The 220,382-nt window shown below is 64.0% G+C and carries 221 protein-coding genes, 2 tRNA genes, 1 other RNA gene and 2 pseudogenes (1 of these 226 only partly in view); 96 read left to right on the top strand and 130 right to left on the bottom strand.

From position 1 onward, the window contains the following. Positions 1-435 precede the first annotated feature (435 nt). The 3 genes from WFP36_RS15480 (at position 436) to WFP36_RS15470 (ending at position 5,025) form a co-directional block, all read left to right on the top strand. A complete protein-coding gene (locus WFP36_RS15480) occupies positions 436-2,436 on the top strand; it encodes a putative bifunctional diguanylate cyclase/phosphodiesterase (protein WP_336981765.1) in 2,001 nt (666 codons plus the stop codon). A gap of 83 nt (positions 2,437-2,519) precedes the next feature. Next, a complete protein-coding gene (locus WFP36_RS15475; RefSeq protein WP_336981763.1) occupies positions 2,520-4,031 on the top strand; it encodes a tannase/feruloyl esterase family alpha/beta hydrolase in 1,512 nt (503 codons plus the stop codon). 16 nt (positions 4,032-4,047) lie between these two features. Next, entirely contained in the window at positions 4,048-5,025 is a 978-nt protein-coding gene (locus WFP36_RS15470; protein WP_336981761.1) for a glutathione S-transferase family protein, read from the top strand. A 974-nt stretch (positions 5,026-5,999) separates the two neighbouring features. Here the strand turns inward: WFP36_RS15470 and WFP36_RS15465 are convergent. The 10 genes from WFP36_RS15465 to WFP36_RS15420 form a co-directional block, all read right to left on the bottom strand. Continuing rightward, a complete protein-coding gene (locus tag WFP36_RS15465) occupies positions 6,000-7,001 on the bottom strand; it encodes an alcohol dehydrogenase catalytic domain-containing protein (protein WP_336981759.1) in 1,002 nt (333 codons plus the stop codon). Then, positions 7,001-7,903, bottom strand: a complete 903-nt coding sequence (locus WFP36_RS15460; RefSeq protein ID WP_336981757.1) for an MBL fold metallo-hydrolase — start codon at positions 7,901-7,903, stop codon at positions 7,001-7,003. Before WFP36_RS15460 ends, WFP36_RS15465 begins: the two co-directional genes overlap by 1 nt. A 31-nt stretch (positions 7,904-7,934) precedes the next feature. After that, positions 7,935-9,056: an NAD(P)-dependent alcohol dehydrogenase gene (locus tag WFP36_RS15455; RefSeq protein WP_336981756.1), complete on the bottom strand. Its 1,122-nt coding sequence runs from the start codon at positions 9,054-9,056 to the stop codon at positions 7,935-7,937. Positions 9,057-9,103: 47 nt separating this feature from the next. Continuing rightward, entirely contained in the window at positions 9,104-9,955 is an 852-nt protein-coding gene (locus WFP36_RS15450) for an SDR family NAD(P)-dependent oxidoreductase (RefSeq protein WP_336981754.1), read from the bottom strand. A gap of 74 nt (positions 9,956-10,029) precedes the next feature. After that, complete coding sequence (locus WFP36_RS15445; protein ID WP_336981752.1) at positions 10,030-10,569, bottom strand: 2,4'-dihydroxyacetophenone dioxygenase family protein; 540 nt, start codon at positions 10,567-10,569, stop codon at positions 10,030-10,032. A 29-nt stretch (positions 10,570-10,598) separates the two neighbouring features. Further along, positions 10,599-11,132, bottom strand: coding sequence for a 2,4'-dihydroxyacetophenone dioxygenase family protein (locus WFP36_RS15440; RefSeq protein ID WP_336981750.1), 534 nt, complete (start codon positions 11,130-11,132; stop codon positions 10,599-10,601). Between the two features lie 63 nt (positions 11,133-11,195). Next, positions 11,196-13,748, bottom strand: a complete 2,553-nt coding sequence (locus WFP36_RS15435; RefSeq protein ID WP_336981749.1) for a TonB-dependent receptor — start codon at positions 13,746-13,748, stop codon at positions 11,196-11,198. Between the two features lie 419 nt (positions 13,749-14,167). Next, the gene (locus WFP36_RS15430; RefSeq protein ID WP_336981748.1) at positions 14,168-15,109 is read right to left on the bottom strand and encodes a helix-turn-helix domain-containing protein; all 942 of its coding nucleotides are present in this window, start codon (positions 15,107-15,109) and stop codon (positions 14,168-14,170) included. A gap of 56 nt (positions 15,110-15,165) precedes the next feature. After that, positions 15,166-16,398: an MFS transporter gene (locus WFP36_RS15425; protein WP_336981747.1), complete on the bottom strand. Its 1,233-nt coding sequence runs from the start codon at positions 16,396-16,398 to the stop codon at positions 15,166-15,168. Between the two features lie 94 nt (positions 16,399-16,492). Continuing rightward, positions 16,493-17,038 carry a VOC family protein gene (locus WFP36_RS15420; protein ID WP_054532321.1) on the bottom strand — a complete coding sequence of 182 codons (546 nt, stop codon included), beginning with the start codon at positions 17,036-17,038 and terminating at the stop codon, positions 16,493-16,495. A gap of 167 nt (positions 17,039-17,205) precedes the next feature. Between WFP36_RS15420 and WFP36_RS15415 the strand changes: the two genes are divergently transcribed. The 4 genes from WFP36_RS15415 to WFP36_RS15400 all read left to right on the top strand — a co-directional run bounded on the left by WFP36_RS15415 (position 17,206) and on the right by WFP36_RS15400 (position 19,694). After that, positions 17,206-17,961: a class II aldolase/adducin family protein gene (locus WFP36_RS15415; protein ID WP_336981745.1), complete on the top strand. Its 756-nt coding sequence runs from the start codon at positions 17,206-17,208 to the stop codon at positions 17,959-17,961. A gap of 40 nt (positions 17,962-18,001) precedes the next feature. Beyond that, positions 18,002-18,547: a (2Fe-2S)-binding protein gene (locus WFP36_RS15410; RefSeq protein WP_336981743.1), complete on the top strand. Its 546-nt coding sequence runs from the start codon at positions 18,002-18,004 to the stop codon at positions 18,545-18,547. A gap of 12 nt (positions 18,548-18,559) precedes the next feature. Further along, a complete protein-coding gene (locus WFP36_RS15405) occupies positions 18,560-18,904 on the top strand; it encodes an arsenate reductase family protein (RefSeq protein ID WP_336981741.1) in 345 nt (114 codons plus the stop codon). Between the two features lie 154 nt (positions 18,905-19,058). Beyond that, positions 19,059-19,694 (top strand): class I SAM-dependent methyltransferase, encoded by a 636-nt coding sequence (locus WFP36_RS15400; RefSeq protein WP_336981740.1) that lies wholly within the window; start codon positions 19,059-19,061, stop codon positions 19,692-19,694. Positions 19,695-19,766: 72 nt separating this feature from the next. Here the strand turns inward: WFP36_RS15400 and WFP36_RS15395 are convergent, their stop codons facing one another. Beyond that, positions 19,767-20,597, bottom strand: a complete 831-nt coding sequence (locus WFP36_RS15395; RefSeq protein WP_336981738.1) for a lipoyltransferase — start codon at positions 20,595-20,597, stop codon at positions 19,767-19,769. 76 nt (positions 20,598-20,673) lie between these two features. On the opposite strand from WFP36_RS15395, the gene lipB reads away from it, so the two are divergent. Both lipB and WFP36_RS15385 read left to right on the top strand, forming a co-directional pair. Continuing rightward, positions 20,674-21,351 (top strand): lipoyl(octanoyl) transferase LipB, encoded by a 678-nt coding sequence (gene lipB / locus WFP36_RS15390; RefSeq protein ID WP_336981737.1) that lies wholly within the window; start codon positions 20,674-20,676, stop codon positions 21,349-21,351. Next, positions 21,348-21,650 (top strand): hypothetical protein, encoded by a 303-nt coding sequence (locus WFP36_RS15385; protein ID WP_336981736.1) that lies wholly within the window; start codon positions 21,348-21,350, stop codon positions 21,648-21,650. Before lipB ends, WFP36_RS15385 begins: the two co-directional genes overlap by 4 nt. A gap of 103 nt (positions 21,651-21,753) precedes the next feature. Here the strand turns inward: WFP36_RS15385 and WFP36_RS15380 are convergent, their stop codons facing one another. The 3 genes from WFP36_RS15380 to WFP36_RS15370 are packed head-to-tail and all read right to left on the bottom strand — an operon-like array spanning position 21,754 to position 24,597. After that, on the bottom strand, positions 21,754-22,665 hold the full coding sequence (locus tag WFP36_RS15380) for an HpcH/HpaI aldolase/citrate lyase family protein (RefSeq protein WP_336981735.1): 912 nt from the start codon (positions 22,663-22,665) through the stop codon (positions 21,754-21,756). A 20-nt stretch (positions 22,666-22,685) separates the two neighbouring features. Then, positions 22,686-23,675 carry a quinolinate synthase NadA gene (nadA, locus tag WFP36_RS15375; protein WP_336981734.1) on the bottom strand — a complete coding sequence of 330 codons (990 nt, stop codon included), beginning with the start codon at positions 23,673-23,675 and terminating at the stop codon, positions 22,686-22,688. A 40-nt stretch (positions 23,676-23,715) separates the two neighbouring features. After that, positions 23,716-24,597 carry an MBL fold metallo-hydrolase gene (locus tag WFP36_RS15370; RefSeq protein ID WP_336981795.1) on the bottom strand — a complete coding sequence of 294 codons (882 nt, stop codon included), beginning with the start codon at positions 24,595-24,597 and terminating at the stop codon, positions 23,716-23,718. Positions 24,598-24,622: 25 nt separating this feature from the next. Between WFP36_RS15370 and glpK the strand changes: the two genes are divergently transcribed. Then, the gene (glpK, locus tag WFP36_RS15365; RefSeq protein WP_336981732.1) at positions 24,623-26,110 is read left to right on the top strand and encodes a glycerol kinase GlpK; all 1,488 of its coding nucleotides are present in this window, start codon (positions 24,623-24,625) and stop codon (positions 26,108-26,110) included. 249 nt (positions 26,111-26,359) lie between these two features. Here glpK and WFP36_RS15360 read toward each other — a convergent pair whose 3' ends face one another. Further along, positions 26,360-26,827 carry a DUF1465 family protein gene (locus WFP36_RS15360; RefSeq protein ID WP_336981730.1) on the bottom strand — a complete coding sequence of 156 codons (468 nt, stop codon included), beginning with the start codon at positions 26,825-26,827 and terminating at the stop codon, positions 26,360-26,362. 129 nt (positions 26,828-26,956) lie between these two features. Further along, positions 26,957-27,154, bottom strand: a complete 198-nt coding sequence (locus WFP36_RS15355) for a YdcH family protein (RefSeq protein WP_054532323.1) — start codon at positions 27,152-27,154, stop codon at positions 26,957-26,959. Between the two features lie 229 nt (positions 27,155-27,383). Here WFP36_RS15355 and WFP36_RS15350 point away from each other — a divergent pair, with 229 nt between their 5' ends. From WFP36_RS15350 to tilS, 5 genes are all read left to right on the top strand, one after another. Then, positions 27,384-27,539, top strand: a complete 156-nt coding sequence (locus WFP36_RS15350) for a YdcH family protein (RefSeq protein WP_336981728.1) — start codon at positions 27,384-27,386, stop codon at positions 27,537-27,539. A 94-nt stretch (positions 27,540-27,633) separates the two neighbouring features. Continuing rightward, a complete protein-coding gene (gene ptsP / locus WFP36_RS15345; protein ID WP_336981726.1) occupies positions 27,634-29,904 on the top strand; it encodes a phosphoenolpyruvate--protein phosphotransferase in 2,271 nt (756 codons plus the stop codon). Positions 29,905-30,075: 171 nt separating this feature from the next. Next, a complete protein-coding gene (locus WFP36_RS15340; RefSeq protein ID WP_336981724.1) occupies positions 30,076-30,945 on the top strand; it encodes a helix-turn-helix domain-containing protein in 870 nt (289 codons plus the stop codon). A 111-nt stretch (positions 30,946-31,056) separates the two neighbouring features. Further along, positions 31,057-32,112: a tetratricopeptide repeat protein gene (locus WFP36_RS15335; protein WP_336981722.1), complete on the top strand. Its 1,056-nt coding sequence runs from the start codon at positions 31,057-31,059 to the stop codon at positions 32,110-32,112. A 6-nt stretch (positions 32,113-32,118) separates the two neighbouring features. After that, positions 32,119-33,078, top strand: coding sequence for a tRNA lysidine(34) synthetase TilS (gene tilS, locus WFP36_RS15330; RefSeq protein WP_336981793.1), 960 nt, complete (start codon positions 32,119-32,121; stop codon positions 33,076-33,078). A 110-nt stretch (positions 33,079-33,188) separates the two neighbouring features. Here the strand turns inward: tilS and WFP36_RS15325 are convergent, their stop codons facing one another. From WFP36_RS15325 to rimO, 10 genes are all read right to left on the bottom strand, one after another. Continuing rightward, complete coding sequence (locus tag WFP36_RS15325; protein WP_336981721.1) at positions 33,189-33,896, bottom strand: L,D-transpeptidase family protein; 708 nt, start codon at positions 33,894-33,896, stop codon at positions 33,189-33,191. A gap of 91 nt (positions 33,897-33,987) precedes the next feature. Continuing rightward, entirely contained in the window at positions 33,988-34,785 is a 798-nt protein-coding gene (locus WFP36_RS15320) for an FkbM family methyltransferase (protein ID WP_336981719.1), read from the bottom strand. An 86-nt stretch (positions 34,786-34,871) separates the two neighbouring features. After that, on the bottom strand, positions 34,872-37,655 hold the full coding sequence (locus WFP36_RS15315; protein WP_336981717.1) for a phosphoenolpyruvate carboxylase: 2,784 nt from the start codon (positions 37,653-37,655) through the stop codon (positions 34,872-34,874). A gap of 13 nt (positions 37,656-37,668) precedes the next feature. Continuing rightward, entirely contained in the window at positions 37,669-38,295 is a 627-nt protein-coding gene (gene eda, locus WFP36_RS15310) for a bifunctional 4-hydroxy-2-oxoglutarate aldolase/2-dehydro-3-deoxy-phosphogluconate aldolase (RefSeq protein WP_336981716.1), read from the bottom strand. Continuing rightward, positions 38,292-39,275, bottom strand: a complete 984-nt coding sequence (gene glk / locus WFP36_RS15305) for a glucokinase (RefSeq protein ID WP_336981715.1) — start codon at positions 39,273-39,275, stop codon at positions 38,292-38,294. Before glk ends, eda begins: the two co-directional genes overlap by 4 nt. Further along, positions 39,275-41,110 (bottom strand): phosphogluconate dehydratase, encoded by a 1,836-nt coding sequence (edd, locus tag WFP36_RS15300; RefSeq protein ID WP_419716641.1) that lies wholly within the window; start codon positions 41,108-41,110, stop codon positions 39,275-39,277. Before edd ends, glk begins: the two co-directional genes overlap by 1 nt. A 189-nt stretch (positions 41,111-41,299) precedes the next feature. After that, entirely contained in the window at positions 41,300-42,736 is a 1,437-nt protein-coding gene (gene zwf / locus WFP36_RS15295) for a glucose-6-phosphate dehydrogenase (RefSeq protein WP_336981714.1), read from the bottom strand. Positions 42,737-42,995: 259 nt separating this feature from the next. Further along, positions 42,996-43,412, bottom strand: a complete 417-nt coding sequence (locus WFP36_RS15290; RefSeq protein WP_336981713.1) for a secondary thiamine-phosphate synthase enzyme YjbQ — start codon at positions 43,410-43,412, stop codon at positions 42,996-42,998. Between the two features lie 46 nt (positions 43,413-43,458). Continuing rightward, positions 43,459-44,592, bottom strand: coding sequence for a Fic family protein (locus tag WFP36_RS15285; RefSeq protein WP_336981712.1), 1,134 nt, complete (start codon positions 44,590-44,592; stop codon positions 43,459-43,461). A 521-nt stretch (positions 44,593-45,113) separates the two neighbouring features. Then, a complete protein-coding gene (gene rimO, locus WFP36_RS15280; RefSeq protein ID WP_336981710.1) occupies positions 45,114-46,490 on the bottom strand; it encodes a 30S ribosomal protein S12 methylthiotransferase RimO in 1,377 nt (458 codons plus the stop codon). Between the two features lie 71 nt (positions 46,491-46,561). On the opposite strand from rimO, the gene WFP36_RS15275 reads away from it, so the two are divergent. Further along, positions 46,562-46,960 (top strand): DUF1761 domain-containing protein, encoded by a 399-nt coding sequence (locus tag WFP36_RS15275; RefSeq protein ID WP_336981708.1) that lies wholly within the window; start codon positions 46,562-46,564, stop codon positions 46,958-46,960. Positions 46,961-46,967: 7 nt separating this feature from the next. Here the strand turns inward: WFP36_RS15275 and WFP36_RS15270 are convergent, their stop codons facing one another. From WFP36_RS15270 to sppA, 10 genes are all read right to left on the bottom strand, one after another. Beyond that, positions 46,968-48,014 carry a potassium channel family protein gene (locus WFP36_RS15270; protein WP_336981707.1) on the bottom strand — a complete coding sequence of 349 codons (1,047 nt, stop codon included), beginning with the start codon at positions 48,012-48,014 and terminating at the stop codon, positions 46,968-46,970. Next, positions 48,014-48,817, bottom strand: coding sequence for a M23 family metallopeptidase (locus WFP36_RS15265; RefSeq protein ID WP_336981705.1), 804 nt, complete (start codon positions 48,815-48,817; stop codon positions 48,014-48,016). Before WFP36_RS15265 ends, WFP36_RS15270 begins: the two co-directional genes overlap by 1 nt. After that, complete coding sequence (gene surE, locus WFP36_RS15260) at positions 48,817-49,569, bottom strand: 5'/3'-nucleotidase SurE (protein ID WP_336981704.1); 753 nt, start codon at positions 49,567-49,569, stop codon at positions 48,817-48,819. Before surE ends, WFP36_RS15265 begins: the two co-directional genes overlap by 1 nt. A 14-nt stretch (positions 49,570-49,583) precedes the next feature. Further along, positions 49,584-51,005 carry a serine--tRNA ligase gene (serS, locus tag WFP36_RS15255; protein WP_336981702.1) on the bottom strand — a complete coding sequence of 474 codons (1,422 nt, stop codon included), beginning with the start codon at positions 51,003-51,005 and terminating at the stop codon, positions 49,584-49,586. Between the two features lie 43 nt (positions 51,006-51,048). Next, the gene (locus WFP36_RS15250; RefSeq protein WP_336981700.1) at positions 51,049-51,246 is read right to left on the bottom strand and encodes a YgaP family membrane protein; all 198 of its coding nucleotides are present in this window, start codon (positions 51,244-51,246) and stop codon (positions 51,049-51,051) included. Between the two features lie 63 nt (positions 51,247-51,309). Next, entirely contained in the window at positions 51,310-51,813 is a 504-nt protein-coding gene (locus tag WFP36_RS15245) for a MarR family winged helix-turn-helix transcriptional regulator (RefSeq protein WP_336981698.1), read from the bottom strand. Further along, on the bottom strand, positions 51,797-52,294 hold the full coding sequence (locus WFP36_RS15240) for a hypothetical protein (protein WP_336981696.1): 498 nt from the start codon (positions 52,292-52,294) through the stop codon (positions 51,797-51,799). Before WFP36_RS15240 ends, WFP36_RS15245 begins: the two co-directional genes overlap by 17 nt. A gap of 203 nt (positions 52,295-52,497) precedes the next feature. Next, complete coding sequence (locus WFP36_RS15235) at positions 52,498-53,103, bottom strand: helix-turn-helix transcriptional regulator (RefSeq protein ID WP_336981695.1); 606 nt, start codon at positions 53,101-53,103, stop codon at positions 52,498-52,500. A gap of 260 nt (positions 53,104-53,363) precedes the next feature. Continuing rightward, positions 53,364-53,438: transfer RNA gene (locus tag WFP36_RS15230), tRNA-Val, on the bottom strand. 127 nt (positions 53,439-53,565) lie between these two features. Then, positions 53,566-55,482, bottom strand: coding sequence for a signal peptide peptidase SppA (gene sppA, locus WFP36_RS15225; protein WP_336981693.1), 1,917 nt, complete (start codon positions 55,480-55,482; stop codon positions 53,566-53,568). 152 nt (positions 55,483-55,634) lie between these two features. On the opposite strand from sppA, the gene WFP36_RS15220 reads away from it, so the two are divergent. Genes WFP36_RS15220 through WFP36_RS15210 form a run of 3 tightly spaced genes read left to right on the top strand, consistent with a single transcriptional unit; the run spans position 55,635 to position 58,692 of the window. Next, positions 55,635-56,684, top strand: coding sequence for an aspartate carbamoyltransferase catalytic subunit (locus WFP36_RS15220; protein ID WP_336981691.1), 1,050 nt, complete (start codon positions 55,635-55,637; stop codon positions 56,682-56,684). Beyond that, positions 56,684-57,916, top strand: a complete 1,233-nt coding sequence (locus WFP36_RS15215) for a dihydroorotase (RefSeq protein ID WP_336981689.1) — start codon at positions 56,684-56,686, stop codon at positions 57,914-57,916. The genes WFP36_RS15220 and WFP36_RS15215 overlap by 1 nt, the downstream gene beginning before the upstream one ends. A 23-nt stretch (positions 57,917-57,939) precedes the next feature. Further along, positions 57,940-58,692: a hypothetical protein gene (locus tag WFP36_RS15210; protein WP_336981687.1), complete on the top strand. Its 753-nt coding sequence runs from the start codon at positions 57,940-57,942 to the stop codon at positions 58,690-58,692. Positions 58,693-58,773: 81 nt separating this feature from the next. On the opposite strand, the gene WFP36_RS15205 is transcribed toward WFP36_RS15210, so the two are convergent. Genes WFP36_RS15205 through WFP36_RS15195 form a run of 3 tightly spaced genes read right to left on the bottom strand, consistent with a single transcriptional unit; the run spans position 58,774 to position 61,540 of the window. Further along, complete coding sequence (locus WFP36_RS15205) at positions 58,774-60,192, bottom strand: SPOR domain-containing protein (RefSeq protein ID WP_336981685.1); 1,419 nt, start codon at positions 60,190-60,192, stop codon at positions 58,774-58,776. Positions 60,193-60,212: 20 nt separating this feature from the next. Next, complete coding sequence (locus WFP36_RS15200; protein WP_336981684.1) at positions 60,213-60,812, bottom strand: hypothetical protein; 600 nt, start codon at positions 60,810-60,812, stop codon at positions 60,213-60,215. An 11-nt stretch (positions 60,813-60,823) separates the two neighbouring features. Next, positions 60,824-61,540 (bottom strand): ParA family protein, encoded by a 717-nt coding sequence (locus tag WFP36_RS15195; RefSeq protein WP_336981789.1) that lies wholly within the window; start codon positions 61,538-61,540, stop codon positions 60,824-60,826. A gap of 257 nt (positions 61,541-61,797) precedes the next feature. Here WFP36_RS15195 and WFP36_RS15190 point away from each other — a divergent pair, with 257 nt between their 5' ends. From WFP36_RS15190 to bfr, 4 genes are all read left to right on the top strand, one after another. Beyond that, positions 61,798-63,069: an SPOR domain-containing protein gene (locus WFP36_RS15190; protein ID WP_336981682.1), complete on the top strand. Its 1,272-nt coding sequence runs from the start codon at positions 61,798-61,800 to the stop codon at positions 63,067-63,069. Between the two features lie 32 nt (positions 63,070-63,101). Next, entirely contained in the window at positions 63,102-64,376 is a 1,275-nt protein-coding gene (locus tag WFP36_RS15185) for a DUF418 domain-containing protein (protein ID WP_336981680.1), read from the top strand. A 47-nt stretch (positions 64,377-64,423) separates the two neighbouring features. After that, positions 64,424-64,630 carry a (2Fe-2S)-binding protein gene (locus WFP36_RS15180; RefSeq protein ID WP_336981678.1) on the top strand — a complete coding sequence of 69 codons (207 nt, stop codon included), beginning with the start codon at positions 64,424-64,426 and terminating at the stop codon, positions 64,628-64,630. 136 nt (positions 64,631-64,766) lie between these two features. Further along, entirely contained in the window at positions 64,767-65,243 is a 477-nt protein-coding gene (gene bfr / locus WFP36_RS15175) for a bacterioferritin (protein ID WP_054531833.1), read from the top strand. Positions 65,244-65,255: 12 nt separating this feature from the next. Here the strand turns inward: bfr and WFP36_RS15170 are convergent, their stop codons facing one another. Next, positions 65,256-66,155, bottom strand: a complete 900-nt coding sequence (locus WFP36_RS15170) for an AraC family transcriptional regulator (protein WP_336981675.1) — start codon at positions 66,153-66,155, stop codon at positions 65,256-65,258. Positions 66,156-66,249: 94 nt separating this feature from the next. Here WFP36_RS15170 and WFP36_RS15165 point away from each other — a divergent pair, with 94 nt between their 5' ends. Next, positions 66,250-66,993, top strand: coding sequence for an SDR family oxidoreductase (locus WFP36_RS15165; protein WP_336981674.1), 744 nt, complete (start codon positions 66,250-66,252; stop codon positions 66,991-66,993). Between the two features lie 42 nt (positions 66,994-67,035). Here WFP36_RS15165 and der read toward each other — a convergent pair whose 3' ends face one another. Continuing rightward, a complete protein-coding gene (gene der / locus WFP36_RS15160; protein ID WP_336981672.1) occupies positions 67,036-68,430 on the bottom strand; it encodes a ribosome biogenesis GTPase Der in 1,395 nt (464 codons plus the stop codon). Between the two features lie 227 nt (positions 68,431-68,657). On the opposite strand from der, the gene WFP36_RS15155 reads away from it, so the two are divergent. Further along, a complete protein-coding gene (locus tag WFP36_RS15155) occupies positions 68,658-69,287 on the top strand; it encodes a CHAP domain-containing protein (protein ID WP_336981670.1) in 630 nt (209 codons plus the stop codon). Positions 69,288-69,301: 14 nt separating this feature from the next. Here the strand turns inward: WFP36_RS15155 and WFP36_RS15150 are convergent, their stop codons facing one another. After that, a complete protein-coding gene (locus WFP36_RS15150) occupies positions 69,302-69,598 on the bottom strand; it encodes a DUF3297 family protein (RefSeq protein WP_336981668.1) in 297 nt (98 codons plus the stop codon). A 177-nt stretch (positions 69,599-69,775) separates the two neighbouring features. On the opposite strand from WFP36_RS15150, the gene WFP36_RS15145 reads away from it, so the two are divergent. Next, positions 69,776-69,860, top strand: a tRNA-Leu gene (locus WFP36_RS15145). Positions 69,861-69,917: 57 nt separating this feature from the next. Beyond that, positions 69,918-71,468 carry a trigger factor gene (gene tig / locus WFP36_RS15140; RefSeq protein ID WP_336981666.1) on the top strand — a complete coding sequence of 517 codons (1,551 nt, stop codon included), beginning with the start codon at positions 69,918-69,920 and terminating at the stop codon, positions 71,466-71,468. A gap of 79 nt (positions 71,469-71,547) precedes the next feature. Here the strand turns inward: tig and WFP36_RS15135 are convergent, their stop codons facing one another. Then, positions 71,548-72,483: a hypothetical protein gene (locus tag WFP36_RS15135; RefSeq protein WP_336981664.1), complete on the bottom strand. Its 936-nt coding sequence runs from the start codon at positions 72,481-72,483 to the stop codon at positions 71,548-71,550. A gap of 275 nt (positions 72,484-72,758) precedes the next feature. On the opposite strand from WFP36_RS15135, the gene WFP36_RS15130 reads away from it, so the two are divergent. From WFP36_RS15130 to WFP36_RS15120, 3 genes are all read left to right on the top strand, one after another. Beyond that, complete coding sequence (locus WFP36_RS15130; protein WP_336981663.1) at positions 72,759-73,463, top strand: ATP-dependent Clp protease proteolytic subunit; 705 nt, start codon at positions 72,759-72,761, stop codon at positions 73,461-73,463. 192 nt (positions 73,464-73,655) lie between these two features. After that, positions 73,656-74,924, top strand: coding sequence for an ATP-dependent Clp protease ATP-binding subunit ClpX (gene clpX / locus WFP36_RS15125; RefSeq protein WP_336981662.1), 1,269 nt, complete (start codon positions 73,656-73,658; stop codon positions 74,922-74,924). Next, positions 74,925-75,170: a hypothetical protein gene (locus tag WFP36_RS15120; RefSeq protein ID WP_336981660.1), complete on the top strand. Its 246-nt coding sequence runs from the start codon at positions 74,925-74,927 to the stop codon at positions 75,168-75,170. It begins immediately after the preceding gene. A 73-nt stretch (positions 75,171-75,243) separates the two neighbouring features. On the opposite strand, the gene WFP36_RS15115 is transcribed toward WFP36_RS15120, so the two are convergent. From WFP36_RS15115 to mtgA, 3 genes are read right to left on the bottom strand one after another with little or no spacing between them, the layout of a single operon-like run. After that, positions 75,244-75,732, bottom strand: a complete 489-nt coding sequence (locus WFP36_RS15115) for a GFA family protein (RefSeq protein ID WP_336981659.1) — start codon at positions 75,730-75,732, stop codon at positions 75,244-75,246. Beyond that, on the bottom strand, positions 75,729-76,685 hold the full coding sequence (locus WFP36_RS15110; protein WP_336981657.1) for a cation diffusion facilitator family transporter: 957 nt from the start codon (positions 76,683-76,685) through the stop codon (positions 75,729-75,731). The genes WFP36_RS15115 and WFP36_RS15110 overlap by 4 nt, the downstream gene beginning before the upstream one ends. Before the next feature lie 5 nt (positions 76,686-76,690). Beyond that, positions 76,691-77,362, bottom strand: a complete 672-nt coding sequence (gene mtgA, locus WFP36_RS15105) for a monofunctional biosynthetic peptidoglycan transglycosylase (protein ID WP_336981655.1) — start codon at positions 77,360-77,362, stop codon at positions 76,691-76,693. 125 nt (positions 77,363-77,487) lie between these two features. Here mtgA and WFP36_RS15100 point away from each other — a divergent pair, with 125 nt between their 5' ends. Further along, on the top strand, positions 77,488-77,892 hold the full coding sequence (locus tag WFP36_RS15100; protein WP_336981653.1) for an endonuclease domain-containing protein: 405 nt from the start codon (positions 77,488-77,490) through the stop codon (positions 77,890-77,892). A gap of 27 nt (positions 77,893-77,919) precedes the next feature. Here the strand turns inward: WFP36_RS15100 and rpoH are convergent, their stop codons facing one another. Together rpoH and WFP36_RS15090 are read right to left on the bottom strand one after the other, a co-directional pair. Next, positions 77,920-78,846, bottom strand: a complete 927-nt coding sequence (gene rpoH / locus WFP36_RS15095; RefSeq protein WP_336981652.1) for an RNA polymerase sigma factor RpoH — start codon at positions 78,844-78,846, stop codon at positions 77,920-77,922. A 126-nt stretch (positions 78,847-78,972) separates the two neighbouring features. Further along, positions 78,973-79,932 (bottom strand): RluA family pseudouridine synthase, encoded by a 960-nt coding sequence (locus WFP36_RS15090; protein ID WP_336981651.1) that lies wholly within the window; start codon positions 79,930-79,932, stop codon positions 78,973-78,975. Between the two features lie 98 nt (positions 79,933-80,030). Between WFP36_RS15090 and WFP36_RS15085 the strand changes: the two genes are divergently transcribed. The 4 genes from WFP36_RS15085 to rnpB all read left to right on the top strand — a co-directional run bounded on the left by WFP36_RS15085 (position 80,031) and on the right by rnpB (position 82,722). Then, entirely contained in the window at positions 80,031-80,750 is a 720-nt protein-coding gene (locus WFP36_RS15085; protein WP_336981650.1) for a Mov34/MPN/PAD-1 family protein, read from the top strand. Positions 80,751-80,905: 155 nt separating this feature from the next. Next, on the top strand, positions 80,906-81,547 hold the full coding sequence (locus tag WFP36_RS15080; protein ID WP_336981648.1) for a histidine phosphotransferase family protein: 642 nt from the start codon (positions 80,906-80,908) through the stop codon (positions 81,545-81,547). A gap of 88 nt (positions 81,548-81,635) precedes the next feature. Continuing rightward, positions 81,636-82,271: an N-acetylmuramoyl-L-alanine amidase gene (locus tag WFP36_RS15075; RefSeq protein ID WP_336981787.1), complete on the top strand. Its 636-nt coding sequence runs from the start codon at positions 81,636-81,638 to the stop codon at positions 82,269-82,271. A 6-nt stretch (positions 82,272-82,277) separates the two neighbouring features. Then, an RNA gene (rnpB, locus tag WFP36_RS15070) (RNase P RNA component class A) lies at positions 82,278-82,722 on the top strand. 14 nt (positions 82,723-82,736) lie between these two features. Here the strand turns inward: rnpB and WFP36_RS15065 are convergent. The 5 genes from WFP36_RS15065 to WFP36_RS15045 all read right to left on the bottom strand — a co-directional run bounded on the left by WFP36_RS15065 (position 82,737) and on the right by WFP36_RS15045 (position 89,123). Then, complete coding sequence (locus WFP36_RS15065) at positions 82,737-83,546, bottom strand: proline dehydrogenase (protein WP_336981646.1); 810 nt, start codon at positions 83,544-83,546, stop codon at positions 82,737-82,739. Positions 83,547-83,563: 17 nt separating this feature from the next. Then, on the bottom strand, positions 83,564-84,685 hold the full coding sequence (locus WFP36_RS15060; RefSeq protein ID WP_336981785.1) for a GNAT family N-acetyltransferase: 1,122 nt from the start codon (positions 84,683-84,685) through the stop codon (positions 83,564-83,566). Between the two features lie 78 nt (positions 84,686-84,763). Continuing rightward, positions 84,764-86,947 (bottom strand): outer membrane protein assembly factor BamB family protein, encoded by a 2,184-nt coding sequence (locus WFP36_RS15055; protein ID WP_336981645.1) that lies wholly within the window; start codon positions 86,945-86,947, stop codon positions 84,764-84,766. Positions 86,948-87,012: 65 nt separating this feature from the next. Continuing rightward, on the bottom strand, positions 87,013-88,317 hold the full coding sequence (locus WFP36_RS15050; protein WP_336981644.1) for a UDP-glucose dehydrogenase family protein: 1,305 nt from the start codon (positions 88,315-88,317) through the stop codon (positions 87,013-87,015). After that, complete coding sequence (locus WFP36_RS15045; RefSeq protein WP_336981642.1) at positions 88,314-89,123, bottom strand: metallophosphoesterase family protein; 810 nt, start codon at positions 89,121-89,123, stop codon at positions 88,314-88,316. The genes WFP36_RS15050 and WFP36_RS15045 overlap by 4 nt, the downstream gene beginning before the upstream one ends. Before the next feature lie 264 nt (positions 89,124-89,387). Here WFP36_RS15045 and WFP36_RS15040 point away from each other — a divergent pair, with 264 nt between their 5' ends. Beyond that, positions 89,388-90,149 carry a TorF family putative porin gene (locus WFP36_RS15040; protein ID WP_336981641.1) on the top strand — a complete coding sequence of 254 codons (762 nt, stop codon included), beginning with the start codon at positions 89,388-89,390 and terminating at the stop codon, positions 90,147-90,149. 114 nt (positions 90,150-90,263) lie between these two features. On the opposite strand, the gene WFP36_RS15035 is transcribed toward WFP36_RS15040, so the two are convergent. Then, positions 90,264-91,028: an SIMPL domain-containing protein gene (locus WFP36_RS15035; RefSeq protein WP_336981640.1), complete on the bottom strand. Its 765-nt coding sequence runs from the start codon at positions 91,026-91,028 to the stop codon at positions 90,264-90,266. A gap of 84 nt (positions 91,029-91,112) precedes the next feature. Between WFP36_RS15035 and WFP36_RS15030 the strand changes: the two genes are divergently transcribed. Beyond that, entirely contained in the window at positions 91,113-91,541 is a 429-nt protein-coding gene (locus tag WFP36_RS15030; RefSeq protein ID WP_336981638.1) for a VOC family protein, read from the top strand. An 18-nt stretch (positions 91,542-91,559) separates the two neighbouring features. Here the strand turns inward: WFP36_RS15030 and nhaA are convergent, their stop codons facing one another. Further along, on the bottom strand, positions 91,560-92,756 hold the full coding sequence (gene nhaA, locus WFP36_RS15025; protein WP_336981636.1) for a Na+/H+ antiporter NhaA: 1,197 nt from the start codon (positions 92,754-92,756) through the stop codon (positions 91,560-91,562). Between the two features lie 128 nt (positions 92,757-92,884). Between nhaA and WFP36_RS15020 the strand changes: the two are divergent. Next, positions 92,885-93,511, top strand: a pseudogene (locus WFP36_RS15020) (glycosyltransferase); the annotation flags it as partial. Between the two features lie 62 nt (positions 93,512-93,573). On the opposite strand, the gene WFP36_RS15015 reads toward WFP36_RS15020, so the two are convergent. The 10 genes from WFP36_RS15015 to WFP36_RS14970 form a co-directional block, all read right to left on the bottom strand. Beyond that, a complete protein-coding gene (locus tag WFP36_RS15015) occupies positions 93,574-95,205 on the bottom strand; it encodes a recombinase family protein (RefSeq protein WP_336981635.1) in 1,632 nt (543 codons plus the stop codon). Positions 95,206-95,315: 110 nt separating this feature from the next. Continuing rightward, positions 95,316-95,834 (bottom strand): hypothetical protein, encoded by a 519-nt coding sequence (locus WFP36_RS15010; RefSeq protein WP_336981634.1) that lies wholly within the window; start codon positions 95,832-95,834, stop codon positions 95,316-95,318. Then, positions 95,831-96,277 carry a hypothetical protein gene (locus WFP36_RS15005; RefSeq protein ID WP_336981632.1) on the bottom strand — a complete coding sequence of 149 codons (447 nt, stop codon included), beginning with the start codon at positions 96,275-96,277 and terminating at the stop codon, positions 95,831-95,833. The genes WFP36_RS15010 and WFP36_RS15005 overlap by 4 nt, the downstream gene beginning before the upstream one ends. Before the next feature lie 56 nt (positions 96,278-96,333). Next, a complete protein-coding gene (locus tag WFP36_RS15000; RefSeq protein WP_336981783.1) occupies positions 96,334-96,579 on the bottom strand; it encodes a DUF2312 domain-containing protein in 246 nt (81 codons plus the stop codon). Between the two features lie 137 nt (positions 96,580-96,716). Beyond that, entirely contained in the window at positions 96,717-99,476 is a 2,760-nt protein-coding gene (locus WFP36_RS14995) for a toprim domain-containing protein (protein ID WP_336981630.1), read from the bottom strand. A gap of 100 nt (positions 99,477-99,576) precedes the next feature. Continuing rightward, positions 99,577-99,954: an Ogr/Delta-like zinc finger protein gene (locus tag WFP36_RS14990; RefSeq protein ID WP_336981629.1), complete on the bottom strand. Its 378-nt coding sequence runs from the start codon at positions 99,952-99,954 to the stop codon at positions 99,577-99,579. Continuing rightward, on the bottom strand, positions 99,951-100,415 hold the full coding sequence (locus tag WFP36_RS14985; RefSeq protein ID WP_336981627.1) for a hypothetical protein: 465 nt from the start codon (positions 100,413-100,415) through the stop codon (positions 99,951-99,953). Before WFP36_RS14985 ends, WFP36_RS14990 begins: the two co-directional genes overlap by 4 nt. Further along, positions 100,412-100,714 (bottom strand): LexA family protein, encoded by a 303-nt coding sequence (locus WFP36_RS14980; protein WP_336981625.1) that lies wholly within the window; start codon positions 100,712-100,714, stop codon positions 100,412-100,414. Before WFP36_RS14980 ends, WFP36_RS14985 begins: the two co-directional genes overlap by 4 nt. Positions 100,715-100,823: 109 nt before the next feature. Next, positions 100,824-101,156, bottom strand: a complete 333-nt coding sequence (locus WFP36_RS14975; protein WP_336981624.1) for a hypothetical protein — start codon at positions 101,154-101,156, stop codon at positions 100,824-100,826. After that, positions 101,153-101,494: a transcriptional regulator gene (locus tag WFP36_RS14970; RefSeq protein ID WP_336981622.1), complete on the bottom strand. Its 342-nt coding sequence runs from the start codon at positions 101,492-101,494 to the stop codon at positions 101,153-101,155. The genes WFP36_RS14975 and WFP36_RS14970 overlap by 4 nt, the downstream gene beginning before the upstream one ends. Before the next feature lie 93 nt (positions 101,495-101,587). Here WFP36_RS14970 and WFP36_RS14965 point away from each other — a divergent pair, with 93 nt between their 5' ends. Then, on the top strand, positions 101,588-102,244 hold the full coding sequence (locus WFP36_RS14965; protein ID WP_336981621.1) for an XRE family transcriptional regulator: 657 nt from the start codon (positions 101,588-101,590) through the stop codon (positions 102,242-102,244). A gap of 28 nt (positions 102,245-102,272) precedes the next feature. On the opposite strand, the gene WFP36_RS14960 is transcribed toward WFP36_RS14965, so the two are convergent. The 15 genes from WFP36_RS14960 to WFP36_RS14890 all read right to left on the bottom strand — a co-directional run bounded on the left by WFP36_RS14960 (position 102,273) and on the right by WFP36_RS14890 (position 114,559). Then, positions 102,273-103,127, bottom strand: coding sequence for a hypothetical protein (locus WFP36_RS14960; RefSeq protein ID WP_336981619.1), 855 nt, complete (start codon positions 103,125-103,127; stop codon positions 102,273-102,275). Positions 103,128-103,282: 155 nt separating this feature from the next. Continuing rightward, positions 103,283-104,299: a phage late control D family protein gene (locus WFP36_RS14955; protein WP_336981618.1), complete on the bottom strand. Its 1,017-nt coding sequence runs from the start codon at positions 104,297-104,299 to the stop codon at positions 103,283-103,285. Beyond that, a complete protein-coding gene (locus WFP36_RS14950) occupies positions 104,292-104,672 on the bottom strand; it encodes a phage tail protein (protein ID WP_336981616.1) in 381 nt (126 codons plus the stop codon). Before WFP36_RS14950 ends, WFP36_RS14955 begins: the two co-directional genes overlap by 8 nt. An 11-nt stretch (positions 104,673-104,683) precedes the next feature. Beyond that, positions 104,684-107,026, bottom strand: coding sequence for a phage tail tape measure protein (locus WFP36_RS14945; protein ID WP_336981614.1), 2,343 nt, complete (start codon positions 107,024-107,026; stop codon positions 104,684-104,686). After that, positions 107,023-107,142, bottom strand: coding sequence for a GpE family phage tail protein (locus tag WFP36_RS14940; RefSeq protein WP_419716647.1), 120 nt, complete (start codon positions 107,140-107,142; stop codon positions 107,023-107,025). The genes WFP36_RS14945 and WFP36_RS14940 overlap by 4 nt, the downstream gene beginning before the upstream one ends. A gap of 8 nt (positions 107,143-107,150) precedes the next feature. Continuing rightward, positions 107,151-107,480 (bottom strand): phage tail assembly protein, encoded by a 330-nt coding sequence (locus WFP36_RS14935; protein WP_336981612.1) that lies wholly within the window; start codon positions 107,478-107,480, stop codon positions 107,151-107,153. Between the two features lie 89 nt (positions 107,481-107,569). Continuing rightward, a complete protein-coding gene (locus WFP36_RS14930) occupies positions 107,570-108,079 on the bottom strand; it encodes a phage major tail tube protein (RefSeq protein WP_336981610.1) in 510 nt (169 codons plus the stop codon). A 39-nt stretch (positions 108,080-108,118) separates the two neighbouring features. Continuing rightward, positions 108,119-109,252 carry a phage tail sheath subtilisin-like domain-containing protein gene (locus WFP36_RS14925; protein ID WP_336981608.1) on the bottom strand — a complete coding sequence of 378 codons (1,134 nt, stop codon included), beginning with the start codon at positions 109,250-109,252 and terminating at the stop codon, positions 108,119-108,121. Positions 109,253-109,270: 18 nt separating this feature from the next. Continuing rightward, the gene (locus tag WFP36_RS14920) at positions 109,271-109,603 is read right to left on the bottom strand and encodes a GPW/gp25 family protein (protein WP_336981607.1); all 333 of its coding nucleotides are present in this window, start codon (positions 109,601-109,603) and stop codon (positions 109,271-109,273) included. Positions 109,604-109,608: 5 nt separating this feature from the next. Then, positions 109,609-110,157 carry a phage baseplate assembly protein V gene (locus WFP36_RS14915; RefSeq protein ID WP_336981606.1) on the bottom strand — a complete coding sequence of 183 codons (549 nt, stop codon included), beginning with the start codon at positions 110,155-110,157 and terminating at the stop codon, positions 109,609-109,611. Between the two features lie 152 nt (positions 110,158-110,309). Next, the gene (locus tag WFP36_RS14910; RefSeq protein ID WP_336981604.1) at positions 110,310-111,017 is read right to left on the bottom strand and encodes a hypothetical protein; all 708 of its coding nucleotides are present in this window, start codon (positions 111,015-111,017) and stop codon (positions 110,310-110,312) included. Positions 111,018-111,094: 77 nt separating this feature from the next. Next, entirely contained in the window at positions 111,095-111,295 is a 201-nt protein-coding gene (locus WFP36_RS14905; protein ID WP_336981603.1) for a hypothetical protein, read from the bottom strand. Between the two features lie 16 nt (positions 111,296-111,311). Then, positions 111,312-113,006, bottom strand: coding sequence for a hypothetical protein (locus WFP36_RS14900; RefSeq protein WP_336981601.1), 1,695 nt, complete (start codon positions 113,004-113,006; stop codon positions 111,312-111,314). 30 nt (positions 113,007-113,036) lie between these two features. Continuing rightward, the gene (locus WFP36_RS14895) at positions 113,037-113,678 is read right to left on the bottom strand and encodes a phage tail protein I (protein ID WP_336981600.1); all 642 of its coding nucleotides are present in this window, start codon (positions 113,676-113,678) and stop codon (positions 113,037-113,039) included. Continuing rightward, positions 113,675-114,559 carry a baseplate assembly protein gene (locus WFP36_RS14890; RefSeq protein WP_336981598.1) on the bottom strand — a complete coding sequence of 295 codons (885 nt, stop codon included), beginning with the start codon at positions 114,557-114,559 and terminating at the stop codon, positions 113,675-113,677. The genes WFP36_RS14895 and WFP36_RS14890 overlap by 4 nt, the downstream gene beginning before the upstream one ends. A 133-nt stretch (positions 114,560-114,692) precedes the next feature. Here WFP36_RS14890 and WFP36_RS14885 point away from each other — a divergent pair, with 133 nt between their 5' ends. The 6 genes from WFP36_RS14885 to WFP36_RS14860 are packed head-to-tail and all read left to right on the top strand — an operon-like array spanning position 114,693 to position 117,838. Beyond that, positions 114,693-116,225, top strand: coding sequence for an SGNH/GDSL hydrolase family protein (locus WFP36_RS14885; RefSeq protein ID WP_336981596.1), 1,533 nt, complete (start codon positions 114,693-114,695; stop codon positions 116,223-116,225). Beyond that, the gene (locus tag WFP36_RS14880; RefSeq protein WP_336981594.1) at positions 116,222-116,425 is read left to right on the top strand and encodes a hypothetical protein; all 204 of its coding nucleotides are present in this window, start codon (positions 116,222-116,224) and stop codon (positions 116,423-116,425) included. Before WFP36_RS14885 ends, WFP36_RS14880 begins: the two co-directional genes overlap by 4 nt. Next, the gene (locus tag WFP36_RS14875) at positions 116,422-116,676 is read left to right on the top strand and encodes a DUF7940 domain-containing protein (RefSeq protein WP_336981592.1); all 255 of its coding nucleotides are present in this window, start codon (positions 116,422-116,424) and stop codon (positions 116,674-116,676) included. Before WFP36_RS14880 ends, WFP36_RS14875 begins: the two co-directional genes overlap by 4 nt. After that, the gene (locus WFP36_RS14870; protein WP_336981591.1) at positions 116,669-117,274 is read left to right on the top strand and encodes a lysozyme; all 606 of its coding nucleotides are present in this window, start codon (positions 116,669-116,671) and stop codon (positions 117,272-117,274) included. Before WFP36_RS14875 ends, WFP36_RS14870 begins: the two co-directional genes overlap by 8 nt. Continuing rightward, positions 117,271-117,636 (top strand): hypothetical protein, encoded by a 366-nt coding sequence (locus WFP36_RS14865; protein WP_336981590.1) that lies wholly within the window; start codon positions 117,271-117,273, stop codon positions 117,634-117,636. Before WFP36_RS14870 ends, WFP36_RS14865 begins: the two co-directional genes overlap by 4 nt. After that, positions 117,596-117,838: a hypothetical protein gene (locus WFP36_RS14860; protein ID WP_336981589.1), complete on the top strand. Its 243-nt coding sequence runs from the start codon at positions 117,596-117,598 to the stop codon at positions 117,836-117,838. Before WFP36_RS14865 ends, WFP36_RS14860 begins: the two co-directional genes overlap by 41 nt. A gap of 814 nt (positions 117,839-118,652) precedes the next feature. Here WFP36_RS14860 and cas9 read toward each other — a convergent pair. Both cas9 and WFP36_RS14850 read right to left on the bottom strand, forming a co-directional pair. After that, complete coding sequence (gene cas9 / locus WFP36_RS14855; protein ID WP_336981587.1) at positions 118,653-121,790, bottom strand: type II CRISPR RNA-guided endonuclease Cas9; 3,138 nt, start codon at positions 121,788-121,790, stop codon at positions 118,653-118,655. A gap of 1 nt (position 121,791) precedes the next feature. Beyond that, a complete protein-coding gene (locus tag WFP36_RS14850; protein ID WP_336981585.1) occupies positions 121,792-122,070 on the bottom strand; it encodes a hypothetical protein in 279 nt (92 codons plus the stop codon). Positions 122,071-122,264: 194 nt separating this feature from the next. Between WFP36_RS14850 and WFP36_RS14845 the strand changes: the two genes are divergently transcribed. Next, positions 122,265-122,639 carry a hypothetical protein gene (locus WFP36_RS14845; RefSeq protein ID WP_336981583.1) on the top strand — a complete coding sequence of 125 codons (375 nt, stop codon included), beginning with the start codon at positions 122,265-122,267 and terminating at the stop codon, positions 122,637-122,639. Here WFP36_RS14845 and WFP36_RS14840 read toward each other — a convergent pair whose 3' ends face one another. The 8 genes from WFP36_RS14840 to WFP36_RS14805 all read right to left on the bottom strand — a co-directional run bounded on the left by WFP36_RS14840 (position 122,640) and on the right by WFP36_RS14805 (position 127,825). Beyond that, positions 122,640-122,912 (bottom strand): hypothetical protein, encoded by a 273-nt coding sequence (locus tag WFP36_RS14840; protein WP_336981582.1) that lies wholly within the window; start codon positions 122,910-122,912, stop codon positions 122,640-122,642. It lies immediately after the preceding gene. 141 nt (positions 122,913-123,053) lie between these two features. After that, positions 123,054-123,731 carry a phage virion morphogenesis protein gene (locus WFP36_RS14835; protein WP_336981580.1) on the bottom strand — a complete coding sequence of 226 codons (678 nt, stop codon included), beginning with the start codon at positions 123,729-123,731 and terminating at the stop codon, positions 123,054-123,056. Further along, positions 123,718-124,236 (bottom strand): phage tail protein, encoded by a 519-nt coding sequence (locus WFP36_RS14830; RefSeq protein ID WP_336981578.1) that lies wholly within the window; start codon positions 124,234-124,236, stop codon positions 123,718-123,720. Before WFP36_RS14830 ends, WFP36_RS14835 begins: the two co-directional genes overlap by 14 nt. A gap of 4 nt (positions 124,237-124,240) precedes the next feature. Further along, on the bottom strand, positions 124,241-124,462 hold the full coding sequence (locus WFP36_RS14825) for a tail protein X (RefSeq protein WP_336981577.1): 222 nt from the start codon (positions 124,460-124,462) through the stop codon (positions 124,241-124,243). Then, positions 124,462-124,938, bottom strand: a complete 477-nt coding sequence (locus tag WFP36_RS14820; RefSeq protein WP_336981575.1) for a head completion/stabilization protein — start codon at positions 124,936-124,938, stop codon at positions 124,462-124,464. The genes WFP36_RS14825 and WFP36_RS14820 overlap by 1 nt, the downstream gene beginning before the upstream one ends. A 119-nt stretch (positions 124,939-125,057) precedes the next feature. Beyond that, positions 125,058-125,840 carry a phage terminase small subunit gene (gene gpM / locus WFP36_RS14815; RefSeq protein WP_336981574.1) on the bottom strand — a complete coding sequence of 261 codons (783 nt, stop codon included), beginning with the start codon at positions 125,838-125,840 and terminating at the stop codon, positions 125,058-125,060. A gap of 70 nt (positions 125,841-125,910) precedes the next feature. Continuing rightward, positions 125,911-126,927, bottom strand: coding sequence for a phage major capsid protein, P2 family (locus WFP36_RS14810; protein WP_336981572.1), 1,017 nt, complete (start codon positions 126,925-126,927; stop codon positions 125,911-125,913). A gap of 49 nt (positions 126,928-126,976) precedes the next feature. Then, positions 126,977-127,825, bottom strand: coding sequence for a GPO family capsid scaffolding protein (locus tag WFP36_RS14805; RefSeq protein ID WP_336981571.1), 849 nt, complete (start codon positions 127,823-127,825; stop codon positions 126,977-126,979). Between the two features lie 148 nt (positions 127,826-127,973). Here WFP36_RS14805 and WFP36_RS14800 point away from each other — a divergent pair, with 148 nt between their 5' ends. The 3 genes from WFP36_RS14800 (at position 127,974) to WFP36_RS14790 (ending at position 131,738) form a co-directional block, all read left to right on the top strand. Continuing rightward, entirely contained in the window at positions 127,974-129,797 is a 1,824-nt protein-coding gene (locus WFP36_RS14800) for a terminase large subunit domain-containing protein (protein WP_336981569.1), read from the top strand. Next, the gene (locus WFP36_RS14795) at positions 129,794-130,792 is read left to right on the top strand and encodes a phage portal protein (RefSeq protein WP_336981568.1); all 999 of its coding nucleotides are present in this window, start codon (positions 129,794-129,796) and stop codon (positions 130,790-130,792) included. The genes WFP36_RS14800 and WFP36_RS14795 overlap by 4 nt, the downstream gene beginning before the upstream one ends. Positions 130,793-130,943: 151 nt before the next feature. Further along, entirely contained in the window at positions 130,944-131,738 is a 795-nt protein-coding gene (locus WFP36_RS14790) for a DNA adenine methylase (RefSeq protein ID WP_336981566.1), read from the top strand. A gap of 792 nt (positions 131,739-132,530) precedes the next feature. Here the strand turns inward: WFP36_RS14790 and WFP36_RS14785 are convergent. Together WFP36_RS14785 and WFP36_RS14780 are read right to left on the bottom strand one after the other, a co-directional pair. Next, positions 132,531-133,220: a hypothetical protein gene (locus WFP36_RS14785; RefSeq protein ID WP_336981565.1), complete on the bottom strand. Its 690-nt coding sequence runs from the start codon at positions 133,218-133,220 to the stop codon at positions 132,531-132,533. A gap of 147 nt (positions 133,221-133,367) precedes the next feature. After that, on the bottom strand, positions 133,368-134,588 hold the full coding sequence (locus WFP36_RS14780; protein ID WP_336981563.1) for a hypothetical protein: 1,221 nt from the start codon (positions 134,586-134,588) through the stop codon (positions 133,368-133,370). Between the two features lie 174 nt (positions 134,589-134,762). Here WFP36_RS14780 and WFP36_RS14775 point away from each other — a divergent pair. The 5 genes and pseudogenes from WFP36_RS14775 to WFP36_RS14755 all read left to right on the top strand — a co-directional run. Next, positions 134,763-135,557: pseudogene (locus tag WFP36_RS14775) on the top strand (glycosyltransferase family 2 protein); the annotation flags it as partial. Beyond that, positions 135,554-136,702, top strand: a complete 1,149-nt coding sequence (locus WFP36_RS14770) for a hypothetical protein (RefSeq protein WP_336981561.1) — start codon at positions 135,554-135,556, stop codon at positions 136,700-136,702. The pseudogene WFP36_RS14775 and the gene WFP36_RS14770, both read left to right, overlap by 4 nt. A gap of 91 nt (positions 136,703-136,793) precedes the next feature. After that, positions 136,794-137,708 (top strand): sulfite exporter TauE/SafE family protein, encoded by a 915-nt coding sequence (locus WFP36_RS14765; RefSeq protein WP_336981559.1) that lies wholly within the window; start codon positions 136,794-136,796, stop codon positions 137,706-137,708. Then, on the top strand, positions 137,708-138,472 hold the full coding sequence (locus tag WFP36_RS14760) for a TIGR02186 family protein (RefSeq protein WP_336981779.1): 765 nt from the start codon (positions 137,708-137,710) through the stop codon (positions 138,470-138,472). Before WFP36_RS14765 ends, WFP36_RS14760 begins: the two co-directional genes overlap by 1 nt. Before the next feature lie 116 nt (positions 138,473-138,588). Next, a complete protein-coding gene (locus WFP36_RS14755) occupies positions 138,589-140,361 on the top strand; it encodes an ATP-binding protein (protein ID WP_336981557.1) in 1,773 nt (590 codons plus the stop codon). A 39-nt stretch (positions 140,362-140,400) separates the two neighbouring features. On the opposite strand, the gene WFP36_RS14750 is transcribed toward WFP36_RS14755, so the two are convergent. The 3 genes from WFP36_RS14750 to WFP36_RS14740 all read right to left on the bottom strand — a co-directional run bounded on the left by WFP36_RS14750 (position 140,401) and on the right by WFP36_RS14740 (position 145,502). Beyond that, positions 140,401-141,828 carry an MATE family efflux transporter gene (locus WFP36_RS14750; protein ID WP_419716646.1) on the bottom strand — a complete coding sequence of 476 codons (1,428 nt, stop codon included), beginning with the start codon at positions 141,826-141,828 and terminating at the stop codon, positions 140,401-140,403. 80 nt (positions 141,829-141,908) lie between these two features. Continuing rightward, positions 141,909-142,655 carry a 7-carboxy-7-deazaguanine synthase QueE gene (locus tag WFP36_RS14745; protein WP_336981553.1) on the bottom strand — a complete coding sequence of 249 codons (747 nt, stop codon included), beginning with the start codon at positions 142,653-142,655 and terminating at the stop codon, positions 141,909-141,911. 162 nt (positions 142,656-142,817) lie between these two features. Beyond that, a complete protein-coding gene (locus WFP36_RS14740; RefSeq protein WP_336981551.1) occupies positions 142,818-145,502 on the bottom strand; it encodes a valine--tRNA ligase in 2,685 nt (894 codons plus the stop codon). A gap of 120 nt (positions 145,503-145,622) precedes the next feature. Between WFP36_RS14740 and WFP36_RS14735 the strand changes: the two genes are divergently transcribed. From WFP36_RS14735 to WFP36_RS14720, 4 genes are read left to right on the top strand one after another with little or no spacing between them, the layout of a single operon-like run. Beyond that, positions 145,623-146,735, top strand: coding sequence for an ABC transporter permease (locus tag WFP36_RS14735; RefSeq protein WP_336981549.1), 1,113 nt, complete (start codon positions 145,623-145,625; stop codon positions 146,733-146,735). Next, positions 146,732-147,637 (top strand): ABC transporter ATP-binding protein, encoded by a 906-nt coding sequence (locus tag WFP36_RS14730; RefSeq protein WP_336981548.1) that lies wholly within the window; start codon positions 146,732-146,734, stop codon positions 147,635-147,637. The genes WFP36_RS14735 and WFP36_RS14730 overlap by 4 nt, the downstream gene beginning before the upstream one ends. 7 nt (positions 147,638-147,644) lie before the next feature. After that, the gene (locus WFP36_RS14725) at positions 147,645-148,592 is read left to right on the top strand and encodes an MlaD family protein (protein WP_336981546.1); all 948 of its coding nucleotides are present in this window, start codon (positions 147,645-147,647) and stop codon (positions 148,590-148,592) included. Between the two features lie 41 nt (positions 148,593-148,633). Beyond that, positions 148,634-149,224: an ABC-type transport auxiliary lipoprotein family protein gene (locus WFP36_RS14720; protein WP_336981544.1), complete on the top strand. Its 591-nt coding sequence runs from the start codon at positions 148,634-148,636 to the stop codon at positions 149,222-149,224. A gap of 42 nt (positions 149,225-149,266) precedes the next feature. On the opposite strand, the gene WFP36_RS14715 is transcribed toward WFP36_RS14720, so the two are convergent. From WFP36_RS14715 to crcB, 5 genes are read right to left on the bottom strand one after another with little or no spacing between them, the layout of a single operon-like run. After that, positions 149,267-149,980, bottom strand: coding sequence for an ATP12 family chaperone protein (locus WFP36_RS14715; protein WP_336981543.1), 714 nt, complete (start codon positions 149,978-149,980; stop codon positions 149,267-149,269). Further along, a complete protein-coding gene (locus WFP36_RS14710) occupies positions 149,962-150,171 on the bottom strand; it encodes a hypothetical protein (RefSeq protein WP_336981541.1) in 210 nt (69 codons plus the stop codon). The genes WFP36_RS14715 and WFP36_RS14710 overlap by 19 nt, the downstream gene beginning before the upstream one ends. Then, positions 150,168-150,821: an HAD-IA family hydrolase gene (locus tag WFP36_RS14705; RefSeq protein ID WP_336981539.1), complete on the bottom strand. Its 654-nt coding sequence runs from the start codon at positions 150,819-150,821 to the stop codon at positions 150,168-150,170. Before WFP36_RS14705 ends, WFP36_RS14710 begins: the two co-directional genes overlap by 4 nt. Beyond that, entirely contained in the window at positions 150,818-152,041 is a 1,224-nt protein-coding gene (locus WFP36_RS14700; RefSeq protein ID WP_336981538.1) for an RluA family pseudouridine synthase, read from the bottom strand. The genes WFP36_RS14705 and WFP36_RS14700 overlap by 4 nt, the downstream gene beginning before the upstream one ends. Beyond that, on the bottom strand, positions 152,038-152,445 hold the full coding sequence (crcB, locus tag WFP36_RS14695) for a fluoride efflux transporter CrcB (RefSeq protein WP_336981536.1): 408 nt from the start codon (positions 152,443-152,445) through the stop codon (positions 152,038-152,040). Before crcB ends, WFP36_RS14700 begins: the two co-directional genes overlap by 4 nt. A 212-nt stretch (positions 152,446-152,657) precedes the next feature. Here crcB and rpsU point away from each other — a divergent pair, with 212 nt between their 5' ends. The 6 genes from rpsU to gatA all read left to right on the top strand — a co-directional run bounded on the left by rpsU (position 152,658) and on the right by gatA (position 157,281). Then, entirely contained in the window at positions 152,658-152,864 is a 207-nt protein-coding gene (gene rpsU, locus WFP36_RS14690) for a 30S ribosomal protein S21 (RefSeq protein WP_054531871.1), read from the top strand. Between the two features lie 95 nt (positions 152,865-152,959). Continuing rightward, complete coding sequence (locus WFP36_RS14685; RefSeq protein WP_336981534.1) at positions 152,960-153,511, top strand: FKBP-type peptidyl-prolyl cis-trans isomerase; 552 nt, start codon at positions 152,960-152,962, stop codon at positions 153,509-153,511. A 65-nt stretch (positions 153,512-153,576) separates the two neighbouring features. Next, positions 153,577-155,286 carry a DUF4153 domain-containing protein gene (locus WFP36_RS14680; protein WP_336981532.1) on the top strand — a complete coding sequence of 570 codons (1,710 nt, stop codon included), beginning with the start codon at positions 153,577-153,579 and terminating at the stop codon, positions 155,284-155,286. Between the two features lie 71 nt (positions 155,287-155,357). After that, the gene (gatC, locus tag WFP36_RS14675; RefSeq protein WP_336981530.1) at positions 155,358-155,660 is read left to right on the top strand and encodes an Asp-tRNA(Asn)/Glu-tRNA(Gln) amidotransferase subunit GatC; all 303 of its coding nucleotides are present in this window, start codon (positions 155,358-155,360) and stop codon (positions 155,658-155,660) included. Continuing rightward, positions 155,657-155,800 carry a hypothetical protein gene (locus tag WFP36_RS14670; protein WP_336981529.1) on the top strand — a complete coding sequence of 48 codons (144 nt, stop codon included), beginning with the start codon at positions 155,657-155,659 and terminating at the stop codon, positions 155,798-155,800. The genes gatC and WFP36_RS14670 overlap by 4 nt, the downstream gene beginning before the upstream one ends. Then, positions 155,797-157,281, top strand: a complete 1,485-nt coding sequence (gene gatA, locus WFP36_RS14665) for an Asp-tRNA(Asn)/Glu-tRNA(Gln) amidotransferase subunit GatA (RefSeq protein ID WP_336981526.1) — start codon at positions 155,797-155,799, stop codon at positions 157,279-157,281. The genes WFP36_RS14670 and gatA overlap by 4 nt, the downstream gene beginning before the upstream one ends. Before the next feature lie 41 nt (positions 157,282-157,322). Here the strand turns inward: gatA and WFP36_RS14660 are convergent, their stop codons facing one another. Further along, positions 157,323-158,630, bottom strand: a complete 1,308-nt coding sequence (locus WFP36_RS14660; protein ID WP_336981524.1) for an acyltransferase family protein — start codon at positions 158,628-158,630, stop codon at positions 157,323-157,325. Between WFP36_RS14660 and gatB the strand changes: the two genes are divergently transcribed. From gatB to WFP36_RS14640, 4 genes are all read left to right on the top strand, one after another. Next, positions 158,565-160,061 (top strand): Asp-tRNA(Asn)/Glu-tRNA(Gln) amidotransferase subunit GatB, encoded by a 1,497-nt coding sequence (gatB, locus tag WFP36_RS14655; RefSeq protein WP_419716640.1) that lies wholly within the window; start codon positions 158,565-158,567, stop codon positions 160,059-160,061. The genes WFP36_RS14660 and gatB overlap by 66 nt on opposite strands. A gap of 22 nt (positions 160,062-160,083) precedes the next feature. Then, positions 160,084-160,542, top strand: coding sequence for a tRNA (cytidine(34)-2'-O)-methyltransferase (locus WFP36_RS14650; protein ID WP_336981522.1), 459 nt, complete (start codon positions 160,084-160,086; stop codon positions 160,540-160,542). A 218-nt stretch (positions 160,543-160,760) separates the two neighbouring features. Beyond that, positions 160,761-161,312, top strand: coding sequence for a hypothetical protein (locus WFP36_RS14645; RefSeq protein WP_336981519.1), 552 nt, complete (start codon positions 160,761-160,763; stop codon positions 161,310-161,312). Next, positions 161,309-162,199, top strand: coding sequence for a hypothetical protein (locus WFP36_RS14640; protein ID WP_336981517.1), 891 nt, complete (start codon positions 161,309-161,311; stop codon positions 162,197-162,199). The genes WFP36_RS14645 and WFP36_RS14640 overlap by 4 nt, the downstream gene beginning before the upstream one ends. Before the next feature lie 68 nt (positions 162,200-162,267). Here the strand turns inward: WFP36_RS14640 and WFP36_RS14635 are convergent, their stop codons facing one another. The 3 genes from WFP36_RS14635 to WFP36_RS14625 all read right to left on the bottom strand — a co-directional run bounded on the left by WFP36_RS14635 (position 162,268) and on the right by WFP36_RS14625 (position 167,744). Next, positions 162,268-162,573, bottom strand: coding sequence for a hypothetical protein (locus WFP36_RS14635; protein WP_336981516.1), 306 nt, complete (start codon positions 162,571-162,573; stop codon positions 162,268-162,270). 35 nt (positions 162,574-162,608) lie between these two features. Beyond that, positions 162,609-165,491 (bottom strand): M16 family metallopeptidase, encoded by a 2,883-nt coding sequence (locus WFP36_RS14630; protein ID WP_336981515.1) that lies wholly within the window; start codon positions 165,489-165,491, stop codon positions 162,609-162,611. A 90-nt stretch (positions 165,492-165,581) separates the two neighbouring features. Continuing rightward, positions 165,582-167,744, bottom strand: a complete 2,163-nt coding sequence (locus WFP36_RS14625) for an acylase (RefSeq protein ID WP_336981514.1) — start codon at positions 167,742-167,744, stop codon at positions 165,582-165,584. 296 nt (positions 167,745-168,040) lie between these two features. Here WFP36_RS14625 and clpB point away from each other — a divergent pair, with 296 nt between their 5' ends. Continuing rightward, a complete protein-coding gene (clpB, locus tag WFP36_RS14620) occupies positions 168,041-170,620 on the top strand; it encodes an ATP-dependent chaperone ClpB (protein WP_336981512.1) in 2,580 nt (859 codons plus the stop codon). Between the two features lie 43 nt (positions 170,621-170,663). Here the strand turns inward: clpB and WFP36_RS14615 are convergent, their stop codons facing one another. Further along, positions 170,664-171,452, bottom strand: coding sequence for a hypothetical protein (locus tag WFP36_RS14615; RefSeq protein ID WP_336981511.1), 789 nt, complete (start codon positions 171,450-171,452; stop codon positions 170,664-170,666). Positions 171,453-171,559: 107 nt separating this feature from the next. Continuing rightward, entirely contained in the window at positions 171,560-174,763 is a 3,204-nt protein-coding gene (locus WFP36_RS14610; protein WP_336981510.1) for a TonB-dependent receptor domain-containing protein, read from the bottom strand. A gap of 310 nt (positions 174,764-175,073) precedes the next feature. On the opposite strand from WFP36_RS14610, the gene WFP36_RS14605 reads away from it, so the two are divergent. The 4 genes from WFP36_RS14605 (at position 175,074) to WFP36_RS14590 (ending at position 177,961) form a co-directional block, all read left to right on the top strand. Then, positions 175,074-175,856, top strand: coding sequence for an SDR family NAD(P)-dependent oxidoreductase (locus WFP36_RS14605; RefSeq protein ID WP_336981509.1), 783 nt, complete (start codon positions 175,074-175,076; stop codon positions 175,854-175,856). A 21-nt stretch (positions 175,857-175,877) separates the two neighbouring features. After that, positions 175,878-176,501, top strand: coding sequence for a TetR family transcriptional regulator (locus WFP36_RS14600; RefSeq protein WP_336981507.1), 624 nt, complete (start codon positions 175,878-175,880; stop codon positions 176,499-176,501). Beyond that, positions 176,498-177,391, top strand: a complete 894-nt coding sequence (mtnP, locus tag WFP36_RS14595; RefSeq protein ID WP_336981505.1) for an S-methyl-5'-thioadenosine phosphorylase — start codon at positions 176,498-176,500, stop codon at positions 177,389-177,391. Before WFP36_RS14600 ends, mtnP begins: the two co-directional genes overlap by 4 nt. Positions 177,392-177,487: 96 nt before the next feature. Then, positions 177,488-177,961 (top strand): MarR family winged helix-turn-helix transcriptional regulator, encoded by a 474-nt coding sequence (locus tag WFP36_RS14590; RefSeq protein WP_336981504.1) that lies wholly within the window; start codon positions 177,488-177,490, stop codon positions 177,959-177,961. Between the two features lie 118 nt (positions 177,962-178,079). Here the strand turns inward: WFP36_RS14590 and WFP36_RS14585 are convergent, their stop codons facing one another. The 7 genes from WFP36_RS14585 to WFP36_RS14555 form a co-directional block, all read right to left on the bottom strand. Then, positions 178,080-179,090, bottom strand: coding sequence for a type II secretion system F family protein (locus WFP36_RS14585; protein ID WP_336981502.1), 1,011 nt, complete (start codon positions 179,088-179,090; stop codon positions 178,080-178,082). A 16-nt stretch (positions 179,091-179,106) separates the two neighbouring features. Next, on the bottom strand, positions 179,107-180,078 hold the full coding sequence (locus tag WFP36_RS14580) for a type II secretion system F family protein (protein ID WP_336981500.1): 972 nt from the start codon (positions 180,076-180,078) through the stop codon (positions 179,107-179,109). A gap of 75 nt (positions 180,079-180,153) precedes the next feature. Next, on the bottom strand, positions 180,154-181,446 hold the full coding sequence (locus tag WFP36_RS14575; protein WP_336981498.1) for a pilus assembly protein CpaE: 1,293 nt from the start codon (positions 181,444-181,446) through the stop codon (positions 180,154-180,156). Between the two features lie 2 nt (positions 181,447-181,448). Further along, on the bottom strand, positions 181,449-182,093 hold the full coding sequence (locus WFP36_RS14570) for a CpaD family pilus assembly protein (RefSeq protein WP_336981497.1): 645 nt from the start codon (positions 182,091-182,093) through the stop codon (positions 181,449-181,451). A 26-nt stretch (positions 182,094-182,119) separates the two neighbouring features. Then, positions 182,120-183,652, bottom strand: coding sequence for a type II and III secretion system protein family protein (locus tag WFP36_RS14565; protein ID WP_336981495.1), 1,533 nt, complete (start codon positions 183,650-183,652; stop codon positions 182,120-182,122). 49 nt (positions 183,653-183,701) lie between these two features. Next, on the bottom strand, positions 183,702-184,748 hold the full coding sequence (cpaB, locus tag WFP36_RS14560; protein ID WP_336981493.1) for a Flp pilus assembly protein CpaB: 1,047 nt from the start codon (positions 184,746-184,748) through the stop codon (positions 183,702-183,704). Between the two features lie 74 nt (positions 184,749-184,822). Next, the gene (locus WFP36_RS14555; RefSeq protein ID WP_336981491.1) at positions 184,823-185,317 is read right to left on the bottom strand and encodes an A24 family peptidase; all 495 of its coding nucleotides are present in this window, start codon (positions 185,315-185,317) and stop codon (positions 184,823-184,825) included. Between the two features lie 141 nt (positions 185,318-185,458). Here WFP36_RS14555 and WFP36_RS14550 point away from each other — a divergent pair, with 141 nt between their 5' ends. The 3 genes from WFP36_RS14550 (at position 185,459) to WFP36_RS14540 (ending at position 187,737) form a co-directional block, all read left to right on the top strand. Further along, the gene (locus WFP36_RS14550) at positions 185,459-186,382 is read left to right on the top strand and encodes an alpha/beta hydrolase (protein WP_336981489.1); all 924 of its coding nucleotides are present in this window, start codon (positions 185,459-185,461) and stop codon (positions 186,380-186,382) included. Further along, a complete protein-coding gene (locus WFP36_RS14545) occupies positions 186,379-187,485 on the top strand; it encodes an NAD(P)/FAD-dependent oxidoreductase (protein WP_336981487.1) in 1,107 nt (368 codons plus the stop codon). The genes WFP36_RS14550 and WFP36_RS14545 overlap by 4 nt, the downstream gene beginning before the upstream one ends. A 75-nt stretch (positions 187,486-187,560) precedes the next feature. Further along, positions 187,561-187,737 (top strand): YegP family protein, encoded by a 177-nt coding sequence (locus tag WFP36_RS14540; RefSeq protein ID WP_336981485.1) that lies wholly within the window; start codon positions 187,561-187,563, stop codon positions 187,735-187,737. A 21-nt stretch (positions 187,738-187,758) separates the two neighbouring features. Here the strand turns inward: WFP36_RS14540 and rnhA are convergent, their stop codons facing one another. Genes rnhA through ispH form a run of 3 tightly spaced genes read right to left on the bottom strand, consistent with a single transcriptional unit; the run spans position 187,759 to position 190,207 of the window. Continuing rightward, a complete protein-coding gene (gene rnhA / locus WFP36_RS14535; RefSeq protein ID WP_336981483.1) occupies positions 187,759-188,199 on the bottom strand; it encodes a ribonuclease HI in 441 nt (146 codons plus the stop codon). 10 nt (positions 188,200-188,209) lie between these two features. Then, positions 188,210-189,211 carry a homoserine kinase gene (gene thrB, locus WFP36_RS14530; protein WP_336981481.1) on the bottom strand — a complete coding sequence of 334 codons (1,002 nt, stop codon included), beginning with the start codon at positions 189,209-189,211 and terminating at the stop codon, positions 188,210-188,212. A 21-nt stretch (positions 189,212-189,232) separates the two neighbouring features. Next, positions 189,233-190,207, bottom strand: a complete 975-nt coding sequence (gene ispH, locus WFP36_RS14525) for a 4-hydroxy-3-methylbut-2-enyl diphosphate reductase (RefSeq protein WP_336981480.1) — start codon at positions 190,205-190,207, stop codon at positions 189,233-189,235. A 77-nt stretch (positions 190,208-190,284) separates the two neighbouring features. On the opposite strand from ispH, the gene WFP36_RS14520 reads away from it, so the two are divergent. The 9 genes from WFP36_RS14520 (at position 190,285) to tatC (ending at position 197,691) form a co-directional block, all read left to right on the top strand. After that, positions 190,285-190,947, top strand: a complete 663-nt coding sequence (locus WFP36_RS14520; RefSeq protein ID WP_336981478.1) for a hypothetical protein — start codon at positions 190,285-190,287, stop codon at positions 190,945-190,947. A 117-nt stretch (positions 190,948-191,064) separates the two neighbouring features. Continuing rightward, a complete protein-coding gene (gene argS, locus WFP36_RS14515; RefSeq protein WP_336981476.1) occupies positions 191,065-192,810 on the top strand; it encodes an arginine--tRNA ligase in 1,746 nt (581 codons plus the stop codon). Positions 192,811-192,813: 3 nt separating this feature from the next. Beyond that, complete coding sequence (locus WFP36_RS14510; RefSeq protein ID WP_336981474.1) at positions 192,814-193,515, top strand: SPOR domain-containing protein; 702 nt, start codon at positions 192,814-192,816, stop codon at positions 193,513-193,515. 109 nt (positions 193,516-193,624) lie between these two features. Beyond that, positions 193,625-194,644 carry a beta-N-acetylhexosaminidase gene (gene nagZ, locus WFP36_RS14505; protein ID WP_336981472.1) on the top strand — a complete coding sequence of 340 codons (1,020 nt, stop codon included), beginning with the start codon at positions 193,625-193,627 and terminating at the stop codon, positions 194,642-194,644. Next, positions 194,641-195,459, top strand: a complete 819-nt coding sequence (locus tag WFP36_RS14500; protein WP_336981470.1) for a segregation and condensation protein A — start codon at positions 194,641-194,643, stop codon at positions 195,457-195,459. Before nagZ ends, WFP36_RS14500 begins: the two co-directional genes overlap by 4 nt. Then, a complete protein-coding gene (gene scpB, locus WFP36_RS14495) occupies positions 195,456-196,148 on the top strand; it encodes an SMC-Scp complex subunit ScpB (protein ID WP_336981468.1) in 693 nt (230 codons plus the stop codon). Before WFP36_RS14500 ends, scpB begins: the two co-directional genes overlap by 4 nt. A gap of 33 nt (positions 196,149-196,181) precedes the next feature. After that, positions 196,182-196,415: a twin-arginine translocase TatA/TatE family subunit gene (gene tatA, locus WFP36_RS14490; protein ID WP_336981466.1), complete on the top strand. Its 234-nt coding sequence runs from the start codon at positions 196,182-196,184 to the stop codon at positions 196,413-196,415. 31 nt (positions 196,416-196,446) lie between these two features. Further along, positions 196,447-196,851, top strand: a complete 405-nt coding sequence (gene tatB, locus WFP36_RS14485) for a Sec-independent protein translocase protein TatB (protein ID WP_336981465.1) — start codon at positions 196,447-196,449, stop codon at positions 196,849-196,851. A gap of 3 nt (positions 196,852-196,854) precedes the next feature. Beyond that, a complete protein-coding gene (tatC, locus tag WFP36_RS14480; protein WP_336981463.1) occupies positions 196,855-197,691 on the top strand; it encodes a twin-arginine translocase subunit TatC in 837 nt (278 codons plus the stop codon). A gap of 95 nt (positions 197,692-197,786) precedes the next feature. On the opposite strand, the gene WFP36_RS14475 is transcribed toward tatC, so the two are convergent. Both WFP36_RS14475 and WFP36_RS14470 read right to left on the bottom strand, forming a co-directional pair. Next, the gene (locus tag WFP36_RS14475; protein WP_336981461.1) at positions 197,787-199,529 is read right to left on the bottom strand and encodes an amidohydrolase; all 1,743 of its coding nucleotides are present in this window, start codon (positions 199,527-199,529) and stop codon (positions 197,787-197,789) included. Next, entirely contained in the window at positions 199,526-200,461 is a 936-nt protein-coding gene (locus tag WFP36_RS14470; protein ID WP_336981775.1) for an NAD(P)-dependent oxidoreductase, read from the bottom strand. Before WFP36_RS14470 ends, WFP36_RS14475 begins: the two co-directional genes overlap by 4 nt. A gap of 82 nt (positions 200,462-200,543) precedes the next feature. Here WFP36_RS14470 and WFP36_RS14465 point away from each other — a divergent pair, with 82 nt between their 5' ends. After that, complete coding sequence (locus tag WFP36_RS14465) at positions 200,544-201,797, top strand: threonine ammonia-lyase (protein WP_336981459.1); 1,254 nt, start codon at positions 200,544-200,546, stop codon at positions 201,795-201,797. 172 nt (positions 201,798-201,969) lie between these two features. Next, positions 201,970-202,872 (top strand): arginyltransferase, encoded by a 903-nt coding sequence (locus tag WFP36_RS14460; RefSeq protein WP_336981457.1) that lies wholly within the window; start codon positions 201,970-201,972, stop codon positions 202,870-202,872. Here the strand turns inward: WFP36_RS14460 and WFP36_RS14455 are convergent. Together WFP36_RS14455 and WFP36_RS14450 are read right to left on the bottom strand one after the other, a co-directional pair. Continuing rightward, entirely contained in the window at positions 202,860-203,336 is a 477-nt protein-coding gene (locus tag WFP36_RS14455; RefSeq protein ID WP_336981455.1) for a lysozyme, read from the bottom strand. The two genes, WFP36_RS14460 and WFP36_RS14455, sit on opposite strands and share 13 nt — an antisense overlap. Positions 203,337-203,474: 138 nt before the next feature. Continuing rightward, positions 203,475-204,554, bottom strand: coding sequence for an OmpA family protein (locus WFP36_RS14450; protein ID WP_336981453.1), 1,080 nt, complete (start codon positions 204,552-204,554; stop codon positions 203,475-203,477). 334 nt (positions 204,555-204,888) lie between these two features. On the opposite strand from WFP36_RS14450, the gene WFP36_RS14445 reads away from it, so the two are divergent. After that, positions 204,889-206,148, top strand: a complete 1,260-nt coding sequence (locus WFP36_RS14445; protein WP_336981451.1) for a glycosyltransferase — start codon at positions 204,889-204,891, stop codon at positions 206,146-206,148. 153 nt (positions 206,149-206,301) lie between these two features. Here the strand turns inward: WFP36_RS14445 and glnA are convergent, their stop codons facing one another. The 5 genes from glnA to WFP36_RS14420 all read right to left on the bottom strand — a co-directional run bounded on the left by glnA (position 206,302) and on the right by WFP36_RS14420 (position 211,160). Next, positions 206,302-207,711, bottom strand: coding sequence for a type I glutamate--ammonia ligase (glnA, locus tag WFP36_RS14440; protein ID WP_292941051.1), 1,410 nt, complete (start codon positions 207,709-207,711; stop codon positions 206,302-206,304). A gap of 80 nt (positions 207,712-207,791) precedes the next feature. Continuing rightward, positions 207,792-208,130, bottom strand: a complete 339-nt coding sequence (locus tag WFP36_RS14435) for a P-II family nitrogen regulator (protein ID WP_054532344.1) — start codon at positions 208,128-208,130, stop codon at positions 207,792-207,794. Positions 208,131-208,418: 288 nt separating this feature from the next. After that, positions 208,419-209,345 (bottom strand): N-acetyl-gamma-glutamyl-phosphate reductase, encoded by a 927-nt coding sequence (gene argC, locus WFP36_RS14430; protein ID WP_336981448.1) that lies wholly within the window; start codon positions 209,343-209,345, stop codon positions 208,419-208,421. Continuing rightward, on the bottom strand, positions 209,342-209,698 hold the full coding sequence (locus tag WFP36_RS14425) for an SH3 domain-containing protein (protein WP_292941053.1): 357 nt from the start codon (positions 209,696-209,698) through the stop codon (positions 209,342-209,344). The genes argC and WFP36_RS14425 overlap by 4 nt, the downstream gene beginning before the upstream one ends. 76 nt (positions 209,699-209,774) lie before the next feature. Then, positions 209,775-211,160 (bottom strand): leucyl aminopeptidase family protein, encoded by a 1,386-nt coding sequence (locus WFP36_RS14420; RefSeq protein WP_336981445.1) that lies wholly within the window; start codon positions 211,158-211,160, stop codon positions 209,775-209,777. Between the two features lie 47 nt (positions 211,161-211,207). On the opposite strand from WFP36_RS14420, the gene WFP36_RS14415 reads away from it, so the two are divergent. Next, on the top strand, positions 211,208-212,062 hold the full coding sequence (locus tag WFP36_RS14415) for a PdaC/SigV domain-containing protein (protein WP_336981443.1): 855 nt from the start codon (positions 211,208-211,210) through the stop codon (positions 212,060-212,062). A gap of 157 nt (positions 212,063-212,219) precedes the next feature. Continuing rightward, a complete protein-coding gene (gene map / locus WFP36_RS14410) occupies positions 212,220-213,047 on the top strand; it encodes a type I methionyl aminopeptidase (protein ID WP_336981441.1) in 828 nt (275 codons plus the stop codon). A 375-nt stretch (positions 213,048-213,422) separates the two neighbouring features. Here map and WFP36_RS14405 read toward each other — a convergent pair whose 3' ends face one another. Both WFP36_RS14405 and ccmA read right to left on the bottom strand, forming a co-directional pair. Beyond that, on the bottom strand, positions 213,423-214,082 hold the full coding sequence (locus tag WFP36_RS14405; RefSeq protein ID WP_336981439.1) for a heme exporter protein CcmB: 660 nt from the start codon (positions 214,080-214,082) through the stop codon (positions 213,423-213,425). Then, positions 214,079-214,660 (bottom strand): heme ABC exporter ATP-binding protein CcmA, encoded by a 582-nt coding sequence (gene ccmA / locus WFP36_RS14400; RefSeq protein ID WP_336981438.1) that lies wholly within the window; start codon positions 214,658-214,660, stop codon positions 214,079-214,081. The genes WFP36_RS14405 and ccmA overlap by 4 nt, the downstream gene beginning before the upstream one ends. 53 nt (positions 214,661-214,713) lie before the next feature. On the opposite strand from ccmA, the gene WFP36_RS14395 reads away from it, so the two are divergent. Beyond that, on the top strand, positions 214,714-215,004 hold the full coding sequence (locus WFP36_RS14395) for a 4a-hydroxytetrahydrobiopterin dehydratase (protein ID WP_336981436.1): 291 nt from the start codon (positions 214,714-214,716) through the stop codon (positions 215,002-215,004). Between the two features lie 138 nt (positions 215,005-215,142). On the opposite strand, the gene WFP36_RS14390 is transcribed toward WFP36_RS14395, so the two are convergent. The 3 genes from WFP36_RS14390 to WFP36_RS14380 form a co-directional block, all read right to left on the bottom strand. Continuing rightward, positions 215,143-215,952, bottom strand: a complete 810-nt coding sequence (locus WFP36_RS14390) for an SDR family oxidoreductase (protein WP_336981434.1) — start codon at positions 215,950-215,952, stop codon at positions 215,143-215,145. A 165-nt stretch (positions 215,953-216,117) separates the two neighbouring features. After that, positions 216,118-216,327: a hypothetical protein gene (locus WFP36_RS14385; protein ID WP_336981432.1), complete on the bottom strand. Its 210-nt coding sequence runs from the start codon at positions 216,325-216,327 to the stop codon at positions 216,118-216,120. A gap of 165 nt (positions 216,328-216,492) precedes the next feature. After that, positions 216,493-217,110 carry a DNA-3-methyladenine glycosylase family protein gene (locus WFP36_RS14380; protein ID WP_336981430.1) on the bottom strand — a complete coding sequence of 206 codons (618 nt, stop codon included), beginning with the start codon at positions 217,108-217,110 and terminating at the stop codon, positions 216,493-216,495. Between the two features lie 104 nt (positions 217,111-217,214). Here WFP36_RS14380 and WFP36_RS14375 point away from each other — a divergent pair, with 104 nt between their 5' ends. The 5 genes from WFP36_RS14375 to WFP36_RS14355 all read left to right on the top strand — a co-directional run. Next, complete coding sequence (locus WFP36_RS14375; protein ID WP_336981429.1) at positions 217,215-217,532, top strand: 2Fe-2S iron-sulfur cluster-binding protein; 318 nt, start codon at positions 217,215-217,217, stop codon at positions 217,530-217,532. Between the two features lie 117 nt (positions 217,533-217,649). Next, a complete protein-coding gene (locus WFP36_RS14370) occupies positions 217,650-218,660 on the top strand; it encodes a cysteine synthase A (protein WP_336981428.1) in 1,011 nt (336 codons plus the stop codon). Positions 218,661-218,698: 38 nt separating this feature from the next. Further along, on the top strand, positions 218,699-219,058 hold the full coding sequence (locus WFP36_RS14365) for a hypothetical protein (protein WP_336981426.1): 360 nt from the start codon (positions 218,699-218,701) through the stop codon (positions 219,056-219,058). Continuing rightward, entirely contained in the window at positions 219,036-219,794 is a 759-nt protein-coding gene (locus WFP36_RS14360; protein WP_336981425.1) for a motility-associated ABC transporter substrate-binding family protein, read from the top strand. The genes WFP36_RS14365 and WFP36_RS14360 overlap by 23 nt, the downstream gene beginning before the upstream one ends. 329 nt (positions 219,795-220,123) lie before the next feature. Next, a protein-coding gene (locus WFP36_RS14355; RefSeq protein ID WP_336981423.1) for a division/cell wall cluster transcriptional repressor MraZ crosses the window boundary here: on the top strand, positions 220,124-220,382 show its 5' portion. 248 nt of this gene lie beyond the right edge of the window; only the first 259 of its 507 coding nucleotides appear in the window; the start codon lies at positions 220,124-220,126; its stop codon lies off the right edge, out of view.

Here is a 220,382-nt window from a genome sequence, read left to right as displayed (position 1 = left end):
CTACCCCCGCAACCAACTCTCAATACCAAACACCCATACAACACCAAGCGCAGCTATATCCGATAGCGTGCGTGCTTAGCCGCCCGTTAACCTCCGCCCCGTAAATATCCGGAAGGTTAATGCGGGGGTTCGATGGCTTTCCTCACCAGGATTAGGCGATTATGGCGCGTCTCCTTGCGACCGGCGAGAGACCCCGACCTCCTGCGCGCGCAGTGCGTGTCGCTCTCCCATCAGATCCCGCTTATGTATCTGATCCTGATAGTCGCAAGTTGGGTACTCGCGGCGAACTTCTATCATCTCGCGCCGGCCTGGCTTACGCTTCTGGTGCCGACACTGCTGTCCGCGGCCTTTATCGTGAGACTGCTCTTCTGGCTTCGACCAAAGGCCGGGATCGAAGACGCGGCCGGGATACCCCGGTTGCTTTCGCGCACAAACATGGTTGCAGCGACGCTGGGTGTGGTTATCCTGGCATGGACAGGCGCGCTCTTCCCATATGGCGACCCGTTCCTGCAGGCGCATGTCACGTTCTTCCTGGCGCTCTCGGCAATCTCGACGATGTTCTGCCTTGTCCACGCCCGATCGGCGGCGATGACTGTCGCGGTCATTGCGGTGATGGGTGCTGTCGCGCTCATGATCTGGTCCGGCAACGGCACGATCATGTCTATGAGTTTCAACGTCGTGCTCGCGGTGGCCGCAACTCTTGTGCTGGTCACGATCCAGGGGCGCGACATGGAGCGTATGGTTCGTGCCCAAGCGCTTGCCCGAGAGCGCGACCATGAACAGCGGCGTCTGCTGCGCATGGTGGATGACATGCCGATCGCCGTAATGACGGTCGACCCTGAGACCCTGGTCGTCAATTACGCCAACGAAACGTCGATCCGCACTCTTCGCCAGATCGAGCATCTCCTGCCGATCAAGGCGGAAGATCTCGTGGGGACCTGCATCGACGTCTTCCACAAGATGCCGGAGGGGCCGCGTGCGATCCTGTCCGACCCGGAACAGCTGCCGCATCATACCCGCATCAAGATCGGCCCCGAAGTGCTCGACCTGCGGGTCACTGGCGTCTGGGCTGAGGATGGAAGCTATATCGGACCCATGCTTGCCTGGGCGGTAGTGACTAAGGAAGTGGAGGCCCAGCAACATATCCATTGGCTGGCCCATCACGATACATTGACCAAGCTGCCTAACCGGGCCCAGTTCCGTAAGCAGCTCGACACGTTTCTCGCCGAGACCCGCGATCCGTTCTCGCTGCTTTTCGTCGATCTTGATGGCTTCAAGCTGGTCAATGACACGATGGGCCATGCGGTGGGCGACGAGATTCTGACACAGGTCGCGGCGCGACTGCTGGATATTTGCGGCGGGCCGCAGGCTATCATCGGCCGCCTCGGCGGCGACGAATTCGCGATTATCCTGCCTTTCGACGACAGTCAGAAGGTCGAGGAATTTTGCACTGCGCTGATCCAGTTCCTTTCCGAGCCCTATCGCCTGGAAGACCAGCGCCGGGTCGAAATCGGTGCTTCCATAGGTGTGGCACAGGCACCGCTTCACGGCAGGCGCTCCAAGGAGCTGCTTTCCCGCGCCGACATCGCACTGAGCGTGGCCAAAGGTGCCGGAAAGGCAAGCAGCCGGACTTTCGAACCGCGGATGGAACATCAGGTTCAGGAGCGCGTGGCGCTTGAAGCCCAGTTGCGCGAGGCGTTTCGACGGCGCAGCGGGCTTTATGTATTCTACCAACCCATTCTCGATATTGCGACCGGCCGGATCACCGCGCGCGAGGCACTGGTGCGCTGGCACCTACCCGAACGGGGCTGGATTTCGCCTTCGGACTTCATTCCCATCGCCGAACAAAGCGGCCTGATCCGGGAACTGGGCCTGTTCGTGCTGGAGAGGGCCTGTGCCGATGCGGTCGAATGGGAAGATCGGGCGCGGGTGGCGGTAAATGTTTCGCCAGGCCAGCTCGGGCAGGGGACCATCGCCAATGCGATCCTTTCGATCCTCGTGCAGACCGGGCTGCCGCCAGACCGGCTCGAAGTAGAGATCACCGAGACAGCATTGCTGAACGAGGAAGCCAACGGCATCGGGGATCTGCGCCAGCTTCGCGCGATGGGCGTGCGGGTTGCGCTCGACGACTTCGGAACCGGCTATTCCTCGCTTGCCCATCTGCGCGCATTTCCGTTCGACAAGATCAAGATCGACGGTTCCTTCGTTCGCGATGCCGTAACCCGCCCCGATTGCGCGGCAGTGGTGGGCGCGGTGGCCGATCTCGGCCGGCGTCTGGGAGTCACGACCGTGGCCGAAGGCGTGGAAACGGAAGAGCATCTCAAGCTGGTGATGCGCGAAGGCTGCGTGGAAGTGCAGGGGCACTATTTCGGCACGCCCGAGCCAGCGGGACGCGACGTGAATGAGGTCGCGTCCCTGATGGCCGACGCCGCCTGATTATTCCCCCCGGCGCTGCTTCTGCCATTGACGGGCGCCTGCATCGTCGCCCAAGTTCCCAGGAAAAGACCCAGGGAGCCACGATGCCTTCGAAAATCGCCATTGCCGCCAGCCTTGCCGTAAGCGCAGGGCTTGTCTCCAGCTGCGCGCCCACGGGCGAGCCCAATTCAACGCTGGCCTATGCGCAGGATCGGGCCCGCTGCGAGGCCGCATCCGCCCTTGGCTCGCTCGGGGCGACGGCCAAGGCCACGTGGGTCGAGGCCGATGGCACGCTGCCGGCATTCTGCGAAGTGACCGCCATGCTTTCGCCCGAACAGGGATCGGAAATCGGCGTGGTCTACCGCCTGCCGGTGGGCTGGAACGGCAAGATGCTGGGCCTTGGCGGCGGTGGCTGGGCGGGCAATATCACGCTCGATGCGGCAAGGCCCGGGCTGACCGCAGGCTATGCCACCGCTCAGACCGATGGCGGCCATGCCAGCACCACACCGTTCGAGAACCCGTGGGTGGTCGATCCGGTAAAGGCCAAGGATTTCTCCTGGCGGGCGATCCATGAAATGACCGTGGCGGGCAAGGCGCTGGTCGCTGCCTATTACGGCACGGGGCTGGACCGGTCCTATTTCCATGGCTGCTCCACCGGTGGGCGGATGGCGCTGATGGAAGCGCAGCGTTTCCCGAACGATTACGATGCCATCATCTCTCAGGCGCCGGTCTATACCTTGCAGGTCCAGACGAGCGCGGTGCTGCGCAACAACCTCTTTGCCCAGCCCGGCGCGGCACTGGGCGCGGAAGGCGCGAAGCTGGTGAGCGACGCTGTGCTCAAATCCTGCGATGCTAAGGACGGGGTGGCCGATGGCGTGATCGCCGATCCGCGCGCCTGCCACTGGAACCCGCAGGAACTGTTGTGCAAGCCCGGCGCCACGGGTGGGTGCCTTACCCAGCCGCAGGTCAATGCGCTGCAGATCGCCTATGATGGCGTGCGCGCGGCAGACGGTTCCTATGCCCAGCTTCCGCTCAGCCGTGGCGGTGAGGCCGGATGGGGCGCGTTCGTGGCCATCAATGGCGACCGTAAGGAATTTTCCAATGGCGGCGGCACGGGCGGGCTGGTGCCGGTGTTGTGGCCGGGCAAGCAGGTGGACCTCAATTCGCTCACTCCCGCACAGGTGGCGGAAGGCCGCGCGAGCGCCTTTGCCAAGATGTATGAGGCCGGCGATCCCAATCTGACGCCCTTCTTCGCGCGCGGCGGCAAGCTGCTGATGTGGCATGGCGAAAGCGATCCGGGGCCGAGCCCGGTGGGCACGATCGATTATGTCGAAGCGGTGAAGCGCGCCGATCCGGCAGGCGCCGCCAAGGGCCTGCAGATGTTCCTCGCGCCGGGCGTGGGCCATTGCGCCGGTGGGCCTGGTGCCGATCAGGTGGATGTGCTGGGTGCGCTCGACAGCTGGGTGAGCGGCGGCAAGGCGCCGGAAACGCTGGTGGCGAAGAAGGCTGACGGATCGATGGTCCGCCCGCTCTGCGCATGGCCCAAGGTCGCCCATTATGCGGGCAGCGGGGATGTGAACGATCCCAAGAACTACCGCTGCGTCGCGCGCGACTGACGGAAGGAAGGCCTGCATGTCGGGGATGGTGAACGGCCGCTGGGTTACGTCGATGCCTGCGGCCGAGGAGATCAAGGGCGGCCGCTTCGTGCGGATGGACAGCCTGTTCCGCCACGCCATTTCGGACGATCCCGATGCGGAATTTCCCGCCGAGGCCGGGCGCTATCATTTGTGGGTCGCCTGGGGTTGCCCCTGGGCGGCGCGCGCGCTGGCGGTTCGGGCGCTGAAGGGGCTGACCGATCTGATCCCGGCCTATTTCGCGCTGTCTGCCTTCGATGGCGAAGGCTGGACCTATGACGAAGGGCCGGAAGGCAAGGTGCCGGAGAGCTATCCGCTGCACCGCGTCTACAGCCGCGCCGTGCCGGACTACACCGGCAAGGTGACGGTGCCGACCCTGTGGGATGCCAAGACCGGGCGGATCGTGAACAATGAAAGCTCCGAGATAATCCGCATGTTCAACTCGGCCTTCGACGGGATCACCGGCAATCGGCTCGATCTCTATCCCGAGGACCTGCGGCCCCAGATCGACCGCTGGAACGACTATATCTATCCCCGCGTGAACAATGGCGTCTACCGCTCGGGCTTCGCCACGTCGCAGGAAGCCTATGACGAGGCGGTGACCGAATTATTCGCCGCGCTGGATGTGCTGGACGGGCATCTGGCCACGAACCGCTATCTGGCGGGCGACACCTGCAGCGAGGCGGACTGGCGGCTGTTCGCCACTCTGGTGCGGTTCGATATCGGCTATTACGGGGCCTTCAAATGCAATCTGCGGCGGATCGAGGACTATCCGCAACTCTCCAATTATCTGCGCGAGCTGTATCAGTGGCCCGGCATTGCCGACACCGTGTGGCTGGAGCGGATCAAGGCCGATTATTACGGCCTCGCCAATGTGAACCCCAGCCGGATCATTCCCATCGGGCCGAAGGTTGACCTCACCCGGCCACATGACCGGGCGCGGCTTGCGGGCAGGGGGATCAGGGTGAAGGGGTGAGGGGTGGGTTAGCCCAACCTTCCAACCTCCGAGCCCTCCAGCCTCCGTTCGTCCTGAGCTTGTCGAAGGACACGCGAAACATTTCCCCAATCGCAATGTTCCAGTGCGCCAAGCTCAGAACTCAGCGCGTGTCCTTCGACAAGCTCAGGATGAGCGGGAGTTGGTAAGGATGAGTTCCCCCCTTTTCGTCATCCCCGCGCAGGCGGGGATCCAGTTCAACGGTTGCTGCTGGATCCCCGCCTGCGCGGGGATGACGAAGTGTGGGTGCAAGAATCCATCCGGCGGCGACCCGGACCTTTACGCCAGTGTTGGAGCATCAAACCAATCGCGCGGCCGGCACGGCGTCAGGATTGGCGCGTGCAGGAGGCGAGGGGAGAATAGCGAAAGGCCGGGCGCCTCCACCGTGCGCCTGGCTCTGCCCAATCGGAAACCGGCCGGGAAAGGCGCCCGCGGGCTCGCAGCCGGGCATCCTTTCCTTGCGGGTGATAATCCCGCGCCATTCGTGGTTCATCGCGAACATCCCGGGAAAGCCTGCCCACGTAGGGCCGGGATCGTGAGGGAGCCGGTGAAGCCGCGCATCCGGTAACCGCATCTGGCGCAAGAGGCTTTGCCAAGGGGTAACGCCCCCAAGGCACGCACCCGCACCGGCCGCGTTGTTCGAAGCGAACAAGGGAGGATGAGCAGTCGACATGCCGCCCTCCGGATTGAACCTTGCGACTTGCTATCGCTGCAAGGTGCGGGGCATATAACCGAAACGGTTCGCGAAGTCAAGTATAATCGCCAGATGCACCACTTAACCTCAACTGTCACCCCGGATTCATTCCGGGGTCGAGCTTCTTACCCCGCAGAAAGCGGGATCCCGGAACAAGTCCGGGATGACGAAGGGGGAGTGGAGCCGTAGGCTCGCGCGCAAAGGCCAGCGATCCCGGCTCGACCGCAAGGAGGTTCACCCTGAGCCTGACGAAGGGCGGCAGTTACGGCGCGATAAGCACCTTGCACTGGTTGGTGCGCTTCTTCAGGCTTTCGAACACGTCTGGCGTATCGCCCAGCGTGATCGTGTCCGTTACCAGCAGGCGCGGTTCCATGGCGCCCTGGTGCAGGGCGTCCAGCGCGGCTTCGTATTCCTGCCGGGTGAAGAAGGCGCTGGTGATGAGCCGTACCTGCTTGGACAGCATGGCGAAGGTGTTGAGCGTATCGGGCCGGGTGCACAGGCCCAGCAGCACGATAGTGCCATCGTTGCGCACCTGGCTGACGCCCTGCTGGATCAGGCCGGGAATGCCCACGCATTCGAACACCACATCCGCCTTGCCGCCCAGCGCGCGTTCGGCCCCGCCGATGGGGTCCTCCGGATCGACCACGAAGATATCCGCGCCCATGTCCAGCGCGCGATCCTGCTGGTGAGTGGCGATGTCCTGCACCGCCACTTTCGCCGCGCCATAGCGCTTGGCCCAGAAGGCCACTGCCAGCCCGATGGGGCCCGCGCCCAGCACCAGCACCCTGTCGCCCGTCTGCATGCCGGACAGGTTCACCCCGTGCAGCGCCACGGCCAGAGGTTCCACGATGGCGCCATCCGCCAGCGACAGATCGCCCGGCAGTTTCACGCATTGGTTGGGCCGGGTCACGGCATATTCGGCATAACCGCCGCCCTGCAGGCCGAACTTCTCGCACCATTGCACGGTGCCCTTGCGGCAATGTTCGCACTGGCCGCAGCTCTTGAGCGGGATGACCGAGACGAGATCGCCCGTCTTCAGCCCCTGCGTTCCGGAACCCAGCGCCACCACTTCGCCTGCGAATTCATGGCCCAGCACGTCGCCATGCTGGCAGCCATAGGCGGCATCTTCCGTCATGTGCAGATCGCTGCCGCAAATGCCGCAGCGGCCAACTTTCACGACGACATCGCCCGCGCCCGGCGTGGGATCGGCAATGGTTTCGTAAGCGAGGGGGGTGTGAAGCCCCTGAAAAGTTACGGCGCGCATCATTCCTCCCAGCGCGGTTGTTCGCCCTTGGCGACTTCGGTTGAATTGACGAGCAGGAACCCGTCGAGAATATCTATCGCCTCGGGAAAGGCAGCGCGCACGCGGGCCTGCATATCCTTCGCGTCTTTCGATGCGGCCACCAGCCCCGGCCATGCCTGCAGGAAGGCGCGGCTGAAGGCGATCCCGCTGGCATCGTTGGGCAGGCCCGGCTTGGCATGGCCCGCCACCACCATTTCAGGCTTCAGCTTCTCAAGCTCTGCCAGCGAGCGGTCCCACGCGGCGACATCGGCGGGCGTATGTTCGCCCAGCCAGAGATACATCTGGTTGAACACCAGATCGCCCGCGAACAGCGCCTTGATGTCCGGTGCCCACAGGGCCGTGGCGTGGACATGATCGCCCCACATCGGCCCAAGCACTTTCAGTTCGTGCCCTTCCAGCATGATCGTATCGCCCTCCATCGGGGAAGGGGCGGAAGGATGGGCCGGGCCATTGGCGCCCAGAGCCGGGCTCCACCGCTTCACCTTATAGGGCAGCGAGCGCCAGATGTCGGCCACTACGGTGGGGTGGGCCACGATCTTCGCATCGGGGAAGGCCTGCGCCAGCACGTCCATCGAGAAATAGTGATCGGGATGATCGTGGGTGACGAAGATGGTGGTCAGCGTCTTGCCGCTGTCCAGCACCATGGCCACCACGCGGTGCGCATCGGCCTTGGTGAAGGGCGGATCGACCAGCACCGCCTCGCGCTCGCCCATGATGAGCGAGGCGTTGGAATGGAGCGATCCCGCGCTGGTGCGCAGCACTTCCACTTTCAGCGGCGGCTGGCTTTGCGCGAAAGCGGAGAGGGGCAGCAAGGCAACAAGGCTCGCGGCCGCAAGGGCGGCCAACCGGCTGGGTACTTGCATGCTCCCTCTCCCTCCTGTTCAGCGCGGCGGCTTATCCTTCCGGACTGATCCGCAGCACCGGCTTCACCACCTTGCCGCTTTCGCTGGCGTGGATGGCTTCGTTGATTTCGCTGAAGTCGAAATAGCCGATCAGTCTGTCGAACGGGAAACGCCCGGCCAGATGATGCTCGATCAGTTCGGGCAGGAAAGTGACCAGATCGCTGTCACCGCCCAGAATGCCCATCACCCGGCGCCCGCCGCCCATGAAGGCGGATTCGTTGAAGGTCAAATTGTCGGCGGGATCGCTGGCGCCCACGATGCCGCAGATGCCCATCGGGGCCAGCAGGTTCCAGGCCTGTTCGATCAGGCTGTTGATCCCGGTGGTGTCGAAGACATAGCCCAGGCCCTGCGGCACCAGTTCGCGGATCTTGCCGAAGGCATCGTCCCGCCCGTTGAAGGCATGGGTTGCGCCCAGTTCCTTGGCCAGGGCCAGACGTTCGTCATTCACGTCCACCGCGATGATCGGATTCGCGCCCGCGATCTTGGCGGCCATGATCGCGGCCATGCCCACGGTGCCCGCGCCGAACACGGCAATGGGCATGCCTTCGCGCACTTTCATGGCGCGCAGCACCGCGCCCGCGCCGGTCATCAAGCCGCAGCCGATGGGGGCCAGACGGTCCAGCGGAAGGGCGGCGGCGCTGTCAGGCACTTTCACTACATTGCGCTGATGCGCGATGGCATGGGTGGCAAAGCTCGACTGGCCGAAGAAGTTCGCATTCATCGGCTTGCCATCCATGAACATGGTGGGCGTGCCGTCAGGGCGCACGCCCGACCAGTTTTCCGGGAAGAAATTGTAGCAATAGGTGGGGGCATGCACATCGCAGCTGGGGCAATGGCCGCAGCTGTTGAAGCTCATCACCACCCGGTCGCCGGGCTTCGCCACGGTAACGCCGCTGCCCACTTCTTCCACGATGCCCGCGCCTTCATGGCCCAGCACCACCGGCAGGGGGACCGGCAGCTGTTCGTCGCGCACCGCCATGTCGGTGTGGCACACACCGCAGGCGACGATGCGGATGCGCAGCTCGTCAGGGCGAAGATCGTCAAGCGTGACGTCCTCGATCGAGAAGGGAACGGAATTGCCGCGGCAGATGGCCGCCTGTGCCTGGGTAGTCATGTCTATCCTCTCATTCGCGCCGGGACCGCTCCACCCCTTCCCACCGCTCAATCGTTGAGCGGCTTGATCGGGCCCAGCTGCATGCCGCCATCGATCATTACATGGCTGCCCGTCATGTAGCTCCCGGCATCGGAGGCAAGCAACAGGGCAAGCGGCTTGATCTGGTAAGTTTCCGCCATTCGGCCCAGCGGGCACAATTCGTCCCACGCCTTCTTGGCTGCCGGGTTCTTCTTCACCCAGCCATCGCCGATATTGGTGACGAAGGGGCCGGGCGCGATGGCGTTCACGCGGATGCCATAGGCGGCCAGTTCGAAGGCGGCATGGCGCATGAAGTGCTTCACGCCCGCCTTGGCCGCCATATAGGGCACGCCCACGATGGCCTCGTTCACTTCGGCCGCATTGGAACTGGTGATGACGATGGAGCCGCCACGGCGGCCCGAAAGCGCCTCGTTCTGCTTCATCACCCGCGCAGCTTCGCGCACGGTGTGGAACACGCCGTTGAGATTGATGCCGATGGATTTGTACCACCGCTCCGGCTCGTAGACGTCGATCTGGCCATCGGGGTTGCGCTTGCCTTCGGGCGTCCAGAAACCGTTGCCCACATCCAGCCCGGCATTGGCGAAGGCGATGTCGCACCCATTATAGGCGGCGGCGTGATCGTCAAACGCGGCGGCGACTTCTTCCAGCTTCGAGACGTCGCATTTGGCCGCGCGCGCTTCATAGCCTGCTTCGCGCAAGCGGGCGGCCTCGCGTTCGGCTGCTTCGCCGTCAATATCGGTCAGCGTCACGCGGGCACCGGCTTCGGCCATGCATTCCGCATAGGCCAGGCCAATGCCGCTGGCAGCGCCGGTGACGAGGGCCGAGCGGCCGCGAATGTCGAACTGGTCGAGTGTCTTCATGGAATTTGTCCTCTCCCCCCTAGTCGTGATCCCGATCGCGTCGTCCCGGATCAAGTCCGGGACGACGAATTTGGCTACAGATACAGCTTCGGATTGATCGCGATGCCCTGCTCTTTGCAGTAGCTTTCGTAGTGGTTCATCATCCACCACACATCGACCGTTTCGATGAAGTTGGCCTGTTCGTCATAGAACTCGATCGGGCCTTCCATCCAGCCGAACAGCTTGCAGCCCTGGGGGTGTTCGGTAACCAGCGTGTGGCTTTCGCCCGGCACTTCCAGGATCAGGCCGCCGGGCGTGGCCACCCAGTCATATTCCAGATAGCGGACCGAACCTTCCAGGCAGACCATGGTGATCGTGCCGCGATGGAAATGCGTGCCGACCACGCCGGGGCCCTTCACCCACAGGATGTTGGAGAACAGGTTGCGGCGCACGTCGAAGGCCAGATGCTTGATCGCGGCCGTCTCGCCGAAGGGCACCCATGGGCTGTCCACATCGGTCTGCGCATCCACATAACGGCCGCCGGGGCTGTAGCGCTCGACATAGGAGCGGTAGTTGAAGGGGACGTCGACGATTTCCTTCTTCGTGGAAGGCGGCGCTTTCATCTGGGTTGCCATGTCAGTTTTCCTCTCGATCTTATGGGGGCTCAGCGGATCAGGCTGTCGAGGTAATCGGCCGGAATGCCGACCTTCTCGTAATGGGCGCGGGCATCGCGCATGTAATCGAACACGTCGTAATGGCCGATGGTGTTGCCATCCTCGTCCAGCCACATCAGCGGGCCGGACACGACGAAGAACACGCGCATCGGATCGGGATGGTCATAGGCGACCAGCGTGTGGCTCTCGCCCGGCGTTTCGTAGATGAAATCGCCCGCCGTGGCGGTCCAGCTATGTTCCAGATAGCCCCACTTGCCGCTGATCGTGTAGGCCCAGATCGGCTGGGGGTGATAGTGGCGGTTCACCAGGCCCGGCCCGCTGGAATAGAGCACATCGGCCCACATGTTGCGGGTGGGGCTGATCCATACGGGCTTGGAACTGACCGTCTCGCTCATCGGCACCCAGTAACGCGGGTCGCCCTCGGCGATTTTCGGCATATAGGATTCGGGTGCCGCGCCCGGACGGAACGCCTCGGGGATCGGCTTGATATCTTTCCAGAATTCTGAGGTCGCGGCTTCTGCCATCTGTCCATCTCCCAAAATAGAAGGGGGCCACCATAGCGGCCCCCTCCAAATTCGTCGCGCGGCTTAGAAATCGAAGCCGACGCGGACGTACCATTCGCGGGGCCGGCTGTAGGTGCCGTAGATCACACCGCCGGCGATCTGGGCCTGACCGGTGACGAGATAGCGCTCGTCGGTCAGGTTGGTGGCGCCCACGGTGAGGTCCCAATTGGCATCGTCCGGACGATAGGTCGCGCTGGCATTCACGATATCGGTTGCCGGGCGCATCAGCAGGATGGTCCCTTCCGTATCGTTGCGCATGCTGGTGGTGTGGGTCCAGTCGCCCAGCAGGACGAGCGAACCGTTGCCCACCGGCAGTTCGAGGCGCGGCGAGATGTTGATCTTCCAGTCCGGAGCCTTGGGCAGGTCCGCACCCGCGAACACGCCCAGCTGGAACGGGTTGGCGGCAACCTGTGCCGGGCCGGCGACGTCGGTGTAATAGGCATCGAGATAGCCGATCGACGCGGTGATCTGGAAATTGTCGGTCGGGGCGGCAACCGCCTCGACTTCGAAGCCCTTGATCCGCGCATCGCCCGCATTCTGCACGGTCGGCGAGACGCCTTCCTGGAAGTTGAGCTGGATGCCGTTATATTCCGTGCTGAAGGCCGCGGCATTCAACTGCAGGCGACGGTCGATCAGGGTCGACTTCACGCCCACTTCCCAGGTTTCCGCCTTTTCCTCGCCGAAGGTCGGCGCGGTGGGCAGCGGGTTGGAAAGGCGAGTGGTCCAGCCGCCCGTCTTGTAGCCCTGGCTGAACGAACCATAGAGCATCACGTCGTCGGTCGGATAGACCTGCACGCCCGCCTTGAACGAGAAGTTCTCGAACTCCTGATCCTTCGGCGAGAGCGGATAGTAACGGAACGGCTCGCTCGGGATCGGGAAGCCGACCTCGGTGGCGCATTCCTGCGTCGGGATGCCCGCGGGCGTCAGGTCCATGCAGTTGAACAGCTTGTAGTTGAAGCCGTTCACGTCCGACTGGGCACCGACATAGGTCTTGTCCTCGCGCGTCCAGCGGCCGCCCAGGGTGAAGCCGATAAGGTCGCTGACGCGCCAGTCGAGCTGGCCGAAGCCGGCATAGGCAGTGGTGTCGACATCGCCCGGACCGTCGACCTGCAGCAGGCCGCCGGCGAAGGTCACATAGTCGTGAAGCTTGCCCTTTTCGTTGAAGACGTAGCCGCCCAGAACGAAGTTGAGGTTGCCGTCCATCGCCGAGCCGGTCAGCTGGAGTTCCTGGCTCCACTGTTCCTGATTGACCGAGAAGCTGGTCTGCAGGATCGGCAGCGGCGAGTTGTCGAGGTCGACGCCCGCGGCGAAGTCGAGCTTGCGCCACGACGAGATCGACTTGAGCATGACGTTGTCGGTCAGGTCGAGTTCGAGGTCGAGGCCGACGCCGCCCTGGTTCAGCTTGGAGAAGTTGTTGCCGGTGGCCCAGCTCTCGTCGATGTCCTGGCTCACCCAGCGGCTGTCGTAAGGTGCGACATCGTTGAGCGGATCGGCATCGACATTGCGGCTGCCGAGGCCCGCAAGCGAGAGATAGCCTCCAGTGCTGGAACGCGGTCCGCACAGGTTCTGGGCGTTGCGCGCGGCGATTTCGTCAGGCGTGGCGCCGATACAGAAATTGTAGAGACCGGCGAACAGGAAGCCCGAATTGCCGGTGACCACGTCAAGCCCGGTGCCGGGGATGTTGTTTTCCGCAAGGCCGGCGAAGGGCCCGGAAATCGGGGTGACTGCCAGCACCGTATTGGAGGTGGAATCCTGATCGACCTTGGTGAAGTCGCCCGACAGGGTGGCGCGGAAGGTGCTGCCATTATCCCAGTGCAGCTTGCCGCGCAGGCTCCAGGTATCGTCGCCGCCCTGACGCGAGCCGCTCTGATATCCGGAGGCCGGGAACAGTTCCCAGGAATCGTAATCGCCCGCATCGCCATCATAGGCGACGCGCTTCTGGTAGCCCTGGCGGTTGAGCATGCTGAAGGCCAGCGAGGAGCTGAGGCCTTCGGTGATCGGCAGTTCGACCATGCCGCGCACCTGCATGCGCTCGAAGCTGCCCACGGTGACGTCGCCTGTGACGCGGAACTTGTCGCCGGGGTTCTTGGTCACGATCGAGATCGCGCCGCCCACGGAGTTACGGCCGAACAGCGTGCCCTGCGGGCCCTTGAGCACTTCGATGCGCTCTACGTCCAGCAGGTCCTGGTTCGCGCCGATCGAGCGGCCCAGATAGACGCCGTCGAGATAGACGCCCACGGCCGGGTCGATGTTGAAGGCGAAATCGCTGGAACCGATGCCGCGGATCGTGGCGCCCAGCACTGCGCTGGAACCCGAGAACGGGGTCGATGCGTCAAGCGTGACGTTGGGGGTGATGCCGGAAAGCGCGGCCACGCTGCCCACGGCGCGTTCCTGCAGCGAGGTAGCGTCGAAGGCGCTGATCGCGATCGGCACGTCCTGAACGTCTTCGGCGCGCTTCTGCGCGGTGACGACGATTTCGCGGATGCCGCCCTGATCTTCGGCGCCCGCATCCTGTGCAAAGGCCGGGGTGGCCAAGGCCGTCGCAAGTACGGCTAAGGAAACCGGTGCAAATCTCATGCTGAACTCCCAATAGATGTTGTTGTTACTGAGGCAGATTGCCCACCCCCCAGACTTGAGAATTTACCACGCGCCAAATTGTGCCGCCTGCACTGGGGCGCAGATCACTGGGAGAGAGACGCAAGCGCTCCAGCGTTGCCAATTTGCAACGGATGGATATTGGGGGCGGACTATCGGGGGCGGGCTTGAGAGCTGACAGCCTCTCAACTTCCGTTCGTCCTGAGCCTGTCGAAGGACGCGCGCAGGTCTTGGCTCGAGAGGTCACCAAATGTCAGTGCAACGCCCATTGGTCAGGGCTGATGCACTTGTGAATAACGTCTCGCGTGTCCTTCGACAGGCTCAGGACGAACGGGTGTAGCGAGTGGGATCGGAGGTCTCGCAACCGCCGATCTGTTGCCCCGTGAGCGTGCTTCCCAGGATCACTGCCCCAGTCGCCAGTTGCGCGGCGAGGCGCCGAACTTCTGGCGGAAGCAGCGGGTGAAATAGCCTGCATCGGTGAAACCGTGGTCGAAGGCGATTTCGGTCACGCTGGCGGCGGGATCAGCCATCAGCCGTTCGGCCGCGCGGGCGAGGCGCCGGTCCAGCACATAGCCCATCGGTGTGGTGCCGATACCGGCGAAGAGGTTCTGGACCGAGCGGACCGACAGGTCGAGCTCGTCCGCGATGCTGGTGGTGCGCAATTCGGGATTGGGCAGTTCGGTTTCGATATAGGCCTTGGCCCGAGCCAGCAGGGCCTGCCCGTGCGGCGCGCGGGAGCTATCGCCCAGGTTGCGATCCGACCCTCTGATGGCGGCGGCGGCCAGATCGTAGAACACCGTGTTCATGCCCGGCTCCCACGAATCCTCCTGCAGCAGGCGCCCGCCCTGCCGCCACAGCGAGAGCAGGAAATCATGGAAGATGCGCCCGGCAGCCGATGCGCCGCAGATGCGCCCGGCGACGATATCGTCCAGCGCCGCCACCCGCTCGGCCAGCGGGGCCTTGGGGAATTCGATCACCAGCATTTCATGCGCGGAAAGATCGAAGGAATAGGGCTTGTGCGAGGAACCGATCGAGAAGTCCCCCGGTTCGAGCCGGGCATCGTAGCCTTGCTGCCGGAATCGGCTGGTGCCCCGGCATTGCACGTGGACAATGAGATGTTCCTCGGTCCGGTCGATCCCGCGCCGGCCGACGGCGGCCTGCTGCGAGGTCGTGCGGATCATGTTCAGTTCGCCCATGCCCCAATGCCACATCTCGCCCGCGAATTGCTGGCCGTCGGCATTGACATAGGTGCCGCTGAACACCTCGTCCGCGATCACGTTCCAATAGCGTAGCCGGTCACCCGGCGCGACGCCGGATGTGGTGAACTTCTGCAATAAGCCCATGACCGGTCTCTCTTTCTCCTCCCGTCCCGTTAGGCGCCCGTCCCGTTAGGCGCGCGTCAGGCGTGAGCCGGCTTGTTCCCGCGCCGTGCTAGCACGGCTGGAGCCGTCTCCTTCAGGCCCATGGCGATGAACCCGCTGATCACTGCCAGCCCCATCATCAGCCACAGGAAACTGTCCTTGCCCGCAATATCGTTCAGCGCGCCGGCCACTACCGGGCCGAACACGCCGCCCAGCACTTCGCAGCTGCCCATGGCGAGGCCGAGCACGGTGGCATGGTGGCGCTGGTCGAAAGTTTCCGAAGGGATGGTCGCCATGAAGATCGGGAAGATCCCGTTCACGGCCCAGCCCACGAAGAAGATCGCCGCCAGCATGGTAGCGCTGCCGGTGAAATACATCGCCGCCAGCGGGCCGACCACTGACAGGAAGGGCAGGATCACCATCACCGGCTTGCGCCCGATCATGTCGGACAGGCCGGAAATGACGATGGAATAGATCGCCGCGGCAATGCCCAGCGCGCCCATCACCCAGCTCATCGTGGTCGGGTCCATGCCTTTCACCTGCACCAGGTAATTCGGCATGAAGGCCCAGGTGATGACGAAGTGCGCCACCAGCAATACGCCCACGACGACGCAGATCCACATGTTGCGGACCTTCATCGCATCCATCAGGCCCATCTTGTCGCCCGCTTCTTCCGCAGCAGGGGCAGGGGCCATCTCGGGTTCGCGCAGGGTCAGCCAGATGAGGCCGGCGGAAAGCAGGCCCGGCACGGCGGCGAGATAGAACGCCTCGCGCCAGCTGAACACGGTGGCGAAGGCCACCAGCACCACCGGGGCGAGGAAGCTGCCCAGCAGGTTGGAGCCCAGGTTCTGCGCCACGCCCTGCGCCAGCCCGCGCCGCTTGGGGTCCACTTCCGATGCCACCATCGCATGGCTGATCGGCATGACACCGCCTTCGGCCGCGCCCATCAGCAGGCGGGCACCGAACAGGAATACGAAGCTGGTCGCGATGCCCGACAGGAACGAGCAGAGCGAGAAGGCCACGGTAGAGGCGATCAGCAGCAGCTTGCGCTTGCCCAGGCTGTCCGACAGCTTGCCCACGAAGAAGGCGGCAATCGCCCAGCTGAAGCTGAGCCCGCCCGCCAGCAGACCGATCTGCGTATCGGACAATTGCAGGTCCGGCTGCACGAACGGCATCAGCGCGTTCAGCGCCTGCCGGTCGAAGAACACGATCCCGAAATTGAGGCTCAGCAGGAATACCAGCATGAACTGGTACACCGGCGAATTCTTCATCCAGTTCCCCTGCGCGGGGGCAACGCCAGGCTGCATTCGACTTCTCCCACCCGCGATCTTTTCGCCGCGGATTTTTGTTATGCGAACTTGCGTATCAGAGGAACGAGCGCACCGGATCGGTGCCGTCCCATCCCTGCGAGGCCTTGAAGAAGCGGGTGAAGGTCTCGTCCATGCCCGGCGTCACCGGCAGCAGTTCGAGGAAGCCCCACTGCGCGCCCGTGCCATTGTCCAGATAGACCACTTCGCCGCCCGTCGGCACCGAAGCGCGGAAAGCTTCGTGATATCCGCGCGACTGGTAGTCGAGGCTGGCCGCGTCCACATCCGCGCAGGCAATGCCGAAATGGTGGAAGCCGTAGCCGCGCTTCTCGATCGTTTCCTTGTAGACCGAGGGGTTGTTGTCGAGCGGCTGGATCAGTTCGATCAGCATATGCCCGGCAAAGCCCATGGCGATAGTGATGTCGGCCGTCGATTCCGCGCCGCGATAATTCTGGCCGGGGACCAGGAAATTATCGAGAATGAAAAACGGCCCCGCCTTCATGTCGGCAATGAAGCGGTCCACCGAGGCACGCAGGTCTTCAACTACGAAGGCGGTTTGCGCGATTCCGCCCATCGGCTGGCCGTAGCCCAGCGACTTACTCATGGCATTCCTCCCCAGGAAGCGGGTAGCGGTCTTGAACAGCCGCATGATTCCCGCGATTGGCCGGTCATGGCTTGCCATCCGCCGCGACAAAGTCAACATGCTGTGCACCTTGAGGCACCACTGCCCGCCATGCGATAGAGAGCGGGACGCCATCCATGGAGAGGATCATGGCCACACAATTGAAGCAAAAGCCGGAATGCAGCGAGGCGGAATGGAAGGCCCGGCAGGACCTTGCCGCCTGCTATCGCATCTTCGATCACATGGGCTGGTGTGAATCGATCTACAATCACATCACCCTGCGCGTGCCGGGCGAAGAGGCGTTCCTCATCAACCCCTTCGGGCTGCTGTGGTCGGAAGTCACTGCCTCCAACCTCGTGAAGATCGACAGCGAAGGCAACAAGCTCGACGGCAGCCCGCATTGGGTGAACCTGGCCGGCTTCACTCAGCATTCGGTGTTCCACAAGGAACTGCCCTGGGCCCATGCCATCGTCCACACCCACACGCCCGATACGATGGCGGTGTGTTCGTGCGAGGACGGGCTGGTGCCGACCAATTTCTATTCCTGCTTCTTCGAAGGGGCGATCGGCTATCACGATTTCGAAGGCATCACCGTGCGCGCCGAAGAAGGCGAACGGCTGCTGCGCAATCTCGGCAATCACCGCATCCTGATGCTGCGCAACCACGGCCCGGTGGTAATGGGCGAAAGCCTGCCCGAGATGTTCCTCAAATATTACATGCTGCAGCGCGCCTGCGAGATCCAGGTGAAGACCGCGTCGCTCGGCAAGCCGATCCGCGTGCCGCCCGAAGTGATCGAAGTGCACCAGCAGGATCGCGACAAGATGCTCACTGCCGGCTTCGGCGTGCTCGATTTCGAGGCGTGGAAGCGCAAGATCGACCAGATCGATTCCAGCTGGCGCGAATAGGGGCTGGCGGAGGGCGGCCGGGGCAGGGTAAGGCGCGGCTATGTCGCGCATGACCGTCAATGGCCGCCCGGTCCAGTTCGATATCGATCCGGAAACGCCGCTGCTGTGGGCGCTGCGCGATGCGGCGAACCTTACCGGTACCAAATTTGGCTGCGGCGCGGGCGATTGCGGCGCCTGCATGGTGATCGTCGACGGGGAAGCGCTGCGCAGCTGCCTTATCACCATCGCCGAGGCAGAAGGCCGCTATATCACCACGATCGAGGGTTTGAGCCGGGATCGGTCGCACCCCGTGCAGCAGGCACTGGTGGCCGAACAGGCGATCCAGTGCGGCTTCTGCACGCCGGGCATCGTGATGGCGGCGGCGGCCCTGCTCGAACGCAATGCCGCGCCGACGAAAGAGGATATCGAACGGGCCGTGCCCAATCTCTGCCGCTGCGGGGTCTATCCCCGGCTGGTCCGCGTCATCCAGCGCGCCGGGCGAGTGGCCATGCGGCAGGAAGTGATCAGCGCTGCCCCCGCTCCGGGGATCAGCACCGAAGATGCCGCCCGCGCCGTCCCGGCAATGCGGGCCGAACCCAGCAAATAGGACTGACGACCCATGAAGGCCACCATCTGGCACAATCCCAATTGCAGCAAATCGCGCCTGGCGCTGGAAACGCTCCAGAATACCCCCGGCGTCGAGGTGGAAGTGATCCAGTATCTCAAGACCCCGCCCAGCGCGGAAAAGCTCGCCCAGCTCTATCGCGATGCCGGCATGGCCGCGCGCGAGGGGCTGCGCCTGCAAGGCACTGATGCGAAGGAGCGCGGGCTCACGGAAGCCGATGACGCAACGGTAATCGCGGCCATGGCGGCGGACCCGAAGCTGATCGAACGGCCGATCGTGGAAACCGAAAAAGGCGTCCGTCTGTGCCGCCCGCCGGAACGGATTCAGGAAATCCTCTGATCCTGCCGCAGGAACAGACCGTTTCACGGGCGCTATGCACAACGGCTTGACGACAAGCGGCGGCATAACCTTGCAAATCGAAGAAGGATTTGCGAACGCCGTGTTACAGCAATTGGTCCCCCATCCGGGGGCGAGTTAGAGGTTCTGGGCCTAAATGGCAGGATACGAGCTTACCCGGGAACGCAAGTCCACCAAGCTGAAGCGCAAGATTCGCGAATTCCTGGGCCCGTGGGGCGTCTTTTTTCAGGGCTTCATCGAACATCCGGTGATGGTCGGCTCGATCATCCCGTCCTCGCGCTTCACGATCCGCAAGATGCTTGCGCCGGTGAACTGGGACGAGTGCAAGCTGTTCGTCGAATATGGCCCCGGCGTCGGCACGTTCTGCCGCCCGGTGCTCGACCGGCTGCGCCGCGATGCCACCCTGCTGGTGATCGACACCAACCCGCTGTTCATCGACTATCTGCGCCGCACGATCGGGGACTCCCGCTTCGTCGCGGTCCACGGTTCGGCCGAGGACGTGGAGGAAATCGTCCGCGCCCACGGGCATGAACATGCGGATTATGTCCTGTCCGGCCTGCCGTTCTCTACGCTGCCGGAAGGCGTGGGGCCCCGCATCGCGGCGGCTACGGCGCGGGTCATCCGCCCGGGCGGCGCGTTCCTGACCTATCAGTTCAGCAATGCGGCCCGTAACCTCACCGCCCAATATTTCAGCCGGATCGACGAAGGCTTCGAACCGCTGAACATCCTGCCCTGCAAGCTGTGCTGGGGCTGGAAGACCGAAGCCGAATAAGCGAGGCAAACGCGGCTCTGCGCGGGGCGATTGTCGCCCCGGCGCTACCGTCATTCCAATGCCGCCAAAGGCTCAGCCGAAGGTTTCGGTGTAATCCGTCGTGCTCGGCCCGGCGAGCTGCCGATAGACCGAGGCGATGATCCCGGTGAACACCATGTTCGCCACCGCGCTCAGCGCGCCGGAAACCAGCCCGCCCAGGAACATGGTGACGGTGTTCTGGCCCATGATCCCGATCAGCAGTGCCAGCAACATGCCGGTGACCAGCAGGCTGATCACGAAATAGACCACCATCAGCAGCAGGTAGAACAGGAACAGCATCATCGTGCTGCCCTTGGTCAGCCGCCACGAGCGGACCAGCGCCGTGATGGGGTTGAGCTGGCGTTCGAACACCACCACCGGCAGCAGCAGCGAGAGGCGCACCATCGCGTAGATCATCACGCCGAGAAGCAGCAGCACCAGTATGAAGGTAACCGCTGCCACCCCTGCACTGATGCCCATCAGCATCCCGAAGACAAAGGCCGCCAGGATATAGCCGAGCATGACCAGCAGGCTGGCGCCGATCAGGGTCGGCAGGCTCTTGATGCCGATGCCGATTGCTTGCCCCACAGTGGGCCTGTCGCGGTCGTCCAGCAGCGAGAGCAGGGCGATAAAACCTACCAATTGCGCCAGGCTGAGCGCGAAGGCGGTGAAGAAGAAGGATGCGCCGACGCCCTGCATCGCGGCTTCGGCGGGCGCTTTGCCCTGAGCCATTTGCTGCAGATCGGCCATGGCCTGGGTCTGCACATCTGAGAAGAGCACGTAGAACAGCAGGCTGGGCAGCAGGAAGAACACCCCTGCCACGATCATCATAACTTCGCGATTGGCGCTGATCCGGCTGACGGCATCGTTCCAGGCGCGGCTCATGTCGAAGCGCATCGCAATTCCCCTCTATGCTCCAAGCCTCTTGATAAACCGCCCATCTATCCCCACGCAATCGCGCATGGCGGATAAATTGCCCCAAACCGACGGCCGGGCCATCGAATGGCGGATTGAAAAGGGACAGGTTCCCTATCGCGAGGCGCTGGCCGAGCAGGAAGCGCGCAATGCGGCAATCGCTGCCGGAGAGGCTTCCGAGCTGATCTGGCTGCTGGAGCACCCTCCGGTCTATACGGCCGGGACCAGCGCGGCGGCGGGCGACCTGATCGATCCGCGCTTCGACGTGGTCGAGACCGGGCGGGGCGGGCGCTATACCTATCACGGGCCGGGGCAGCGCGTGGGCTATGTCCTGCTGGACCTTGCCCGCCGCGGCCGCGACGTGCGCCGTTTCGTCCATGGGCTGGAAAGCTGGGTGATCGCCACGCTGGGCGATTTCGGTGTAGAGGCATGGGCCGTGCCGGACCGGGTAGGCATCTGGACCCGCGACATTGACGGCAGCGAGGCAAAGGTCGGCGCTATCGGCGTGCGCGTGCGCCGCTGGGTGACGATGCATGGCTTTGCGGTGAATCTCGACCCGGACCTTTCGCATTTCGGCGGCATCGTCCCCTGCGGAATATCCGAATATGGGGTCACTTCATTGGCCCGGCTCGGCGTTCCGGTTGCGCAGGAGGCATGGGATGAGGCATTGCAGCGCCGCGCCGGCGAATTCCTCGCCGTGCTGAGTGAGAGCCACGCCGCATGAGTGCCGTTAAGCCATTCCGCCTGTTTCTGCTGACGGCGCCTGCGCTGCTGCTCGCCGCGTGCGGGGATGGCGACAAGGCCGACGATGCGCGCACCGCGTCGGGTCAGGTGCTGCAAGGCACGATCAGCGACGAGATGCTGCCGCTCGACAAGGTCACGTCGGAGCCCCCGCTGATGAAGGAAAGCGCCAAGGCCGGCCCGAGCGATACGGCCAGCGATGCGGCGGGCGCAGATGCTGCCGGGCTGGACGCGGAGCAGCCGGTGGTTCCGGCGGCTGAAGGCGCCGCTGCGGGCGAATAGTGATCGTCATCGCGAGCGGCAAAGCCGCGCGGCAATCCAGGGCGCCGCGCGTTGGGCTCAGGATCGCTTCGTGACCCCCGGTCCCTCGCAATGACGGACCGGTTTACCCCGCCAGCCCGAGCAGCCGCTTCGCCTGGGCAAGGTGCGGCGTTTCGATCATCTTGCCGCCCAGTTGCAGTGCCGCCGCGCCGGGATTGGCGGCGAAGGCGGCCACGATGGCGCGGGCATGGGCCAGTTCCGCCTCGCCTGGGCTGAAGGCTGCGTTGATGATCGGTACCTGGTCGGGATGGATCGCCAGCATGCCGCAGAACCCGTCCGCACGGGATGCGGCGGCGATGGAAGCGAGCCCGGCAAGATCGCGGAAATCGGCATGGAGCGTGTCCACTGCCAGCACGCCTGAGGCATGGGCGGTCAGCAGCACGCTGGCGCGCACCATCCGCAGGGCATCGGTCCATTCGCCCGCGCCATGATGGGCATCGCCTGCGCGTTTGCGCGTGGCGTCCAACGCGGTCGAGAGGTCTTCCGCGCCCCAGGTCAGCCCTGCCAGGCGCGGCAATTCCGACTTGGCGCAGGCCGCCGCATAGGTGGGAATGGACAAGGCGGCGATGGGCGTTTCGCCCACCAGCGGCATGATCCGAGTACTGCCGATGGCGAGCCCGTGACGCTGTTCGCATTCGTAGAGTTCTGCGCTCAGCTGGCGCAGCTGTTCCGGCCCGGTGCATTTGGGCAGCACGATGCCCGCAGGCGCGCCTGCCATGACAACGTCCAGATCGCCGCGCCACCAATCCGTGCCCAGCGCATTGATGCGCACCCAGTGGGTCTGCGCGGGCCCTTCGGTCACTTGCCTGCGATGGGCGTGCAGCCATTCCGCCGCCAGCCTGCGCGCCGCAGGTTTCGCTTCGGGAGCAACCGCGTCCTCCAGGTCCACGATCACCGCATCGGCCCCGCTGAGCGGTGCCTTGGCCAGCTTGCGCTCGCTATCGCCCGGTACGAACAGCCATGATCGCGTGGGCATGATGCGGCTCCCGGTCAGGCTCAGTCCCGTGCGCCCAGATCGCCCTTGCCCACGGTGCCGCTCGCCATTTCCAGCATCCGGTCGAGGCTGGCCTTGGCCTTCAGGCGCAGGCCTTCCTCGATTTCGATGCGCGGCTCAAGGTCGCGCAGGGCGATGTAGAGCTTCTCCAGCGTGTTGAGCGCCATGTAGGGGCAGATGTTGCAGTTGCAGTTGCCGTCAGCGCCGGGGGCGCCGATGAAAGTCTTCTCGGGCAGCGCCTTCTGCATCTGGTGGATGATGTGCGGCTCGGTCGCCACGATCAGCGTGTCGCCGGAAAATTCCTGCGCGAATTTGAGGATGCCGCTGGTCGAGCCGACATAATCGGCATGGTCGATGATCGAGGGCGGGCATTCCGGATGTGCGGCAATCGGCGCGTCGGGATGCTGGGCCTTGAGCTTGAGCAGTTCGGTTTCGCTGAAGGCTTCGTGCACGATGCATACGCCCGGCCACAGCAGCATCTCGCGGTTGAACTTGCGGCTGAGATAGCCGCCAAGGTGCCGGTCAGGCCCGAAGATGATCTTCTGTTCCGGCGGAATCTGCGCCAGGATTGTCTCGGCGCTGGACGAGGTGACGATGATGTCGCTGAGCGCCTTCACCTCGGTCGAGCAGTTGATGTAGGTCAGCGCGATGTGATCGGGATGCGCCTCGCGGAAGGCCTTGAACTTTTCGGGCGGACAGGAATCCTCAAGGCTGCAACCGGCATCCATGTCGGGCAGGACCACGATCTTTTCGGGGCTGAGAATCTTGGCCGTATCGGCCATGAACTTCACGCCGCAAAAGGCGATCACTTCCGCATCGGTAGCGGCGGCCTTGCGGCTCAGTTCCAGGCTGTCGCCCACGAAATCGGCGAGGTCCTGAATCTCAGGGCGCTGATAATAGTGAGCCAGGATCACGGCCTTGCGTTCCTTGCGCAGGCGGTTGATCTCTTCGAGCAGGTCGGCTCCGGCGGGCAGTTTCGTTTCGGCGGTCATGGCGTCTCCTGCGGTCGATATAGCGAGGCGTCAGCGGATTTCACGCGCTGATTGCCCAGATTCCGTCATTGCGGGCCACGCGGCCCTGCCGTTCCAGTTCCAGCAGATGGGCCAGCACCGATTGGCCGGCGGCAGTCCACAGCCTTTCGTCCACGCCCTTGTACATGCGCGGCACCAGTTCGGTGACGCGGTGGGGCGCTTCGTCCAGCAGTTTCAGGATCTGCCGCTCGCGCTGGCGGCGATGGCCGATCATGCCGCGCACCAGCTGGCGAGGCTTCTCCACGGCGGGGCCATGGGCGGGGTAATAGATACGATCCTGCCGCTGATAGAGCTTTTCGAGGCTGGCCATGTAATCGGCCATGTCGCCATCGGGCGGCACTACCACGCTGGTGGACCAGCCCATCACATGATCGCCGGTGAACAGCGCGCCGCTTTCTTTCAGCGCGTAGCACAGATGGTTGGAGGTATGGCCCGGCGTGGCAATGGCCGTCAGCGTCCAGCCGGACCCGCTCACCCGGTCCCCGTCCACCAGCACGCGATGGGGGGCATAGGCGCGGTCGAACGGAGCATCGACGCGCGGCTCCCCGCTTTCGATCACCAGCGGCGCACAGCCGACGATTTCCGCTCCGGTGCGGGCAGCTAGCGGGGCGGCACCGGGCGAATGGTCGCGATGGGTGTGCGTGCACAGGATTGCCGAGACCTTCGCGCCGCCGATGGCGCGTTCCAGCGCGGCGAGATGGTCCGGATCATCCGGGCCGGGATCGATCACCGCCAGAGTGTCACTCGCGCCGACCAGATAGGTCTGCGTGCCGGTATAGGTATAGGGCGAGCCATTAGGCGCGAGCACGCGGCGCACCAGAGGCTCGATCTGTTCGACATCGCCGGTCGGCCAGGGTTGCGGGGGCATGGGCATGGGCCGCATATGGGACAGGCGAGAGAGGATTGCCATGACCGAACGCTTCATCCTGGTGCTGGACGAGGGGACGACTTCAACGCGTGCGATGCTGTTCGCACCCGATGGCAGGCCGCATGGCACTGCCCAGCGCGAGTTGACGCAATATTACCCCGCCCCCGGCCGGGTGGAGCACGATCCTGCCGAAATCTGGGAGCGCACTTTGGCCTGCGCGCGCGAGATGGTCACATTGGCGGGCGGGGCGGACCGGATCGCCGCCATCGGCATCACCAATCAGCGCGAGACAGTCGTGGCGTGGGACCGCACGACCGGCGAGCCGCTCTCCCGCGCGCTCGTCTGGCAGGACCGTCGCACGGCCGAAACCTGCGCTGCCCTGCGCGGGGCCGGGCACGAACCCTTCGTACAGGAAGCGACCGGCCTGCTACTTGACCCCTATTTCTCCGCCACCAAGATGCGCTGGCTGATCGAGCATGAGCCTGCCGTCGCCGCGGCGGCGCGGGACGGACGGCTCGCGCTGGGCACGGTGGAAAGCTGGCTGGTGTTCAAGCTGACAGGCGGCGCACACATTACCGATGCCAGCAATGCCAGCCGCACGCTGCTGCTGCCGCTGGCCGGGGCGAGCTGGGATGCCGGGCTGTGCGATCTGTTCGGCGTGCCGCTGAACGCGCTGGGTGAAGTGGTGGCCAATGCGGGCGAGTTCGGCCAAACCCTGCCCGAATGGTTCGGCGCCCCGATCCCGATTTCCGGCATGGCAGGCGATCAGCAGGCCGCCACAATCGGCCAGGGCTGCCTCACTCCCGGCGATACCAAGGCGACCTATGGCACGGGCGCCTTCGTCCTTTCCAATACGGGCCATGCTTTGCCGCATTCGGACAACCGGCTGCTCGGCACGGTGCTGTACCAGCTCGGGGATCGGCGGACCTATGCGGTGGAAGGCTCGGTGTTTGTGGCGGGCAGCCTGATCAAATGGCTGCGCGATTCACTCGGCCTGATCGGCAGTGCAGGCGAGACGGAGACACTTGCCCGGCGGGTGGAACATAGCGGCGGCGTGGTGATCGTGCCTGCCCATACCGGCCTTGGCGCGCCATGGTGGGAACCGGGCGCGCGCGGAATCATCACCGGGCTCAGCTTCGCCAGCGGCAAGGCGGAAATCGCCCGCGCCGCGCTGGAGGCAATGGCGCACCAGACCCACGATCTGGCAAACGCTTTCGCCGCCGATGGCGCGGCGTGGTCCAAGCTCAGGATCGATGGCGGGATGAGCGTGAATGACTGGATGGCGCAGGACATTGCGGGCCTGCTGGGCATAGAAGTCGAGCGGCCGGACATGGTCGAAACGACGGCACTGGGCGCGGCAATGCTGGCAGGTGTCGGTGCCGGGCTGTTCCGCTCGCTGGAAGAAGCGGCACGGGCCATGCGCGGCGGTGCGACGCGCTTTACGCCGGACATGGACGAGGTGGAACGGGACGAACGGCTGGCCCGCTGGCACCGCGCACTGGCGGCGGTGCGGGCGAGTTCGGTTTGAATTTGCAGTTCGGGTCGGCTGGCGGAGCGGACAAAAACCTTTCCGCAATCTCTACACCCGTTCGTCCTGAGCCTGTCGAAGGACACGCGCCTCCGCCCGATCCGGGGATTTCAACCGTCCACTCAACGTGAGGCGGCCAGTCAGAGGTGCCTGACAGAACCTGCCGTCTCGCGTGTCCTTCGACAGGCTCGGGATGAACGGGTGTAAGGGATGGGGAGGGCAAGCGGGATAATCAGCCCGCCCGGCCCATCAGACCACCGACAGGCGATGGCCGATCCGCTCGCGCAGGCGGTGGATTGCGCTGGGTTCCATACGGAAATTGTCCTGCCATGCGGCGTCGAGCCGTTCGATCCGGGCATAGAGCCGTTCGGTGGTGGAAATCAGATCGCGCAGGTCCGGGCCGAGCAGTGCCATCTGGCCGCGATCGGAACGCGATGCCTTGGCTGGCAGGCGTCCGTGGCGGCGCAGTTGCAGCTGGGTGATCTCGCCCGCGAAATAGGCACGCTGGTTCAGCAGCCAGGCAATGATGTGCATCATGCGCGTGGTGGTGCGCAAAGCTTCGCACGAAAGGGCGATGCGGGAGAGGTCTTCATCCTGGCTTGCATCGTCGAGCCGGCCGGACAGATCGAAGCTGCAGCGCACCTCGTCAGCGAGAAGCAAAGCCTCGTTATAGAGGGCTTCCACGATGTGCGGATTGATGTCGGTCGGGCCAGTCATAGACGAAAGATTCACTATTATTGCGGGTTTGGCACGGCCAGAGTCTCCACACTTTTATCCCGAGCCAAATTGGGACTGTGCCGGAGTGGCACGGTTTTTTCGTGGAAACCGGAGTTTGGTGCCTGAAAATCAGGCAATGATGTCGGGCGTGAGGTAATCCTCGAAGATCGCGATCTGGTCCTTCAGCATCAGCTTGCGCTTTTTCAGCCGGGCAATCTGCAACTGATCGGGCGATCCGGACGCGGTCAGCGCATCGATCGCCGCGTCAAGGTCCCGGTGTTCGATGCGAAGCGCGGTCAGCCTTTTGCGCATCTCCTCTTCGGTCACTTGTCCAACGCTCCCCTGGCCATCGGCCGTTCGCACAAACGCCATTGGCCCTTCGCGCAAACGCCTTCGGCCCACCGCATCAAACGGGCCGCGCACCTTATGGTTATCGCGGCCGTTTGCCGATCTAGTTCTATTATGGTTTGATGACAATCGCGCGGCTCGGCCCGCATGGCGAGTCGCCGTTCCACGGGACCCTTCGGGGTACCCGAGAGAGAAAGGAGGACGCCCAATGGAATCATCCCACTTCGTAGCCCTTCAGACCAAGCATGATGGGCTGGAGCGCCGTATCCGCGAAGAGATGAACCGGCCTTCGCCGGATGTCGCGACACTCCAGGTACTCAAGCGGCAGAAGCTGCGGGTGAAGGAAGAGATGTCGCATATCTAGCGGCTGACTGCGGGTAAGCGGGCGTGCGGTTGGAATCGCACGTAATCGAAGCGAAATATTTCCTTTGAGGGCCAATGTGCGTTAGGCGTTGGACATGAGTGCCGCCGCCGCCGCCCGTTCGATCCTTACCCGGCTCCATGAGGTGATGGCTTCGCGCCTGCACCCGCAGGGCAAGCTGAACCAGGTCGTCGATATTATCGGCGAGGCGCTGCATAGCGAGGTGTGTTCGATCTACCTCCTGCGTGAAGGCGTGCTCGAGCTTTTCGCGACCCGAGGCCTGAACCAGAGCGCGGTCCACGTCACTCGCATGGCCGTGGGCGAGGGCCTTACCGGCACGATCGCCGCCAATGTGGAGACGCTGAACCTCGCCCAGGCGACGGCCCATCCCGAATTCCAGTATCGCCCCGAAACGGGCGAGGAAAAGTTCCACTCCTTTGCCGGTGTGCCGATCGTCCGGCGCGAGCGGGCGGTGGGCGTGCTCACTGTCCAGCATGGCGAGCCGCGCCGCTATGAGGAAGTGGAGATCGAGGCGTTGCAGACGGTCGCCATGGTGCTGGCCGAGATGATCGACAATGCCGGGCTGGTCGACGCGGAAGATGCGGCAGGCAGCGGTGCGGCGTTCTCCGAACCCGATACGCTGGAAGGCCTCACGCTGGTGAAGGGCCTTGGCGCGGGCGTGGCGGTGTTCCACCAGCCGCGCATCAATATCGAACACACCGTGGCCGAGGATACCGAGGCCGAGCGTCAGCGCGTCTATCTCGCTTTCGACAAGATGCGCGAGCAGATCGACCAGATGGCGAACCAGGCCGAATTCGGCGTGGGCGGCGAGCATGAGGCGGTGCTCGAGACCTACAAGATGTTCGCCTATGACGAAGGCTGGAGCCGCCGGATCAACGAGGCGATCGACAGCGGTCTGACGGCGGAAGCCGCGATCGAGCGCGTGCAGCAGCGTACCCGCATGCGCATGCGCGAGATCGACGACGCGCTGCTGGCCGACCGGATGCACGATCTGGAAGATCTGGCGAACCGGCTGCTGCGCATCGTTTCCGGCCAGATCGGCACGGCGGCGAGCATGGGCCTGCGCGAGGATGCGATCCTGATCGCGCGCAATCTCGGCCCGGCCGAACTGCTGGAATATGACAAGCGCCGCCTCAAGGGTGTGATCCTGGAGGAAGGCTCGCTCACTGCCCATGTGGTGATCGTGGCCCGTGCCATGGGCGTGCCGGTGCTGGGCCGGGTGCGCAATGCCCGCACTCTGATCCGCGAAGGCAACCAACTGCTGCTGGATGCGGATCGGGGGATCGTGACCGTGCGGCCTTCGCCCAGCCTGATCGAAGCCTTCGAGATGCGCTCGGCCAAGAACCGCGAGCGGCAGGCCGCCTATGCGAAGCTGCGCGAGGTGGAGCCGTTCAGCCGCTGCGGCACGCGCATCACGGTGATGATGAATGCGGGCCTGCGCGACGACATGCCTAATCTCAACCTCACCGGGGCTGACGGGATCGGGCTGTTCCGCACGGAATTCCAGTTCCTCGTCTCGGCGGCCATGCCCCAGCGCGAACGGCAGACGCGGCTCTATCGCGATGTGCTGGAGGCCGCGGGCGACCGGCCAGTGGTGTTCCGCACCGTGGATATCGGCGGCGACAAGTCGCTGCCCTATCTGCGCAGCGAGAATTCCGAGAATGACGAGAACCCGGCCATGGGCTGGCGCGCCCTGCGCCTGGCGCTGGAGCGCGAGGGCTTGCTGAAGTCGCAGGCCCGCGCGCTGCTGGAAGCCTCGGCCGGGCATACGCTGAACGTCATGTTCCCGATGGTGTCCGAACCGTGGGAGTTCGAGGAAGCCCGCGCAGTCTTCGAAGGTCAGCTCGCCTTCCTCAAGCGGCAGAAGCGCAAGCTGCCGAACGAAATCCGCTATGGTGTGATGCTGGAAGTGCCCGCACTGGCCGAGCAGCTCGACATCCTCATGCCGCGCATCTCGTTCCTTTCGATCGGCACGAATGACCTGACCCAGTTCCTCTTCGCGGCTGATCGGGCGAACCCGAAGCTGGCCGAACGCTATGACTGGGTGAGCCCCGCGATCCTGCGCTTCATCCGCCGGGTGGTTGTGGCGACGGCGGGCCATCCGGTGGACGTCACTGTCTGCGGCGAGATGGGTGGGCGCAGGCTGGAGGCGCTGGCGCTGCTGGGCGTGGGCATACGCCGCCTGTCGATCACTCCGGCGGGCGTCGGCCCGATCAAGGAACTGGTGCGCAAGGTGGATCTGGAAGAAATCGGCGAGGCCATGAACGGCTGGCTCACCTCTCCGCCGCTCAGCCTGCGCAAGGCGCTGGAAGATTGGGCGACCGAACGGGGCATCGAACTCGACTGACGGCAAGCGTGGGCTGAATCCGTCGCATCAGGGGTTCGCCCCGTCGCGCCTTTTCCCGCGTGCCGTTCGCGGCGCTTGACTTGCTGCGGCTGCGCCCGTTTCTGTCCCGAAACGGGTCGTCGCGAACTTCCACTCAGCCTTACCCCCTGCGGCACCCCAACCGGAGCACGGATGGTCGAAGAAGAATTGAGTGAGCAGCAGCCTGCGCTGCTCCCCATGAGCATTGGCGAACGGCTGCGCGCGGCGCGCGAGGCCCGGGGTATGAGCATCCAGCAGCTTTCGGCTGAATCGCGCATCACAGTGCGGCATCTCTCGCAGATCGAAGCCAACGAGTTCGACGAACTGCCCGGCCGCACATACGCGGTGGGCTTTTCGCGCACCTATGCCCGGCTGATGGGGCTGGACGACGATGCCATCGCGCGCGAAGTGCGTGCGGAGCTTTCCGCCATGGCCCCGCGCGAAACGCGCCCCCACACGTTCGAGCCGGGCGATCCGGCGCGTGTGCCTTCCCGCGCGCTCGCCTGGGTCTCCGCCATCGCGGCCATCGCCGTGTTCGCTGCCCTGATCTATTTCGTGTGGACCAGCTTTGTCTCGCCCAGTGGATCGCTGCCCTGGCTGACAGACGAGAAACCAGTGGCGGAGGCGCCCGCGCAGCCTGCCGTTCAGGCAGCGCCTGCTCCGCTATCCGCCGGCCCCGTGGTCTTCACGGCGCAGGAGAATGGCGTCTGGGTGAAATTCTACGACGCGCAGGGGCGCCAGCTGCTGCAAAAGGAAATGGCGCAGGGCGAAACCTATGTGGTGCCCAGTGACGTGCAGAGCCCGCTCCTGTGGACCGCGCGGCCCGATGCACTGGCGATCACCGTGGGCGGACGCCCCATTCCATCCCTGTCCGACAAGCAGGAGATTTTGAAGGACGTGCCGGTTTCGGCTGCTGCCCTGCTCGCCCGCGCAGCGCCTGCCACGCCGGCCGGCACAGGCTCTCCACAGGCCACTTCGGCGACTGTTCCGGCTTTAGTCCCCACTGCATCTCCCACAGCTTAGCATCGTGGTTAACTCGACAAGCGAATCGCGGCTTGGCACAATCCGCGTCGCATGATTTTGAGGATCGTTCAGGCCCGGTTTGGCGTATGGACGCGAGACTGGCAGCAAGCGATGCGACAGGAGAAACAGGAAATGGTGACCGGCTGGGCGCGCACGCGCACGATGGTCCTGGCAATTGCCCTTGCAGGCACGGGTCTGGCCGCGCTGCCGCAAGTTGCCTCGGCACAGGACGCCGAGGCGCGGCTGCGCAAGATCGAGTCCGAAATCAAGGCGCTGCAGCGGCAGGTCTTCCCCGGGGGTGACGGCCGCTTCTTCACGCCCGAAGTGATCACGCCCACGCCGGGCAGCAGCACCGGTGCCACTGGTGCTGCGTCGACCAGCGCGGTGACCGATATTCTGGGCAGGCTCGATTCGCTCGAATCCCAGCTTGCCCGGCTGACCGCGCAGACCGAGGAAAACACCAACGCCGTCTCGCAGCTGGCCTTGCGGGTGGAAGATATCGAGAAGGCCCGCGCCGCCGAACAGGCGCCTGCGCTGCCTGCCGATCCCCTGCTTGGCGGCGGGACCGTTCCCGCGCCTGCGGGCGGTGCCCAGTTCGCGACCGTACCGTCGACCGCCGGGATCACGCCCGCGCCGCAGCCTGCGACGCGCCCGGCCACTCCTACACCGGCTCCGAAGCCCACTCCGGCTGCGACGCCTGCTCCGGCCGCCAGCGGCCCCAGCGCCGCGCGGATCGCCGCCGTGCAAGCCATCGCGAAGCCGACCACCGGCGATGCGGCGGATGATGAATATTCCTATGGCTTCCGCCTGTGGGATGCGAAATTCTATCCCGAGGCCCAGCAGCAGCTGGGGCTGTTCGTGGAGAAATATCCCAAGCACTGGCGCATGACCTATGCCCGCAACCTGCTGGGCCGGGCCTATATGGACGACGGCAAGCCGCGCGATGCGGCCCAGTGGTTCCTGCAGAACTACCAGCAGGACAAGGCGGGCGAACGGGCGCCTGACAGCCTGCTTTACCTTGCCGAGGCGATGATCGCGATCAAGGACACCAACCGCGCCTGTCTGGCGCTGGCCGAGTTCAGCGAAGCCTATCCCGCCATCGCTACCGGACGTCTGCAGATGCAATATCAGGCAAACGTCGCCAAGGTGAAATGCACCAAGGGGTGATGAGCCATTGAGGCGCTGTCCCACTCCCTGATCGCGCGCTTCGCGGGCGATCTCGCGGCGATCTGGCCTGATGGCGAGAAGCTGGGTCTGGCCGTTTCGGGCGGGCCGGACAGCCTTGCCCTGTTGCTGCTCGCCCGCGCGGCAATGCCCGAGCGGATCGAAGCGGCGACGGTCGATCATGGGCTGCGCCCTGAAAGTGCGCGCGAGGCGGCAATGGTGGCGGAGCTTTGTGCCGCCTATGGCATTCCGCATCGCATCCTTACCGTGAAGGTCCCGCGCGGAAATGTGCAGGATCGGGCCCGTGCAGCGCGCTATGCCGCGCTGGCGCAATGGATGACGGATCGCGGGCTCGGAGCCCTGGCCACTGCGCATCATGCGGACGATCAGGCAGAGACCTTTCTCATGCGGCTCAACCGGGGCAGCGGCGTTGCGGGCCTTGCCGGTGTGCGCGTGCGCGGTACCGTGCCGGGGGCGGACCTCGTCCTGCTGCGCCCGCTGCTCGGCTGGCGGCGGGAGGAACTTGCCGGGATCATCGCGCGCTCAGGGCTGGAAGCCGCGCAGGACCCGTCGAACGAGAACCCGAAATTCGACCGCGTGCGTATCCGGGAGGCCCTGAAGGGTGCCGATTGGCTGGATGTCGCAGCCATTGCCGCCAGTGCCTCTCACCTCGCGGAAGTGGAGGGCGTGATGCAATGGGCTGCCCAGCGCGAATGGGAAGAGGCAGTGAAAGTGAGCGAAGGGGAGATCCGCTATATCCCCAAGGCGCCCGGCGCGATCCGCATCCGCGTGCTGGCCCGTGCCATCGGCATGCTGGGCGTGGAGCCGCGCGGCAGTTCCGTGGCGCAGCTCATGCGCCGGTTGCTCAACGGCAAGGATGCGACGCTTGGCGGCGTGGTGGCGCGGGTGGACGGCAATTGCTGGACCCTGCGCAAGGAACCGCCCCGGCGTATCGCGGGGATGGACTGAGGGGGCTGCCCGCCGGTTGTGACCAGCCTCACCTGCGGTTCGCCAAGTGACGCTCCCCTCCCGCAAGCGGGAGGGGTTGGGGGTGGGCATCCGAACGGGAGTTGGCGGGCCTAACCCACCAGCGACTGACCGACCCCGGTTTTCTTGCCCTTGGTGATGATCACCACGTCACCCTTCTTCGCGATGGCGAACAGGCGCGAGACGAATTCGTCCGGCGTGCCGATGCAGCCATGGCTGGCATAGCCGTTCTCCACCTGCGATCCGCCATGGATTGCCACCCCGTCCCAGGTCAGCCGCAGGGTCCACGGCATGGGGGCGTTGTCATATTTCTCGGAGACGTTGTGGCGCTCTTTCGACAGGATCGGGAACCGGCCGAGCGGGGTAGGGTGATCGTCCGTGCCCAGCAGTACGGCCGTGGCGCCGATCTCATATCCGCCGCGGAAGACGGAGAGCACGCGCGCGTCGAGGTCTACCGTCATCACCAGCGGGCCATCGGGCACGCCGTCCTCGTCCCAGAACCACTGGCCGTATTTGATCGGCTCGCGAATATCGAGCACGCGCTTGATCACGAAGGGTTCGTTCTCCGCGATGGAGGGCTTGGGCGCCTCCTCGCCCGGCGGGGGCGTAGCGGGATCGAGGCCTTCATCCGCGGCTGATGCGGGCGCGGCGGATTTCCCGCCCATGTCCAGCACGTCCTCTGCCGTCAGCTTGGGCGCGGGCTCCTCATCGGCGAAGGCATGGGTGCCCACGGCCACGCCCGCAAAGGCGAGCACCACCGCTGCGGTCGCGCCGCCGATCCATTTCAATGCCGGGTCCATGCTGGCCATATGGCCCGAAAGGCCCGTCAAAGGCCAGAGCGCAGGCACCCGGCGTCTCGCAAAGGGACGCGGGCGCAGTGCAGGTTAACGCTCAGCGTTCGGCCAAGATGTCGTAATGGCGGCGGATGCCGAATTTGCGGAACTTGGAAAAGCCGCCGTCCACCAGCATCCGCCGGATCTTCGGCGCTTCCGCCCAGCGTTCGTCCATTTCGTGGAACACGGCCTTCACCCGGTCGAAATGCGCGGATTTGGCCAGCTGCGCGATCACGACGCCTTCATGGCCTTCCACGTCGATCTTGATGATGATCGGCAGATCGCCGGGGATGTGCGCATCGAGGCCAGCAACGTCCATCAGCGTGATCGTCTCGGTCGGGCGGCCTTCCATGCCGGAATGCCCCGCCAGCGAGGCGACGCCGCTGTGATTGGCCTTCACCGCGATTTCGGCCGTGCCCGCATGGTCCGACAGGGCGGCATTGAGCAGCACCGAGCGGTCGGCAGCGCCGTTCAGTTCGATATTGGCGGCGAGGAAATCGAAAGTGCCCTTCACCGGTTCGAAGGCGATGATCTTGCGGCAATGCGGATTGCGCGCCGCGACCAGCGAATAGAGCCCCTGATTGGCGCCGATATCGATGAAGGTGAAATCGTAATCGATGGAATCCAGATAGCTGGAGAAGTACTTCCCGTAAGTGCCGTAGAGGCAATAGCGGAAGGTCTTGTCGCTGAAATTGGGCACCATCGGCACGCCGTAGACGGACTGGGCGGGGCGGCTGTGGAACTTCGCCCCGAACAGGCCCCACACCTTGTCCAGCGCGGAATGGGCAGTGCCCTTGATCCGGGCCTTCACGACCCGCGCGTTGCGCGCCACGCCGAATTCGTAAATCGCACCCATGGATGACCCGTCCCTTGATCCGGTTTCGCGCGGCTTAGAGGGATTGTGCGGCCCCGCAAGCGGAATCTGGCGCTGTCACGGCTGGCTCAGCCGTGAGCGCCGAAATGATTGGCGATGGCAGTGGTGATGCGCAGCGAAAGCTGGTGTGCCCGCTCGATCGGGTCGACGAAGTCGCGGCGGATGAATTCATAGCCTTCGTCCACCCCTTCCGGGTACTCGGTCGGCTCGTCCAGCGTGAAATCGCCGATCTTCGGAAAGTGGGTGGGGAAGGCGCGGCGCAGCTGTGTCAGCGCCTCGTCCACCCGCAGGGTGAAGACCATTTCCAGCACGTCGTCGCGGCTGATGTCGTTTGCCCGGCTGAAAGCGGGGACGGAGACGGCGCGGATGAACATGTGCTGGAACAGGGCCAGCCTGATCGCCTGCAACACGCCGATTGCGCGCCGCACCGGCTCGCGATCTTCCATCGGGCTGTCATCCGGCACCAGTTCCAGCAGGCGGTGGAGCTTGAGCGCATCGACCCGCAGGCGCGAGGCAAGGCGGCGGAACACGCCTGCCCGGTCATCCTTGATGAGATATTCGGCCAGTGCCTCGCAGGCATCGGACAGATGCGCCTCGGTGCCCCGATAGGGCCTGCTGGCCCAATAGGCCGAATTGAACAACTCGCCATAGGCGGCCACGGTCTTCACGCTGGCCAGCGCATTGGCGGCGCGAACAAGACGGATCAGCTGGCGGCCCCGGTCACTTTCGCGCAGCAGGGCGGCAAGGTCTTCGTAAACCCCGTCCGCCGCAGTGCCCACTCCGCAGATCACGTTCACCGGATAGCCGAGCTGCTGGAGGATCGCATTATGGGGGATGGCGCGGATCTGGCGCAGGCTCATCTCGCGATCCGCCGAAAGGTCCGACTGGCGGCGGGAAACGCGGCTGCCCGTGGGGTTGAGCATGCCCAGCCCGAAAGCGGTGATCGCGCGCGAATAGGTGCGGCTTTCCAGATGGGCGCGCTGATGATCGCGGATTGCGCGGTAGAAATCGAGGCTGAGGTCGGTGCGGCGATAGAAGGGGTCTGTCGGCGCATCGGGATCGGTCTCGGCCGGGCGCAGCTCGGCGATACGGGTAAGAGTGGCGAGCGCCAGTTCGGGGGTCGAGAAGAACAGATAACCGTCACCGCCCTGGAAGCTGACTTCCGGTTCCAGCACGATTCCCGCCCGCACGAAGCGCCGCCGCGCCCAGGGGGAGAGCGGCCAGGCGAGCCGGTCCGCCAGGCTGGAAGGATGCGCGCCGCGCCCCATGCTCTCGCCATGCGTATCGAAGATCAGCGCGGCCACATCGGTCAGCCGGTTGGCGACCATCGCTTGTGCCAGGCGGCCCTGCAGACGCTCTATGGCGAGGCTGGCGGGCACCTGTCCCACGAAGCGGCCCGCATCGGAAAAGCCGGTCTGCACTGCCACTCGGCCGCGTTGGCGGGCGTAATCCTGATAGGCTTCTTCGGCCAGCAGCGCATCGAGGAAGCGGCCGCCATGTTCCAGCGCGCTCTCTGTCTCGAACAAAGGTGAGACGTCCACCTTGTGCGCGATGCCGAACAGCTTGGCGAAATAGAGCGAGGCGAGGATCGTGGCGGGCTGCTCGCATTCCGCGATCAGCATGCGGATCGGCGCGTCGGCGTCGATATGGTGCAGGATTTGCGCCATGGCGAGGAACTGGCGGATGGCCGTGCTGCTCTCGATAGCCAGCGCCGCGAAGTTGGAACGGTGGGGCTTTGCCGCCTTTACCAGCTCGCGCAGGCGCACCATCGCGCCTCTGCTGCCGAGATCGAGCGTGCCGTCCCCGTCGATCACACGGCGGATGGCATTGTGCAGCTGGCTGGAATTGACGCGGAAGTGAATCCAGCCCGCGCCCAGCCCGTCGGCCCGCATGGCGGCGGCCAGCGTTTTGAGCGCGATGGCCCGCTGCAGGCTGGCACCCTTCGCCTCGTCTTCCAGCGTGGCAATCAGCGGGGCGAGGGTGAGCAGCTTGGCTGGGTTTTCTTCCGTCAGCCGGTTGGCCGCGTCTGACAGGGTTTCCGGATCGCTCAGATCGCCAGCAAAATCCTGCGCCCGTTCGTTGGTATGCGCGGCGGCGGCACGCAAGGTGGGGAGCAGGGGATGGGCTGCGTCGATTGCCTCCAGCGAAACGGCGTAGCGCTCCAGCCTCCCTGCCTTTTCGACCAGCCGGAAGTGGATGGAATCGTACCATTTGATGTCGGTCCGCCCGTCCATGTCGTAGCCGACCCAACTGGCGAAGCGGAACGGCAGCGGCTCGAAATCGTGCCACTTGTCCGGCCAGCGGCGGGCCGCGTCCGCCAGCAAGGCACTCACCAGCCGGTCGCGCGCGGCAGCGCCATGGGCAATGGCGGCCAGAGCCTGCTCATGCTCGAAAGCCAGAGTGATATGCGAGCGCTGGCCGGGCAACACGCAGACATCCGCGCTGACCGGCTCGTCATGCGATGCGGCGCGGGCGACTGCCTCGGTTTGGGCGGGGGAAAGCAGGAAAGTGGGATGCGCGGTGAACACGCAATGGAGCTGGGGGTGTTCCCACCTTTTGCGGAATTCCCAGTAGTCGCCCGGTTCTTCGTCCAGCCGGGCAGTGAAGCCCGCCAGATTGGCCTCCGGCGCCACCGGGGCGACCAGGCGCTGCAGCCGGCGGGCGCGGCTTTGCAGCGCGTTGCATTCCAGTTCGGCGATCATGGCTTCCATGTCGCCGAGGCTCAGCGCTCCGCCCTCAAGGGCGCGGGAGAGTTCCAGGCTAAGCTGAAACGCAGGGTTGAAGAGCGGGGTCTCGCTTGTCCGATCGCGTAGCTCTTCGAGCCGGGCGAGGAGATCGGAGACTGTCTTCATACCGCGTTTCTCCTTATGCGAGTTGAGCTGCCTTTCGAGCTGCTTCGGTGATGGCCGCGTAATCGGGGGCACCCTTGGGCACGAGCCAGCTTCCGCCGACGCAAAGCACCGGATCGAGTGCCAGCCAGTCCGGCGCGCTATCCTGCGTGATGCCGCCGGTGGGGCAGAAACGGACCTGCCCGAACGGCCCCGCCAGTGCCTTCAGCGCCGGGATGCCGCCGGAGGTGGCCGCCGGGAAGAATTTGAAATGCGACAGGCCAAGGTCCAGCCCGCGCATGATGTCGCCCGCCGTGGCGATGCCGGGCAGGAAGGGAATGCCGCTGGCGACGGCTGCCTTGCCGAGAGTTTCGGTAAGGCCGGGGGAGACGATGAACTCGCTTCCCGCCTCCAGCGCCGCGTCCAGTTCCGCCGCATTGGTGACAGTGCCCGCACCCACGATGGCGCCCGGTACCTGCTTCATCTCGCGGATCACGTCGAGCGCGGCGGCAGTGCGCAGGGTGACTTCCAGTACCTTGAGCCCGCCCGCGACCAGCGCCTCGGCCAGCGGGCGGGCAATCGCGGCGTCTTCTACCACCAGCACCGGGATCACCGGCGCGGTCAGCATGATCTGTTCGATGGCGCGGCTCATGCCGATAGTCATTTGTCCTGGCCCTTCATCTGGCTCTGGAATGCGGCCACGGCCCCGAACAGGCCCGGCTGCGGATGGGTGATGAGCTTGACCGGAATGCCGGCCATCATCTGTTCGTAACGGCCCTTGAAGCGGAAGCGTTCGGCAAAGCCGGAGGCGGCCAGCCTGTCGCGGATGCGCAGGCCCAGCCCGCCCGCGATCACCACCGCGCCCGATCCATGGGCCAGCGCATAATCGCCCGCAGCCGTGCCCAGCGACATGCAGAAGCGTTCCACGGCGGCAGCGGCCAGACTGTCCTTCCCCGAGAGGCCCAGTTCCCAGATGGTCTTGTCATCCCCTTCGGGAAGCTGGCGCCCTTCAAGCGCGGCGAGTGCCTGATATATGTCCACGATGCCGGGGCCGGAGACCACGCGTTCCACCGAAACGCGCCGGTGGCGCTTGCGCAGCCGCAGCAGGATCGCATCGTCGATCGGGTCGATCGGCGCGAAGTCGATATGGCTGCCTTCGGTGGCCTGCACATGGTAGCGATGCGGCCCGTCGCGCCGCAGATAGGCCACGCCAAGGCCGGTGCCGGGGCCGAGCACACTGATCGTGCCGGTGCAGGGCAAAGGCACGTCCGGGCCGCTCAGATGCAGGAACTCGTCCTCATGCGCGCGGGCCACGGCATGGGCGACGGCGGCGAAATCGTTCAGCACGATGGCCTCGTCCAGCCCGAGTTGTTCGTCGATCGCGCCGGTATGGATGACCCAGCTATTGTTGGTCATCTGCACTTTCTCGCCCGTTACCGGCCCAGCAATGGCGATGGAGGCGGCGCGGGGCAGAGTGCAGCCGCAGCGGCGCTCGAACTCTTCCCATGCGGTTTGCAGGCTGGCGAAGTCGCTGGTCTTGAGCGTTTCCGGCTCGCCCAGCTCGATCGTGCCATCCGCGCCGATGGAGGCGAGGGCGAAGCGGGCATGCGTGCCGCCAATGTCGAGCGCGACGAGGTCCGTCATCACAGCCCCGCCATGGCGAGCATGGACGAGCCGCCCTGTTCCGCGCCATCGGCATTGAGGCGGAACATGGCGAACAATTCGCGGCCCACGCCTATCTGCGCAGGCGGGGGCGGAGCGGGAGCACGGCTGGAAAGATCGGCGCTGGTGGAAAGCGTGCCGGTGGTGGCGCACAGCTTCACTACGTCGCCATCGCGCAGCAAGGCGAGCGGGCCGGGCGTGCCGTTGCGGTCGGCCAGCGCCTCGGGCGTAACGTGGATCGCCGCCGGGACCTTGCCCGACGCGCCCGACATGCGCCCATCGGTGACGAGCGCCACGCGGTATCCGCGATCCTGCAGCACCCCCAGCGGCGGGGTCAGCTTGTGCAGTTCCGGCATGCCGTTCGCTCGCGGACCCTGGAAGCGCATCACCACCACGACGTCGCGGTCAAGCTCGCCCGCCTTGAAGGCGGCGATCACGTCCTCCTGCCGTTCGAACACGCGGCACGGCGCCTCGATGGTCCAGCGCTCGGCTTCCACGGCGCTGGTCTTGAAGCAGGCGCGGCCGAGATTGCCTTCGACCAGCCGCATCCCGCCATCGGCCTGAAACGGCGTGGCGGCGGGGCGCAGCATGGCATCGTCGCCCGAAGGACCAGTAGGGCGCCAGGCGAGCGTGCCACCATTCAGGAAAGGCTCGTCGGCATAGGCGGCAAGGCCTTCCGGGCCTTCGCTTCCCGCCACGGTCAGGATGTCGCCATGAGCAAGACCGGCGGACAGAAGCTCGCCGATGACATAGCCCATGCCGCCTGCCGCATGGAACTGGTTCACGTCGCCCGATCCGTTGGGATAGACGCGCGCCACCAGCGGCACGACGCTGGACAGTTCCGAAAGGTCTTCCCAGTCGAACTGCACGCCTGCCGCGCGCGCGATGGCGGGCAGGTGGATGGCGTGATTGGTCGAGCCGCCCGTGGCCAGCAGCCCGATGGCGGCATTGACGATGGCTTTCTCGTCCACACAGCGGGACAGGGGGCGATAATCGCCGCCATCCTGCGCCATGCCCGCCAGCCGCTGGGTCGCGGCGCGGGTCAGCGCCTGGCGCAGCGGCGTGTTCGGCGGCACGAAGGCGGCGCCGGGCATGTGCAGGCCCATCATCTCCATCATCATCTGGTTGGAGTTGGCCGTGCCGTAGAAAGTGCAGGTGCCGGGCGAGTGATAGGACTTGCTCTCGCTCTCCAGCAGTTCCGCGCGGCTCGCCTTGCCCTCGGCATAGAGCTGGCGGACCTTCTGCTTTTCCTTATTGGCGATGCCGCTGGGCATGGGGCCGCTGGGCACGAACACCGCAGGAAGATGGCCGAAGCGCAGCGCGCCGATCAGCAGGCCGGGCACGATCTTGTCGCAAATGCCCAGCAGCGCCACGCCGTCATACATTTCGTGGCTGAGCGCGACGGCGGTGGAAAGCGCGATGACGTCGCGGCTGAACAGCGACAGTTCCATCCCGTCCTGCCCCTGCGTCACGCCGTCGCACATGGCCGGAGTGCCGCCCGCCACCTGCGCGGTGGCGCCCACTTCGCGGGCAAACAGCTTCATCTGCGCCGGATAGGCGCCATAGGGCTGATGGGCGGAGAGCATGTCGTTATAGGCCGTGACGATAGCCAGGTTCGGCCCGCGATGCGCCTTCAGCGCCTGCTGGTCTTCCAGCGCCCCGGCATAGGCGTGGGCGAGGTTGGAGCAGGCCATCTGGTTGCGATCCGGCCGCCGCCCGGCCTCGCGCTCCATCAGTTCCAGATAGGCGGCGCGGCTGGCCCTGGACTTGGCGACGACGCGTTCGGTCACGCGGGCGATGGTGGGGTGGAGCACCATCAGATCCTCCCCCCACGGGGGAGGGGGACCGGCCGCAGGCTGGTGGTGGGGGCTTGCCTCAGGCGCTGTGCGGCCCATGAGCCCCCTCCGTCAGCCGCCTTGGGCGTCTGCCACCTCCCCCGATGGGGGAGGATCTTAAGGTTCACCCTATTCATGCCCAGTCACTCATGCCCAGTCACTCATGCCCAGTCACTCATGCCACGTCACCCCGTCCCGCTCCGCCAGTGCGATTGCCGCGCTCGGGCCCCAGCTTCCGGCGGTATAGGGCTTGGGCGTCAGGGCGTCTTCGTGCCAGTTGGCGCGGATCTGGTCGATCCACTGCCACTGCGCCTCCACTTCGTCACGCCGGACGAACAGGGTCTGGTCGCCCTCGATCAGGTCCAGCAGCAGGCGTTCATAGGCAATCCGCCGCTGGGTGCCGCTGAAGGCATCGGGCATGGCGATGTTGAGCGGAACCTGCCGCAGGCGGATACCGTCGCGGTCCAGCCCCGGCACCTTGGCCATCAGGCTGAGCGTCACGTTCTCTTCCGGCTGGATGCCGATCAGCAGGCTGTTGGGCACGCTGCGAGTGCTCTTGCCGAAGATCGAATGGGGCACCGGGCGGAACTGGATCAGGATCTCGGTCGTGCGCTTGAACATGCGCTTGCCGGTGCGCAGGTAGAAGGGCACGCCCTTCCAGCGCCAATTGTCGACATGGGCCTTGATGGCGACGAAGGTTTCCGTGTCGCTGTCGCGGCCCAGTTCCTCGTCATAGCCGGGCACGGCCTTGCCGGCGATCGCGCCCGCGCGATACTGGCCCGTCACTGTCTCGCCCGAAGATACGGGCCGCAGCGAGCGCAGCACTTTCACCTTTTCATCCCGCACGGCCGTGGCATCGAAGCTGACCGGAGGTTCCATCGCCACCAGCGCCAGCAGTTGCAGCATGTGGTTCTGCACCATGTCGCGCAAAGCGCCGGCCTCGTCATAGAAATCGACGCGGCTTTCAAGGCCCACGGTTTCGGCCACAGTGATCTGCACATGCTCGATATGGGCGGCGTTCCACAGCGGCTCGAACAGGATATTGCCGAAGCGCATAGCCAGCAGGTTCTGGACGGTTTCCTTGCCCAGATAATGGTCGATGCGGAAAATCCGATCCTCGGGGAAGGCTGCGGCCACGGCATCGTTGATCTCGCGGCTGCTGCCAAGATCGATTCCCAGCGGCTTTTCGAGGCCAATGCGGACATTGCCCCGCGTCAGCCCCGCTCCCTGCAGCCCGGCAATGGTCGGCTCGAACAGGCTGGGCGCCGTGGAGAGGAAGATGGCGAGGCCGTTTTCCGGCGTGCCGACCATCTTGGCCAGTTTTTCGTATCCCGCCTGATCGGTTGCATCCAGCGTCTGGTAATGCAGGCGGTTGAGGAAGGTCGCCACGCCGCCGCGCCGTTCGGCCGGCAGGAACTTCTCCAGCGCCGCGCGGGCGAAATTGCGGAATTCCGGCGTGTCATGGTCCGATCGGGCAGTGCAGACGATCCGCAGATCGGGATCGACCAGCCCATCGGCATCGAGCGCGCAGAGCGAGGGGAGAAGCATGCGCTGGGCAAGGTCGCCCGTGGCGCCGAACAGAAGCAACCGGTCTGCGGTGAAGCTCATCGTGGGGTGCCCCCCTTCCCGTCCGGCCGAAGCGATGACTCTTGTTGCATTGCAGCATGGCTAACAGGTTTGGCAGGGCTTGGCCAGCGCCCGGACCGCGCAAAAAATTGCCTCCGCGCGACCTGCCGTAAGGGCGACGATTTGAAGTGCGACCCTGCTCCCGTCATGCTGAACTTGTTTCAGCATCCATCCTTCACCACGAACGGCGGTTTGAGCCGGAGAGATAGACCCTGAAACAGGCTCAGGGTGACGATGCGCCCTATTCCCCGAGCAAATGCAGTGCCACTTCGCGCCGATGGGGCGAGCGGCGATGCTCGGCCAGGAAGATGCCCTGCCAGGTGCCCAGCGCCATGCGGCCGCCGATCACCGGGATCGACATATTCACGCCCGTCAGCACGGCTTTGAGATGGGCAGGCATATCGTCCGGCCCCTCATCGTCATGCGCATAATACCCACCCTCCGGCGCCACCCGGTCCAGCCACGCCACCATATCCCGCCACACCGCGCTCGAGGCATTCTCGGTGATGAGCAGCGAGGCGGATGTGTGCAGGCAATGGAGAGTGAGCAGGCCGGTTTGGATATTGGTGCCGTCGATCCACGCGGATACCTCGCGCGTGATCTCGGCGAGGCCGCGGCCGGGGGTGCGGAAGTGGAGGCGGGTTACGGACTGGCGCATGGGTGGGAGCTCGGCAAGCAGCAACCAGTTTTCGTATCACACCAGTCTATACCTTGAGTATTTCAAGCAGTGGATCAAATGCATAAAGGGCCGCGCGACGCCCAGCTGCGGGTTCAATGGTGCGAAGTAATCCTGCCTCAACAAGCCTCCGTGACAATGAGCGAGCGGATGAGGCCGGTATTCCGGAACGATCAACAAAGCGATCATTGCGGAAGATAGGGCTTGCAAACACGAAATCTAGCGCTTGGTCGTGGAACTGCGAGTTCAGAGTTTCGCGAAATCGCTCTCTCATATCGCTGTGCAGCGCGAAAATCCTGTCGGCCGTTTGGATGTTGACCGAGGCTTGGGAATGCATGGCCTGGAGGAAAAAAGTGCTCCAGCCTGACCAGTCGCCTACAGCGGATACAGCGCGCATTCGCTCGATATATTCGTCCTTGTGCTTTTCGAAGTATCCCGAAACGAAAAAATTCGGCTGATTGATAATTCCGAGCTTCCAGAGCATCAGGGTGATGAGCATGCGTCCAATCCGGCCATTGCCATCTTCGAACGGATGGAGAGCTTCGAACTCTACATGCGTCAGGGCGGTTCGAAGAAGCGGACGCATCGCGCTTCCATTCATGAATTGTACGAGACCAGCCATGGCGGGAGCCAGTTGCTCTGGTGCTATGGGGACGTAGTATATTTTTCCACGCCGATCATCACCAATATAATTCTGCTCAACCTTATACGCGCCTGGGCGTTTTCGAGCACCTCTCCCGAAGTACAGTAATTGCTGATGTGCGGTTCTAATAAGGTGCTCGCTTAATGGTGCGCCATCTATGAGCGCTTGTTGTGCGTTGCGTAGCGCGCGTGAGTAGAGAAAAGTTTCAATATCGTCATTACGGGCCTCTCGGTACGGGTCGCTTGAGCCCGCATCTTCTTCTGCTTCAAGGCGATATAGTTCCTCGATGGTTGAGATCGTTCCTTCCATCCTCGACGAACTTACGGCATCCTGGCGTCGCAACGGCGCGACGAATAGCTCGCTATTTACCATGCTCGACATTTTTGCATCGTAGCGCGCCAAGGACGCCGCGGCCTCTTCCAAGGGGCCAAGCAGAGCCTCATAATCGAGTCTCTCGGGAGGGAACTTCCCCACATGATAGTAAACGGCTTCCGAGAGGTCGTAAGGTTTGATGCTCATTTTCAAAGCTGCTCTATCATCAACGAAGGTAGGTGCGAGGCTAGTAGCGTCAATGAATGTTGGCAACAGAATGTGGCATCATTCTAACAGCAAATGCTGTTGCTGGTAGCGAACTCTCATCAAGCAAGGTTGCTGATAGGATTTGGCATTATCCTGTTATCAAGAAGGTAGTGGCCGATTGCGGGTATCGCACTACTTCCCAATTCGCCAATGGCCTTTCAAAATGCCCCAAATTGCTCATTTCCGTTTTGCCACTAAATATGAAAGCGTTAGCTTTGGCATTGGCAAATTCTGAAACGAAAAGCCGAGTCTGAGAGCTCCATTCGCTCACACCCCACAAACCATTTTCCTACACGTCCATCGCCTGCCAAACTCCACGCGGCTCTTTCAAACCGTGGAACCTCGTATCCGGCGCCCGCAGGGGGCGCTTAACTTTGTTGCATACGCGACATGCGGGAAGTTTGTGAAAATATCCGGATTCTGTTCACCCAGCCGCCATTCCGGCTGAACGAATTTGCGAATCAGGCAATCGCGCCGAACAGATCGTGCGCGTCGGCATCTTCCACTTCCACCTGCACGAAATCGCCCGGTTTCAGGCTGGCCGGGACATTGCGGAGGTAGACGCTGCCGTCGATCTCCGGCGCGTCGGCCTGGCTGCGGCCGGTGGCGCCGATGTCGCCATCCTCGTCGGGCTCGCCCACTTCGTCGATGATGACGGACAGGGTCCGGCCGATCTTGGCCTGCAGCTTGGCCGCACTGATCGCCTCGGTCTTTTCCATGATCCGGGCGTAGCGTGCTTCCTTGACTTCTTCCGGCACGGCGCCGGGCAGGTCATTGGCCGCCGCGCCTTCGACCGGTTCGAACCGGAAGGCGCCGACGCGGTCAAGCTGGGCTTCGTCCAGCCAGTCGAGCAGATATTGGAAGTCCGCCTCGGTCTCGCCGGGGAAGCCTACTACGAAGCTGGAACGGATCGCGATGTCCGGGCAGATGGTGCGCCAGCTCTTCAGCCGTTCGAGCACCTTGGCCTCGTTCGCCGGGCGCTTCATGGCCTTGAGCACGTTCGGGCTGGCGTGCTGGAACGGAATGTCGAGATAGGGCGTCAGCAGCCCTTCCGCCATCAGCGGGATTACCGCATCGACATGGGGATAGGGATAGACATAGTGCAGCCGCACCCAGGGCGTATCGCCTTCCGGCGTGCGCAACTGGCCCAGTTCGCGGGCAAGGTCGGTCATATGGGTGCGGACGGAATGGCCCTTCCACTCGCGTTCCTCGTGCCGCACGTCCACGCCATAGGCGGAGGTGTCCTGGCTGATGACCAGCAGTTCCTTGGTGCCGGCGGCCACCAGTTTTTCCGCCTCGCGCAGCACCGCGTCCACCCGGCGGCTGACGAGCTTGCCGCGCAATTGCGGGATGATGCAGAAGGCGCAGGAGTGATTGCAGCCCTCGGAAATCTTGAGGTAGCTGTAATGGCGCGGGGTCAGCTTCACGTCCGCGAGATCGGCGCGCGCGGGGATCAGGTCCACGAAGGGGCCCTGGCTGGGCGGCGCGGCATCGTGGACCGCTTCCACCACCTGTTCATATTGGTGGGCGCCGGTCACGGCCAGCACGTCGGGGAAGCGGGCGCGGATCAGCTCCGCCTCATTGCCCATGCAGCCGGTCACGATCACGCGGCCGTTTTCGGCAATCGCCTCGCCAATGGCGGCAAGGCTCTCTTCCTTGGCGGAATCGAGGAAGCCGCAGGTATTCACCAGCACGACGTCGGCCCCGGAATAATCCGGGCTCATCGTGTAGCCGTCAGCCCGCAGGCGCGTGAGGATGCGTTCGGAATCCACCAGTGCCTTGGGGCAGCCGAGGCTGACCATCCCGACCTTGGGGGCTTCCTTGATAGTTGTGGCCATGGCGCGCGCCCCTATCTATCCTGACCGGCGGAGTCACGCGCAATCATGCGCGCGCGACGGGAGGCTATAGCATGGGTCCGATCAACTATCCGGCGGTTTTTCTGGGCGCGCTCGCCTTCTTCGCGGTTGGGGCGGTGTGGTATACAATGTTGTTCGGCAAGGCGTGGCAACGTCTGGTGGGCTTGAGCGAAGAGCAGATCAAGGGCGCGAACATGCCGATGATCTTCGGCCTGTGCTTCCTGGCGGAACTGGTGATCTCGTGGATGCTGGGCCACCAGATCGCGCGCACCAGCCCGCCGTCTCATGTGATCATGATGTTCGCGCTGGGCTTTGCCGGGGCGCTCATGATCCCTGCCACCGCGATCAATTACCTGTTCCAGCGCAAGCCGTTGAAGCTGTTCCTGATCGATGCCGGCCATTTCCTGGTGGGCATGGCGGCGATGGGGGCGGTGCACCTGGCGCTTTACTGACGGGGCGTCAGACCGGGCTTTCCTCCGCGCAGGTGGGGAGGATTTCCACCACGATATCGCCCGTTTGCAGCGCCTTTGCGCCCTGTTCCCAGAAGCCGATCACTTCTTCCCCGCGATAGATGCGCAGGCCCATGCCGCCCGTGGCAAGGCTGCCCAGCGGTTTGCCGATCTCCTCCGGCCGGACTGGCCGTTCGACCAGCTGCACGTTTCCGGAGACGGAGGCGAGGTCCGCCAGATAATCGGCCACATGGCTGCCCTGCGCCGATCCGGCCAGCAGCAGGCCGGTAAAGCGCACCGGGTTGATGACATTGTCGGCCCCGGCTTGCCGGGCGAGGATTTCGTTATCCTCCGCCCGCACCACCACGCTGATCGGAACCTTGGGCGCAAGGTGGCGCACGGTCAGCACGATCAGGATCGAGGCATCGTCGCGCCCGGCGGAAACCAGCACGGTCTGCGCCTGCGCGATACGCACCGCGATCAGGTTCTCGTCCCGCGCGGCGTCGGCGCAGATCACGTTGCAGCCCATGTCTTCGGCGGTCTGCAGCCGTTCCTCGCTAGTATCCATCACTACGATGGAACTGGGATCGGTGCCGCGTTCGATCAGTTCGGCCACGGCTTCCGATCCGCTGATCCCGAAGCCGAGGACCACGACATGGCCGGAAAGCTGTTTCTGGATGCGGGCCATGCGGAATCTCTCCCAGCTGCGCTTGATGATGAAATTATAGGCGGTGCCCACGAAGATGAAGATCACCGCAAAACGAATGGGCGTGACGATCACGGCCTCGATCAGGCGCGAACGGTCGCTGATCGGGGCAATGTCGCCAAAGCCCGTGGTAGTGATGGAGATCATGGTGAAATAGACCACGTCTAGGAAGCTCACCTGGCCGTCATGATTGTCCACCAAGCCTTCGCGATCGGCATAATGGACCAGCACCACGAAGAAGATCAGCGCCAGCGCCGCGGACAGGCGCAGCACCAGATCGGCCCATACCGGCACGCGCACTGCCCGGCGCAAGGGGCGGAAACGGCGCGCGACGGAAAAGGGCCTGACCATCAGCCGCCCTCTTTCAGCCCCAGAAGCGGTCCGGGGTCGACCGGCTGGCCATCGCGGCGGATTTCGAAGTGAAGCTCCGGCCCGGTCGCCTCTCCGCTATGGCCGCCAAGGCCCACGCGTTCGCCCGCACGGATCGTCTCGCCCTTCTTCACGGTCGCCTTCTGCAGATGGCCGTAAGCAGTGTGCCAGCCATTGCCGTGGTCGATTACTACCAGATTGCCGAAGCGTTCCGGCGCCTTGCCGGCAAAGATCACCGTGCCGGACGCGGCGGCGCGGACCATGTCGCCATCCTTCAGGCGGAAATCGACGCCTTCGTGGCCGCTGCCATCCGCCCGGCGGCGCCAGCCCAGCAGCACGGCGCCGTCATGTGGGCGGCGGAAGGAGGGCTGAGTGATCTCGATCGGCCTGGGGTTGGAAATCACCGCCGGGATGATCAGCCTTTTTCCTACTTTCAGCGTAGCGTCGGGCTTGATCCCGTTGGCCTGCGCAATCAGGTCGAACGGCACGCCGTACTGGAAGCCAATGGCAAAGCCGGTGTCGCCTGCCTTCACCACATGCACCCGCTGGCGCGGGATGATGAGCTTCTGGCCCAGCTTGACCACATAGGGTTCGGAAAGTCCGTTCGCCTCGGCAATCGCCACCAGCGGCACCTTGGCGCGATTGGCAATGCCGCTCAGCGTTTCGCCTGCGGTCACGACGTGTTCGGTTTCCGTCGCCGGATCGGATGCGGCATTGCCGGGCACGGCGATCAGCAGCGCTGCCGCAAGGGGCAGCGCATGAAGGCCGGCGCGGGACAAGCGCATCAGGCGAACCGTTCTGCCAGCGCGCCGATGGCGGCGTGATGCGTGAGGTCCATCTGGAGCGGGGTGACGGAGATATAACCGTCATTCACGGCCTCAAGGTCCGTCCCGTGATCCAGCGTGTGTTCCACATCTTCCAGCCCGAACCAGTAATAGGGCCGCCCGCGCGGATCGACGCCTTCGACCACGGAGCCGCGCGAATAATCGTGGAAGCCCTGCCGGGTCACGCGGATGCCGCGCACTTCTTCTGCCGGAAGGGCGGGGAAGTTGACATTGATGACAGTGCGCTTTGCCATCTGCATGTCCAGCAGCGGTCGCAGCACCTTTTCGGCCCAGGCTTCGGCGGCGGCAAAGCCATGGCCGCGATCGCGCGTCGCCTGGCTCAGCGCGATGGCCGGAATGCCCGCCAGCGCGCCTTCCATCGCGGCAGAGATCGTGCCCGAATAGGTCACGTCATCCGCCAGGTTCTCGCCATTGTTGATGCCGGAAATGATGAGGTCGGGCTTGCCATCGGCGAACAGCTTGCTGAGGCCGAGATTGACTGAATCGGTCGGCGTGCCTGTGACCGAATAACGCCGGCCGCCATGTTCGCGCAGGCGCACCGGCATGTGCAGGGTGAGCGAATGGCCCGCGCCGGAATTCTCTTCCGCCGGGGCGCAGACGGTCACATCGTCGCTCAGCTGCGCCGCGATGGCTTCCAGCACTTCCATGCCGGGGGCGTTGATGCCGTCATCATTGGTGAGGAGGATGCGCATTGCCTTGCCTTCCCTCAGGCTTCCAGCGCCGTCACGCCGCCCATATAGGGCTGCAACACGGCGGGCACTTCCACCGATCCATCGGCCTGCTGGTAATTCTCCAGGATCGCCACCAGCGTACGGCCCACGGCAAGGCCCGAGCCATTCAGCGTGTGGACGAATTCCGTGCGCTTCGAACCTTCCGGCTTGAAGCGGGCATTCATCCGGCGCGCCTGATATTCGCCGCACCAGCTGATCGAGCTGATCTCGCGATAGGCGCCCTGTCCGGGCAGCCACACTTCCAGATCGTAGGTCTTCTTCGCGGTGGCGCCCATGTCGCCGCTGCACAGCAGCACCTTGCGATAGGGCAGGCCCAGCGCCTCGAGGATGCTCTCGGCCGAGCGGACCATGTGATCGTGCTCCACCTGCCACTGGTCGGGGCGGCAGACGCTGACCAGCTCGACCTTCTCGAACTGGTGCTGGCGGATATAGCCGCGCGTATCGCGCCCGGCCGCGCCCGCTTCGCTGCGGAAGCAGGGGGTGAGGGCAGTCATGCGGATGGGGAAGGCGTCTTCCTCGAGGATCTGCTCGCGCACGGCATTGGTCAGGCTGACTTCGGCAGTGGGGATCAGCCAGCGGCGTGTTGTTGCGCTTCCTGATAAGGATTCTTTGATCTGCTCGAGTACCTTGGCTCTAACCTCAGTGGATATATCTGACGGGTCACCTTTGAAATCTAGTTCAACAAGCGCCTGATCGATTGCTCGACCGATATGTTCATCAGTCACATGGATTCTGGTTTGGAACAGATCTTCGGCGAATTTTGGCAGCTGTCCGGTGCCGAACACGGCTTCGTCCCGCACCAACAGCGGCACGGCGCATTCGCTATAGCCGTTCGTGCCGCTCTGCGTATCGAGCATGAACTGGCCGATGGCGCGCTGCAGCCGGGCCATCTGGCCGCGCAAGAAAGTGAAGCGCGCGCCTGACATGGCGGCGCCGGTTTCGAAATCCAGCCCCAGCGCTGGGCCAAGATCAGCATGTTCCTTCGGCGTGAAGTTGAATTCGCGCGGCGTGCCCCAGCGAGCAACCTCGACATTGTCCGTCTCGTCCGCGCCCAGCGGCACGTCATGCGCCGGGATGTTGGGCAGGGCGGCCAGCAGCGCGTCCAGCTCCGCAGCAAGGACGCGTTCGTCCTCTTCCAATGCGGGCAGGGTGTGCTTCAGTTCCGCCACCTCGGCCTTCAATGCCTCGGCGGTTTCCTTGTCACCCTTGCCCATGGCCGCGCCGATCGCCTTGGAGGCTTCGTTGCGGCGGCTCTGCGCCTCCTGCACACGCGTGGTGACTTCCCGCTTCCTCGCATCGAGGTCGAGGATCACGGTCGAGGCCGGTTCGGCCCCGCGCTTGGCCAGTCCCGCGTCGAACTCGGCGGGATTCTCACGGATATATCGCAGGTCGTGCATGGGCGCGGGCTATGCCGTCTCGGCCCGCCCCATGCAAGAAGTGTCAGCCCTGCTTCGTGCCGCAGGTATTGATCCCGATCAGCGAATAGAGCGGGCAGGTGCTCAAAAAGCCCGTCGCCAGCGGGATGATGCCCAGCCACCCCCACTGGGTCTTGGGCCCGACGAATACCAGCGCGATCAGCGCCAGCCCCACTACGATGCGCAGAATGCGGTCAATCCCGCCGACATTGGTCTTGAACATGGCAAGCATCCTCTCGTGCCAGTTGCGACGGAGGGATCATGCCACGCAGGCTGGAAGCGTCAATCAATATGCCGCTGCTTGCCGTTCTCTCAGCACGCCGGTGAGATAGGCGACCATTCGCACTTCGGCTTCGGGCAGCAGGCGCACATAGATGCGGCGCCCGTCCTGCGGGTCGCGATGACGTTCGACCAGCCCTTCCTGCTCCAGTTGAGCAAGCGAGCGCAGGGCAGTGGTGGAAGGCACCAGCGACGCCAGGCAGGCATCGCTCACCGTCACCTGCCGGTTGCGCTTGCTGGAGATGTAGAGGTCCACCAGGATGTCCCAGCCCGGCTCGCCGAACAGGCCATGCGGGAACAGTTCGCGGCGTGCCTGCCGGTGCCGGTACATCGCCTCGGCGACATAGACCAGCAGGCTCTCATCCGGGGTCTCGCCAAGCGAGCCCCAGGGGTTCGGTGGAATTTCTTCTTCTTCAGGCACAGTCTTGACCGCTCCTGCCATCGAGAGAAGTTGCTGGCTCAACGCCAGAAGCCGGCTGGCAAAATCGCCCGGATCATTGGACTTGCTCATGGCCTGCTCTCTTTTGTGAGAAGGCCGCACTGTTTCGCCGCCAGTTGCGATAAGGCCCGAACCGCGCGAGACGGGCCCGATGCCGGAGAGTACCAACCAACAGGCAGGCGAGTTCCAGGAACAGCGGAAGCTGCGTCATTGCCCAATAGGCGCGCTGTTGCCCCACGATCCCGACGATTATCACGAAATGGCCGAGCAGGGTGATCAAGGCCGCCGCGCTCATCCAGATCGGCCAGAACCGATTTGCCCGCAGCGCCAGCCAGACCATTGCGAGGAACAGGACAAAATCCATCGCGGCGTGGCCTGGCTCCAGGGTTTCGAAAATCGGTGCGTCCAGGAATATGTGATAGAGCGGGTCGACCACCAGATGTCGCACGCCCACAAGCATAGCGCCCCAGCGCTCGGGCGCTCCGCCCTTCCAGGCTGTGAATGCCAGGATGAGCGCAGTGGCTGAGAGAACCAGGGTTACCAGAAGAGACATTCGACAAGGCGTTCATCCGCCACTCCGCCTGATTGCGCTCAGGCCGTTACATCGCAATTCTTGCCGCTGCGGCGGTGCCTGCATGCTGCAGCATCGGTTGACAGGCCGCCCGGTCGGTAAAAGTGGCTGGCATTCATCGCGTCGCGTCCTCGTTCCTTGGGGCAGTGCAGCCCAGGCATTTCAGGCTTCGAGATCACGCGGGGTCACCGACCTAACAACCGCGACGCTTCGGTGAAGACCGCCATGCTGCCCAGTGCGAGGATCAGAATGATCAGCGCGAGCAGCAGGATCGAACCGATCCGCATCAGGTTGCCATATGGCCCCTCGAAAATCTCGGGGACGACAGAGTGATCGTTCGTGCCGCCTGTTTCGGTCTCTGGCGCACACTCCGCCTGGGCCGAAATGGGTGGAACGGGACCCCCGCCGTCCGTTGTGCCAATTTCGGCGGGTTCTTCCGTTTCGGCTATACGTGAATTTTCATATGTCATTGCGTCGCATATGGCGCAAAGCCGCCGGTATTCCTGGGCCAGTTCCCCGCGTGTGGCGGCGTTCAGCTTGGTTTTGGCAAACTGGATGCGCTGGTCGACCGTGTGCGGAGAAATGCCGAGTTCGCGCGCGATTTCCTTCGACGTCTTGTGCTGGACCAGCAGGTCGAGCACTTCCTTCTGCTTGGAGGTTAATGCCTCCAGCAGGGAAATTTCGTCTCGGGAGGAATCCCTGTCCATAGCGACCCTGGCGCGCCTGTTCCGTGGCTGCGCTTCACAATGAAACGCTTCAACTTCAATTGGCTGGCGGTGTTTCTGGCTCAATTCAATATGGACGGTTGGCGGTCAAGGCAACCCGAACAGCTACATCCGGCACAGTGGATGTATCCGTTTTCGAACGGAAATTGTGAAGTTTCGCCAGTCCCTTACGTGATGTCCCTTATGAATTGGGCAAAACGACTAATTGGCGCGGTCTCGATGCGCGTCAGCGCCTGGCCGAAAGCGGCCGGGACGCAGCAATGGTGCGGGGGATTGCGAGATCGGCGCGAATTACGTCGCGCGCAAAGGCCATCTCCGGTTGGAAATGGTGGGCGCGGCAAGGATTGAACTTGCGACCCCACCCGTGTGAAGGGTGTGCTCTACCACTGAGCTACGCGCCCGCCGATCAGTGAAGGAGACAAGCTCCTTACGGCAGGGGCGCGCCCTTGCCATGCCTTTTATTCAAACTCAAGCGTAAAGACGGTCAATCTTCTCCGGGAAGGTGCGATTGGCTTCCTTGCGCAAGGCTTATCGGCCGAACCAGGCCGCCAGCGCTGCCAGTCTGCCGTTGGGGGAGGTGGCGGAGGGATGGGCTGGGGTTTCCGGCGCGCATTCGAGGCAATAGGCCTGTGCGCCCCTGCTTTCGAGCAGTCGCCCGAGGCCCTGCAGGGCCCCGGCCAGCCGTTCCTCCTCGCGTCCGGCGACAGTGGCGAACAGGTCGGGGGTAGACGCTCCCGTTGTATGTGCCGCCTCGGTCTCCCCGCCCAGCATGCGCTCGATCAACGAGAGGTAGGGGTCAGTGCCGCCACCGAGATAGCGCACTTGCCAGCCGTCCTTCTTCAGCCCGGCCTTTTGCGCCGCCCATTCGATAGCTGTGCTAAGATCGCCAAATTGGTCCACCAGCCCGAGTTGGCGGGCAGTGCCGCCATCCCACACCCGGCCTTGCGCGATGCGGTCTACCTGTTGGGTCGTCATTCCACGCGATTTGGCCACCAGCGAGAGGAACACGCCATATTCGTGCTCGACTGTCTGTTGCAGCACCGAATCGATCTCGGGCGTGAAGCCGGAAAAAATATCGGGCTGGCCGGAAAGCGGAGTTGTCGCCACGCCGTCCGATCCCACGCCCCAATGGCTCAGGGCGTTCTCGAAAGTCGGGACCACGCCATAGACGCCGATGGAGCCGGTGATCGTCTCGGGCTCGGCGAAGATGCGGTCGGCCGGCGTGGAGACCCAATAGCCGCCGCTGGCCGCATAATTGCCCATGGAGACCACAATGGGGATGCCCTTGCGCTTGTGGCGCAGGATCGCGCGGCGGATCGCTTCGGAGCCCGTAATGGTGCCGCCGGGCGAATCGACCCGCACCACCAGTGCGGCCAGATTATCGCTCAGCGCCTCGTCCAGCAGGCGGGAGATGCGCGCGCCGCCTGCCTCGCCGGGACCTGCCTCGCCGTCGCTGATCTCGCCTGCGATCGTTATGACGCCGATCGTCTTGCCGCCGCCGGTCAAGCCCCGCGTCGGCGCCTCCGGCTCGATTGCGGCGAGCCACGGCTTCAGTTCCGTCTTGGCAAATGCGCCCGGCGATGTGTCGAAGGGGTCTGCGCCCACGATGCTGGCCACATGCTTGCCGAAGGCTTCCCAATCGCCCACCTTGTCGACCAGTTTTGCGTCAAGCGCCGCTTTGGACGGGTTCCCGCCGCTGGCCTGCAGCCAGGCGACCGTGTCTGTCGTCACTCGCTCGATATCGGCCTGCGGACGGGCCTTGCGGATCTTCGCCTTGTATTCCTCCCAGATCGAGGAATAGAGCGCCTGCGCATTCTCCCGCGCTTCGGGAGACATGTCGTTGCGCATGTAGGGTTCGACCGCGCTCTTGTAGGTGCCCACGCGATAGACGCGGACATTGACCTTCAGATAATCGAGCAGGCCCTTGAGATAGAGCCGCTCGCCGCCCGGCCCGGCGATGATCGCGCCGCCCATGGGATCGACCCACACTTCGCTGGCATGGGCGGCCAGCATCATGGAATCGTCCGTATAGGCAAGGGCATAGGTCAGCACCGGCTTCTTCGCCTTGCGCACGCGGTCCAGCGCGTCGCCCACTTCCTGCATGTGGATGTGCCCGCCGCCAGTGAAGGAAGACAGGTCCAGCACCACCGCCTTGATCCGCTTGTCCGTTGCCGCAGCGTCGATGGCGGCCACGAGATCGCGCGCCTGATACTGGCTGGCGGGCAATTCCTGATTGATCAGCGCGGTGAGGGGATCGATTGCGGATGCTTCTTCCACCACCGAGCCATCGAGCTGGAGGAACAGCGCCCCGTCGCGCACCACACCAGGGCTTGGGCGCGAGCTGAGGATCGCGAACAGTGCGATGAAGAACATCAGCAGGAAGAGGAGCGAAAGCCCATCCTTGATCCCGACAAGCAAGCGCCAGACTTTGCCTGCAAAACTCATTGGGCTGTCTTCCCGATCCTGAATGGTTCCGTTTGAAAGCGACGTCTAGGCGCAGGGCGCCGGAGGTTCCACAGGAAAGCGCTCCAACTGTCGATGCGGATCGACGCCGGGCGTTGCCATGCGGGCAAACTGTGCCTATTGCCCCGGCTTTAATGACAGCGACGCCAACTCCCCCCGCGCCTGGCCGTTTTCCGGCCGGATGGCACGCCTTTCCGCACCGCGACCTGCTCGGAATCGGCCAGCTCCAGACTTACGAGATCATGTTCCTGCTGGCAGAGGCGGAACAATGGGTGGCGCTCAACCGCCAGCCTTCCAAGCACAGCAATCTGTTGTCTGGCCTTACGATCATCAACGCCTTCTTCGAGAATTCCACCCGCACGCTGCTGAGCTTCGAGATCGCGGGCAAGCGGCTGGGCGCAGACGTGGTGAACATGCACGCGGCCCAGTCCAGCGTGAAGAAGGGTGAAACGCTGATCGATACGGCAGTGACGCTCAATGCCATGCGCGCCGATGCCATCGTGATCCGCCATGCCAGCAGCGGCGCTGTGCGGCTGATTGCGGAGCAGGTCGATTGCCCCGTGCTCAATGCGGGCGACGGGCAGCATGAACATCCGACGCAGGCCCTGCTCGATGCACTGACCCTGCGCCACGCCTTGCGCGAGCGGGGGCGGAGCGAGTTTGCCGAAGGGCTGTGGGGCCTGCGGGTGACGATCTGCGGGGACATCCTGCACAGCCGCGTCGCGCGGTCCAACATATTGTGCCTCACCGCTCTGGGTGCCGAGGTGCGCGTCTGCGCGCCGCCCGCGTTGATGCCAGCCGGGATCGAGGAAATGGGCGTGAAGCCATTCCATGATTTCGACGCCGCGCTGGACGGTGCCGAGGTGGTGATGATGCTGCGCCTGCAGAACGAGCGGATGAACGGGCAGTTCGTGCCTTCCACTCGCGAATATCGCCATCTTTACGGACTTAGCGCCAAGCGACTGATGAAAGCGGAGCCCGATGCGCTCATCATGCATCCCGGCCCGATGAACCGGGGCGTGGAGATCGACAGCGACGTGGCCGATCTCGAAGGCCGCTCGATCATTACCCGCCAGGTGGAAATGGGCGTGGCGATCCGCATGGCCTGCCTGGAAGTGCTCACTCGCCGCAGGCGCGGGGCGCCGGGGTGGAGCGCGGCGGATATGGCAGGGGAGATCGCCTGATGAAGCAGCCCGTGCCGCTCACGATCACCAATGGCACGCTGGTGACGCCCGATGGCCTGCGCCCGGGCACTCTGCGCTGCGAAGGGGCGCGGATCGTCGCGCTGGGGGATATTACCCCGCATGTCGGCGATGAGATCATCGATGCCCAGGGCAAGCTCGTCGCGCCCGGTCTCGTCGATCTTGGCGTCTTCGCGGTGGACAAACCGGCCTTCCATTTCGGCGGGATCACGCGCGCGGCGCTGATGCCGGACCAGAGCCCGCCGCTGGACCATCCCGCGCGCATCCAGTTCCTGGCCTATAGCGGCAAGCCCGATCTGTGGGTCCACCCGCTGGCGGCGGCCACTGTCGGGCTGGAAGGCGGCAATCTGGCCGAACTGGCGCTGATGCGAGACGCAGGCGCGCGGGCGGTTGCCACCGGGCGCCAGTGGATCGCGGATTCGGGCGTGATGCTGCGCCTGCTGCGCTATGCAGCGATGCTGGACCTGGTGGTCGTCACACACGCGGAAGATGGCGGGCTGGTGGGCGAGGCTGTCGCCACTGCGGGCATGATGGCCACGCGGATGGGCCTGCCCAGTGCCCCGGCGGAAGCCGAAGCGCTGGCGGTGGCCCGCGATATCGCCCTTGCCGAACTGGCGGGCGCGCGGCTGCATCTGCGGCAGGTGACGACGCGCGCGGCGCTCGATCTGGTGCGCGCGGCCAAGCGGCGCGGCGTGGCGGTCACTGCGGGCGTCACTCCGGCCCATTTCATGCTGTCCGATCTGGCGACCGCGGAATTCCGCACTTACGCCCGCATGTCCCCGCCCTTGAGGGAAGAGGCGGACCGGCAGGCGGTGATCGAGGCAATCGGCGACGGGACAATCGATGTCGTCTCCAGCGGCCACGATCCGCGCGGGCCGGAAGACAAGCGCCTGCCGTTCGCCGATGCGGAGCCGGGCATGGCCGGGGCCGAAACCCTGCTCGCCATGGTGCTGACGCTGGTGCGCGACGGAGTGATCGACACGGCGCGCGCCTTCGATCTGCTGGCGACCAGGCCCGCCGCGCTGCTGGGCGTAGACGCCGGGGTGCTGGCGGAAGGCATGCAGGCCGATATCGCGCTGATCGACCCGGAAAAGCCGTGGATCGTCCAGTCGGCGAAGATGGAAGCAAGCGCGGGCAATACGCCGTTCGACGGTCAGCCCGCGCAGGGCCGGGTCATCGCGCTCTACAAGGGCGGAGTGCGCATCGGCGGCTGAACTTTACCGGAAGGAGCGTGGACATGACATCCGTCCAAGTAAGATTGCTTGCTGCCGCCATGCTCGTTGCGGGAATAGCCGTTCCGGCGGCCTCGGCCGATGAAGTACCCTGGCTAGCCCGTTGCAGCCGCGAACTTGCCGATCAGCGCGATGCGGAAAATGCCCGCTATGGTTTCAAAACCCGGGGGAAGGAAGAAGGCGCGCCGGCTCGGGCGGAGATGAGCTTCAATGCCACCGGTTATCCCACCCAGACGGTTTACCTGACCGATTTCAAGGATTTCATGAGCAGGTACTCCGGCGCCAGTCTGGGCGTTGCCTGGTACGGCGATGTCGCCAATACGCCGCCCCATGGCATGAAAGCGGCGATCGGGCGGGTGAGCGTCAACACCACTTCGCGGGACTTCAAGCCGATCCCGGGCAAGGTCGCAATCAAGCTACTGATCGATGGCAAGGTGTTTGGCCCCTATGAACCCAAAGCATCCTCCGTCAGCGGGGGTATGTACACAGTGTGGCTCGATACGGCCGATACGGATGGTGACAGCAGCCCTCCCGCGCTCAAGCCAAAACAATTTGCCGAGCTCGCCAAGGCGGTGGACCGGATGAAGACCGCCGAAGTGGTGATTGTGCAGGATGGCAAGGATATTGCCCGCCAGCCTGTGCCGCTCACCAAATATGCGGCATGGCGCGATGGCTTGCCCCAATGGGCTGCGGAAACAAGGGCGCGCTTCAAGGGGACGATGACCGTTTGCCGGTATGACGAGAATACGGTCAACTGACGGCGCGCGCTTGCCCGGATGAAGGAAAGCCCCCTGCGGGGATCCGCAGAGGGCCTTCCGGAGAGTTGTGAACTGGGTCGGTTAACGGCTCGCGAGGCGGCGTCCGTTGTCGAGCGTGCCGGGCAGCGGACGGCCCTGGGCATAGGCGATGCAGCCTTCGCCGCCTGCCTTGCTGACCTTGCCGCACATGGAACGCGAACTGCCTGCGGAATAGCCGCCTGCCGCCACGCGCCAGTAATTCTTGCCGTTCACGCGCGCCTGAGTGAGCACCATCTCGTGGTTACCCAGCTCGGGATAGCGCTTCACATAGATGCCCCATGCCCGGCGCGCGCCCTGCTCGCTCGAGAAAGAGCCCAGCTGCACCAGATGCGTACCGTCCGCAGGGGTCAGGCGGCTGGCGCCCTTGGCCCCTGTGCTTTTCGCAGGAGCGCTCTTTGCAGGAGCGCTCTTCGCCGCCATCCTGGGGGCGGGCTTCGGAGCAGCCGATTTCGGGGCAGCCTCGGCGAAGCTGCGCGAATCGAGCGCCACCTTGCCGGTCGACGCGGTATCGCCAGTGGCGAAGGCCGCCTGGAAATCGCTCACGCGCTGCGGGTTCGGCGCCTTGTAGGCAGGAGCGGTGAAGGCGGGTTCGGGCGCATCGCCGATCGGCGGAAGCTCGTAGCCACCCTTGGCTTCATTGCCCAGCGCCACGGCGGAGGGCGCGGGTTCGGCCAGTGGAGCCGGAACGCTGACCGCTTCGCTGGCGAGCTGTTCGGTGGTCGGGAAATTGCTCAGGGCAAGCTGCACCGGCTGGCCGGGGTCCTTCAGGTCGGGCACGACCTGCAGCAGCATGGCCACGCGGGCGCGGTAATTGTCGGGGTGCACGCTGGCGGCCCATTCGGCCATCCGGTCGCCCACCTTCTCGCTGCCGAGATCCTGCTGCGCCATCAGCCGGGCTTCGCGCCAGCGGCCTGCCATCGCATAGGAATAGGCCAGGTTCTGGCGCACCTTGGCGGTATTCTCGCCATTGCGCAGCGCGTTGGACAGGACATGGATGCCGCGTTCGGGTTGACCGGCCAGAGAATAGGCAAGGCCCAGATCGCCCGCGGCGATATCGCCTTCATAGGATTTGAGGATCGCTGCGGCCTGTGCACCCTTGCCGTCACCGGCAAGCGCGAGCGCGAGGCTGAGGGCGGTGCGCGGCGAAGTGTCGCCCAGCTTCATCGCATCGTCGAGAGTGGTGGCGGCCGAAGCGAAGCGGCCGGTCTCGAGATAGGCGGCGCCCAGGGTCGACCGGAACTGCGCATTGCGGGGATCGGCCTGCACGGCGGCTTCCGCGTGCTGGACTGCGCTTTCATACTTGCCCTTGGCCAGCGCCGCTTCGGCCTTGCTGGCCGAAAGGTTGGCGGCCGGGGCGGAAGCAGCACAGCCCGTCAGCGTAACGCCGGCGAGGGCGGTGGTCAGGGCAAGGCCGAGCAGCCTTGCTTCCCTGCTTCCGATCGTCTTGGCGGTGCGGTTCATGGTCACATCCCCTTGGGTAGTCATTTCCGCTTCAACTGGGCGGTAAGCGAATCGAGTTCCGGAATGCCCGAGAGCAACCGGTCGAGCGCCTCGGTCACGATCTGCTGGGCGCTGAGATTGCGGATGGTGCAGGCCAGGCGCAGCTTGAGGTGGCGTTCCGCATCCACGCGCAGGGTAAAGGCGGCGCGGCGGCCGTCATCCAGCGCTTTGCGGCGGTCGGCAGCGCTGCGGGCAGCGGGTTGTGCCTCTGCCACAGGCTGAGCCTGCATGACCGGGCGGGTCACTTTGCGGGCGATTTCTTCCTGCTGGCGCAGAACCTCGGGCAGTTCCTGCACCGTGTTGTCCTGAAGCCCGGCAGAGAATTCTTCATCGCCGGCCAGCGCTTCATGCGTTTCCGGAGATGCCGGGGCAGGCGTCAGGGCAAGCACTTCGGCGGGGCGATGCGAATCGTCCCCGTCATCATGGCCCATGTCGTTCCAGCCGAGATCCTCGATCGCGACGACGCCCTGGCGTTCATAGATACCGAAAGGCTGGACCTGCGGGCGCATCGCGGGGCGTGCTGCCCCCTTGCGCGCCAGAAGCGTCGGGCCGAGCGACGCGAACGGCTTGGGTTCGCTCATACCGGCGGGCCTCAATTCTGGGCCACCCGGCGGCCGAACCCGCCAGCGGGACGATACATTCCGGGCACCTGCGCCACGCCGGGAGCGGCGAAGACGGTGCGGCGGAAGTTCTTTTCCAGGCGGTCGGAGATGTAGTTCCACAAGGCAGCGATCTCGTGGGCGGACTTGCCCGAGGGATCGACTTCCATGACGGTGCGCCCGTCGATCATCGACGCGGCGAAATCGGTGCGGTGATGGAGCGTGATCGGCGCCACCGTGCCGTGCTGCGACAGGGCGACGGCGGCTTCCGAGGTGATCTTGGCCTTGGGCGTTGCGGCATTGACCACGAAGATCAGCGGCTTGCCCGCACGCTCGCACAGATCGACCGTTGCGCCCACGGCGCGCAGATCGTGCGGGCTGGGGCGAGTGGGGACCACGATCAGTTCGGCGACCGAGATCACCGACTGGATCGCCATGGTGATGGCGGGCGGGGTGTCGATCACGGCCAGCTTGAAGCCCTGCTGGCGCAGAGTCGCCAGATCGTTCGCCAGGCGGGCGACGGTGGTCTGGGCAAAGGCGGGATATTCGGCCTCGCGCTCGTTCCACCAATCGGCGAGCGAACCCTGCGGGTCGATGTCGATAAGCACAACGGGGCCGGCGCCGGCACGCTGGGCCTGTACGGCGAGGTGTCCAGACAGGGTGGTCTTGCCTGAACCACCTTTCTGCGATGCCAATGCCAATACGCGCAAGGTCGATCCCCCTGGGTTCACTGGTTTACAAGCCGGAGAAGTCCTCTGTTTCCGGCAATTCCATTCGGGGGATCGCAGATCACCCCTAATTTTCAGTTAATGGGGGGATGAAACGGTTGAGCGAGCCCGCCCGGATCGGTGCAGGCGTCACGCACCGGTAAGCGGGATTTGCTAACCGGCTGTTCACCATGTCATCCTATTGGGCGCAGAAATGCCCGATGGGCGAAGCGGCCGGCACAGCCGAAAGGGGCCAGAAGGTGAGCGCAGCGACAATGGCGACAATTCGCCCGACAGGATTGGCGGCAGCATTGGCCGCGCTGGCATTCGCGGCGCCTGCGCTGGCGGACGTCAAGGCAGGCGTCGATGCCTGGAGCAGCGGCAATTACACGGCCGCCGTGGCCGAATGGAAAGGCCCGGCCGAAGCGGGCGATGCCGATGCGCTGTTCAATATGGCGCAGGCCTATCGCCTTGGCCGGGGGGTGGAGGAAGATTCCTCCATGGCGGAATATTACTATGCCCGCGCCGCCGAGAAGGGGCATATCCGCGCCGCCGATATTTACGGCCTGCTCCTGTTCCAATCCGGGCGTCAGCAACAGGCACTGCCCTATGTAAAGGATGCCGCGCGCCGGGGCGATCCGCGCTCGCAATATCTGCTGGGCGTCGCCCATTTCAATGGCGACCTCGTGCCCAAGGACTGGGTGCGCGCCTATGCGCTGCTCACTCTCGCCAATGCGCAGGGCCTGCCTCAGGCGGGGCCCGCCCTGGCGGAGATGGACCAGTATGTGCCCTTTGCCCAGCGTCAGCAGGCGGCCTCGCTCGCGATAGAGATGCAGCAGCAGGCAGACACCGCGCGTTCCAGCGAACTGGCAGCGTTCGATCTTTCCGCGATCGATGGAGATCCACTTCTGGCCGGTGGGTCCGTCGTGAAGCCTGCGGCGAAAGCGGGGCCGAAGAATGCCGCGCCTACCGCGCCGCTGGCCAGCGCATCGCCGCGCGTGCCGCAGCCGGTCCAGTCGACCTTCGTGCCGCCCTCGACCGTGGCCGCGGACGAAGCGGTGCGGCAGGCGATGACGGCGGACGGAACGGAAAGCCCCGCCACTGCCGGGGCCGATTTCGCCCGGCCGAACGCATCCAGGCCTGCTCCAGTGACCGCGGCCCCGCCCGCGCCTGCGCCGAAGCCTGTAGTGGCCAAGGCGGAGCCCCGGCCCGCCGCGCCCCCGCCGCCCCCCAAACCTGCTACGCCCAAACCTGCTGCTCCCAAGCCTGCCGTCTCCAAGCCGGCACAGGCCGCCACGCCGTCCAGCGGGCCGTGGAAGCTGCAGCTCGGCGCCTTCGGAGTGCGGGGCAACGCGGAGAAGCTGTGGGCGCAGCTCTCTGCCCGCCCGGAACTTTCGGGCAAGCAGCGGATTCTCGTTCCATCGGGCAAAGTGACCAAATTGCTCGCAGGCGGCTTTGCCTCGCGCGCGGATGCGGATAGGGCCTGCGCGAAATTGAAGGCGGCCGGGCAGGAGTGCCTCGTCACCCAGTAATCGTCACCCAGTAATCTGAGCAAGGACGGAACATGCAGGCGATCGGGCGGGTTGAGCAGGCTTCCGGCCCGGCCGCGCCCGTCGCGCCGGATGAGCGGCTCGCCTCGCTGGATTTCATCCGCGGCATTGCGGTGCTGGGGATTCTCTTCGCCAATATCGTCGCCTTTGCGCAGCCCCATCTCGCCTATGGCTGGCCGCATGGCTTCGGCCGCGAGCCGGGCGCGGTGGAGCGCGGGCTGTGGCTGGCGCAGTTCCTGCTGATCGACGGCAAGATGCGCGGGTTGTTCACGCTGCTGTTCGGGGCGGGGATGGCCCTGTTCGCCACGCGTGCCGCCTTGCATGGGGCGGGCATCGGGCTGCAATTGCGGCGGCTGGGCTGGCTGATGCTGTTCGGCGTCGCCCATTTCTTCCTGCTGTTCTGGGGCGATATCCTGTTCCTCTACGGCATCGCCGGGCTGATCGCCCTGCCGTTCCTGGCCATGCCCGCGCACCTGCTGCTGCGGGTGGGGCTGCTGTGGTACGGCGCGGCGGCGATCTATCTGCTGGCCTCGCTCACCGGCACTCTGGTGCTGGAACAGAGCCCGGCAGCGCAACTGGCGAACCCGGCCCATAATGCGGCGCTGGTAGAAGCGCAGACCGTGCGGCTGGCGGAGGCGGAGGCCGAGCGGGCGGCTTTCACTTCGGGCAGCTATGCGCAGGAAGTGGCCTTCGTCGTGAAGGAACGCTCCTACCTGCTCGGCGAATATCCCACATTCGCGCTGCTGGAGACTGTGCCGCTGATGCTGATCGGCATGGCGCTCTACCGGATGGGCTTCTTCGCCGGGGGCTGCGATCCGGCGCGGATGCGGCGCTGGGGCTGGGCCGGGGTGATCGGCGGAGCGGCGGTTTCCCTGCTGCTTGGCCTGTGGGCCATCCTCAGCGGCTTTCCCTATTGGCTCACTCGCTTCGTTTCCGACTTCGCGGGCGAATTGCCGCATCTCGCCATGGTGCTGGGGCTCGCTGCACTGCTCACCCAATGGGCGCCGCGTGCGGTGCAGGGCTGGCTGGGGCAGCGGCTGACGGCGGCCGGGCGGATGGCCTTTTCCAACTATATCGCCACGTCCTTCGTGATGATGCTGGTGTTCCGCCATTGGGCAGGCGGGCTGTGGGGAGAGTTGGGCCGCGCCGGCCTGCTGCCCATCGCGCTGGCGGGATGCGTCCTGATGCTTGCCTGGTCGAAGCCCTGGCTCGAGCATTTCCGCTATGGCCCGCTCGAATGGTTGTGGCGTTGCCTGTCCTATTGGCGGCTGTTTCCGATCAGGTGGTGATGCAGATTCTTCTTGCTACTGCGACCAATTCGCATTAACAGAAGCTCATGTATATCTGCATCTGCAACGCCATCCGTGAGTGCGACCTGCGCGCCGCCGCGCGCTGCCATGCAGGCGATCCCGACACGGTTTACGAAAAGCTGGGCAAGCGCCCGCAATGCGGCCAGTGCCTGGACGAGGCGGCCGAGATCCTGATCGAGGAACGCGGCGGCACGCCTGAAACCGCCCCCGATTTCACGCTCGTGCGCGCCTGAGCGCGGACGCTTCCACTATCGCAAATCACTCGCAACACCGCAGAAATGCGGGGTTTTTGCTTCGCTGCCCTTGCCATCCGGAGGCGCGAGGCGCATTCTGACATCATCCTGACTATAACAGCATAAGGGGCCGGCCATGAAGGGCGACGCCAAGGTCATCGAGTTCCTCAACAAGGCACTCACCAACGAACTCACCGCGATCAACCAGTACTGGCTGCATTACCGCACGCTGAAGCACTGGGGCGTTTCCAAGCTCGCCGAGAAGGAACGCGAAGAATCGATCGACGAAATGAAGCATGCCGACGTTCTGGCCGAACGCGTGCTGTTCCTCGACGGATTGCCCAACTTCCAGGCGATCAACCGCCTCAAGGTCGGCGAGACGGTGGAGGAAATCCTCAAGGCCGATCTCGCGCTGGAGATGGAAGCCATCCCCATGCTGCGCGACGCGATCGAATATTGCGAGACCGTGCGTGACTATGTCAGCCGCGAAATCTTCGAGCGCATCCTCGAAAGCGAGGAAGAGCATGTCGATTTCCTCGAAACCCAGTTCGACATGATCGAGCGCATGGGCCTGCAGAACTACGTCCAGCTGAACAGCGAAGCGGCGGAGTAAGCGCCCGCGCCGTCACGCGGCCGCTTCCCTTGCGAAGCGGCCCGGCGGCGTGCCCGTGTGCCGCAGAAAGGCCGTGCTGAAGGCGCTGGCCGAGCCATAGCCCGTCCGCTCCGCCACTTGCGCCAGCGACACCTGCCGCCCGCGCAGCAGGTCCCTGGCGAGCGCCATGCGCCAGGCGAGCAGATATTCCATTGGCGGCACGCCGACGACGCGCGTGAACCGGTCGAAAAAGGCGGAGCGGGACAGGGCCGCCTCCCCGGCGAGATCGGCCACGGTCCAGCCGCGTGCCGGATCGCCATGCATCAAGCGCAGCGCATCGGCGAGGCGCGGATCGGCAAGGCCGCGCAGCAGCCCCGCCGGAGTATCCTCCCGAACGGTGCGCAGCGCCTCCACCAGCAGCACCTCCACCAGCCGGGCGAGAACGAGGTCGCGCCCCGCGCGGCTCTCCAGCGCTTCTTCCCGCACCAGCTGCACCACGCGCCCCGGCCGGTCCGCATCGCGCAGGAGCACCATGGGCGGGAGGAGCGAGACGAGCAGGTTCGCATCCGGCGAATCGAACAGGAAATAGCCGCCCAGCAGGCGCACATCCGGCGGGCCTTCCTGCCTGCCATGGCGGACTTCTTCCGTCGCGGCAGCGGCGACATGCGGATCGATCAGAGTGGGGCGGACATGTTCGAAGCCCGACATGGCAAAGCCGGGCGTGGCCGGCAGCAGCACGAAATCGCCGGGTTCCAGCGTTACCGGATCGAGCCCGTCCACCGCCAGCCTGCAGCTTCCCTCCAGCACCGTGCAGAAGCTCGGCTGGCCGAAATCGGAATAGCGCACTGCCCAGCGCCCCGCGCCGCTGATCCCCTTGGTGAAGACCGTGCGCGGGCGCAGCAGCGCCATGACCTGAGAGAGGGGATCGGACATGTCAGGACTATAGCGAATAAAATGTGGATTATGAAATATAGATAGTCCTGATTGTGCCTCCTATCGTCCGGATCGACACTTGAAGGAGGCATTCATGAAAACGGTACTGATCACCGGCTGTTCGTCGGGCTACGGGTTGGAAACCGCCCGGCATTTCCACGCCCGGGGCTGGAACGTGGTCGCGACGATGCGCAACCCGCGCGCGGACATCCTGCCCTTGTCGGAGCGGATGCGGGTTCTTCCCCTCGACGTCACGCAGGCGGAGAGCATTGCCGAGGCAATCGCGGCGGCGGGACCGATCGACGTGCTGGTCAACAATGCAGGCATCGGGCTTGCCGGTGCGCTGGAAGCGACTCCGCTGGGCAAGATCCGCGAGATTTTCGCGACGAATACGCTCGGCACGATTGCGATGTGCCAGGCCGCGATCCCGCAAATGCGCACGCGCGGGGCGGGCAGGATTATCAACGTGACGTCCACGGTCACTCTCGCCCCCATGCCGCTGGTCGCCGCCTATACCGCCAGCAAGACGGCGGTGGCGGGCTTTACGGCCTCGCTCGCGCTGGAACTGGCCCATTTCGGCATAAGCGCGAAGCTGGTCGAGCCGGGCTACGGCCCGACGACGCGCTTTGCGCAGAACACCGACCTGCGGCTGGAAGACACGATTCCCGAACCCTACGCCGAATTCGCGCGGCCCTTCCTCGAAGCCTTCGCACAGCCCGCTCTCGTCACCACTCCGCAGGATGTGGCCGAAACGGTCTGGCACGCCGCCACCGACGAGAGCGACCGGCTGCATTATCCGGCCGGACCGGACGCACTGGCGCTGGCGGGGCTGGGGTGAGGGAAGCGCAGGCCTGAGCCCCCGGCTCCATCCTTGGCGTTCTCAATCCTTGGCGTAGGGGCTCTTGGAACTGCGCAGGGTGAGGCGTACCGGCACCGATCCGAAGTCCAGTTCGCGGCGGATGCCGTTCACCAGATAGCGGCGATAGCTTTCGGGCAGATTGTCCAGTCGCGATCCGAAGATCACGAAGCTGGGCGGGCGCGTCTTGATCTGGGTGATGTAGCGCATCTTGATCCGCTTGCCGCCCGGTGCCGGGGGCGGGTTGGCTTCCAGCGCATCGTCGAACCAGCGGTTGAGCGCGGCAGTGGGCACGCGCTTGGACCAGGTTTCGCGCAGATCGAAGGCGGCGCCGATCAGCGTATCCAGCCCCTTGCCCGTGCGGGCAGAGACGGAGAACAGGGGCACGCCGCGCACCTGCGCCAGCCCTTCGTTCAGCGCCTCGCGAATGCCGTTATAGAGGGCAGAGGCATCCTCGGCCACGTCCCACTTGTTGATCGCGATCATCAGGGCGCGGCCTTCCTGCAGCACCATGTCGGCGATCTTGAGGTCCTGATGCTCCAGCCCCTTGGTGGCATCGAGCAGCAGCACCACCACTTCGGCAAAATCGATCGCGCGGCGGGCATCGGCCACGGAAAGCCGCTCCAGCTTTTCGACCACGCGGGCCTTCTTGCGCATCCCTGCCGTGTCGATCAGCCGCACGTCGCGCGTTTCGCCCGTCTTGGGATCGGTCCATTGCCAGTCCACCGCGATCGAATCGCGGGTGATCCCGGCTTCCGGCCCGGTCAGCAGCCGGTCTTCGCCCAGCATGCGGTTGATCAGCGTGGACTTGCCCGCATTGGGGCGGCCGACAATGGCGAGCTTGAGCGGCCCGGTGGGTAGTTCGTCGCCATTTTCGTCAAGCTCTGGCCCTTCCGGCTCTTCCGCTTCGGCCCCTTCGAGCAGGGGCAGCAGGGCCTCGAACAGATCGCCCAGGCCTTCGCCATGTTCGGCAGAGAAGGGAATCGGATCGCCCAGCCCCAGCGCATAGCCTTCCATGATGCCCGGTTCGCTCGCGCGGCCTTCGGCCTTGTTGGCGACTACGATCACCGGCACATCCTGTTCGCGCAGCCAGCGGGCCACTTCCTCGTCCAGTGGGGTCACGCCCGCGCGGGCATCGAACACGAACAGCGCGACCGTGGCGCCCTGCACGGAAACCTCGGTCTGCGCGCGCATGCGGCCGGGCAGGCTGTCAGGGTCTTCATCTTCCCACCCGGCGGTATCGACGATAGTGAAGTCCAGCCCCAGCAGATGGGCCTCGCCAAAGCGCCGGTCGCGCGTGACGCCGGGCTGATCGTCCACGAGGGCGAGCTTCTTGCCCACCAGACGGTTGAACAGGGTCGATTTGCCCACATTGGGGCGGCCAATGATGATGACCTGGGGGAGTGGAGTTGATGCCATTGGCCTCGCAGGTGGCCTCTGGCGCGAAGAAACGCAAGGATTTCGGCGTTCGGGAGGCCGGGGAGCGGCACGCGGGAAGGGGAGGTTTGCCGCACAGGCCTGGCACCAAGGGGCACAGAGGTGAGACCCGTGCGGCAAATCCCGGTCGCCAACCGGCGAATCCTTACCGCGCTATTAACTATACATCGCAGGATCAAAATAACCCATACCAAACATTAACTGTGTTCATGTGGGGACAGATATCAAAGCTCATCGCCGGTGCGACGCTGGCCCTTGTGGCCGCGCCGGCACTGGCGGAACCGGCGATCAACCCGGTGGATACGTCCGGCGTGCAGGGTGCTCCTTCGCTGCCGTACCTGCAATGCGTGCCTTATGCGCGGCGGGTTTCCGGCATCCAGATCTATGGCGATGCCTGGACATGGTGGGGCCAGGCCGAAGGTCTCTACAAGCGAGGCAGCCGGCCCAAGGTGGGTGCGGTGATGGCTTTCCCGCCCCATGGCAACATGACACTGGGCCATGTAGCGGCGGTCAGTCGGATCGTGGACAGCCGCACCGTGCTGCTGCGCCATGCCAACTGGTCGCCCATCGATGGGCGGCGCGGCCAGATCGAGGACGATGTCCGCGCAGTGGATGTTTCGGAGAATAATGACTGGAGCGCGGTGCGTGTCTGGTTCGACCCCATCCAGTCGCTGGGCAGTACCGCATGGCCGGTTTCGGGCTTCATCTATAACGAAAAGCCGGGCGCGAAGGCCAAGGATTCAGTTCTGGCGGCAAAGCCCCCTGCTGCTCCTCGCCGCGACGTGATCGGAGAAATCATCGCCGCGAGCGAGAGCAAGGGATCGAAGAAGAAGGGCTGATCGGCCCTTCGCGATCAATCCTTCTTCGCGACGGGCGCGTCTTCGCCCAGATCTTCGAACCAGGCTTCAACCGGGCCGTTGAGCTTCACTAGCAGCGGGTTGCCCTTGCGGTCGACCGTGCGGCCGGCCTGAACCTTCACCCAGCCTTCGGAAATGCAATATTCGTCCACATTCGTGCGGACGGTGCCCTTGAAGCGGATGCCGATGCCGCGCTGCAGCTTTTCAGCATCGAAATGCGGGCTCATCGGGTTGATCGACAGGTGATCGGGTGGGACGTCGGGGCCCGCGGTGGGGGTGGTTTCTTCGCTCATGCCCGGCCTCCTAATCTGCCTCCACGACGGGTGCAATGTCCGATTGGGAGACGTTCAGACGCGATTGCGGGCGACTATGGCTCGCTTCCGCTTGCCCTTTGCATCGCTCCCTTATAAGGGCGCATGCCTGTTTCGCAGGTCCGCAGGCAATGCCGGGCTTGCAGGCTTCGTCGGGCCGCGGGCGTGGCGGAATTGGTAGACGCGCTGGATTTAGGTTCCAGTATCGCAAGATGTGGGGGTTCGAGTCCCTTCGCCCGCACCAGTTTCGCCCGAGCGAATCCCGGTTTGAGAGAGATTTTTTGGAAGGCTACAGTCTGAAATGCAGATCGTCGAAACCAGCAATGAAGGCCTGAAGCGCGCCTATACCCTCACCATCGCGGCGAAGGATATCGAAGCCCGGATCGAGCGCGAGGTGAAGAAGATCGCCCCGCAGGTGCGCATGCCCGGCTTCCGTCCCGGCAAGGTTCCCGCCAACCTCGTGAAGAAGATGCATGGCGAGGCGCTGCACGCCGACGTGCTCAACAACACGATTCGCGAATCGGTCGATGGGCTGATCGCCGACAAGAAGCTGCGCCCCGCGCTGCAGCCGCGCGTCGAGCTGAGCGAAGCCTATGCCCAGGGCAAGGATGCCGAACTGGCCATCGAGCTGGAAGTGCTCCCGGAAATCCAGGCGCCTTCGATCGAAGGCCTGAAGCTCGAAAAGCTGGTCGTGCCCGTCACCGACGAGCAGGTTGACGAAGCAGTCGCCAAGATCGCCGAGAACCAGAAGAGCTACAAGGACGCCCCGAAGACGAAGAAGGCCGCCGATGGCGACCAGATCGTGATCGATTTCGTCGGCAAGCTCGACGGCGTCGAATTCGATGGCGGCAAGGCCGAAGGCGCCCCGCTGGTGCTCGGTTCCGGCCAGTTCATCCCCGGCTTCGAAGACCAGCTGGTCGGTGTGAAGACCGGCGATGAAAAGACCATCACCGTCACTTTCCCGGAAGATTATCCGGCCGAGAACCTGAAGGGCCAGGAAGCGACCTTCGACATCACCGTTCAGCAGGTGAAGGTCGCCGCCGACACTGTGGTGGACGAAGATTTCGCCAAGTCGCTCGGTCTTGAAAGCCTTGAGCAGCTCAAGGGCCTGCTGCGCGGCCAGCTGGAGCAGGAAACTGCCGGCCTGACCCGCACCGCCATGAAGCGCGCCCTGCTGGACGTGCTGGCCAAGGACCACGATTTCGCCGTTCCGCCGACCATGGTGGAAGCCGAGTTCCAGCAGATCTGGAACCAGCTGCAGCAGGAAGCCGCTCGCGAAGCGGACCCGGAAGCTGCTCGCGCCGAGATCGAGGCCGAGAAGGAAGATTACCGCCGCATCGCCGAACGCCGCGTGCGTCTGGGCCTGCTGCTGTCGGAAATCGGCCAGGCCAATGGCGTGGAAGTCAGCCAGCAGGAAATGCGCATGCTGATGCAGCAGGCTGCCCAGCAGTATCGCCCTGAAGATCGCCAGCGCTTTGTCGACTATGTCGCGAGCGATGCGATGGCCCAGGCCCAGCTGCGCGCTCCGCTCTATGAAGACAAGGTCGTCGACTTCCTGTTCGACAAGGCCGAAGTCACCGAACGCGAAGTGACCCGCGAACAGCTGGAAGCCGCCATCGAGGCCGAGGAAGGCGAAGAAGCCGCTCCCGCGCCGAAGAAGGCTGCCGCCAAGAAGCCCGCTGCGAAGAAGGAAGCCGCCAAGGCCGACGACGCAGCCGAGGAAGCTCCGGCCAAGAAGGCCCCGGCGAAGAAGGCTGCCGCCAAGAAGGAAGCTGCCGAGGAAAAGCCGGTCGCCGAGAAGAAGCCCGCGGCCAAGAAGTCTGCCGCGAAGAAGGCTCCGGCCAAGAAGTAATCGCCGTTACGGCGTGATGAAAAGGCCGCGGGGCGCGATCCCCGCGGCCTTTTTCATTGCCCATATCCTCTTGGCTCACTCAGGGGGCTGAGTCGGTCAGCGTGTCGCCTTCAGGTGCCGCCGTCGATGCGAGCATCCGCTTCATCTTGCCCTGCACCGTGCCGAACTTGGAAACCGCCGCGATATTGGCGGGGCGGCTGTAAAGCGCTTCAAGATAGGCAAGGTCGAAATTGGTCAGCTCGGGCGGATGGCTGGCATCCGGATCGAACAGGTTCAGGATCGTGCCATAGGCCGCCTCGCCGCTGACCGGCCGGGTCTTCGCCATGCCGCGCATGGTCGCATAATCGGCCAGCTGGTTCACGGTCATCCCGTCGATCGTCAGCACGTCGATCAGCACCACCGACATTTCGATATCCACCCGCGTCGGCAGCAGGAACAGCGAGTTGGCGGACTGCGTGTTGATCGTGGGAGTGAGGCCGTATTTCTGGTCGCCCAGGATCGGCATGCCATCGCGCGTGCGCTGCATCGTCACGGCAATCGCCCGGACCGGCCCGGTTTCCTTGAGCAATTCGCGCCGTTCCGCTAGCGTGATCTGCGAGAGGAGCGATCCGGTCTGCTTGTCCATCTTCTCGATATCGGCCTTGCCGCTGCCGACGAAGCCGAGAATGAAATTCGGGCGGCACTCGCCGCCCTCGGCCATGGTCAGGCCCAGCCTCTCGGCATTGTAGCGCAGCCGGTCCACAATGAGTTCCGCTACGTCGAGCGGCAGGCCCATCACGCCCGGGCACATGCGGGCCTGAAAGCGGGCGAGGGGTTCATTATAGACGCTGCCGGTGGACGTCCCGGTAATGGACCGTACCTGCTGGCGCACGTCTTCCTGTTCCGGGTCCGGGTCCAGCTTGTGGGCAACGACAATCTCGTTCTCCGGGGTTTCTTCCAGCCCGATCAGATCGTCGATCGTAAAATCCTGTGCGCTGGCGGAGGAGGCAATCGCCACCGCCGCTGCAGCCCCCATGCAAAGCAGCCTTCCCCGCCTCGTCCGCACGCCCAATTCTCCCCTTATGCGGCCCTCGGTTCCTGTTGGCGGGGCCAGCCTTGTCGGCGCGGAAACTTGCCGGGATTTTCCGCCCGCGCAAGTCCGGCTTTGTCGCGCAGCGTCGCGGCAGGATTGTTCCGTAACCGGGATTACTGCACTGGACAGGTACGATTGTGGGTTTAGGGGCTATGGCACTTGAACATCACGCCGCCAGTCGCGACATAGGCGTTCAGTCACAGCTTGCGAGGCAATTCATGATCGACCTGTTCGGCAATATCGGCGAAACCTACGGCACCCAGGGCCAGTTCACTCGCGACCCGTTTACTGGCGCGCTGGTTCCCGTCGTCGTCGAACAGACGAGCCGGGGCGAACGCAGCTTCGACATTTTCAGCCGCCTGCTGCGCGAACGCATCGTGTTCGTGACCGGCCAGGTGGAAGACAACATGGCCTCGCTGATCGTGGCCCAGCTGCTGTTCCTGGAGAGCGAAAACCCCTCCAAGCCCATCAGCATGTATATCAACTCGCCCGGCGGCGTGGTGACGGCCGGCATGGCGATCCACGACACGATGCAGTACATCAAGCCGCGCGTCAGCACGGTCTGCATCGGTCAGGCCGCCTCGATGGGCAGCTTCCTGCTCTGCGCGGGTGAGCCCGGCATGCGTATCGCGCTGCCCAATGCGCGGATCATGATCCACCAGCCTTCGGGCGGCGCGCGCGGCATGGCTTCGGATATCGAGATCCAGGCCAAGGAAATCCTGCGCATCCGTTCGCGCATGAACGATCTCTATGTGAAATATACCGGCCAGCCCCTCGACGCGATCGAGAAGGCGCTGGATCGCGACACTTTCCTCGAAGCCGACGAGGCGCTGAAGTTCGGTCTGGTGGACAAGGTTTTCGAAACCCGTCCCGATACCGAGACGACCGGCGATGAAAGCGGTTCGGGCGGGGCGCCGGAATAAGGCGCGCGCGTTAAGGCCTGCGGTCGGAGCTGTAGCATTTTGGCAACCCTCTCACTTCAGCAGCCCGCAAGGCGGCGCGGGGTAGAGGGTTCCATTGATTATCAAGACTTCCGGGTTACACTCGGAAGCGAATCTCCCTTGGCTTTGCCCGCGTTTCAGGGCTAGCTGAACCGGGGGATCGGGAAAGAAAGAATGACCAAGTTGAGCGGTTCTGATTCCAAAAGCACCCTTTACTGCAGCTTCTGCGGTAAGTCGCAGCATGAGGTGCGCAAGCTCATTGCCGGGCCCACCGTGTTCATCTGCGATGAGTGCGTTGAACTGTGCAACGACATCATTCGCGAAGAAACCAAGGCAGGCATTGCCGGCAAGAAGGACGGCGGCGTTCCCACGCCGAAGGAAATCTTCGCCACGCTCAACGACTATGTCATCGGCCAGGACCGGGCAAAGCGCGTCCTCTCCGTGGCGGTGCACAACCACTACAAGCGCCTGAAGCACAGCGGCAAGTCCGGCGATGTGGAACTGGCGAAGTCGAACATCCTGCTCGTGGGCCCCACCGGCTCGGGCAAGACCCTGCTGGCCCAGACGCTGGCCCGCACTTTCGACGTGCCCTTCACCATGGCCGATGCCACCACGCTGACCGAAGCCGGTTACGTGGGCGAGGACGTGGAGAACATCATCCTCAAGCTGCTGCAGGCCAGCGACTACAATGTCGAAAAGGCGCAGCAGGGCATCGTCTATATCGACGAGATCGACAAGATCACCCGCAAGGCGGAAAATCCCTCCATCACGCGCGACGTCTCGGGCGAAGGCGTGCAGCAGGCGCTGCTCAAGCTGATGGAAGGCACCACTGCCAGCGTGCCGCCGCAGGGCGGGCGCAAGCATCCGCAGCAGGAATTCCTGCAGGTGGACACGACCAATATCCTGTTCATCTGCGGCGGCGCCTTTGCCGGGCTCGACAAGATCATTGCCGACCGCCTGCAGAAGCGCTCGATCGGCTTTGGTGCGCATGTCGCCGATCCGGAAAAACGCAAGGTGGGTGAACTGCTCCAGATGAGCGAGCCGGAAGATCTGCTGAAGTTCGGCCTCATCCCCGAATTCGTCGGCCGCCTGCCGGTAATCGCCACGCTCAACGATCTCGATGTCGAGGCGCTGGTGCAGATTCTGCGCGAGCCGAAGAACGCGCTGGTGAAGCAGTACCAGAAGCTGTTCGAACTCGAGGACGTGAAGTTGACCTTCACGGACGAGGCGCTGGTGGCGGTTGCCGAGAAGGCGATCAAGCGCAAGACCGGCGCACGCGGCCTGCGGTCCATCGTGGAAGGCATTCTGCTGGATACCATGTTCGATCTTCCGGGCATGGAAGGCGGGGTGACCGAAGTGGTGGTCGACAAGGACGTGGTCGAAGGCCGAAAGGAACCGATCCGCGTGATCGGGCCCGAAAAGAAGGAAGAAGAGGCGGCGTAAATGCCGCCCTTCAAACTCACCAGCGTTCTCCGGGTAGAATTCTACAAGCGCCACGAACGTCGGCGCGATGTGCTGTGCTGCGACATCACCACGCGCGACGGAGTGATCTCCGCCCATGAGAGGCTGTCCCACTGGGACGAGCTGATCCGCAAGCTGGAGTTCCTCGGCGGGTTCGACGTGGAGTGGTTCCTGCAGCTATCCAGCCCCGAGACCGAACGCTACGTGGCGTTTGAGAAGCGGGGATAGGGTAGCCTACTGCTCCTCCCCGTTGCTTCGCAATGGGGAGGGGGACCGCCGCCGCAGGCGGGGGTGGAGGGGGTTATCCCTCGCCAGCTTTCCGACGTTCCACCATCGCCATCAGCCGCTCCAGCCGTTCCGGGGGAAGCAGCTCCGCCGGGGCGTAGGTCTGTTCGAAGGCGGGGATGCCTGCGGGGAGGGTCACCCAGGGCATGGCGCTGGCGGTGAAGATCGCCGCGTCGGGCCGCAGCGCGCCGGGTTCGTCCAGCGTGCCTACGCGCAGGCCCGCACCCAGGCGGCCAAGGCGCGGGTAATAGCTCAGGATCGCGGTTCCGCATTGGGCGCAGCGGCAGATCGTGTGCGGGCCGCCGCTGCCGGACTGCACGAGATGCTCCGAAAGCTCGCCCTGCGTTACGGAAATCCGCTCGCTCTCATAGAAGGCGTTGACCACCGAGGTGGAGCCGGTTTGCCGCTGGCACAGGGTGCAGTGGCAATTGTTGACGAAGATCGGATCGCCTTCCACGCGGTAGCGCACGGCCCCGCAGGCGCAGCCTCCTTCGCGCTCGATCATATCGATCCTGCGTGAAGCGTGCAGTTCTCGCCAGTCTCCACCTGCACCGTCGCGTGGTGGATGTGCCAGCGCTCGTCCAGTTCATGGGCGATATGGTGCAGGAAGGCATCGCCGGGATGGCCGCCGGGCATCACCAGATGGGCCGTGAAGGCGGTTTCGGTAGTGCTCATCGGCCAGATGTGGAGATCGTGCACTGCGCTCACCCCGGGCAGGGCGGCGAGCCAGTTCTGGACCTCGGCCTCGTCGATCCGGTCGGGCACTGCCAGCAGGCCCATCTTCACGCTGTCCTTCAACAGGCCCCAGGTGCCCCAGGCAATCACGGCCACGATCACCAGGCTGGTGACGGGATCGATCCAACTCTTGCCGGTCAGCAGGATCAATATGCCCGCGATCACCACGCCCACCGAGACGAGCGCGTCGGCCGCCATGTGCAGAAAGGCGCCGCGAATGTTGATGTCATGCTTGCGCCCGCTCATGAACAGCAGCGCGGTTGCGGTATTGATGACCACGCCGATCCCCGCGACTACGATCATGGTCGTGCCTTCGACCTCGGCGGGGACGACGAAGCGGCGCAGCGTCTCGATCATGATCGCGCCCACGGCCACCAGCAGCAGCCCGGCATTGGCCAGCGCGGCAAGGATCGAACTGGACTTGAAGCCCCAGGTGTAGCGCGCCGAGGCGGGGCGGGCGGCCATGATGCTGGCGGCCCAGGCGATCAGAAGGCTCAGCACGTCGGACAGATTGTGCCCGGCATCGGCCACCAGCGCCATGGAGCCGGAGAAGAAGCCGTAGATCGCCTCTACCGCCACGAAGATGCTGTTCAGCACCACCCCGATGGCGAAGGCCCGGCCGAAGCTGGCCGGCGCATGGCTATGCCCGTGCCCGGATACCTGTTCATGGCCATGGTCCGCCCCATGGCTATGCGAATGATTATGCGAGTGATTTGCGCCCATGGCGCTCACTCGTACACGCAGGCATCGAAGCCGTCACGCTTCACTGTGCCGATCCGCGCGGCAATGGTGTTGCCATAGCGCCGGGTGAAGCCTGTGGGGTTCACTACCGGGCGTTCCTTCGGCAGGGGCAGGGCTGCCGCCATGCGCGCCGCCTCGGTGCGGGTCAGATGCGCGGCGGAGTGGTTGAAGTAACGCTGGCTGCCAGCCTCGACGCCATAGGTGCCAATCCCCGTCTCGGCGACGTTGAGATAGACCTCCATGATCCGGCGCTTGCCCCACACGCCTTCGATCAGCACCGTGAACCAGGCTTCCAGCCCCTTGCGGAAATAGCCGCCGCCCTGCCACAGGAACACGTTCTTGGCGGTCTGCTGGCTGATCGTGGAGCCACCCCTTATGCGCCCGCCCTTCGCGTTGCGCTGGATCGCCTTTTCGATCGCTTCCGTGTCGAAACCGTTATGCTGGCAGAACTTGCCATCTTCCGCCGCGATCACGGCGGCAACCATGTTGCGGTCTATGCGGGAGAGCGGTTCCCAGTCCTTGGTGATGCCGTTGCCGTCCAGGATCATGGTCGCGGTCACCGGCGGCGGGACCACGCGATAGACCACTACCAGCCCCACGCTGATCACGAGGAACCAGATGAAAGCCATGACGAGAAAGCGCATGATCCGAACGGCCATGCGCTTCGTTTAGCGAGGTTGGAGCCGGGTGGGAATAATGGATGCAGTTGCCGTTGCGATGATCCTCCGTGTGAGTGAAACTCATGGGGAGGTGGCGGCCCGAAGGGCTGACGGAGGGGCATGAAGTGGCGCGTCAGACAAGCAAGCGGATGGTCGTGCAAGCCAGACAACTCAGGAAGGAGATGTCGCTGCCAGAAGTGCTGTTGTGGCGCGAATTGCGGTGCTCCGGTTTGCGTTTCAGACGCCAGCATCCTGCCGGGCCTTTTGTTCTCGACTTCTATTGCCCATCCGCAAAGCTTGCCATCGAGGTGGACGGCATCGCCCACGATATGGGAAACCGTTCTGTGCGTGATGAAGAACGGACTGCATTCCTCAAGGAGCGAGGCATCGATGTGATGCGTATCGCGGCGGTCGAAGTACTCAATGCGTCAGCCGCCGTGGCGGAGGCTCTTGTCGTGGCCTGCCGCGAGCGCTGCGGCCAGGCCCCTCCACCATCCCTGCTTTCGCAGGGACGGTCCCCCTCCCCATGAGCTTTGCTCACGGGGAGGATCGGGAACTTACGCAGCCGCCAGCAGCCGTTCGCCGGCGATGCGCTGCATGGCCTTCTGGAGCTTTTCGAAGGCGCGCACCTCGATCTGGCGGATGCGTTCGCGGCTCACGTCATATTCCTGGCTGAGTTCCTCCAGCGTGCGGGGATTTTCCACCAGCCGTCGCTCGGTCAGGATGTGCTTCTCGCGCTCGTTCAGGCTGTCCATGGCTTCGGCCAGCATTTCGTGACGCAGCTTGGCCTCTTCGGCCTCGGCCACCTGCTCGTCCTGCAGCGGAGTGTCGTCCGCGAGGAAATCCTGCCACTGGCCGGAACCTTCCTCGTCATTGCGCATGGAGACGTTGAGCGAGGCATCGCCGCCCATCATCATGCGCCGGTTCATGTTGATCACTTCCTGCTCGGGCACGCCGAGATCGTGGGCGATCTTGGCGACGTCTTCCGGACGCAGATCCGCATCCTCGTAAGCATCGAGGTTGCGCTTCATGCGGCGCAGGTTGAAGAACAGCTTCTTCTGGGCGGCAGTGGTGCCGATCTTCACCAGGCTCCAGCTGCGCAGGATGAATTCCTGCATGCTGGCCTTGATCCACCACATGGCATAGGTCGCCAGGCGGAAGCCGCGATCGGCTTCGAATTTCTTCACGCCCTGCATCAGGCCGACATTGCCTTCGCTGATGAGGTCGGACAGCGGCAGGCCATATCCGCGATAGCCCATGGCGATCTTCGCCACGAGACGCAGATGGCTCGTCACCAGCTGTGCGGCTGCTTCGGGATCCTCATGTTCCTGATAGCGCTTCGCGAGCATATATTCTTGCTCGGGCGTCAGCACCGGGAACTTCTTGATCTCGGCAAGATAGCGGTTGAGGCTCTGTTCCCCGCTCAGGGCGGGAACGGCAAGTGCCCTCGTTTTGCCGGTCTTCTGATTGCTCACTTTTCCCATACCTTTCACAGTGTCGACCGATATTTTGCGGACCCCTGATGGGCGTCCAGAAGGGAGCACGGCCACTTGCCCCCGGTTTCCCCTATATAGGGGATGAAAGCAGGAAACCCCTGCATTTCGTCGATCTCAACGAGTGGTTTCGTCGATCAGTTCCCTCATATCTGCAGGCAAATCGCTTTCGAACCGCAAAGTTTTTCTGGTTACCGGATGCTGAAAGCCGAGCACGGCGGCGTGCAGGGCCTGTCGCTCGAAACCGAGCCGCTTGAGCAGGGGGCGAAGAGGCGCAGGGGTACGGCCATAGACAGGGTCCCCCAATAGGGCATGGCCGATTGACGCCATGTGAACACGCACCTGATGAGTGCGTCCCGTCTCCAGGCGGCATTCCACCAATGCAGAATTATCGAGTTCTTTCAGAACCTTGTAGTGAGTGATCGCATGCTTGCCCCGGCTGGTTTCGTCGGCCAGCACGGCCATCTTCTTGCGGTTCGAATCGGACCGTCCGACCCGCGCGTTCACGGTGCCGGACAGCGGGCGGGGATGGCCCGCCACCACCGCCAGATAGGCGCGTTCGATGGAGTGATCCGCGAATTGCTCGGCAAGACCGATATGGGCCGCGTCGCTCTTGGCCACGACCAGCAGTCCGGACGTATCCTTGTCGATCCGGTGGACGATGCCCGGCCGGGCGACTCCGCCAATGCCGGAAAGCTGGCCGCCCCCCTTATTGGCGCAGTGATGGAGCAGGGCATTGACCAGCGTGCCGTCGGGATTCCCGGCTGCGGGATGGACGACCAGCCCGGCGGGCTTGTCGATCACGATCAGATGCTCGTCTTCATAGACGACGGTCAGCGGAATATCCTGCGGTCGGGCCTCAGCCTCGGCAGCAGGGGGCACGTCGATGGACCAGTGGGTTCCGGCGGCGGGTTTGGCAGAGGCGCTACTGGCGGGCTTGCCGCCCACGCTCACGCGCCCTTCGGCGATCAGCGCCTTCACGCGCTCGCGCGAAAGCCCGCTGGCCGCGCTCAGCGCCTTGTCCAGCCGCTCGCCGCCCGTTTCCAGTACGCCGGTAATGATGTTCTCGGCCCCCATGAAGGCGCAATGTGGGGATTGGTGCGGTAAACTCAAGGTCTCCCCCACCCGTTTGCCCTGAGCTTGTCGAAGGGCGGCTTTTCACTTAGCCCGAACGAATGCCATTCTGGGCCTATATGCTCCACTGCCGCGGAGGTGTGTTCTATACCGGACATACGGACGATCTCGAACGGCGGATCGGCGAGCATAAGAGCGGCCTTGTTCGGGGATTCACCAGTGGCCTCGTTCCAGTGGAGCTTGTGTGGTCACAGGAATTTGTCACGCGGGATGAGGCAAAGGCATCGGAGAAGCGGATCAAGGGCTGGTCGCGCCGGAAGAAGCTGGCCTTGATCCGTGGAGATTGGGAGGAGATTTCACGCTTGGCAAAGGGGAAATACGGTCCTTCGACAAGCTCAGGACGGGCGGGCGAGGGTGCAGTAGGCTCCAGTTTGGAAATTGCCCATCACGCCCTCGAAGCCATCCTCGCCGAAGCCGCCCGCGCCGCGCCGGAGGAAGCCTGCGGCCTGTTGCTGGGCGCCGATGGCCGCGTTCTCGAAGCGCGCCCCGCCGCCAATGTCGCACAGGACAAGGCCCGCCATTTCGAGATCGATCCTGTCGCGCTGATCGATGCTCACCGGGCCGAGCGTGGCGGCGGCCCGCGCCTGATCGGCTATTATCACTCCCACCCCGTCGGCCCGCCCGAGCCTTCCGCCACGGATCGCGAGCAGGCAGCGGGCGATGGCAAGGTCTGGGCGATTGCCGCGCAGGGCGTGGTGCGTTTCTGGATCGATCGGCCGGACGGCTTCGAACCGCTTTCCTACACGCTGTCAGAAGCGTAATCCCGGGCAATGCACTGCCTGCCCGCCTTTCTTTCCGCCGGGGATTCCTCCCGCCGCCCGCGCCTGCTAGGGCATGGTTAAGCGGTGGCGGGATTTTCTCCCTGTACCCTGTCAACATTGTCAACTTCGTCAGCAAACCGGGCCATAACCTGAACATGACCACTTCTCCCGTCGATCTTGCCAGCCTACTCTGCTCGCGCCTGTGCCATGACATGCTGAGCCCGGTGGGGGCGCTGTCGAACGGGCTGGAACTGCTGGCCGAGGAGAAGGACCCGGAAATGCGGGCCCGCTGCTTCGAATTGCTGGAGCAGAGCGCGAAGATCAGTGCCGACAAGCTCAGGTTCTTCCGCCTCGCCTTCGGTGCGGCGGGCGGTTTCGGCGAACAGGTGGATGTGGGCGAGGCCCGTCAGGTGATCGCCGCTCTGGCGGGCGATAGCGGGCGCATCACGCTCAACTGGGCCGTGCGCGAGCCGACCCTGCCCAAGCCGGCGGTCAAGCTGCTGCTGAACCTGGCTTCCATCGGCATGGATGCGCTGGTGCGCGGCGGCACGCTGGATATCGGTGCGGAAATGAATGGCGGCGCGGCGGAGATCGCCGTGCGTGCCGCAGGCCCGCGCATCGCGTTTGACGAGACGATCGGCCGCGCGCTCAACGGCACGCTGCCACCGCACGACCTATCCAGCCGCACGGCGCCTGCCCATATGATGCACCTGCTCGCCGTCCAGGCTGGCGGGGGAGTGCAATATGCGCTGGGCGAGGACGCGCTGGTACTGGGCGCGGTGCTGCCCCACGGGTGAGCGGAGGGTTCGAGGGGTGACCGAAAACGAATTCGTCGATCGCGAAACTCCCTCTCCCAACTGGAACGAGCGCAAGCTGCCCATCTCCATGGTGGTGCTGCATTACACCGGCATGCGCACCGGGGCGGAGGCGCTGGAACGAATGTGCGATCCGGCGGCCGAAGTTTCCGCCCATTACATGATCGAGGAAGACGGCACCGTCTTCCGCCTGGTGGATGAGGAAAAGCGCGCCTGGCATGCCGGGCGCAGCCTGTGGCGCGGGATCACCGACGTCAATTCCGCGAGTATTGGCATCGAACTGGTCAATCCCGGCCATGAATGGGGGTATCGCCCTTTCACCGAAGAACAGATGAGCGCGCTGATCCCGCTGCTGGCGGATATCAAGGTGCGCCACGATATTCCCCGCGCCAATATCGTCGGCCATTCGGATATCGCACCGGCGCGCAAGGACGATCCGGGCGAATTGTTCGACTGGGAAACGCTCGCCTCGCTGCATCTGGTGCTCAAGACGCCCAAGGTGACGCTTGGCTCACCTTTCGAGAATGACGGGGCCTTCATGCTGGGGCTGGAACGCTTCGGCTATGACATCTCCGATGGCCGCGCGGCGGTGCGGGCGTTCCAGCGGCGTTGGCGCCCACGCAGGATCGATGGCGAGATAGATGGGGAACTGGGCGCGATCCTGTTCGCTTTGCTCTTGGATCGTGACCGCGGCTTGACTAGATAGGGGCCGCCAGGGGGCCGGGCAGCCGCGTCCTTCGACAAGCTCAGGATGAGCGGGTCGGATGCCGAGGAAAGTCCGGGCTCCACGAAACAAGGGTGGCGGGTAACGCCCGCCGAGCGAAGGGTTTCGGCCCCCAAGCTCAGGGAAAGTGCCACAGAGAGTATACCGCCGATGGAGGGAAACCTCACAGGCAAGGGTGAAAGGGTGCGGTAAAAGCGCACCGGGGCGCTGGTAACAGGGTCCGCATGGCAAACCCCACCCGGAGCAAGACCGAATAGGGGCAACGCGCCCCGGATTCGTCCGGGGCAGGCCGGTTTCGAGCCGAGTTGCCCGGGTTGGTTGCTTGAGCCGCGGAGCGATCCGTGGCCCAGATGAATGGCTGCCATCGCGGATACGGTCCGATAATCGGATACCGTCCGCGATACAGAACCCGGCTTACAGGCCCCCTGGCATTTTACTTCAGCGCATTCATCCCAAACCCAGCCAGTCCCGCGCCGCCCAGAGCGGCAGGTAGGGCCGCGCAAGCGCGCTGTTGAGGGCATAGGGCCACCAGCCCGGGCCGAAGGGGACGTAGAGGCGCACGGGCACTCCCAGCCGCTTCGCAATTGCCGTGGTGCGGCGGCGGGGCAGGCCGCGCAATTGCTCCAGCTCGCAGGGGGTTCCGGCGTCGCGCAGGGCAGTCAGTGCGGCCTCTGCCAGCGCGGGGTCATGCGTCGCTATGGCGACCGGTGCGGCGCGGCCCGCGAGGCTGCGGGCGAGGGCGAGGTAGTTTGCGGCAATGTCCGGCACGTCGGCCAGCGGGTCCGGCCATTCGCCTTTCACGATGCGGATGCGGAGCGGGGCATCCCGCAGGCGCGCCGCATCGCCTGCGCTGCGTTGCCAGCGCGCGGGCAGGGCAATGCCGGTGCCGGGGAAGGCAGCGGCGAGGTCCAACGTGGCGTCCGCGTCCTTCGGCGCATGGGCGTCCAGCAGCAGGTCGATCCCGGCAGCTTGCGCGGCACCGGCGATCTTGCCGATCAGGTCGGGATCGAACCGCAGCGGCGGCGCCTTGACTGACAGATAGGTGTTGCCGTCCTCTGCCGCGATCAGCGCGGCCATTGCCGTGTTCGCGGCAAGGATCGCCTCCGGCCCAGCATCGTCGGCCTGGAAATAGCCCGCCGTCACGGCAATGCCCTTGCGGTTCAGTCTGCGGCAGAGACGTGCAGTGCCCTGCGCATCGGGTGCGGGCAGGAGGCGGCCGAGATGGCGGGGCAGGGCATAGCGGAGGCTGCGCGCCACCCCCCAGGGGGAAAGGTTCATCCGAGACCCCGCAACAGCCGCCTGCGCAGCGCCCCCGCCACTTCGGCAATCAACGCGCCAAGCCCCGCGATGCTGAACGGATAGGCGCGCACCTGCACCGTATCGCGATGGTCGCGAGTCCAGAATTCGGCGATCCAGGGTTCGACGCCGCCCATCAGCTCATAGGCTTCCAGCCCTTCCCGCGCGGCCCAGCCGAGCGTGTGGAGCATCAGCAAGGTGCCGGGCGAGCATTTGCAATAGGCCTCGTCAAAGCCGATCTTGAACAGCCAGTAGCGGCCCCCGCGCACCACGGCCATCTGCATTGCCGCCGCCTGCCCGCCGATGCGCATGAAGGCGATGCGGAATTCTCCGCTGGCGCAGGCCGCGCGGAAATAGGTGCGGAAGAAGTCCTCCTTGATCTGCTCGGAGGCAATGGCAGTGCCGGTCTCGCGTTTCCAGCTGCGCAATTCGACCGCGATGGCCTCGTCGAACAGGGCATCGAACTGCTCCGGCGAAGGGGCGAGCACTTCATAGGCCACCGCGCCCAGTTCGTGGGCCTTGCGTGCGGCGCGGCGGAAATCGGAGCGGCGGCCGGAATTGAAGCGGCTTTCCGGCGTCTGCCAACTCGCATCCAGCGCGATAGTGGGGCAGGGCACGGTCGGGCGGACCGAGATCACGCCCCGGCCCTTCATGGCCTGTTTCAGTGCCGGAACGAGCAGGGAGCCTGCCGGAACCCGTTCGAACCATAGCGGCCGGGGCTGACGGGCAAGCACCTCGGCAAGGCCGCTGGCGGCCGCCGGGCTTTCATACAGCGCGTCGATCGGCTCGAACACTTCGCGCGCGCCGGCCATGCGCCACGGCGCGAAGCGGCCCGGTGCCCGGCAGAGCGGCAGCAGGGCGCCGATGCCGTCGATCCCGGTGGCCGTGAATATTTCGATGGAGGTGCCCGCCAGCATGGTGACCGCCAGAGCGGCGACGAAGGCCTGCGCCTGTGTGGGCAGCGGGGAAGCCTCGTCCAGCCTTTGCCAGGCGCGCAGCAGGGCGGGATCGTCCTGAAAGCGCGCAAGGGAAAACGGCCAGGATTCCTGACCGGGCGAAAGCTGCAGTGGCTGAGCCGAGCCGGCGGCTTGCGCTTGCATCACGGGTGTTTCCTCATCCGAGGAGGCGATGCTTAATCCGGCGCTAGTAAACTTTCTCCCTACGTCGTCAGCGTAGACTTACCCACCGAAGCCGATGGCCTGCATCAGCCCGCTATCTGCGGGGAGTGGCTCGCCCGGCTTGTAGCCGTTTGCTTCGAGGATATAGGCCATCGCCGCGCGATAGTCCGCATCGGACAGCGATCCGGCCGCGCCGGGCGGCATGGTCTTCACCTTGGCGTAGAACTCGCCCAGCGTGCGGGTCTTCCAGTTGGTGAGGAAGGCGGCGCCCTTCACCGGCGGCGCGCCGGGGGCGGGATTGAAGTCCGCCCCGTGGCAGGCCGCGCAATGTTCGGCATAGAGCGTCTTGCCGCGCGCGGCTTCGGCCGCGGAGAAAATCCCGTCCGCCACCGTGCGTTCTGCGGGCGGGCGGCCATTGTTCTGCGCCGGATCGTTGGCAGTATAGATCCCGCCCGCCACATTCACCGGCGCGCGATAGGGGCCCTTCGCACCGATCCCGGCATCGGGCAGTGCGAAGACGAACAGGGTGTTCTGCGCCCCGTGCTTCAGTTCGGGCGTGAAATTGTCATTCAGCCAGCGCCCGGTGGAAACGGCGACATATTGGTGCCCGCCGACCTCGAAGGTCACGGGATAGCCGGTGACCGAGGAGCCGAGATTGATTTGCCACAGCACCGAGCCATTCTTCTGGTCGAGCGCGCTGAACCGCCCGCCGGCATCGCCCGCGAACAGCAGCCCACCGCCCGTGGTGAGCAGCGACTGCATGCCCGCCCGGATCGACCAGCTCCATTCGCTTTTGCCGGTCACTGCGTTCACAGCGTGGATCACTCCGACATTGTCGCCCGCACCGGGTGCGATGAACTGGCGCGAGGCGATGGAATAGCCGGGATTGCTCCAGTCAGGCTCCACCGCTGTCACATTGGCGCAGGTGTTCTGCATCGGCAGATAAAGCGTGGACGTGAGCGGGCTGTAGGCGCCGGTCATGTAATTCGCCCCGCCCGAGGCCGCCGGGCAGGCGAGCACTGTCTTGCCCAGCGCATCAGGGATCGCATCGGGGTTCAGCGAAACCTTGCCTGTCTTCCCGTCAATCGACTGGACCACGTTCTGGTAGATCGTCGGCCGTGCCCACAGGAATTCGCCTGTCTGCCGGTCCAGCGTGTAGACGATGCCCGTCTTGCCCGGCACGCCGGTAAGCACCTTGTAGGTCTTCTTCCGGTCGATCTTCGGATTGATCCAGGCGACTTCCTTGGGATCGGGCGCGACCTGTTCGTCCAGCAGCATGCGGGCGAATGTGTGGTCCAGATCCCAGTGATCGACCAGATGCTGGTAATGCCACACGATCTTGCCGGTGCGCACATCCAGCGCCAGCGTGGAATTGTGATAGAGGTAATCGTGGTCATTACCCGAAAGCAGAAACTTGGGCGCAGGCGTGCTGACCGAAGTGCCCATGTAGAGCAGGCCCAGCTGCGGATCGAAGCTGGGGATCATCCAGGCGCCGACCTGCATCCGCTTTTCCAGCGGCAATCCGCCCCAAGAGGCGTCGTTCGGATCGCTGCCTCGTGCGATTGTGCTGGTGCGCCACACTTCCTTGCCGGTTTTCGCATCATGCGCGGTGATGACGCAGGCATCCGGCCCGCCTTCCGGTTCGCAGGAGCGGCCGGTAATGGCGAGGCCATTGGCGATGATCGGGCCGGAAGATTGCTTGGCGCCGCGCTGGTAGTCGAGAATCTTCGTTTCCCACACCTGTTCCCCGGTGCGGGCATCAAGGGCGTAGATGTAATCGTCCGCCCCATTGGCGATGATGAGATCGCCATAGATCGCAAGGTTACGGTTCGTGTCCCACACGGGCAGGTACTTGCCGATATCCTCGGGCATCTTGCGGCGGTGCTGCCACAGCACTTCGCCCGATGCCGCGTCGATCGCCTCGATCACATCGCCGGGGGCGGGGAAATAAAGCACGCCATTATGAACCAGCGGCGTGCCTTCCTGCGATCCGTCATTGAGCGGGCGGGCCCAGACGAGGCGGAGCTGGCCGACATTGGAACGGTCGATCTGGGCAAGCGGGCTGTAGCCCAGGCTGTCCAGCGTGCGGCGCCAGCTCAGCCAGTCCTTCGGATCGGGATTCTGGATCATCGCATCGGTCACCGGCTCGAAAGCCGGTGCCGTGTCATTCCCCGCCTGCGCGCCAACCGTGATCGCGAAAGCGGCCCCGATGGCCGCGAGACCGGCCATGCCCTTGCTTGTCATTTGCGCCCCTCTCCCCAAGGCTGCTGGATTGCCCGGCGGCTTTGCGCCGTCCGGGCCAGTGCGGCTTATGTCCTGCCGACGCTCACATAAGTAAAGCCCGCCGCGCGGATTTCCGACGGCTCGTAGACATTGCGCAGGTCGACCAGCACCGGGGCCTTGGCGATCTGCTTCACGCGGGCCAGATCGAGCGCGCGGAAGGCGTCCCATTCGGTGACGATCACGATCGCGTCGGCCCCTTCGATGGCTTCATAGGGGCTGGCGGTCATTTCGACTTCGGGCATCAGCGGAGCGGCCAGTTCCATGCCTTCCGGATCGTAGGCGGCCACATGCACGCCGGCATCGGTAAGCGCCTGGGCGATGGCGATGGAGGGGCTGTCGCGCATGTCGTCGGTATTGGGCTTGAAGGTCAGGCCCAGCATGGCCACCCGCTTGCCGCGCACTTCCTTGCCCAGGGCTTCCAGCACCTTGCGGCCCATGGCGCGTTTGCGGCTGTCGTTCACCTTGACCACGGCCTCCACGATGCGGGTGGGGCTGTCATAATCCTCGGCGGTCTTGAGCAGGGCCAGCGTGTCCTTGGGGAAGCACGATCCGCCATAGCCCGGCCCGGCATGAAGGAACTTGGACCCGATGCGGTTATCAAGGCCGATACCGCGCGACACGTCCTGCACATCCGCGCCCACCTTTTCGCACAGATCGGCCATCTCGTTGATGAAAGTGATCTTGGTCGCGAGGAAGGCATTGGCGGCATATTTGATCAGTTCGGCCGAGCGGCGGCTGGTGAACAGGATCGGCGCCTTGTTGAGGAAGAGCGGGCGATAGACCTCGCTCATCACCTGACGGCCGAAATCGTCCTCCGCGCCGATCACGATGCGGTCGGGCCGCTTGAAATCGCCAATGGCAGCGCCTTCGCGCAGGAATTCGGGGTTGGAAACCACCGCGAACTGCACACCCGTGCCGGATTCTCCGATGATGCGTTCCACCTCGTCGCCCGTGCCGACAGGAACAGTGGACTTGGTGACGATCGTTGCGGGCGTCTTCAGATTGGCGCCCACTTCGCGCGCCACTTCATAGACGAAGGTCAGGTCCGCATGGCCGTCGCCCCGGCGCGAGGGCGTGCCCACGGCGATGAAGATCGCGCTGGCGCCCTCCATGGCCTCGGCAAGATCGGTGGTGAAGGACAGGCGGCCAGCCTTCACATTGGTGCCGACCAGTTCGGCAAGGCCGGGCTCGTAGATCGGCATCACGCCGTTCAGCAGCGCGTCGATCTTGCCCTGATCCTTGTCGACGCAGACCACGTCGTGGCCGAAATCGGCAAGGCAGGCGCCCGAGACGAGGCCGACATAGCCTGCCCCAACCATTGCAATCTTCATTCTGCTTCAGCCTTCCTGTCGAGCGTTACAACGCCCTTCTTCTTCTTGACCTTCGTCTCGATGAACCGTCGCCCGGTGCCTTCCAGCACGAGCGCGGTCAAGCGTCCCGTGTTGAAGGCACCGGTATCGATGCCGATGCGGTTGGGGCGGATAACGGCCCGCTCGGTAATGGTGTGGCCGTGGACCACGATGTGCGAATGCGGGTCCATGTGGGAAAGAAACGGCTCGCGGATCCAGCGCATGTCCTGGCCCTGCTGCTGCTTCAGCGCCACGCCCGGCGCGATGCCCGCATGGACGAAGGCGTAGTCGCCGATCACCACCAGCTCTTCGAGGGAACGCAGGAACTCCACATCCTCGGCCGGGATATGTTCAGCCATCAGATGCTGCAGTGCAGCCATTTCGGCCTTGGTGCGCGCGCGCGGCTGGATGCCGTAGCTCAGCAGCGTCTCGCGCCCGCCGAAGCGCAGGAAGTGGCGCAGCACTTCCATGCGCCTCAAGCTTTCAAGGAACATTTCCTCGTGATTGCCGGCCAGGATGCGCAGGTCGCGCGTCTTCTGCCATTCGCGCGCGCGGGCGATAACCCCGGCGCTGTCCGGCCCGCGATCGACCAGATCGCCGAGCAGGATCACGGTGCTGCGCAGCGGGCGGCCATGGGAGGAATCCCGCTCGATTGCTTCGATCATCGCCTCGAACAGGTCCAGCCGGCCATGGATGTCGCCCACGGCATAGACCCGGCGCCCGACGGGGACCGAGGGCTCCCTGTTCCCCGCGGGGAAGGTGAAGAACTTGCGGAGTGACTCGATCATGGCGTGTTCGACGATCTAGAACTCCCGGCAGGGGCTGCAAGGTGCGCTGCGCCCGAACGTCCGAATCGGGCGTCCGTGTGGAGCATGTGATGCTGAAAATCCACAGTAGTGCGAATTGTATGTGACACTCGGCAATTAGTCTTGTGCGTTGCAGCACGTCTGGGCAAGTTCATTGCGCAAATGGCAAGGCCGTACACCAAACGATGCGGCCGCTATTTACGCAGGTGGGACGAGGCTGACCAACCAAGTTATAAGGAACTTGCCATGCTTACGTCCGTCCGCAGCCTTCTGGCTGCTACCGTTCTTGCCGGCGCCGCCCTCGCTGCCACTCCCGCCATGGCACAGGACGAAGAAGAAACCCCCATCGTCACCGTGACCGGCAATGTCGCGCTGGTGTCCGACTATCGTTTCCGCGGCGTCGGCCTCTCGGGCGGCGATCCGGCGATCCAGGGCGGCATCACGCTGAACACCGCTCCGGGCTTCTATGTCGGTACCTGGGCTTCCTCGCTGGAAGACACCGCCTCCTACGGCGAAATGGAACTCGACGTGTTCGCCGGCTGGGCCGGTGAAGTCACCGACGGCGTCGGTATCGATGTGGGCGCGACCTACTATCTGTACCCGACCAACGACGTCGATCCGGCCGACGTGTTCGAACTCTACGCCAAGGTGAAGCCGACCGTCGGTCCGCTCGCCCTGACGCTGGGCGTTGCCTACGCTCCGAGCCAGGACTCGCTGGACTTCGGCGCTGGCCTGCCCGACGACAACCTGTACCTGTCGGCTGACGCTTCGATCGGTATCCCGTCGACCCCGGTCACCGTGACCGGCCATATCGGCTACACCGATGGCGCAATGACCTACACCGACAACAGCAAGGCATGGGACTACTCGATCGGCGCTTCGCTGACCGTGCTGGGCAATGTCTCGCTGGGCGTGAGCTACATCGGCGTCGAAGCCGATGGCCTTGCCAAGGACGTCTCGGGCTTCACCGACGACACCGTGGTCGGCTCGCTGAGCGTCAGCTTCTAAGCTACGTTTCTTCCGAGACGGAAAAGAAGGGGCCCGTGCCGGGATCGGCGCGGGCCCTTTTCTTTTTGAGCGCGGACTGTGCCGAGTGCCTTTCAGGCGCCCTTCAGCACCTTCTCAGCGCAGGTAGAAGTCCACTGTTGTCACGACCCGGACCTTCTTGAACGGAGTGTCCGAAACGCCCCAGCCGCCCTGATCGCCATCGCGCGCCTCGATCGAGAAATAGCCCTGAGTGGCGCTCTTGATCCCGCCCACGCTGGTGCCGCTATCCTTGGCGAACTGCTCTGCGGCTGACCGCGCATCCTTGGTCGCCTCGGCCACCATTTCCGGCTTGATCGCGTTGAGCTTGGTGAAGGTGTAGGCCATGCCCGATCCTTCCTCCAGCACCACGCCGCGCCGCACCAGGTCGAACTGGCGCCGCACGGCGTCCTGCGCTCGCGTGATGTCGTGGCTGCGCAGGCTCATGCGCTGGCGCACGGTGAACTGCGGAATGCCGTTGTTGCTGTAGCTGGAGACGTTCACGGCCGTGGGTTCCAGCGCATCCTCCGGAAAGCCCAGTTCCTTGAAGAAGGCCTTGATCTGCGACGTATCGCGATCGACTTCCGCCTGTGCCTCGCCGAGATTTTCCGCCGTGGAGGAATAGGAGATCGTCCAGGTGGCGAGGTCTGCCTTCACGTCACGCTCGGCAAGGCCGCGCACGGTGACAGAGCGGTCCGCCGCCTTGGCGCGAGTCAGTCCGTCACCCAGCAGATAGCCGCCGACAATGAGGCCGACGGCAAGGATTGTGGCGCTGCCCAACAAGAGCCGCGTGTCTTGCCTGTGCCAGAAAGCGGTGGCGGGGGCAGGGGTTTCTTCGTTAGGGTCGTCACTCATGGCAGGCATCATCCTCGAGTCCGGGGAGTGGACGATGAACCGATGCCAATCTGGCGATGAACCGTGTTTGAATAGCGACAAATGGAGTAAAGCGTGGTCAAATATCTCCACACCATGATCCGGGTGACCGATCCCGATGCCACCGTGGCTTTCTTCAAGCTGCTGGGGCTGGAAGAAACGCGGCGCATGGAAAACGACAAGGGCCGCTTCACCCTGATCTTCCTCGCCCCGCCGGGGCAGGATGCCGAGGTGGAGCTGACCTATAACTGGCCGGCCGAGGGCGAAGAGGGCGAGAAATATACCGGCGGCCGCAATTTCGGCCACCTCGCCTATCAGGTCGACGATATCTACGCGACCTGCCAGCGCCTGATGGATGCCGGTATCACGATCAACCGTCCGCCGCGGGATGGGCACATGGCCTTCATCAGGACGCCGGACGGCATCTCAGTGGAACTGCTGCAGGACGGCCATCTGGAGCCGCAGGAGCCCTGGGCCAGCATGGAGAATACGGGCAGCTGGTAAGCGGCGCCCGCCGCCGGGTTACGCGCCTTCCGCGGGGGCCTTCGTGGTCACCCGCAGGATCGCGTAACCCAGCACGGCCGAGACGAGCGATCCGGCCAGAATACCGATCTTCGCTTCCTCGATCAGCAGCCGGTTGGTGGGGAACGCCAGTTCGGCGATGAACAGACTCATCGTAAAGCCGATCCCGCACAGCACCGTCGTGCCCCAGATTTGCGGCCAGGTGGAATTCTCCGGCCGCTTCGCGATCCCCAGCCGGTCCGCCACGACAATGCACAGGAAAATGCCTGCCTGCTTGCCCAGTACCAGGCCGGCGCCCACGGCCAGCGGCAATGGTGCCAGTGCCTCGTCGACGCCGATCCCCGCCAGCGCCACCCCGGCATTGGCAAAACCGAACAGCGGCACCACCAGATAGGCATTCCAGCCGACCAGCCCGTGTTCCATGCGCTCCAGCATGGTCGAGCCCATATGATCGCGCATTGGAATGGTCAGCGCTGCGACCACACCCGCGATAGTGGCGTGGATGCCCGAATTGAGGACGCAGAACCACAGCACGATCGCGCCCAGAATATATGGCGCCATATGGTTCACGCGCATGCGGTTGAGGCCGAGCAGCGCGGCGAAGATCACCAGCGAGGCAATCAGCCACGCGAATTTCAGATTGGCGGTGTAGAACACCGCGATCACCAGTACCGCGCCGATATCGTCGACGATGGCCACGGTGAGCAGGAACAGGCGCAGGGAGGCAGGCACGCGGCTGCCCAGCAGGCCGATCACCCCCATGGCAAAGGCGATGTCGGTCGCCGCCGGAATCGCCCAGCCGTTCTGCAAGCGCACGTCGCCGCCCGCGATCAGCATGTAGACTGCTGCCGGTGCGGCCATTCCCGCGATTGCCGCCAGCACCGGCAGGCGCCGCTGGCGTGCATCGGCGAGGTTTCCGGCCACGATTTCCCGCTTCACTTCCAGCCCGACGACGAAGAAGAACACTGCCATCAGCGCGTCGTTGATCCACAGATGCACCGAATTGAGCTTGGCAATCGGGGTCCAGCCCAGCGGCTCATGGAAGAAGTCGTGATAGAGATGCGATAGCGGCGAATTGGCGGCCAGGATCGCCAGCGCTGCAATCGCGATCAGCAGCACGCCTTCAAAGGCATCGCTGACGAAGAGGGCGCGCAGTGGCCGGACGGCCGAACGGAGAAGGGATCGCTGTTGCTGCATCCCGCCACTTTTTCCGACCGGGCGCCAGGATGCAAGAAAATGCCGACTTTTTGGATGCATCTCGCATTGCGGCACGTGCTTTGCCTCTCTAGCGTCCCGCCGCAACGCTAGTCGGGCGGCCGCGTTCTGTGATTCTGGGGGGTAGTTCGCTGCTGCAGTTGCTCGCGCTTGCCGAGCATGAACTGCTGCTTTTCGCCGGGTGTTTCTTCCTTCTTGGCACGTTGGATGAACTCGCCATCGACGCGATCTGGGTCTGGCTCAGGCTGACGGGCCGCGCGCAGACGGAGCGGGTCTTTCGCGCCAGGGAGGCGGGGAAGCCGCTCAAGGGGCGCGTTGCCGTGCTGATCCCCGCCTGGCGTGAGGCCGAAGTGATCGGCGCTACCATCGCCCATGCCCTTGCCGTCTGGCCGCAGGAGGAGCTTACTCTTTACGTCGGCTGTTACCGGAATGATCGGGCGACGGCGGATGCAGTGTTCAAGGCCGCGCAGGGCGATCCCCGGTTGCGGCTGGTGCTGCACGATCGCGACGGGCCGACGACCAAGGCCGACTGTCTCAACCGCCTCTATCGCGCCCTGTCCGACGATGAACGCCGGCGTGGTGGCGTGCCCTTTCGCATGGTGCTGTTGCACGATGCCGAAGACATGGTCGATCCGGCGGCGCTTGCCTTGCTCGACCGGGCGATCGACCGGGCGGACTTCGTCCAGCTGCCGGTGCGGCCGGAGCCGCAGCATGGTTCCCGCTGGGTGGCGGGCCATTATTGCGAGGAATTTGCCGAAACGAATGCTGCGTTATCGCAATTGCGTGTGAGGGGCCGTTGTCAGGCTGTTCGGCGGGTGAGGGAGAGGACTTCGTCGATGTGGCGGATCACTTCGATGTCCACGCCGCGCTTCTCTTCGCTTGGGGTGACGACGATGCGGGCGATCAGTTTGCGCAGGCGAGGGCCTGCGAGGGCGCGGGTGGTTTCGTCGGCCAGTTCCGTTTCCAGTTGCTCGATCGCCTGTTGATACTGGCGCGCGAGACCGGGGTGGAGCGCGATTTGAGGGATCGCGTCGAATGATGCGAGCACGCGATCGATGTCTGCCTTTTCAGCCTTCGCGTTAGTGAGGGCTTCTCGAATTTCGGTGAATTGGCTGGCGCCATCCGCGATGGCCGCAACCAGGCGCTCGACCTTGCGCGCCAGCTCGCCCTGCCGGCGCTCCAGCTTGCTGCGCTCACTGGCGGTTTCGCGGGTGCGGCGGGAATATTCCTGCCGGTATTCGGCGAGGTAGGCGGCAACGACATCCGGCGCGAGCATCTTCTCCCGCAAATCCTCAAGCACGCGGCGCTCGTACTGGTCTTTGCGGATCAGGCGGCGATTGGTGCAGGCATTGGCGTCTATCACGCTGCTGCAGCCGAAATAGTCGCCTCGGGTAATGATCCAGCCCCGGCCGCAGACGCCGCATTTGCCAAGGCCCGACAGCAGATGCCTGGGACGGCGCTGTCTTTCCGGCCGACCGGTGGAGCGCTGTTCCAGTTGCGCTTGCACTGATTGCCACAGATCGTCTGGAACGATGCGCAGGTGAGGCGCATCGCCGCTGGCGATCTGCCCGTCACCGGGGCGCATGACGCGCTTGCGAGTGCGTGGATCGACCACGCTTTGCGAGCGGCCGTAGAGCAACCGCCCGATGTAGATCGGATTGGCCAGAACGCCGAAACCATTGCTGCGATGGCCTGCTATCGCAGCGGCGCGCCAGATTCCGCCACGAGGCCCTGGAATGCCTTCGGCATTGAGACGGCCGCAGATCGTGCGCGGGCTATCCCCTGCAGCATATTCGGCGAAGATGCGTAGAACGATTGCCGCCGTGGTGGGCTCGATCTCGCGCAGTCCGCGAATGGGTTCGCCCTTGTCGTCAAAGCGTGTGACTCTGCGATAGCCATAGGCGACTCCGGAAGCGGCCTTCCCTTCTGCAATGTTGCCGCGATGGCCGCGCCTGACGCGCTGTGCGAGATCCTTGCGAGTGCGGGCGTCGAACAGGCCTTTGATCGTGCCGGTGATGTCGTCAATCACACCGTCCATCAGGGTGAAGAGCCGCGCGCCATGATATTCGATCTGCTCACGGACCGCGAAAGCATCGCCCTGGTGGCGGGCTATGCGATCGGTGGATTCGGTGAGCACCTGGTCGATGCCGCCAAGTTCAAGCCGCTGCAGCATCGCGGCCAGGCCGGGGCGCTGCTGATCTTCAATGCCAGCGGCGCCACTGATCGCACGATCGTGAAAGCACTCGACGATTTGCCAGCCTTCAGCCTCAGCGCGCTGCCGGCAGGCGGTGATCTGATCCTCGATCGAGCGAGGGTTCTGCAGCTGGCTTGAATAACGGGCGTAGATCAGTGTTCGCATGTGGCTGCCCAAAGCATCCTGCATTTCAGCGCGGCGAATCTCCCCGTGCGCGGGCAATGTCCCGCGCCACATGGGCGCGCGCAAGTGCCCGCGCGAATTCCAGCACATCGGGATGCGATGGCGGTGGCGGTTTCACCTCAGTTGGAAGGGGCCGAGTGGCCATTAGGGCAGCAGTACCTTGATCATGCTGCCCGCCTCATTTCTGCTTCGGGTGAAGCGGCCAGCCTTTCGCCGCGTGTGGGGTGGCCTTGGGCGCGGCAGTTTTCGTGGATGCGGCGGGCGCGTTCGCGGGCGTGATCGTAATGGCTGAAGAAGGTGCGTTCGCGTTCTGCCCACCAGCGCATGGCGCAGATGGCTTCGCCCTGCCGCTGATCGGCCGGGAAGAGCGGGCCGCTTTCATTGGCCGCAAATTCGATCCAGCGCTCCACCGCGACATCCAGCGCCTGCATGCGCTGTTCCATGGTGTTACAGTCGGCCGGTTCACCGTCGCCATAGGCGATCCAGTGCCAGTCCCTGGCGATGGCGCGCCATGCCAGAAGATCGGCGCGGGCTTCCTCGGCCGGGATGCGGCCAGACTTCACCAGACCGGGATAGGAGGCATAGCGGCGCTGGTAGGCGGCCTGCGCCTCGGCCGCCAGATCGTCCCAATCGTCCTTTGCCGCATCCACATTCTGCAGCCGGGGATGGCTCCAGTCCTTCATCGTGCAGCGCCTCTGGCGATTGAAGGCACCGAACCGGGGCGTTCGGCCAGGGCGGCGAGGTTGTGCAACTCGTGGGCCATCTGGCGGGCCTGCTCGGGAGTGAGGAAGAAGCCGAGGGGAAGCCAGCGCATCAGCGCATCTTCCGGGTTCATGGCGATGTGGAAAGCGCCGCAGGGCTGCTTTTCGAGATAGAGGGCGAAGGGCTGGGGCTGGGCCTTTTGCTGCGGGGCATCCGGGCCGGGCTGGCAATCGGGGCAGAGCAGCTTTGCCGCTTCACCCTGCCGGCCGCCGGGCAGGAATTGCCAGCCTTCCGGGCGCAGGCAACGCAGCGAATGGTGCTGGGCACCGCAGCTGCCGCAAATGAAAGTGAAGGCGAAGGCGGATTGGGAAGGGCCGGCGGCCGGATCGTATCCGGGCACGGAAGCGGGATTGGAAGCGTCCATCGGGCGTTCTTTCGGTCTGGCGGGTTGCTGAGGGTGAGCGGGGGCGGGCCGGTGCATCAGTCGATGCCCAGCGCGGCTTTGTAGGTTTCGAGGATATCTTCGGCCTCGCGGCGCAGATCGGGCCGCATCTTGCGCAGGGCGACGATTGCGCGGACGGTCTTTACGTCGAAGCCGATCGCCTTGGCCTCTGCCAGCACATCGCGCCGGTCATTCTTGATGCCGAGTTCTTCTTCATCGAGCCGTTCGACGCGCTCCACGATCTGCTTGAGCTGCTGAGCCGAAGCATCCGGATTGGCGTGGATCGGATCGGGCGTGCGCGGCTTCTTGCGGGGCTTCGGCTTTTCTGCCGGCACGGGGCGGAATTCGTGGCGAAAGCCGCCTTGACCGTCCGGCACGCGGACAAGGGCCATGGGCTGCACGTCTGCTGGGCAAGTGGCCGTCATACCGGCAGAGCCTCCTGGTGCTTGGTGTCGAGGAAGACCCAGCAATGGCGGTTCTTGGCGTCGCGGCAGTTCACCTGCTTATCGCCCAGGAACTTGCGCGCCTTGCTGGTCTTGAGGAGCTTTTTCAGTTCCAGCATGGTCCCGCCGGGGATCGAGAAGCGGTATTGCGAGAATACCTGCTCGATCTCGGGCATGCTGACCGCGATCAGGCCCTTATCGGCCTTGCGATAGTGATTGAGGCCGTAGCATTCGGATTCCAGCTTCCCTTCGGTGATCTTGCGATCGAGGAAGTCGAAGCTTTCCCAGAACTGGACCACGCCGGGCAGATCGGCACCCAGCGCGCCATGCTGCAGCAGGCACATCTGCTCGATCAGCTGGTGCCCTTCGGCCAGCTGGGCAGGGGCGATAACGGGCTTGCCGTCCACCACCATCGCCTGGGCGAGGCAATCCAGCGCGGCGGCCAGCTGGGCGTGGTTGAAGGCAAGCCGGTCGTTCTGGACTTCGGGATGTTCCAGCAGGCGCTGTTCGTGCAGCGGGAAGCGCTGGTGATAGTGGGCGAGGATCTGCTTTTCCTGCCGGATCATCGCCACCATCCAGTGGGAGACGGCCTCGGTATCGATCCGCTTGAGGCGGTTGCCCGCGTCCTTGCCTTCCGGGGTGAAGCGGCTCTTGTCCACGAACAGCGGCATGATGCGTTCCAGCACCGCGTCTTCCGCATCGCGCACGGGATCGTTCTGGGCGATCACCATGGCGCCGCGAAAGGGCGGGCTGAACGTGTCCGTCCCGCCATTGGCGATGCCGCGCGTGCGGGGCGAATGGCCGTTGTAGATCTTCTTGAGTTCGGACCAGTCGAACTTGCGGGCGGCGGGCTGGTCCTTCTTGCGGTCCCCTTCAAGGAACACCACCGGCAGATTGCCGTATTTCACCAGCTCGCGCGCGATGCCGGCGGCGGTGGCGCTGGCCGGATCGAAGCCTTCGTAATTGTGGCGGCGGCCCACCAGCTTCCACAGGAAGATCAGCAGGGTGGACTTACCCGAACCGGGAGGCCCGGCGATTTCCAGAAAGGCGAGGCTTTGCTGATCGCGGCGGATCTGTTCGGCAAACAGGGTGAGCAGCCAGAAGGCGAGCGAGACGAGGCCGAGCGGGCCGAAGGCGGTGTAGAGATCGCCCCACCAGCTGAAATTCAGGGCGTGGGGATCGTAATCGATCGCGAATTCGCCGGTGGCTTCCTTAGGCTTGAGCCCCACCTTGCCGATCTCGAAGAAATCTTCCTCGTTCAGCGCGATCACGCGGCCATCGGTGACGGCGATGTCATCGAACATCCATGCGCCGTGTTCGATGGAATAGCCGGAGAAATAGAGCGTATCGACCGTGCGGATGTTGTCGAGCTGGCGTTCCATCAGCTTATCCAGCTGATAGTTGCTGCCGGTAAACATGGCGCCGGGGGCCACGCTGATCAGCCGCTTCTTGAATTCGCCCGCGCCTGCCACGGCGGGGCCGGGGAAGGGTGCCTTCACCGTGTCCTGCTTGCCGGGGAAATCGACGCGGACGTAATAGCTGGCATCGTTCAGCGCCTTGTCGCGCTGGAAATAGAGTGTGCGGAAGGTGCAGTTGGCGATTTCCTGCACTTCCACGGCTTCGCGCGCGGCCATGTCCCATTTCTGTTCGTTGGAAAGGGCGGCGAGCGTCTTGTCCTCGCCATAGGACTGGATCAGCTCATTGATCCGCTCGACCGAGAATTTCGCCCAGAGCTGGCGCGTCTTGAAGGTGAGCGGGAATTCGCTGCGGCGCGAGCGGCGATAGAGCAGGAATGCCTTTTCGGCGGCATTCTCCGCAATCGTGATGTCGCCATTTTCGAGATAGGTTTCCAGATCGGCGGCGGCCAGCTTCCCGCGCTTGAGCAGATCGTTCCAGTCAAGCTTGGTGCCTTCGCCATCGGGGCGGACCTGCGCGGCGCGGGCGGTCCAACCGGCTTCGCGCGCCTGTTCCACAAATTGGCGGGTGAAGCGCACGCCGGCAGGGCCGACATCGTAGGCGAACACCAGTGTGGGCCGCCGGGCCATGGGGCCAAGCTCCGCCACGGCCTTTGCCAGATCGTCCAGCCAAAGGGCCGGGTAATTGTTGGTGGACATGGTGGAGGCGGCCAGCGCCCCCGGCCGTTCACGTTCGAAAGCTTCGCCCAGGGCAACCGCGTCAAAGATGCCTTCGGCAAACCAGATTTCTTCGGCCTGCGCGAAATCGGCAAAGCTCAGTTCGGGGTGGTGCCAGGCGTGGCTGCGATAGGAATAGCCATATTTGATGTTCGCCTTCTTCTTGCCGAAGCGGTGAACCCGGTCGATCAGGCGTTCCCACCATCCACCGCCGGGCAGGGCGAAGCGCACCGTGGCCGATCCGGCATTCAAGCGGCGATCGAAATAGGATTCCTGCGTGTAGGCGCCCGCCAGCTTGACGATGTTCAGGCCGCGTTCGTCGCGCAGATAGGCCTTGGCCGCCGAGTGCGGATCTTCGGGTGTCTGGGGGTGCCGGTCAGACCAATTGTCGAACAGATCGCCGTAGAGATCGCGGGTGGACCATTCATGGCCGCATTTGTTCTCCCGCCCGCATTTCAGCAGCCAGGGGTGCTTGGCGTGGATGTAAAGTTCCTTGCCCTTGCAATCGGGGCAGCGGCCGCCGCGCAGCCAGTCACCCCCGCCGGCGCCGAATTTGTAATCCGCGCGCAGCCGGGAAAGGATATTCTGGCGAAGGCTTTCTTCCATCGGGGAGGGGCGATCTCAAAAGGGTGCAGGGGATCGCGCGCCGGTTGCCCGGCACGGCGCGAAACTGGATGGGAGCGGAAAGGAAGGGCGCTGGCGCCGATCAGCCGGAAGGCTTGGGGATCACGTCAAAGATCGTCATTTGATCTCTGTCTTTTTTGCGCACAGGCTGGGCCTTTTGCTGTCCAAACGCCTCGCCGGGCGGCTTCTGAGGCACAACCCGAGGCGACCGAAATTCAACGCCCATCCCGCTGGGGGAAAGGACGCGCTCAAAGCTGAGGCTGGCCACCCAGGTCATGCCGCAGGCGATGTTGCTGCAGCGGTAATAGAGTTCGCGATAGGTGGGCGTGATTTCGGTGCTGCTGCGGGTGTGGGCCTTTTCGCCGCAGACCGGGCAACTGACCGCCGGGGCCTTGCCCATGTGGATGCGGCGGACATTGCTGCCTTCATTCTGCGGGGTCTGGGCGCGGGCGGGCATCATGCGCGGCTCTCCTCGTTCTGGGCGGCGATGCGGGTCAGCAGGCGGGTCAGTTCCGTGATCGCCTCCTCGATCTCGCGGCAGGCATTCAGGCGCGCGCGGGGATCGCGGGAATTGTGGGCCAGCTCGATGGCGGCGGCCACGGCCTCGCCGCTTTCCTTGGCGGCACGCCCGGCGCCCACGATCATGCAGGCAGGCGCGGCAGGCTCCACCGGGATCTTGAGGTCCAGCTTGATGGCATAGCATTCCAGCAGCGGGGCCCCTTCGCCGCCGGCGGCGCGAAAGGCGGCATCCAGTCGCAAGGCATCGCGCAGGCTGATTTCGCGCTCCACACCGGGCGTGCCCAGCTTGCGCACATGGCTTTCCGATTTGCCGAGAACGGCGGCGCAGCCATCCCAGCCCAACAGGGCGGAAATCTTGCCAAGCGCGTTTTCGAAAGTGACAGGCAGGCGGGGGATCGTCACGCAGGGGCATCCTGATCGAAGCGAATGAAATAGAGCGGGCGCCCTTCCGGGCAGGCAGGCACGGCGATGGGGATCAGCACTTCTAGGCCGCGTTCCTCGCCCGGCGCGCTGCGCAGCAACCCGCGGCTTTCCAGCCCGCGTAGAATGCGGTGGGCACCGCTGCGGGCACGCAGGCCCAGCCCGGCGGCCATTTCCTCCAGCTTGGGGGAGCGCCCGCCATTGGCCAGCTGATAGCCACGAATGAAACGCAGCATGTCTGCCTGCCGGTGCGTGGGGGGATAGGGTTGCGGACCGTTCACGGGCGGGCACTCCCGGCCATGGCCAGCAGGCACAGGATGCTGAGCGCGCCGCCGGAAAAACAGGCGCAACACATCAGCAGGATGTCCTCGCGGCGGCGGGGTGAGATGTTCACGGGCGCGCCTCCTGCGGGGTGGCAAGGCCCAGCCAGATATTCTTGCCCATGATCGGCAGGCCCACGGCCAGCCCAAGGGCCAGCGCGGCGAAGATCGCCAGCTGCACCTTGGCGGCAATGGCCTGCACCCGGCGGTTGCGCACGGCCAGGCGCGCTTCCAGCGCAACTTCGTCATAGCGCCATTCGGGTTCGGAAATGGGCAGTAGAGTGTGTTTGATGGGCTGGACGGGGGACAGGGGGGAACCCCCGCCCAGCGTAACCGGAGCCTGCCCCGGAGAGGTGTGAGGCAGGTTCGGTTTGATGGCGGTCTGGATGGGGGCGCGGCTCATGCTGCCAGCTCCCCCTTGTCCAGAATGGATGCGCGATTGCCGTGTTTCGCCAGCGCATGGGCGGATAGGATCGGGCCACAGAGCGGGGTTTCCTCGCCAATGACGGAGGCGGGAATTGGGGTTTCGATCGGGTAGATGTCCGGGCGCAGGTGGTGGCGGGATATGCCGGTGGCGGATTCAACCGGAATGACGTGTTCTGCGGGAAGGCGCTTGGCCGATTGCAGCCACTTCCAGACTGCGGGCTGGGTGACCTTACAAATGCGGGCAAGGCCTGTCTGTCCGCCTGCGCGGTCAACCGCTGATTGGAGTGCCTCGAAGGGGGTGGGACTGTGTTCCATGCCCTCGAATTATAACCACACTTATAATCGGTCAAGTGAGATTATAATTAAACTTTGGTGTGCCCGCGTAGCTCGCCAAACTAGGGTATTCCGGTGGTTATAGGTGAACGCATCGAGCGGCTAATCCGCGAACGGGGAATGACGCAAACGGCGTTGGCCCGGGCAGTTGGCGTTTCGCAGGCGGCCATTGCGCAGCTGATAAATGGCAAGGCCGCAGGCACGAAGCATTTGCATGCCATTGCGCGCGCGCTTGGCACCACTGCCGAGTATCTCACCGGCGAAACTGACGATCCAACGGCCGGGGCACTTCCGGTTCCTTCGCCGGAAACACTGGCCGAGCAGCTCGATCTGGTCGAAGTGCAGGAAATCGACCTTCGTTTCGGTATGGGCGCAACCGCTTTGGAAGTCCCTGTCACCAAGCAGGTGCGCCACTTCAGCCGCGATTGGCTGCGCCAATACACCAGCGCGAACCCCGAAGCCGTCTACTTCGCCCAGGGCGCCGGCGACAGCATGATGCCCACCATCCATGACAGCGACCTGCTTCTGATCGATACCTCGCAGCAGTCGATGACGCTGGCCGACAAGATATGGGCTGTTGCGTATTGCGGCAGCGGCATGGTCAAGCGACTGAGACCGACACCGGACGGCGTGAAAATCCTGTCCGATAACCCGGCGGTCCCGCCGGAAGTGGCTCACGATGGCGAACTGCACATCCTCGGCCGCGTAGTGGGGATTGTCCGGAAGATGTGACAGTGGCCGCAACGGGGCACAGGAAGCTTCACTGTTTGGGTAAAGCTTCGACTTTGTTGCGAATGAAGGAAGAGAGTTTCTTCATCCCCAATCCGGAGGGATGGATACCGTCGCGATAGTCTTCCGGCATCATCTGGCCGTCCCCTCCGAAACAAGCGAAGGCTCCTGCCGATTTTGCCCAGTCAGGAACCCAACTGCAGCCAGATGCCAGTTCGGCCTTTGCCGGGTAGGCAACCACCAGTACGGGCTTTCTGCTCGCGGCGACGAATTGATTCCATGCTTCGGGGAGGTCTGCCCAAGGCTTCACTACTAGGTCGGAGGGCGGCTGAGCCGGAGCGCCACGGAACTTGCCTGCCAGATAGAGGAGATAGCTGGTCGGTCTTGAACGGGGATGAGTGTATTCCGACGCCCAGGACGACGGATCTCCAAAGTCACCCGAATTGAAAACGAACACTATTACATCGGAAGTGCGCACGGCTTGGGGAATTCTGCCCAGATATGCGAGTTCGTTCTGCATCCCCCAGCTGCCAGCGCTTATTGGCCAGACCTGCCATCCTGTTTCGGCTTCAAGCATTGGGCCGATCTTATCCTGTTGGCGGAGTGGATTTCCGCCATAGACGATACTGTCACCCACCAGCAGCACGTCCAGCTTGCTGCTTGGGGCAAATTCTTCCGCGACGCCCATGCCCATCCGATTGAATGCCCAGTCATTGCGGGCAAGGTACGCACCATGTTGGTTGGGTCTGATGAAATAGCCAACCTGACTATCCGTACCATACAGCGGAAAATCGATCAGATATCTAAGGGCAAGCTCCAGCAGAAGTATGCCAGCGATGGAAAATATTGTTATAGAACGCCAAGTGAGAATCCGTCTCCAGTTCATTTGATTTCTATTTGCCCCGTCCGCGCATTGCCTGCGAACTGCTCACTCCTCGGCCCAGTGGGATGAGTCAATACGGCGTATTGCGGACAACCAAATGACCGTGGCTTCCCCCGAAGAGTCGATCCGCCAGCACTTACCTGAGCAATTCCCTGAACTCAGGTGATCGCCTGCAGAGCCAGTTTCGAACCAAGCCCCCCGCTGCCATCCATTGTGTGGCTCGCCTCCGCAACCACCCACTTCCGCGCGTTGATCTCCGCCTTGAACCCCGTCACCGTCACCGGCGTTTCCGGATAGATGTCCGGGCGGCCCAGCGGGAGAGTGAAGGCCAGTTTGGCCTGGGCTCGGGTCAGGCGGCTGTCTTCGGCTTCAGCGGCGTGGCGGGCGTCGGCTTCGTTGGCGAAGGTCTTGCGGATGCGCTTGGGCTTGGCATCGGCTTTCCCGCTGCCGCCAATCTGCACTTCCTGCCGGTGCCCGGTGGCCTTGTCATGCCACACGGCCACGACGCCGCCGTAATTCTCCCGCTCCACCCGCTCATATTCCGCGCCATTGGTGTCGGCCCGGTCGATGGTGACGGCCGGGATCGTGCCGCCGCCGGGGGCCTTGCCCTTGCCGATCGGGGCGAAGATCAGCTTGCCCTGTTTCACCGTGGCGACGGCATCGAACCTTTTGCCCAGCAGCATCAGCAGGGCGGCATCGCTTTTCGCGCCCGGCCCCAGCGCGGGGATGGTCTTGCCGCCCAGCGCGGCATCGATGGCAGTGCCGAGGCCGTTCTCGCCCGCGATTGCCGCAAGCACATCCTGCACGCTTTTGCCCACGAAGCTGCGTTCCCGCCGCACGCGGAAGGCATCGGTGAAATCGGCACTGCGGGCGCGGATGGTGACGGTGTCGAGCGCGCCGCTCCACTTCGCCTCGTCCACGCGGAAGCGGCCCTTGGACATCAGACCCAGCGGCAGGCCTGCGCCGCGCTGCCAGCCCATCGCCACTTCCAGTTCCACGCCCGATCTGGGCAGGTCCAGCAGCCCGTCCGCATCGTGCAGCACGATGTCCAGTTGATCGGCTTCCTCGGCGCGCTTCTCCGTAATGCTGGCGGAAAGCAGACGGGGGTTGAGCTTGTCGGTCATGTCCTTTCCGTCCAGCGTCACGCGCCAGGTGGCAAAGGGAAGGTCAGCCATCGGCGCGCGCCAGCGAGAGGGAGAAATCCGATTTGCGCGGGGCGCCATCCACAAAGAACAGGCTTTGCGTCAGTTCCAGCGTGCGGATGGTGAATTCGCCCAGCACTTCGCCCGCGCCGCTGGTGAGCGTGTAGGAATCGCCGCGCGCGGCCAGCTCGCGGATCGTCTCGATCGAGGAATAGGCGCCGATCCCGTCACCGGGGTAAAGCGCGCCTGCCAGATCGATTGTTTCCGCGCCGGGGCCGAGAAATTGCGTGGCTGGGCGCACGCCGAAGCGATCCCCTTCGGCAAAGCGCCATTCGAAGCGGTGGCGCAGCTCGGTATAGGGCAGGGTGCCGATTTCGAAGACGAACTGGTCAAGGGCCATCAGCATGGCGCGGGTTCCTATTGATCGGAAAAGGAAGAGCGTTTGGCGGCGGCCTTGCCGTCTGCCAGGCGGCGGAATTCGGCCACTACCTCGTCTGCGATATTGGCGGCGCTCTGGCCCGGTGCGGCCTTGATGGTGATCGCGCCGGGGCCAAAGGTGAAATTGTTGTTGGCCGCTGCCGGAGTGCCGCCGCGCATGGGGGCGAGGGCCAAGGGGCGTGGGCGCATGGCGGCCATGGCGACATCGCCCGCCATGGTGCGGCTTGCCTGCACGGGCCGGTCCCCTCCGCGCTCGATCCCGCTGGCGAGGCCCTGGGTGATGAAATGGCCCTGCAGCATCATCAGGCGCGAGGGAGACTTGATACCGAAGAAGTTCTTGAAGGCGGTCAGCCCGCTTTTGGCGATGTCCAGCAGGCGGTGGCGCAGGCCCAGCGGATCGAGGCCGTTCAGCAGCCCGGCCATGATCTGCTTGCCCAATCCGAGCATCTTGCCCGGCAGGCCGGAAAGGAAGTCCAGCCCGGCGCCGAAGACGGATTTGATCCCGTCCCAATGGCGGATCACGAAAGCCACCGCCAGGCCGATGGGGCCGAACAGGAAGGGGAAGCGCTGGAAAGTGCCCTTCAGCCAGTTCCACGCGCCGGACAGCATGGCGATGCCGGAATTGAAGGCGCCCTTGATCCTGTCCCAATTGCGCCAGATCAGATAGCCGGCCACGGCGATGGCGATCACGATGGCGCCGATGATCAGCACCATCGGGTTTGTCGCCATGAGGGCACCGGCGCGGGCAAAGCCCTGGCCGAGCATCATGGCGGCACCGCGGATCTTGCCGAAGGCGGAAACGAAGGCACCTGCTTTCTTCAGCACCTGAAACTGCTTCCACACCTTCCACAGGGTAACCAAGGGGCTGATGGCAAAACCGACGCCCATTTTCAGCGCGCCCAGCGCCATCGTGACACCCGCAATGCCAGTGAGAGTCATCATCAGGCCCTTGGCCAGTTCGGGGTGTTCCTTTGTCCAGGCGCGAAAGCCATTGGCGATTGCCAGCACTTTCTGCGCGCCTTCGGTGATGGTGGGCAGCAAGGCCTGCCCCAGCGTGATGTTGACTGCAGAAAGCCCGTTCTTCGCCAGCCCCAAAGCCCCTTCGGTGGTGGCGATACGGGCCAGATATTCCTTCTGCATGCTGCCCGCGTAGGCAGTGCTATCCCCCACCAGGGCGAAGTTCTTCTTCAGCTGGTCGAGATTGGTCAGCATCGGGGCGATGGCGGCCACGCTTTCCGATCCGAACAGCTGGGTAAGGGTGGCGGCCTGCTGCGCTTCGGGCAGCTGGCGCAGGCGGCCCAGCAGATCGAGGATCGCGCCGCCGGCATCCTTCTGCATTGCACCGGCCATGTCGCGCGCATCCAGCCCCAGCGCCTTCAGCGCCTGCTGCTGGCTCTTGGTGGCGGCTTCGCCCTTGGTCATGGCCAGCATCATGTTCTTGATGCCGGTGGCGGCAATCTCCTCTTCCACGCCCACCGAATTCATCAGCTGGCCCATGGCCGCGATCTGCGGGGCGGCAAGGCCCGCCACCTTGCCCAGCGCGCCAATGCGGGTGGTGATGCCTGCCACGGCGCCGACATTGCCGCCGTAAGTGTTGGTGAGCGCGTTGATCTGATCGGCCAGCGTGCGCACGTCCTTCTGGCCCATGCCGAAGGCGGTGCGCCATTTGGCCATCATGCCGCCGGCATCTTCCGCCGTGGTATCGAAGGCGATGCCCATCTGGGCGGCATCTTCGGTGAAGGTCAGCAATTCCTTGTGGGCCACGCCCGCGCGCCCGGCGGCGGCCACGATCTGGGCCATGCCCTCTGCCGTCATGGGAATGCGGGTGGAAAGGTCCAGCAGATCGTCGCCCATCTGCTGGAACTGGCGGGTCGTTTCGAAATCCACCACCTTGCGCACATCGGCCATGGCGCTTTCGAACGTCATGGCCTGATTGGCGGCCAGCACGGCGGGGGCGGCCATGGCCACGCCGGTGACGATGTTTTCCGTGCCGGAAGATCGCAGATCGGCGCCGCGTTCGCGCATGGCATCGGCGCGGGCATTGATGGCCAGCAGTTTGGTCTGCCGCTCCATCTCGGTATTGGTGCGGGCGATGCGGGCGGCCAGATCGCGTTCGCGGTTCATCAGGGCGGAAACATTGCCGGTGGAACGCTTCAGCTCGCCCTGAACGTCGCGCATTTCCCGGCCCAGATCGCGCGCCTCGCGCTTCATGGCGGCAAGGCTTTCGCTGCCCGACTGGCCCAGCCCCACGATGTTCTTCAGGGGGCCGGACAGCCGGTCGGAACTGGCGAAGCTGACGAGAAGGCGCAGGTTCTTGTTCATTCGGCCACCCGGTTGATTTCATTCCAGCGGCTGACCGCCAGTTCCCGCCACATGCGCAATTCGGCCAGTTCCATTTCCAGCAGCACGGCCGGCGGCCAGTGGAAGATCAGGGCGATGTCCGCGATCAGCTCTTCAACACTGCCTCCACCTTCTGGCGGTCGGCCGGGGTCAGAAAAAAATCGATAATCGCGCCGGCGCAGGCGGCGGCGTCTGCCGGATCGAGAGCATCGGCCTCCGCCTGCGTGATTGGAGGGGTGGCAATACGGGGAAGCACGTCCAGCACGGCGCTGACGCGGGCATTCATAAGATCCTGCATGGAAAGGCCGCGCAGCTCGCCCGTGCGGGGCTTTCGCAGGACGATGGCCGCGATCTTCTCATCGCCACGCTGGATGGGTTCGGAAAGCGTGATGGGATCGGAGAATTTGCGCGCAGGAGGAGCGGACTGGTCGGCCATGGGGCACCTTTCAGGGATGGGTGAGGGAGCGGATCATTCCCCGCCCCGGCGCGTCCGCTCGATGCACGCCGGGGCGAAGCTGGTGCGGGCTAGATGCCCAGATTGCGGCGATGTTCGGCCAGGCGGTCCACGCCATTGACGATGAAGACCATGTTGATCTCATCCTTCTCGATCAGCGTGCGGCCATCGACCATCAGCTTGTAATAGGCGCAGCGGGTTTTCACCGTCTGTTCGGTGTCGCTGCCGGCCTTGGCACTGCCGGGATCGATCTCGGAATGGCGGCCGCGCACGGTGATGTCTGCCGTCTTGGTCTGCCCGGTATTGTCGTCCTGATACGATCCGACGAAGCGCAGCTGCAGGGCATTGAGGGATGTCGCGCCGAACTGGGAATAAACCTGCTCCAGCAGGCCGCCGATCTTCCATTCGAATTCGATAGCTTCGCCGCCCAGATCGACGCCAACCGGCGCATCGAAGCCGCCGCCGCGCCAGTCTTCCAGCGTGCGGACAAGCTTGGGAACGGTGACTTCGCTGGTTTCGCCCAGATAGGCTACGCCATCGTTATAGACGGTCAGGGCCTTGAGTTTGGAGGGCATGCCCATGGCTGGTTACTCCGGAAAAGGGGGAAGGGGCGCGGGCGGTCAGGCCGCCAGCAGCTGGGAATAGAAGCGGTCGGAAATCTGCGGGCGCAGGCCGATGGCCTCGGCCGGGGCGCAGTCAGTGAATTCGTAATCGATCACCAGCTTGCCCGCCTTCAGCGCCTCGGCCGGGTTGTCGGCCGAATTATAGCTGGCCTCGGCGCCGATGATCCGGCCCTGCGCCTTCAGCTCGCGGAACTTGGCGTTGATGCTTTCAAGGATGTCGCGGATCAGGCCGGGCACGATCGGCTTGTCGATTGCCCAGACCAGCCCTTCGGCAATGGCATCCTGCAGCGCGTAATTGGTTCGCACCGTGCTTTCGAAGCCGTAGATCGGATCGTCCGAACAGGTGCGGTTGCCCCAGAAGCGATAGCCGTCGATCCGGGCCAGCGTGGTGATATCCGCATCGTTCAGCTGGCTGGCCAATGTCACATCGTTGGCCAGGATGGAAAAGGGGACCGGGCGGGAAAGGCCGGTCACGCCGTTCACCGCCACGTTGGACAGGGTCTTGTGCCACCCGGTCTGCTGGTCGATCTTGCTGCGCAGGCCCAGCGCGCGGGCAATGGCGCTGCCTTCGAAGTCGGAGAATTCCGGCCAGATCAGCATCATTTCCCGCTGGCCGAAATTCTGGCGATAGGCGGAAAGCTCGCCCAGAGTGTCGCCCTGCGCCGCGCAATAGGCAAAGCCGCGCAGCTTCTGCGCCACACTGCCGAAGGCTGCGGCCACCTCTTCCACATCCAGCCCCGGCGCGCCCAGAATGCGCGGGCGCACGCCCAGCTGCGATTCTGCGCCCAGCAGGGCCTGCATGCCGGTCAGCTCGCCGCCCGCCGTGGTGGTGCCCACTACATTGGCGGCGGTTTCGGCCGCGTCGGCACCTTCGGCCACTCGCACCACCACCACCGGGGCACTGGCCTGATCGGCAATGGCATCCAGCGAATTGGCCAGCGTGCCTTCCTCGCCCGCCTTGCCGATCAGGGCGGCGATGTCATCCACCAGCACGGCTTCGTTCAGCGGGAAAGTGGTCGCATCGGCATCGGATGCGGTGCAGACCATGCCGATGGTGGACGTGGAAACATCGGCAATGGCGCGGGTGCCGGTGCTGTTCTCGGTAACGCGGATGCCGTGGTAATAGGGCATGGGGCGGCCTTTCAGTGGCTAGAGGGCTAAGGTGAGGGAGTAAGGCGGCTGGCCCGGCAGATCGGTGCGATAGCCCTTGATGGTCAGTTCCGGGCGGCCTGCGCGGCCAAGCCCGGCGATGGAGACGCGGGTGGGGCGCACGCGATGTTCCCAGCGGCGGATGGCAGTGGCCGTTGCCGCGAACAGCAGCAGCGGCAGCGCGGGGCCCAGCGGGGCATCCACCAGCTTGAACAGATCGCTGCCGAATTCGTGGCGCATTACGCAGCTGCCCCTGGGGGTGGTGAGGATTTCGGCCACGCTCTGGTCGATCTCGGCATCGCCGCTCAGCGCGCGGCCACTATTGCGGTCCATCGCGCTCATTGCGGGCCTGCGGTGCTGGCGCCGCCGGACTGGACGCCGGGGTGCGTGTGGGCCTTGCCGCTGATCCCGGCGGCGAAAACATCGGTCTGGCCTGTGACGGTGCCTGCCACATCGGCATCGCCGGTAATGCTGGCATCGCCATCGACCGAGAGATTGCCGGTTATGCTGACATCGCCGGTGATGATTACGGCACCGGGCGCCTCGATCACGATCCCGTCAGGGGTGAGCTTGATCGTCAGCCCATCGGCGCCGTGCAGATGGTGGTTGGCATCGGCGGCAGGGGCGGGGAAGCCGCTGGAAAGCAGCCCGCGCAGTATGAAGGCCCCGGCAATATCCGCTTCGGGGCAGATCAGCAGAACCTGTTCGCCCTCGCTGGGCGGGGTCCATGTACGGAAGGCGCCCGCCAGTTCGGTCCAGGGCACGGGCGGGGAAAGCACTTCGCCGCAGCTGACTTCGGCCAGCCCGGCGGCCAGATCGACCGACGCAATCCGGCCAAGGCGCAGCAGGTCGCCAATCTTGCCGGGAATGTCGTCCTCGTCTTCCATGAAGGCGAGGGTTGGGGGAGTTACGTATTACGCGCGAGTTGCGGGGTTTGTGGTGGGGGGCATCACAAAGCGAATTTGCATGTGAGGAGTTCTAAAGGTTCTGGCTGGGATATCGCAGCATGGGTCTTGGTCACGCGAAGCCAAAATGGCGATTAGCCGATTGTAATTGTCGGTGGTGGCTCTGGATTGGGATCAATTATTGCAGAGAATGCACTCCAATATGCGTCGACGATCTCGTCAAGCCAGTAGCCGCTCTGCTCTGTGACTTCACATTGGATGATCTGGCCGTCCCACATAGACGAGAAGGTCGTTCCATAGATGCTGTCGTCCAGCAAGAGTGTGTCCGCCTTTGACCGGCCCTCGATTTTAGCCGTTGGACTAAGGTCGACACCTTCGGACATGCTTTTCGCATGGCGGGTTAAGTGTTTTGCAGTCTTGGACCGCTCCGCAGAATGCGCAAGTGCATGTCGCAACGCGATCGAAGAGGGGAACTGGCGTTCAAATTGCCTTCGAGCCGCACGTTTCGCTTCGTTGTCGATTTTGAGACGCAAAGTGGGGCAGCTGCCAAGGGATTCGTCAATGCCGCTAATGATGCAGCCGAAATGGTATATGCTCATGGCGCAATCCCTTGCCGCGCACAGCTGCCATTGGTGATAAACTGTCTGATGAGTTGGATCGAAGAGCTGCCTTTCTGCGCAATTGTGAAAAAGCGAGCGCCCAGCCCAGAATGACGTCGCTTGGACGTGCATTTTGCCGATGTTGAAGCGGATAGAATCCGCCTCTCTTCGTTCTTCTTCTGGAAGTTCGCGAAGTTTGAAGTTCGGGAATTTCCGAACCCTTTCGATACGTTCTGTGAGCATTTCGATTTCCGATGCCAATCGGGCGTTAAAGGCAGAAACAAATTAGATGCTAACAGAAAAGCCTGATCGGGTGCCACCTACCCAATAATCCCCCGCTCGATCTTGTATTCCACCCCGCGTGCCTGGGCGTCGATCAGCTCGCGGGTGGCCTTACGGTCGTAATTGCCGTCCGCGTCCAGGGCGGCATTGATCAGGCGGCGGTGGCGCACCTTTTCATGCGTGAAGGTGACTGCCACAGTGCGGGTTTCCGGGTCGAATTTGCCGACTGAAATCTTCATCCAATTTTCCTTTCCGTCACACACCGCGCGCAGACCATTCCACGGTCTGGGCGATGCCTTCGATGTTGCGCAGGGTGAAGCCGCCGACATTCTTGGTGGTCCACCCCACATTGTCCTGGCTGCCGCTGGTGGCGCGCACGGAAACGCCCAGGCTGAGGTTCACCCAGCTGGAAAAGCCGCCATTGGGGAAGGCAATGTCCGAGGTGCCGCCCGCCGGGACATAGGCACTGCCCCACATTTCTTTGAAGCCGTCCGCATGCACGCGATAGCCGGTGGCAGCGAGGCTCTTGCCCGTGACCCGGTCAAAATCGGCCGCGTGGTAACCGTCCAGCATATCGGCATCGAGGCCCGATCCCGCCCCGTCTACCGTTACGATCTTGGCGAACAGCGCGGCGGCGGCCACCAGATCGTCGGCATATTTCTTGGTCGCGGCATGCAGGTTCGCGGATGGCGGGCCGGACAGGGTGAGCAGGCCCAGCATCGTGTCGCCTGCCCGGTTGACCGGGGTGAAGCCAAGCGCACCCGCCGCCACCTTGTCGTCCACGTATTTCTTCGTGGCAGCATGCAGGTTGGCGCTGGGCGCGCCCGAAAGGGTGAGCTGCCCACTCATGCTATCGCCCGCGCGGTTCACCGGGGTGAAGCCGAGGCGGGCCAGAACCAGCGCGGCAGTGATGTAGCTGTCCAGGAACTGGGTCGGGGTCTGCCCCCGCCACAGATCGGCATCGAGGCCGGAACCGGCCCCGTCCACCGTGGCAAGCCGGGCGAGCAGAGCGGTGGGTGAAACCAGATCGTCGACATAGGCTTTGTTTACGGCATGCATCGGGTTGAGCGGCGCATCGGACAGGGCAAGGCGGCCGGTCATGGTATCGCCCGCGCGGTTCACCGGGGTGAAACCGATGCCGGCAGCGGCGACCAGATCGTCTACGTATTTCTTCGTAGCTGCATGCAGATTGGCGGTGGGGGCACCGGAAAGGGTGAGCAGCCCGGCCATCGTATCCCCGGCCCGGTTGACCGGGGTAAAGCCGAGCCGCGCCAGCACCAGCCCTGCCGTGACGTAGACGTCCAGGAACTGCGACGGCGTGAAGCCGCGCCACAGATCGGCATCGAGCCCCGATCCGGCGCCGTCATTGCCGGGATGCCAGATTAGGCTGTTGCCCGTGCCGAAACGGGAATTGAGCCAGGCAGTAACGGCGGCGAGCAGAGCGGCGGGCGGCACGGCCCGTTCCACGTCCAGCCCGGCCTGCGCCTCGGCCGGCGTTGCCAGCTCCACTACGCCGCGCATGGCGGTGGTGGCGGGTGGATTGAGGAAATTGGCATCGCCAAAGGTCAGTGCGGCCGCTTCGATATCGGCAAAACGCACATCCAGCGCCAGCATGGCGATGCTGGGCGGGGCCTTGGCAATGATCGGTTCGGCCTGGCCGTAAAGCGCGAACGCCGTGCCATCGTCCAGATAGAGCGCGAAGCTGCGCATGGTGTAGCTGTCGGCGCTTTCATCGCGCATGATCATGTGGATCGTGTCATCGTCCACCGTGTCGCCGGACAGGGCGGCCACGCGCTTCACTTCGCCGGGCAGGGCAGATATGGCGGGCACGGGATCGAGTGCCGCCTCGGAAATGCCGATCTGCGCAATGGCGACGGGGGCCGTCCCGGTGTTCTGCGCATTCACCAGTGCGGCATATCCGGCGGCGGTGACGGTCATCGTCAGGGGCATCGGGGCATCCTTTGGGGGTGAGTTGGCATGTCAGCCTGCCGGATCGGTGAGGTAGGCGCCGGTCAGGGGATCGGTCAGGAACAGGCCGCTGGCGGGATCGGAAAGCAGTGGGGGCAGGTCGATTGCCGGGGCGACAACTTCGGAAAAGGACAGGCGGGCATAAGTGACCGGCCGCGCGGCCGCGATCACGCCCACCCGGCTTTCCGCCTTGAGCGCCTGAGTGAAGGTGAAGTGGCGGGAAAGCGGCTTGGTCCGCTCGATCTCGCGGATAACCGAGGCGACATAATCCGCGCTGGGCGGGGCACCGTTGATCGCCGCGATGGACAGCGTGACTTCGAAAGTGCCGCGCTCGCCCGGCGGGTCCATTTCCCACCATTCGCGGATGGCGATCGCCGCGCCGAAAGCGGAAAGGGCGGTCTGCACGGCGGCCAGCGTGCCCTTGCGGCGGTGGACCTCTATCGAACTGGCGATCACCGCGCGGCGCACTGCCACTGGCCAGCTCGCGTCCCAATTATCGACCGAATAGGCCCAGGCGAGCCAGGGCAGCAGATGTTCGGGGCAGGCTTGCGGATCCCAGGCATCGCGAATGGTGCGGTCCGGCAAGGCAGGCAGGGCTACGGCCTGTTCCAGCGCGAGCATCTGCCTGCTGGCATTGGGCGGCAGGATGCTCATTCCGCGATACCCGCATGGGTCAGCACGATGCCGGTGCAGATCGCTGCCTGCGTATCGTCCAGCACGATATCGGCTACGGGTTGTGTAATGGCGACATTCTGCGAACCGCCCACGAACAGGGCGGCATTGATGGCCGCCAGTGTCACGTCGCGGCCGATCTTGCGATTGTCGGTCACGTATTTCTCGATCCGGGCCTGGGCATTGGCCATCACGATCGCGGCATCCGGCCCGGCATAGGTCGTGATCGCGGCTTCGATCGCATATTCCACGATCATGGCGGAATGGACTGTCACCCGGTCCCCGATCGGGCGGCGCGTGCGGTCGGACAGCGCAGCGGAAACGGTGTCGAGCAATTCGGGCGAGGCGGTGCCTTCAGCCGCGCGGGACAGCACATAGACTTCCACCTCCGCCGGCTCCGGGCTGCGCGCGCTGACCGAGGCGACTTCGCTGTCTGCGGTCAGGGCGTAATAGAGATAGGCCCCTTCCGGCCCGGCCACGGAATAGCCTTCCGGGGCAAGCGTGATGCGGAAGCGGAAATCCTCGTCCCCTTCCATCACGGCCGGGGTGCCTTCCTCGGGATCGGCCGGGGTGATTTCGAGCCGCTGCACGCCAAAGCGCGCGCCGATCTGATCGAGATCCGCGCCACTGGCGTAGGCCAGCATCGCGCCCACTGCATCGTCATTGGCCTTCTGGCGGTCCAGCAGGCGAAACCACGCGGCCACCTGCATCACGCGCATGGCCGGATCGCTTTCCACCAGCACGAAGTCGGGGAACAGCTCCCGATACTTCGCCAGCATTTCCGCCAGGATCGCCTCGTAATCCAGCGGATCGATGGCGACCGGCGCAGGCAGCTGCGAAAGATCGATGGCAGTGAAGGACATGGCGGCAAGCTGGACCGCCCGCCCGTGCGCCCGCCAGCGCGCGCCTTTGTGATGGGCGGCACTACAAATGCGCCCGGTGGCGCAATTGCGTGCTTGGGCGAAGGTTGCCGGGGATCACAACGGACCTCGACACATGACCACCACCAAGCCGCTGGATGCGGAAATCATCGAAGGCGCTGGAGGCATGCGGGCCGATAAGGCAGCCCGCCGCCGCCTTGCGGACAGCCTGCGCGCCACGATGGGCCGCTATGAAGTGCCGCGCTTCGTGCCCTGCGTCGTTGCCGGCATTGCCCAGCGGGCGAGTGCCACGGCCTATGCCTACGGCGCGCTCGTGGCGCAGGATGCCTGGGTGCTGCGCTGCATCAAGGCGGGTGCCTCCGGCGCTTCGGCCATGCTCTCGCTCGCCGATCCCGATTACATCGCGGATGGCGCGGCGGTCTGGGCCGTGCAGGGCAGGCTCGCCCCGGTTCCGTTCGCCAACAATCTGGCGATGGCGAAGGGCCAGCAATTCGCCACTGGCGGCATGATGTTCGAAGTGACAGTGGCGGGCACTACCCATGCCGCCGACGCCGCGCCTTCGGCCCCGTCAGGCGGCACGCATGGCAGCGTCACTTATGTCTATGTCGGCAGGCAGGAATTGCCGCTGGTCTATCTCGTGGAAGGGGCCGCGCCCGCCGGGACCAGCCAGCAGGCCGCCTATTCCGACAATGCGAAGATCGCCGCCAAAGGCGGGGTGAAGTTCGACAATTATCCCTACAATGGCACGGTCGGCACGATCATGAGCCAGAGCTGGGACGGCGTGACGCTTGCGCGTGGGCAGGGATCGTGGCTGTGGCAGACCGATGCCCCTGTGGCGGCCATTCGCGGCTACATGCAGCTCTATGGCGATTACATCTGGGTGGATGGCAGGATAGTCGCCAGCGTCACCCAAACGGCTGCGGCCACCTATCGCCAGATCGTGATCGACAGCAGCGGCCTTGCGCGTCGGATGCGCAATATCCGCCACCGCTCGGGCAGCGCGACCAATATTCTCGGCATCTGGGCCAGTGGCTTCGACACGGTGCGGGCGTGGAGCGGCTATTCCCCGCTGCGCATCGTTTCGCTGGGGGACAGCTTCACGGAGGGATATGGCTTCACCTCCTACCTTTCCGACATGCTGGGGGTGGAGGACTGGTGGATTCAGGGGATTGGCGACACGGGCATTCTCGATGTCGGTCCCGGTCGCACTAACTGGACCGAGCGGCTGTCTCTCGATGTCATCTCGCGCGATCCGGACATTGTCCTCATCCCCCTGTCGCAGAATGACGGGCCGGGCGAGGCCACCAACATTGCCTTTGCCGCAATGCTCGACCGCATCCGCAACGAGACTCATGCCGAAGTGGTGGTGGTGGGCGTGTGGAACAATCGCGGGCCGATCACGGCGGGCAGTGCTTACACTCTCGATACGGATTTGCAGGCCATCTGCGCCGCCAAGGGCGTGCCCTATATCAAGTGGCGCGATCTGCTGACCGATGGCGGCTATGTCGGTGCCGCAGCCGGCACCGGCAATTCCAAGTTCTACACCACGTATGACGGCACGCATCCCACGGCGCCTGCCGGCATGCACTTCCGCGCTTCCTATCTGGCGCCGCGCTTCCTTGAGGCGGTGGAGGGGCTGGCGGCATGATCGGCCTTCATCTGAACGATACGGCCCGCCACGTGGGCGACGCATTGAGCGTGGGATGGCTGGTGGCCGTGTTCCTTGCGAACCTGCCCTCGATCACGGCGGTGCTGGTGCTGATCTGGACCGTGATGCGGCTGTACGAGACCTGGCTGTCGATCCGCCAGAAGCTGCGCGAACTCAACGAAGAGGAAATCCGGAAATGAGCAGATGGCTGATTGCCGAATGGCGCGGCGCGTGGCGCTGGTGGAGCGTGCGAATCGCCGGGATCGCGGCAATCGTGGCGGGCGTGCTGACGGCCAATCCCAGCCTGCTGCTGGGCCTGATCGCGATGCTGCCGGGCGGCGTCTGGCGCAATGTCATGGCGGCGGGTGTCGGGCTGGTGGTGTTTGTCATCCCCACGCTTGCCCGGCTGTGGAAGCAGGGTGAAAATCAGGGGGGCGGGGCCAATGGCTGATCCGCAACCCAGATCCGGCCGTGCCACGCTCGCGATGGTGGTGGGCGCAGGCGTTGCTGCTGCGCTGGGCGCCTTCGTTCCGATGGAGGAAAGCGGCCGCAGGGTTGAGGCCAGCGTGGCCGAAAGCGGCGAACTGCAGATCCGCCACATTTCCGGCAGTCAGTATCTCGCGGTCTATCTCGACATGGTGGGCGTGCCGACCGTGTGCGACGGCATCACCAGCTGGCGCGGCAAGCCGCTGCCCAAGGGCAGGATTTTCACCGAGGCGGAATGCGCCGCCATGCTGGAAGAGGAACTGGTGAAACACGCCAGCGCGGTGATGGCTTGCACGCCGGGCCTCGCCCTTTCGGCCGATCCGGCGATGGAGCGTCGCCGCGAGGGCCCGCGCTTTGCCGCTGTTTCGCTGGCCTATAATGCCGGCGCGGGCCGCTATTGCAGCTCCACCGCCCGCGCGCGCTTCAACGCGGGCGATTATCCGGGCGGGTGCACTGCCATCACATGGTGGAACAAGGCGGGCGGGTTCGTGGTGAAAGGCCTCGTTTCCCGCCGCGCGCGGGAGGCGAAAGTCTGCCGCGAAGGGCTGGGGGCGGCGGTATGAGCCTGCTTCGCAAACCGGCAACCTTGCTGATCGCCGCGCTGCTGCTCGGCTTTGGCCTCTGGTGGCTTGTCGCCACACTGACCTGGGGAAAGGCCGCCAAAGTGGAGGCCCGCCTCAATAGCAATCTTGCCGGTGCGGCTCTCGAAAGCGGAAGCGATGCCGTGGCCGCCATTGGCGGGCAGATCGGCAGTGAGGCCGCTGCCGACAAACTTTCATCGGAGAACGCATATGAAATCCGTTCCGCACCGGGCGCAGATGCGCCTGTGGACCCTGCCGCCCATGCTGCTGGCCTGCGCAGCCTGTGTAAGCGCGCCGCCTATCATGGCCGCGCCGAGTGCGTGCAGTCGCCTGCTGCCCGATGAATGGCGCGAGGGAGTGCCCGGCGCCGATCTCCCGGCGGGCCAATCGCTGGCGGACTGGATGATCTTTGGCGATGCCCAGACTGGCCAGCTCGACAAATCGAATGATCGCTATCGCGCGGCAGTGGGCATAGTGGAACGCTGCGAGGAGCGGGACAGGCAAGCCGTCAAGTCCAGTCGCAGCCGGCTATTTGGCCTCTTTTAGGTGCTCGGGATGAACCTGAGTAGGGAAGCTGGACTAGGCCTTCTGAGCCGTTATGCTAACACATCGCCCCTACTGCTGTGCGGCGGGGTTGCAGCTGGACCGTGATTTCTGAACCGCTATGCTCGGCATGTTCCTGGGGTTGGGCGCCTGTTAGTTGCAGCTGGACCGCGATTTCTGAATCGTTATACTACTGCTGCCCGCAAAGCACTCGACACGGAGTTGCTGCTAGACCGCGATTTCTGAATCGCTATGGTTTCCGTTTGTTCAGCCAGCCTGCTCATTTGGTTGCAGCTGGACTGCGATTTCTGAACCGCTATGCTTGAAGTCCGCCGCAGCCATCCGCCAGCACAGTTGGAGCTGGACCGCGACTTCTGAACCGCTATGCTAGAGTAACCAGCCCGCAGACGCCGAGGTGCGTTGCAGTAGGATCGCGATTTCTGAACCTTTTTCCCGTATCACTATAACTGTTCCATCAGGGGCGTGGGGCAATCCATGGTACGCATCTTCGCGGGTTGAGCGTGATGGCCCTCAATTGACGAGCTGAATGCGGCCGAGCATAGTTGGCGGCACACAACGCTATAATCGCGCCGGGCCAGTTCCACTGCTAGGCTGGTCGTCTAGGTAGCGTTGTGCGCATGGACGATGGCCGAGTAAACGTCATCTAAGGCTATACGCCTTATACTGCGCCGTTGAGCTCAAAGGTCAAAATTCGCGATAGGTGGACAGGTGCAAGTTATAGGTATTGATATCGACAATTTGATCCAAGTAGTAGAATTTCTTTTCATAAGTCATTCGCATTATTGATAATATAAATTTAACGCGGGCCGGGGTCGAAGATGCGGCCAAGTTCATCGATACGAACTTGACGCGCTTTCAAATTTTTAAGACTTCCAGCTGTGCGTGACAAATACTTGAATGGGTCAAGATCGTTGGGCTTTGCGTCACGCTCCTTGAGCGGACCGGCCTCCTGATGTGCGGCAATGGTGATCTGTCCCTTCGCGCCAAATTTTACGACACGCATGATTTCACGGGAAGCGCCGTCCTTTTCCACCGCAATCAGATCATTCTGTCTGAGGCTCATGATCTTTTTGGCCGCTGGATGTGGACGCTCGGGTACAAAATCACGCCGATGCGCGTCAAACATTGAGACGACTGTGGCCGTCCATTTGCCATCAGGCAGGCGCCAAACGTCGAACCGAGCGTTGGCGTCACCCTTATAGCCCTTATAGGCAACGCCGGATTTGTCGCGCACCGGAATGACCTTCAAACCTTCCCTAACGCGCACACGACGGATGCCCTTGAACACCGGATCGCTGCGTGAAAAGTCTAGCAAGGCCTTTTCAAAATCCTTGCCCGAATGGCCGCGCGTCACGCGCTCAAGGGCGCCTCGCAGCGCAGGATCGGGAATACGTTCCGGATTCTCGATATCGGCGGGCTTGAGGCTGGTCAGCGGCACGCGATGCACGACAATGGGCAAGCCAGTACCGCTCGTCAAACCCGTGAGGCCGTAGGCCGTGTCGTTGTGCAATCGGGCTGCTGTCTCATCATGGCCCTTAGGTGGTTTCCCTTTTCGGCCGTGGTCCTGCTTGTGGCTCACCACGATACGCGCGAGTGCATCACGCAAGTCTTCGCGGAAACCATCCCAAGGGGTTGGCAGGCCATCAAACAACCTGTCGAGATTCTGCTTTTCTGCGCGACTTGCTGCTCTGGATATCTTGTTCAGAAGGCCGCGCGTGGTAGCGCCAACGACCGCAGCGTCGATCGCATGATGACGATGGTCAAGACGGTTCTTTGGTGCGCTACTGTGTGGGTTCTCGACATAATTGTGATCAGGCAGCAGCTCGTTCAGTCCCCAGAGCCGCCGCAGCATGGCCGTCATGCGGCCGGGGATGACGTAAACTCCCGCGCTGTCATGGTAGAGGCTCGAGAGATAGGTCCGTGCCATGCGGGCCAGATATTGTGTGTCAGTCAACTGCCGGGCGATGAAGCCTCCGTCCTTCTCGAGCCGATCCATCGCGTCCGGTGCAAACCGCCAGCGCTTCGATGAATGCAACAGTAACGCTTGGTCGGCAATGATCGCCCAGCGATCAGTATGCCCCCATGCTTCCCACGGCGTGCGGTTGCCTTTCTCGCGATTGCAGCGGCGGTGTGAGATGACCTTGTTGGCCACACTGTCATCGAACGATCGGGAATAGGGAATGATGTGCTCGATCTCTGTCTCTTCAGAGAACAAAGCAACCATTCCGATCGGACCGCTGCAAAACGGGCAGCGACGATCCAGCGGGTTGTCAGGGTTCAGCTCTTCCCACAGGCGCAGCAGTGCACGGTTGGCGCCGGTGTCAAGCTGGCCGTTTTCTAACAACTTTTGCGACCTTGCTTGAGCCCTCTTCGTATTCTCGCCCAGTTCCTTGTTGTATCTGGCCTTGTCCTTTTCGCTCAGCTTAAGCTCCCGGGCCAGTTCCACGACAATCTGGTCGGGACGGCCATGCACGCGAATGATTGCGTTCAACAGGCGGCGAAGCTGATTTAGTCCGATGTGAACGGTCGGGTTGGTGATCTTGCCCCAGCGGGTTTCGTCGTCGTCCTTCCCATCAAGCGTGCCAGGTGGAATTTCGCGACTAAGCAGTTCGCCATAATAGGGAAGGAAATCGAGTACTTCCCCATCACGGAAATCACTGTGTGATTTGCCAAGCGCCACTTCTACCGCCTCGTTGTATGTCACAACGTCCTTTTTCAGTTCGGTCAGGATTAACCGGCTTGCCGTTTCCCCCAGTCGGCCATGGCCTTCAGGTAGCCTGATGCGGCCGATTGCGTCCGCTTGTTCCGTTGTTACGCCATGTGCCGTCATGAGCCATTCGTGCAGTCGGGTAGGGTCTTCCTCCTCAGCGACCGCCTCAATGATCGACCATTGTACGTTCGCATCGAAATGCGCCCAGCGTGTGCCGAAACAGCTCTTATGACTGAATGCGGCAAACACTTCGTCCCCGGCCAGGCCCGTGCGGTTCTCGCTCGCCTTGTTGAAGCTCTCACCATCGGCCAGTTTCAACAAGCGCGCCAAGTTAGAGAAGCTTGCCGTCTTCGCGGATTTGAGCTTGAGGATGATCGCATCGCGCTGGTCGAGCGTCAGCTTGCGTGATGACGTCCCAGCCTGCGTGACTTCCAACTGGTTGACCTCCTCATAAAGCCGCCGCTCTTGAAACAGCGGATGGGCCTTGGGTAGGCGCGGTTCGGCGGTGAAAAAGGTGCAACCGCCGACTTTCGGTTCCTTCAAAGGGCGCTGGAAGAAGATAATGCGACGCAAGCGATTGCGCGCAGCCTCGGTGAACAAGGATGGATGATGCGGTGCCTGCTGCTCCCAGATCGTGTCGAACTCATGTTCGAGATGCCGACGTTCGGGGTAGAAGTCGTAGCCGTCAACCCCGATCGGCATCCGCACGCGCTTGGTTTCCCTAGCCGCCAGGAATTCGCCATATGTGCGCGCACCGGCTTCTTCCATGGCAACGTCCAGCGCTTTTGCGCCGGTTGAGATCTTCCCGCTTTCCTTGTCGTCGCCCGATTTGCGTTCGGCCTTGCGGTTGGATTTGAAGCCTCGCCGCTGATTAAGATGGAAAAGGGCGCGCCCGATTACATGGGGCTCTAGTCGCTCGTCGAGCGCACGTTTGCGCAACAGGTAGGGATCATAGCCAACGAGGGCCCTAGCTTCCTTGGCATCGGCGGGCATCAACCCAGTATCGACCAGTGCCTGCAGCAGGGCTGACCGGCGACGCAAATATCGGTCTCGGCGACGACGCATAGCACGCGCATTACGTCGATCGACTGCTAGCGACGCGCCTGATTTGGGATCGCGCCCATCTGAGAAGATGCGTACACCAATGTCAAGGATGCGGTCGCCTTCAAAGAGGCACCAGCCGATGCTGTTTGTGCCGATGTCGAGACCAAGGCGCGTCATCATATTAGAACCCCCTAGGGGCAAGAATAGGGCTGCGCATTGTCTTGACAATAGCCGTTGGATGCCCTTGAATCGAAAACTCAGAAATCGTGGTCTGGTTGTTAACAAGCAACTTGATTGCACCAAATAAGGTGGGGGCTACGGCCCCCACTTTTTTGAATGTTCTTCTGATTTCGTTGGTCTGTGGGTGAATGAATATACCCGCATAGCCAGCACTCACCAAATAGAGGAATTTCAAGGCACAATTGCCGGGCAATGGCTGTTCGTCGCCGTAATCAGTCATTCGTTCGCCGGGCGAAAAGTAGCTGATCTCCGGTACCGTTCGAAAATACGGTCACGCCCCAACGTCCGCAATGTCGTCGTATCCGGAATGACAGCTATTGGCGCTTAAGCCTCGGGAACAGTCATTCCGAAATCAGGAACATATGAGGAACAAATCGCTTGACTCGAATCGCGCTTCAGGCGGATTTGGGTGGGATGGTCCGCCGTTCGACTCCCAGAGATATCCTTGACGATCGCGCCTTCCCGGTGCGGGTGCTGATTGCCGACAATTACCGGGTTGGCGGGCCGGGGTTGCGCATCACGGAGGCGCAGGCATGGGCGGGGGAGCATATCGGGCACGGGAATTTTGCCTGCCATGGGCAGTCCAGAATTGGCGTGATCGGGTACGGCTTCTATTTCCGCACGGTGGAGGATGCGGTGCGTTTTCTGGATGCGCATCCGCATCTGGAACTGGCCGACACTACGCACAGGGTTCAGCACCTCATGCAGCAAAGGAATCCGCCCAGGCGCCCGGTGGGTTGGCAGACATTTTCGCCGCCTGGGCCATTGAGCAAAGATTTCAAACCGTGATCACGCGGCACGGGCATGCTTCAACAGCTCGCCCACTTCCGCGCGCAGGGCGACCATGTTGGCCCAGCCTTCCAAGCTCGGCTCACTATCGGTTGCCACTCGCTCAAAGGCGAGGCGCAGGCCCTCGATGCGCTCGGCCGGGATATGGCCGGGCGGGTATCCGTAATGGAAACCCTCCTCGTCCTGATAGCCCATCGGCGCGCGGAACACGAACCAGGCCATGATGGCGGCCGATAAGAGCCAGCCACCGGCAGTGATAATCCAGAATGTCATTAACCATGCCCCATTTGGCCGCGCATCTACGAAGGCCGGCTCACATGACTCAATCCGGTCGATTACGGAAAGCGCCTTGCGCGGGCTGTCTCGCGCAGGGGCAAGCCGGGGCCGAAAGTCTTAATATCGTTGCTCCGGCCCTCACTCGCCACCCGCCAGATGGCCGATCACCGCATCCAGCAGCGCTTCCCGATCGGCAGAGGTCATGCCCAGCAGTTCGCGGCGGGCGTAGCGGGTTTCGCGGGCGTGACGGGCGGGCCGGTCCATCAGGCCGAACTGGTGGACGCCGGCCACCGCTGCCACCCTTCCGCCAAAGCCGATCCATGCTTCGTGATCGCTTTGCCCGGCCTGCAGCGTGCGGCCGATCTTGCGGAACATGGCTTGCTGGCGGATCGTGGGGTGGTTGCGGATAGTACCGGCGCCCTTGTTGTCATCAGCCGGATCGACGCGCAGCCATTTCACCACTTTCGCGAATTCGAAGCTGCGAATGGCGCCGGCGGCAATGTCATAGCCGGTGAAGATCGGCCCCTGTCTTACCCAGCTTTTCAGGAAGGCCATGCGCGGTGCCCCGCTGCCGCCCGCCGGGTAGAGGAACTTCACGGCATAATTGCCCGGCCGGGGCTGGCTGGCGGGCTTGCGCTTTTCGAAGGCCGATCCATCCGGGTTGCGCTGCGCCCTGATCCGATCACGCTGTTGGCGGCGCAGAGTAGTGGCCACATGCCGGAACAGTTTCCGCCGGGCGGAAGGCTCCAGCGATTTGAGCATGCCGCCCACGAAGCCTTCCAGCTCCGCAAGGTCGCCCCCGTCAATCGCCGCCATCGTCCGGATCCGGGTGGCCGACGAGGAATTTGCTGGCAGGCGGCCCCGGCGCCCAGATCTGGCGCAGCAGGGCCACTGGATCGCTGAGCGGCTGCAGATAATCGGGCAGCACTTCGTCCCGCACGGACATGTCAAAGCCGCCGTCGGGGCGGGGCAGCACATCCACAGCCTCGGACAGCGGGAAGGTCACTTCCACATCGGCCGCGCCGTTATCGACCGGATCGACGCGGAACTGCACAGCCTGCACGCCGCTTTCATGGTTCAGCAGCAGATCGGGTTGCTGGGTGCGCAGCCACAGGCTGAGCGGCAGGAAGAGCTGTTCGGGCGCGCTTCGGAAATCGAGCAGCACCAGCTGCAGGGTGTAGCGGATCTCGAAACCCAGATTTGCCCCGTGACGCGCGGCGATGGTGCCATTGTTGACGAAAATCGAGAGCGCATCGGGCTCGCGCGCCAGTTCGGGCAGGGCGGCAGTGAGGAAGGCGCGCAGGTGGTCGGGCTTCTTCACCGGATCAATCCCACAGCTGGATCATTTCGCGCGTGGCCACGCGCGGGGCAGTGAGATTGGGCAGGGTAACCAATTGCCCTTCGGCCAGAACCTGCCCCGATGCGGCAAGGCCGCGGTTCATTGTCAGCGCCTGTTCCACCACGCCTTCGGTCTGGCCCAGCACGCGCCAGCACAGGGCAGACAGGGTTTCGTCCTGCAGGGCGGCGGCGGTGATGGTGGCGGGCATCAGATCAGTTCCACTGCCGTGCGGGTGCGGCCCAGAATGTCGCGGATGGCATGGGTGGCGTTGCGGCGGTGATCCTCGGCCCGCAAATCCAGCTCGCCCGCTGCGGCCTGCCCGGTGCCGGTTGCGGTCACGTCGCGATGGGTTTCCACCAGATCGGCCGTGGCCATGGCATAGACCGCGCGGCGCCACAGCAGCACGGCGCGCCTTTCGGCCCCGATCTGCGCGGATGGCACAGCGGCAAGGCTGGCAAAGCCGCCCGCTTCCTGCGCGGCGCGCCATTCGGCCAGATCGCTTTCCACTGCCATCACCGCGCCCAGCAGGGCATCGCGCAGGCGGGGCGTGGGAATGGAGGTGCCGCCGATCCGCTGGGCATCGCGGAAATGGTTGATGTCGATATCCGGCCAGAACGGTCCGCAGGCCAGCAGCTCGCCGGGCGGCGTGGCGGCGGGCGCGGGGGAGGAAACGAAGCCGGACAATCAAACCTCCATGGAAAGCGGGGGGGCGGAAAAGTGGGGGGTGGGGACCGGGATCATGGGGGAAAGGCAAAGGCCCGGCCCCGATCCCGTTCCGCCCCCCGGCGCCGGGGCGCGAGCCCTTATTCGGTGGGGGCATCCTCGCCCGCAGTCGCGGCGGGCGGATGTTTGTTTAGCCAGGCGGTGAGGCGCTCCACGTCCTTCACCAGCCCGATCTTCGGTTCCAGCTGCAGCGCACGCTGGAACTGGGCGAGGGCGGCCTTGCGCGATGCGTGGGGCGCACCGGCGGGCGCGTCGTCTGGATCGGCATCGGCCGCCTGGGCAATGCGCACCAGCTGCTGGCCCTGCGCCTTGGACAGCTTGGCGCGCACCACGTCCGGCATGTCGAAACCGGCGGTCAGCTGATCGGCGCGCTGCAGCACGGGCAGGGGAAAGGGCTGATCGATCCGGTCCGCATCCAGCGCGGCTTCCGCGATCATCTCTGCCACCAGCGTGGGCGGGGTGCGCTGGAAGCGGGCAGGCTGGCGCAGGCCGAAACGCAGGACGTGTTCGGCGATATCCAGCCCGCGATCGTAATCCGCGATGTCGAACCGCCAGATCATCATGTTGAACAGCAGTTCGTCCTGCACCGCGCGGCCGGCTTCGGCGGCGGCGGCCAGCGTGGCATCAACATGGGCATCGTAGGCGCCGATCATTTCGCGCTTGGCGGCGATCTTGCCTTCGGTGGACTGGATGTCCTTCAGGCGGCGCATGTCTTCGCCCAGCGCGGCGAGCAGCAATTCATATTCGCTGGCGGCGGGGCCGCTTTCCTTGCGGTCCGGCGCGGCACCGGCGCTGCTTGCCTGTTCGATGGCTTCACGGGCGAGAACGGATTGCCTGAAGCGGGCGGCGGGGCTGAGGCGCATGGCGGCTTTCCTGAATGAGCAGAGGGGTTTGGGGGAGAAGGTTGCCCCTCTCCCCCACTCGCGGCGGTGGTTATTCGGCGTATTCGATGTTCTCGATCAGGCAGGCGAAGTCGTAATCCTCGATCGGATAGGCATCGTTGCTGGACTGGTAATCTTCCCAACGGTTCTTCTTCGGATTGTCGACCAGCGTGCGGCGGCGCTTGCCTTCCTGTTCGTAGATCGAAAGGTTTTCGTGGCTGGTGATGAACACCTTGCCCGCCGGGAAGGCATAGGGCCGCTCGGCCGGCAGTCCGCCCAGGCGCTTGGTGGCCATGATCGTATCGCGCGCCAGCTGCTCGGTCGGATCGCGATCCTCATTGATCAGCGGGAAATATTTGTCCTTCAGCAGATCGCGCGAAACGAAGGCGCAGAGCTGGGTATCGTCCTGCGCCCAGGGCGGCAGCAGCGAATTGACTGCATCCCAGACCAGCGCGTCCAGCGTGGCGTAATCGCCGCCCGGGCCATAGGTCACCTTGCCGCTGCCGGCAGTGCTTTCGGTCATCACCTGCGATGCGCGATCTTCACGCAGATTCTGCAGCCAGCCCTTGTTGACGTCCTGCAGCTTGGGATTGGCCACCTTGTTGGTGGTGGCCGCCACGCTTGTGCCGTTGAAGCCGATCATCACATGGGCGCGGCGCTGGGACTGGACGATCAGGTTCTGGATGCGCTTTTCGAAGTCGGGGAACTTCGCCCACATATCCAGCTTCGCATAGGTCAGATGCGTATCGTAATTGGTCTGGAACAGTTCGAAATCATGGGCCGACAGGCTGCTGGGATCGGCAGTCTCACGTTCGCCCGCGCCGCTGGTGTCGGTGCGCGAGGCGATGGGCAGGCCGACATCGAGGCCGAGCGTCTCGCCCTTGAGTTCGGGCACCTGCCGCAGATTGATCCGGCCGAGGAAGCTCTTGGGATCTTCCTGTTTCAGATCGACCAGCACCTGCTGGACGGAAGGGTCCACGGTGAACTGTTCGGTGGCCGAGCGCGCGCCATTCAGTTCGGCAATGTTTTCAAGATACTCGTGGAAGAGTTCGCGGGTTTCGTTACGCATTTCAGGCTCCGGGAGGAATTGGCGAGCGGCGGGATTGAGTGGGGGCGGATCAGCAGACCGCGCGTTCGCGGTCACCGCCGCCGCTGGCTACGGGCCGGGCGCGGTAGGTCTGGGGCTTGGCCTTCTCGATCTCGCCCTGCAGCGTGGCGAAATCCTCTGCCAGCTTGGCCATGCGTGTTTCCGTTTTTGCCTGCGATGCAGTGAAGGCAGTGGCCAGCTTGTCCATGCCTTCGGTCATGGCCGCCGCGAAGGCGGCCAGATCGGAGGGCGAGCCGCCGCCCTGACCGATCGGGGCCGGTGGGAGCTGCTGGGCCGGCTTTTCGACCTGAGGCGCGGTGAAGCCTTCGAAGAATTTGCGCATGGCGGCAAAGGCGCCGCGCACTTCGGTGTCGGCTTCCGCCTCGTCTTCGAATTCCACGCTGAAGGCGTCGGAAATGGCGATAAGGTTGTCTTTGCGCGCATCTTCACGGGTTGAGAATTTCAGCACTTCGGTGCCGAGGCTGGCGGGCGTGTCGGTCAGCGCGAGGCCGTAAAGATAGGCTTTGCCGCTATTGGCGAAATTGGGCGCGATCTCGATGCTGGAAAACACCTTCTGATCGGCTTCGGTCAGGGCGCGGGCCTGATCGTTCACGTCGAAACTGGCCAGCAGGGCAAGGCGGGTCTGGTCTTTCCCGCCCAGCTTCAGCGTGACTTCTTCCGTCTTCAGCGCATCGACCGAGCCGTAGGCGTTGAAGGGCGGTTGGGGCGAATAGCCGCGCAGATGCTCGCAATTGATCCGGGCAGTGTAGGTGGCGCGGTCATAGGTGGCGGCCATCTGCTCGATATGCGCGCGGTCGATCTTGCGGCCATCGACAGTGTCGCCCTCGACGGCGACGCGGAAGAACTTGGTCTTTGCCATGGGGTGGCGGCTCCGGGGTGTGAGTGAGCGTGTGAGGCCCATTCGCGCCTGATCGGCCGCTTCCGGCAACGTGCCCGCCTTGTGGTGCGGGCCATCACAAATGCGCGTGCGGGAAGTGGATCGCGCCCGCGCGCAGGGTGGCACCCCCATGGCCGCCGTCAACCCAGAGTGCCCCGCTCCGCCGCCGCCGATCCCGTATGACGCACGGCGGATTGCGCGCGCCTATTACTGGCGGGGCTGGGGCGTGACGGAAATCGCGCAGGAACTGCAGCTTTCGGAAAACACCGTTGCCAGCTGGAAACGGCGCGATCGCTGGGATGCGGACCCGGTGATCCGCCGCATCGAGGACAGCTGCGAAATGCGGCTGAACCAGCTGATCTTCAAGGAAAAGAAGACCGGCACGGACATGAAGGAAATCGATCTGCTGGGGCGGCAGATCGAACGCATGGCCCGCGTGCGCCGCTATGGCGAGCCGGGCGGCCACGAAGGCGACCTGAACGAGAAGGTGGCCAACCGCAACGCCGGGGAGCGCAAGAAGAAGCCGAAAAACCTCATCACGCATGAGGAATATCTGAAGCTGAAAGAGGCCTTCCTGGACTGCCTCTATGGCTATCAGGAATTGTGGTGGGACAATTGCGGGCGGCGCACCCGCATGCTGCTCAAGTCCCGCCAGATCGGGGCCACTTTCTATTTCGCGCGCGAGGCTTTCATCCGCGCGCTGGAGACTGGCAACAACCAGATCTTCATTTCCGCGAGCCGGGCGCAGGCGAACATCTTCCGCCAGTATATCGTGGAATTCGTCTTCAGCGTGCTCGGCCGCCAGCTGACCGGCGACCCCATGGTGGTGAGCCGCGAAGGCGAGGACGGGGAGGCGCTGGACCCCGTAACCTTCTATTTCCTCGGCACCAATTACCGCACGGCGCAGGGCTATCACGGCGATGTCTACATCGACGAATGCTTCTGGATTTACGGCTTCGAGCAGATCAACAAGGTCGCCAGCGCGATCAGCACGCAGAAGCGCTATCACAAGACCTATTTCTCCACCCCCAGCACCATCGCCCACGAAGCCTATCCCATGTGGACGGGCGAGCGCTTCAACAAGCGCCGGGCGAAGGAACAGCGCCTGCGCATCGACATCAGCCATGCCGCGCTGGCGGGCGGGCAGCTGGTGGCGGACGGCATCTGGCGCCACATCGTCACCATCCGGGATGCGGTGGCGCTGGGCTTCGACCTGGTCGATCTGGACGAGCTGCACCTGGAATATTCCGTCGATGAATTCGACAATCTGTTCCTGTGCCAGTTCGTGGATGACAGCAAATCCAGCTTCCCTCTGGCCCTGCTGCGACCCTGCATGGTCGACAGCTGGGAAGTGTGGGACGATTTCCAGCCCTATGGCCTGCGCCCGATCGGCGATGGCGAAGTGTGGATCGGCTATGACCCCGCCGAAAGCGAGGATGGCGACAATGCCAGCTGCGTGGTGGTGGCCCCGCCGCTGGGCCCGCGTGGCAAGTTCCGCGTGCTGGAAAAGTTCCAGTGGAAGGGCAAGGATTACGAGGCGCAGGCCGCCGAAATCCGCAAGCTGACCCGCAAATATCGCGTCACCGAAATCGCCATCGATGGCACCGGCATGGGCAGCGCGGTGCACCAGCTGGTGCGCAAATGGTTCCCCACCGCAAGGCGGATCGACTATTCGCCGCAGGTGAAGACGCAGATGGTGCTGAAGGCCAAGAACGTCTTCGAACGGCGCCGCATCGAATTCGATGCCGGGTGGAAGGATCTGGCCGCCGCGCTGATGTCCATCCACCCCAAGCTCACCAAGGGCCAGACCCAGCTGACTTATGTGGCGCGCCGCAGCGCGGAAACCGGCCACGGCGATCTTGCCTGGGCGCTGCTGCACGCCCTGTTTTGCGAACCGATGGACGCCACTGACGGCGCCGGCGCCAACACCCCCCGAGTGGAGATCAATCAATGAGCGAAGAAGCGAAGCAGACCGGCGGGCAGGTGGTGGCCTTTGCCCTGGACGACGCGGTTACCGTGATGGGGCGGCGCGAGCTGCTGGGCTATACCGAATGCTGGTGGAACGGGCGCTGGTACGAACCGCCGATCAATCCGAAAGACCTTTCCAAGCTGCGCGGCGCCTCGGCCCATCATGGCAGCGCCATCAGCGTGAAGCGCAATCTGCTGGTGAAGCATTTCCTCCCGCATCCGCTGCTGAGCCGGGCGGAATTCGCCAGATATGCGCTGGATTTCCTCGTGATGGGCAATGCCTATCTGGAAAGCGTGCCCAATATCGCGGGCCGCACGGCCGAGCTGAAGAACAGCCTGGCCATCAACACGCGGCGCGGGAAGGGCGGAGCCTATTGGTTCGTGGAGAAATATCACGATGCTCACCAGTTCGCGCCGGACAGCGTCTTCCACCTGATCGAGCATGACACAGCGCAGGAGCTTTACGGCAAGCCGGATTACATGGCCGCGATGCAGAGCCTGCTGCTGAACGAAAACGCCACCCTGTTCCGCCGCCGATACTACCTCAACGGGGCGCATGCGGGCTTCGTGTTCTACCTTTCCGAAGCGAGCATGCAGGATGCGGATGTGGAGGCGATCCGCAAGGCACTGCGCGATGCGCGCGGCATGGGCAATTTCCGCAACCTCTTCCTGCACGCGCCCAACGGCAAGAAGGACGGGGTGCAGATCATCCCGATCAGCGAAGTGGCCGCGAAGGACGAATTCCTCAACATCAAGAACGTGACCCGCGACGATGTGCTGGCCGCCCACCGCGTGCCGCCGCAGATCCTTGGCGTGATCCCGCAGACCGCTGGCGGCTTTGGCGATGTGCGCACCGCCAATGACGTGTTCTTCGTCAACGAAATCGAGCCGCTGCAAATGCGCCTGGCCGAAGTGAACGACTGGATCGGGCAGGAAGTCGTCCGTTTCAGCGAATGGAGACCCAGCGCCGCAGCCGCCTGAATTCCCGCCCGAGAGGCGGGGGGAAGAGCGCTGCCACGCTCCACCCCGGCAAACTCCCTTGCCGCAAGCCGGGCGCGATCGCCGCCCGACTCGTCCCGCCGCTCGCGAGCGTCGGAACATTTAGCGAACGATTTTAGGGAGTCCAGATTACATGCAGTGTTTTGAAGCCGTCGATCCGGTCCGGCCGGTGGCGCCCTGGCTTGGCGGCAAGCGCAATCTCGCAAAGCGCCTCGTGGCGCGGATCAACGCGGTGCCGCACGATACCTATGCCGAAGCCTTCGTGGGCATGGGCGGCGTGTTTCTGCGCCGGGACCGCCGCCCGAAATGCGAAGTGATCAACGACGCCAGCCAGGACGTGGCGAACCTCTTCCGCGTGCTGGAACATCACTACGTCGCCTTCACCGACATGATCCGTTTCCAGATCAGCAGCCGCGCGAATTTCGAGCGCCTGTCAAAGCAGGACCCGGAAACGCTGACCGACATGCGACGGGCAGCGCGGTTTCTATACCTGCAGCGTCTGGCGTTTGGGGGGAAGATCGGCAGGAATCAGTCCTTCGGAGTTGCGCCTGGTCGTCCAGGATCTTTCGACATTTCGAAACTCACCCCAATGTTGCAGGAGCTTGGCGAGCGGATGGCAGGGGTGACGATCGAATGTCTCGATTGGCAGGCATTCGTCAGGCGCTGGGATCGGCCAAATACGCTCTTCTTCCTTGATCCGCCGTATTTCGGCTTCGAAAACAAATACGGCGCCGGGCTATTCGACCGCAGTCAGTTCGAAGTGATGGCGCAGATCCTCGCCGGTATCCGTGGCCGCTTCATTCTCAGCCTCAACGATCACCCCGAAATCCGCCGCATCTTCGCCGCCTTCGATCTCGAGGAAGTCGGCACGACCTACACCACGGGCCCGAAAGCCAAGGCCGCGCGCGAGCTGATCATCAGCAACTGACAATAGCCCAGCTGGGCCATGCAAGGCCGCTGCGACAGTCGCTCGCAGCGGCCTTTTCCGTGCGCACCGCACCGGACAGGTCACACCCGCAGCCCAGCGCCACCCAAATCGGGAACCCGCCCCCCAAACCCCGCGCGCCGCGCTCAGCTCCCCCCCTCGCCTGCGGGCTTCTTATGTCGCGTTTTGTGCAGACCGGCTTCGGTCGTGCGTCGGGGAAACTGCTGCATATTCTGGCGATCTATTTTGGGCGCTGAAGGGTGCGTAACTGTGCACTGGGACCGGGAAAAACGCGATGAAATGATTTCACGCACGCCGATCACGGCAGGGGGGAGGAGAGTGGTTTGCCCTACATCCTCTACCTGCTGTCCGAAACTCCCTAAAAGTCTCGAAAAACCGCCGATTTTTGAGTGTGTCCGCACCCCTACGTTTGCCCTACGGATTTCACGGACTTACACTATATAATTGAAAATAAACGATATTATATTCAGAAATGTAGGGTAGAGCCGCTCCTATCTAGTAGGGGCGAGGTAGGGCAAAATGTAGGGTGCGAAACCCGCAGAAATCCGCCAATGTAGGGTATATAGGGCAATCTCCGTCCTCCACCCCGTGCGGCGCAGAGAGATAGGCAAAGTTCAAGCCAGCCTAGTCAGTTTCCGACAGTCGTTGGGAAATCTGCTGAATTGCATTGCGATAACGCCGCGTTCGTTGACGCAACAAAGTCGTCATGTCGATGAGAAGCGGAAGGTCTGCTGACGCCACCAAAGCGGACGTTGCCAGGTGCTCTTGGAGCGGTCAGCCCGGACGATAGGGAATTACCCGCGCTTGCGTCATCCAAAGCATGAAATGCCCGCCCCATGGCGTGAGACTAACGGTCGAGGGTGGAACACCGGTAACCTCGATATAGCCTGTGCTGTGGAGCCAGTTAAGCCAGGCATCAAGCTGCAGGCGCTCATACATAGGCGCGAAGTCGGGGTTGGAAACCGCCTCATTGTAGATCGATGTGAAGTCCTCAAGTGGCATCCTAATTAGCAAATTGAGCCGCTGAAGCGCGGTTAGCTGAGAACCCATCATTATTCGGAAGTTGGCTTCATGCCTTCGAGCGGCCTCGCTGATTGAGCGCATTCTAAGAGCCCACGCCAACTGCTTTTGAAGATCGCCGCCGATCTCTCTTTCAAGGATTTCCCGAGCCTCGCGATCGAGCGCGTCATAGACTTGATCAGGCTGGGGGGCCTCAGTCCCGAAGGCCGGGAGTAGAGGTGCTTCAGTCCCAGGAGCAGTCGAGTGCTGGAGAGCTTCGATGGTCAGCTCGGCTTCAATGCCGGCACCACTGAGTTTCTTTATTCGCGCGACCAGCGCTCTGATCTCCGACCTGAATAGGAGGGCCACTGCGAAGATTCCGATGGGCCAAGATGCTGACGCTAAGGGCTCCAAAAAGGTGCTGAACCCTGAAAATGTCAGCGGCCAGTCTATTGATCCTGCCATCGCACACACCTCCTTGCCGAGATGTCATTATCGCAGCGGCGCTACAATCGATAGTGCGCTGACACATACCGATCGTCATGACGATGAAAAGCCGAAGGTCTGCGAACGACCCATTCGCGCCATTGTTTGTTGATAGCAGACGCCTGCTCAAGAGCTCGACAAATCAAACGCGAGCACCGACACATTCACGAGACGATCATCGTCCTGCGGCAGCGAGAATACGTACCGATCACTCGTGTCGTCCAGCCGCTTTGGGCCGGATACAAAGCGGTTATGAGACTGCGCTGCCTCCCGAATGGCTTCGAGGACTGATGTGAACCCCTTATTCCTGCTGAAGATCACGATGGCGGCCTTAGTCTCGCGCCAAGTCAAATAGCTGAGCAGCTGGTCGATTGCCTCACCAAACGCTTTGGCGCCCGACCAAATCTTGAATTCGGCGACAAACAGGTTTCCGCCCTCATATCGGAGCAAGACGTCCGTCTTGCCCTCGTGGTTGAACGCTTCACCTGTCACACCTTCAAAATGCGAGTTTAGCGGGATGAGGAACATGTCGCGTAGCGTCTCCTCATCGAGTTCGCGAACGCGCTCGCCACCCCGCTCTACGCTTCGTCCAGCGTCACGAATAAGCCCGAGGATTGTCGCATATTGAGCCTCATCCAACACGGGCTCCGGGGGTTTGGCTGGTTGCATTGGGGGCATCTGCGGCTTGATCTTCTGTTTCACCGCCGGGGGCACATAGGTTTTTGGGTCACCCGGTTTTTCTTTCAGCTTGATGCCGAGGCCCGCTAGCACGGTTGCATTCTGCTTCTGATTGAGAAGCCTGTTGCGTCGAGCATCGATCTCGCTGCGAACCGTCCTGGCGATCTCATCATCCAGGCCCGTCCACATACTGCGATGCCAGCCGAGATACCGCTCGATTGACGCTAGGAGCTTGTCGAGTTCCGCCTTGACCTTCTCTGCCGGCAATTCTCGACCGCTGATCGTAAACTTCAGCGTCGCCCCAGATACGCTGGCATAAGGCGGGGCCGAGTCGAAGCTATTTGGTCGCATGTTGAAAATCGAAGCATCGCCATCGAACGGCAGCACGAAGTCGTAAGCTTCTCCCGGAACCATTACGGCTCGACGCTCCCATTCGCTGTAGAACTCGATCTCTCGCTCGTGCTGTTCTGCGACCATGTTTTCGCGGTCGAGCACGGGCACATTAACCCGGTACTTTTCGACAAAGTAGCGGGTCAGGTCGTCAGGATCGGTATTGAGAATGCGGTCTTCGGAGAGGTTCGCAACTTCTCTTCCGGCCTGCATCACATATGCACGGCGACTGGCCATGCCGTCCGTTGAGCAAAATAGAGGTGTTCTGTCGCCGTACATCGGAGGCCCTCCCTACCGCGACTATCTGGTGTGCATCACACAAAGTTCAACGCCGCAAAAGTTGTTCATCCCGTAGGGAAGCCAGCCTTGCTATTCTTCTGATCAACGAATTCGCAAGCAGTACACGGCCCAGATTGCCGGCATGGCCAGACCAATTGCGACAACGTCCCATTTGTTGAGGCCCATGCCAAGGCGATGGTGGTGCGCGATGCGCTTTCGGCAGGCCTTCCCGCTGCAGGCGTGGGCTGCGCCTTCGCCCGGCCAGTCCTTGCCCGGCTGACGCAGATGCGGCCCGGAGAGGATGGGCCTTTCTCGGTCGACAGCCTGACGGAGGATTACGAGCTGGGCATCCGGATCAAGGCAGTGGGCGGCAAGGCACGCTTCTTGCGGGCACGCGGCGATGACGGGCAATTGGTCGCCACGCGCGCCTGCTTCCCCGCCAGCCTCCTTCCGGCGGTGCGGCAGAAGACGCGCTGGGTCCACGGAATCGCCTTCCAGGGATGGGACCGCTTGGGCTGGAGCCTGCATCCGGTGGAGCTGTGGATGCGCATGCGCGACCGGCGCGGCCCTTTGACCGCCATCGTACTCGCGGCCGCCTATCTGCTGCTGCTGATCGCTTTGATTTTGTGGGCTTCCGAATGGTTCGGCTATGGCCGCCACTGGATCGACGATCCGGTGCTGGAAATGCTGGTGGCTGTCAACTTCGCCAGCTTCGTCTGGCGGGCGGGAATACGCTTTGCCTTCACCGCGCGCGAATATGGTGTGGCGGAAGGATTGCGGGCGGTGGCGCGCATTCCGGTGGCCAATGTCATTGCGATCATGGCCGGTCGACGTGCCCTTTTTGCCTATGTCGCCAGCCTGGCGGGCGCCGCGCCGCGCTGGGACAAGACCGATCATCACGCTCATCCCGCGCAGATGGCACCTGCAAGAATAGCAGCCCCGGAAATGGCAAGAGAGGTGGCGGCATGAGCGGCCAGGGTTACACTCGCGGCCATCCGGTCATCGTGCTGTTGCTGGTCATTGGCGGCTGGATCGCTGTGCGTGGGGCGTTCTGGGACGTGCCCCGGCTCGCGGCAACGCAGGCCTATGCCGCGCCTGTCGGCACGCTGCCTGTCCAGCAGGCCTATGGCCCGCCCATGGTGGCCCAGCCTGCCGTACCCGCGCCGCAGTTCGTCTATCTCGTTGCAGAGCCGGACCCCGGATTTCTCGAACGGCTCGCGCGGCAACTCGGCTTCGGACGACCGGCACCCATGGTTCGGCAACCGTCAGGCGGAGTTTTTCCGGTCTATGCCGGTGCACCGGGGGCCTATGCGATGGCATCGTCGAGTGACGGGGTGCCGTGGGTCTATACTCTGCCCGCCGGGGCGGCGGTTCAGGGAGGAGGCGCGCAAACAGGCGCTGCGCCGCAAGCTGCGGCCTTCCAACCTGCCGGCCAGGCCGCCCAGGCTGGCCAGCCTCTGCCTTTGCGCCGCTGGTCTGCCGATGGCTGGGCAATGTTGCGGCACGATATCACTCCCTCTCTTGCAGCGGGTAATGGCAGCTATGGCCAGAGCCAGGCGGGCATGGTGCTGCGCTATCGGGTCATCCCTTCGAGCGGTTACCGGCCCGAACTTTACGGCCGCATCAGCCAGGCGCTGTCCGGGGCACAGGAAGTGGAAGGGGCGCTTGGCGCCTCGGCGCGGCCGTTGCCGGGCGTGCCGGTCACTCTGGCTGCCGAAGCGCGCATAACGCAGGTGAACGGGCGCACTTCCGTCCGGCCTGCCGCATTCGCCGTGGCGCAATTGCCCCCGGTGGAACTGCCGCTGGGCTTCAAGGCCGAAGCCTATGCCCAGGGCGGCTATGTCTGGGGCGATTATTCGAGCGCGTTCGTGGATGGCCAGGCCAGGGCGGAGCGCCCGCTCGTGACCATCGGTAAATATGATTTGAATGCCGGCGCCGGCATGTGGGGCGGGGCACAGAAGGGGGCGGCGCGGCTCGATGTAGGGCCGACTGCCTCGGTCTATATGCCCGTGGGCAAGCTGGGCTCGCGCCTGTCGGTCGACTGGCGTTTCCGGGTGGCGGGCGATGCGGAACCGTCCGACGGGCCGGCAGTGACGGTCTCGACCGGGTTCTAGAAACCGGCTTCAGACTCCTCTTCCACCTGATTTCGGCGGAATTTCGGGCGCCACGCCTTTAATCCGCCGCAACGCTGCGTTACGCGGGGACATGGATGTCTATCTCCCTATCGCGAACCTCGCGGTCAACGGTCTGGTGATCGTTGGTCTCGGCGCGCTGACGGGCATTCTTTCCGGCATTTTTGGGGTTGGCGGGGGCTTCCTGACCACTCCCTTGCTGATCTTCTACGGCGTTCCCCCCACGGTCGCTGCGGCCAGCGCCGCCAGCCAGGTGACTGGGGCAAGCGTATCGGGCGTGCTGGCCCATACAAGGCGGAACGGTGTCGATTACCGGATCGGCGCAGTGCTGGTGGCAGGCGGCGCGATCGGCACCGGGATTGGCGCGGTGCTGTTTCGAGTGCTCGAGGCGATCGGCCAGATCGATACGGTCATCAATATCCTCTACGTCGTGCTCCTGGGCACGATCGGCTCGCTGATGATGCGCGAGAGCATCCAGACGATCCGCGCCATGCGTAGCGGCAGCGCGCCGCCAGCCCGCAAGCGCCGCCACCATCCGCTGGTCGCCAGCCTGCCGCTGCGCTGGCGCTTCTATCGCTCCGGCCTCTATATCTCGCCGCTCGCCCCGCTGATCCTGGGGATCGTGACTGGCATCATGACCATGCTGATGGGCGTGGGCGGGGGTTTCATCCTCGTGCCGGCGATGCTCTACATTCTCGGCATGAGCGCCAATGTCGTGGTCGGCACCTCGCTGTTCCAGATCCTGTTCGTCACCATGGTTACCACCATGATGCACGCGCTCACTACCAAGGCGGTGGACATGGTGCTGGCGGGGCTGCTGCTGGTCGGGTCGGTCACCGGCGCGCAATTGGGCGTGAAGTTCGCGCAGAAGGCCAAGCCGGTCTATCTGCGCCTCGCGCTTGCCGCGATCGTGCTCGCCATCGCGCTGCGCATGGCTTTCGGCCTGGGTGTGCGACCGGATGAAATCTATACGGTGGTGCCGTTGTGATCGGCCGCATTCCCTCCATCCTGCTCGCGCTTGCCGCCTTTTTCGCGCTTTCCGGCCAGCGGGACCCGATTCTGGTGCCCGAGGTTTCCCAGCACGAGATTCAGGTGCGGCAGGGCTTCACCGGGACGGAACTGCTGCTTTACGGGGCAATCCTCGATCCCAGCGGCATCCGCGCCGGGCGCGATTACGACATCGTGGTGGTGCTGAAGGGGCCGACCCAATCGATCCGGCTGCGCGAAAAGCAGAAGATCGCGGGCGTCTGGGTCAATGCCGATAGCAGTGATTTTCGCTCTGCCCCGTCCTTCTTCGCCGTGGCGAGTTCCCGCCCGATCAGGGACATCGTGGATGAGCGCACGGCCGCAATCTACGAGCTTGGGCTGGACTGGCTGCAGCTTTCGCCCATCGGCGCTATCGATCCCGAAGAACAGGCCCGTTTCGCCTCAGGTCTGGTCGATCTGCGCACCCGCGAAGGGCTCTACAAGCAGGACGAGAAGGGCGTGAGCGTGAGCGAGCAGGTGCTCTATCAGGCGCGTATCGCCCTGCCGTCCAGCGTGCTGACCGGTACTTACACGGCAGAAACCTTTGCCATCACGCGTGGCCGTGTGGTTGCTTCTGCGGTTTCGCGGGTTGAAGTGCGCAAGCAGGGGTTCGAGCGCTTCATTGCCCAGTTCTCGGAAGAGCAGCCCTTCTTTTACGGCATGATCGCCTGCGTGCTTTCGGTGCTGATGGGCTGGGTGGCAGGCCGCCTTTTCGCTCTGGTCTAGCGGCCTCGTTTCGGCCTGGCGGGACGTGATCTCCGGGGCGTTATTGACGCGATTTTAACGCCAATTTCCTATGCGGTGCGCTCGCAATATCAGTGGAACGCCACCGCGGGGGCCAAATGAACGATCTGGGCAAGCAGTATTTCCGACCCATCCAGCCTGCCGATGGATCGCAGGACCCGGGCCGTGTAGCCGGTCATCAGGCGCCCTCTCCCGCAGGCCAGGCCCAGGCTGTGCCTGCGCCGGCCCAGACCGCGGCCCAGCGCCCTTCCGCACAGTCCAGCGAGAATGCCAGCCAGCCGATCGGCGTGGTGCTGGAAATCGCCGGGTCCAGCTCGCAGATCGCGCTCGATCTGGAGCGGTTGAACGAATGCGCCGCCGATGCCGATCCCTCCATTGCGCTGGCGGGGCAGGTGGGCAGCCAGATCAAGATCCGCGTTCCGGGCGGCTGGCTGCTGGCCAGCGTGCGCAACCAGCGGCAGGACAAGCGCGGAGGCACTGCCAGTATCGTCGCCAATATCGACTTCCTGGGCGAGGGTGAGGAGGAACGGCTGACGGGCCGCATCCATGGTTTCCGCCGTGGTGTGACGCGCTATCCCATTCCCGGCGCGCTGATCTATCCGGCTTCCAATGCGGATTTGCGGCAAATTTACGCGTCTGACGGACGCTCCGCCATTCAGGTCGGCACGGTCTATCCCACCACTGACATTCGCGCGGGCATCTATGTCGATGCGATGCTGGGCAAGCATTTCGCCCTGCTGGGCTCCACCGGTACCGGTAAGTCGACCAGTGCGGCCCTGATCCTGCACCGCATCTGCGAGGCAGCACCGCAGGGCCATATCGTGATGGTCGACCCGCACGGCGAATATTCGGCCGCCTTCCGCAGCACCGGCGTGATCTATGACGTGTCGAACCTGCAGATGCCCTATTGGCTGATGAACTTCGAGGAGCACTGCGAAGTGTTCCTGAAGACGACCGGCAACGCCCTGCAGGAAGATGCCGACATTCTCGCCAAGTGCCTGCTGGAGGCGCGCAGCAAGAACCGGCTGGCCGAGAGCATGGGCAAGATCACGGTTGATTCCCCGATCCCCTATCTCCTCTCGGACCTGACCAACATCCTGCAGAACGAGATGGGCAAGCTCGACAAGGCGACGTCGAGCGCGCCCTATATGCGGATCAAGACCAAGGTCGACGAGCTCAAGGCCGATCCACGCTACCAGTTCATGTTCTCGGGCATGCTGGTGGGCGATACGATGGCGGAATTCATTTCAAAGATCTTCCGTATGCCTCCTTCCGGCCGGCCGATCTCGATCATCGACGTGTCGGGCGTGCCGTCCGACATCACTTCCACAGTGGTGGCCGTGCTCAGCCGTCTGGTGTTCGACTTCGCGATCTGGGGCCGCGAGGAAAAGCAGCGCCCGATCCTGCTCGTCTGCGAAGAAGCGCACCGTTACGTGCCGAACGAGAAGAACGCCGATGGCTCCTCCGTGGGCCGCATCCTTTCGCGTATCGCCAAGGAAGGTCGTAAATACGGCGTTTCGCTGGGCCTCATCACGCAGCGCCCGTCGGACCTTGCCGAAGGCGTGCTTTCCCAGTGCGGTACGATCCTGTCCATGCGTCTCAACAACGAACGCGACCAGAGCTTCGTGAAGGCGGCCATGCCCGAAGGTGCGCGCGGCTTCCTCGATTCCATCCCCGCACTGCGCAACCGCGAATGCATCATCGTGGGCGAAGGCGTCTCGATCCCGATCCGCGTATCGTTCGACAATCTGGAAGAGTCGAAGCGCCCCGCTTCGGAAGATCCGAGCTTCGTCGACCTGTGGCGCCAGTCCGGCGGCGAAGAGGATATGGTGCAGCGCGTCGTCCAGCGCTGGCGCTCGCAAGGCCGCTAAAGCAGGTATCTCCCCTCCTCGCGAGAGGAGGGGGTTTGACTATACCGAAGGTGTGAAGCGCCCGGCGGGTTCGCTTTCGGCCTGTGCCTGTTCCATTGCCTCTTCCTCGGTCTCGGGCCTGGCGATCTCGCGCCACGAGGAATAGTGATAGAACCACCAGCCCAGAACCAGCCCGGCAAAGGCGGCCACGGGGAAGCTGTACCAGATCGCATCCGCGCCCAGCCAGTCATAGGTCAGCCAGTAGAAGCCAAGGCGCACCGGATAGAGGGCGATGGCGATGATGATCAGCGGCACCATCACCGCGCCGCCTGCCCGCATGGTAGCGGAATAGACCATGGTCACACCGAAGAAGATGAAGTTCCAGCTGGACAGCAGCTGGATATGGCGGCCCAGCGGCACGGCGGGGCTGTCTGGCCCGAGGAACAGGCCCAGCGCTGGCCGGTCGAACAGCAGCAGCAGCACGGTGAGCACGCCGGTCATGATGAAGTTCACCAGCACGCCCGCGCGGGTGACATGGTCCAGCCTGTCCCACTTGTGCGCGCCGATGAACTGGGCGGCCATCGCGCTGACCGCGCCGCCGATGGCCATGGCGGGCATCTGGATATAGGTGAACAGCTGCATCGCCGCGCCATAGGCGGCGGTCATCAGCAGGCCTTCGCGGTTGACCAGCCCGACCACGATGATGCCTGCCGCGCTCATCACCAGCATCTGGGCGCCCATCGGCAGGCCCTTGGTGATGATGTAGCTCAGCTCCTCGCGCTGGGGGCGCAGATAGGCAAGCTCGGCCGCGCGCAGGCGCAGTGGCAGGTCCTTGGCATAGACATAGAGGATCATGCCCAGGAAGGAGATGAAGCTGGCCAGCATCGTTGCCAGGGCGGAGCCGGCGATGCCCAGGGCGGGTACCGGACCAAGCCCGGCGATCAGCAGCGGGTTCAGCACCGCGTCGATCGCCACCGTCACCAGCATGAAGATCAGCGGCGTGCGTGCATCGCCGGTGCCGCGCAGCCCCATGGTGAGGATGATGGAGACCATCATGAACGGCATGGAGAGGAAGATGATCCGCAGATAGGTGAGCGCCAGTTCATAGGCGCCTTCCGGCGTCTCCAGCACGGTCAGCAGGCCCGGCGCGATATACCAGCCCAGCACGGCGATGGCGATCATCAGCAGGCTGCAGAAGCCCACCGCCGTGCCGAAGGTGCGCCGCGCGCCATCCACGTCGCGGGCGCCGAAGCGTTGCCCGATTTTCACCGTGCCCGCCATGCCGAAGCCGAAGGCGGCGCTGGAGACGAGGAACATCACGATATTGGCATTGGCTGTGGCAGCCAGTGCCTCTTCGCCCAGCAGCCGGCCGACCCAGATCGAGTTCACTGTGCCCGAAAGCGACTGAAGGATGTTGGCCATCAGCGTGGGAACACTGAACAGGATCAGGGTGCGCAGGATCGGCCCCTGTGTGAGGTCGCCGCGCATCGCCGGGCCGGGGCCACCCTTGGGCGGGCCGGATTGGGCTGCTGTTTCGCCCTGCGGGGCGGCTGATTCAGTAGGGCCGTTCATGTGCCCCTACTGTCTCCAAAAAGCTGGATGTGCAACCTTTTGGACAGAGTCAAAGACTCCCGAATGCAGACATCCGCCAGCCATGCCTCGCGTGCTTCCAGCGTCTGCTGATCGGTCCCTTCGCCCATCACCATGATGCGATCGCGCGGAATTGCGTGGAGTTCCGCCAGTGCGAGCACTTCGGCCACGTCCTCAAGACTGGCGACGACGAATTTGAAGGAGGCTTTCGGCCTTGCTACCCAGTCTGCAAGACGTTCGGGGATAAGCGCCAGTTCCGCCGGGTTGCCGCTATGCGAAAGCTTGGGGCTGACATTGTATTGGGCCACGAATCGGTCGACCGCTTCTGTGGGGCGGACCGTGCCGTTGGTTTCGATCTCCACGATGGTGCCGGGCACCAGTTCGAGCAGGGCGGCCAGCATGCGGGCGAGGGCTGGGGCCTGCAGCAGTGGTTCCCCGCCGGTCACCACCAGCCGCTTCATACCGTGGGCGGCGATGCGCGCGGCGACATCCTCTTCGGACAGAGTCACCTGATTTTCCGCGCGATCGAAGGCGATCCCATCGCGGTGCGGGCGGTTATCGCCAGTGAAGCGCCAGGTGTAGGCGGTGTCGCACCATACGCAGGAAAGGTTGCAGCGAGACAGGCGCACAAAGGCGCAGGGCTTGCCCATGGAGGGGCCTTCGCCCTGGATCGAGGCGAAGATCTCCGGCTCGCCGGGCGTGGTGGTGGCGAGAGTTAGGGGCATCTCAAATCCTCCCCGTTTCGGGGAGGGGGACCGGCCACTGGCCGGTGGAGGGGCACGCGCGAGCGCGCGGAACCACTGAGATTGCGTGGCGGGGCGACTGCCCCTTCACCATGCTTCGCATGGTCCCCCTCCCCGTTTCGGGGAGGATCAGGAGAGCCAGCCTCACCCCAGCCGCGCCAGTGCCGCCGCCAGACGCTCGGCCTCGGCAGCGTGGTGGGCATGGTCGGCGCGGGCCTTCTCCACCGCTTCGGGCTTGGCCTTCTCGACGAAGGCCGGATTGCCGAGCCGCCCTTCGAGTGATTTGGCTTCCTTGCGCGAAGCCTCCAGCGCCTTGGTCAGGCGGGCCTTTTCGGCTTCGATGTCGATGATCCCTTCCAGCGGGATGACGAAGCTGTCGCCGCCCGCAACGATCTGCATCGCTGCGCCCGCCGGGGCCGCTTCGAAGCGGATGGCCGAGAGGCGGGCGAGGCGGTCGATCGCCGCCGCGCTGGCTTCGATCACGCCCTTGCCGAGCGCGCTGGGCACTTCGAGATAGGCTTCCAGCTTGGCACCGGGGGCAATGCCCAGCTCGTTCTTGGCGGTGCGAATGTTGGAAGTGAGCGCGATCAGCCACTCCACTTCCGCCTTGGCCGCCGGATCGACAGTGGCACTCGGCGCGGGCCATTTGGCGAGGATCAGTTCGTAGGGCCGATCCCCCTGCGCGTTCCACAGTTCTTCGGTGATGAAGGGCATGAAGGGGTGCAGCATCACCAGAATCTGATCGAGCACCCAGCCGGCGACTGCCTTGGTTTCCTCGTCGAAGTTCCCTTTGATGAGTTCGATATACCAGTCGCAGAAAGTGTCCCACACGAAGTGGTAGATGGCATTGGCCGCCGCATCGAAGCGGAGTTCGGCCATGGCCTTGTCCAGCTCGGCCACGGTCTCCACGACTTCGCCGATGATCCACTTGTTCACCGCGCTGGTGGCAGCGGGTGCTTCGATGGAGGCGGAGGCGCCGATGCCGTTCGCCTGGCAGAAGCGCGTGGCGTTCCACAGCTTGGTGGCGAAGTTGCGATAACCTTCGACCCGCTTCTCATCCATCTTGATGTCGCGGCCCTGGCTTTCCATCGCCGCCATGAAGAAGCGCAAAGCATCCGCGCCATATTGGTCGATCAGGCCCAGCGGATCGACCACATTGCCCTTCGACTTGGACATCTTCGCCCCATCGGGCGCGCGGACGAGGCCATGGAGGTAGAGCCGCTTCCACGGCACTTCCTGCATGAAATGGATACCCTGCATCGCCATGCGCGCATCCCAGAAGAACAGGATGTCGAAGCCGGAAATCAGCAGATCGTTGGGATAGTGCTTGGCCAGCAGCTCGGTCTGGTCCGGCCAGCCCAGCGTGGCGAAGGGCCACAGGGCGGAGGAGAACCAGGTGTCGAGCACGTCGGAATCGCGGGTAAGCGGCTTGTTGCCTGCCTGTGCCTGCGCCTCTTCCTCCGTCTCTGCAACGAAGACATTGCCATCCTCGTCATACCAAGCCGGAATCCGGTGGCCCCACCACAGCTGGCGGGAAACGCACCAGGGCTGGATGTTTTCCATCCAGTTGAAATAGGTCTTTTCCCAACTCTTGGGCACGATCTCGATGGCGCCGCTCCGCACCGCTTCCATCGCGGGCTGGGCGAGCGTTGCCGCATCGACATACCACTGGTCGGTCAGCCAGGGCTCGATCACCACGCCGCCGCGATCGCCGAAAGGCGTCTGGATGGTGCGGGGTTCGGCATCGTGCAGAACCTCGTTGCCTTCCTTGTCCTTCGTCACATGCGGGATGAGGAAGCCGAGTTCCTTCATCCGCTCGACCACCAGCGCGCGTGCGTCGAAGCGGTCCAGCCCGAGGAATTCCTCCGGCACCAGCCCGTCCGCCGTCTGCACCACGCAGGCATCGGCATCGAGCATGTTGAGCATGTCGGCCGGGGCGATCCCGGCGCGCTTGCCCACTTCGAAGTCGTTGAAGTCATGCCCCGGCGTGATCTTCACCGCGCCGCTGCCCAGTTCGGGGTCGGCATGTTCATCGGCCACTATGCGGAAGCGGCGGCCGGTAATCGGCTGGAGGATTTCCTTGCCGATGACCGATTTGTACCGCTCGTCCTCCGCATTCACCGCCACGGCCATATCGGCCAGCATCGTCTCGGGGCGCGTGGTTGCGACCTCGATATAGTCCTGCCCGTTATCCAGCTTCACGCCATCGGCCAGCGGATATTTGAAGTGCCAGAAGCCGCCCTTCACCTCGCGCGTTTCCACTTCGAGGTCGGAAATGGCGGTCTTCAGCTTGGGGTCCCAGTTCACCAGCCGCTTGTCGCGGTAGATCAGGCCCTGATTATAGAGGTCCACGAACACCTTGAGAACCGCGCGGGTGAAGTGCGGGTCCATGGTGAACTGTTCGCGGCTCCAATCCATGGAGCAGCCCAGGCGGCGCAACTGGCCGGTGATGGCGCCGCCGCTCTCGGCCTTCCATTCCCACACCTTCTCCACGAATTGCTCGCGGGTGTAGTTGGTGCGCTTGTCCTGCCGCGCTTCCATCTGGCGTTCGACCACCATCTGCGTGGCGATGCCCGCATGGTCCATGCCCACCACCCACAGCGCATCCTTGCCGCGCAGCCGCTCGTACCGCACGACCACGTCCTGCAGCGTATTGTCCAGCGCGTGGCCGATATGCAGGCTGCCCGTTACGTTGGGCGGCGGGTTCACAATGGTGAAGGGCTGCGCGTCGGGGCGCTCGGGCCGGAACAGGCCGTTGCTCTCCCAATGGGAATACCACTTCGCCTCGATGGAGGCAGGGTCGAAAGTCTTGTCCAGAGTGTCGCTCATACTGGTCAGGGCCTTTGCCAGCCGCGATTGTGCGGTGCAATGCCCAATGACTTGACGGCGGCGCTACATCCGCTGCCTTGGCCTTGTCGCGGCCCCATTTTGCTCGCATAGCTCAACCGCATGAGGGAATGGGCGGATTTCACGGTCGAGACCGACGAAAAGGGCGGCGCCAGCCTGGTGCTGACCGGGCCCCTGCTGATTTCCTCCATCGGCGTGCTCGATCGCAAACTGCGCGAATGGCCCGGCCCGGTGGATAGGATCGACCTTTCCCACGTGGGCGCGGTGGACACGGTCGGCGCCTGGATCGTGTGGCGCTTCGCGCGCGACAGCGGCGGGCAGATCACCGGCGCCAGCGAGGATGCGCGCCGCCTGATAGAGGCAGTGCAGGGCTCGCAGAGCGAAGCGGAGATCGAGCCGCAGCGCCTGCCCCTGTTCACCCGCGTTCCCGCCGCGATCGGCACTCGCGTGTTCAACTGGGGCGTGGGCGTGATCCGCCTATTGGGCTTCCTCGGTGCTATTCTCACGGCGCTCGGCTCCCTCGCGGCCAATCCGCGGCGGTTGCGGCTTGCTTCCATCACGCGCCAGTTCGAACTGGTAGGTATCTCCGCCCTCGGCATTATCGGGTTGATGAGCATCCTCATCGGTGTCGTGATCGCGCAGCAGGGCGCGGTGCAGCTGCGCCAGTTCGGGGCGGAAATCTATACGGTGAACCTCACCGGCCGCCTTGCCGTGCGCGAGTTGGGCGTGCTGATGACCGCGATCATGGTGGCGGGCCGTTCCGGCTCCGCCTTCGCGGCGCAGATCGGCACGATGAAGCTGACCGAAGAGGTCGACGCGATGCGCACTATCGGCGTCTCCCCGATGGAGGCACTGATCGTGCCGCGCCTGCTGGCGGCGGTGTTCATGATGCCGCTGCTGGGTTTCTATTCGGCCGGGCTGGCTATCGTCGGTGGCGCGTTGGTCTCCGATCTGAGCCTCGGCATACCCTTCTTCACCTTCCTCAACCGCATCCAGGAAGTGGTGCCGCTGCATGACCTCTGGGTATGCATGGTCAAGGCGCCGGTCTTCGGCCTGATCGTGGCGCTGGCCGGCTGTTATCAGGGCATGCAGGTGCAGGGCAATTCGGAGGAAGTGGGCCTGCGCACCACCATGGCCGTGGTGCAGGGCATCTTCATGGTGATCGTGCTCGACGCGTTCTTCGCCGTCTTCTTCACTGAAGTGGGTTGGGGATGAGCGAGGAAAAGCTCGTCGCCAATGTGGAGCGCCACGCAAGGCACTTCGATCCGGAGCCCTTCCGGGGCGAATTTCCCGTGGTGGTGAAAGGGCTGGTCAACCGGTTCGACGGGCATACGGTGCATGAAGGGCTGGACCTCAAGGTGCGGCGCGGGGAAGTGCTGGGCGTGGTCGGCGGATCGGGCACCGGCAAATCGGTGCTGATGCGCTCCATCATCGGGCTGCAGGTCCCGAATGAGGGCCATATCGAAGTGCTGGGCCATACGGTGACCGACCTGTGGGAAGGCAGCCAGATCGACATCCGCTCGCGCTGGGGGGTGCTGTTCCAGGGCGGCGCGCTGTTTTCCACGCTCACTGTGGGGGAGAATGTCGAAGTCCCCCTGCGCGAGTTCTATCCCGAGCTGGAGCCGGAGCTGCGGCACGAGATTGCCCGCTACAAGGTCCGGCTCTCCGGCCTGCCGGGCGAGGCGGCGAGCAAGTTCCCGTCCGAGCTTTCGGGCGGCATGCGCAAGCGCGCCGGCCTGGCGCGCGCCCTGGCGCTCGATCCGGAATTGCTGTTCCTTGACGAGCCGACCGCTGGGCTCGATCCCGTCGGTGCTGCTGCCTTCGACCGGCTGACCCGCGAACTGGCGGACGTGTTGGGCCTGACCGTGTTCCTCATCACGCACGACCTCGATACGCTGTATGAAATCTGCGACCGGGTGGCGGTGCTGGCGGACAGGAAAGTGATCGCCGTGGGCACCATTCCGGAACTGCTGGCGCTCGACCATCCGTGGATTCAGGAATATTTCAACGGTCCGCGCGGGCGGGCGGCCAAGGCCAGCCAGGATCGGGCCGGTCAGAAGCGGACCGGTCAAAAACAAACCGGGGCCATGGACAAGCCTGCGGGCAGAGGGGCATAGACGGCCGATGGAAACGCGCGCGAACCATGTCTGGGTGGGTGCTGTCACCCTGTTCCTGCTGGCGGCGCTGGCGGCCTTCATCATGTGGATCGCGGGGCTCAGCGGTGCGCAGAAGAAGGAATACGATATCTTTTTCAAGCAGTCGGTGGATGGTCTCGCGAAGGGTTCCAACGTCACTTTCTCCGGCGTTCCGGTGGGCGAGATTTCGGAAATCGAACTCTGGCCGAAGAATCCCGAATATGTCCGGGTGCGGATCAATGTGGGCAAGGATGTGCCGATCCTGCTGGGCACGGTCGCCACGGTGCAGTCCAGCTTCACCGGTTCGTCCAAGATCCAGCTCGACGGTGCGCGCGAAGGCGCGCCGGAAATCACCTGCGAGAATACCAGCTGCCTTGAAGGCAAGCCGACTATCGCGGCCAAGCCGGGCGGGCTGGGAGAAATCCTGTCCAACGCGCCGTTGCTGCTCGAAAGGCTGGCGACGCTGACTGACCGCCTCACTCAGATGCTGTCGGATGACAATCAGGCTTCGATCGCCGGCATTCTCAAGAATACCGAGCGGCTGACCGATCATGTGGCCGACGCCTCGCCCCAGATCGAGGCGACGCTCACCGAATTGCAGGCGACCCTGCGGCAGGCGAGCAAGAGCCTTGCCGCCTTCGAGAATACGATGGGCACGGCCGATGGCTTGCTGAAGAAGGATGGCGAGCAATTGGCGAGCCAGCTGCGCGACACGCTGAAATCGGCCAAGCTGGCGGCGGAATCGCTCGATGCGACGCTCAAGAGCACGCAGCCTGCGACGCGTCAGCTTTCCGAGACCACCTTGCCTGCGGCCGAGGCGACCCTGCGCGATCTGCGCGAGGCGAGCCAGGCCCTGCGCAAGATTACCGAGAAGATCGACAATCAGGGCGCAGGGGCACTGATCAAGGGCAACGACCTGCCGGATTACAAGCCGTGAGGGGTTGGGCCATGAAGAGTTGGGCCAGGAAGGGTTTCGCGATGACAGTGAGGCACAAGGCCGGGCTTGCGGCCATCGCTCTGGGATTGTCCCTGTCCGGCTGCGTCAGCCTGGGCAAGGAACCTCCGCCCTCGCTGTTCACCCTCACGCCCACCGCGCTGGCCCCGGCCGGTCTTTCGGCCAGCGGCACCTCCGCTCAGGCCCTTGCCGTGATCGAGCCGGATGCGCCCCAGCGGCTCGACGTTGCGCGCGTGCCGGTGCAGGTCGATGCGGCCACGGTGGCCTATCTGAAGGACGCAGTATGGGTGGAAAAGCCCGCGCGCCTGTTCGGTCGCCTGCTCGCTGAAACCATCCGCGCCAAGCAGACCCGGCTGGTGGTGGAAGGCAGCGACACTGCCTATGCGGCGGCTACGAAGCTGTCCGGCCAGCTTACCGAAATGGGTTACGATGCAGGCACCAGTTCCGTGGTGGTGCGCTTCGATGCAGTGCTGCGCCAGCCTGACGGCCAGATCCTCACTCGCCGCTTCGAAGCGAAAGTGGGCGGAGTGACCCCCGATGCCGCAAGCGTCGCTCCGGCGCTGAACGAGGCTGCAAATAAGGTCGCTGCCGAAGTGGCGGATTGGATCGGGTAAGCCAGACCTCGTCAGAGCATCCAGAAGCGGGGCTGGAAGCGATCAGTCCGGGCGTGCCAGTCGGGCAAACTCCAGTGCGGCGGCAAATTCGCCGAGGCGCTTTGCCCGCTTTTCCTCTGCCGTCCATTCCCAGCCCCATTGCTCGGCCTGCCAGTCTTCCTCGGCATTGGCGATGGCCCAAAGGGCTTCCGCATCCGCATCGTCGTCAAGGGCGGTGAGCGCGACGGCGAGCGAAGCGGAGAGGGACGCCATGGTCTTGAGCGCCGCAAGGGCGAAGGGATCGAGCGCTTCGAGATGGGTCTTCAGCGCGGCGAGCGTTTCGGCCGGTTGAGGGCGGTGCATGATGCCGCTCACCCGCTCGAAGCGCAGGCTGTGGCGCTCCTCAAGCGCTTTCAGCACCGGTTCCCACAGCTGCTGTTGGCGGGAGTAGAGCGGCTCGTCCGGGTCAGCGCGGTAGCAGAGCGTATCGGTTTCGGCATAGCGCAGGATCGAGGGCACTTCGGCTGCGGGATCGGCTGAAACCACGTCAATCGCGTAATCGGCCAGATCGCGATAACGAAAGGCGGCCGCGTCGATCTCCTCGCCCTGGTCGGCCCATTCCAGCGCCATTGCCTCGGCCAGCGCGCGGCTGGGCACGATCTGCGCGGCGCCGCGCTGGGATTTGATCCCGCGCCCGTCCAGCGTCACCCGCCAGCCACCTTCGACCGGTTCGACCGCAACATTCTTGTAGAAGCGCTTCATTTCGGCGTCCGCCATTTGCGGGCGAGAAGCTGTGGCACGAGATAGACATCGACGAGCCCGGCAAGGATCAGCACGTAGCCCGCTTCCTTGGGCCATTCGATGATCTGGCGCACCACCAGCGCACCTGCCAGCACCATGGCGACGCCGGCCAGGCGGACGATGGAAATGATCGCCCAGCGGTCACGGGCCTGATTGTCATTGCTCATCGCAGCAATTCCCGCAGTTCGGCGGCATTGGCGGCCACGGCCTCGGCCCCGGCGTCCATCAGTTCCTGCACTGCGTGATAGCCCCAGGCGACACCGATTGGCCGGGCGCCCGCGGATTTGGCCATTTCGATGTCATAGGCCGTATCGCCGATCATTGCCGTGGTCGACGGCGCGGCGAAAGCTTCGGCCATGGCCTGCTCCAGCATGGCGGGATGCGGCTTGGACGGGTGCTTGTCCGCCGTCTGCAGCGTGACGAACAGGTCCAGCAATCCGTGATTGGCAAGGCAGCCCTTCAACCCGCGCTCCGACTTGCCGGTGGCGACACCCAGCGTCCAGCCGCTGCGGTGGAGATCGCCCAGCAAATCGCGAATGCCGTCATAAAGCGGCTCGGCCACCTGCCCGCTGGTGCGCGCGGCGAAAAAGGCGGCGCGATAGGCTTCCACTAGATGGGTGTGCTGCTCGGCTTCGGCATCGGGGGCGAGATGGCGGATGGCAACCGGCAGGCTCAGCCCCACGATCCGCCGGACCGAGGAATTGGCCGGGGCAGGCAGGCCCACCGTCTCGAAGGCAGTGCGCATCGCGTTGCACACGGCCGCCTGGCCATCGACAAGGGTTCCGTCGCAATCGAACACGGCAAGGCGGATGGTCACTTGCGGCCTCTCGGCCCCGGCTTTCCGGCGGGCTTTGCTCCAGGTTTCGCTCCCGGCCGCCGTGCGGGTTTCGCGCCGGGCTTGCCGTCAGGCTTTCCAGCGGCAGCAGGCTTGCCCCGGCGAGGCGGTGCATCGCCGGAGGGGCCGCGCTTGCGGCGCTCGCCCCGCCGTTCCTTGCGGTATTGCTTGGCATGGGCCTTGGCCGCCTGCTTCTTCTCGGTGCGAGAGGGCGGGGGCGCGCTTTCTTCCGGCAAGGCGTCGCTCATCGAAATGTCGAAGCCCAGCTGTTCCATGCTGGTGGCGAAATGGCTGGGCAGTTCGGCCGTCGCGTCCAGCTTGCCGCCATCGGGATGGTCGATGATCAGGCGCCGGGCATGCAGGTGCATCTTGCGGCTTATGCTGCCGGTCAGGAAGGCTTCCGGGCCGCCATATTTGCCGTCGCCCACGATGGGATGGCCGATCGCGGCCATGTGGACGCGCAGCTGGTGCGTGCGGCCGGTCAGCGGCTGCAATTCCACCCAGGCGGCGCGCTTGGCCGCACGGTCGATCACGCGGTAGCGGGTGCGGGCGGGCTGGCCGTTTTCCTCGTCCACATGCATCTTCTCGCCGCCAGTGCCCGGCTGCTTGGCGATAGGCGCGTCGATCGTGCCTTCCAGCACATCGGGCACGCCCACGATCAGCGCCCAATAGACCTTCTTTGCCGAACGGCCCGAGAAGCGCTTGGAGAAGAAGGCCGCGCTGCCCGGCGTGCGGGCCACCAGCAGCACGCCGCTGGTATCCTTGTCGAGCCGGTGGACCAGACGCGGGCGGGCTTCATCGCCGCGCACGAAGGCGTCGAGCAATCCGTCGACATGGTCCTTCATCTTCGTTCCGCCCTGCGTGGCGAGGCCCGGCGGCTTGTTGAGCACGATGGCGGAGCGATCCTGCGTGATCACCATGGCCTCGGCGCGGGCGACATCTTCCTCGCTCAGTTCGCGGCGGGGGCGCGGCTCCTTGGCGGAACTGTCGCCGCCCGGCGGCACGCGGAGCACCTGGCCCATCTCCAGCCGGTCTTCCGGCTTGGCGCGCTTGCCGTCCACGCGAATCTGCCCGGTGCGGGCCCAGCGCGACACGGTGGCGAAGCCAACCTGCGGCAGATGGCGCTTGAACCAGCGGTCCAGCCGGATTCCGTCATCGTCGGCCCCGACGGTGAACTGGCGCACTTCCTCGGCCGGCTTCATCCTGCCACCCGCATGGCGATGAGGCCGATATAGAGGCCGGTCAGCCCAGCCAGCAGCGAAACCCCGGCATAAGTGAGTGCCAGGGTGGGCTGGCCGCGTTCGATCAGCAGCATCAGTTCCAGGCTGAAGCTGGAAAAAGTGGTGAAGCCGCCCAGCACGCCCACGCCCAGCAGCAGGCGCCAGAAATCGCCGCCGGTGCCGTGGCGGGCGAGGAAGCCGGCCAGCACGCCCATGGCGATGCTGCCAAGAACGTTGCAGGCCAGCGTTGCCCAGGGAAAGGCGGTGACGGTTGCGGGGCCGAGTGCGTGGGTCATCAGCCGTCCGAGCTGATAGCGCAGCACCGCGCCTGCTCCGCCGCCAAGGGCGACATAGGCGGTTGCGGCAAGGGGTGGGGTGGCAGTCATGAGCGGTGCCTTAGACGCGTGGCGCCGAAGTTGGAAGGCAGGCCGCGCCGATTTGATGGCTCAAATGCTTGCCTTTGGGGGCGCTTTTCGCTAGGGGCGCCCGCTATCGAGCCGTTCCTTCAAGGAATCGGCCATATTTTCGTTGATTCGTCAGGGCTGGTCCCCGCCGCTTCGCGGGGCGCCCCGGCAGTTGCTGTGAGGTGTTTGAATTTATGCAGATCATCGTTCGCGATAACAATGTCGACCAGGCCCTTCGCGCGCTCAAGAAGAAGCTGCAGCGTGAAGGCGTGTATCGCGAAATGAAGCTGCGCCGTCACTTCGAGAAGCCGAGCGAAAAGCGTGCCCGTGAAAAGGCCGCTGCCGTCCGCCGCGCCCGCAAGCTGGAGCGCAAGCGGATGGAACGCGACGGATCGAAGTAAGCGTTCAAGATCGCTTGAACCCACAGCATTGTTGAGCCAAGAGGGCGCGGCTTCAAATCCGCGCCCTTTTGCTTTTTGCTTTTCAGGAATCGCCCATGGCCGAAGTTACCCGCGTCCCGCTCCAGCCTTTGAAGAAGGGTTCCCTCGCCAAGCTGTGGCTGGGTGTCGTGGTGGTGATTCTCCTCGGTGCCGGGCTTGCCTGGCTCACCGTGCCGCAGGGCGTGACCATCACCGAACTGACTCCGGGCGTCGGCCCCAATCCGGGCAAGACCGATGTGGTCGTGGTGAATTATGTCGGCAAGCTGGATGACGGCACTGTGTTCGACCAGAGCCAGGGCGTTCCCTTCCCGCTGGGCCAGGGCATCATTCCCGGCTTCGCGGAAGGCCTCACCAAGATGAAGAAGGGTGGCAAGTACACCCTGCATATCCCGTCCGAGAAGGCCTATGGCCCGAAGGAACAGAAGAACCCGATGACGGGTGAGGTCGTGATTCCCGCCAATGCGGACCTGACCTTCGAGATCGAACTGATCGATTTCATGTCCGAGGCGGACTTCCAGCGCCGGATGCAGATCCAGCAGATGATGCAGATGCAGCAGCAGGGCGGCGTCCCCGGTGGTGCGCCGCAGGGCGCCCCTATCCCCGAATAAGGACTGGCGCTTAAGCTGAACCGGGGCGCTTGCCGCTGCCCCGGTGTTGGAGGATGTTCCTGTCCATGGGAGAGGAACGAATCGAGACGCCGGGGCTGCATGCGCGCGACTGGCCGCTACGCCCATGGATATTGGCTGGCCTGCTCGGCCTTGCCGGGCTGCTGATTTACTTAGTTACTGAGGGGCATGAGGATGACGCACCGCGCATGGCGGCGGCGGCCTTCCTGTTCTTCGGCCCCATGGCCGCCGCCTTCTCGCTCGAACGGGAAAGGTGGAAGGACGTAGCCATCTTCGCTCTGGTCGCAGGGTTGGTCATGGCCGGGCTGGCATGGCGCGCAGTGAATGCGGGCGATCACGCATCGGACGAGCACTTTGGCTTCGGCGCCGGGGTGATCGCCACTTTGCTGGCGCTGCCGCTGTTTCAGGCAGGCTTCCATCGTACCCGCTTTGCCACGCCCTATCGCGATACCCATTTCTTCGTCTGGACCGACGCGGTCAGCGCCGCGGGCGCCCTGGCCTTCACCGGGCTTTCCTTTGCGCTGCTGTTCGTCCTCGCCGCGCTTTTCCGGCTGATCCAGATCGATCTGCTGGAGGATTTGCTGGAAAAGGGCTGGTTCGGCTGGAGCGTGGCGGGCATCGCCTTTGGCGCGGCGCTGGGCACCTTGCGCAATTCGCTGAAAGTGCTGGGCGCCTTGCAATCGGTGGTGCTGCTGGTTCTCTCGCTGCTGGCGGTGCCGCTGGCCGTGGCATTGGCGATCTTCCTGATCGCGGTAGCTTTCTCGGGCCTCGACGTGCTGTGGGAGGCGACTCGCAGCGCCACGCCGGTGCTGCTCGCCTGCGCGGCGGGGTGCTTCATCCTCGCCAATGCCATCGTCCGCGAAGACGATACGGACATGACGCGCAATGTGGTGATGCGCGTCACTGCCTTCGTACTCGCCATGGGCATCTTGCCGCTTACCCTGCTGGCAGTGATCTCCATGGGCACGCGGGTGGCGCAATACGGCCTTTCGCCTGAGCGGTTGTGGGGCCTCACGGCCATCGCCGTGGCCTGCGCCTATGGCGTGGCGATCTGGGTTGCCGCGATCAGGGGAAAGGTGTGGCGCTGGCGGCCTTTCCTGCGCCGGGCGAATATGCACCTCGCGGTGGGGGTGAGCCTCTATGCCCTGTTGCTCGCTTTGCCGATCCTCGATTTCGCGGGCATTTCCGTCGCCAATCAGCTGTCGCGGCTGGAACGGGGCAAAGTGAGCGCCCAGGATTTCGACTACGACGCGCTCAAATGGGATTTCGGCGACGCCGGAAAGCGCGCGCTGGCGAAACTGGCCAGGAGCAACGATGCCGAGGTGGCCAAGCTCGCCAGGGAAGCGCAGGCGCGCAAGGAACGGCGCTGGAACTGGCAGGAGCCGCAGGAGAAGCGGGATCAGCGCCTTGCCAATCTGTCGGGCTTGAGTGCCGATCCGCAAATCGGGGCCGCGTTCGAACTCTTGCTGAGGCAGGAAGGTTGGCGTTGCAACAGCCGCTGCGTGGTGCTCGATCTTGGCACCTATCCCGAGGGCGCGCGTCATTTTGCGCTGGTCGAGGGCGGCGGGGTCCAGCATTTGCGATTGCAGGCTGACGGTTCGCTCCTGCCGGAAGCCGCCGGTCTGCGGCCACCCGTGCCGACCTTGAACAAAGTTGCGGCCGAAGCTCACGGCCGCGTGCCGCAGGTCGAAGTCCGCCCGTTCAGCGGCCGCCAGATTTATGTCGATGGCAAGCCGGTGGGGGAACCGTTCGAATAGGCCGTTCGAATAGTCGCCTTTGCGGCATCCCCGCGCTTGAAGGCGGGCCGCAGGCAAGCTAACGCGCGGCCATGTCTGTCGATAAAGCAACCGTGGCGAAGATCGCCTCGCTCGCGCGCCTCCGGATGAGCGACGAACAGCTCGACCGGATGGTGCCGGAGTTCAACAATATCCTCGCTTGGGTGGAGCAACTCGGCGAAGTGGACGTGACGGGCATCGAACCGATGACTGCCGTGATCCCGAACAGCCTGCGCCTGCGCGATGACGTGGTCGATGCCGATCCGCTGACCGGCGGCGGCAAGCGCGACGCGGTTCTGGCCAATGCTCCCGCCGCAGAACACGGCTTCTTCGGCGTGCCTAAGGTGATCGAATGATCGACCGGCGCATGGCTATTCGCGTGGGCTTCGACAAGCTCAGCCTGAGCGGGCTTGGTGGCCTGGCTCTTGAAATAACATCCGCTCAGCCTGAGCCTGTCGAAGGCCACGCGCTGAAGGTGGGACTGGACGACGCATGATTGACCTTACCGAACTCGGCGTCGCCGCCATCCGCGAAGGCGTGACCAAGGGCGATTTCACCGCGCGCGAAGTAGCAGAGGCGTTCAACGCCAATGTCGCCGCCGCGCAGGATGCGCTCAACGCCTTCATCGTCGCCACGCCTGAAAAGGCGCTGGAAGCAGCGGACAAGGTCGATGCGGATCGCGCCGCGGGCAAGGCGCTCGGCAAGATGGCCGGCGTGCCCATCGGCATGAAGGATCTCTTCGCCACGCAGGGCGTGCAGACCACGGCTGCCAGCCACATTCTGGAAGGCTTCAAGCCGGAATATGAAAGCACCGTGTCCCGCAAGCTGTGGGAAGCGGGCGCGGGCATGCTGGGCAAGCTGAACCTCGACCAGTTCGCTATGGGTTCGTCGAACGAGACGAGCTATTTCGGCAATGTGATTTCGCCGTGGCGCAAGCAGGGCAGCAATGCCGCGCTCGCGCCGGGCGGGTCCTCGGGCGGTTCCAGCGCAGCGGTGTCCGCGCGGCTCGCTCCGGCGGCTACCGGCACGGACACGGGCGGCTCGATCCGCCAGCCCGCTGCCTTCACCGGTATTTCGGGCATCAAGCCGACCTATGGCCGTTGCAGCCGCTGGGGTATCGTGGCCTTCGCCAGTTCGCTCGATCAGGCAGGCCCGATGGCGCGCGACGTGCGTGACTGTGCGATCATGCTGGAGGCGATGGCGGGTTTCGATCCCAAGGACGCGACCAGCCTCGACCTGCCGGTGCCGGAGTGGGAGACAGGGCTGGATTCGAACCTGCGTGGCAAGAAGGTGGGCATCCCGCGCGAATATCGCATGGATGGGATGGACGCCGAAGTGGCCAAGAGCTGGGACGATGGCATCGCCTGGCTGAAGGATGCGGGCGCCGAGATCGTCGATATCTCCCTGCCGCACACCAAATATGCCCTGCCGACCTATTACATCATCGCCCCGGCGGAAGCCTCGTCCAACCTCGCCCGTTATGACGGCGTGCGGTATGGCCTGCGCGATCTGCCCGATGGTGCCGGCCTGCAGGACATGTATGCCGCCACTCGCGCTGCCGGTTTCGGCGACGAGGTGAAGCGCCGCATCCTGATCGGCACCTATGTGCTGAGCGCCGGCTTCTATGACGCCTATTACACGCAGGCGCAGAAGGTCCGCACGCTGATCAGCCAGGATTTCAAGAACGCCTTCACGCAATGCGACGTGATCCTGGCGCCGACCACGCCCACCGCCAGCTTCCCGCTGGGCGACAAGCTGGACGATCCGCTGGCCATGTACCTGAATGACGTGTTCTCGGTTCCTGCCTCGCTGGCGGGCCTGCCGGCCATGTCGGTTCCGGTCGGGCTAAACAGCGAAGGCCTGCCGCTGGGCCTTCAGCTGATCGGCAAGGCCTTTGACGAACAGGGCGTGCTGAATGCTGGCCTGGCGATCGAGCAGCGCGCTGGCTTTGCGGCCAAGCCGGAGAAGTGGTGGTAACAGGCAATACGGAATGAACTCGGGCGAGTGATCGCCCGGGTTCATTCGAAAATTCTGCGTCGAAGCCGATTGAGCGGCAGATCGACATAGAGCCCGAGCAGCAATGCCAGCACCACTACCGGCCCGCAGGCCAGCAGCATCACTCCCTTGAGCATGAAGCCGGAATAGGTGGCGGACAGGATCGTGTACGCCCCGTAGACCAGCGGCAGGTGAACCGCATAGAGCGGAAAGGAAAGCGCGCCCAGCCAGCGGACGATCATGCCCTTGCCGCCGCTGTTCAGCGCTAGGGCAATGATAATCGGGTTGAACGCCATGACCGTCACGAGCTGACGCATCGGTTCGAGCCAGGCGAAGGGCCGCTCGATCGAATGGACCGAAGCCGGCAGCAACAATGCCAGCGCGAGCCACCAGAACCCGATCCGGGGCATGATCGAGACAATGCGTTCGCGAAAGCGGAACAGCGCGAGGCCGGTAAAGAAGCTGAACAGCGTCCGGACCACCGCGATATCGATATTGCGCGTATCGAACCCCCAGTTCAGCGATCCGACCATCAATGCCCGGATGGCAAGATGGGCGCCGGAAAGGGCAATCAGGATGAAGAGCAGGCGGTTCGACAGGATCTTGACCAGCAGGGCGTGGATCAGGTTCGCCAACAATTCGTAGAGGATCGACCACTGAACATTGTTCAGCGGGAAGGCCACGCTCTGTCCGAAGAAGGGGATAAAGCCGGCATGGGTGATCGCTGACATCGCGAAAGCGGCCTGGGCGAAACTGGCCAGTTCAGCAGCTTCGGGATTGAGACGCCATAACAGCAGGCCGAACAGCAGCCCGAGGAGGAGCATCGGATAAACCCGCAGCCACCGCCAGACCATGTACCGCCTGACGCCCAGGCCCTGCCGCAACCGGTTCTCGTAAGCCATCCCGATGACGAAGCCGCTGAGGCAAAAGAAGAAATCCACGGCGAGAAAAGAGTGCGAATTGCCCACATTCGCATGGCCCAGCATGACGGCGATTGCGGCAATGCCTCTCAGGCCGTCGAGCGCTTCGACATGGCTGCGACCCGACTTGCGTTCAGGCGGCTTCGCCAGTGAGGGGTGCTCACTGTCAACGTTTCCCTGGAATGCCAACGCCTGTTCCTCCGATTCGTACCGTCGTTGGAAACGGACGGCGAGGCTGCTTGCAGTGTCTCGATGTCGCCTTGGGGGCAGGGACAAGGCCGAGCTGTATTTCCGGATCAAACTCCACACTTTCCATGCCGATGCAAGTTGCCTATCGGCATCTCCATGACGAACTATCGCATTCAGGGCGCAACGGGCGAATGGGAGGTCGTGATCGGCCTCGAAGTCCATGCGCAGGTAACTTCCCATTCCAAGCTGTTCTCGGGCGCGGCCACGGCTTTCGGCGCGGAGCCTAACAGCCAGGTGTCGCTGGTCGATGCGGCCATGCCCGGCATGCTGCCCGTGCCGAACCGCGAATGCATCCGTCAGGCGGTGCGCACCGGGATGGCGATCAACGCCCAGATCAACAAGTGGAGCCGGTTCGACCGCAAGAACTACTTCTACGCCGATCTTCCGCAGGGCTATCAGATCAGCCAGCTCTATCATCCGCTGGTGGGTGAAGGCAGCCTTGAAGTGATCCTCGACGACAAGGATCCGGAAGGCAGCACCAAGACCATCGGGATCGAGCGTATCCATGTGGAACAGGACGCGGGCAAGCTGATGCACGATCAGCATCCAACCATGTCCTATGTCGATTTGAACCGCTCGGGCGTGGCCCTGATGGAAATCGTCAGCCGCCCGGATATGCGCAGCCCGGCCGAAGCGGGGGCATACCTTGCCAAGCTACGCTCGATCCTGCGCTATGTCGGCTCGTGCGACGGCAATATGGATCAGGGCTCGATGCGCGCGGACGTGAACGTTTCGGTGCGCAAGCCCGGCGAGCCCTTCGGCACGCGCACTGAAACCAAGAACGTCAATTCGGTCCGCTTCGTGATGGCCGTGGTCGAAAGCGAGGCGCGTCGTCAGGTCGATCTGATCGAGAGCGGCGGCACGGTGGTGCAGGAAACCCGGCTCTATGATCCGGACAAGAACACCACCCGGTCCATGCGCAGCAAGGAAGACGCGCATGATTACCGCTATTTCCCCGATCCGGATCTGTTGCCGCTGGAACTGGACGATGCATTCCTGGAGGAATGCCGCGCCTCTCTGCCAGAACTGCCCGATGCCAAGCGGCATCGCTATGAAACGGCGCTGGGGTTGTCTGCCTATGCCGCGGGCGTGCTGACCGCCGATGTGGAAACGGCGCGGTGGTTCGAAGCACTCGTCGCCGCAGCCGCAGCCAAGGCGAACAAGCCGGAAGCGGACCTTGCCAAGCAGGCTTCGAACTGGCTGATTTCCGAATTGTTCGGCGCGCTCAACAAGCTGGGCAAGAGCCTTGGCGAGAGCCCGGTTTCGCCTGAGGACGGGGCGGAACTGCTGGCGCTGATCGCAGACGGCACCATCTCCGGCTCGATCGCCAAGCAGGTCCTCGAAAAGATGCTGGAAACGGGCGACGGCGCGGCCGCCATCGTGGAGCGGGAAGGCCTCAAGCAGGAAAGCGATACTGGCGCCATCGAGGCCGCCGTGGACGCTGTGCTGGCCGCCAATGGCGACAAGGTGGAGCAGTACAAGGGCGGCAAGGAAGCCCTGTTCGGCTTCTTCGTGGGCCAGACGATGAAGGCCATGCAGGGCAAGGCCAACCCGCAGGTGGTGAACGAGCTGCTGAAGAAGAAGCTGGGGTGAGCAGCCTCTCTGGGAGCGGGCGATGCCGCTGAGCATCGTCCTCGTCCAGCCGGAGATTCCGGGCAATACCGGCGCGGTGGGGCGCACCTGCGTGGCGCTCGGCGCCGAACTGGTGCTGATCCATCCGCTGGGCTTCGAGATTTCCGATACGCGGGTGAAGCGGTCTGGTCTCGATTACTGGCCCCATGTGCGGCTGGCCGAGTTTCCCAGCTGGGATGCCTTCGTGGCCGAACGACAGCCGCGCGCGGAGCAGATGTTCCTGTTCGAGGAGCATGGCTCAAGCTCGTTCTACGACGCCGACTATCCGGAGGATGCCATCCTTGTCTTCGGGCAGGAGACCAAGGGCATCCCCGAGGCAATCTGGCGTGCCTTCCCCGGTCGCCAGTTCCATTTGCCCATGCGCTCCGACAAGATCCGTTCGCTCAATCTGGCGAATACTGTAGCTGCGGCGGCATATCAGGCGATGCGGGGGCATTTTTGACGCGCCAGGCTTTGTTGAGTGCGGGCGTTTTGGCCTGAATTTTTGACGAACGTGACTGCCTGAACTTATTTCGGAAATCTGATTAAGTATTACTGCGGAGCGGACTTACCTTGTGCATGCCGCTTGAGGAAATTAGCCCCGACTTTTCAGTGGGGGATCTGCGAATGAGATGGGGGTGGACAATTGCGGCGGCGACATTTGTCGCTGCGGCACCGGTTGTGGCGCAGGAGGACGGGGGCGAAGCGGCTTCGGTCGAGCAACGCAGCGATGAGGACTGGCAGGATTGGATGCCGGACCCGGCTGAGATCGAGATGCCCGAGCTTGCCTTCGCGGAGAGCGCGGACACCATCAAGAATTATCAGAAATACTATTATTTCAATCGTCCCGGCACGCCCTTCAAAGAGGCGCTGTCCGATCTGCGCCAGTGCGACGGGTTCTCCCGCGGTCTCTATGGCGGCAACTATTATCCCGATGCGTCGACGACGGCGATGTATGGCCTTGGCGGGGCCATTGGCGGTGCGATTGGCGGCGCCATCGCAAGTGCGATTTACGGTTCGGCGGAAGAACGCCGCAAGCGCCGTGTCAACATGCGCCGCTGCATGTTCTTCAAGGGGTATGAACGCTATGGCCTGTCCAAGGAATTGTGGGTGAACTTCAATTTCGAAGAAGGCAATTCAGACGTTCCGGAAAAGGAACGGCAGGAAAAGCTCGCCCAGCAGGCAAAGGTGGCATCAGGGCCGAAACCGCAGGCCAAGGGGCTTGGGCTGTGAAGCGGGCTGCACTGATAGCGCTGGCGCTTACGTCGGCAGCCCTTGGGGCGGCTCATCCCGCTTATGCCAAGGAAGAGGAGTGGAATACCCGCATCGTCAAGGACAAACCCAATGTGACCTTTGATCCGATGAAGGGTTACATTCTTGTCGAGACTCTGAGCCCGGTGGCCGTCACCTTCTTTCAGGCTCCGACGGAGGAAGAGCGAGAGCAGGATACGAAGGCGCGCGATGAGGCGTTTGCCAAAGAGCATCAGGACTGGGTCAAGAAACATGCACAGTGGGAACGCAGTGTGGCGGCCTACAAACCTGCGCCCAACGCCATAAAGCCACGTTCTGAACCGGAAGAGCCGACCCTGAAATCAATGGACTGGCCATCGTTGGAATTGTCCAGAATGATTTCGCTGGGGCCACTCAACCGCTTCGCCAAGAGCGACGATGTTTCGCTTTACCTTCAGGAAGTGCCACCCGGCGAATATGTCTATTATGGCAGCCTGACCCTTGGCGTTGGCGCCTGCGCCTGCATGGGGACGGTGAAGTTTGATGTTGCACCGGGCAAGATCACGACCTTGCGTTATAAGCCCGGGAACCTTGATGCACAGGGAGTGCTTCTGGAAGACCCGCAACCCGTTGCTGAGGATGTCGATCAGGACGATCTTCTCGTTCGCACAACGATGATCATCGGGCAGGTGGATGAGAATGCACATGATTCTCGCCTGCCAGCAGATATGCTTGTGCCAGCGGAATTTGTGCCCGTGCCGGATTTGCCCAACTGGATGAAGGCCGAGATCAATCGCGTGGAGCCGATTCCGGGCGTCATGACCTATGATCGCGACAGGATGATCGACCTGCGGGCAAAGGCTGGTGAGCCGTCGGCCCCCCTGCAATAATCTGCCGACCAATGAAAAAGGGCGCCGGATCGCTCCGGCGCCCTTTTTGCGTTCAGGTGCTGCCGAACTCAGCCCTTGCGGGAGCCCGTCATCGGCATGGCGCCGAAGGCACCGGCATTGACGGTGCCGGTCAGCGTGTCGCCGTCGATCGTGGCAGTGGCTTCCAGGGTGAGGGGCATGGGCACGGTCATGTCCATCTTCCAGGTCAGCGTGTTGCCGTCGATCTTGCCTTCCTTGACTTCCAGCGAGCCGAGCGGGCCGGCGTTGAGGCCGGTGAAGCTGGCGCCGTCATCGGAAGGGACGACAGTGAAGGTGCTGGTCTGGTCGCCCATCGGGGTCTTGGTCAGGCATTCATAGGTACCGGCAACGGACATGGTGTTCTCCTCTCGAAAGGGGGCAAGCGGCGGGCTTATTCCGCCTCACTTACATTGTTGTCAGTATCGGCATATTCAACGGGCATGTCCAGCCCTGCAAGCTGCTGATCTATCACCTTGCGGTCCCCCACCACAATGATCGCCAGATCGTCGGGCAGGAGATATTGCCGCGCTGCCGCGTCAATCGCTTCCTTGGTCACAGAGCGATAGATTTCGGGCAGCTGCACCTGATAATCGTCCGGGCGGCCGAACTGGGCATTGGTAACCAGTGCGCCCAGCACTTGGCCATTGGTCTGATACCGGTTGGGCATGCCGCGGATATTGCCATCGGTTACCCGCTGGAATTCGGCGTCTTCCACCGGGCGGCTGCCGGGGAAAGCGGCCATGTTGTTTAGGATCAGGCGGATCGAATCCGCTGTCTTGTCGGACTGGACCTGCGTGTAGACCAGCAAAGCCTCAGGCCCCTGGTTGCGCATGATCTGGCTGCCCACGCCATAGCTCCAGCCCTTGTCCTCGCGCAGGTCGAGATTGAGGCGGGAGAGGAAGCCGTCGCCGATCACTTCGTTGGCGAGGTCCAGCGCCTCCTGCCCCTGCTGCTTGCCGGTCAGCGGCAGCAGACGGCCGAAGACCAGCACCGATTGCGGCGAGTTGGGCCGGTCGATCACCACCAGCCTGCGCTTGGGCGCGGGCGTGGCGACGGTCAGATCCTTGCGCGGGGGCATGGAACGGATACCCGGCCAGTGGCCGAAGGTGGCGTTGAGCTGAGGCAGCAGCTTATCCATGGTGATGTCGCCTACCACAGTGATGCTGGCGAGGTCCGGCCGCAGCCAGCGGCGATGCTCGGCCGAAATCGCCTCGGGCGTGAGCGCGGAAATCACGCTTTCCTCGCCCAGGCCGCCGACCGTTCCATAGGGATGGGCCGGACCGTAGAGGATCGGCCGCAAGGCGCGGGTGGCAAGGCCGAAGGGCGATGCCTTCTCCTGCGCGATATCGGCCAGCCGCTGGTCCTTCACGCGGGCGACGTCTTCCGGCTTGAAGGCGGGGTTGCGCACCATATCCGCCATCAGCTCGAGCGAGGGCGTGAGATTGGCGGTGAGTGCGGTGAGCGAGACCGAACTGCTGTCGAGGTCCGACCCGGTGCCGATGGAGGCGCCCAGCCGTTCCTGCTCTTCCGCGATCTGCACGGCACTGCGGGTGGTGGTGCCTTCTTCCAGCAGGTCCATCATCAGCGACTGAGTGCCTGCCGCTTCCGTGCCGTCTGCAGCGAAGCCCGCGTCGAAGGATAGGTGGACCGAAACCTTGGGAATGGCCGTGCGGCGGGCGAGGGTGACGGTGATGCCGTTATCCAGCTTCGCCCGCTCCACTCCGGGGAAGGTCAGTTCGCCGACATCGGCCACGGGGGGATATTCGCGCGGGGCACTGCGCGGCACGTCGGGTACCGGCTGCCTGGCATCGGGCGCAGGCGCGGGGGTCGTACCTTCATCGCCCCAGCCGCCCATCGAGGCGCCGTCGTCGGTCCGCTCGCCAGGCACCACGGCCAGGCGATAGGAGGGGCGAGTGAGCCAGCGCTGCATGGCCTGCTGGACCTCGGCAGGCGTCAGCGCGGCCATGCGTTGAAGCTCGCGCTTGTAGTTGGCCGGATCGCCCGCATAGAGCAGCCCTTCGGCCAGCGTGGCGCCTTTGCCGGAAAAGCCGCCGACCACTTCCAGCGCGCCGATCTGGGCGGATACCGTCTGCGTGGCGGCGCGTTGCAATTCGTCCTGCGTCGGCCCCTTGGCGACAAGCTCTGCGATGATCTCGTCCAGGCGCTTTTCGGCCTGCGCCCGGTCCACGCCGGGCTTCACGTCCATTTCCACCTGCAGGAAGCTCAGCTGCTCGAATTGCTGGGCAGCGGCCGAAACTCGCACGGCCAGTTGTTCATCGCGCACCAGCGCATTGTCGAGACGGGAACTGGCAAGGCCGCCCAGCACATGCATGCCGATGGCCAGCGGCACGGCATCCGCGCTGGTCAGCGCAGGACCCGTCCATGCACGATAGATGCGCGTTACCGGCACCTGATCGGTCATCTCGCGAGTGACCGGCGCGGCGAGGGTAACGGGTTCAGCGGCGATCTTGGCGATGTCCGGCCCGCGCGGGATGTCGCCGAACCACTTTTCCACCTTGGGCCGCGCGGTCGCCACATCGATATCGCCCGACAGGACGAGCACGACATTGTTCGGCCCGTAACTGTCAGTGAACCACTTGCGGACATCGGTGATGCTGGCCGCGTCGAGGTCTGCCATCGAACCGATGGTGGAGTGGCGATAGGGATGGCCAACCGGCAGCAGCCCCTCGTTCAGCGCATAGTCCACCAGGCCATAGGGCTGGTTGTCGCCCTGCCGCTTCTCGTTCTGGACCACGCCGCGCTGCTTATCGAGCTTGTCCTGCGTCACCGCCCCGAGCAGATGGCCCATGCGGTCGCTTTCCATGAACAGGGCGAGGTCCAGCGCGCCAGTGGGGACGGTTTCGATATAGTTCGTGCGGTCGAACCAGGTGGAACCGTTGGTGGAAGTGGAACCGGCTGCCTCCAGTGGGATGTCGAAATTCTCGACATTCTCCGATCCACCGAACATCAGATGCTCGAACAGATGGGCAAAGCCGGTGCGGCCGCGCGGCTCATGCTTCGATCCCACGCGGTAATAGATCGTCACGCCTACAATCGGGGCTTTGCGGTCCGTGTGGACGATAGTGGTCAGCCCGTTGGGCAGAGTGAAGCTCTCATAGGGAATGTCGACCTGCTGGACGAGCCCGGCCAGCGGCGCGGGCTGGGCGGCAGGCGCGCTTTTGAGCGAAGCCTGCGACGACTGCGCGCCTGCGCAGGACGCCAGCGCCAGCGAGGCCGTAAGCGTGAGGAAGAGGGGGGCGAATTTGCGGCGCATGGTCAGTCCCTTGATATGCGGCGGGCTTCCGCTTCCTCGCGATGGGGAAGATGGAAACCTTCGAAACTATCCAGCTGGCCTAACGCCTGCTCAGCCGCCCGTCACTTCATATCGACGAACGGCATGTTTCAACGCATCGGCGCGTTCGAACCAAACCGGCTTGCGCTTTTTGGCCACGAACAGCGCGGATTGATCGGTGTAATGCGGGCTGTCCGGCCGGGTTGTGGCGCTGCCGAAGGGCATGACGGACGTGGAGCGGACCTTGCCGTCCCTGCCCCATTCCACGAACATGATGAAGCTGTCGCCATGCTTCACCGAGGCGTGGCCATCGGGGGCAAGATCGAAATTTGTGGCGGCGCGCAGGGTGTCGCTGCCGCCATCGTAAGGCAGGTCGGTTTTTCCCTGGCGCAGGCGCAGGAACTCGCCGAGCGGTGGGTCCAGCCGACCGAAATGCTCCATCATGTGATGCGCGGCAAAGGCCAGATGGGCGCGTGGTTCGGGCAGGGGCGTGTTGTTGTAATCCGAACGGCTCGCTTCATTGAGGATCAGGCCGGCCAGTGCGTCGGCGCGGCCCCTGCCATCGGACGTATAGTCCCATTCGCCCAGCAGCTTCTGCGCTTTTACCAGCAGTGGATCGTCGGAGACGTCCAACGCGGCAATCCCGTCCAGCATCTGGGCGACATAGCCCGCGCGCTCCCAGCCGGTGTCGTATTTGATCCGCTCCAGCGCGGGGAGGCCGATCGGGCCTTCGATCTGCGCAAACAGCTTCTGCGCGCGGCGGGCGCGGTTGGTCATGGTCAGTTCCACGCCATATTCGGGCGGAACGCTGGCGGGCGAAAGGTCGCTCGGCCCGGCAGCGGCGAAGGGTGTGTTGTTGGCATTCCACAGGAAGCCCGATGCCGGGTTGAGATAGAAGGGGATCTTCTCGAACGGCGCCATGCTGCGCCAGATCAGGTCCGACCGGTCGCCCGGCAGCACACGGCGCCAGTCCGGACCGGAAATCCGTTCCGGGATGGCGGCGTTGTAGTGATAGGCGATATTGCCCGCCGCATCGGCATAAATGAAATTGGTCGACGGCACTGCCTGCATGGCTAGTGCGGCACGCCATTCGGCATAGTCGCGGGCCTTGTTGAGCCGGAAATATTCCTCCAGCTGGCCGATCCCGCCCATACCGCCATAGCGGATGGCGAAGGCGCCCTTGGGGCCTTTGACCACCGGCCCATGCTCGCTGCGCCAAACAGTGCGGCGGATGGGCAGGGTGATCGGGCCGAGCTTGACCGGCAGGAGGATGTCCCGGCGTTCCAGATCGTGCCACTTGCCATCGAGCCGGTATTTCGTGCCGCTGGGATCGAGCACCAATCGATAGGCATCGATGATGTCCGGGCGATTGACCGTGTTGGTCCAGCCCAGCGTTTCATTATGGCCCAGCAGGGGGAAGGGCGCGCCGGGGAAAGTCGCCCCCGCATAGTGCCAGCCCTCGTCGCTCTGGACTACCAGTTCGTACCACGCCACCGGCCCGCGCCAGGGTTGGTGAGTGTTGGAGACCAGCCGGGTGGTGCCGTCTCCCGTGCGCGAAGGGGCGATGGCGAAGGCGTTGGAGCCATTGTCGTCCGATCCTTCGCCCAGCGGCGTGGGTGGCGGCGGATTGCCGGGCTTTGTGGCATCGAACACCGGGCCGAAATCCACTGCCGGGTCTTCGCCTTCGGCCAGCGGGGCGATGACCCGGTCCAGCCCGAAGAAGAAAGGCTGGCGCAGGGCAAAGCCGGTGGCGATATCCAGCCCGTCCACCGGGAAGAGTTTGCCCAGCTTCACTTCGCGCGGATGGGCCTTGGCATAGGTGTTGAGCCCGGTCGCATAGGCATCCAGCAGCGCGCGGATATCGGCGGGCAGCTTGCCATATTCCCGCTCCGCCGTGCCGCGCGCGTCGATCAGGTGATAGGCGAAGTCCACTGCCGCGCCCTCTTGGCCGATTACCGCGCCATAGCGGCCGCGCGTCATCGCGATCACATCCTGCAAGGTGGAGAAATCGTCCTCCGCATGGGCCATGGCGATGCCGAAGGCGACATCCGCGTCGCGCTTGCCATGGATATGTGGCACGCCCCATTCGTCGCGAACGATCTCGGCGCGATAGGTCTTGCCAGTCGGCGCTTTCGAAGGGCTGGCGGCAAAGGGTTCCCAGGTGGCGAGGCCGATGAAGACACAGGCAAGCAGCGCAAGCACGCCCCAGCCGATCCGCGCGAGCCACCGCTTCATACCCGTTCTCCCCTGAGCGGGCGCAGCCTTTCCGGCAGCGCATTATCATTTGAAACTTTCCTACACGGCCTCGCCCGGTCTAGACAATGGCCCATGAGCCTGCCCCGTTTCCGGCCGCTATTCGCCTGATTTGACACGCATCAGTGAGGGCCGCGAATTTTTGCGCGACGGGTCTGTAACATGTGTAACACCTCCCCATATGGGGCAGGCACACGGGCTGACAAAAAACCGGGACGAGGGCTTGTGTTGCCAAAGTGCAACACCATATCCAGGCGGAAAGGTATTGAGGGCACCCCATGAATCTCGAAAAATTCACCGATCGCGCCAAGGGTTTCCTGCAGAGCGCACAGACCGTCGCCATCCGCATGAGCCATCAGCGGATCGCGCCCGAACATCTGCTGAAGGCACTGCTCGAAGATAGCGAAGGCATGGCCGCGCAGCTGATCCAGCGTGCGGGCGGCAACGCGACTATCGCCACTGCCGAAGTGGACAAGGCGCTGGCCAAGATCGCCTCTGTCTCCGGCAGCGGGGCGCAGGCGACGCCGGGCCTCGACAATGACACTGTGCGTATTCTCGACCAGGCCGAGCAGCTTGCCGCCAAGGCGGGCGACAGTTTCGTGCCGGTGCAGCGCATCGTGCAGGCCATCGCGCTGGCGACGACCACGGCGGCGGGGCAGGCCCTCAAGGCGGCCAATGTCGATGCCAAGGCGCTGGAAGCGGCGATCCAGGAAGTGACCGGCGGCCGCGCCGCGCATTCCTCGGGTGCCGAAGAAAGCTATGACGCGATGAAGAAATACGCTCGCGACCTGACCGAGGCCGCGCGGGCCGGCAAGCTCGACCCGGTGATCGGCCGCGACGAGGAAATCCGCCGCACTGTGCAGATCCTTGCCCGGCGTACCAAGAACAACCCCGTGCTGATCGGCGATCCCGGCGTCGGCAAGACGGCGATTGCCGAGGGCCTTGCCCTGCGCATCGCCAATGGCGACGTGCCGGACAGCCTGAAGGACCGCAAGCTGATGGCGCTCGACATGGGCGCGCTGATCGCGGGTGCGAAATATCGCGGCGAGTTCGAGGAACGGTTGAAAGCCGTGCTCGACGAAGTGAAGGGCGCGGAAGGCGACATCATCCTGTTCATCGACGAGATGCACACGCTGATCGGTGCCGGCGCTTCCGAAGGCTCAATGGACGCCGGCAATTTGCTCAAGCCCGCCCTTGCGCGCGGCGAGCTGCATTGCATCGGCGCGACCACGCTCGACGAATATCAGAAATATGTCGAGAAGGACGCCGCCCTGCAGCGCCGCTTCCAGCCAGTCTTCGTGGACGAGCCGACCGTGGAGGATACGATCAGCATCCTGCGCGGGCTGAAGGAAAAGTACGAGCTGCACCACGGCGTGCGCATCACCGATGGTGCGATCGTGGCGTCTGCAACCCTGTCCAACCGCTACATCACCAACCGTTTCCTGCCGGACAAGGCGATCGATTTGATGGACGAGGCTGCCAGCCGCATCCGCATGGAAGTGGAAAGCAAGCCCGAGGAAATCGAGAAGCTGGACCGCAAGATCATCCAGCTCAAGATCGAGGAAATGGCCCTTTCCAAGGAGACGGATGCCGCTTCCAAGGATCGGCTGGATGCCCTGCGGGAGGAACTGGCCAATCTCGAACAGCAGTCGAGCGAGCTGACTACCCGCTGGCAGAACGAGCGCGACAAGATCGCTGCCGAAGGCAAGATCAAGGAAGAGCTGGACGCTGCCCGGCTGGAACTGGAACAGGCTCAGCGCCAGGGCGATCTCGCCCGGGCGGGCGAGCTTTCCTATGGCCGCATCCCCGAGCTGGAGAAGAAGCTGGCCGAGGCCCAGTCCCAGTCAGAGAACGCCCTGCTGCGCGAGGAAGTGACCGAGGACGATATCGCTGCCGTCGTCAGCAAGTGGACCGGCGTGCCGGTCGACAAGATGATGGAAGGCGAACGCGAGAAGCTGCTCCAGATGGAGCAGGTGATCGGCAAGCGCGTGATCGGGCAGGCACAGGCGGTCGAGGCCGTGTCCAAGGCGGTGCGCCGCGCGCGCGCCGGCCTGCAGGACCCGAACCGGCCGCTGGGCAGCTTCCTGTTCCTCGGCCCCACGGGCGTGGGCAAGACCGAGCTGACCAAGGCGCTGGCCGAATTCCTGTTCGACGATGACAGCGCGATGGTGCGCATCGACATGTCGGAGTTCATGGAAAAGCACGCCGTTGCCCGCCTGATCGGTGCCCCTCCGGGTTATGTCGGCTATGAGGAAGGCGGCGTGCTGACCGAAGCCGTGCGGCGTAGGCCCTATCAGGTCGTGCTGTTCGACGAGGTGGAGAAGGCGCATCCCGATGTGTTCAACGTGCTGTTGCAGGTGCTGGACGATGGCCGCCTGACCGACGGGCAGGGCCGCGTGGTGGATTTCTCCAACACACTGATCATCCTCACGAGCAATCTGGGCAGCCAGTATCTGGCGAACATGGACGACGGGCAGGATGTGTCCGCGGTCGAACCGCAGGTGATGGAAGTGGTGCGGGCGCATTTCCGCCCCGAATTCCTCAACCGTCTGGACGAGATCATCCTGTTCCACCGCCTCAGCCAGGCGAATATGGAACCGATCGTCGATATCCAGGTCGGCCGGGTGCAGAAGCTGCTGAAGGACCGCAAGATCGCGCTCAACCTCACCGAGGCGGCGCGGCGCTGGCTGGGCCGGGTGGGTTACGATCCGGTCTATGGCGCAAGGCCGCTCAAGCGAGCGGTGCAGCGTTACCTGCAGGACCCGCTGGCGGAGAAGCTGCTCGCCGGCGAAATCCCCGACGGTTCGACTGTCAACGTGGACGAAGGCGACGGCGCGCTGAGCATCGCCGTAAGCTGATACCAGACGGCCCCCTCTCTACCGAGCAGGGGGCCGTTTTCGTTCAGGCGTAGCCGAGCAACTCGCGCAGGCCGGGGGCGGCATAGTCCACCAGCTTGCGGTGCTTTTCGCCAAGCACCTTGGGAATGGCACTGCTGGCGATCGAGAGGTTCTCGCTGGCAGTGGAGCTTTGCTTGCGGTCGGAGCCGATCCGTACGCGCTCGCGCCAGTCGTCGGGCACGCTGGCAAGGCCGCAGGACTCGAACAGGCCCATGAAGAAGCTTTCCGCCGCAGTTCCTTCAAGGTCCTTCAACGCGGCGATGATATCCTCGTAACGGATCAGGGTGCAACCCGCGCCGATCCAACTGACGGCATTATGAGTATACATCTCACGCAGGCCCATGGTCTTCTGGTGCACGCCGAAGATCATCAGCGTGATCAGTGCATCGACTGACAGTTCCTGGTTCTTCACCAGCATGGAATTGTCGCCGAACTCCTCGGAGAGGAAGAAGCGCGCGCGCGCCAGCACCCAGGTATAGGGATCGCGTACCAGAACGATCTTGCGGACGTTGGAAGTTTCTACCGCCGATGCATCCGAAAACAGCAGGTGGCCCCAGCTCAGCATCTTGCGCTCGGGCTCGAAGGCCGTGAGGTGCTGCTGCATATTGCCCCACTGGATGAACTGTTTCTTGTAGTGGTCCTCCACCGGAACGAACATGCGCATGATGTTGCGCAGCAGGTGCGACCCGGACTTGGGCACACTGTTGAGAAACAGCGGCTCAGGCAGGCGGACCTGCTCGAACTTGAGGTTCTCTTCGTCGAGAGTGTCGGACTTCAGGCGAATACGGACCATGCTTGTTTCCGGCGCTTGCTTTCAGGTGACTTCGTGGAAGCTGGATAGAGGAAGGGCGGCAGGTTTGTCACCTGCCGCCCCTCTTTGTCCTTCCCTGGCGGGGAGGATCAGTACTTCACGTTCACGTTCAGGAAGCCGCGAGTACCGATCAGGTCGTACTGCGAGTAGAGCACGCCCTGGCCGTAGTTCTGGATTCCGTTGCCGCCGATGCTCGAGACACGCGGCGGAGTGGTGTTGAAGATGTTCGACACACCGGCGGTCACGCGAATGTGATCGCCGAATTCCCGGGTGACCGAGAGGTTGTGGTAGAACGTGGCATCGGTCGTCAGGTCGAGACAGACAGTGCCCAGCGTAACGTAGGTCGGGCACAGGGTGCCGTTGTCACGCAGCCAGTCGCCGGTGTCATCGGTGCCGCCGATCACGTCGACGCCGTAGAAGAAGCTCCACGGGCCGGTGTCGAGGGTGAGGTTGAAGTCACCGACCCACTTGGGTTCGCCGGCTTCACCATTGTCGTTCACCGGGAAACCTTCGAACAGGGCGACGCTGTCCTTCGTCTGCCAGGTCATCTGGCTCTGGAAGGTCAGGGTCGTGTCACCGGCGAAGTCGTGCACCGCACGGAACGTGACGTCGACACCGCGATTCTGCTGGCTCGCAACGTTGATGAAGCTGTCACGAACGAACGCGATGTTGCTCTGGTCGCCTTCGATGTAGTCCGGATCGCTGGGATCCAGGTCACCCACGCGGGCAAACAGGTCGCAGAGCGGATCGTTGGGGAAGAATTCCGACGCATAGCACTGCGCCAGAATGTTGCCCGCGCCGAACTGCGCGATTTCGCCCTTCACTTCGATGTCGAAGTAATCGACCGCCAGGCTGAACTGGGTGTTCGGCAGGAAGTCGAACTTCGGCGTCAGGACCATGCTGGCCGTCCACGCAGTCGAGGTTTCGGGATCGAGAAGCCCGAAGCCGCCGCCAGTGTAGATGTTGGCGCTGGAACCCGAACCATTGTGGTCCGGAGCAACGCCGTCCGCGGCGCAGTTGTCGGCAAAGCTCTGGCTGATAACGCCATCGGCCAGGTTGTTGCCCCAGTTGATGCAGGGATCGATATCGCGCTGGCTCAGGCCGCCCTTCTGGTCGGCCAGGAACTGCTCGAACAGGGCCGGGGCACGGTAGGACGTACCGTAGGTGCCACGGAAACGCAGCCAGTCGTTGACTGCCCAGTCCAGACCCAGCTTGTAGGTCCAGTTGCCGTTACGCGAGTCCGTCGCGCCATCGGATTCGCGGATCGCTTCCACGTTGGTGATGCGAGCTGCACCCGAGAAGTCGAGCGACTGGATCAGCGGAACATCGGCCAGGATCGGCACGTTGATTTCCGCGAAGGCTTCCTTGGTCTGGGTCGAACCGGAGGTGATGCCCGAGGACAGCGCCTGGAAGGCGTTGTTGGCAAGGGTGATCGCGCCCGGCGTATCCTTGATGTAGTCTTCGCGGTAGTTCACGCCCGCGGCGATACCGACGGCGCCGGCCGGCAGTTCGAAGAGATCGCCGGTGACGATCGCTTCCACATACCACTGGTCGTAACGGGTGTTGCCCGTTTCCCAATCGATGATGAAGTCACGCTCGGCATCGGTGTAGTCGCCGTACATCACGCGGCCCGTATACCATTCGACGTCGACGCAGGCCTTCTTGCTGATCGGAGTCACGTAGTTGGCAGGGCAGGGGCGGCCGCCGCGAGCCAGCGCGTCCTTGAGGCGCTGCTGGTTGCTGTAGCTGCCGTCCGAACGCGACCACTGGCCGTATACGTCCCACGACCAGTTGCTCGTGATATCGCCGCGCAGGCCGAGGACGGCGCGGTAATAGTCGACTTCAACCTTGCTGTCGTTCTGGTCGGTGTAGCCGGTCGGGCTGTAGAACACCGCACCGGTCCAGCCTTCGGCATTGGCGTTATAGGGGATGTAGAACTGTTCGGACGGGTCGATCACGCCGTCGCCGTCCACATCGTAGATGTAATCCAGCGTTTCGCCCCAGCCGAAGACGTAGGGCTGGGCCGAACCGTTCACATAGTTCTTGCGCTTGCTGAAGATGAACTCGCCATAGGCCTCGATCGAGTCGGTCAGTTCATACGAACCGTCGACATAGAGGGTGTAGCGGTCGGTCTGCGGAATGACCGTGTCGTTGTCCATCAGCGGGTGATAGTTGTTGCGGAAGCGGGCATCTTCCGGCGTTTCGCCGACGATGAACCAGCCTTCCGGAATGCCGGCCTGACCCGCATAGAGCGGGGAGGGGACCGGCTTCAGGAACTTGGCCAGCGTGCCGTCATAGTCGTACTGGAACAGATACACGCCGGTGCGGCCGTCGCTGCCCGGGATGTTGGGCTGGCCGAACTGCGGACCGTTGATCGGGTTACCTTCATCGTCCAGCGGATTGGCGAAGTCGTTGAAGTAGTCATAGGCCCACACGTGGCCCCAGGTGATGTTGCTTTCGTCACCGCCGCAGGCGAACTTGCCGCTGCGCGGATCGACCAGATCGGCGCGTTCGGTGAAGGTCTCGTCAGTGAAGACGTAGTTCTCTTCGCACTGCAGGTACTTGCGATCACCGCGGGCGAGTTCGTTGCGGCGATAATAGTTTGCCGAAACCAGGATGTGGCCGCGGTCGAAGGTCTTGCCCCAGGTAGCCGAGGCATTGAAGGTTTCGCCGCCCGACTGGAAGGGAGCCGAACCGAACAGGTCGAGTTCGATGCCATTGGTGTCGGTCTTGGTGATCAGGTTGACCACGCCGGCAACGGCGTCCGAACCGTAGATCGACGAGGCGCCGTCCTTGAGGATGTCGACGCTCTTAACGATCGACTGGGGCAGTACGTTGAGGTCGAAGGCGGAAACCGCACCGCGCGTACCGGCCGGGCCGGCGCGGCGGCCGTTGAGCAGCACCAGGGTGCGCTCGGCGCCGAGGCCACGCAGCGAGATCGTCTCGGTGCCGGTACCGCCGTTGGTGACGTAATTGTTGGAGATCGCAGCCGTCACCTGGCTCGAGCCGGCCGCGATCGGCGAGCCCTGGACCATGGAGGCCGTATCGATCATGCCCGACTTAACGGCGATGGCAGGGTCTACCACGGTCAGAGGAGCAGCCGAGCTGAACTCGTCGCGGCGGATGCGCGAACCGGTGACGATGATCGGCGTAGCAGACGGTTCGTCGCTAGTGGCTTCTGCCGAATCGTCCGAGGTGTCGGTGTCGTCCTGGGCAAGGACCGGCTGCGCCACCAGCATGATGGACAGCGCGAGAGGTGCTGCAGCACCCTTCAGACGGGATTGGATTTTCACAGATTCAGTCCCCATTACAGGCCCGGCTCCCCGCCGGGCGCTAGAAGTAGACGTTGTCCGGACAGCCCCCATTGCAGCGTGTCCGGACGACGAAATAGCATGTGTGCTGCCTACCACCTGCGGGAAGCCCGGTTTGGTTTCAATTCAAATTACTTTGCATTGCGGCATTCGTTGCCCGAATGTTGCAATCGCACAACAGTTGCAATCGAGACGAAATATTTGCCAGCTTAGCTGCCCGCTTGACCGGGCCGGACGACCTGCTTAGCCGGTCGCTTAATTTTCCGCCGATTCCGGCCCGAGGGAGGCTAGCTTGAAGATCGACAACACCGTTTCCGCCGTGATTACCGGCGGTGCTTCCGGCCTTGGCGAGGCAACGGCCCGCGCCCTTGCCGCGCGCGGGGCCAAGGTCGCCCTGTTCGACCTGCAGCAGGAAAAGGGCGAATCGGTCGCCGCTGAAATCGGCGGCATCTTCTGCCAGGTTGACGTGACGTCGGACGAATCCGTCGACGCCGGCTTTGCCAAGGCCCGCGCGGCCCATGGGCAGGAGCGCGTGCTGGTCAATTGTGCCGGGATCGGCACAATCGGTAAGACGACCCGCCGCGACCGCGAGACGGGGGCAATCTCGCATTTCCCCATCGCGGCCTTCGCCAAGACGCTGGAAGTCAACACAGTCGGCACGTTCCGCTGCATCGCCAAGGCGGCGGCGGGGATGATGACGCTCGATCCGCTGGAGGACAATGAGCGCGGGGCCATCGTCAACACCGCCTCGGTCGCGGCAGTCGATGGCCAGATGGGTCAGGCGGCCTATTCGGCGTCGAAGGGCGGCATTGTCGGCATGACCCTGCCCATCGCGCGCGACCTGATGAGCGAGGGCATTCGCGTCAATACGATCCTGCCGGGCATCTTCCGCACCCCGCTGCTGGCCGGTCTGCCGGAAGCGGCCCAGGAATCGCTGGCTGCGCAGGTACCGTTCCCCAAGCGCTTGGGACATCCGGAAGAATATGCCGCGCTGGTGATGACCATGATCGAGATCGGCTATTTCAACGGCGAGCACGTTCGGCTCGACGGCGCGATCCGGATGCAGCCGAAGTAAGGCAAGGCCGGGGGGCAGGGCATGGCGGCAGCACCGGACACCACGCTGGAGGCGCGCGAGCAATTGCTCGCGACCGCCTCTGCCATCATGCGCGAGACCGATACGGTCGATATCTCGCTGGCGCAGCTCAGCCGCCGCTCGGGGCTCAACTCGGCGCTGGTGAAATATTACTTCGGCAACAAGGCGGGGCTGATGAAGTCCCTGCTGGACCGCGACATGACCAGCGTGCTGGCCTCGGTCGATGCGCTGCTGGCTTCGGATCACGATCCCGAGACCAAGCTGCGCCGCCATATCTCGGCCGTGGTGGACCGCTTCTACGATGTGCCTTACATCCAGCGCCTGCTGATGCGGCTGATCCGCGAGAGCGAGGCGGTCGAGGCACAGCGGATCGCCAATACCTATCTCAGTCCGATCTATTCGGCCTATGACCGGCTGATCGGCGAAGGCGTGGAGGCGGGCGTGTTCCGCCAGGTCGATCCGCAGCTCTTCTATTTCAGCGTGACCGGCGCGGTGGACCGGTTCTTCTCGGCGCGGCTGTTCATGCGCTATTGCTTCGGAGAGGATGCCCTGTCCGAGGAATTGCGCGACCGCTATCGCGCGCATCTGATCGATTTCATCATGGCGGGATTGCTGAGGAACGGATGACTGCAAGCTGGCATATCGGCGTTATCGGCGGAACCGGCCTCTATGACGCCGAAGTGGTCGAGGAAGCGCAGCAGATCAGCGTGAGGAGCAGCTTTGGCGAGCCGTCCGGACCGGTGACCACCGGGCGGATCGGCGATGTCCGCTTCACTTTCCTCGCCCGCCACGGGGCCGGGCATCGTATCGCTCCGGGTGCGGTCAACTATCGCGCGAATATCGACGTGCTGAAGCGCTGTGGGGTGACCGATATCCTGTCTATCTCCGCCATCGGTTCGCTGCGCGAGGATTATGCGCCGGGCGGCTTCGTGGTGGTGGACCAGATGATCGACCGAACGCTGGGGCGGGAACGCAGCTTCTTCGGCGAAGGGCTTGTCGCTCATGTCAGCCTGGCCGATCCCACCTGTCCCCGTCTGTCCGCATTCGTCGGCGATGCGGCGGAAAAGGCAGGGGCAATCGTTCATCGGGGCGGTTGTTACGTAGCGATCGAAGGCCCGCAATTTTCCACCCGCGCCGAAAGCCACATGTATCGCGCCTGGGGGGCGGATGTGATCGGCATGACCGCCCTTCCGGAAGCGCGCCTCGCGCGGGAGGCAGAGCTGCCTTACGCCCTGCTTGCCATGGTCACTGACTACGATTGCTGGCGCGAAGGCGGCGAGGCAGTGGACGTGGAAGACGTCCTGCGGGTGATGCATGACAATGCGGGCAAGGCGCGCGCTGCCCTTACCGCCCTGGCCGGATTGCTGCCCAAGGAACGCAGCGCAAGCCCGATCGACACAGCGCTGGAGGGCGCGATCGTGACTGTGGCGGAAAAGCGGGACCCCGCACTTGTCGCACGTCTCGATGCCGTTGCAGGGCGCGTTCTGGGCCGGGCACTGCCAGCACAAAAGCGTTAGACAGAATTCGTCTGACAGCTTGTTTGTGCCATTTCGGGCGGGGTTACCGTTCGATACTTGCATTTCGCAATGCAAAATCGTTACAATAAAAACCATATGGACGTTCAATCGCCCCTCTCCGATTTCCTGCCTTACATGCTTTCGGTTACGTCGAATGCGGTCAGCGGGCGCATTGCACTCGAATATCGGAGCCGTTTCGGGCTGAAAGTTCCCGAATGGCGGGTGATGGCAGTGCTGGGCGATGCCGGGGCGCTGACGCAGCGCGAACTGACGGCAATGACGCTGATGGACAAGGTTGCCGTCAACCGGGCGTGCAAGGATCTGGAGGAACGAGGCCTTGCGTGGCGCCAGCCCAATACCAGGGATGGCCGTTCCCACCTGCTCGAGCTGACCGAGGAAGGGCGGCGCATGTATGGCGAGATCATGCCGCTCGCGCTCGAAATGGAACGCCGGTTACTCGCCAATTTCACGACTGAGGAGATCGCGGGCTTCAAGGCGCTGCTGGTGCGGTTGAAGAAGGAAGTGCGCGATCTGCATGCCGAAGGAATCGACAGCGGCAATTACGACTGACGCGTTTGCCTAATGCCGGAGCACGGCAGTTCCTATTCCATGAAATAGCGAAAGGCCCCCTCCCGCCTGGCGGGAAGGGGCCTTTTTGATGGCGCTTTGCTGTGCTGGCCTGACCGGATCAGCCGCCGCCGGGCCGATTGGCGAAAGTGTCGCCGATGGCACAGGTAGCCGGACCGAGGATCACGATGAACAGCACCGGCAGGATGAACAGGATCAGCGGAACTGTCATGATGGCGGGCAGGCGCGCAGCCTTTTCTTCCGCGCGCATCATGCGCTCGTTGCGGAATTCGGCCGACAAGACACGCAGCGAGGAAGCCAGAGGCGTACCGTAGCGCTCGGTCTGGATCATGGTCGTCACCACGCCGCGCACCGAATCGAGATCGACACGATAAGCGAGGTTCTCGAAAGCCATCCTGCGTTCGGTGAGGAAGGACAGCTCGATCGAAGCGAGCATGAACTCGTCGCCCAGTTCCGGATAGGCGCGGCCAAGCTCCTTTGCCACGCGGGCAAAGGCGGCGTCCACGGTCAGGCCCGCTTCCGCGCAGATGACCAGCAGGTCCAGCGCATCGGGCAGGCCCTTGCGGATGGCATGCGAACGCTTGGAGATCTTGTTGCTCAGGAACAGGTCCGGCGCCTTGTAGCCTGCGATCACCATTACGGCGAAGGCCATGAAGCGCTTGAAGCTGCCCCATTCGGGGAAAGTGTTGCTCCAATAAACGAGCACCACCGCGATAACGCCCAGCACGATCGGAAGGACCATGCGCGCGAAGATCACCGCGACAGCCCATTCCTTGTTGCGGTAACCCGCCTGGGCCAGCTTCTGCTGGATCTGCTTCACCTGGCTGTCCTGAAGGACCTTCATCCCCGTCAGGGCGTCCTTCATGCGGTCGGTCGTCTCGGTCTTGCGGACGAGGCTCTGGCGCTTCTTGGCCGTGGCAGTGACGATGCCTGCCTTCAGTTCTTCGCGCCGGGCATTGAGCGTTTTCACCCTGCGGGCCATCGGATCGCGCACGGTGATAGCGGCATAGACCGCCATCATCGCGGCGAGCGCGGCAACGCCGGCCAGAATGCTGCCGACGGCAATGACGTCAACGCCGAGGAGTGTGGGTCCGGGAGGTGTGCCGATCATGTTCTTTTCCTCCCGATCAGATTTCGAAGCTGACCATCTTGGCCATGATCAACGCGCCGATACCCATCCAGATAAAGCCGCCGATACCCGCGACCATCAGGCGCTCGTCGACGAAGAAGTCGTTCAGATAGTTCGGATTGACCCAGTAGATCATCGCGAAGACCAGAAAGGGCAGGGCGCCCACGATATAGGCGGAAGCCTTGGATTCAGAGCTCATCGCCCTGATCTTCAGCTTCATCTGGGCGCGCTTGCGCAGCACGTCCGACAGGTTGGAGAGCGTTTCGGCCAGATTGCCGCCGGTCTCGCGCTGGATTGCCAGTGTGATGCAGAAAAACTGGAATTCGGGCGTGCCAAGGCGGTCGGCCGTGACCTGGAGCGCTTCCTCCATGGAGCGACCAACCTTGATCCGGTCCACGATCGCGCGGAATTCCTCGCCCACCGGGCCCGGAATTTCGCTCGCGACGACCGTCAGCGTCTCGGTCACCGGAAGGCCCGAGCGAAGGCCGCGCACCAGCAGTTCGAGCGCGTCGGGGAATTTGGAGTTGAAGGAATTGGTGCGCTTCTTGATGAAGTAGTTCACCGCCATGTGCGGCAGGCCGGCGCCGATCAGCAGGCCGATGCCCAGCGACAGCAGCAGGGCTCCGCTCTTCAGATAGACGATCACCGCCAGGGCCAGCGCAATGCCGACCGACGTATAAATATATTGAGTGACGGTCCAGCTCTTGCCGCTGCGATGCAGGCGCAGTGCAAGGGCCTCGATACGCGAACTGGACCCGGCGATGCGGTGCATCTTGGGCTTGCGCGCGGCAATGGCCTTCTTGAGCTGGGATTCGACCTTGTCGACTGTGCTTTCCGAGTGGCGATACCGCACCGACTGGAGACGTCGGGCACTTTCCTTCGCCGCCGAAGGGCCAGCGAAGGCAGCATAGATCAGCCCCAGCACACTGGTGATGGCGAAGACGAACAGCCCGATCTGCAGAATGTTCATTGCCTGGCTCTGCCTTCCTAACCTGCTTCAAGCGACGCGGGGGCGGCGTAGATGTGCCACCCCCGGTCGATGTTCTTATTCGACCGCTTCGGCAGCCCTCTTGCTGCCCTTCTTGGCAATCAGCGACTTGAGGTCGAACTTGCCGAGCAGCGACGATTTGACGCCTGCCTCATGGTGCTGCAGCGCGGCTTCTTCAGCGCCCATGCCGATCACCGCATTGGCCACGTCCCGCACCACGGCTGCCGCCTTGCTGGAGCGGTTGGCGTCGACGAAGGTCTGGCCGAGCTTGGCGGCATTGACCGCGGCGCGCTGGTCGTAGGGGATGGCGAAGTCGATCTTGCGTTCGATCGAGGCTTCGAAATCCGGCTTGCTGATTTCCACCAGGCCCTGCTGCATCTTGTTGGCGACGATCACCGGAGTGGCGTGCGGCGCGTTCGACTTCAGCCAGGAAAGAATGCGGATCGCATCGCGCGCCGAAGCCAGCGTCAGTTCGGTCGCCAGGACGACGACGTTCACATCAGCGAGCAGATGCGGAAAGTTGATCAACATGTTCCGCGGAAGATCGATCACCGTCATCTCGAAAGCGTGACGGAATTCCTCTTCCAGCTGCACGAAGGCAGAGCCGTCGGTGATCAGTGGGGAGTTGATCGGCGCTTCTGCCGAGAGGATCGAGAGATTGTCATTCGCGCGGATCATCGCGCGTTCGATGAACAGTCCGTCGATGCGGCTGGGATTGTCGATCGCATCGGTCAGGCCGCGGCCGGGCTCGAGGTCGAGCGTCAGCGCGCCGGTGCCGAAATGGACATCGAGGTCCAGCAGCGCGGTCGGCATCTTGTGCTCTGTCGCGAACAGCCAGGCCAGCGAGGTTACCAGCGTCGATGCGCCGACCCCGCCGCGCGTCCCCACGACAGCGGTCGAGATGTGGCGCTTGGCCGCATTTGCATCGCTCGCCTTGGGTGACGAAAATACCGCCTGCGCCTGAACCAGCGCATCGCGCACCTGCCCCGACGAAAGCGGCTTGAGCAGGTAGTCGTGAATGCCGCTGGCCAGCAGATCGCGATAGAGGCGCACGTCGTTGACCTGCCCGATGGCGATCACCACCGTGCCCGGTTCGCAGACTTCGGCCAGCGCGTTGATGTCGTTCAGCGGATCGCCGCTTTCCGACAGGTCGACCATCAGGATGTTCGGGCTCGCCGTGACCGAGAGCGACTGGACTGCATTGCGCAGGCCGCCCTTGGCGCACTTCTCGGGTTGCCAGCCCATTTCGATGACGACGGGGCGCAGGACATCCAGCGCGGTCTCGTCGCAAACGAAGGCTGCGAAGGGGTCACGTCCGTTGGGCGTTCCGGCTTTCCAGGGCGCGTTCATGCTCAATTACCTCCGCTGCCGCTGCTGGTGGAGTTGGTCGTGAGGCCGCCCTGACCGGTCGGCTTCTTCTCGCGATAGGTGGCGATCGCCTTGTTCGACGTCATGATCACCGTTTCGCCGGTGCCCTTGGCGCCGTGGATCAGATGTTCCGGATCGGCCACCATCGAGGCAAGGTTGCTGTTTACCGCGCAACCGAAACCGTCATTGGTGCCGTTGTTGAAATTCGTGGTCGACCGGCCACCCCAGTCCGGGCAGCCCGGCACCGAGGCCTTGGAACGAGTGACGACGATGCGGGCCATACCGGGCGTAACCACGCCTTCGGTAACCGGTGCGCCATCGCTCACCAGAATGCCATAACGTGCCGCGATTTCGGCGATCTTCTCGCGCGTGGCGGTGCTGGCAAGCGGATCGTCGATAGAGACGCGATCGCCATAGCCCAGTTCCATGGCCTTGAACCATTCGCTCAGGCGTTGCTGTTCGGAAATGGTCAGACCACCCGAACCGGCGCTGACGTCGAAAGTGTAGTTCGACCGTTCGACCACCGGCTGCTTGATCGAATCGAGCGAGCGGTTGGTGGGCTCGCTGGCGCAAGCAGTAAGGGAAAGCCCCAGAGTGAGAGCCAGTGCCGTGGCGACGGGTTTGGTCATGCGGATGAGCATTGTGTTCACCTTTCTCACTTGAGGCTGAAGCCGGGAACGACGTCGGCTTCGGCGCGGCGTTCGGCCTGGCCGTTGCGCGGGCGATCCTTGTCGTCGTAATCGTCGAGGCCGAGCTTGGGCGCGCTTGCGCCTTCGCCCACCGAGGTCGGCTTGGGACGAACGCCGCCGGTCACACCGTCATTTTCGAGATTACCCAGCAATTGCTGGATCGCAGTCGGCGCACGGAGGCCGTCCGTCGGCAGCTTGATGTCATTCGCATCGACCGGGTTCACCAGATAAGGCGTGACCACGATCACCAGCTCGGTTTGACCCTTGCGGAATTCGGTCGACTTGAACAGATTGCCCAGGATCGGCACGTCGCCAAGGCCGGGGGCCTTGTCGATCGAGTTCTGCGCGTTGTTGCTCAGCAGGCCGGCGATCATGAAGCTCTGGCCGGAGCCGAGTTCCACAGTCGTCTCGGCGCGGCGCACAGTGAGAGCAGGGACGGTGAAGTTGTTCATCGTCACTGCGCCCTGGCTCGAAAGCTCGGATACTTCCGGGCGTACTCGGATCGATATCCGGCCATTCGAAAGCACGGTAGGCGTATAGGCCAGGCTGACGCCGTATTTCTTGTATTCGACCGAAGTCGTGCCCAAGCCCTGGCTCGTCAGGATCGGAAACTCGCCGCCGGCGAGGAAATCCGCCGTTTCGCCCGAGAGTGCCGTCAGGTTTGGCTGCGAAAGAGTGGTAACGAGACCATTCTTTTCGGCAAGGTCAAGCGCACCCAGAATGTCGAGCCCCAGAAGCTTGCCATTCATGGCGAGGCTGGTCCCGCTCTCGGCGTTGTCGAGGACAGTGTAGCCGTCGGAAGGTTCCCACCCACCGGTCACCAGTGGGCCACCGGGCGTCCACTGCGAACCCAGGCCCCGACCTTGCCCGATGCCGAACTTAAACCCGCTCGTCCCGTCGATCGAATTGAGATGGGTGCCGAGCGAACGCACCAGCGAACGGCTGACTTCGGCGAATTTCACCTGCAGGTTCACCTGCAGCGGAGTGGCCGTCTTGAGGCGGCTCACCACATTGGCATTGTCGCCCATGAAGGCCTTCACCAGGCGCTCCGCCTCGGCCGCGTCCTCGGGCGCGGCGACGGTGCCGGTCAGCAGCACGGTGTTGCTGCTCATGGTGGCAACCGAAACCTTGGCATCGGGCATGGCCAGCGCCAGCATCTGATCGATGCTGTCGATGTTCGAACCGACGCGGATATTGGCCGCCCACACCACATCGCCCGAAGCGTTGCTGGCGTAGACTGTCGTTTCGCCGCCGGAGAGCCCGAAGACGTAGAGCTGGCGCTGCGACTTCACCTGGACGTCGGCAATCGCTTCATTGGCGACGAAGATGTCGGCCATGTTGCCCGGCACGCTGACCAGCTGGCCACGGCCCACGGAAAGCACGATGTCGGTGGAAGGCCGCATCACGGACTGGGCGTAGGCCACGCCCGAAGGCGCTGTGGCCATCGGGATGGCGGCTACGGCTGCAGTCAGCATGGTGGCGATAAGGCGGCGGTTCATGATTTTGCCCCTCGATTGAATTCGCTCGCTTGTCGCGGTGGTCATGGCTTTACTTGCCGACCGGAACCGCGACGGTGTTCTTGCCCCGCGTGACGTTGACTACCGGGCCGGTACGGACCGGTGCCGGAGCGCTGCGCGAGCCGGAGTTGCCGGAGTTGAAGCCGGTATTGTTGTAGGCCATGGCGGCGGGCGGCGGCGCGGCTTCGGTGCGCGGCATGGAGCTGCGCTGGAAGCGCGACACATCGCCGCCGGTCACGAAGCTGCTGGCTCCGTCGCGCGGGCGGCTCATCGCCGTGCGCAGGATCTTTTCCTCTTCGGCCTTGGAAGCGCCTTCCGGCACGTTCACTTCGCCCGAGGCAATTGCCCGCTCGAGGTCGGTCTGATTGTCGGCGATGGAGCGCAGCGAGAGGCTGAGCGTGCCGATCGTCTGGGCGACGGCGACCTTTTCGGCGATCTTGGGCGTGACTTCCAGAGTTACGGTGCGGAAATCGCGGACCACGGTCTTGCCATCGGGCGTGTGCGTGGTTTCGGTCGACTGGTCGGTCGCCAGCACGCGGATGTTGCGCAGGATCGTTTCGGCAGCCTTCAGCGGCTGGCCGCCGCCACCGGCATCCTTGGCATTGACGGTCTGGGTCAGCACCAGGTCGACGCGGTCGCCCGGGAAGACGAAGCCGCCCACGCCGGTCTTGGCCGAGACGGGAACCGTCACGGCGCGCATGCCCGGGCCGAGAGCGGCGGCAAGGAAGCCACGATCGCCGGGGGCGACGAGCGAACCCTGCGTCACCGGCTCACCGGCAGTGATCGGGTGGCGCACCACAGTGCCCAGAAGGGTGTTCATGTCGGATTCGCCGTCGATGAAGTAGGCGTCCTGAACCATTTCCTTCGGCCACAGCTGATAGGAAACCGCATCGGCGGTGATGATCGTGCCAATCGGCAGCGCGCGCTGCGCCACCAGCACCTTGGGGCCTTCCGGCTCCTGAGGCGCGGCTGCGGCCTGAGGGGCAGAGGAGCCCGCGAACATGCTACGCGCCGCCATGGCCGTACCGATCGCGATGATCAGTGCCCCCAGCAGCAGTACCAGTTTCTTCCTGTCCATGGTGCGTCAAGCCCCCTCAATGGCCGCCGGGAATTCAGAAACCCGATCTTCGGCCAGAATGGTTAAAATCCCGTTCACCCCAAATTCCCGCCTGCAGCGTGGGCTGCGGGCAGGTAATTCGCGGCAAGGACCCACAGTCCCCCGATTGCGATTGCGACCCCGTAAGGCACGGCCAGCCGGTCGCGCTGGCGGCGGGCGATGTGCCACGCGCCGAACACGATAGTCAGAAGGCCGCCCACCAGTGCCATGACGATCAGCAGGCTCAGGAACTGGGTCGGCGGGATCCACAGCGCGAGTGCGGTAAGCAGCTTCACGTCGCCGCCGCCCATCGCCCGCAGGGCGAACAACACGGCAAGGATGGCAAAGCATGCCGCCGCAACGCCCAGCTGGATCGCCACGCCGGGCCACAGCGAAAGCCCGCTGGCCCACCAGAAGAGCGGAGCGCCCAGAGCGATGGCCGCGTTCAGCCAGTTCGCGATCTGACGCGAACGCAAGTCGGTAAAAGCTGCCACAAGCAGTGCAATTGCCAAGGCGGCAAGCAATCCGTACTGGATCGAAGCGTCGTCCATATAGGCCCCCTGATGGTCTCAGAAGGCACGGGTACTCTTAAGGGCTTACCAAAAAGTAACCACGGGCAGGAGGCTCACATTAGCCACGCAATCGAAGCGCAGAGCTGTTCTTTTGATCGGCGAGCCATTCCCGCGAGCGCGGTGGAGGGTTTCTGGCACGCCGAGGATGGCTGGCCCGTCCGCCGGATCGACTGGCCACTGCCCGATGGCGGTGCGCAGGGTTCCATCCTGTTCCTGCCCGGGCGAGGGGATTGCTACGAGAAGTATCTCGAAACGCTGGATCACTGGTCGAAGCAGGGCTGGCGTGTCACCGCTTCGGACTGGCGCGGGCAGGCAGGCTCGGGCCGGTTGGGCACGGATGCAGTGACCGGCCATGTGCCGGACTTCGATGTGTGGGTTGCGGACCTTGCGTGGTTCTGGCGCCGCTGGGTGGCGGAAACGCCCGGTCCGCACGTGATTGCCGGCCATTCGATGGGCGGGCATCTGGTACTGCGGGCACTGGCGGAAAAAGCGATCGACGCTGACGCCGCAGTGCTTTCCGCGCCCATGTTGGGCTTTCATTCCTGGGGGCTGCCCACCTGGCTGATGCATGGTGTCGCCCGTTTGATGGCCGGCCTTGGCGACCGCCGTCGCCCGGCATGGAAATGGAGCGAGAAGCCAGGCGAGGTTCCCGAAGGGCGGGACATGCTGCTCACGCATGATCCGGATCGCTATGGCGACGAACTGTGGTGGCGCCAGCATCGGCCGGAACTGGTCATGGGGCCGGGCAGCTGGGGCTGGGTGGAACGAGCCTATGCCTCCGTGCGCAAGCTGGAAAAGCCCGGCATGCTCGAGGCCGTGGAAACGCCGGTGTTCTTCGTCGCGACCGATCACGACAAGCTGGTGGCCTATTCTGCAATCGAGAAGGCGGTTCGCCGCCTGCCGCGCGGGGAATTGTTCCTGTTCGGCGAGGAAGCGCATCACGAAGTGCTGCGCGAAGTGGATGCGGTAAGAAATCTTGCGCTTGAGGCGATTGACGGCTTCCTCTCGCTTGTCGCATCGCGGGGGACGAAGAGGTCCTCTTGAACACTACATTCGACATTGCAGTTATCGGCGCGGGAATCGCCGGAGCGAGCCTTGCGGCCGAACTGGCGCCTCATGCGCGCGTCATCATGCTTGAGGCGGAAGATGCACCGGGCCGCCACGCCACGGGGCGCTCAGCCGCCTTCTGGGCGGAAACCTATGGCGGGCCGCTGGTCCAGCCGCTGACCACCGCCTCGGGCCCATGGCTGGAGGAACACGGCTTCCTTGGCGACCGCGGCTCGCTCAATATCGCGAGGGCTGGGCAGGAGGCCGAGATCGAGGCCTTCATCGCCGATTTCGAGCGTGGCGGCGTCAGAGTGGAATGGCTGGGGCGCGCGGAGATCGAGCGGATCGTTCCCGGTCTGAAGCCTGAATGGCGCCACGGCGTCAACGAGCCGGACTGCAAGGATATCGACGTCGCCGGCGTTCATGGCTGGTATCTCGCCGAGGCAAAGCGAGCCGGGGTGGAACTGCGTTGCCGCGCAGGGCTGGTCGAGGCGAGCTTCGATGCGAGTGCTGGCGGGGGCTGGACCTTGCGTACCGCCGATGGGGCGACGATCCGCTGCAGCGTGCTCGCCAATGCCGCGGGCGCCTGGGCCGATCCGGTCGCGCAGCTTGCCGGGCTTCGTCCGCTGGGCATCCAGCCCTTGCGCCGTACCATGGTGCAGATGCGCACCTCGCCTGCCGCACGGGACAATCTGCCGCTGGTGGTCGATCTGGGCGGCAACTTCTATTTCAAGCCTGAGAGCGGCCGCCTGTGGCTCAGCCCGCATGACGAGACGCCCAGCATCCCTTGCGATGCCGCACCAGAGGAACTGGACGTGGCGATTGCCATCGACCGGTTCGAGCAGGTGGTGGACTGGAAGGTGGAGCGGGTGGAGCACAAATGGGCCGGCCTGCGGAGCTTCGCGCCCGATCGCCTGCCGGTGTACGGCCCGGACCCGCGCAATCCCGCCTTCTTCTGGTTCGCCGGGCAGGGCGGTTTCGGTATCCAGACCGCGCCCGCCGCAGCCCGCCTGGCCGCGCAGATCCTGCTTGGACTGCCCGAGGACGGACTGACTGCCTCGCTGGATCGAGACCTCTATCTTGCGAGCCGCTTCTCCTGAGAGCTTGCGTCAGACCGTCAGTGCAGGGCAAGCTGTCTCTCGGCTCGAAGCCGGGCAATAAAGGGAGTTGGACCCATGGCACACAAGTTCGAGATCTATAAGGACAAGGCCGGGGAATACCGCGTTCGCTTCAAATACAATTCCGAAGTGATGTTCTCGACCGAGGGCTATTCCAGCAAGTCCGGCGCGCAGGGCGCTATCGAGTCGATCAAGAAGAACGGGCCCGACGCGCCGGTCGAGGATAATAGCTGAACGGACGATCCCGGCGAGGCGTCAGCGCCTCGCCACCCGTTCGGCGGCATCGCTGGCCAGCTTGTCCACCCGCTCGTTTTCGGGGTGGCCGTTATGGCCCTTCACCCAGATCCATTCGATCTTATGCGGGGCGGAAGCCTCGATCAGGTCGTGCCATAATTCGGCATTGCGCACCGGCTTCTTGCTGGCATTGACCCAGCCCTTGCGCTTCCAGCCGTGCACCCACTTGGTGATGCCGTCGATCACATATTTGCTGTCGGAATGAAGCCGCACTTCGCAGGGGCGCGTCAGTGCCTTCAGCGCACTGATGACTGCCATCATTTCCATGCGATTATTGGTGGTATGCGCTTCGGAGCCGGAAAGCTCTTTTTCATGCTGCCCCATGCGCAGCAGGGCGCCCCAGCCGCCGGGGCCGGGATTGCCCTTGCAGGCGCCATCGGTGAAAATCTCGACCTTCGTCACGCGCAAGTACTCAAGGCAGGCGTTCGGGGTGAGGATGGACGGCAAAGGCGGCCGCGCCGCGATCGGCATAGAAGGCAAGGCGGCGGGCAAAGGCCATCGGGTCCTTGCGCGTCACCAGCGCGTCGGCCGGCGTATGCAGCCAGTCTTCGGCGCGGGTCAGCAGGAAGCGTAACGAAGCGCCACGCGCCAGCACGTCCAGCGCGGCACGCTCTTCCTGCGAGAGCGGACGCACGCTTTCATAGCCTTCCATCAGCGCGGTGCCGATCTCGGGCCGGAACCCGCGCCCTTCGGCATCGAAACACCAGGCCGCATGGGTTACGGCAAGATCGTAGGCAGTGATGTCGCAGCAGGCGAAATAGAAGTCGATCAGCCCGCTGACCTGATGGCCCATCATCAGCACGTTGTCGGGAAAGAGATCGGCATGGATCACCGAACGGGGCAGGCTCTTGGGCCAGTTTTCGCGCAGGAATTCGAGTTCCTCGCTCACCATCGTGGCAAGCACCGGATCGATCTGTGCCAGCCCCTCCTCGCCGCAGACCTCGGCGAGTTTCTCCCAGCCGGCAAGGCTCAGGTCGTTCGCCCGTTCCATCGCGAAATCGGCGGAAGCCAGGTGAATGCGAGCAAGCGCGCGGCCCACCGAATAGGCCTGTTCGGCCTCCGGATGGTCAATCGAAACTCCGGGCAGGAATTCGATCAGCGCCACTGCCTTGTCGTCCAGCATCCGGAAGGCAGCGCCGTCGCGGTCATGGATGGTGCGCGGCACGGGGCAGTCATGTTCGGCGAGATGATCGAGCAGGCCAAGGAAGAAGGGCAGGTCGGCCAGTTCGATCCGCCGTTCATACATGGTGAGGATAAAGCGCGCGCCGTAACCTTCCCGTCCGGTTGTCTCGACCAGCCAGTTGGAGTTGGAAACGCCTTCCGCGATACCCTTGGCCGAAACCAGTTCGCCCACGTCGTAATGCGCGATCAGCGCGGCGAGATCCTCTGCGCCGAGATGCGTATAGACTGCCACTTGCCTGTCCCCCCGTCCGGCTCAGTCGGCCAGCTGGCGGGGAAGCTTGAAGATCATCTTCTCTTCCGCAGTCACAAGCGTGTGTTCCTCCACCTCGCGCCATTGCGAAAGGGTGTCGACAACTTCACGGACCAGCTTCTCCGGTGCGGAGGCACCGGCCGTAAGGCCCAGCGTGGTCACTCCCTTCAGCCAGTCAGGATCGATTTCGCTCGCCCGCTGGATCAGGCGGGCAGGGGTGCCGAAGCGCTCGGCCACTTCCACCAGGCGCAATGAGTTGGAGCTGTTGGGCGCGCCGATCACCAGCACCAGATCGGATTGCGGGGCGATGGCCTTCACTGCTGCCTGGCGGTTGGACGTGGCATAGCAGATGTCTTCCGCCTTCGGGCCGACGATATGCGGGAAGCGTGCCCGCAGGGCTTCGACGATGCCGGCGGTGTCGTCCACCGACAGGGTGGTCTGGGTAAGGAAGGCCAGCGGCGCATCTTCCGGCAGGTCGAGCGTGGCGACGTCCTCCACCGTCTCCACCAGCGTCATCGCGCCTTCGGGTACCTGGCCGAAAGTGCCGATCACCTCGGGATGGCCCCGATGACCGACGAACACGATATGACGCCCAGCTTCCAGCTGACGCTCCGCCTGGCGGTGCACCTTGCTCACCAGCGGACAGGTGGCGTCCAGCCAGTTGAGGCCGCGTTCTGTCGCAGCTTCCGGCACGGATTTGGGCACACCATGGGCACTGAACACCACCGGGACCCCGTCAGGCACTTCGTCCAGTTCTTCCACGAACACCGCGCCCTTGGCCTTCAGCCCTTCCACCACATAGCGGTTATGCACGATCTCGTGCCTGACATAGACCGGGGCGCCGTAACGGGCGAGCGCGCGCTCGACGATTTCGATCGCGCGGTCCACGCCGGCGCAAAAACCGCGTGGTGCCGCAATAAGCAGGATCAGGGGCATAAGCGTTTCCGGGCGATGGGATTTTGGAAAGGGAGCGTTCATCTGGGTCGCTCTAGCGGTTGTCGCTGCGCGGCGAAAGGGCTAGGGCTGCGCCGACAGCTTCGCCTTGAGGACATTGCATGACCGCTCGCCATCGCCGGATTTTCAGGATTGCGGCTCTGGCCGCCTGCGCAGCGGCGCTCACAGGGTGCCATGGGAAGGGCCAGATCGTAGTTGACGAAGGCGTGGGCGTGACCGCGCTGCGCGGCGTCTGCCCGGCAGTCGGTATTCCCGATTACACCGGCGATATCACCCTGTTCAATGGTGCAGCCCGCACCGCCGATGCGATCGACGTGGTCGCGGTGATGACCAATGTGCGCAGCACCTGCGATGATTCTTCCGGCGATCGGGTCTACGCCACCGCCAAGTTCGACGTACTGGCACGCCGCGCCAATACGAATGGCGCACGCACGGTGCAGATTCCCTATTTCTCCACCGTGCTGCGCGGCGGCAGCGCCGTGGTTTCCAAGCGCGTGGGGACTGTGACCATCCAGTTCGCAGATGGGCAGGAACGTGCCCAGGCCACCGGTGTGGCCGGCGCCTATGTCGATCGCGCGGAAGCGACCCTGCCGCAGGACATCGTCGAGAAGATCGGCCGCAAGCGCCGCGCCGGTCAGGAAGACGCCGCGGTCGATCCGCTGACGCTGCCTGAAGTGCGCGATGCGCTGGCCCGCGCCAATTTCGAGTTGCTGGTCGGCTTCCAGCTTTCCGAAGCGCAGCTGGCCTATAACGCTACCCGATGAACCGGCTCTCCCGGTGAGGGAGAGCCTGACGGGCCGCGAGGCCCCGCGCGCGATCCGGCCGCCTTATGGCGGCTGGGCGCTTTTCCCCATTCAGCAAACAGGCTAACGGCCAGAACCATGTCCGCAACCAAGACGATCCATGCCGCCTTTGCGGCCCATCTCGCAGATGTCCTCGACGCGCTCGAACAGGACGGGGCGTTGCCCGCCGGCCTGTCGCGCGCCAACGTGACGGTGGAGCCGCCGCGCGATCCCTCGCATGGCGATCTGGCCACCAATGCCGCGATGGTGCTGGCCAAGCCCGCCGGAACCAATCCGCGTGCGCTGGCGGGCGAGATCACGGCAAGGCTGGAAGCGCTGCCGGAAGTGACCTCCACCGAGATCGCCGGGCCGGGCTTCATCAATCTGCGCGTGTCCGATGCGGCATGGCTCGACGAACTGCGCGCCATTGCCGCGCTGGGCGGCGATTATGGCCGTTCCACCATGGGCGGCGGCAAGACGGTGAATGTCGAATATGTTTCGGCCAACCCCACCGGGCCGATGCATATGGGCCACTGCCGCGGTGCGGTCGTCGGCGATGCTCTGGCGACACTGCTCGAATTCGCCGGTCACAAGGTGACGCGCGAATATTACGTGAATGACGCGGGAGCGCAGGTGCAGGTCCTCGCCCGCTCGGTGCATATCCGCTACCGCGAGGCATTGGGCGAAGATGTCGGGGAAATCCCCGCGGGCCTTTATCCGGGCGACTATCTGGTCCCGGTCGGTCAGGCGCTGGCCAGCGAATTCGGCGACAGATACGCCAAGGCGCCGGAAGCGGAATGGCTTGCGCTGTTCCGTGAAAAGGCGGTTGCGGCGATGATGGACATGATCCGCGCCGACCTTGCCCGGCTCGGTATCGTCCATGAAGTGTTCTCGTCCGAGGCCGAATTGCAGGCTTCGGGCAAGCCGGATGAGGCCGAGGCGTGGCTGCGCTCCAAGGGCCTCGTTTATGACGGCGTGCTCGAAGCGCCCAAGGGCAAGACGCCCGAGGATTGGGAGCCGGTCGAACTGCCGCTGTTCAAGTCGACCCAGTTCGGCGACGATCAGGACCGCCCGATCAAGAAGAGCGACGGCACCTGGACCTATTTCGGCGCGGACCTGGCCTATCACTACCAGAAGGCGCAGGAAGCCGACGCGCTGGTCGATATCTGGGGCGCTGACCATGCCGGTACGGTGAAGCGCATCAAGGCCGCCGTTGCCGCCATGACCGGCGCGGATGGCGAACCCACGCCGTTCGAGGTCAAGCTGGTGCAGATGGTCCAGCTCCTGAAGGGCGGCCAGCCGTTCAAGATGAGCAAGCGGGCGGGCACCTTCGTGACGCTGGCGGATGTGGTCGAAATGGTCGGCAAGGACGTGGTGCGTTTCACCATGCTCACTCGCAAGCCCGACGCGCAGATGGACTTCGACTTCGACAAGGTGGTCGAAGCCAGCAAGGACAACCCGGTCTTCTACGTGCAATATGCCCATGCACGTATCCGCTCGACCTTGCGCAAGGCCGAGGCCGAGGGGCTCTCGCCGTCGAATGCGCATATCGACCTGCTTGGCGCGGAAGAGCTGGCCTTGGTTAAGCATGCCGCGCAGTTCCCCCGCATGGTGGAAGCTGCGGCCGTCGCGCGCGAGCCGCACCGCATTGCCTTCTTCCTCTACGATCTCGCCGCCGCGTTCCATGCCTATTGGAACCTGGGCAATGACGATCCTTCCAAGCGCTTCATTCTTACGGATCAGCCCGAACTGACCGGGGCGAGGCTTTTCCTCGGCCAGCAAATCGGGCAGGTTGTGAAGAACGGCCTCAGCCTGCTGGGCGTGGAGGCCGTCGAGGAGCTGTAAGACATGGCGATCGGCGATCAGTACGGCGATGATAACGAACCGTGGGGCGGCCAGGGCGGGGCAAGTGCCGCGCCGGCAGGCCGGCTTGCGCTGGAAGATGGCGAAGACCAGCTGCCCTGGCTCGAAAGCGACGACGATTACGAGGATGAGGGTGTGGATACCGCCCGCATCGCTGCCCTTGCGGTCATCGGCCTGCTTGCCGTTGCGCTGATTGTGGGTGCGATCTGGTGGTTCACGCGCGAACGCTCCGATCCGACGCTGATGGCAGATGGCAGCACGATCGAGGCGCCCGAAGGCCCCTACAAGAGCAAGCCCGAAGATCCCGGCGGCAAGACCTTTGCCGGCACTGGCGATACCAGCTTCGCCGTGGCCGAGGGCAAGACCCGCGAAGCCAAGCTGGCGGAGGAAGACCTGCCGCGTCCCAGCATCGACACCAAGGCTGCCTCGCCCATTTCGGATAGCGCGAAGGGCGGCGTCGGCGTGCAGGTCGGCGCCTATTCCTCGCGCGAGAGCGCGGAGCAGGGCTGGCAGAAGCTGGCGACGAAATATGAGGTGCTGCACGGCGTCAGTCACCGCGTGGTCGAAGGGCAGGCCGATATCGGCAAGGTCTATCGCCTGCAGGCGGTGGCAGGCGATGTGGCTGGAGCCAATGCGCTGTGCAACAGCCTCAAGGCGTCGGGTGGTGCTTGCCAGGTGAAGCCGTAAGACGCTCTCTCACCGGGGACGTACCCCGAGGACCTCCCAAAGTGAATTTCCACATCCGTGCGCGCGCCCCGCTTGCGGAAACGGCGCATAGCTGCGAGCCTCTTTGCCCATGACGCCAGCGATCTTCGGCCTTTCCGGACTGCGGCTGACCGCCGATGAGCGGGCGTTTTTCCGCGACTGCGATCCGGCGGGCTACATCCTGTTCGGCCGCAATGTCGAAAGCCGCGAACAGTTGCGCGCGCTGACCGATAGCTTGCGGGAAATCCACGGTCGGGAACGGCTGTTCATCTGCATCGACCAGGAAGGTGGGCGGGTCGCGCGGATGAAGCCGCCGCACTGGCTGGCCTTCCCGCCCGGTGAAGTGTTCGACCGGCTCTACGATCTTGCGCCCGCCAGCGCGATCGAAGCGGCACGGTCCAATGCGCAGGCACTGGGGATCGATCTGGCCGAAGTGGGCATCACCGTCGATTGCCATCCCTCGCTCGATGTCCGTCAGCCCGGTGCGCATGACGTGATCGGAGACCGGGCGCTGGGCAGCGAGCCGATGCGCGTAGCTGCGCTTGGCAAGGCGGTGCTTCAGGGGCTCGCCGGCGCCGGTGTGGCGGGCTGCATCAAGCATATGCCCGGCCACGGCCGCGCCATGGCGGACAGCCACAAGGCCCTGCCGGTGGTGGAAGCGAGCGAAGAGGAACTGGAGATCGATCTCGCCCCGTTCCGCGCTCTGGCCGATACGCCGGTGGGGATGACGGCGCATATCCGTTACCGCGCCTGGGACGATGAGAATGCCGGGACGCTTTCCCCCTTCGTGGTGGGCGAGATCATCCGCAAGCGGATCGGCTTTGGCGGGCTGCTGCTGACCGACGATCTCGACATGGAGGCGCTGACTGGCTCCGTCCCGGAACGCGCTGCCCGGGCGATTGCCGCGGGCTGCGACCTGGCATTGAATTGCTGGGCGAAAATGGATGACATGGTGGGCATTGCGAGCACCTTGCCCGCCATGAACGAGGTGACGGCGACGCGGCTCGATCACGCGCTCAACGCCGCCGAAGGGGGGCAGAACGGCCCCGAGCAGGCCGCGTTGCTCGCCAAGAGGGACGCACTTCTCGCCCTGGCCGGGGAGCCGGCATGAGCGAGGAGGAACTCCCCCTCGAAGCTGACATCCCGCCCCTGCCGCAGGACGATGCCTGGGAGTTCCCTTCAAATCAGGGCACATCGAACGAGGAAGAGGCGCTCTATCTCGAACTCGATGGGTGGGAAGGGCCGCTCGATCTGCTGCTCGATCTGGCAAGGCGGCAGAAGGTCGATCTCAAGAGCATCTCGATCCTCGCCCTGGTCGACCAATATATCGCCTATATCGAGCGGGCCGAGGCACTGAAGCTGGAACTGGCCGCCGATTATCTCGTGATGGCCGCATGGCTCGCCTATCTCAAATCCGCTATGCTGCTGCCCAAGGACGAGCAGGAAGATCCCAGCCCCGAAGAACTGGCCCTGCGCCTGCAATTGCGCCTGCAGCGGCTGGGCGCGATGCGCGAGGCGGCCGCCCGGCTGATGGCGCGCGACCGGATCGGGCGGGATGTGTTCCTGCGCGGCGCGCCGGAGGGGCTCCGGGTCGACCGCAAGAATTTGTGGCAATGCGACTGGTTCGACCTGATCCAGGCCTATGGCCAGGTAAAGGCCCGTACCCAGCCGGCAGTGCACATGGTGCGTGATCGCATGGTGATGACGCTGGATTCGGCGCTCGACCGGGTCTCCGCCATGCTGGGCGTCACGCTGGACTGGATGGAACTGCGCGAATTCCTGCCCGGTGGGCCGGACAAAAAGCTGCAACGTTCGGCCCTTGCCTCCAGCTTCGTCGCCGCGCTGGAACTGGCGCGGCTGGGCAAGGCGGAAATCCGGCAGGAAGAGATTTTCGGCCCCATGCATCTCAGGCGGATCAAGGCATGAGCGAGGAATTGCCACCCGAAGCCGGAACCCGCCCGGAAGCGGACGATCTGGTGCGCGCAGTGGAGGCGACCCTGTTCGCGGCGGAAGAGGCGCTGAGCATGGATGCCATTTCCGCCCATCTCGGCGGGGCCGACGTACGCGAAGCGCTGAAGGAACTGGAAGCCCATTATGCCCGGCGCGGCATCCGGCTGGTGGAGCGGGGCAAGCGCTGGCAGTTCCAGACCGCGCCCGATCTGGCCCATCTGCTGCGCCGCGAGCGGGAACACGCCCGCCGCCTTTCCCGCGCGGCAACCGAAGTGCTGGCGATCGTCGCCTATCACGAGCCTGTCAGCCGCGCCGAGATCGAGGCGATCCGCGGAGTGCAGACCAGCAGCGGCACGCTGGACGTGCTTATGGAAGCGGGTTGGGTGCGCGTGGCGGGGCGGCGTGAAGTGCCCGGCCGCCCGGTGATCTATGCCACCACGCCGGAGTTCCTGAGCCACTTCTCGCTCGAGTCGCGGCGCGACTTGCCGGGCATCGACGAGTTGCGCGCGGCGGGTCTGCTCGACCCGGTCGACGATGCATATGATGCACTTATGACAAGCGGGGAGGAGCGCGAAGCACGGGAAGAGGCTGAACCGGCCCTGGAAACTGATCGGACTGACCCGGATGACGCTGCAATGCTGGATAAGCCCGGCGAACTGGGCTAAGGGACCGCGCGGTAGACATCGGAGTTGCCAATAATGAATATCGGGCCGTTCCAGATCCTGATAATCGCGCTCGTCATCCTCGTGCTGTTCGGCCGTGGCCGGATTTCCGAAATGATGGGCGATTTCGGCAAGGGCGTGAAAAGCTTTCGCAAGGGCCTGAACGATGATGACACGCCCGCTGCGCCTTCGGCCCGGATCGATGCCGCCAGAAATGGTCAGGCCGATGCTGCCGAGGCGAAGTCGCCCGACAATTCGACCTCCAGCTGAATGAGGACGGGGGTTCGCCCCTGCTAGGACAATGTTCGATATCGGCGCGCAAGAGCTGCTGGTCATCGTGGTCGTGGCGATACTCGTCATCGGCCCCAAGGATTTGCCCGCCGCGCTGAGGACAGCCGGCCGCTGGATCGGCAAGATCCGGCGCGTTTCCAACCACTTTCGAGCCGGGGTCGAGACCATGATCCGCGAGGCCGAACTGGAGGAAATGGAGAAGAAGTGGCAGGAGCAGAACCGCCGGGTGATGGAACAGCACCCCGATGCGGAACAGCCCAATGCCGCCAATGGCGGGGGCGCCGAAATGGTGCCGTTGCCGCCTGTTCCTGACGCACCGGTAGACGCTCCGCCGCCCGCTTCGGCCGAGGCACGCGTCGCCGACGATGCCGCACCTGCAACTCCGCCCGCACCGGCCGACCCCGAAAAGAACTGAGCCATGGTGTTCAAGATCCGCGAAATCGACGATTCACAGGCGCCGCTGCTCGATCATTTGATCGAATTGCGCGCGCGCCTGGTGCGCTGCGTCGCCGCGCTGCTGGTGGCCTTCGGCGTGTGCCTCTATTTTGCGCGCGACATCTTCGGGTTCCTCGTGGTCCCGCTGACCAATGCCTTCCCGGCTGGGCAGGGCAGGCTGGTCTATACGAAGCTCTACGAAGCCTTCTTCGTGGAGATCAAGGTGGCCCTGTTCGCCGCCTTCTTCATCAGCTTCCCGGTGATCGCCAACCAGCTCTGGGCCTTCGTTGCCCCGGGCCTCTATGCGAAGGAAAAGAAGGCGTTCCTGCCCTTCCTCTTCGCCACTCCGATCCTGTTCCTCGCCGGGGCCTCGCTTGCCTATTATGTGGTCATGCCCACGGCCTTCAAATGGTTCCTGGGCTTTGAAGGCACGGCGGGCGGGCTGGATCAGGAAGCCCTGCCCGCGATGGGCGATTATCTCGATCTGGTGATGCGTTTCATCCTGGCATTCGGGATCAGCTTCCTGCTGCCGGTGCTGCTGCTCCTGCTCAATACGGCGGGGCTGGTTACGCGTGCGCAGCTGGTGGGCGCGCGGCGCTATGTGATCGTGATCATCTTCATTATCGCGGCGCTCATCACGCCGCCCGATGTGGCTTCGCAGCTGATGCTGGCCGCGCCACTGCTGGTGCTGTTCGAGGCATCGCTGCTGCTGATGATGTTCTCGGAACGCAAGCGGGCGAAGGAAAAGGCGGCGGAGGAAGCAGCGGAAGCCGCCGAGGCTGCTGCGGAAGCGGCGGCTCAGGCAGCGAAGGAAGGCTGACGGTCTCTCGCCGGACCCCTGCCGTCATCCTGAACTTGTTTCAGGATCTATCTTTCCCAATGAACCGCCGGTCGATCCGGAGAAGAACTGGAACCTTACCGTCCTTCTTCCGTCGAGGAGCTTGTCTCCCCCAGATCGAAGCTCTTCATTGCCTCGTCCTGCTTGATCTCCAGCGGGGCGGCGGTTGCGGCGTCGAACACCTGCGTGCCGTTGATCCATACCTGCAGCACCTTGGTGTTGCGCAGGTCCTGCGTGCTGGTCAGGAACGGGTCCTGATCCACCACCAGAAAGTCCGCCCGCTCGCCTTCGGTCAGCTGGCCGAAGCGCCCGTCGGCAAAGCCGGCATAGGCTGCGCCCGCCGTATAGGCTGCAAGCGCCTGTTCCCGGCCGATGACCTGCTGCGGCTGCCATCCGCCGAAGGGCTGGCCATCCTTGTCCTCCCGCGTCACCGCTGCCGCAATGCCTTCGAAGGGGCGGGGCAGTTCCACAGGCGCGTCCGAGCCGAAGGCCAGCGGCACCTTGGCATCGAGCATGGAGCGCCAGGCATAGGCGCCCGCCAGCCGGTCCGGCCCCAGCCGTGCCTCGGCCATCAGGCGGTCGCTCGTCTGGTGCGTCGGCTGCATGGAGGCAATCGCGCCTTCCTCGGCAAAGCGGGCGAAGTCCGCCGGATCGACCACTTGCGCATGTTCGATGCGCCACCGCCGGTCGCCCGTATAGGTATCGGTCATTTCGTCGATCGCACTCAGGGCTTCGGCATTGGCGGCATCGCCGATCGCGTGGATCGCCACCTGGAACTTGTCGAGCGCCGCGCGGCTCATGATGTTGCGCAATTGCGTGGGGTTGAGCAGCTGCAGGCCGCTATTGCCCGGATCGTCGGCATAGGGCGCCTTGAGCCACGCCCCGCGCGATCCCAGCGCGCCATCGAGATACAGCTTGATCCCGTTCAGTCGCAGCCGGTCGTCATAGAGCCAGGGCGTGGGGCCGGGGCCGCCGATCAAGGCCATGTCCTCCACGCTGCCGGCATAGGCCATGATGCGGATGCGCAGCTGGCCGCTGTCGCCCGCACGGCGATAGGATTGCCAGTCGTCGATGGAGATGCCCATATCGGCCACGGCCGTCACGCCCTGGCGGATCAGCATGTCTTGCGCGGTGAGGAAGGCCAGGTCGCGGTCTTCCGGGCGCGGCTTGGGAACTTTGGCGTCGATCAGCTTCTGCGCATTGTCTACCAGAACGCCCGCCGGATTGCGCGTGGGCGCGGTGCGAATGATCCGGCCGCCTTCGGGGTCGGCCGTCTTGGCCGTGACGCCTGCCATCTGCAGCGCCTTGCTGTTGGCCCAGCCGGCATGGCCATCCACCCGGCTGAGCCAGACGGGGCGATCCGCCACGGCCGCGTCGAGTTCGGCGGCGGTCGGGAAGCGGCCGAGGCCCCATTTCTCCTGATTCCACCCCGTGCCGATGATCCACGCCCGGTTGGGGAACTTGGCGGCATAGGCGGCGATCTTCGCCTGGGCTTCGGCAAGGGAGGCGGCTTCGGACAGGTCCAGCGTCAGCGCCTGAAAGCCGACATCCATCAGGTGGAGATGGGCATCGATCATGCCGGGGACGACCGTCTTGCCCTGCCCGTCGAAATGATACTGATAGGGGGTAAGCGGTTGTTCCCCGCGCTTCAGGATCTGGCGGATCACCCCGTCATCGCGGATTATCATGCCGCCGAACTGGGTCACCGTGCCATCGCGCGACACGGAGATGCCATTGATGTTGTCGACCAGCGTGTCGGCCGCGGCGGGGGACGCCGCGAGGACACATGCCGCCAGCGCGGCCGCCACGCGTGCGATCATTTGCTGCCGACCTCCGGAAGGCGCCGGATCAGCGCGCTGGTATCCTGCCTTCCGCCGCCCATGGCCTGAACCTCCGCATAATAGCTGTCGATCAGACTGGTCACGGGCAGCTGAACCCCCAATTGCTCGCCCTCGGCCATGGCGATGGCGAGGTCCTTGCGCATCCAGTCGATGGCGAAGCCGAAATCGAATTCGCCCGCCGCCATGGTCTTCCAGCGATTGACCATCTGCCAGCTCTGCGCCGCGCCGCCGGATACGGCTTCCAGCACCTTGTCCATGTCGAGTTCGGCCGCCTGCGCGAAACGCACCGCTTCGGAAACGCCCTGCAGCACGCCCGCGATGCAGATCTGGTTGACCATCTTGGTCACCTGCCCGGCACCGGGGCCGCCGACATGCACGATGCGCGCGGCATAGGCTTCCATCACCGGAGTGGCCGCCGTCACAGCCTCGTCCGTGCCGCCGCACATGATCGAGAGCTTGCCGCTCTCCGCGCCTGCCTGCCCGCCGGAAACGGGGGCGTCCACTGCCAGAACGCCGCGCGCACCGGCCTCTGCCGCGATGCGGCGGGCGATGTCGGCGGAAACGGTGGTGTGATCGATATAGAGCGAGCCCGGCGCCATGGCCGCCAGCGCGCCTTCATCGCCCAGCACGACCTGTTCCAGATCGGCATCGTTGCCCACGCAGGTGATGACCACGTCCTGCCCCGCAGCCGCCTCGGCCGGAGTGGCGGCAACCCTTACGGAGAGCCCTTCTTCGGCCAGCAGCGCCTTGCGCGCTTCCGCTCGGGCAAGCGTGCGGTTGTAAATGGTGACGTCATATCCGGCGCGGGCGAGGTGGCCGGCCATCGGCCCGCCCATAACCCCAAGGCCAAGGAATGCGATCTTAGTCTTCTCGGTCATCGGTCTGTCCTGTGCAGCGAGTTGGGTTGCAATGCAAATGCCCACTCTGCCTAGGTGGTGCGGATGCGATTGTCTGTTTCCCAAATGCACGGTTTTCCGTTACGGGCCGCACACTATGACCGAGACTACTGCACTGGATAAGCAAGCGAGCGCGACTGCGCTGCTGACGATCGACGATGTTCGGGCCGCTGCGAAGCGGATCGAAGGTTCGGTCGTGCGTACCCCCACTACGCATAGCAAGACCCTTTCGCAGATTACCGGCGCCAATATCTGGCTGAAGTTCGAGAACCTGCAATTCACGGCCGCCTACAAGGAACGCGGCGCGCTCAACAAGCTGCTGCTGCTGACGCAGGAACAGCGCGATCGCGGCGTGATCGCGGCTTCGGCCGGCAATCATTCGCAGGGGCTTTCCTATCACGGCACCCGCCTGGGCGTGCCCGTCACCATCGTGATGCCGCGCACCACGCCGATGGTGAAAGTGATCCAGACCGAACAGGTCGGCGGCAAGGTCGTGCTCGAAGGCGAGAATTACGACGAAGCCTATGAATATGCCCGCAGCATGGAAAAGCAGCTGGGCCTGACTTTCGTCCATCCGTTCGACGATCCGGATGTCGCTGCCGGGCAGGGCACTGTCGGGCTGGAAATGCTGGCCGACGCGCCGGAGATCGATACGCTGGTCGTGCCCATCGGCGGCGGCGGCCTGCTTTCCGGCATCGGGACGGTCGCCAAGGCGCTCAATCCCGACATCAAGCTCTATGGCGTGCAGCCGCAGCTTTACCCGTCGATGTATTCCAGGCTCAACGGCAAGGATCTGCCGAGCGGCGGGGATACGCTGGCCGAAGGCATTGCAGTGAAGGTGCCGGGCACTTTCACTGCGCAGGTGCTGGAACGGCTGGTGGACGAGATCGTGCTGGTCGACGAGGAAATGCTGGAGCGCGCACTGGCGCTGCTGCTGCAGATCGAGAAGACCGTGGTGGAAGGCGCCGGTGCTGCCGGGCTCGCCGCCGTGCTGGCCCATCCCGAGAAGTTCAAGGGCCGCAATGTCGGGCTGGTGCTGTCGGGCGGCAATATCGACACGCGCCTGCTGGCCAATGTGCTGCTGCGCGATCTTGCCCGTTCGGGCCGCCTCGCGCGGCTGCGCATCTTCCTGCAGGATCGCCCCGGCGCGCTCTACAAGGTGATGCACGAATTCGATGCGCATCACGTGAACATCCTGGAAATCTACCACCAGCGCATCTTCACCAACCTGCCCGCCAAGGGGCTGGTGACCGACATCGAATGCGAGGCGCGCGACCGCGAGCAACTGGTCTCTCTGATCGAAGCGCTCCGGGCCAAGGGCTATCAGGTTAGCGAAGTCGAACTCAACTGACCGATTTCGGGTCAGCCGCGCGCGTGCCGCGCGTGGCTGGCGCGGGATTGTGCAAAAATCCCCTGCGTTAAGCACGAATCGTGGTTAAGGTTGTTTTAATGGACGAGTCTCCGGGGCATAGTCCCCGCGACAAGTCCATTGGCACAACTCTTCAGGAAGGCTGCGCAGCCCTGTGACCGCACCGGTTCGCTTTCCCCGCTTCTTCGTGACCAGTCCCGCGCCGTGCCCCTATCTGCCGGGCCGGACGGAGCGGAAGGTGTTTACCGAACTCAAGGGCCCCAATGCCGATGGGTTGAACGAAGCGCTGGGCCGCATCGGTTTCCGCCGCAGCCAGACAGTGGCCTATCGCCCCAGCTGCAGCAATTGCCGGGCCTGCGTTTCGGTGCGCGTCGCCGCATTCGAGTTCAAGGCATCCAGCACCCAGAAGCGCAATCTGAAGCGCAATGCTGATCTGGTGGCGATCGAGTGCCGGCCCTGGGCGACCAACGAACAATATGAATTGCTGCGTCGCTATCTCGGCGTGCGCCATCCCGGCGGCGGCATGGCTGCAATGGACGAGGTGGATTTCGCCGACATGGTGGAACACACTCCCGTCACCAGCGTGATCGTGGAATATCGCGAGCGGCGCGAGGACGGGGAGCCTGGCCGGCTGGTCGGCGCGTGCCTGACCGACCGGCAGAGCGATGGCTATTCGATGATCTACAGCTTTTACGAGCCTGACGATTCCGGACGCTCGGGGCTGGGGAACTACATCATCCTCGATCATATCCGCCGTGCTGCGGAAAGCGGGCTGCCCTTCGTCTATCTCGGCTATTGGGTCGAAGGGTCGGAGCGGATGCAGTACAAGGTTCGCTATCGCCCGCTCGAACAGCTGACGCCCGACGGCTGGGAACGGATGGGTGCTGAGCAGCAGGAGCGCCTGATCGCTGCCACTGCCGCTTCCGGCCACCGGCGCCGCGCCATTCCGCTGGGCGGCAGTGGCAAGGACGGCACGCCCGGCGGGCAGGAACAATATGTCCTGAGCGAGGACGAACTGGCTCACGCTGCCGCCGCCGCGATCGGTCAGGACGCGTAGAGAAGAGCTTCCGCCTCCCTGCGGCGAGTCAGCCCTTTCAGTACCCTGCCGCCTGCACGGTTCCAGCGCGTAAATTCCTGCGCCGCACCCGCGAAATCGCCTGCTGCGTGTTTGCGTGTCAGCGTGGCGCGACCAATGGCCCCGGTATTGTAGTGGAAGCTGACGAGCGCATCGAACTGGTGCTGAAATGTCGACGCATCGCCCAGTGCGCGATCTACCGCAGCGGCATAGCGGGCAAGGTCCGCCTTCAGTCGCGCATCGCATTCATCGCGCGTCCACACCGTGTCCGGGCCGATATTCCTGCCGGTCGCGCCCCAGCCGATGGTCCATGGATCGCCGCCCGTGCCGGGATCGGGATAGGCTTCGTACAATCCGTCGCCGCGCTGGCGCGCGCAGCCTTCGAAACGCTGGATCAGGGCGATGCCCTGGGGGCCGATTGTGCGAGGGCGAGTGAGCGGTTCCATGCTGTCCTCCGGTGAGTCGGACTGAACAGATAGAGAACGAATTGGGCTGTAGGAAAATGGTTTTTGGGCGGCAGGCGAAACAAAAGGCCCGGAGGTTTCCCCCCGGGCCTTTCGTGAAATTTGTGCTGCCTGGAAGGCTTAGCGGCCCGAACCGGGGCCGTAAGTGATTTCCACGCGGCGGTTCTGCAATTCGCGCACGCCATCGGCAGTCGGCACGCGGGGATTGCTTTCGCCGAAAGCATGCGTGGCGATTGCGCCGACCGGAATGCCGTGGCCCACCAGATAGCTGCGAACCGCCTGGTTGCGGCGTTCCGACAGGCCGACATTGTAGGCATCGCTACCCGAACGGTCGGCATAGCCGGCCAGCATGATCGGCACATTGGTGCAGGCGCCATAGGCCATCACGGCCGTATCCAGCACTGTCGCCGCTTCGGGCGTGATCGTCGCCTGATCCCAGTCGAAGAACACGATATAGGGCCCCTTCTGGCACACCGGCGGCGGCGGAGGGGGCGGCGGAGGAGGGGGCGGCGGCGGTGCCAGAACCGGCAGCGGCGGCCGCGGCGGGGGCGGCGGCGGTGCCGGGATCGGCGGTTCCGAAGGGCCGAAATTCACCGTGATGCCGCCCATCAGCGAATGGGTGCGCAGCTTGCCGCTCAGCTCGTCCTCGTCACCGTCGACGAAGCTCAGATCCTCGACCTGCAGCATGCGGTACTTGATGCCCAGATCGATGTTCTTCGACACGCGGAAGCGCATGCCGGTCAGCAGCTGCCAGGCAAATCCGCTTGCCTGATCGTCGAGATAGGGGACGGTATTGTCCGCATCGAGATTGACCGAGGCATAGCCCACGCCGCCGCCGGCAAAGGCGGAAACCTGGCCGTCGCCCAGTTCGAACAGCCCGTTGACCATGCCGGTCAGCACATTGATGTTGCCGTCGGCGCCGAAATCGCCGCCCGAGGTTTCATCGGCATCCATGTCCTTGTAGGCGACTTCGCCTTCAACACGGATCACGCCGAAATCGTAGCCCACGAAGCCACCCAGATCGAAGCCGGCGGCATAGTCTCCATCGACCGTATCCTGGTCGCCGGAGAAGACGGCATCGTTTGGAATGACCATGCCGGCATCGACGCCAGCGTAGATTTGCCCATCGCGGGCAAGGGCCGGTGTTGCGGTGGCGATGGCAATCAAGGCCACGCCAAGTCCGAGTGATTTCTTGACCATTGTTCGTCACTCCCCCTGCAGGATTTCGCCCAGATGCCAGCAAAAGGGTTAATTCGCAATCTGCTAGGTGTTGCGACTGCGAAATTCGCTCCTACATGCCCGCGATGCAGACTTCCGCCATCATTTCCCCATTCCCCTGTCGAAGTGACGCCTTGAGGACACGGTCCGGCAGCTTTGCACAGTTGGAAGGCATGGTCCCTGTTGCACATGCGAACAGAATCGGCTTTTGCCATCCTCGTGCCCGAATTGGCTGCAAATAGCGGCTCGTCAAACCCGATCAGCAATGCTGCACCGCCGCGATGCGTGGTGACGGAGGCAAGGTAGAAAGCAAAATATGGCACGTGACGACAAACCTTTGCTAATCTGCGACCTCACTCAAAGCTATTCGCCTAATGGCGGCGGCGGGATCAGCACCTACCTCCGGGAAAAACGCAACCACGTGCTTGCGCGGACCGATCATCGCATCCTGCAGATTGTGCCCGGCCCGGAAGATCGCATCGTCGAGAACGGGCGCAGCATCTGGGTGGAGATCGGCGCGGAGCCGGTGCGCGGCAGCCCAAATTACCGCTTCATCATGCGTACGCGCAAAGTTCGCGAAGTTCTGGAACATTACCGCCCTGACATCATCGAATCGCTGTGCCCCTGGGTGCTGCCCTGGACGGCGATCAATCACCGCCGCAAATTTCCCGAGACCACGCTGATCGCGGGCTATCGCACCGATTTCCCCAACGCCCATGTTTATCGTGTGGGCAAGGAAATCGCTGGAGAGACCATTGCCTCGATCGCCCGCTGGCTGATCATGGGCTATGCCGAGATCACCTATCGCGAGTTCGATCGCGTCTACACGCTGGGCGAAGATGCGAAGGCGATGCTGGGCACGCGCAAGATCGACCGGGTCGACGTGCTGGAGCTGGGCGTCGATCTCAGCCAGTTCGATCCGGCCAAGCGCGATCCCCAGTTCCGCCAGCGCATGGGCCTTGGCGGGACGCAGGGCCCGCTGCTGATCTATGCCGGCCGCATCGATAACGAGAAGCGCGCCGACCGTCTGGTCGAGATGATGAAGCGCCTGCCGCCCGAACTCGGCGCGGGCCTTGTCATGGTGGGCGACGGCAAGTTGCGCGACCGGCTGGTGGCCGAGACGGCGGGCATGCCGGTGGCCTTCCCCGGCTTCATGAGCAATCGCGAGGAACTGGCCATGGCGCTGGCATCCTCCGACATCTATGTTTCGGCCATGGCCGACGAGACCTTCGGCGTCTCGGTGGTGGAAGCCCAGGCCAGCGCCCTGCCGGTGGTGGGCGTTTCCTCCGGTGCCATGCCTGCCCGCGTCCCGCCGGGGCTGGGCCTGCTCGGCCCGGTGGACGATGTCGATACGATGGCGCGCAACGTGCTGGAAATCTGGAATAGCAACTACGATGCGATCGGCGCTGCCGCCCGCAACCACGTGGTCAACCGCTATAGCTGGGACCGGACCTTCTACCGCCTGTTCAACGAGATCTATCCCGTTGCCTTGGCGCATACCCGCCAGCGCATGCGCGGCCCTGCCAGCGGCTGGCAGACCCGCCCGGCATCGGAACTGCTGCGCGAAACGGTCTGATGCGCGGCGCCCGCCGGGCGCTGCCGCACCTGTTACCTGCATAAGAAAAGGGCGGAGCCGCGAGGCCCCGCCCTTCTTTCTTCCGCGATTTCCCCCCGGATCAAGCGGAAGGGGAGGCCAGGCCTTTCGGCCGGCCCCCCAACGCATGCTCGCTTAGAGCGAGTAGTACATGTCGAACTCGACGGCCGACGGCGTGGTTTCCCAACGCAGTACTTCCGGCCACTTCAGTTCGATATAGGCTTCCAGCTGGTCCTTGGTGAACACGCCGCCTTCGAGCAGGAAGTCGTAATCGGCTTCCAGCGATTCCAGGGCTTCACGCAGCGAACCGCAGACGGTCGGCACCTGAGCCAGTTCGGCCGGCGGCAGATCGTACAGGTTCTTGTCCATGGCTTCGCCCGGGTGGATCTTGTTCTTGATCCCGTCGAGACCGGCCATGAGCAGCGCGGCGTAGCACAGATAGGGGTTGGCCATCGCGTCGGGGAAACGGAATTCCACGCGCTTTGCCTTCTCGCCCGCACCGTAGGGGATGCGGCACGAAGCCGAGCGGTTGCGGGCCGAATAGGCCAGCAGCACGGGTGCTTCATAGCCCGGCACCAGACGCTTGTAGCTGTTGGTGGTCGGGTTGGTGAAGGCGTTCAGGGCCTTGGCGTGCTTGATGACGCCGCCGATGAAGTACAGGCACATGTCCGACAGGCCGGCATAGCCGTTACCGGCGAACAGGGGCTTGCCACCGTCCCAGATCGAGATGTGGGTGTGCATGCCCGAGCCGTTGTCCTTCATGATCGGCTTCGGCATGAACGTGGCGGTCTTGCCATAGGCATGGGCGACCTGCTGCACGACATACTTGTAGACCTGCATGCGGTCGGCGGTGGTCACCAGCGTGCCGAAGGTCAGGCCGAGTTCGTGCTGCGCCGAGGCCACTTCGTGGTGGTGCTTGTCGCAGGGCAGGCCCATTTCGAGCATGGTCGAAACCATTTCGCCACGGATGTCGACGCAGCTGTCGACCGGAGCGACGGGGAAGTAGCCGCCCTTGGCGCGCGGACGGTGGGCCAGGTTGCCGGCTTCGTAGTCGCGGTTGGAATTGGTCGGCAGTTCGATGTCGTCGATCTTGAAGCCGTTGCCGTCATAGCCGTCATAGAACTTGACGTCGTCGAACAGGAAGAACTCGGCTTCCGGGCCGACATAGACGGTGTCGCCGATGCCGGTTGCCTTGACGTAGGCTTCGGCGCGCTTGGCGGTCGAACGCGGGTCGCGGGCGTAGAGTTCGCCGCTCGAGGGTTCGACGATGTCGCACACCAGGATCATCATCGGCGTGGCCGAGAACGGATCGATGTAGACCGCGTCGAGGTCGGGCTTCAGGATCATGTCGGATTCGTTGATGGCCTTCCAGCCTTCGATCGACGAACCGTCGAACATCAGGCCGTCTTCCAGCTCGTCTTCGCCGAGCACGGAGGCGACCATGGTCAGGTGCTGCCACTTGCCCTTGGGATCGGTGAAGCGAAGATCGACCCACTCGATCTCCTCATCCTTGATCCGCTTCACGATTTCCTTTGCACTGGGCATAACTCAATTCCTCCAATGGACTTGTTCGTATTGTTATTCCTCCGGCGGAAGGACCGCCGGGGGCTGTTCGGTCTGATCTGTCAGATTGCGGCGTCGTCGCGCTCGCCGGTGCGGATGCGCAGGGCAGTGTCGATGGGCGAGACGAAGATCTTGCCGTCGCCGATGCGGCCGGTTTGCGCGGCTGCTGCAATCGCTTCCACCACGCGCTCGGCCATGTCGTCGGAAACGACGACGTCCAGCTTCACCTTGGGCAGGAAATCCACGACATATTCGGCACCGCGATAGAGCTCGGTATGGCCCTTCTGACGGCCGAAGCCCTTGGCCTCGGTAACGGTGATGCCGGATACGCCGATTTCATGCAGCGCTTCCTTCACCTCGTCGAGCTTGAAGGGCTTGATGATCGCTTCGATCTTTTTCACTTGGTCCCAGACCCCTGTTGCTATCCGCGCCGGCTTCAGGAAGCCGAACCGGGGGAGTTTGAATTTCCCCGGCGCAATCATCTTCAAGAATCGTGCCAACACGACCAAGAATCATGCCTGGGGCTGGAAATGGGGCGTAGAAGATCGGCGGCCCTTGGGAAAGTGCGGATTCGCAAGATCGCGAAAGCAGCGGCGCGACTGTGGCAACAATTCCGTCTCGCGCCGCCGCTCATAAATGGGCAAAATTCGGGCAGGAAGCTGCCCGTTTTTTAGGCAGTTAACCTTTGCCTAGAGCCGCAAACCTGCGGTTTCTTCCAGTCCGGCCATCAGGTTGAGGCTCTGCACGGCAGCACCGCTGGCGCCCTTGCCCAGATTGTCGAGCAGGGCGATCAGGCGGACCTGCGAACCGTCAGGGCTGGCGAAGACGAACAGATCCATCCGGTCGTTCCCCTGGTTCGATGCGCGCAGCAGCAATTCGCCGTCCGCCGGGCTTTCGCCCATATGGACGACGGGGCTGTCCGCATAGAAGGCGGCGAGGCACTGGCGCAACTCGTCAGGCGAGGCGGCACCCTGCATTGCGGCGCGCGGCAGCGGGATTTCCACCACCATGCCGCGATGGGCCGGGATCACTGCGGGAGTGAAGATCGGGGGCAGGGCGAGGCCGCAACGGGCCTGCATTTCCGGCACATGCTTGTGGCCAAGCGCCAGCGCATAGCCGCGCCAGGCAATGTCGGTATCTTCCTCGAACCGGGCGATCAGGCCCTTGCCGCCGCCCGAATAGCCGCTCACCGCGTTGCAGGTATAGGGCCAGTCGGCAGGCAGCAGCCCGGCGCGCACCAGCGGGGCTAGCAGGGCAATGAAGCCGGTGGAATAGCAGCCCGGATTGGACACGCGCATTGCCTGCGCCACGTTGCGGCGGCCTTCGACTTCCGGGAAGCCATAGGTCCAGCCCGGCGCCACGCGGTGCGCGGTGGAAGCGTCGATCACGCGGGTGGTATCGTTCTCGATCAGCGCGACGGATTCGCGAGCAGCATCGTCAGGCAGGCACAGGATCACGAAATCGGCGGCGTTGAGCGCCTCGGCCCGTGCGGCAGGGTCCTTGCGCCGCGCATCGTCGAGCGCGATCAGCGTGAACTCGCTCCGCCCGGCAAGCCGGTCGGCGATTTCCAGCCCGGTGGTGCCCGCTGCACCGTCGATGAAGACGGAGGCGGTCATGCGAACGGGTCCAGCAATTCGTTGGTCTTCACATAGCCGACCGGACCGTCGGGGCCCAGGCAACCCCAGGCCCAGGTGGCATTGCTGTCCAGCACGTCGAAGCGCTGACCCGGCGACAGGTCATAGACGATCTCGGATTCATCGGAGGCCTCGGCGCGCATGTTCGCGCCCATGTCGCACACCATCAGCGGCATCGGCACGACGTAATGCGGCACGAAATATCGGCCCGCCAGCGCAACATGCGCAATGTCGCCGCGCAGGGGAACCGTGCGCGGATCGGGCTTGGCAACCGGGCCGGTCAGGGCGAAGGGGCCCAGGTTCGAATTGTCTGAGGTCGATGCGGTGGCGTTCAACGAAGGGTCCGTCTGCTGGATGAATTTCGCGCGCGCTTAGACTGCAAGGGCCTTCGGGGCAAGATTTGCCGTCGTTTCACCCGGCATAGCGCGCCTTCAGCATGTGCCATGCCGCACGCAGGCCCAGCGCGTCGCCGCCCTTGGGGCGGCCCGGCTTGGCCGTGGGGCGCCAGGCAAAGGTGTCGAAGTGAGCCCAGTCGATGCCTTCGCCCACGAATTTGTCGAGGAACAGGCCTGCCACGCTCGCCCCGGCATAGCCATTGTCTGGCGAGTTGTTGAGGTCGGCCACGTCGGACTTCAGCCATTCGGCATAGGCCGGGTGCAGCGGCAATTGCCACACGGCGTCATCATGCGCCTTGCCCGCTTCGATCAGGGCATGCGCGGTTTCCTCGCGCCGGGCCATCAGGGCGGGCAGGTCAGGTCCCAGCGCGACGCGCGCGGCGCCGGTCAGGGTCGCGAAATCGATGATCAAATCCGGCTCGCTTTCCGAAGCGAGCGCCAGCGCATCGGCCAGGATCAGGCGGCCTTCGGCATCGGTATTGCCGATTTCCACCGACAGGCCCTTGCGGGAGCGGAGGATGTCGCCCGGGCGGAAGGCATTGCCCGCCACGGCGTTCTCCACGGCCGGGATCAGCACTTGAAGCCTTACGTTGAGGCCCGCTTCCATCACCAGCCCGGCAAGGGCCAGCGCGTGGGCAGCACCGCCCATGTCCTTCTTCATCAGCGCCATGCCGCGCGCGGGCTTGATGTCGAGCCCGCCGGAATCGAAGCACACGCCCTTGCCGACCAGTGCGAGTTTCGGCGCTTTCTCGTTGCCCCAGGTCAGTTCGATCATGCGCGGGGCATGATGGCGGCTGGCGGCGCGGCCCACGGCATTGACCATGGGAAATTCGCTTTCCAGCCGGTCACCCTTGGTGACGGAGACCTTGGCCGAATGTGCCTTGGCGAGCGCTTCCACTTCCGCCTCGATCTGGGCGGGGCCCATATCCTCGGCGGGAGTGTTGACCAGATCGCGCACGGTCATCACCGCACGGGCTTCGGCCAGAGCAGGCTCGATCGCCTTCACGCCCTTGGTCAGCAGGATACGGTCGCCCTCTTCTTCCTTGTCCCTGCGGTAGCGGGTGAAGCGATATTGCCCGGTCTGCCAGCCATGCAGGGCGGGGCCGGGATCGCCGGTCATCAGGCGATAGGTTCCGGCGGGCAGCACTTCGGCCAGCTTGGCGAGGCACCAGCTTGAAAGCGATGCGGTATTCGCCACGCCGCCTGCGGCAAACCAGCCGTCTCCATCGGGCACGATCACGGTCTGATATCCACCGGCAGTGAATTTCTGCGCTTCCACCGCCGTGCGCTGGGCCGGGTTGAGCTTCTTGAGCCAGGCTTCGAAGCCCTGCTTGTCGATCAGGTGAATTTCGGTGGCTTTCTGCCCCCGGTCAGGCTGGATCAATGTGTCCTTGTCGATCATGCATCCCATCTGCATCACCTGCCGCCGAACCGCGAGGGGAAATTTCGATGGCTGTCCGCTCCGCTATTGCCAGTGCCCTTTCCGCCACCCTGTTGCCTGCCGCCTGTTTGTCTGCCGCCTGTGTCGCATTGGCGGGCTGCTCTGCTTCGCCCCCTGCCGGGGAGAAGGAAGCGGCAACAGCTTCCCCCTCTGCCAGCCCTGCTGCATCTCCCTCCGCCACGCCGCAGGCAGAGGCGCGCAAGATCGCCCAGGCGAACGAAACCTATGATTTCGAATATACCTTCCCCGCGCAGGCCGACGCCATTCCGGGCCTTCGTGCCATGCTGGAAGAACGGGCGAAGAAGGACATGGCGGAGACGGAAAGTTCCGCCATTGCCGGGCGCAAGGATGCCGAAACCGGCGGCTATCCGTTCCATGCCTATGGCTATTCCACCAACTGGCAGGTGGTGACCGATCTGCCCGGCTGGCTGAGCCTTTCGGCCACGCATTGGGAATTTACCGGCGGCGCCCATGGCAACACCAATTTCGACAGCCTGTTGTGGGACCGGAAGGCGGAGACGGCGCGGGAGCCGCTTTCGCTCTTCACGTCGATGGAGGCGCTGCAGGGTGCGGCCCAGCCTGCCTTCTGCAATGCGCTCGACAAACAGCGCGAGGAAAAGCGCGGCGAGAAGATCGTGCGCAGCGCGGATGACTGGATGACGGCCTGCATCGGCTTCGATTCCGTCACCGTGATCCTGGGTTCCTCCAACGGCCAGACCTTCGACCGGATCGGCTTCCTCGTGCCGCCCTATGCCGCCGGGCCCTATGCGGAAGGGGATTATGAAGTGACGCTGCCGGTAACCCCTGCTGTGATGAAGGTGGTGAAGCCGCAATATCGGGCCTCGTTCAGCATCATGCGATAAGCATGGTCCTCCCCTCCTCTTCAGAGGAGGGGAACGAGGGGTGGTGGTGGCGCAAAGCGCCGTTTCGGTGATGCGCGCCACCACCCCCAACCCCCTCCTCTGAAGAGGAGGGGGCTAAATACTCGCATTTCCGGCCCGCAGTCGCTACATGGCCGGGATGACCGAATACCAGACCGTTACCGGAAACGAGACCGTCCTGCGCGACGGCACGATCAAGCTCCATGGGCCGGAAGGCTTCGAAGGCATGCGCAAGGCTGGCCGCCTTGCCGCCGAAATCCTCGATGCGATGATCGATCTGGTGAAGCCGGGCGTCACCACGGGCGAGTTGGACGATGTGGTCCGCCAGATGACGCTGGATGGCGGCGCGGTGCCTGCCACCATGGGCTATCGCGGCTATGCGCATAGCTGCTGCATCTCGCTCAACAACGTGATCTGCCACGGCATTCCGGGCGACAAGGTGATCCGCGATGGCGATATCCTGAATATCGACGTCACTCCGCTGCTCGATGGCTGGCACGGCGATTCCAGCCGCATGTATATCGCCGGCGATGCTCCGTTGAAGGCCCGCCGCCTGATCGACGTGACCTATGAGTGCCTGATGATCGGCATCGAACATGCGAAGCCGGGCGCGCGGCTGGGCGATATCGGCGCGGCGATCCAGGCCCATGCCGAAGGCCATCGTTATGGCGTGGTGCGCGAATTCTGCGGCCACGGCCTCGGCCGCCTGTTCCATGACGCGCCCGAAGTGGTCCACGCCGCGCGCGCCGGGACGGGCCCCGTGCTCAAGCCCGGCATGTTCTTCACTATCGAGCCGATGATCAACCTCGGCAAGCCGGGCGCCAAGATGCTGTCCGACGGCTGGACTGCAGTAACGCGCGACCGTTCGCTTTCGGCGCAGTTCGAACATTCGATCGGCATCACCGAAACCGGCTGCGAGATTTTCACGGCCAGCCCCAAGGGGCTGAACCAGCCGCCTTACGCCTGAGGCGTTGCGGGGGCCGGACGGCGCCCGAAAGTTGACGCAGAACGACCAGCGAAACTTGTGACTTTCCGCCTTCGCCGAGGGGCGGAAAGCGCCTCTGTGCCTGGCGCTCAGATCACCCGATAAGCTTGGAATCGAGCCGTTTTCCTGCCGTTCGGTCGTGCCGCATCGGGCCGGTAAAGCCGTGCTGCCCATTCTTGCGAGTGTGACCTTTGGCAAAGAGCATGTCAGCGGCTGTGACCTTCCGGCGGCGGCTCGCTGCGCTGCGTGGTCTGAGGGCAGGGCGGAAAGGCGAAGGCTCATCCCGAGACATAAGCCAGATTTCGGCCGTGTAGGAAAATACTCTCTGCGCGAGCGCCCAGAGTTCCTTCGGGAAGGCTACCCCTCGCGCGAGGCCCTCACTGCCGCGCCGCCTGCGAAAGGCGCAATGGCCAGCAACACCAGGCTGATCGCGGCGGTCAGCGCAATGCCGCTTTCCCCGCCGACGGACAGCGCGCCCGCGCCGAAGATCAGCAGCGGCACGGCCAGCGGGATCAGCAACAGGCCCGAAAGCGCCGCTCCCGCGCGCAGGCCTGCGGTCAGCGCGGCGATGGTCACCCCGATGGCCGCAAGGCCGGGCGTGCCCGCCAGCAGGCCGAGTTCCACTGTGTAGAGCGTCTTCCCGTCAATCCCCAGCAAAGCGGAGGCGGGAATGGCGGCGAGCATCAGCGGCGGGCCGAAGCTCAGCCAATGGGCCAGCACGCGCACGGCGATCACCAGTTCTTCCGAAATGCCGCGCAGCGCCCATTGATCGAAGAAACCCTGTTCCAGATCCGGCGCGACCAGCCGGTCCAGCGGCAGGATTGCCGCGAGCAGCGCCGCGATCCATGCCACGCCGCCGCCCGTACGGGCCAGCACCGGCGCATCCGGCCCCACCGCAAAGGGATAGAGCATCGCCACGGAGAGGAAGAACAGGATCGGCAGCAAGGTGCCGCCGCGCCGTCCGCCGGGCATGAAGGCCGCCAGATCGCGGCGCAGCAGGCGTAGCAGCCCGCTCATTGCACGAAATCCTGCAAGGCAAGCTGGCGCATTCCCTCCAGCGCGAAGCTCTGGTGCGAAGCGACGATGGCAATGCCGCCTGTTGCGCAATGTTCCGCCGTCAGCCGGATCAGCAAGGCCACCGCATCGGTGTCGAGGCCGTTGAGCGGCTCGTCCAGCAGCCAGATCGGGGCCTGCTGCCCCAGCAGCCGGGCCAGCGCCGCGCGTTTCCTTTGCCCGGTGGAGAGATAACGCACCGGCACGTCGAGCAGCTCCGACAGGCCAAGCCCGGCCGCGCGCTGCGCCTCGTCTTCGCCGTCCAGCGCGCTCCAGAAGGCCAGCGCCTTGCCCAGCGGCAGATGCTCGTCCAGCGCCAGCCTTTCATCGACCAGGCCTACGTTACCCTCGCGTTCCACGGTGCCGGCATAGGGCCGGGCAAGGCCGGCCAGAATGCGCAGCAGGCTGGACTTGCCGATGCCGTTGGCGCCGGCCACCTGCAAAGCCTCGCCCGGGCCGAGCGCAAAGCCCAGTCCGGTGAACAGCAGCCGGTCCCCCCGGCGGCAGGCAATATTGCTGGCTGAAAGACGCGCCGCTTGCATGGCCAAGCCGCTTAGGCGAAAGCCCGGTAAGCGACAAGCAGAGGAGCCGCGCCATGCCCATTCCGCAACTGACCGACGGAGAACGGATCGAAGCGCTCTCTCACTTGCCGGGCTGGGACCTGCATGTCGACAAGACGGCAATCACCCGGAAATTCGCCTTCCGCAACTTCAGCGAAGCCTTCGCCTTCATGACGCGCGTGGCCCTGCTGGCGGAAAAGATGGATCACCATCCCGAATGGGCCAATGTCTACAACCGGGTGGAAATCACGCTGACCACGCATGATTCCGGCGGCCTTTCGGCGCGCGACATTGCGATGGCGCGGGCGATTGACGAGATTGCCTAGATCGCATTGGAGGAATCCCTCCTACAGTCGCCCATCCTGAGCCTGTCGAAGGACGCGCGCAAGTTTCCGGCATGGCCCCTTCCTGACGTACCCTCAAATCGTCATCCCAGCGAAAGCTGGGATGACGCGCAGATCAACTCACCCCTCCGCATCCTCATGCGCCTTGTTCAGCAGGGCGGCGCGCTGGCGCAGCTTTCCGGGCATCCATTTGGCGGCGAAGCGCATTTTCCGGGCGGTCTTGCCCACGACATAGTGCACTCTGTCGCCATGGACGGCGGCCCAGGCATTGTCGGCCACTTCCTCCACCGGGGTGAATTCGAGGCCCGCTTCGGCCACCACCTGCCGGATCGGCACATTGCTGCGCGAATTGGGCACGTGGGACAGCAGGGGCGTGTCGATGAAGCTGGGCATCAGCGAGCGCACGCGGATGCCGTCTGCCTGCCATTCGCCGTCCAGCGTCTCGGTGAGCGAACGCACACCTGCCTTGGTCGCGCCGTAGATGCTCTGGTTGGGCATGCCGTAAAGCGCGGCGGCGCTGGCTGTGTTGAGCAGGCAACTGCCGGGCGCGCTGGCCTTCAGCCAGGGATAGGCCGCCTGCGCGCCATAGATCACGGCCTTGAGATTGATGTCGAGCGTGCGGTCGATCTCGTCGCGGGTGAGGTCCGCCAGCGGCCCGGCCAGCGGCACGCCCGCATTGTTGGCCAGCACGTCGATCCGCCCGCCCGAGGCATTGGCGAAGCCACGCAGCGCCTCGTCCCAGGCATCGCGCTCGCGCACGTCGAACCGGAAGCGGAAGGTCCCGCCCGCCAGCATGCCGGCAGTTTCCTCCATGCCCGCCTCGTTGATATCGCCCAGGCCGATGAACCAGCCCTCGGCGGCAAACCGCCGCGCGATTGCCCTGCCAATGCCGGAGCCGCCCCCGGTGATGAAGATCGCCCGCTGCGCCATGTCCTGCTCCTCTCCCGTTTCTTTGGGAGGAGGGCATAATGGCTGCTGACAGCCCTGTCAGCAGGAGACATTTCGTGGCTGGGCCGTGAGAACAAAGGCGGCCGCTTTGCAGACATGTTGTGTCGTGGAGCGGGAGGCTGAAATAGGGCGGGAAGCGGAAATTGATCACACGACCCCATCCTTGTTTCGAGCAACTACCTCGGGGTCATAGGGGCCAACCCGCTTTCTCCTGTTGCGAAGGCTGACCACGAATATTCCGAAAGCTGCCGGAACGATGATCAACTGCACATTTTGAAAAAGGCCAGCCCCTGGCTCGTAGGCGCTCCACCAAGCCAACGCGCCGATCAGCAGACCAATCACAAAACCGAATTCCATGCGCCAAGGCCTTGGCTTCGTCATTTTGTCCTTCCCCTCCTTGTTGAACCTAGCATCATTCATGGTTGTGCCACCGAGCCAGTGCCCACAATGCCGTCGTGACCAGACTGGCCGGTCTTGCAGGTGCTCCGGGGAATTGCGGAAATCCCCATTCGCCCACGCAACCTAAAGCGCGGCGTTGTTGTAGCAATGCCAGGTGAAGATGGCAGCGGCTCCGCGATGGGGGCGCCAGGGATCGGCCAGCAGCCGTACTTCCTTCTCGCTCGGCCGGGCATCCATGCGCAGGATTTTTCCGATCCCGGCCTGAACGGCCAGATCCCCCGCGGGCCAGATGTCGGGCCGGCCCTCGGCGAAGAGCAGGTAGATTTCGGCCGACCAGCGGCCCACGCCCTTGATCTGGATGAGCTGGGCTATGGCGGCCTCGTCATCTTCGGGCAGGGCTTCGAAATCGAGTTCGCCATCGGCCACGAGCTGGCATAGCGAGCGGATGTAGGATTGCTTCTGGCGCGAGAGGCCGCAGCCGCGCAGCGCGTCGAAATCCTGGGCCAGGATCGTCTCCACCGGCACCTCGGCTCCCACCAGCGCTTCCAGCCTGGACCACATGGATGCCGCAGCGGCAACGCTGACCTGCTGGCCCACGATGGTGCGCAGCATGGTGGCATAGCCGGTCGGGCGGATGCGCGGTTCGGGGTATCCGGCGATTTCGCGCGCGCGGGCAAATCCTGGTTCGCGGGTGGACAATTCGTCGATCCCGTGCCGCAATAATTCCGCCGAAAGGCCCATAAATCCTCGCCACCTTCTTGCCAAAACCCGCCTCAGCCCGTAGCAGCCCGGCCAAGCGGCCGAGACGGCCGAAGGCATTTTTCCGAGACGATGAGGACGTGCATATGCCCAAGCTGATCGTGGTCAACCGCGCTGGCGAAGAAACTTCTGTCGAGGTCGGCCAGGGCCTGACCGTGATGGAAGCCATCCGCGACAATGGCTTCGATGAATTGCTGGCGCTGTGCGGGGGCTGCTGCTCCTGCGCGACCTGCCATGTGCATGTCGATCCCGCCTTCAAGGATGTGCTGCCGAAGATGACGGTGGACGAGGACGACCTGCTCGACAGCTCCGACCACCGCGACGAGAATTCGCGCCTTTCCTGCCAGCTGCCCTTCACGGACGAGATGGACGGCATGAAGGTGACCATCGCTCAGGAAGACTGAGCGGGATGGCGGCGCGCCCGGCCTGGGCCGGGCGTAACCGAAGCCTCAAGAAGGATTAGGGGCGGGCAAAGCGCATTTGCATTGCGATGCGGGCGCTTGCACCCTAACTCAGCCACCATGACTGGTGCGACTTACCGTGACACGCTCGACCTGATCGGCAACACTCCGCTCGTCCTGCTCAAGGGACCGAGCGAGGCCGCGGGCTGCGAGATCTGGGGCAAATGCGAATTTGCCAATCCCGGCGCTTCCGTGAAGGACCGGGCGGCGCTGTGGATCATCCGCGATGCGGAGGCGCGGGGCGAGTTGAAGCCCGGCGGCACCATCGTGGAAGGCACGGCGGGCAATACCGGCATCGGCATCGCGCTGGTGGCCAATGCGCTGGGCTACAAGACGATCATCGTCATGCCCGACAATCAGAGCCGCGAGAAGATGGCCACCCTGCGCGCGCTGGGGGCCGAACTGGTGCTGGTGCCGCCTGCGCCCTACAAGAATCCCGGCCATTTCGTGCATACCAGCCGCCGCCTGGCGGAAGAGACGCCGGGCGCGATCTGGGCCAACCAGTTCGACAATACCGCCAATCGCAAGGCCCATATCGAAAGCACCGCACCGGAAATCTTCGCCCAGCTGGAAGGCCGGATCGACGGTTTTACCTGCGCTGCGGGTACCGGCGGCACGATTGCGGGCACGGGCATGGGGCTCAAGTCGCTGGACGAGAACATCACCATCGCCCTGACGGACCCCTATGGCGCGGCGCTGTATAATTACTACGCCCATGGCGAATTGAAGGCGGAAGGCTCTTCGGTGGCGGAAGGGATCGGGCAGGGCCGGATCACCGCCAATCTGGAAGGCGCGCCGATCGACACGCAGTTCCGCATCTCGGACGAGGAAGGCCTGGAATGGGTGGGCCGCCTGCTGAAGGAAGAGGGGCTGTGCCTCGGCCTGTCCTCCGGCATCAACGTGGCGGGCGCGGTGGCGCTGGGCCGCAAGCTGGTGGCGGAGGGCAAGAAGGACGCCCGCGTGGCCACGATCCTGTGCGACACGGGCTTTCGTTACCTGTCCTCGCTTTACAATCCCGAATGGCTGGAGGCGAAGGGCCTGCCGGTCTTCGGCTGGCTCGAACAAGCGTAACTCTTGGAGCCGGGCTCCGCTTGGGCTAACAGCCGGACATGAGCAGCGAACCGCCATTCGAGCGCGAAGCAGATGATGACGATGCTCCGCTCGTCAATCACCGCAGCCGTTCCCGCGCGGAAGCGATCAAGCGGTTGCAGATCGGCCTGGCTGGCCTGACGGGCATCGTGCTGCTGGTCGGCCTGGCGACGATTATCCGCGACCGTGCGAATGAATCCGAGCTGACGGCAGTGCCCGAGGCAGTGTCCACGGTTCCGACCGAAGTGCTGCATGCACCGGCGAAGGACCCGCTGGCCGATGCCGGGGTAGTGCCCGAACTTCCGGCCGATCCGGTTGCCTCGGCCGTCCCTGCCTCTTCCGGCACGCAGGGCAGCAATGGTGCGCAGAACCAGCGCTAAACTCCTTTTCGTCGCGCTGGCCCTGCTCGCCTCGGGCGTGGCCGTGTGGTTCTTCGCGCTGCGCGGGCCGGAAGCGCGAGGCCAGCCGCTGGGCCTGTTCACCACCCTGCCGCTCTACTGGGGCGAGGCGGCGGACCTTTCCGCCATGCTGGAACCCGATGCGGAACACCACTGGGCGCGCGCGCTGGTGGAGGAACATCGCGACCTGCAGCCGCTGGATGTGCTGACGCCCGAGGCACTCGCTCCGCTGGGCGATCTGCTCATTGCCCAGCCGCGCGCGCTGGCCCCGGCCGAGAATGTCGCGCTTGACGATTGGGTGCGGGGCGGGGGTCATGTGCTGTTCTTCGCCGATCCGCTGCTGACCGCGCATTCCGGCTTTGCCCTGGGCGACCGGCGTCGGCCAATGGACGTGGCGCTGCTTTCCCCGATCCTCAGCCGCTGGGGGCTGTCGCTCGATCTCGACGAGACGCAGCCCGAGGGGGAGCGTGAGGCGCGGCTGCTGGGCGGGCCTGTCCCGGTCGATCAGGCGGGGCGTTTCGCGCTGGTTCCCACCGCACCTGATGCCCCCGCAAGCTGCCGGCTGCTGGAAGGCGGGCTGGCAGCGGATTGCGCCATCGGCCGGGGGCATGCGCTGATCGTGGCGGATGCCGCGCTGCTCGAAGGTGAAGGGCAGCGCCAGGGCGAGCGGGAAGCCGCGCTTTCCCGACTGATGACGGCGGCCTACGCGCGCAACTGATCAAATCGGGGATTTTGCGGGAAAACGACTCTCCCATTTCGGGGATTCGCACGCAAACCCTTGAATTTCCATAGAACATTTTGCGAACATTGCGCCCTTGGAAAGGGGTTGTTAAGGAGGAAAATGCCTGTAATTCCATAGCTTAGATATTAATCCCCGAATTTCCCGCGATTTTCCCTTTCATCCCCGCTTTGTGCGGGTTACACAATCTTTCCATCGGAAACCTGTTCTTGCTGCATTCCGCCTCGGCGGAATGGGCGGGCCGTGGATGAGCACGGCCCCATGCGGGGGCGGTTTGCCGGTGGTGAGGGATCAACGCCCAGAGCGGGATGGGGCTAGTGACAGGGGACAGGCAGGTCATCTACAGCGGTCAGGGCTTCTCGCTGAAGGGCGAGAAGGGCCGCTTTGTGCTGCCTTCCGCCTTCCGCAAATCGGTCTCGGAATCGAGCGACGGCAAGATCCTCTGCCTCGCCAAGCATGAGCGCTGGAACTGCCTGACCGGCTTCGGCCTTTCCCGCAGCGCGGAGCTTGAAGACCAGATCGAGCGCGAGGAAGAACGCGCTATCCGCATGGGCCGCGATTTCGACC

This window comes from Fulverythrobacter fulvus, assembly GCF_037154085.1.
Taxonomy (GTDB): Bacteria; Pseudomonadota; Alphaproteobacteria; order Sphingomonadales; family Sphingomonadaceae; genus Andeanibacterium; species Andeanibacterium fulvum.
This window is presented reverse-complemented; position numbering and strand designations above follow the sequence as displayed.

What these genes read in the sequence shown, in the direction of transcription:
- WFP36_RS14715 (WP_336981543.1), bottom strand. Translation starts at nt 149,980, where the DNA reads ATGGCGGACGCCGAAATGAAGCGCTTCTACAAGAATGTTGCGGTCGAA.
- tatA (WP_336981466.1), top strand. Translation starts at nt 196,182, where the DNA reads ATGAATATCGGGCCGTTCCAGATCCTGATAATCGCGCTCGTCATCCTC.
- WFP36_RS14960 (WP_336981619.1), bottom strand. Translation starts at nt 103,127, where the DNA reads ATGAACTGGAGACGGATTCTCACTTGGCGTTCTATAACAATATTTTCC.
- WFP36_RS15265 (WP_336981705.1), bottom strand. Translation starts at nt 48,817, where the DNA reads ATGCGCTTGTCCCGCGCCGGCCTTCATGCGCTGCCCCTTGCGGCAGCG.
- WFP36_RS15015 (WP_336981635.1), bottom strand. Translation starts at nt 95,205, where the DNA reads ATGTGGCGCGGGACATTGCCCGCGCACGGGGAGATTCGCCGCGCTGAA.
- WFP36_RS15380 (WP_336981735.1), bottom strand. Translation starts at nt 22,665, where the DNA reads ATGCCCACGCGATCATGGCTGTTCGTACCGGGCGATAGCGAGCGCAAG.
- WFP36_RS15120 (WP_336981660.1), top strand. Translation starts at nt 74,925, where the DNA reads ATGCCGCCCTTCAAACTCACCAGCGTTCTCCGGGTAGAATTCTACAAG.
- WFP36_RS15185 (WP_336981680.1), top strand. Translation starts at nt 63,102, where the DNA reads ATGCAGGCGATCGGGCGGGTTGAGCAGGCTTCCGGCCCGGCCGCGCCC.
- WFP36_RS14600 (WP_336981507.1), top strand. Translation starts at nt 175,878, where the DNA reads ATGGCGGCAGCACCGGACACCACGCTGGAGGCGCGCGAGCAATTGCTC.
- WFP36_RS15270 (WP_336981707.1), bottom strand. Translation starts at nt 48,014, where the DNA reads ATGGTCAGGCCCTTTTCCGTCGCGCGCCGTTTCCGCCCCTTGCGCCGG.
- WFP36_RS14590 (WP_336981504.1), top strand. Translation starts at nt 177,488, where the DNA reads ATGGACGTTCAATCGCCCCTCTCCGATTTCCTGCCTTACATGCTTTCG.
- WFP36_RS14795 (WP_336981568.1), top strand. Translation starts at nt 129,794, where the DNA reads ATGAGCGAAGAAGCGAAGCAGACCGGCGGGCAGGTGGTGGCCTTTGCC.
- tatC (WP_336981463.1), top strand. Translation starts at nt 196,855, where the DNA reads ATGGTGTTCAAGATCCGCGAAATCGACGATTCACAGGCGCCGCTGCTC.
- WFP36_RS14945 (WP_336981614.1), bottom strand. Translation starts at nt 107,026, where the DNA reads ATGAACAAGAACCTGCGCCTTCTCGTCAGCTTCGCCAGTTCCGACCGG.
- WFP36_RS14380 (WP_336981430.1), bottom strand. Translation starts at nt 217,110, where the DNA reads ATGGGCCTTTCGGCGGAATTATTGCGGCACGGGATCGACGAATTGTCC.
- WFP36_RS14445 (WP_336981451.1), top strand. Translation starts at nt 204,889, where the DNA reads ATGGCACGTGACGACAAACCTTTGCTAATCTGCGACCTCACTCAAAGC.
- cas9 (WP_336981587.1), bottom strand. Translation starts at nt 121,790, where the DNA reads ATGATGACGCGCCTTGGTCTCGACATCGGCACAAACAGCATCGGCTGG.
- WFP36_RS14365 (WP_336981426.1), top strand. Translation starts at nt 218,699, where the DNA reads ATGAGCAGCGAACCGCCATTCGAGCGCGAAGCAGATGATGACGATGCT.
- WFP36_RS14735 (WP_336981549.1), top strand. Translation starts at nt 145,623, where the DNA reads ATGAGGGAATGGGCGGATTTCACGGTCGAGACCGACGAAAAGGGCGGC.
- WFP36_RS14800 (WP_336981569.1), top strand. Translation starts at nt 127,974, where the DNA reads ATGGCCGCCGTCAACCCAGAGTGCCCCGCTCCGCCGCCGCCGATCCCG.
- clpB (WP_336981512.1), top strand. Translation starts at nt 168,041, where the DNA reads ATGAATCTCGAAAAATTCACCGATCGCGCCAAGGGTTTCCTGCAGAGC.
- WFP36_RS15405 (WP_336981741.1), top strand. Translation starts at nt 18,560, where the DNA reads ATGAAGGCCACCATCTGGCACAATCCCAATTGCAGCAAATCGCGCCTG.
- ispH (WP_336981480.1), bottom strand. Translation starts at nt 190,207, where the DNA reads ATGAACGCTCCCTTTCCAAAATCCCATCGCCCGGAAACGCTTATGCCC.
- WFP36_RS15080 (WP_336981648.1), top strand. Translation starts at nt 80,906, where the DNA reads ATGACCACTTCTCCCGTCGATCTTGCCAGCCTACTCTGCTCGCGCCTG.
- nhaA (WP_336981636.1), bottom strand. Translation starts at nt 92,756, where the DNA reads ATGCAGCAACAGCGATCCCTTCTCCGTTCGGCCGTCCGGCCACTGCGC.
- glk (WP_336981715.1), bottom strand. Translation starts at nt 39,275, where the DNA reads ATGACGGACCTCGTCGCGCTCGACATTGGCGGCACGCATGCCCGCTTC.
- WFP36_RS15205 (WP_336981685.1), bottom strand. Translation starts at nt 60,192, where the DNA reads ATGAACCGCACCGCCAAGACGATCGGAAGCAGGGAAGCAAGGCTGCTC.
- WFP36_RS15150 (WP_336981668.1), bottom strand. Translation starts at nt 69,598, where the DNA reads ATGAGCGAAGAAACCACCCCCACCGCGGGCCCCGACGTCCCACCCGAT.
- WFP36_RS14615 (WP_336981511.1), bottom strand. Translation starts at nt 171,452, where the DNA reads ATGGTCCGTATTCGCCTGAAGTCCGACACTCTCGACGAAGAGAACCTC.
- WFP36_RS14580 (WP_336981500.1), bottom strand. Translation starts at nt 180,078, where the DNA reads ATGAACATTCTGCAGATCGGGCTGTTCGTCTTCGCCATCACCAGTGTG.
- gatC (WP_336981530.1), top strand. Translation starts at nt 155,358, where the DNA reads ATGTCTGTCGATAAAGCAACCGTGGCGAAGATCGCCTCGCTCGCGCGC.
- WFP36_RS15475 (WP_336981763.1), top strand. Translation starts at nt 2,520, where the DNA reads ATGCCTTCGAAAATCGCCATTGCCGCCAGCCTTGCCGTAAGCGCAGGG.
- tatB (WP_336981465.1), top strand. Translation starts at nt 196,447, where the DNA reads ATGTTCGATATCGGCGCGCAAGAGCTGCTGGTCATCGTGGTCGTGGCG.
- WFP36_RS14870 (WP_336981591.1), top strand. Translation starts at nt 116,669, where the DNA reads ATGGCTGATCCGCAACCCAGATCCGGCCGTGCCACGCTCGCGATGGTG.
- WFP36_RS15110 (WP_336981657.1), bottom strand. Translation starts at nt 76,685, where the DNA reads ATGGGCGCAAATCACTCGCATAATCATTCGCATAGCCATGGGGCGGAC.
- rpsU (WP_054531871.1), top strand. Translation starts at nt 152,658, where the DNA reads ATGCAGATCATCGTTCGCGATAACAATGTCGACCAGGCCCTTCGCGCG.
- WFP36_RS14895 (WP_336981600.1), bottom strand. Translation starts at nt 113,678, where the DNA reads ATGAGCATCCTGCCGCCCAATGCCAGCAGGCAGATGCTCGCGCTGGAA.
- WFP36_RS14565 (WP_336981495.1), bottom strand. Translation starts at nt 183,652, where the DNA reads ATGAACCGCCGCCTTATCGCCACCATGCTGACTGCAGCCGTAGCCGCC.
- WFP36_RS14875 (WP_336981592.1), top strand. Translation starts at nt 116,422, where the DNA reads ATGAGCAGATGGCTGATTGCCGAATGGCGCGGCGCGTGGCGCTGGTGG.
- WFP36_RS15315 (WP_336981717.1), bottom strand. Translation starts at nt 37,655, where the DNA reads ATGAAGACAGTCTCCGATCTCCTCGCCCGGCTCGAAGAGCTACGCGAT.
- WFP36_RS15180 (WP_336981678.1), top strand. Translation starts at nt 64,424, where the DNA reads ATGTATATCTGCATCTGCAACGCCATCCGTGAGTGCGACCTGCGCGCC.
- WFP36_RS15135 (WP_336981664.1), bottom strand. Translation starts at nt 72,483, where the DNA reads ATGGGGGCTGCAGCGGCGGTGGCGATTGCCTCCTCCGCCAGCGCACAG.
- WFP36_RS15420 (WP_054532321.1), bottom strand. Translation starts at nt 17,038, where the DNA reads ATGAGTAAGTCGCTGGGCTACGGCCAGCCGATGGGCGGAATCGCGCAA.
- WFP36_RS14750 (WP_419716646.1), bottom strand. Translation starts at nt 141,828, where the DNA reads ATGCGCGGCGACCTCACACAGGGGCCGATCCTGCGCACCCTGATCCTG.
- clpX (WP_336981662.1), top strand. Translation starts at nt 73,656, where the DNA reads ATGACCAAGTTGAGCGGTTCTGATTCCAAAAGCACCCTTTACTGCAGC.
- WFP36_RS14915 (WP_336981606.1), bottom strand. Translation starts at nt 110,157, where the DNA reads ATGGAAGACGAGGACGACATTCCCGGCAAGATTGGCGACCTGCTGCGC.
- WFP36_RS15220 (WP_336981691.1), top strand. Translation starts at nt 55,635, where the DNA reads ATGACAGCGACGCCAACTCCCCCCGCGCCTGGCCGTTTTCCGGCCGGA.
- WFP36_RS14790 (WP_336981566.1), top strand. Translation starts at nt 130,944, where the DNA reads ATGCAGTGTTTTGAAGCCGTCGATCCGGTCCGGCCGGTGGCGCCCTGG.
- WFP36_RS14785 (WP_336981565.1), bottom strand. Translation starts at nt 133,220, where the DNA reads ATGGCAGGATCAATAGACTGGCCGCTGACATTTTCAGGGTTCAGCACC.
- WFP36_RS14880 (WP_336981594.1), top strand. Translation starts at nt 116,222, where the DNA reads ATGATCGGCCTTCATCTGAACGATACGGCCCGCCACGTGGGCGACGCA.
- WFP36_RS14375 (WP_336981429.1), top strand. Translation starts at nt 217,215, where the DNA reads ATGCCCAAGCTGATCGTGGTCAACCGCGCTGGCGAAGAAACTTCTGTC.
- WFP36_RS15115 (WP_336981659.1), bottom strand. Translation starts at nt 75,732, where the DNA reads ATGATCGAGCGCGAAGGAGGCTGCGCCTGCGGGGCCGTGCGCTACCGC.
- WFP36_RS15200 (WP_336981684.1), bottom strand. Translation starts at nt 60,812, where the DNA reads ATGAGCGAACCCAAGCCGTTCGCGTCGCTCGGCCCGACGCTTCTGGCG.
- WFP36_RS14920 (WP_336981607.1), bottom strand. Translation starts at nt 109,603, where the DNA reads ATGGACCGCAATAGTGGCCGCGCGCTGAGCGGCGATGCCGAGATCGAC.
- WFP36_RS15410 (WP_336981743.1), top strand. Translation starts at nt 18,002, where the DNA reads ATGTCGCGCATGACCGTCAATGGCCGCCCGGTCCAGTTCGATATCGAT.
- WFP36_RS15240 (WP_336981696.1), bottom strand. Translation starts at nt 52,294, where the DNA reads ATGTCTCTTCTGGTAACCCTGGTTCTCTCAGCCACTGCGCTCATCCTG.
- WFP36_RS14885 (WP_336981596.1), top strand. Translation starts at nt 114,693, where the DNA reads ATGACCACCACCAAGCCGCTGGATGCGGAAATCATCGAAGGCGCTGGA.
- WFP36_RS14455 (WP_336981455.1), bottom strand. Translation starts at nt 203,336, where the DNA reads ATGGAACCGCTCACTCGCCCTCGCACAATCGGCCCCCAGGGCATCGCC.
- WFP36_RS14520 (WP_336981478.1), top strand. Translation starts at nt 190,285, where the DNA reads ATGACCGCTCGCCATCGCCGGATTTTCAGGATTGCGGCTCTGGCCGCC.
- WFP36_RS14955 (WP_336981618.1), bottom strand. Translation starts at nt 104,299, where the DNA reads ATGGCTGACCTTCCCTTTGCCACCTGGCGCGTGACGCTGGACGGAAAG.
- mtnP (WP_336981505.1), top strand. Translation starts at nt 176,498, where the DNA reads ATGACTGCAAGCTGGCATATCGGCGTTATCGGCGGAACCGGCCTCTAT.
- ptsP (WP_336981726.1), top strand. Translation starts at nt 27,634, where the DNA reads ATGAGTGCCGCCGCCGCCGCCCGTTCGATCCTTACCCGGCTCCATGAG.
- WFP36_RS14570 (WP_336981497.1), bottom strand. Translation starts at nt 182,093, where the DNA reads ATGACCAAACCCGTCGCCACGGCACTGGCTCTCACTCTGGGGCTTTCC.
- WFP36_RS14720 (WP_336981544.1), top strand. Translation starts at nt 148,634, where the DNA reads ATGACAGTGAGGCACAAGGCCGGGCTTGCGGCCATCGCTCTGGGATTG.
- WFP36_RS14475 (WP_336981461.1), bottom strand. Translation starts at nt 199,529, where the DNA reads ATGATCGCACGCGTGGCGGCCGCGCTGGCGGCATGTGTCCTCGCGGCG.
- tig (WP_336981666.1), top strand. Translation starts at nt 69,918, where the DNA reads ATGCAGATCGTCGAAACCAGCAATGAAGGCCTGAAGCGCGCCTATACC.
- WFP36_RS15165 (WP_336981674.1), top strand. Translation starts at nt 66,250, where the DNA reads ATGAAAACGGTACTGATCACCGGCTGTTCGTCGGGCTACGGGTTGGAA.
- WFP36_RS14755 (WP_336981557.1), top strand. Translation starts at nt 138,589, where the DNA reads ATGAACGATCTGGGCAAGCAGTATTTCCGACCCATCCAGCCTGCCGAT.
- WFP36_RS15090 (WP_336981651.1), bottom strand. Translation starts at nt 79,932, where the DNA reads ATGGGGGCCGAGAACATCATTACCGGCGTACTGGAAACGGGCGGCGAG.
- WFP36_RS14825 (WP_336981577.1), bottom strand. Translation starts at nt 124,462, where the DNA reads ATGCCCGCCACCATCACCGCCGCCGCCCTGCAGGACGAAACCCTGTCT.
- WFP36_RS14650 (WP_336981522.1), top strand. Translation starts at nt 160,084, where the DNA reads ATGCCGCTGAGCATCGTCCTCGTCCAGCCGGAGATTCCGGGCAATACC.
- WFP36_RS15450 (WP_336981754.1), bottom strand. Translation starts at nt 9,955, where the DNA reads ATGAAGACACTCGACCAGTTCGACATTCGCGGCCGCTCGGCCCTCGTC.
- crcB (WP_336981536.1), bottom strand. Translation starts at nt 152,445, where the DNA reads ATGACTGCCACCCCACCCCTTGCCGCAACCGCCTATGTCGCCCTTGGC.
- WFP36_RS14370 (WP_336981428.1), top strand. Translation starts at nt 217,650, where the DNA reads ATGACTGGTGCGACTTACCGTGACACGCTCGACCTGATCGGCAACACT.
- WFP36_RS15275 (WP_336981708.1), top strand. Translation starts at nt 46,562, where the DNA reads ATGGGTCCGATCAACTATCCGGCGGTTTTTCTGGGCGCGCTCGCCTTC.
- WFP36_RS14970 (WP_336981622.1), bottom strand. Translation starts at nt 101,494, where the DNA reads ATGGAACACAGTCCCACCCCCTTCGAGGCACTCCAATCAGCGGTTGAC.
- WFP36_RS14585 (WP_336981502.1), bottom strand. Translation starts at nt 179,090, where the DNA reads ATGATCGGCACACCTCCCGGACCCACACTCCTCGGCGTTGACGTCATT.
- WFP36_RS15425 (WP_336981747.1), bottom strand. Translation starts at nt 16,398, where the DNA reads ATGAAGAATTCGCCGGTGTACCAGTTCATGCTGGTATTCCTGCTGAGC.
- WFP36_RS15460 (WP_336981757.1), bottom strand. Translation starts at nt 7,903, where the DNA reads ATGCAAGTACCCAGCCGGTTGGCCGCCCTTGCGGCCGCGAGCCTTGTT.
- WFP36_RS14900 (WP_336981601.1), bottom strand. Translation starts at nt 113,006, where the DNA reads ATGCCCCTGACGATGACCGTCACCGCCGCCGGATATGCCGCACTGGTG.
- WFP36_RS15010 (WP_336981634.1), bottom strand. Translation starts at nt 95,834, where the DNA reads ATGAAGGACTGGAGCCATCCCCGGCTGCAGAATGTGGATGCGGCAAAG.
- rpoH (WP_336981652.1), bottom strand. Translation starts at nt 78,846, where the DNA reads ATGGGAAAAGTGAGCAATCAGAAGACCGGCAAAACGAGGGCACTTGCC.
- gatA (WP_336981526.1), top strand. Translation starts at nt 155,797, where the DNA reads ATGATTGACCTTACCGAACTCGGCGTCGCCGCCATCCGCGAAGGCGTG.
- map (WP_336981441.1), top strand. Translation starts at nt 212,220, where the DNA reads ATGACCGAATACCAGACCGTTACCGGAAACGAGACCGTCCTGCGCGAC.
- WFP36_RS14950 (WP_336981616.1), bottom strand. Translation starts at nt 104,672, where the DNA reads ATGCTGATGGCCCTTGACCAGTTCGTCTTCGAAATCGGCACCCTGCCC.
- WFP36_RS14625 (WP_336981514.1), bottom strand. Translation starts at nt 167,744, where the DNA reads ATGAAGCGGTGGCTCGCGCGGATCGGCTGGGGCGTGCTTGCGCTGCTT.
- WFP36_RS14635 (WP_336981516.1), bottom strand. Translation starts at nt 162,573, where the DNA reads ATGTCCGTTGCCGGTACCTATGAATGCCTGACCAAGACCCCGATGGGC.
- WFP36_RS14860 (WP_336981589.1), top strand. Translation starts at nt 117,596, where the DNA reads ATGGCCGCGCCGAGTGCGTGCAGTCGCCTGCTGCCCGATGAATGGCGC.
- WFP36_RS14850 (WP_336981585.1), bottom strand. Translation starts at nt 122,070, where the DNA reads ATGACTGATTACGGCGACGAACAGCCATTGCCCGGCAATTGTGCCTTG.
- WFP36_RS15170 (WP_336981675.1), bottom strand. Translation starts at nt 66,155, where the DNA reads ATGTCCGATCCCCTCTCTCAGGTCATGGCGCTGCTGCGCCCGCGCACG.
- WFP36_RS14995 (WP_336981630.1), bottom strand. Translation starts at nt 99,476, where the DNA reads ATGGAAGAAAGCCTTCGCCAGAATATCCTTTCCCGGCTGCGCGCGGAT.
- WFP36_RS15215 (WP_336981689.1), top strand. Translation starts at nt 56,684, where the DNA reads ATGAAGCAGCCCGTGCCGCTCACGATCACCAATGGCACGCTGGTGACG.
- WFP36_RS14450 (WP_336981453.1), bottom strand. Translation starts at nt 204,554, where the DNA reads ATGGTCAAGAAATCACTCGGACTTGGCGTGGCCTTGATTGCCATCGCC.
- WFP36_RS15060 (WP_336981785.1), bottom strand. Translation starts at nt 84,685, where the DNA reads ATGCAAGCGCAAGCCGCCGGCTCGGCTCAGCCACTGCAGCTTTCGCCC.
- WFP36_RS15360 (WP_336981730.1), bottom strand. Translation starts at nt 26,827, where the DNA reads ATGACTGGCCCGACCGACATCAATCCGCACATCGTGGAAGCCCTCTAT.
- gatB (WP_419716640.1), top strand. Translation starts at nt 158,565, where the DNA reads ATGACGAACTATCGCATTCAGGGCGCAACGGGCGAATGGGAGGTCGTG.
- WFP36_RS14780 (WP_336981563.1), bottom strand. Translation starts at nt 134,588, where the DNA reads ATGTACGGCGACAGAACACCTCTATTTTGCTCAACGGACGGCATGGCC.
- WFP36_RS14685 (WP_336981534.1), top strand. Translation starts at nt 152,960, where the DNA reads ATGGCCGAAGTTACCCGCGTCCCGCTCCAGCCTTTGAAGAAGGGTTCC.
- WFP36_RS14415 (WP_336981443.1), top strand. Translation starts at nt 211,208, where the DNA reads ATGGCTGTCCGCTCCGCTATTGCCAGTGCCCTTTCCGCCACCCTGTTG.
- edd (WP_419716641.1), bottom strand. Translation starts at nt 41,110, where the DNA reads ATGGTGCTCCACCCCACCATCGCCCGCGTGACCGAACGCGTCGTCGCC.
- nadA (WP_336981734.1), bottom strand. Translation starts at nt 23,675, where the DNA reads ATGACCGCCGAAACGAAACTGCCCGCCGGAGCCGACCTGCTCGAAGAG.
- WFP36_RS14725 (WP_336981546.1), top strand. Translation starts at nt 147,645, where the DNA reads ATGGAAACGCGCGCGAACCATGTCTGGGTGGGTGCTGTCACCCTGTTC.
- WFP36_RS14975 (WP_336981624.1), bottom strand. Translation starts at nt 101,156, where the DNA reads ATGAGCCGCGCCCCCATCCAGACCGCCATCAAACCGAACCTGCCTCAC.
- WFP36_RS15045 (WP_336981642.1), bottom strand. Translation starts at nt 89,123, where the DNA reads ATGATCGAGTCACTCCGCAAGTTCTTCACCTTCCCCGCGGGGAACAGG.
- WFP36_RS14865 (WP_336981590.1), top strand. Translation starts at nt 117,271, where the DNA reads ATGAGCCTGCTTCGCAAACCGGCAACCTTGCTGATCGCCGCGCTGCTG.
- WFP36_RS15250 (WP_336981700.1), bottom strand. Translation starts at nt 51,246, where the DNA reads ATGTTCAAGACCAATGTCGGCGGGATTGACCGCATTCTGCGCATCGTA.
- glpK (WP_336981732.1), top strand. Translation starts at nt 24,623, where the DNA reads ATGACCGAACGCTTCATCCTGGTGCTGGACGAGGGGACGACTTCAACG.
- WFP36_RS14905 (WP_336981603.1), bottom strand. Translation starts at nt 111,295, where the DNA reads ATGAAGATTTCAGTCGGCAAATTCGACCCGGAAACCCGCACTGTGGCA.
- WFP36_RS15005 (WP_336981632.1), bottom strand. Translation starts at nt 96,277, where the DNA reads ATGGACGCTTCCAATCCCGCTTCCGTGCCCGGATACGATCCGGCCGCC.
- WFP36_RS14385 (WP_336981432.1), bottom strand. Translation starts at nt 216,327, where the DNA reads ATGGAATTCGGTTTTGTGATTGGTCTGCTGATCGGCGCGTTGGCTTGG.
- WFP36_RS14465 (WP_336981459.1), top strand. Translation starts at nt 200,544, where the DNA reads ATGACCGAGACTACTGCACTGGATAAGCAAGCGAGCGCGACTGCGCTG.
- bfr (WP_054531833.1), top strand. Translation starts at nt 64,767, where the DNA reads ATGAAGGGCGACGCCAAGGTCATCGAGTTCCTCAACAAGGCACTCACC.
- surE (WP_336981704.1), bottom strand. Translation starts at nt 49,569, where the DNA reads ATGCGCATCCTCCTCACCAATGATGACGGCATCAACGCCCCCGGCATG.
- WFP36_RS15055 (WP_336981645.1), bottom strand. Translation starts at nt 86,947, where the DNA reads ATGACAAGCAAGGGCATGGCCGGTCTCGCGGCCATCGGGGCCGCTTTC.
- lipB (WP_336981737.1), top strand. Translation starts at nt 20,674, where the DNA reads ATGGCGGATAAATTGCCCCAAACCGACGGCCGGGCCATCGAATGGCGG.
- WFP36_RS14765 (WP_336981559.1), top strand. Translation starts at nt 136,794, where the DNA reads ATGGATGTCTATCTCCCTATCGCGAACCTCGCGGTCAACGGTCTGGTG.
- WFP36_RS15320 (WP_336981719.1), bottom strand. Translation starts at nt 34,785, where the DNA reads ATGGGTGCGATTTACGAATTCGGCGTGGCGCGCAACGCGCGGGTCGTG.
- WFP36_RS15350 (WP_336981728.1), top strand. Translation starts at nt 27,384, where the DNA reads ATGGAATCATCCCACTTCGTAGCCCTTCAGACCAAGCATGATGGGCTG.
- WFP36_RS14670 (WP_336981529.1), top strand. Translation starts at nt 155,657, where the DNA reads ATGATCGACCGGCGCATGGCTATTCGCGTGGGCTTCGACAAGCTCAGC.
- WFP36_RS15370 (WP_336981795.1), bottom strand. Translation starts at nt 24,597, where the DNA reads ATGCGGCCCATGCCCATGCCCCCGCAACCCTGGCCGACCGGCGATGTC.
- WFP36_RS14710 (WP_336981541.1), bottom strand. Translation starts at nt 150,171, where the DNA reads ATGAGCAATGACAATCAGGCCCGTGACCGCTGGGCGATCATTTCCATC.
- scpB (WP_336981468.1), top strand. Translation starts at nt 195,456, where the DNA reads ATGAGCGAGGAATTGCCACCCGAAGCCGGAACCCGCCCGGAAGCGGAC.
- WFP36_RS15480 (WP_336981765.1), top strand. Translation starts at nt 436, where the DNA reads ATGGTTGCAGCGACGCTGGGTGTGGTTATCCTGGCATGGACAGGCGCG.
- glnA (WP_292941051.1), bottom strand. Translation starts at nt 207,711, where the DNA reads ATGCCCAGTGCAAAGGAAATCGTGAAGCGGATCAAGGATGAGGAGATC.
- argC (WP_336981448.1), bottom strand. Translation starts at nt 209,345, where the DNA reads ATGACCGCCTCCGTCTTCATCGACGGTGCAGCGGGCACCACCGGGCTG.
- gpM (WP_336981574.1), bottom strand. Translation starts at nt 125,840, where the DNA reads ATGCGCCTCAGCCCCGCCGCCCGCTTCAGGCAATCCGTTCTCGCCCGT.
- WFP36_RS15035 (WP_336981640.1), bottom strand. Translation starts at nt 91,028, where the DNA reads ATGCCTGCCATGAGTGACGACCCTAACGAAGAAACCCCTGCCCCCGCC.
- WFP36_RS14360 (WP_336981425.1), top strand. Translation starts at nt 219,036, where the DNA reads ATGGTGCGCAGAACCAGCGCTAAACTCCTTTTCGTCGCGCTGGCCCTG.
- WFP36_RS15285 (WP_336981712.1), bottom strand. Translation starts at nt 44,592, where the DNA reads ATGAGCATCAAACCTTACGACCTCTCGGAAGCCGTTTACTATCATGTG.
- cpaB (WP_336981493.1), bottom strand. Translation starts at nt 184,748, where the DNA reads ATGGACAGGAAGAAACTGGTACTGCTGCTGGGGGCACTGATCATCGCG.
- WFP36_RS14990 (WP_336981629.1), bottom strand. Translation starts at nt 99,954, where the DNA reads ATGATGCCCGCCCGCGCCCAGACCCCGCAGAATGAAGGCAGCAATGTC.
- WFP36_RS14395 (WP_336981436.1), top strand. Translation starts at nt 214,714, where the DNA reads ATGCCCATTCCGCAACTGACCGACGGAGAACGGATCGAAGCGCTCTCT.
- WFP36_RS14510 (WP_336981474.1), top strand. Translation starts at nt 192,814, where the DNA reads ATGGCGATCGGCGATCAGTACGGCGATGATAACGAACCGTGGGGCGGC.
- WFP36_RS15155 (WP_336981670.1), top strand. Translation starts at nt 68,658, where the DNA reads ATGTGGGGACAGATATCAAAGCTCATCGCCGGTGCGACGCTGGCCCTT.
- WFP36_RS14840 (WP_336981582.1), bottom strand. Translation starts at nt 122,912, where the DNA reads ATGACATTCTGGATTATCACTGCCGGTGGCTGGCTCTTATCGGCCGCC.
- WFP36_RS14700 (WP_336981538.1), bottom strand. Translation starts at nt 152,041, where the DNA reads ATGAAGCCGGCCGAGGAAGTGCGCCAGTTCACCGTCGGGGCCGACGAT.
- WFP36_RS15385 (WP_336981736.1), top strand. Translation starts at nt 21,348, where the DNA reads ATGAGTGCCGTTAAGCCATTCCGCCTGTTTCTGCTGACGGCGCCTGCG.
- WFP36_RS14500 (WP_336981470.1), top strand. Translation starts at nt 194,641, where the DNA reads ATGAGCGAGGAGGAACTCCCCCTCGAAGCTGACATCCCGCCCCTGCCG.
- WFP36_RS15435 (WP_336981749.1), bottom strand. Translation starts at nt 13,748, where the DNA reads ATGAGATTTGCACCGGTTTCCTTAGCCGTACTTGCGACGGCCTTGGCC.
- WFP36_RS15415 (WP_336981745.1), top strand. Translation starts at nt 17,206, where the DNA reads ATGGCCACACAATTGAAGCAAAAGCCGGAATGCAGCGAGGCGGAATGG.
- WFP36_RS15470 (WP_336981761.1), top strand. Translation starts at nt 4,048, where the DNA reads ATGTCGGGGATGGTGAACGGCCGCTGGGTTACGTCGATGCCTGCGGCC.
- WFP36_RS14770 (WP_336981561.1), top strand. Translation starts at nt 135,554, where the DNA reads ATGAGCGGCCAGGGTTACACTCGCGGCCATCCGGTCATCGTGCTGTTG.
- WFP36_RS14925 (WP_336981608.1), bottom strand. Translation starts at nt 109,252, where the DNA reads ATGCCCTATTACCACGGCATCCGCGTTACCGAGAACAGCACCGGCACC.
- serS (WP_336981702.1), bottom strand. Translation starts at nt 51,005, where the DNA reads ATGCACGACCTGCGATATATCCGTGAGAATCCCGCCGAGTTCGACGCG.
- WFP36_RS15430 (WP_336981748.1), bottom strand. Translation starts at nt 15,109, where the DNA reads ATGGGCTTATTGCAGAAGTTCACCACATCCGGCGTCGCGCCGGGTGAC.
- WFP36_RS14540 (WP_336981485.1), top strand. Translation starts at nt 187,561, where the DNA reads ATGGCACACAAGTTCGAGATCTATAAGGACAAGGCCGGGGAATACCGC.
- WFP36_RS14805 (WP_336981571.1), bottom strand. Translation starts at nt 127,825, where the DNA reads ATGGCAAAGACCAAGTTCTTCCGCGTCGCCGTCGAGGGCGACACTGTC.
- der (WP_336981672.1), bottom strand. Translation starts at nt 68,430, where the DNA reads ATGGCATCAACTCCACTCCCCCAGGTCATCATCATTGGCCGCCCCAAT.
- WFP36_RS14745 (WP_336981553.1), bottom strand. Translation starts at nt 142,655, where the DNA reads ATGCCCCTAACTCTCGCCACCACCACGCCCGGCGAGCCGGAGATCTTC.
- WFP36_RS15395 (WP_336981738.1), bottom strand. Translation starts at nt 20,597, where the DNA reads ATGAGCCGCGCCTGGAACGATGCCGTCAGCCGGATCAGCGCCAATCGC.
- WFP36_RS14910 (WP_336981604.1), bottom strand. Translation starts at nt 111,017, where the DNA reads ATGCTCACAGAACGTATCGAAAGGGTTCGGAAATTCCCGAACTTCAAA.
- WFP36_RS15465 (WP_336981759.1), bottom strand. Translation starts at nt 7,001, where the DNA reads ATGCGCGCCGTAACTTTTCAGGGGCTTCACACCCCCCTCGCTTACGAA.
- WFP36_RS14630 (WP_336981515.1), bottom strand. Translation starts at nt 165,491, where the DNA reads ATGCGCCGCAAATTCGCCCCCCTCTTCCTCACGCTTACGGCCTCGCTG.
- WFP36_RS14575 (WP_336981498.1), bottom strand. Translation starts at nt 181,446, where the DNA reads ATGAACGCGCCCTGGAAAGCCGGAACGCCCAACGGACGTGACCCCTTC.
- WFP36_RS14660 (WP_336981524.1), bottom strand. Translation starts at nt 158,630, where the DNA reads ATGGACTTCGAGGCCGATCACGACCTCCCATTCGCCCGTTGCGCCCTG.
- WFP36_RS15210 (WP_336981687.1), top strand. Translation starts at nt 57,940, where the DNA reads ATGACATCCGTCCAAGTAAGATTGCTTGCTGCCGCCATGCTCGTTGCG.
- WFP36_RS15245 (WP_336981698.1), bottom strand. Translation starts at nt 51,813, where the DNA reads ATGAGCAAGTCCAATGATCCGGGCGATTTTGCCAGCCGGCTTCTGGCG.
- WFP36_RS14420 (WP_336981445.1), bottom strand. Translation starts at nt 211,160, where the DNA reads ATGATCGACAAGGACACATTGATCCAGCCTGACCGGGGGCAGAAAGCC.
- WFP36_RS15340 (WP_336981724.1), top strand. Translation starts at nt 30,076, where the DNA reads ATGGTCGAAGAAGAATTGAGTGAGCAGCAGCCTGCGCTGCTCCCCATG.
- WFP36_RS14890 (WP_336981598.1), bottom strand. Translation starts at nt 114,559, where the DNA reads ATGTCCTTCACTGCCATCGATCTTTCGCAGCTGCCTGCGCCGGTCGCC.
- WFP36_RS15440 (WP_336981750.1), bottom strand. Translation starts at nt 11,132, where the DNA reads ATGGCAGAAGCCGCGACCTCAGAATTCTGGAAAGATATCAAGCCGATC.
- WFP36_RS15085 (WP_336981650.1), top strand. Translation starts at nt 80,031, where the DNA reads ATGCCATTCTGGGCCTATATGCTCCACTGCCGCGGAGGTGTGTTCTAT.
- WFP36_RS14555 (WP_336981491.1), bottom strand. Translation starts at nt 185,317, where the DNA reads ATGGACGACGCTTCGATCCAGTACGGATTGCTTGCCGCCTTGGCAATT.
- WFP36_RS15335 (WP_336981722.1), top strand. Translation starts at nt 31,057, where the DNA reads ATGCGACAGGAGAAACAGGAAATGGTGACCGGCTGGGCGCGCACGCGC.
- WFP36_RS15445 (WP_336981752.1), bottom strand. Translation starts at nt 10,569, where the DNA reads ATGGCAACCCAGATGAAAGCGCCGCCTTCCACGAAGAAGGAAATCGTC.
- ccmA (WP_336981438.1), bottom strand. Translation starts at nt 214,660, where the DNA reads ATGCAAGCGGCGCGTCTTTCAGCCAGCAATATTGCCTGCCGCCGGGGG.
- nagZ (WP_336981472.1), top strand. Translation starts at nt 193,625, where the DNA reads ATGACGCCAGCGATCTTCGGCCTTTCCGGACTGCGGCTGACCGCCGAT.
- WFP36_RS14680 (WP_336981532.1), top strand. Translation starts at nt 153,577, where the DNA reads ATGGGAGAGGAACGAATCGAGACGCCGGGGCTGCATGCGCGCGACTGG.
- WFP36_RS15075 (WP_336981787.1), top strand. Translation starts at nt 81,636, where the DNA reads ATGGTGGTGCTGCATTACACCGGCATGCGCACCGGGGCGGAGGCGCTG.
- WFP36_RS14835 (WP_336981580.1), bottom strand. Translation starts at nt 123,731, where the DNA reads ATGGCGGCGATTGACGGGGGCGACCTTGCGGAGCTGGAAGGCTTCGTG.
- WFP36_RS14810 (WP_336981572.1), bottom strand. Translation starts at nt 126,927, where the DNA reads ATGCGTAACGAAACCCGCGAACTCTTCCACGAGTATCTTGAAAACATT.
- zwf (WP_336981714.1), bottom strand. Translation starts at nt 42,736, where the DNA reads ATGAGCTTCACCGCAGACCGGTTGCTTCTGTTCGGCGCCACGGGCGAC.
- WFP36_RS15040 (WP_336981641.1), top strand. Translation starts at nt 89,388, where the DNA reads ATGCTTACGTCCGTCCGCAGCCTTCTGGCTGCTACCGTTCTTGCCGGC.
- WFP36_RS15400 (WP_336981740.1), top strand. Translation starts at nt 19,059, where the DNA reads ATGGCAGGATACGAGCTTACCCGGGAACGCAAGTCCACCAAGCTGAAG.
- rimO (WP_336981710.1), bottom strand. Translation starts at nt 46,490, where the DNA reads ATGGCCACAACTATCAAGGAAGCCCCCAAGGTCGGGATGGTCAGCCTC.
- sppA (WP_336981693.1), bottom strand. Translation starts at nt 55,482, where the DNA reads ATGAGTTTTGCAGGCAAAGTCTGGCGCTTGCTTGTCGGGATCAAGGAT.
- WFP36_RS15130 (WP_336981663.1), top strand. Translation starts at nt 72,759, where the DNA reads ATGATCGACCTGTTCGGCAATATCGGCGAAACCTACGGCACCCAGGGC.
- mtgA (WP_336981655.1), bottom strand. Translation starts at nt 77,362, where the DNA reads ATGGCCGTTCGGATCATGCGCTTTCTCGTCATGGCTTTCATCTGGTTC.
- WFP36_RS14740 (WP_336981551.1), bottom strand. Translation starts at nt 145,502, where the DNA reads ATGAGCGACACTCTGGACAAGACTTTCGACCCTGCCTCCATCGAGGCG.
- WFP36_RS14935 (WP_336981612.1), bottom strand. Translation starts at nt 107,480, where the DNA reads ATGGCCGACCAGTCCGCTCCTCCTGCGCGCAAATTCTCCGATCCCATC.
- WFP36_RS14845 (WP_336981583.1), top strand. Translation starts at nt 122,265, where the DNA reads ATGGTCCGCCGTTCGACTCCCAGAGATATCCTTGACGATCGCGCCTTC.
- WFP36_RS14405 (WP_336981439.1), bottom strand. Translation starts at nt 214,082, where the DNA reads ATGAGCGGGCTGCTACGCCTGCTGCGCCGCGATCTGGCGGCCTTCATG.
- eda (WP_336981716.1), bottom strand. Translation starts at nt 38,295, where the DNA reads ATGACTATCGGCATGAGCCGCGCCATCGAACAGATCATGCTGACCGCG.
- argS (WP_336981476.1), top strand. Translation starts at nt 191,065, where the DNA reads ATGTCCGCAACCAAGACGATCCATGCCGCCTTTGCGGCCCATCTCGCA.
- WFP36_RS14730 (WP_336981548.1), top strand. Translation starts at nt 146,732, where the DNA reads ATGAGCGAGGAAAAGCTCGTCGCCAATGTGGAGCGCCACGCAAGGCAC.
- WFP36_RS15050 (WP_336981644.1), bottom strand. Translation starts at nt 88,317, where the DNA reads ATGAAGATTGCAATGGTTGGGGCAGGCTATGTCGGCCTCGTCTCGGGC.
- WFP36_RS15455 (WP_336981756.1), bottom strand. Translation starts at nt 9,056, where the DNA reads ATGACTACCCAGGCACAGGCGGCCATCTGCCGCGGCAATTCCGTTCCC.
- WFP36_RS14390 (WP_336981434.1), bottom strand. Translation starts at nt 215,952, where the DNA reads ATGGCGCAGCGGGCGATCTTCATCACCGGGGGCGGCTCCGGCATTGGC.
- WFP36_RS15325 (WP_336981721.1), bottom strand. Translation starts at nt 33,896, where the DNA reads ATGGACCCGGCATTGAAATGGATCGGCGGCGCGACCGCAGCGGTGGTG.
- WFP36_RS14930 (WP_336981610.1), bottom strand. Translation starts at nt 108,079, where the DNA reads ATGGGCATGCCCTCCAAACTCAAGGCCCTGACCGTCTATAACGATGGC.
- WFP36_RS15290 (WP_336981713.1), bottom strand. Translation starts at nt 43,412, where the DNA reads ATGCGCCAGTCCGTAACCCGCCTCCACTTCCGCACCCCCGGCCGCGGC.